Genomic DNA, 225814 nt, shown 5'->3' on the forward strand with positions numbered 1-225814 from the left:
CTAAAAGCTGCCAAAACAAAGAAGCCCGCAACTTGCGGGCTTTGTCTTATTCAGGTTTTGACATCCGGTCCGAATGACCCAGATCGCGTTCCGGCCAGACCAGATCGCGCACGCGCTGCTTCAACACCTTGGCTTCCGGAAAACCGCCGTCGCGCTTGCGTTCCCAGATGAGTTCCTCGCTGCCGTCCGGCATATGAACGCGGATTTCAAAGACCCCGCCGGTGCCCGTACGCAACGCCACTTCGCCTAAGTCCTGCCCGAAAGTCTGCAACAGTTCCTGCGCCATCCACGCAGCGCGCAGTAGCCAGTTGCATTGGGTGCAGTAGGTGATGGAAATGCGGGGAGATACGGGCATTGATTTCAACCTTCTGAACACGCGCAATCTTAAAGTCGATTGCCGCGTCTTGTTAGACAGGTAAACTTGCATCAACATCTATCTTCCAACGACAAGCGGGGGCGAGTCATGGAAGTCACGATATATATCCTGCGTTGCGCGGACGGTTCATATTACACCGGTCTCACCAAGCAGAACATCGAAGCCCGGCTGTGGGAACACAACGAGGGCATCTACGAGGGCTATACGAAGAAGCGTCGGCCGGTCGAGCTTGTCTTCACCGAAACCTATGACCGGATCGTTGATGCCATTGCGCGCGAACGACAGATCAAAGGTTGGTCTCGTGCAAAGAAAGAAGCATTAATTGCACTAGATTATGAGGGCCTACCCGAACTGTCAAAGCGGGGATGAGATCGGATGTAAACTCGCCCCCCCTCATCCTGAGGAGGTGCCCTGAGCATGGCGAAGGGAACCGTCTCGAAGGGCTGAGGGGGAGCGCTGTCGCCTCGTCCTTCGAGACGCCTCCTTCACAAGTTCAGGAGGCTCCTCAGGATGAGGACGAGAGCGGCATTCGTCAAAGTTCAAAAAGAAAGGGCGCTAAAAGCGCCCAATCTAAAACAACATTCGGCAAACACGCCCTGTTTGTCGAAGGGAAAGAATCAATCATCACCCATCTTGAGCGCCTGAATAAAGGCCTCCTGCGGGATTTCGACCTTGCCGAACTGGCGCATGCGCTTCTTGCCTTCCTTCTGCTTTTCCAGAAGTTTGCGCTTGCGCGTCACGTCGCCGCCATAGCACTTGGCCGTCACGTCCTTGCGCAATGCCGAGATCGTCTCGCGCGCCACGATGCGGCCGCCGATTGCCGCCTGGATCGGGATCTTGAACATGTGCTGCGGGATCAGCTCTTTCAGCTTTTCGCACAGCGCACGGCCGCGCTTTTCAGCCGCCGAACGGTGGACAAGCATCGACAATGCATCGACCGGCTCTTCGTTGACAAGGATCGACATCTTGACCAGATCGCCCTCGCGGTAATCCGAAAGGTTGTAGTCAAACGAGGCATAGCCCTTCGAGATCGACTTCAGGCGGTCATAGAAATCGAACACCACTTCGTTGAGCGGCAGATCATAGGTGATCATGGCGCGTGGGCCAACATAGGTCAGATCGATCTGGATGCCGCGGCGCTCCTGGCAAAGCTTCATGATCGCACCGAGATAGTCATCCGGCGTCATAATGGTTGCCTTGATCCAAGGCTCTTCAATCGCATTGATCTTCACCACATCCGGCATATCGGCCGGGTTGTGAAGCTCTTTCTGCGTTCCGTCCTGCATGTTCAGGCGATAGACGACCGAAGGCGCGGTCGTGATAAGGTCGAGATTGAACTCGCGCTCGAGACGTTCCTGAATGATTTCCAGATGCAGAAGGCCGAGGAAACCACAACGGAAGCCGAAGCCGAGTGCGGCAGAGGTTTCCATTTCGAACGAGAACGACGCATCGTTGAGGCGCAGCTTGCCCATCGCGGCGCGCAGATCTTCAAAATCCGCTGCATCGACCGGGAACAGGCCGCAGAACACGACCGGCTGCGCGGGCTTGAAGCCAGGCAGCATCTTTTCGGTCGGGCGGCGATCTTCGGTAATCGTATCGCCGACGCGGGTGTCGGCCACTTCCTTGATCGAGGCCGTGATGAAGCCAAGCTCGCCGGGGCCGAGTTCGTCCACCTGAACCATCTTCGGCGTGAACACGCCGGTGCGTTCCACCGGATATTTCGCGCCCGTGCCCATCATGCGGATGGTCTGGCCCTTTTTCAGGACGCCATCGATGATGCGCACCAGAACGATAACGCCAAGATAGGAATCATACCAGCTATCGACCAGCATGGCCTTGAGCGGCGCATTGCGGTCGCCTTCCTTCGGCGCGGGCAACTGGGTGACGATGGCTTCGAGCACATCCTCGATGCCAATGCCGGTCTTGGCCGAAATATGCACGGCCTGCGCGGCATCGATGCCGATCACTTCCTCGATCTGCTGCTTGACGCGTTCAGGCTCGGCAGCAGGCAGGTCGATCTTGTTCAACACGACCACGATTTCATGATTGTTGTCGATGGCCTGATAGACATTGGCCAGCGTCTGCGCTTCCACGCCCTGGGAGGCGTCCACCACCAGAAGCGAACCTTCGCACGCAGCCAGCGAGCGCGAGACTTCATAGGCGAAGTCGACGTGTCCGGGCGTGTCGATCAGGTTCAGCACATAATCTTCGCCGTTCTTCGCCTTGTAGGAAAGACGGACTGTCTGCGCCTTGATGGTGATGCCGCGCTCGCGCTCGATATCCATCGAGTCGAGAACCTGATCCTTCATCTCGCGCGTGTCCAGCCCGCCGGTCAACTGAATGAGGCGGTCGGCCAGCGTCGATTTGCCGTGGTCGATATGGGCGACGATCGAAAAATTGCGAATATGGTCAAGTGGTGTGCTCATGCGCGCGATTTAACAGCAAGCCGCCAAATTTCAAAGGAGTATTCGCGCCAAAAGGCGGGAAAACCGGCAGCTTTCGCAATCGTGACAACAAGTCCCCTTTGCCTTGTGGCAAAAAGGCGATAAATCACCGCTCGAATAGCGTGCTTTCATGCAGGAGTTTAGGATGAAGACCGAACCGAACGAAGTCCACAACAGGCCGAAACTCGTCACCGTTTTCGGCGGCTCCGGCTTTGTCGGGCGCGCGGTCGTGGCGGCTCTCACCAAGCGAGGCTACCGTGTGCGCGTTGCCGTTCGCAAGCCGGAAGTTGCCTATTACATGGCTCCGCTCGGCAATGTCGGCCAGATTCAGATGGTGCAGGCCAATGTGCGCCATCGTGGCTCCGTCGAGCACATCGTCAAGGGCTCCGACCATGTCGTGAACCTCGTCGGCATTCTTGCCGAAAGCGGACGTCAGCGTTTCAACACTGTTCAGGTGCTGGGCGCGAAGAACATCGCCGAAGCCGCCAAGGCCGCAGGAATTCGCATGACGCATGTGTCCTCGTTGGCCGCCGACGTCAATTCGCCATCGGATTATGCACGCACCAAGGGCGAAGGCGAAAACGCCGTTCTTTCCGTTCTGCCGGAAAGCGTCATCCTGCGCCCCTCGATCATTTTTGGCCCGGAAGACCGCTTCTTCAACCGCTTCGCCAACATGGCGCGCTTCTCGCCGTTCCTGCCAGCTATCGGCGGCGGCGAAACGAAGCTCCAGCCGGTCTATGTCGGTGACGTGGCGGAAGCCGTCGCCCGCGCCGTTGATGGCAAGCTGATGCCGGGCGGCGTCTACGAACTCGGTGGCCCGGATGTGCAGCCGTTCAAAAACTGGATGAAGGACATGCTCAAGGTCATCGGGCGCAAGCGCATGATCGTCTCCATGCCGTGGTGGGTTGCTCGCCTCCAGGCATCGATCCTCGGCCTGCTGCCGAACCCGATGCTCACCAATGATCAGGTGACGCTGTTGAAATTCGACAATGTCGTTTCCGAAAAGGCCATCAAGGAAGGCCGCACGCTGGAAGGCATGGGCATCACGCCTGAAGGTGTTGACGCCGTGCTGCCATCCTATCTCTGGCGCTACCGCGTGGCTGGCCAATACACCAAGACCGGCTTCGCATGAGACATTCCATTCAACGGAAATGAACAAGGGGCCGAAAGGCCCCTTTTCTTTTGCCTGGCTTTTATGCGCCAAGCTTTGTCGAAATTTGACGACGTTCACCCCCATACGAGGAGTGCTGCCAACCCCACTGATCCGACGATCAGACGCCACCAACCGAACAGCTTGAAGCCGTGGCGGGACACGTAATCGAGCAGATAGCGCACAACGAAAACGCCCGAGATGAAGGCCATCACGAAGCCGACGCCAATCAGCGCGCCGTCGTTGAACGACAGGATATTGCGGCTCTTGTAGAGGTCATAAGCAAATGCGCCCGCCATGGTCGGCATGGCGAGAAAGAACGAGAACTCCGCAGCCGAGCGTTTGTCGGCACCGAGCAGCAGCGAGCCGACAATTGTGGAGCCGGAACGCGATACACCGGGTATCATGGCCAGGCACTGGATGAAGCCGATCGCAAGGCACATGGGCAGCGGATAATCCATGACGTCATGATAGCGCGGACGCAGATTGAGCTGATCCACCCAGAGCAGGATGAAACCGCCGATGATCAGCATGATGCAGACCAGCATCGGCGTTTCAAACAGCACGCTCTTGATAAAGCCGTGCGCCAGCGCACCGATAAAGGCAGCGGGCAGGAAGGCGACCAGAATGCCGAAGACAAAGCGACGCGTGCGGGCATCGCGAGGAAAATCAGTCAGGATTTTCAAAAGTTTTGCTGAATAAACAGTCAGAATGGCCAGAATGGCACCCAGCTGGATCAGCACCTCAAAGGTCTTTCCTGTGGATTCAAAGCCAAGAAAATGACCAATCAGCAGCAAATGCCCGGTGGAGGAAACCGGGATAAATTCGGTCAAGCCTTCAACAAGACCGAGAAACGCGGCTTCCAGCAGATTAAAAACATCCATGAAGTCAGCACCTTAGAATAGTGGACACGATGATGGTATCTGAACCGGCTCGCATTAGCGGTTATGGCGTCTAAAACGGGCACTTGCAGCGATTGCTTGTCTCACGCAGACATAGCCCTTATAGACTTTATATTCCGTTGAGGCGGCGTCGAATCGCTCGGTAGCAGGAATAGCCTGCTGCATGCGCAAACGCCAGCCGCCGTGCTATCTCCGGACGTTCAATTCAAGCTTCAGTCGAGAGTATCGCGTCGATCATGCTTACGCTTTTTCATCATCCCATGTCTTCGGGTTCGCGCTATGTGCGGCTCATCCTTGGCGAATATGGCGTTGAAGCGGAATTGATCGAGGAACGACCGTGGTCGCGTCGCAAAGAATTTCTGGCATTGAATCCGGCGGGCACCCTGCCTGTTCTTCTAGCTGAAAACGACCTTCCGGTCGTCGGCGCGACGGTGATTGCCGAATATCTGGACGAAACGCGCGGCGCCTTGAAACGCAGCCGCCGACTTCTGCCGGAAAGCCCGATGGAGCGCGCCGAAGTGCGCCGCCTCGTTGACTGGTTCCTGCTGAAATTTGAAAATGAAGTGACGCGCCACATCGCCCGCGAACGTGTGTTCAAGCTGCAAATGGCTGCCGAAATGGGCGGTAGTGCACCGGATTCGACCGCTATCCGTGCCGCCCGCACCAATATCCGCCAGCACATGAAATATATCGACTGGCTGGCCGCGACGCGCGACTGGCTTGGCGGCGCGCATCCAAGCTATGCCGACATGGCTGCGGCAGCATGCATTTCCGTGCTAGACTATCTGGGCGAAATCGAATGGGGCGAAACCAAAGCGGCGCGTGACTGGTATGCACGCATGAAATCGCGCCCGGCTTTCCGCCCATTGCTTTCTGACCGCGTGCGCGGGCTTGCCCCGGTGGCCCATTATGGCGACCTCGACTTCTAATTCGAAGACAGACAAGCTGAAGCGCTTCCTGATCGAAGAGGCGAAGGCGGTCGGTTTCGATGCCGTCGCCTTCACCACGCCGGATGCAATTCCGCAAGCGCCCGAACGGTTGCGCCAATATATTGCCGATGGCCACCATGCCGATATGGAATGGATGGAGGAAACCGAGGCGCGCCGTAGCGATCCAAGCGTGCTGTGGCCGGAAGTCCGTTCCATCGTGATGCTTGCGATGAATTACGGGCCGGATGCCAATCCGCTTGCCATTCTGGAAAAACGAGATTGCGCGGCCATCTCGGTCTATGCGCAGAACCGCGACTATCATGACATCATCAAGGGTAAGCTGAAGCATGTGGCGAGCCGTTTCGCCGCGCGTGCCGGGCAGGACGTCAAAGTCTTCGTCGATACAGCGCCCGTCATGGAAAAGCCGCTGGCTGAGGCCGCCGGTCTTGGCTGGCAGGGCAAGCACACCAATCTGGTGAGCCGCGAGCTCGGCTCCTGGCTGTTCCTCGGCTCCATCTTCACAACGGCGGAAATTCCGCCCGACGAGCCTGAACGCGACCATTGCGGCTCCTGCCGCGCCTGTCTCGACGCCTGCCCGACCAAGGCCTTCCCCTCGCCCTATCGCATCGACGCAAGGCGCTGCATTTCCTATCTCACGATCGAGAACAAGGGACCGATCCCGCACGAATTCCGGAAAGTCATGGGCAACCGCATCTATGGCTGCGACGACTGCCTTTCCGTCTGTCCTTGGAACAAGTTTGCGCAAGCGACCAGCGAAATGAAGCTGAAAGCCCGCGAGGACCTGAAAGCGCCGCGTCTGGCCGATCTGCTGATACTGGATGACCCCGCGTTCCGCACTTTGTTTTCCGGCTCCCCGGTGAAGCGTATCGGGCGCGACCGCTTTATTCGTAATGTGCTGATCGCTACCGGTAATTCCGGTGAAGCGGCTCTTCTGCCAGATGTCGAACGATTGCTGGAAGACGAAGCGCCTGTCGTGCGCGGCGCGGCTATATGGGCCTTGAAGCAGTTGGCCAATCCTGACCGTGTGGCTGAAATGCAGAAACGTCTGGCCTCATCGGAAGAGGATGCTACGGTGCAGGCGGAATGGAATACGGAGGCAATCTGATATGCGCATATTTCTGTTCGGAGCTGGTTATTCTGCCCAGGCCTTTGCTCAAAGGATGACCGGGGAAGCGGAACGCATCGACGGGACCACGCGGCACGAGCAGAAATTCCCGCTTCTTGAACAGGCAGGCATAAAGCCGATGCTCTTCGATGGCGAAACGCCCTCGTCCGAACTTGTGAACCGGCTTGCCCAATCGACTCATGTGGTTGTTTCAATCTCTCCCGGCGAAAGCGGCGATCCGGCAGTCGCCGTTGTAGAAGAAGCGCTTCGCCGTCCCGACAACACCATTCGCTGGATCGGCTATCTGTCGACGGTTGGCGTCTATGGCGATCATCAGGGCGAGTGGGTGGACGAAACGGCACCCTGCAAGCCAGCATCCCGTCGCAGTCTGGAACGCGTCGAAGCCGAAGAGGCATGGGGACAATTGAGCGAACGGCATGGAACGCCGCTCGCGGTCCTGCGCCTCTCAGGTATCTATGGACCGGGCCGCAACGCCTTCATTAATCTGGAACGCGGTACTGCACGGCGTATCATCAAAGACAATCAGGTTTTCAACCGCATCCATGTCGATGACATTGCCGGTAGCCTGCGTTTTCTGGCGGGAACCAACACGGGCGGCATCTTCAATATCACCGACAATGAACCAAGCCCGCCGCAGGATGTCGTCACCTTTGCAGCCGAACTGATGGGCGCGACGCCACCACCGGAAGTCCCCTTCGCAGAAGCCGACATGACGCCGATGGCGCGTTCCTTCTATGGCGAGAACAAGCGTGTCTCCAACCAGTATATCAGGGATCTCGGCTACGAATTCGTCTATCCCGACTACAAGACGGCCTTCTCGGCCATGTGGCGCGACGATAGCTGGCGCTGAAGTCGCGCCAGTGCTAAAAGCAGGCCTGCAATCGAACCGGGACAACACAGAATGAGCAGCACCGAACTCGCAACCAGATAAGCCGCAACAGCCTTTCCGACCTGTTGCGGCATCTGCCCCGGACCAATTTCCCTTAAAGCGCATCCCGAAAAGCGTGTGACGGTTTTCGGATGAGACGCGCGTTTTAAAGAAGGCAGATCGCCGCCCGAATTCTTTCTCGAGCGGATGCTTCGTCATGCCTTTTGATAACAAACAAACTCCACGCTGGAGTTATTCCCTGCCATTTGCGCTCGCGTTGATGGCTCCCTTCGACATTCTCGCCTCGCTGGCCATGGACATCTACCTGCCGGTCGTACCGTCCATGCCCGCCATCCTGCAAACGACACCCGCCATGGTGCAACTGACGCTCAGCCTCTACATGGTGATGCTGGGTGTCGGTCAACTGCTGTTCGGCCCGTTGTCGGACCGTTTCGGACGCAGGCCCATCCTGCTTGGCGGTGGATTGGTTTTCGCCCTCTCGTCTTTCGCTCTGGCGATCACCAACGATGCCACAGTTTTCGTGTTGCTTCGTTTCGTACAGGCAATGGGCGCCTCGGCGGCACTTGTCGCCACTTTCGCAACGGTCCGCGATGTCTATGCGACTCGTCCCGAAGGCGCGACAATCTACGGGCTTTTCAGCGCCATGCTTTCCTTCGTCCCTGCGCTTGGGCCGATTGCAGGCGCCCTGATTGCAAAAGGTTTCGGATGGCGGACAATCTTCGCATTGCTGGGCGTTTTCAGTCTCGTCGCAACATCGCGCGCCTGGCGCCACTGGCACGAAACACGTCCGGCCAACAATGCACCAAGCGCTGGCAGTCTGGGCCGGATCATGAAGGATTTCCGCTTCTGGACCTATACGCTCGGCTTTGCGACGGCGATGGGCACGTTTTTCGTGTTCTTTTCCACGGCACCACGCATTCTGATCGAACGCGGCGGTTTCGGGGAAACCGGCTTCAGTCTTGCCTTCGCAAGTGTTGCCGTCGTCATGATCGCCGCCACGCGCATCCTGTCACGCCATACGCAGAAATGGGGTGCCCGTAAAAGCGTGGCCCTTGGCATGGCCGTGCTCCTTGCCAGCACGCTCCTGCTTCTGGCGGGTGAGAAACTGATGCAACCATCGTTCACAAGCCTCATCGTCCCGATGTGGCTTGCCGCTGTCGGGATTGTTTTCACCGCATCGATGACGGCAAATGGCGCGCTTGCAGCCTTTGATGATAGTGCAGGTATGGCGGTCGCGGTCTACTTCTGCATTCAAAGCCTGATCGTCAGTCTCGCAGGAACCGCACTGGTCATTTTCCTGCCGGGCGACACTGCCTGGCCATTGATCACCTTCTGCACATTCATGCCGTTGCTGGTTCTGGCCATGCTTGTGAGGCTACGAAAGAGCTGAGGGAAATGGCGGTCGGCAGCGCAAACGGTCGACCGCCATTGAAGCCCTGCCAATCACACAGCATAATGCCCGCAATCCGGTTGCTTGATTCGCAACCGAAGCCCCGGCAAAACTGGAATTGCCCCATGATTGCAAACAGATTGAAGAAGATCGTTCTCGCAGCCTCGCTGGCCGCAATGATCGCGCCCGACTTCGTGCCAATGGCCATGGCGGAGGACATGCCCGCCAAACAGGCCTTCGGTGGCGAAGCGCTTCCCGTGCTGGCACAGCAGCCGCAATCCATCGGCTTTTATGCCAAGGGATGCCTCGCCGGTGCCGTGGCGCTGCCGACGGACGGACCGAACTGGCAGGTCATGCGCCTTTCGCGCAACCGACGCTGGGGCCATCCGCGCATGATCGGCCTTCTGGAAAAACTGTCCCGCGACGCGGCAAAGGACGGCTGGCCCGGTCTGCTCGTCGGTGACATCTCGCAGCCGCGTGGCGGTCCGATGCTGACCGGCCATGCCTCGCATCAGGTCGGCCTCGATGCTGACATCTGGCTGACGCCGATGCCGAAAAAGCGGTTTAGCGACGCCGAACGCGAAAGCGTTTCCGCCGTTTCGATGCTGAAGCCGGATTCGCTTTATGTGGACCCGAAGAAGTGGACCCCTGCCCGCACGGCCCTCATCAGACATGCCGCAAGCTATCCGGAAGTCGAGCGCATCTTCGTGCATCCAGGTATCAAGAAGCAACTTTGCGACACGGTGACAGGTGATCGAAGCTGGCTCGGCAAGGTTCGCCCCTATTGGGGTCACTTCTACCATTTCCATGTACGCCTGACCTGCCAGCCCGGCTCGCCCCAATGCAAGCCGCAACCGAAAGTGGCTGCTGGCGACGGTTGTGACAAGTCGCTTGCCTGGTGGTTCACCGACGAGCCATGGAAGCCTGCAAAGCCTTCAAAGGAACCGCCGAAAAAGCCGCGCCCGGTGATGGTGTCCGATCTGCCGAAGGCCTGCGCTGCCGTCCTCAACGGTCCTGCGCCGAATTCGGTCGCTGATGTTACCTATGGAGTGCAATAAAGGCTTTTAGCGCTTTTCATGTTGTCGGCACTTCGCTATAGGTTTAAAACGATTTAAAATGCCGGAGCGGTTCCTGTTTTTACGGTGTCGCTGGAACTGCTCCAGCTTATTTCACCACATTTTCCTACGCAAAATCGTTTCACACTTTTGCTGGAAATGTTCTAATGACAAGGTTATCAACTCGTAAGGTTGCTCATTCATGACGGAACGCCTGCGCATCGCATTGATTGCCCACGACCAGAAGAAGGATGACATGGTCTCCTTCGCAAAAGCGCATGAGCAGGCTTTGGCCCGTTATGACATCGTGGCGACGGGGACGACCGGCGGCCTCATTCTGGATGCCTGCCCTTCACTCAGCATTCAGCGTGTGAAAAGCGGGCCGCTGGGCGGAGACCAGCAGATCGGCGCGATGATCGCGGAAGGCACGGTGGAAGTACTCATCTTCTTCATCGACCCGCTGTCCCCGCTTCCGCACGATGTCGATGTGAAGGCGCTGACACGCCTCGGCAGCGTCTATGATATTCCAATGGCGCTCAATCGCGCGACAGCGGAAAAGCTGATCAAGGCGCTTGATTAATCCTGCACAAGACAGGCTCGCCCGCGGAAGACCACTGCGGCTGGAAGACATAACCTGGGAGAGGACATGCTGGCGGCTACAGCATGTCTCCCAAAAGTGGGAACCGGTTTTGGACAAAGACATGCATGAAAACAAAGAGATAGAGCGGGCCGAACAGAGTTTCCGGTTTCCGGTACTCGTCGGCGATATCGGCGGCACCAATGCCCGCTTTGCTATCCTGGTGGATTCCAATGCCGAGCCGAAGGAGTTTCCCGTTCTCCAGACGGCGGATTATGCCACCATCGACGAGGCGATACAGAGCGCCATTCTCGATCACACCTCGATCCAGCCACGTTCCGCCATTCTTGCTGTGGCTGGTCCGGTCGACGGTGACGAGATCGACCTCACCAATTGCGACTGGGTCGTGCGCCCAAAGAAGATGATCGCCGACCTCGGGTTCGAGGACGTGACTGTGCTGAACGATTTCGAGGCGCAGGCACTCGCCGTTGTGTCTCTCGGCAGCGATCATCTGGAACAGATCGGCGGCAAGCCGGAAGAAGTGATCGCCACCCGCGTCGTGCTTGGGCCGGGCACAGGCCTTGGCGTGGCCGGTCTTGTGCGCACGCGCCATGCATGGGTGCCGGTGCCGGGCGAAGGCGGCCATATCGATATCGGCCCGCGCACGACACGCGACTATCAGGTCTTCCCGCATATCGAACGTATCGAAGGCCGCGTCGCAGGCGAGCAGATCCTGTGCGGACGCGGCCTGCGTAATCTCTATCTCGCCATATGCGCCGCCGACAAGGTGACACCAACGCTCGAGACACCCGCCGACATCACATCAGCCGGGCTCGATGGCAGCAATGTACAGGCAGAGGAAACCCTGCATCTGTTCGTCACCTATCTCGGACGCCTTGCGGGCGATCTGGCGCTGATCTTCATGGCGCATGGTGGCGTCTATCTTTCGGGCGGCATTCCGCAGCGCATCCTTTCCGCACTCAAGGCAGGCGCTTTCCGTGAAGCCTTCGAAGACAAGGCCCCGCACAAGGCCATCATGCGCGACATTCCTGTCCGCGTGATCACGCACCAGCTTGCAGCCCTCACCGGGCTTTCGACCTTTGCGCAGGCCCCTGCCCGTTTCGAAGTCTCGACCGAAGGACGCCGCTGGTGCATTGGAGCATGATTCCGAAAAGTGGGAACCGGTTTTCGGGTAAAATCATGCTCAAACAAAAATTTAGAGCGGGATGATGGTTCAGCTTAAAAACATCCCGCTCTGACCGGCAAAGCTTGAGGATGGTCAAGCCGCACAGATAACGTTATAGAAACGCTGCACTGAAATTGCCGATGGCTTTTTCAGTGCAGCGTTTTCATATGGGCGCCATATGGGAAGTCGTATTTTTCAACGATAGCCGCCGGGCCTGCCGGAGGGCTAAGAGACAAAAAGCGCTTTTGCACGTGAGTCTATTCAAGAAGAAAAACAAGAAGATCGATACGGGCGAAGCCACCCGCGTAATCCGGCGCATGATGTCGGAAAACATCCGCGAATATAAGAAGAATTACATTATCGCCATTCTGGCATCGCTCATCGTCGGTGGATCGAATGGCGCGCTGGCCTATCTGATGAAGCCGATGATCGACAAGATCTTCTACGAGCAGAATCTCGGTCTGGTCTGGGTCATTTGCGGCACATTGCTGGTCATCTTCATCCTGCGCGGCTTTTCCGGCTACATACAGGCTGTCGAACTTGCCAAGATCGGCAACAATCTGGTCGCGCGCTATCAGAAGCGCATTTTCGACCATCTGATGAAGCTCGGTCTCGATTTCTACAACGATACGCGTTCAGGTCATCTGGCGGCGCAGATCAACCAGAATGTTTCTGGGATTCGCGACCTTCTCAACATGACGATTTCGTCGATCGCACGCGATCTCATTTCGCTTATCGGTCTCGTCGGCACGATGTTCTATATGGACCCTATACTGTCCGTTGCGATTTTCCTGATCGGCCCGCCGCTCATTCTGGCCGTTGCCTATATTTCGCGCCGCATTCGCTCCGTCACCCGCGATCTCGTGCATCTCAACTCCCATTTGCTGGGTGCGATGCAGGAATCGATTCAGGGCATTGCCATCGTCAAGGCCTTTACGATGGAAGATCAGCTGCGCGCCAAGATCGGCAAGCTCATCGACCAGTCTGAGGGCCGCAGCAACAAGATCGCCAAGGTCTCCGAACGCACGACGCCCATTTCAGAAATGCTGGCGGGTTTTGCTGTGGCGGGCGTGCTGGCCTATAGCGGCTATCGTGCAATTCTCGAGCAACAGCCCCCCGGCGCAACCTTCGCCTTCATCACTGCAATGCTGCTCGCCTACGATCCGGCTCGCCGCCTCGCCCGCCTTCAGGTCGGGCTGGAAAAAGCGCTCGTCAATGCACGCATGATCTATGAGGTGCTGGATATAGAGCCGCGCCAGCGCGATCTTCCAAGCGCCGTGGAACTGAAGGCGGGTCCCGGTGAAATCCGCTTCGAGGATATTTACTTCTCCTATAACGAGACCGCTCCGGTCCTGCATGGCGTCAGCTTTGTCGCCAAAGCGGGCGAAACCACCGCCGTGGTTGGCGCTTCGGGCGCGGGCAAGTCGACGCTCATCAATCTCGTCCAGCGCTTCTACGATCTCGACAGCGGCAAGATTCTGTTCGACGGACAGGATATTGCGCAGGTCAAGAAGCGCTCGCTGCGCCATGCCATCGCCTATGTTTCGCAACAGCCCTATCTGTTCGAAGGCACCATTGCCGACAATATCCGCTATGGCCGTCCGGATGCGACGGACGAGGAAATCATTGAGGCGGCCAAGCTCGCCCATGCGCATGAGTTTATCCTGCAGCAGCCACAGGGCTACGATACACCGGTCGGCGAAAATGGTGTAACGCTGTCCGGCGGCCAGCGACAGCGCGTTTCCATCGCCCGCGCCATCGTGCGCAATGCGCCGGTTCTCCTGCTCGACGAGGCGACTTCCGCGCTCGACAACGAATCGGAAAAACGGGTCCAGCAGGCGCTGGAAGGCATCATGCAAAACCGCACCACAATCGTGATTGCGCATCGCCTTTCCACGGTGGTCAATGCGGATCGCATCGTGGTGATGGAAGCCGGTCGCGTGGTGGAGGAAGGTCGTCACGACGATCTGATAGCCATCCAGAATGGCGTCTATGCGCGCTTCTATCAATTGCAGAGCGGCAATGGCGATATCATCACCGAAAAGACGGCAGAAGAATTGCGGACAGGAGAACCCCGATGAGCGGAGAAACGCAGAACAGCGAAATGGGTCTTGTCGTCGTCGGTGCTGGCGGGCGTATGGGACAGACCTTGATCCGTACAATCCAGACCATTGAAGGTGCGAAACTGGTCGGCGCCATCGAACGCTCCAGCTCTCCCCTTCTGGGCAGGGATGCAGGCGAAGTCACCGGCATAGGCCCACTGGGCGTGACAATCACAGACGATCCGCTGCCGGTCTTCGCCAAGGCGCAGGGCGTCCTCAATTTCACAAGCCCTGCGGCAAGCGTGGAATTTGCAGGGCTTGCCGCGCAGGCGCGTATCGTGCACGTCATCGGCACGACGGGCTGCTCGGCGGAAGATGACGAGAAAATCCGCGCCGCCGCCCGGCACGCAACCATCGTCAAATCCGGCAATATGAGCCTCGGCGTCAATCTTCTGTCCGTTCTTGTGCAGAAGGCGGCGCAAGCACTCGATCCAGCAGATTTCGACATCGAAATTCTCGAAATGCACCACAAGCACAAGGTCGATGCACCGTCCGGCACCGCGCTGCTTCTCGGAGAAGCGGCAGCCAGGGGGCGCGATATCGCGCTGGCGGAAAACAGTGTTCGCGTGCGCGATGGTTATACGGGACCCCGCGAAACCGGCTCCATCGGCTTTGCGACCTTGCGCGGCGGTTCGGTCATCGGCGATCACTCGGTGATTCTTGCCGGCCCCGGTGAACGCGTCGTTCTCTCCCATCACGCCGAGGACCGTTCGATCTTCGCGCGCGGCGCCATCAAGGCCGCACTCTGGGCCTATGGCAAAAAGCCCGGCCTCTATTCCATGCTCGACGTTCTCGGGCTGAATGACTGATTATCTTTATTAACGGAGCGTTGCATATGTCTCGTACTCTCGTCCTGGTCCGCCATGGTCAAAGCGAATGGAACCTCAAGAACCTTTTCACCGGATGGCGCGATCCGGGCCTGACCGAACAGGGCCATGCCGAAGCCAAGGCCGCTGGCCAGCGCCTGAAAGCCGCTGGTCTCAAGTTCGACATCGCCTATACGTCTGCGCTGTCGCGTGCACAGGTGACCTGCCAGCACATTCTTGATGAACTCGGCCAGTCCGATCTCCAGACGATCCGTGATCAGGCCCTGAATGAACGTGACTATGGTGACCTGTCGGGCCTCAACAAGGATGATGCCCGCATCAAATGGGGTGAAGAACAGGTCCATATCTGGCGCCGCTCCTATGACGTCCCGCCTCCTGGCGGCGAAAGCCTGAAGGACACCGGCGCGCGTGTATGGCCCTATTATCTGCACACGGTGCAGCCGCACGTGCTGCGCGGCGAGACGGTGCTGGTTGCCGCACACGGCAATTCGCTGCGCGCGCTCATCATGGCGCTCGACGGCCTGACACCGGAACAGATTCTCAAGCAGGAACTCAACACCGGTGTTCCGGTCGTTTACCGGCTTAATGCTGATTCGACAGTTGCTTCGAAGGAAATTCTCGAAGCCTGATAGCTGTCTGGCTGTGAATTTGTCGGGCGCGTCAGCGCGCCCGTCCCTCTTTTCAACGCGAAAAAAGCATTGGCTGAAAAAAAGCTGGCTGAATGTCGAAAACGCGATTGACAGAGGCAGGTCGACCCCTTAGATGGGTCCTCGTCGCCCAGATGGCGGAATTGGTAGACGCACCAGCTTCAGGTGCTGGCGCTCGCAAGGGCGTGGAGGTTCGAGTCCTCTTCTGGGCACCATTTCCAAGTCTTCAGACCACTACCAAGGTCCAGAAGCATCCCAAAAAGCCCGCGCAAGCGGGCTTTTTTGTTTCCGGATTGTCGTCCCGGCAGGATCCGGCTTTAGGCCAGTTAATCCGACCAACAGATTTGGCAGTCGATGCAGTTTTCTCCCTCCGAACGCGACGCTTTCTTTGAATTGCTGAAATGGCGGCGCGATGTTCGTCACTTCAGCAATGCGACCCTGGACGATGGAATCATCGCGGCTTTGCAAGAAGCGATGACCTACGCCCCCTCCGTCGGCAATGCCCGTCCCTGGCGGGTGATTTCAGTCGAGAGTATCCCGATACGCGCTGCCGTCCGCGATATATTCATCGAAGCCAACCGGTCAGCCGCACAAATCTATGAAGGGGCGCGCGCAAAGCATTATCGCGATTTGAAACTGGAAGGCATAGAGGTTGCTCCACTGCAGCTTGCGATTTTCACCGAAACGGCACCCATCGAAGGGCACGGCCTCGGAAGACAGTCCATGGCCGTCACCCTGGAGCACAGCACGGCAATGGCAGTCCAGAATCTCAATCTGGCGGCAAGATCGTTCGGGCTCGGTGTCGGCATGGTTTCCATTCTCGATCCAAGCGCAATGGAAACGCTTTTCCAGGTTCAGTCTAGCTGGCGTTTTAGCCTTTATCTGTGCATCGGCTGGCCACAGGCAGTTGACGACACGCCTTTACTGCATAGAAACGGCTGGCAGAAAAACAAAGCGACGATCTGGCATCGTTTCTGACCGCCGCTTGTTGCAACAAGCGGTCACTCCGCGCATTCTCGTCATACGGAAATCGGAGGCGAGATGAGCCATGCAACAACCGGATTATGATCGGGACTTTGGCGAAATCATCCGCTGGCTGAAACAGGAGGGCCTGATTCTGCAAACAGACCTCGAAGGCAATACGGAGCTTTCCACCCGCGCCGAGCGCATAGACCGCAAAAGGCGCAAGGCGGCAGAAATACCTCCTGACAGCCCGCGACTATCCTGATCCGCTCCCAGCCTGTAAGCTGGAGCATGTCTCCCGAAAGTGGGAACCGGTTTCGGGATAAAGATATGCGTGAAAATAGATAGAGCGGTTCCAGCGGCTCTGTTTTTACCAGAACCGCTCTACGCCCCGCGTGGCGGGCTTTCTGGGAGGAAAATCATGCGACGGATCATTGTTGGAACGTTCCTGAGCCTCGACGGCGTAATGCAGGCGCCGGGTGGACCGGAAGAGGATCAAACAGGCCAATTCGAATATGGCGGCTGGACAGTGCCCTATTGGGACGATGTGATTGCCGGAGCCATGGGCGAAAGCTTTTCCAAGCCGTTCGACCTGCTTTTGGGCAGGCGCACCTATGATATTTTTGCTGCCCATTGGCCGCATCAGGTAACAGACCCGAACGACCCCGGTTTTGTACCTGGTGAAGGCGAGATTGCCAGAATGTTCAACGAAGTGACGAAATATGTCGCGACGCACAGGCCGGAAAGCCTGAACTGGCAGAACAGTGAACTGCTGGGCGACGATATCATCGCCTCATTGAGAGCCATCAAGGCCACTGAAGGCCCTGACCTGTCAGTCTCGGGCAGCAGCGAACTGGTTCATCAGTTGCTTGCCAGCGATCTCGTCGACGAATTGCGGCTGTTGATCTATCCGGTCGTTCTTGGCAGGGGCAAGCGTCTGTTCGACGGGCAATCCGTGCCATCGGCATTCAAGCTGGTCAGTTCCACCACATCGCCCAGCGGCGTTATCATTGCCAATTATCAGCGTTCCGGCGATCTGAAGACCGGTTCTTTCGCGATGGACCACCCTTCGGAAGAAGAAATCGAGCGACGCAAGAACCTTTCCTGATTTCAGCCAGGCTTCCGAACCACTGGAGCAGAGTGCCCGGCTTCTCCGGCAAGGCTTTGTCAACAACCCGATGAATTGTGCCTATTGCGCTGATATCGCAATTGGCGGCACAATCCCGCGTCCTTAATTCATTTGCTTACAATTATAATAACGGGGAGCCAATATGCGCCGAAGAGGCTTGCTGGAGTTTGAAGGGAACAGAACGCTTTACGGCCTGTTTCTGTTCTGCGCGGTCTGCGCCATTGCAGGCAGTCTCATGAGCTATAGTGGCGAGGATTCCGCATGGCGCTGGCTGCATTATCTGACCAAGCCGACGGCGACCTTGCTGCTGCTCGCCGCCGTGCTTTGCGCCGGGCGACCCAAATCGAAATCCTATGGCTTTGCGGTCGCCTTTGGCCTGGCTTTCGCTGCACTTGGCGACTTATTCCTGATGCTGCCCGGCGATTATTTCATGGCGGGCCTGATCTGCTTTCTCATCACCCATTGTGCCTATATCTATGCGCTTTGCCGCAAAACACGCTTTGCAGCGCATAAGGGCGTTTTCATCCTTTTTACCATCGCAGCCCTCGCTATCATAAGGGGCCTCTGGTCATCGCTGCCAACGCCCCTGAAAATCCCTGTCATCATCTATGCCGCTGCACTTGGCATCATGGCGGCACAGGCGATGAGCCGCGCGCTCGGCACCGAACCGGAAACGCCGCAGCGCTATGCCGCCTGGCTTGCTGCGGTGGGCGGCCTCTTCTTCATGGCAAGCGATACGCTGCTCGCCTATGGACGGTTCAGCCTCGACATTCCGCTGAACGGCCTCTGGGTGCTTGCAACTTATTATGCCGCGCAATTCCTCTTTGCCCGCTCGACCGAGGATTTTGCCTATGGCGACTGAAGAACAGGCATTGCAGCGCTCATTCGAACGCCTGCGTCACGCATGGCTTGAAGATCGGCCTGCCTATGAACAGCGTTTGGACGACCTGAAGCGTCTGCGTGAAAGGCTCGACGCGAGACTGGATGAAATGGCGAAAGCCATCAGCACAGATTTCGGCAACCGGTCGCTGCACGAAACACTGCTCGGTGAGGCCAGTGTCGTCTTTGCCGAAATCGACGATGCCCTGCACAATCTCAAACGCTGGATGAAGCCGAAACGCCGCAAGGCGGGCTGGAAAATGTGGCCTGCCAAAGCCGAAATCCGCTATGTTCCGCTGGGCGTGGTGGGGATCATCGCACCGTGGAACTATCCGGTCAATCTGGCGCTGGCGCCGCTTGTCGCGGCAATCGCAGCCGGAAACCACGTTTTCCTGAAACCATCCGAACACACACCGCGCACCGCCGAATTCCTGCAGAGCCTGCTTGCCGATGTTTTTCCAGATGATCGTGTTGCCGTGGCACTTGGCGACGCATCGCTTTCCGCACAATTTGCGTCGCTGCCATTCGACCATCTCTTTTTCACCGGCTCCACCGCCGTCGGGCGCAAGATCATGGCAGCCGCTGCGCCGAACCTGACGCCGGTAACGCTGGAGCTTGGCGGCAAGTCGCCCGCCATTGTCAGCGAAAACGCCAATCTCAAACGCGCCGCCCGAGCAATCGCCACTGGCAAATTCTTCAATGCAGGGCAAACCTGCATCGCACCGGACTATGTTCTGATTCATCACAGCAAGCGCGACGAATTCGTGAACCTTCTGCGTGCCGAAATGCAGGCGCGTTACGGCGGCGCATCAGCGGAAAAAGACCGCACAACAATCATCAACGAAGCGCAGGAAGCGCGACTGTCAAAATTGTTGGCCGGTGCCGCAAACGGGAGCGAGGCCGTCATCGATCTTCCGGTGAGCTCTAATCAGCCGCGATCAATGGCCCCCGCGCTCGTGCTGGAACCTGCCGCCGACAGCGCGATCATGCAGGAGGAGATTTTCGGCCCGCTTCTGCCAATCGTCAGCTATCACCTGCTCGACGATGCGATCGATTTTGTTCTGAAACTTGATCGTCCGCTGGCCCTTTACTGTTTCAGCGACAATACGGCAGAGATTGAAATGATGCTCAGCAGCATCGTGGCTGGCGGTGTCTGCGTCAACGACACGCTCTACCATTTCGCCTGCAGTAACCTGCCATTCGGCGGCGTGGGTGCAAGTGGCATGGGCCAATATCATGGCCACGACGGTTTTCTAACCTTTTCCAAGGCCATGCCGGTCCTGACCAAATACGTCCCGGCTCCGAGCGATATCATCAAGCCGCCCTATACCGGCCTCACCGACCGGTTGATCCGTTTCATTGCGAGATGAGTCAGGGAACTGCACGGAAAGAGATTGCGTTTAGCTCCAGAGGTCGCCCAATTGTGTAGGGAATAGCTATTCAAACAGATGTACAATTTGACTATATAGAGATGGATGCCAGTTTATCTCACAGGCAGATGTCATAGTCTTTCGGAACCGAATACCTGACAGGTGACAAACGGGTGCTGAAAAAGAAAGAACCAAACCGGATATCGAAATCCATCCTGACTGCCATCCGGAACAGGCCGGGTTACAGGCCGCTCAACGCCAATATTACCGGCGGCGATATCGTCATTGCATCCTACAATGTTCACAAATGCATTGGCATCGACAAACAATTCAATCCGCAGCGAACGGCCGAGGTCATCAGTGAAATCGATGCGGATGTGATCGCGTTGCAGGAAGCCGACCGGCGTTTCGGCGAGCGTTCCGGCCTGCTCGATCTGGGTCTGCTTGAACGCCGCCATGGGCTCGTCCCAATTCCCATCACCGCAACAATGCCAAAGGGGCATGGCTGGCATGGCAACGTGCTTCTGTTCCGCGAAGGCGTGGTGCGCAATGTGCAGCAACTCAAGCTTCCTGGCGTCGAGCCGCGCGGCGCTCTGGTCGCGGACCTGCAGTTTCCGGCAGGACCTCTCCGGGTGATTGCCGCGCATCTTGGTCTCTTGAAACGCTCGCGCGAACAGCAGGCCGAAAGCATTCTCACCGCCTTACAGGAGGCCGACACACTGCCGACCCTGCTGATCGGCGACCTTAATGAATGGCGCATCGGCAAACGCTCGTCGCTTGCAGCCCTGATGCCGACATTCAACCATGTCGCCACGGCAGTCCCGAGTTTCCCGTCACGTTTCCCGGTTTTTGCGCTGGATCGCGTGTTAGGTGCCCCGCACAATCTGGTTACATCGGTTGAAGTCCACAATACGCCGCTTGCGCGTCTGGCATCCGATCATCTGCCCATCAAGGCGCATCTCGATCTCAAATCGGCAACGAACCTTCTGGAAGAATACAGCCCGGAAATATTCACGAGCCGGACGGGGTAATGCTTATAGATAGGGCGAACCCAGCCAGATTATCCGGTCCAGAAGCCGTTCCAGAAATGGCCGGTTCTTGAGGCGCGCAAGATTGACCTCGCGGCTTTCCTCTATCACCTTGCCGATACGTTCTTCCACCTGACGCGCCACATCGCGGTCGAGAATTTCCAGATCGACCTCGAAATTCAGCCGCAGCGAGCGTGGATCAATGTTGGACGATCCGACATAGGACCAAGCACCGTCGATGGTCATCAGCTTCGAATGATTGAAAGCCCCACCCGCCCGCCAGATGCGGCAGCCATCCTTCAACAACTGGTCAAACTGCGCGCGCATGGCGCGATCCACCAGCTTCAGATTGTTGACGCCCGGCACGACGATATCGACTGACACGCCGCGCCGCGCCGCTGTCACCAGCGCACTGATCAATTCGCGATCCGGCAGAAGATAAGGTGTCATGATGAGAATATGCTGCTCGGCAATCGAGAAAGCGCCCATCATCATACGCTGGTTGGTTTCCACATTCTTGTCGGGACCTGACCCGACGACACGCACCAGCGTTCCTGTCCCCGGCGGGTTTTCCGGCGGCGCTATCTTCCAGGCTTCACCCGTCAGAAGCTCGCCGGTCGCAAAGCGCCAGTCTTCGGATGCGATGTGAAAGAGATCGGCAATCGCCGGACCTTTCAACTTGAAATGCGTATCGAAGGCAACTGCGTCGCCCGCTATCGCGCGTACGAAACCCGCACGAATATTCATACCGCCGGTAAAGGCTGTTTTGCCGTCGACGATGAGGATTTTGCGGTGAGTGCGCAGATTCGCATAAGGCAGGCGCAGCCCGATGATGATATTACCGTTGAACACATCGACGGCAACACCCTTGTCCTTCAAAAGCTTCACGATGCTCGGAAAGGAATAGCGTGCACCGACCGCATCGACCAGCACACGCACTTCCACGCCACGCCTGACCGCGTCACCCAGAGCATCGGCAAATTTTTCGCCAATGGCATCCCGATCAAAGATATAGGTTTCCAGCATGATGCTGCGCTGGGCATTGCCTATCGCGTCGAGCATTGCGGCATAAGCTTCGTCGCCCGTTTCCAGCATTTCGATGCTGTTGCCACTGGTGAAGTCATACAGGCTGACAGCATCACCCAATATCTTCATCGCACCGAACTGGCGTCCGAAGGCAGCTCGCACCAGATCGTTTGTCGTATCGAAATGCGACAGGTGATAGAGCGCGATCTTGCCCATATTGGCACGCTGGTGGGTAAGCGTCGAACGGCGGATGCGGTTCACGCCCGCGATAGCATAGACCACCGCCCCCACGATAGGCGACAGCACGATCACGCCGACCCAACCAATGGCGGTGCGCACCTCCTCCTTTGTCATGGTCGCATGAATGGCAGCAATCGCTCCGAGAACGATCGACAGGACGAACAGGATATGCGGCCAGTAGTGGGAAACGAGATCGAGCATCACATGAACTTTAAACGAAAAACAACTGCAATAGCAAAGAGATATAATGCGAAGCAGACTAAACGAACAGTGGGCGCAATAACGATCCGGTGTGCTCTGCGCATGAACACAGCAGGTGCGGATTCGTCAGGCCGTGGCGAAAAGAGTGATTAGCGAGCACCGGAGCGGAGCGTACTTGAAGGTACGTGAGCACTGGAGCGCAGAAAATTGCTCTTTGCAGCCCGGCATCACGAAGAATGCACCTGTTGTGATAAGCTGGTCAAATTCTAGAGATGCCTTATATTGTTCACGAGGCATGACAATTTGAGGGACGTCTCATGGCAACAGCTCACAATGATTTCGACCGCCCGACCTTTCCGAAGGAACTTTCCAGCAAGTGGGGGTGGTTCGTCGCCCTTGGGGTCGCACTGCTAATCCTCGGAGGCATTGCCTTCGGTAATCTCGTTCTGGCCACTGTGGTCTCGGTCTACTATGTCGGCCTGATGATGCTGATCGGCGGCGTCATCGAGATCATCCACTCCTTCGGCGTCAAAACCTGGGGCAGCTTCTTCTTCTGGCTCCTGAGCGGCCTGCTTTATACGGCAGCCGGCATTGTCGCCTTCATCAATCCGGTGCTGGCAGCCGGTGTACTGACCTTCCTTCTCGCGGCAGCGCTGATCGGTTCCGGTGCCTTCCGCATCTGGCTCGGCTTCAAGTCGAAACCATCCGCCGGTTGGGGCTGGATCGTCGCAGGCGGCGTCGTCACCCTGCTGCTCGGTCTCATCATCGCCATCAAATGGCCAGTCAACAGCCTGTTCATTCTTGGCCTCTTCCTGGCGATCGACTTGATCTTCCAGGGCTGGTCCTTCATCGCTTTCGGACTTGGCATCAAGAGCCGATAATCATAACGCATCACTGGCAAAGCGGCGCTCACTGCGCCGCTTTTTCATTTCGAAGCCAGACTTGTAACGCAGCGCTTGTTGAGATTCAGGCCAAGTCCTGCTAGATGCTCCCCAACATCTTCGCGGCGCGCTTTCACGCGCAGCCCAACGTTTCGCCATCACGAGTTTCTTCATGCCCGCTGACCATCCCGTTTCCAAGCGCCGCACATTCGCGATCATCGCGCATCCGGACGCCGGCAAGACCACGCTGACCGAAAAGCTGCTGCTGTTTGGCGGCGCCATCCAGCTCGCCGGTGAGGTGAAGGCCAAGAAGGATCGCATCCAGACCCGCTCGGACTGGATGAACATCGAGCGCGACCGCGGCATCTCGGTCGTCACGTCGGTGATGACCTTCGAATACAAGGATTGCATCTTCAACCTGCTCGACACGCCGGGCCACGAAGACTTCGCCGACGACACCTACCGCACGCTGACCGCGGTGGACTCAGCCGTCATGGTCATCGACGCCGCAAAGGGTATCGAGCCACGGACGCTCAAGCTGTTCGAAGTCTGCCGCATGCGCGACATTCCGATCGTCACCTTCGTCAACAAGATGGACCGCGAAGCGCGTGACCCGCTCGAGATCCTCGACGAGATCGAAGAAAAGCTGGCGCTCGACACGGCTCCCATCACCTGGCCTATCGGCTCAGGCAAGAGCTTTGCAGGCACATTCGACCTGCATAAAAATACGATGCGCCGCCAGGACAGTGAAGAGCAGCCAACCAAGGTCAGCGGTCCTGAAGAAGCTGCAGTACTGCTGCCTGAAAACGAACGCGAAGCCTGGCTGGAAAGCGTGGAACTGGCACGCGGCGTCTGCCGTCCGTTCGATCTCGCCTCTTTCCGCGAAGGCCATATGACCCCGGTTTATTTCGGTTCGGCGCTGAAGAATTATGGCGTGCGCGACCTGATTGAAGCCTTCTGCGATTTCGGCCCCTCCCCGCGTGACCAGCAGGCCGATACGCGAATGGTCGGTTCAACCGAAGACAAGATGACCGGCTTCGTGTTCAAGATTCAGGCCAATATGGACCCGAACCACCGCGACCGCATCGCATTCCTGCGCGTTTGTTCCGGCAAGCTGTCGCGCGGCATGAAGGCAAAACTGGTGCGCACCGGCAAACCGATGAGCCTGTCCGCGCCGCAATTCTTCTTTGCCCGTTCGCGCCAGATTGCCGACGAAGCCTTTGCGGGCGATGTGGTCGGAATTCCAAACCATGGCACGCTGCGCATCGGCGACACGTTGACCGAGGGTGAAGATATCCTGTTCCGCGGCGTGCCGAACTTCGCGCCGGAAATCCTGCGCCGCGTGCGCCTCGATGACGCCATGAAGGCCAAGAAGCTGCGTGAAGCGCTGCAGCAGATGGCCGAGGAAGGCGTCGTGCAGCTTTTCGTGCCCGACGACGGTTCTCCAGCCATTGTCGGCGTCGTCGGCGCTCTCCAGATCGACGTTCTGACCGAACGCCTGAAAGTGGAATATTCGCTGCCGGTCGGCTTTGAAATGTCGCGCTTCTCGGTCTGCCGGTGGATTACTGCGGACGATCCGGTCGAACTCGACCGTTTCATCGCCTCACATCGCGCCGACATCGCTCACGACCTCGATCACGATCCGGTCTTCCTGGCGCAGAACGGCTTTTCGCTCAATTACGAAGCCGAACGCTGGAAAAATATCCGTTTTGCCACCGTCAAGGACTATCAGGTCCGCGACAAGGTGTGATGCGGGGCTAACCCATAAGGCTGGCGGCAATCTTCGCTGCCAGCTTTTCAGCCACTTGTTCCTTGCTCATTTCCGGCCATTCCTCAATGCCGGTCCGGCTTAGAATGCGGACATGATTACGGTCGCCACCCATGACGCTGCTGCCATCCGGAGCATGCGAAACATCGTTAGCGACGATCCAGTCCGCACCTTTCTTTTCAAGCTTGCGCAGCGCGTTTTCAGCCACGTCCTGCGTTTCCGCTGCAAAGCCCACCACAAGACCGGGGCGCTTGTCGCTATGGCCGACACCAGCCAGAATGTCCGGGTTCTCGACCATGGCAAGCGTCGGAGCGCTTTCACCGGGTTTCTTCTTGATCTTCTGTCCGGCTTCATTGGCCGTGCGCCAATCGGCAACTGCCGCGACCATCACCGCCGCATCGGCGGGGAGATGTCGCTCGACAGCCCCCTGCATTTCACGTGCCGTCTCGACATGAATGACGTCGACGCCTTCGGGGTCCGGGATCGTGACCGGACCAGACACCAGATGCACCGTAGCGCCAAGTCGCGCCAGCGCTGCCGCAATAGCATGGCCCTGCTTGCCCGACGAACGATTGGCTATATAGCGAACCGGATCAATTGGCTCGTGCGTGGGGCCGGACGTCATGACAATGGTTTTGCCCGCAAGCGGCTTTGCCTGCGGCGCGAGCAGGGCCTCGATGGCCGCGACAATCGCCAGCGGCTCGCTCATGCGTCCCGTTCCCGCCTCGCCGCTTTCCGCCATCTCGCCCTTCTCCGGGCCGATGAAACGAACGCCGTCTTTTTCAAGCGTCAGGCGGTTGCGTCTGGTCGCGGGATTTTCCCACATGGCCGGGTTCATGGCAGGCGCAATAAGCACTGGAACTTTGCGGGCCAACAACACCGCGCTCGCGAGATCATCGGCTAGCCCATTGGCCATCTTCGCCATCAGGTCAGCCGTTGCAGGAGCGACGACGATCAGGTCCGCGTCGCGGGCAAGCCGGATATGTCCAACATCCTGCTCATCCTCACGCGAGAAAAGATCGGTAAAGACATGATCGGCAGAAACCGCGCCAATGGTCAGTGGTGTTACGAATTGCTGCGCCGCAGCCGTCATCAACGGACGCACATGCGCACCGCGCTCACGCAGACGGCGAATGAGGTCCGGCGTCTTATAAGCGGCGATGCCACCACCGATGATAAGAAGAATGCGTTTTCCGGCCAGTGAAACCACTGCACCGGGAGACACTGCAACAGCCTGTGGAGCTATATCCTGCCCGGCCAGCAGAATGCGCGCTTCCTCTTCCATGGAGCGCCCGTTCTGTGCTGCCCTTATACGCAGCCGTTCCTTGGCGTCATCGTCGAGATTCCGGATAGTAATGCTGGCCATTTGATTGCACCTGCTTGTTACAAGTGCAATCATTGAAATCACTTTGGAAGGTAGATGTCACCCTAAAAGTGACTTAGAGCCAAAGATATAGCTTGATCGCTATCGCTGCGAGCGAGATCGCAATCACCACTTGCGCGATGCGACCCCAGCGCGAATGCTTGGCTTCGGCGCGACCGATAGCTTCCGCTGTCGCCTCGTCAAAACGCAAGCCCTTGGCGGCCATGTCGTCCAGCGCAACGGAAACACGCTCGACACGTGCGATAAGTTCCGGCGTCTTTCGCGTGAAATGCAGCAGCGAATAAGCACTGTCCTTCGCGTCGAGAAGCATGCCTTGCGGCCCGAGATTCTTGGCGATCCAGTCGCCAACGACTGGCTCCGCTGCTTTCCACATATTGAAATGCGGATCGAGCGTACGCGATACCCCTTCCACGACGACCATTGTTTTCTGGAGCATCAGCAGTTCAGGCCGGGTTTCCATATCGAAAAGCTCGGTCACTTCGAACAGCAGCGTCAGAAGCTTGGCCATGGAAATAGTTTCGGCAGGCTGGCCGTGGATTGGTTCGCCAATGGCGCGAATGGCTTGCGCAAAGCTCGCCACATCATGCGTGTGTGGCACATAGCCTGCCTCGAAATGCACTTCCGCCACGCGCATGTAGTCGCGGGTAATGAAGCCGTAGAGAATTTCTGCAAGGAAGCGCCGCTGCTGCTTATTGAGCCGCCCGGTGATACCGAAATCAACCGCAACAATCAGCCCCTGATGATCTACGAACAGGTTTCCCGGATGCATGTCGGCATGGAAAAAGCCGTCGCGCAGCGTATGGCGCAGGAAGGATTGGATCAGCGTTTCTGCAAGCTTTTTGAGATCGAAACCCGCGGCTTCAAGCGCCGAAACATCGGACATCTTGATGCCGTCGATCCATTCGAGCGTCAGCACATCGCGACCTGTACGTTCCCAATCGACATTGGGAACGCGGAAGCCCGCATCGCCCTTGATGTTCTCGGCGATCTCGGAAAGTGCCGCCGCTTCCAGACGGAGATCCATCTCGATACGCGTGGTCTGCTGCAGTGTCTCGACAACCTGCACCGGGCGCAGGCGGCGCGTGAAGGGAACGTGACGCTCCTGCATGCGCGCAACCATATAGAAGCCTTCAAGGTCGCGGGCAAAGCGGTGGCGAACGCCCGGACGAATGACCTTGACCGCCACTTTCTGGCGCGACCCGTCCTTCATGATTTCGGCTGGATGAACCTGCGCCATCGACGCTGCCGCTATCGGTGCATCGAAATGCAGGTAAAGATCATCGATCTTGCGGCCAAGCGACCCTTCGATAGCGGAAACCGCGTCGGCCTGCGGGAAGAAGTCGAGCCTGTCCTGCAAAAGTTCGAGATCGGCAGCAACATCGCGACCGACAATATCAGGCCGCGTCGCCAGAAACTGGCCGAGCTTCACATAGGACGGACCCAGCTTGTTCATGGCCCTCGACATGCGCTCGGAGCGCTGCATGTGGCGTGCGCGCGGACGCGCCAGAATGCCTGCAATCTTGTGCCCGAATGCCGGGAGGCCGGAAAGCCCCTCGACGGGAAGCGCACTGATGACACCCTCGCGCGTCAATATCCATCCGGCTCGCATCAACCGGAAAGCGGCGGATAGATTGCTCATGCCTCGATGCCCCGTTCCTGACCCCAATTCATCACAGGCACAATCAAAGCTTCCAGCCGGAATGCAGTGCGGCAATGCCGCCAGTGAAATTGCGATAGCTCACGCGCTCGAAACCAGCCTTCTCGATCATCGCGGCAAAATCCTGCTGCTTGGGGAATTTGCGGATCGATTCAACCAGATAGCTGTAGGAATCGGCATCGCCTGTAATCATCTTGCCGATGCGCGGAATAGCGTGGAACGACCACTGGTCGTAGACCTTGTCGAGAACCGGGAGTTCAACTTCTGAAAATTCGAGGCAGAGGAAACGACCGCCCGGCTTCAGCACGCGATAGGCTTCGGACAGCGCCTTGTCGATATGGGGAACATTGCGAATGCCGAACGAAATCGTGTAAGCATCGAAGCTTGCATCTTCAAATGGCAACTCTTCGGCACTGGCTTCAACAAATTCGAGATTGTCGGCAAGGCCCTTCTTGATCGCCCGTTCACGCCCCACGCCAAGCATCGAGCCATTGATATCGAGAATGGTGACATGGGCCTGACGACCTGAGGCCTCGACAATACGGAAAGCAATATCGCCGGTGCCGCCTGCAACGTCGAGGGAGGTCCAGCCGGGGCGCTTCGACGGTGCCAGCCATGCAATCATCGCATCTTTCCAGACGCGGTGCATACCCGCCGACATGAGATCGTTCATCACGTCGTACTTGCTGGCGACCTTATGGAAAACGTCGTTGACCAGCCCCTGCTTTTCGCTTTCGTCCACCGCCTTGAAGCCGAATGAATGCTCCATGCCACCTTGTGCGCCCACGCGGTCCGCATTGCCGTTCTGCTGGCTCATAGCTCATCCTGCTTTTGAATATTAAGACGAAAACGATTTCCGTAATGCATATAAAGCTTGTGCTGGACGATACAAGCAGAGACCGCCCTCCACTACCCCTTTTGTGAAGGGACCTTGCGAACCGTCTTGCGTTGACGCCGAAAAATGGCCAAAGAGACATAAAACTGTGCGTGCGCGCTCGCCACGCGTTTTCTCCGGCGCAAACTGCCGCTAAAGTCAAAAAGATAACAAGAAAAGTGGAAAGATCATGGGCGTTACAGTCGTCAGCCATCCGCTTGTCCAGCACAAGCTCACCATCATGCGCAAGAAGGAAACGTCCACAGCCAGCTTTCGGCGGCTGCTGAAGGAAATATCGCTGTTGCTCTGCTATGAAGTGACGCGCGATCTCGAACTGACCACCATGCCGATCGAAACCCCGTTGATGCCAATGGACGCGCCGGTGCTCGAAGGCAAGAAGCTTGTCTTCGCCTCGATCCTGCGTGCAGGCAATGGCCTTCTGGAAGGCATGCTCGATCTGGTGCCCGCCGCGCGCGTCGCCCATATCGGCCTTTATCGCGATCATGACACGCTGCAGCCGGTCGAATATTACTTCAAGGCCCCCGAAGATATCGTCAACCGCCTCATCATCGTGGTCGACCCGATGCTGGCCACCGGGCATTCGGCAATTGCAGCCATCGACAAGCTGAAGGAACGCGGCGCTACCAATATCCGCTTCCTCTGCCTGCTGGCGGCTCCGGAAGGCATCAAGCGCTTTACCGAAGCCCATCCGGATGTCGACGTTTTCACAGCTTCCATTGACGAACGCCTCGACGAAAAGGGCTATATCGTTCCTGGTCTCGGCGATGCCGGCGATCGCATGTACGGTACGAAGTAAGCACCAGCGCGCATCCCGAAAAGTGTGAAGCGGTTTTCGGGCCAGATGCGCGCTAAAATAAACAACGCAGAGCGCCCCGCGCCTGCTATTGTCCTTGGAAACGGGGGCAGCATGGCGCGGGTTTTTACGATCCTTCTGGTATTTGCGGGACTGGCAATAGCCTTCCCGCTTCTGTTTGAGAAATTCGGCCAGCAGCCGAAAGTCGGTTCAAACACATCCGCGACAGCTTCGAGTGCCCCTTCGCAAAACCCCGCCGCCTATAACGGACGCCGCACGCAGATCGCGCCGGACAGTCGCGGCCATTTCATCACAGGCATAAAAGTCGCCGGGCAATCCTTTCGTGCAATGGTGGATACGGGGGCGAGCGTGGTTGCGATCAACGCAAACGCCGCACGGCGCATCGGCCTGTCGCTCAAACCCGATGATTTCAAATATCGTGTCTCGACCGCCAATGGCGAGACTGTCGCTGCGTCCGCGATACTGCCAAGCATCGAAATCGGGCGCATTCGGGTGGAGAATGTGGAGGCCATGGTTCTTCGTGACGACGCCCTGTCCGATACGCTCCTCGGCATGAGCTTTCTGAAGCGTCTGCGTCATTATGAAGTTTCAAACGGCGTACTCGTGCTGACGCAATGATGTGATACCGTACTTCCGATATGGATCGAAAGCGGTTAAACCCCGCCGACCACCGACGCCCAAATACCAATGGAAGCCAGCCATGACACCGGACCAGCGCCTGACCGAGCTCGAAATTCGTGTAGCCGAACAGGAAAAGACAATCGACGAGTTGTCATCCGTTCTGGCCGAACAATGGAAAACCATTGACCAGCTTTCCAAAAAGCTCGGCGCATTGACCGACCGCTTTCTGGAACTGGAAGAACAGACCGCGCCGGACGTCCCGGTCACCAAACCGCCGCACTGGTAACACCATGCTTCAGATCGTCTCCCTCGCCGACCGCCCCGACCTTATACCGGTCTGCGCCGCATGGAACCATGCGGAATGGGGCGAATTTTCCGGTTCATCCCTTGAGCAGACAGCCAAGGCTTTTAGCGATATTTCCCGTGAAGACGACGGGCAGGTGGCGCGAGTCGCGCTCTGGAACGGGCAACCCGCCGGCCTTGCCCTTCTGATCCACAGCGATCTGGAAACACATCCGCATCTGAAGCCTTGGGTGGCAAGTGTTTTCGTCGCGCCTGACTGTCGCGGCAAAGGCATTGCCAAAGGTCTTGTCGGCGCTATCGAGGATGCTGCGCAGGAGCTCGGCTATGCGGAAGCCTATCTTTACACCGACAAGCCCGACCTATACCGGCAGATCGGCTGGAGCGATTTCGAGCATCTGAAAGGCGACTATGCCGGGATGCTGATCCTGAAAAAGAAAATCGCGCGGTAAAGACCGCGCGATCTTTATTGCATGTCTCCCAAAAGTTGGAACCGGTTTTGGGATAAAGACCTGTATGAAAACAAAGGCTTAAAGCGCATCGTAGAACTACGATAAAATGCGACACGTTTCAAATTACAGCCCGCTTATTGTGCCAGCGGGATCGGACAGCTCACGCCAGTGCCGCGCAATCCGCAATAACCGTTCGGGTTCTTCGCCAGATATTGCTGGTGGTAGTCTTCAGCATAATAGAGCTCCGGCGCGTCCTCGATCTCAGTCGTAATTGGACCGAGACCGCGAGCGGCAAGCGCCTGCGAATAGGCTTCCCGGCTCTTTTCCGCCACTTCACGATCAGCCTTGTCGAAAGTATAGATGACCGAACGATAGGTCGTGCCACTATCATTGCCCTGCCGCATGCCCTGCGTCGGATCGTGCTCTTCCCAGAAAAGGGTCAGCAGTTCATCAAGACTCACGACCTTCGGGTCATAGACGACCAGCACAACTTCCGCATGACCGGTGAGGCCCGTGCAGGTTTCCTCATAGGTCGGGTTGGGCGTAACCCCGCCCGCATAACCGACAGCCGTTACATATACGCCTGGCACCTGCCAGAACAGGCGCTCGGCGCCCCAGAAACAGCCCATCCCGAACAGAACCTTCTTGTAGCCTTCCGGCCACGGTCCTTTCAACGGGTGACCATTGACGAAGTGGGTCGCAGATGTCGGAATCGGTTGTGCGCGTCCCGGCAAAGCTTCATCCGTCGAAGGCATCTGCGTCTTCTTGCGATAGCTGTCCAAGAAACTCATGGTATCCACCTCCTGATTATCGAGCGGTGAAGCGTCCCAGAGGGCGCTCCCGACGATGACCGATTGCATAGAATAAAAAGGCGAGAATGCCGAAAAGAAGCCAGCCCGGCTGCTCAAGCAAAGGGATGCAGACGGCATTCCAGGCTCCTGCCCCTATATAGTGCGTCACGAAGGTTTCTGCATCGGCCAATGTTTCGGGCGCGTTGCGCGACCACATGGACAAAAGCGGCTTTGCAATGAACTGCGACGCGCCAACGGACCGGGCGCCGTCAAGAACCGCGAAAATCACCGCGAAAGCCAGAAAAACAACCGCAAAACTATGCAATACAAATCGGATCACGATTCTCTGCCCCGGATTTCCTACCCTGATTTCGGTGTCGGTTTTGAGTCCGATCACCCGAAGATTTGTCTTTTTGATGTTGCTAAAGCATAGCACACAGAACCCGTCAGGCTCAAAGCCAGGCTGGAACACAATTGCTCGATCTAAATAAAGCGCAATATTTTCAGATAGTTATGTCGTAAATATCGTTCTTTGCACAGGTTCGTCGATTTAGACGCAAAAACTTGCAAATAGCTGTTGAACATATGCATTTTCTGGCTATATTCGCGCCGCACCCGCTAGTTGGCGATTAACCAGCGCCTGTTTCGAAAAGCGGTGTCACGTTTGCAGTCAGTTTCACCGTGATACACGGTTCCCCGACAGCAAGGCAGACGGAGAGGTGGCCGAGTGGTTGAAGGCGCACGCCTGGAACGCGTGTATACGGGAAACCGTATCGAGGGTTCGAATCCCTCTCTCTCCGCCATTTCAGTCCGCCTGTGGGCACGCCAATCGCCGCCGATTGCCGCCCCTGACCGGCAATAAGCGTCCTCAATAGTTCCGTTTTCGATCCCATGATGCGAATTGCGTCGTCTGCGACCTCGACACGCTGCGCCAGGGCGCGCAGGTGATCCCGCCGATAGCCGCCCTCGTGACCGCGAATGCGCTCCCGCGCGCGGCGTGCAAACCCTTCGATCATCGTCGGGCTGATGGCATTGTGACCGGGGCTTTCGAGCAGGGCCTGCGCTCGGTCGGCGTCAGCCCGCGCCTGATCGCGGAGAACCTTGAGACCAGCGATGCGCTCCTTGAGCGCCGGGTCGTCCAGATCGGCCACGCCCGCCTCGATGGCGTCGTAGAGACGCTTGAGGCGAGATTCCGATTCGGTCGCCTGTCGTTGCAAAGAAGCGATGTGTTCGCGGCGGCGCTCGGCCTGATCCTCACGGCGACCAAGGATGCTGCCAAGCAGCTTCTCCAGACGGGCGGGATCAAGCAAGCGTTCCTCGATATGGCTGACCACCATGTCGTCGAGCTTGTCCATGGGAATCGCTCGGCCCTTGCAGCCGGTCTCGCCCTGCCGCGCCTTGATCGAGCAAGCATAGTAGCGGTAGCGGCCGCTCTTTCCGGTGCGGATGGTCATGGCTCCGCCGCAGTTGCCGCAATAGCAGATGCCGGTCAGCAGGGTCGGCCCGATCACCACGCGGGCGGGCAGTTCCGTCTTGGGGTTGCGAGCCTGCAAAAGCGATTGAACGGCGTCGAAGGTCTCCCGCTCGATGATGGCGGGCACCGGCACGATGACGATCTCGCCGGGAGCGCGCGGGTCGTTGTGCTTGCTGCGCTTCCCCCATTCATGTTCGCCGATATAGGTGCGGCGGGTCAGGACGCGATGGACCTGGCCGATGCCCCAGCGGCCGCCGTCGCGGGTGAAGATGCCCTTGGCGTTCAGATGCTTCACGATGGCCTTGACGCCCATCTGGCCGCTGTTGCCCTGACCTTCCAGAGCGAGCCGATAGATCAAACGGATCGTGTCGGCGTGCAGCGGGTCGATTTCCAGCTTCTTCTTGGTCTTGGCCCCACGCTGTTCGGCGGCGGCAATCCGGTAGCCAATCGGTGGCAACGCGCCGTTCCAGAAGCCCTGCCGCGCATTCTCCTTCAGGGCGCGCGTGACGTGCTTGCCGTTTTCCTTCGACTGGTATTCGTCGAACAAGGACATGATCCGCCGCATCATGTCGTGGATCGGGTCGTCCCCCAGCTCCTGCGTGATGGAAATCAGGCGCACATCGTTCTTGGCGAGCTTGCGATAATAATATTCCATGTCGAAGGCGTCGCGGAAGAAGCGCGAGAAGCTGTGAACGAGAACTACGTCGAACGGCGCAGGCTTCGACGTGCCCGCCTCGATCATGCGCTGGAACTCGGGACGGCGATCGTTGGTGGCCGTGTTGCCCGGTTCTACGAAGATTTCGACAAGCTGATAGCCGCGCGCCGCGCAATACGCCTCACCCTGCTTGCGCTGGTCGGGGATCGAGACGTCGTGCTCGGCCTGGCGGGCAGTCGAGACGCGCAGGTAAAGGGCAGCCCGCAGGGCGACATTGGGCGACTGTGCGTTCATTTGCGGGTTCCTTTCCTGCGAGGCTCGATCAGGGGCAACACCAGTTCCACGCGGTCATGGATGACCTTGGGGACCAGCTTGAGGCCCTTGCCCTTCTCCATGCGGATCAGGCCGTAGCTCTCCATTTTTTTGAGGGTGCGCGAGACGTTGGGCGTCGCGCGTCCGGTGATCTGCGCCAGTTCCTCAAGAGAGCCGGGTTCCTGCTCGTGGATGATGCGCAGCAGTTCGCGATTGCCGGCTGACAGAAGTCGGGCGAAGGATTCCGTGGAAGGGAACCATACGGTTGGATCGCCGGACGCCGGCTTTTCCTCGCCATTCGCGATCCGCATGGTGCGGGCTTTCATTTCCTCCGGCTCGGTGATCCCGACTTTCAGCGTCGTCACGGCAAAATCCCTGCTTTCGTCAGGGTTTATCATTATCATCACGAGATAAGTATTCCAAGCCTTTTGGGAGATCGAGCGAGCCGAACATCTCGTCGAAGACATCGGCAAACCAGCGCTCGAACACCTGAATCTCGGCCTCGGTGATCGGCACTTCGTCGGGCCAGTCATCAATGACGGGCAACTTCTCCACGTCGAAGACATGAGGCGGACTGCCGCGCGACGGGCTGATGCGCGGCGCGGGATCGTCGTCATAGTCGTAGAGGTCGTCGGGAAGCGTTCGGGGGGCCGGCTGTCTTGGGCGGCCTCGTTGGGCGCGGCGGCGCTCTGCGCACATGGTATCCTCCGTGTTTCACTGGTGGATTCAGGAGCGGTAAAGCCCCGGAACCCAAGCGAAGCATGGAGGGAGATCGGCGGTGTGTAGCGTGCCGCATTCGCGCCTGTGCGCTGGCGGCACCCTCGCCGTGATGGATCAGGAGGGGTGCCGCCGCGCCTTTGCGAAGCCGCGATCCGTTGCGATGAACCGCTCCAGCATCGGCACGATAAGTCTGGCAGGCTCGATCGGCGCACCGCCATCGGCCAACAGAGCGCCATAGTCGATCAGGTCACGGTGGAGCTGCGCCGGCAGTTCCAGCGTGACCTTCACTGGCTTGTCGTCGGCCAGAGGACCAAGTTTCAGCTTCGCCATGGTCAGTTCCTATAGGGTTCGAGGACTAAATCCCGCGTCACAATGACCCTGACCGGGAAGCCCGGCCGGATGGTCAGCGTGGGCGCGACCTGCAACTGGCGCTGGACGATCTGCTGCCCGGCCTGATTGATGGTATCCTGCGCGCCGTCGCGGATGGCGCGGATCAGCCGGTCCTCGTCGTCGGTCGCCAATTCGGTGCCGATGCCGAGCAGCGTGGACAGCCCGGCCGCTTTCATCAGATCCCACCAGTGATAATCGACGCCATCCTCAAGCCCGGCATAGCCGCTGGCGTCCGCGCCGGGCTGGCGCTCAAGGACGATAGAGCGGCCGTTTGGCAAGATCAGGCGGTTCCAGACGAGCAGCACGCGGCGCTGACCGAAGGTCACGCCTGCATCATATTGGCCGATGATGCGCGTGCCCTGCGGGATCAGGAGCAGGCTGCCGGTCGGGCTGTCATAGACGTTCTCCGTGACCTGCGCGGTGATCTGGCCGGGCAGATCGGAACGGATGCCGGTAATCATCGCCGCCGGAATCACGGCCCCGGCCTGAAGGATGTAGGGCGATGCGGGAGCCATGATGCGGTCGAGGGCAACCGTCTGCCGGTCTACCGGACCGTTGAGGAAGGCCGTATGTCGGTCCTGCGTGCCGGCAGCACCAAGCTGGCCGTTGAGACCAAGGCCGGCAAGGCTCGGGCTTGCTGTTCCCGCTCCCGGTGCAGTCTGGAAAAAGACGCGGCTGACGCGCGCGGCCTCTTCCTCGGCAAGACGACGTTCCTCGGCAGGATCGCGAGCGGGCGTCGCCATTGCGGGTGGCGTGACGGGCTGGCCCCGGTTTTGCGCGTCGAGGATCGGGCCGCCCAGGTCGCCCGGCAATGGCGGCCCCAGGACGGGGCCGGTATAGTCGCGCGGCAGGCCGGACAAACCGTCCGCCGTTGGGCGGTTCTCGGTCGAATAGAGTTCTTCACCGTTCCCGCTCATGTCGCGGGTCTGGAGCGCATAGATCAGCGCCCCGCCGATCCCGAACAGCGCGACGGCTCCGACGCCCGCAAGCATCTTGCGGGACAGACGGGTGACGCGGGGAGGTTCGGCACGCAGCCGCATGGGTGCGGTGGTGTCGGCTGCGGCTCCTGCCGTGGTCGTGTCTTCGGTCATGACGGGGTTTCTCCGGTCGCCTTTGCCGGCTGTGCAGCCTGCCCTTGCTCGATGCGGACGATCCTGACCGTCTGCTGGCGGTCGCCGCTGCCAAGGCGCAGTTCGGCTGCGCCGAACAGGCGGTCCACGATCAGGATGTTCTGGTGGATGCGGCTGTTGACGATCTGGGTTTCGCCATCCGAGCCGATGACGAAGATCGGCGGCATCTCGCCCTGCACGATGCCACGCGGGAAGACGACATAGATACGGCGGCCATCGTCGAAGACGGAGATAGGCTTCCAGGGTGGATTATCGCCGGTCAGGCCATAGCGATAGTTGCGCGCGGCCTCGGCCGGGATGATCGGCGCTGCCGGAACGGTCTGGCGCTGGCCCGCTGGTGGCGGGGGATAGGCCCATGCCACGGCCGGCATGTAGAGGGCTTCGCGGGCGCGCAGTTCGATCAGGTAGGTGCGCCGGTCGGTGGTCACGACGAGATTGGTCGAGATGTCGGGCCGGGTCGGTTTGACGAGGATATGGACGCGGCGGGACGTTCCGCTGCCGCTCTCGGTATCGCCTATGATCCATCGGGCCGTATCGCCGGCGGCGATCGGCCCTGCGCCGGTCAGGCTCTCGCCCGGCTCCAGTGCGATGCTGGTGATCTGCCCGACGGCCGCATAGACCTGATAGAGCGCGCCTTCGCTCCACGGGAAAATCTGGATGGCGTTGTAGTAGCCCTCGCGCTGAGGTTCGACACGGGCGGCCGCATTGGCGTTCCCGACGCGGCCTGCCGGTGTCGTGGCTGAGGTGCCGCCGCGCGCGACCGTCCATGCCGGCGGCGTGTGCAAAGGCCCGGGCCGGTCGTCGCTCGCCGCCGACTGCTCGACGGGCAGCGATGGCACGTCGGCGTCGTAGCTGAACTGCGGGGGTTTGTTGGTAGCGCAGCCGGCGAGCATGGTGGCGGACAGCAGTAGAGCCGGAAGCCCATGTTTACGGAAAGCCGGAACGGCGGGTTTGCGGGTCAACGCGCTCATTGGCTCATTTCCCGCGACCACGAGATGGCGTTGACGTAGATGCCGAGCGGATTGGCGCGCAGGCGCTCCGCGTCGCGCGGGGTCTGGATCACGATGGTCAAGATGGCGGTCCACCGTTCGGTCGTGGAAAGCTGGCCGTTCTCATAGTGACGCTCGGTCCACGCCACCCGGAAGCTGTCGTTCGATGCCCGGATGACGCTGGACACCTCGACAGCGACCTGTTGCCGTCCGACCTTGGTGAACGGGTCGTTGCTGCGCGCATAATCGTTGAGGGCTGCTGCCCCGCGATCCGTGGTCCATTCATAGGCGCGGAGCCAGTTCTGGCGGACGATGATGGCGTCAGCCGGGATCGCGCGGACCTGTTCGATGAAGCGGCCGAGATGGAACGCGATCTGCGGGTCAGTCGGGCGATAGTCGGCGACGGCCGGAGCGACGGTCTGTGCCTGCCCGAGCCGGTCGACCTGCACCACCCAGGGCACGACGGTCCCGCGCGCCGACTGCCAGACAAGGGCGGTGGCGAAACCGGCCGACAGAATCAGGGAACCGAACGCCATGTGACGCCAGTTGCGAGCCTGCACGCGTGCCGAGCCGATCCGTTCGTCCCAGACCTGTGCGGCCTTCTGGTATGGCGTCTCGGGTTCCGGCGATTTGCCGTAGTGGGTGGCTGGTCGTTTGAAGATGCTCATGAGCGGTCACTTTCGGAAAGATTGACGGAGGAGCCGCCGCCGTGGCTGTCGCCCGAGCGAACCGCATGGGCGGCCATGGCGGTGCCGTGGCTGAGAGACTGTGAGCGCCGCATCCGCTGCGCCCAGGCCGGGGGACTGCCAGCGGGGGAAGACGCTGCTGTGGGCGCTGCGCTTGCCCCCTCGACCGCGCCTGCGGTGGATGAGCCGCCCGTCACACCAAAGGCCGCGCGCGCGCCACCGGAGAAGCTGGACTTGACGCTTTCGGATCCTTTGGAAGCGGCTCGCTTCAGAGGCGATACGGCGGCAGAGCCTGCGGCGCGGGCAACGCCGCCAAGGCCGGATGCGACGCCTGCCGCGCCCGACTGGCCGAGCGAGCCGACGCTATAGGCTGCGCTCGCCGCACCTGCTGCGGCAGAGCCGCCCCGAACGGCCGCGGCTCCGCCGGACATGGCGACAGCGCCACCCTTGACGGCGAGACCGGCCGCACCGCCTGCGGCAGCGCCGCCGGCGAGCACCATGCCGCCGGCCGCCAGACCGGTGCCGACCGCTGCGCCTGCCCCAAGTTGCGGACCGCCGGAAACGAGACCGGAGGCGATGCCGGGTCCGAAGATGCCGAGGCCGAGCAGCGACAGCGCCGCCAGCACGACAGCCATGGCGTCGTCGATGCTCGGGGTCCGGCCGCCGAAGCCTTGCGTGAATTGCGAGAACAGCGTCGAGCCGATGCCGACGATGACGGCCAGCACCAGAACCTTGATGCCGGACGAAATGACATTGCCAAGCACGCGCTCGGCCATGAAGGCGGTCTTGCCGAACAGGCCGAACGGGATCAGCACGAACCCGGCGAGCGTGGACAGCTTGAACTCGATCAGCGTCACGAAAAGCTGGATCGCGAGGATGAAGAAGGCGAGGATGACCAGCGCCCAGGCGAACAGCAGGCAGGCGATCTGGATGAAGTTCTCGAAGAACGCCACCCAGCCCATCAGGTCGGAAATGGAGTCGAGCAGCGGGCGGGCTGCATCGAGGCCGGTCTGCGCTACCTTGCCGGGCCGCATCAGATCCTGCGCGGTGAAGCTGGTGCCGGACGCTTTCAGCCCCAGGCCGGCGAAGCTGTCGAAGACGATCTTTGCGAGGTTGTTCCAGTTGCCGATGAGATAAGCGAACACGCCGACGAACAGCGTCTTCTTCACAAGCCGGGCGATGATGTCGTCATCGGCGTTCCAGCTCCAGAACAGTGCGGCGAGCGTCACGTCGATGACGATGAGCGTCGTGGCGATGAACGCCACCTCGCCGCCGAGCAGGCCGAAGCCGGAGTCGATATATCGGGTGAAGACCCCGAGGAAATTGTCGATGACGCCCGCACCGCCCATGCATCACCGCCCTTCGCTGGAGGTCGGCGCGGCGGGCGCAGGCGAGCGGCCAAGGAAACGGTCGCGGGTTTCGGCCCAGACCGCTAAGCATTCCGCGTCGCTGGCGGCCGTTGTCCCAAGCTGCTGGCACCGGCGCTGCCCTTCACGCAGCGGGTCGCGTTCGGGCTGGACAAGACTCGGCGGCGATGCCGGCGCATCTTCCTTGCGGGTCATCTCGATGGCCGTCGCGGTGATGGCGATCGCCACGAATATGATTGCACCCAGCCGGGCCAGCATCTTGCCGTCCATGGCCGCGCCCTCAGTTGCCGTTGTTGAACATCTGCGCGTTGCCGGGCTGGTAGCCATTGCCCGGCGTCAGGAACCGCTCGCGCTGGATGCGCCCCTGTTCGGCGGCGGTCGCGCGTTCGGCCTCGGTCAGCGCGCCCGCCCGGCCGTTCGCGGCGAGAAGCGCCACAAGGTCTGAAAGCTGCTGCGACTGGAGAGCGAGAAGCTGGTTGCCAGCCTGCGTCGCCTGAAGCGCACCGGTCGCCGACTGGCTCTGGCCGACAAGCTCGGACATCTGCGTGCGGTTGGTGTCGATGTTGCCGACGACGCCGGCCTGCACGCGCATGGCGTCCTGCAAGCCGCCGACCGTGTTCTGCCAGCGCGAGCGGGCGCTGGTAACGAGCTGCTGCTCGGTCGCCGACATCGACACGTTGCCATATTGCTGCTGGAACGCCTTGTCGATGTTCTGGACATTGAAGGCGATGTTCTGCGCCTGGCTCAAAAGCTGCTGCGTGCGGCTCACGTTCTGCTGGAGCTGCTGGAGCGAGGAATATGGCAGGCTCGCCAGATTGCGGGCCTGATTGATGAGCATGGTCGCTTCGTTCTGAAGGCTCGTGATCTGGTTGTTGATCTGCTGGAGCGTGCGCGCGGCGGTAAGCAGATTCTGCGCATAGTTGTTCGGGTCGTAGACAATCCACTGCGCGGCCGCTGGCGTGACTATAAGCGGCGAAAACGCGACCGGCATGGCGAGTGCGAGCGCCAGTGCCGAAGCGCCAGCGATGCGCCGAACGGGAACACGGATCATGAAAGGGTCTCCTTTGCTTTGGGGGTGTCCAGAGCGGCCGGCGCGGTGTCCGGACGGTGGATGAGATTGGTGAGATCGGGGATGAGGTCGGCCGCCCAATCGACGCCGCGCAGGCGCAGCCACGCCGCGAGGAAGCCGTCGCGGCCATGCTCGGCGACGATGCGCTCGATGGCGGTCTGGTCGGATTGGGACGAAGCGGCGCAAAGCGCGAGGCCGACTTCGGACAGGCCAAGCTCGAACAGGCGGTTTCCCCTGCGACTCTGGCAGTAGTAATCCCGCTTGGGCGTCGCCCGCGCGAGGATTTCGATCTGCCGGTCATTCAACCCGAAACGGCGATAGATGGCCGTGATCTGCGGTTCGATGGCGCGTTCGTTCGGCAGCAACAGCCGCGTCGGGCAGCTTTCGATAATGGCGGGCGCGATGTTGCTGCCGTCGATGTCCGATAGCGACTGCGTAGCGAAGATGACGCTGGCGTTCTTCTTCCTGAGCGTCTTCAGCCATTCCCGAAGCTGGTTGGCAAATCCCTCGTCGTCCAGCGCCAGCCAGCCTTCGTCGATGATGAGCAGCGTCGGCCGCCCGTCGAGCCGATCGCCGATCCGGTGGAACAAATAGGCGAGCACGGCCGGAGCCGCGCCGGTGCCGACAAGGCCCTCGATCTCGAACGCCTGCACATCCGCATGCCCAAGCTGTTCGGTCTCTGCGTCGAGCAGCCGGCCATAGGCTCCGCCGATGCAATAGGGTCGCAATGCCTGTTTCAGATCGTTGGATTGCAGCAGCACCGTGAAGCCGGTGATGGTGCGTTCCCCGGCCGGAGCGGTGCTGAGCGATGTCAGCGCCGTCCAGATATATTCCTTGGTTTCGGGCGTGATGGGCACGCCCTCGCGGCCGAGTATCGCGGCGATCCAGTCGGCGGCCCAGGCGCGTTCATAGGTGTCGTCGATGCGAGCGAGCGGCTGGAGCGAGACGGATGCTTCGTCCCCCTCCGTCAGTCCGCCGCCCAGGTCGTGCCAGTCGCCGCCCATGGCGAGCGATGCGACCCGGATGCTGCCGCCGAAGTCGAAGGCGAAGACCTGCGCTTGCTCGTAGCGGCGGAACTGCAAGGCCATGAGCGCCAGCAACACGGACTTGCCCGCGCCGGTCGGGCCAACGACGAGGGTGTGGCCCACGTCGCCGACATGAAGGGAAAACCGGAACGGGGTCGAGCCTTCGGTCTTGCCGAAGAACAGCGGGGGCGCGCTGAAATGCCCATCACTACTCGGGCCTCCCCGTTCCGGCCCCGCCCACACGGCGCTCAGGGGGATCATGTGGGCGAGGTTGAGCGTCGAGACCGGCGGCTGCCGGACGTTGGCGTAGGCATGCCCGGGGATCGAGCCGAGCCAGGCATCGACGGCGTTGACGGTTTCAGGCATCGCGGTGAAGTCGCGGCCCTGAATGATTTTTTCGGCGAGCCGCAGCTTCTCGTCGGCGATGCGCGGATCGGCATCCCAGACGGTGATGGTGGCCGTGACGTAGGCCATGCCCGCCACGTCCGCGCCCAACTCCTGCAAGGCCATGTCTGCGTCGGCGGCCTTGTTGGCTGCGTCAGTATCGACAAGCGCCGACGCTTCGTTGGTCATGACTTCCTTGAGGATCGCGGCGATGCTCTTGCGCTTGGCGAACCATTGGCGGCGTATTTTGGTCAGCAACCGGGTCGCGTCGGTCTTGTCCATCAGGATGGCGCGGGTGCTCCACCGATAGGGGAACGGCAGCCGGTTCATCTCGTCGAGCAGGCCGGGCGTCGTCGCGGTCGGGAAGCCGATGATGGTCAGGACGCGCAGATGCTGGTCGCCCAGGCGCGGTTCCAGCCCGCCGGTCAGGGGCTGGTCGGCGAGCAGCGCATCGAGGTGCATCGGCACCTCCGGCACGCGCACGCGATGCCGGTTGGTCGAAATGGTGGAGTGGAGATAGGTCAGCGTGCCGGCGTCATCGAGCCAACGGCATTCGGGCATGAAGCCGTCGAGCAGCGCCAGCACGCGGTCGGTGCGATCGATGAAACCGCGCAGCAGTTCCCATGGATCCACACCGGATTGCTCGCGGCCCTCATAGAGCCAGGTTTCGGCGCGGGCGGTGTCCTCGGCAGGAGGCAGCCAGAGGAACGTGAGGAAATAGCCCGACACGAAATGCGCTCCGGCTTCCTCGAAACCTGCCTTGCGCTCAGCGTCGAGCAGCGCGGATGCGGCTTCAGGAAATTGGCTGTCGGGATAGGTCGCGGCTTCGCTGCGCTGCGCCTCGACGAAAATGCTCCAGCCCGATCCGAGACGGCGGACGGCGTTGTTGATGCGGCCTGCGACCGCAACCAGCTCGGCCGCGACGGCGGAATCCAGATCGGGACCGCGAAACTTCGCGGTGCGCTGGAGCGAGCCGTCCTTGTTCAAGACGACGCCGGAGCCGACAAGTGCGGCCCAAGGCAGGAAATCCGCGAGACGGCTGGCGGTGCGGCGGTATTCGACAAGGTTCATCATGGCCGCGCCCTCACACCGACAGATGACCGGGGATGCGCAGATGCCTGCGGCCCACCTCGACAAAGAGCGGGTCGCGCTTGGCCATCCACACGGCGGCGAAGTGGCCGATGGCCCAGATGGCGAGGCCGACCAGCCAGAGGCGCAGGCCGAGACCCACGGCTCCGGCCAGCGTCCCGTTCATGATGGCGATGGAGCGCGGTGCGCCGCCGAGCAGGATATGCTCGGTCAGCGCCCGGTGGACGGGGACGGAAAACCCCGGCACCGCGTCGAGTTGTTCGAGGCCGCCCGCCATCAAATGAGCGCCCCGCCGCCGAAGCTGAAGAAGCTGAGGAAGAACGAGCTGGCGGCGAAGGCGATCGAGAGGCCGAACACGATCTGGATCAAGCGACGGAAGCCGCCCGACGTGTCGCCGAAAGCGAGCGCGAGGCCAGTGGCGATAATCACGATCACCGCGATGATCTTGGCGACCGGCCCCTCGATCGACTGAAGGATGGATTGCAGGGGCGCTTCCCACGGCATCGACGAGCCGGAGGCATGAGCGGCCGGGGCGAGCATCAGGCTGATGGAAACGGTTGCCGCCGATGTCGCCATGAAGCGGCAGGCGCGTGAAAGTGTGGGGATCATGATGGGTCTCCTTTCGGGGTGGTTGCCAAGGCGCTGGGATGCGTGATGCGGTAGTCGCCGTCCGGTCCCAGCCCCTCGACGCGGGCGAGTTCGGCGAGCCGGCGCGCGGAACCGCGTCCGGCGAGGACGGCAACAAGGTCGATGGTCTCCGCGATCAGCGCGCGCGGGACGGTGACGACAGCCTCTTGAATGAGCTGTTCGAGGCGGCGTAGCGCGCCGATGCCGCTGCCGGCATGGATGGTGCCGATGCCGCCGGGGTGCCCCGTTCCCCAGGCTTTAAGCAGGTCGAGGGCTTCCGAGCCGCGCACCTCGCCGATGGGGATGCGGTCGGGGCGCAGGCGCAGCGAAGACCGCACAAGATCGGAGAGCGTCGCCACGCCGTCCTTGGTCCGCATGGCGACGAGGTTCGGCGCGGCGCATTGCAGTTCGCGCGTGTCCTCGATGATGACGACGCGATCCTGCGTCTTCGCCACCTCGGCCAGCAGCGCGTTGGTGAGAGTCGTTTTGCCGGTGGACGTGCCGCCCGCGACGAGGATGTTGGCGCGGGACTGGACGGCTTCGCGCAGCGTTTCGGCCTGATCGGCCGACATGATGCCCGCCGCCACATAGTCGTCGAGGCTGAACACCGCGACGGCGGGCTTGCGGATGGCAAAGGCCGGTGCTGCGACGACGGGCGGCAACAAGCCTTCAAACCGTTCGCCGGTTTCAGGTAGTTCCGCCGACACGCGCGGGGATCGGGCGTGAACTTCCGCGCCGACATGGTGCGCGACCAGGCGGACGATACGCTCGCCATCGGCGGCGGACAGCATCTCGCCCGTATCGGCCAGACCCTCGGACAGCCGGTCGATCCAGATGCGGCCGTCTGGGTTCAGCATCACCTCGATGACGGCCGGGTCTTCCAGAAACCGTGCGATGGACGCGCCAAGCGCTGTGCGCAGCATCCGCGCGCCCCGTGCAATCGCCTCCGGTTTCTGGTGATGTGTCGTCATGTCGGCCCCATCTCGGGCGGGGCGCAACAGACGGACCCCGCAACGGGGTCGATTAAAAGAGCCTGAAATCAGGCCGATTCAACAAGTATCTAAGAGGATGCGGTGATCGGCGGCTATCGGCGGCAAATAGGATGGGTTGAAAATCTAGGCAGCGTCACCATCGGTCTTGGTCTGATCTTGCGGAGGACTGTCATGAAGCGAATCCATGTCGCGCGATAGCTCTTTCAGGAACCTATCGCCGGTCGCAAGCCTGCGGCCGAGATTCTGCATGAAGCCCTCGAACCGCTCGTTGCCCTTGATCCGTGCGGACTGTTTGGCGCTATCCGGCAATGGCGGGGTCATCGTCAGCCAGAAGTGAACGAACAAGGAGAGGGTCTCGCCGAGCACGGCGAGATCTTCGTCCAGCGTGCCGATCTGCCGGCCGATCTTGTCGAGGCGGCGCGACATGGCCGCTTCCAGCCGATCCGATGTGTCGCCCGACAGGAAGGATGCGACCGCCGCCTCGACGATAGCAGACTTCGAGACCTGTCGGCGCAGCGATAGCGCCTCGACCTGTTTGAGCAGTTCCGGGTCGAAATAGACATTCATGCGGGTGCGCGTCGTCATGGGCGGCCTCTCAAAGCTCTATGCCGTCATCGGGGTTCATCGACGCTTGCCGGGCGATCATCCGCATGCGCTGGCGGATGGTGCTGGCCTTGGCGGCATCGACGTCCGGCTCGTCGTCCAGAATGTCGAACTCCTGGACGGGCGATGGGGGCGGCGGGACGATTTCCTCATGCTCGGGCAATTCCGGCTCGCGGCGGATGCCGGCATTGTCGGAATCGCCCTCGGCCCCACTGGCGGCACTCGCCGTTGTATGGTCCGCCGCCACGATGACGCGGCTCGTCCAGTCGTCGGTTGCCGGTTTCGTCGGTAGGACGGACGGCAACTCGGGCGGCGGCAGGATGCGCTCCTGTAATCGTGCATCCTCGAAATACCGGGCCTTCTTCGCCCGGATCGGTGGCGTTCCCGCGACCATGACGATTTCATCGGCGGGTGGAAGCTGCATGATCTCGCCCGGCGTCAGCAGCGGCCGCGCTGTTTCCTGCCGCGAGACCATCAGATGCCCGAGCCAGGGCGCGAGGCGATGGCCGGCATAGTTGGTGGAATCTCGCATCTCGGTTGCTGTGCCGAGCGAGTCCGACACGCGCTTGGCGGTGCGCTCGTCGTTCGTGGCGAAGGCGACGCGCACATGGCAGTTGTCGAGGATGCTGTTGTTCGGCCCGTAGGCGCGCTCGATCTGGTTGAGCGATTGGGCGATCAGGAAGGACTTGAGGCCGTAGCCCGCCATGAAGGCGAGCGCCGATTCAAAGAAGTCGAGACGGCCGAGCGCGGGAAACTCGTCCAGCATCATGAGCAGGCGATGCCGCTTGCCGGATAGCGTCAGTTCCTCGGTCAGCCTGCGGCCGATCTGGTTGAGGATGAGCCGGATCAGCGGTTTGGTGCGGTTGATGTCGGACGGCGGAACGACAAGGTAGAGCGTCACCGGACGGCGGCTGCCGACCAGGTCGGCAATCCGCCAGTCGCAACGATCCGTGACGCGGGCCACGACCGGATCGCGGTAAAGGCCGAGGAACGACATGGCGGTGGACAGCACGCCCGACCGTTCGTTCTCGCTCTTGTTCAGCAGTTCGCGCGCCGACGAGGCGATGACGGGATGAACGCCAGCCTCGCCCAGATGAGGCGTGTCCATCATCGCACGCAAGGTCGCCTCGACCGGGCGGCGGGGATCGGACAGGAAATTGGCGACGCCGGACAGGGTTTTGTCCGGCTCGGCATAGAGGACGTGCAGGATCGCGCCGACAAGCAGGCTGTGGCTGGTCTTTTCCCAATGGTTGCGCTTATCGAGACTGCCTTCGGGATCGACCAGGATGTCCGCGATATTCTGCACGTCGCGGACTTCCCATTCGCCCTGCCGCACCTCCAGCAACGGGTTGTAGGCGGACGACCTCGCATTCGTGGGATCGAACAGCAGCACGCGGCCGTGCTTCGCCCGGAATCCCGCCGTCAGGGTCCAGTTCTCGCCCTTGATGTCATGGACGATGCAGCTTCCCGGCCAGGTCAGCAGCGTCGGCACGACGAGGCCGACGCCCTTGCCGGACCTCGTGGGGGCGAAGCAAAGGACATGCTCCGGCCCGTCATGGCGCAGATAGTCGCGATCGTATCGGCCGAGCAGGACGCCATCCGGGCCGAGCAGACCGGCGGCTCGAATCTCGCGATCTTCCGCCCATCGCGCCGAGCCGTAGGTGGCGACATTGCGGGCTTCGCGTGCCCGGATGATCGACATGAAGATGGCGGCGGCGATGGCAAAAATACCGCCGGACGTGGCAATGGCCGCGCCTTCCATGAAAATCGCGGGTGCATAAGCGTCGAAGGAGAACCACCACCAGAAGAAGGCGGGCGGATAGTAGAACGGCCATCCGGCCAGATCGAACCACGGCGGACCAAGCTGGGACTGGAAGCCGAGGCGAAAGGCTACCCATTGCGTTGCGGCCCAGGTCATCACCATGACAATGGCGAAGACAACGGCAATCTGCCCCCAGAGTATTCGGCCTCCACGCATACAGGCTCCAATCGGCAAGAGAGACGGAGCCGATCAGAGAATAGGCAATCATCGGGTCTGCAACAGCAAAGGCATTGCCGGAGGGCTATAGGATACTATCGGCGGCAAATAGGACGGGTTGCCGCGGCACTCTTCCAGCACTGTGCTAGTGGATTGGTTGCGATTCGGTCAGCGGAAAGATCAGCGGAAAGATCAGCGTATGTTCGTCGTGAGCGCGAGCAACTTGAGAAGCGCGGGCGCGCGATTGGACGGCGACCAGACAGCCGAAAATGGGATCGTTTCAGGCTCGTCCCGGATCGGCCGGAAAGCGACATTCGCCGTGCTGTCCGCTGCGCCTTCCTCGACGAAAAGCGAAATTCCGTGTCCGATCGCTACCATAGACAGCAGGGTGCTGCGCTCAACATCAAAACGCTGGATTGTTGGCGTTAGCCATTTGCCGGCCGCCCGCGCCACTATAAGGTCGTGAACCTGTGGGCCGGTGCCGCTATGACGGACGAGGAAAGTTTCGTCCGCAAGGTGAAGCCATTCCACATCCGATTGTGCCGCCAGAGGATGCTTGACCGGCAGCGCAACCATCAGGCGGTCGCGCCAGATCACCCGGGAATTAAGGTCGGGAATTTGATGGGTGCAGGCCATGAAGGCGACATCGAGCCTGCCTTCGCGGATCATGAATTGGGCGTCTCTAGCCGTTCCCTCGACAACGTGCAGCCGGATACCGGGATGGTCGGTGTGGAACTGCTCCAATAGCCGGTCGAGAAAGCAGCCAGGGGTGAGCGCATGCACGCCAATGCGAAGTTCTCCGGCCTCGCCGCGCGCTTGCATCCCGGCGATCTTGATGGCGCGGTCGAGGATGCCCATGGCCTCACCGACCTGATCGACGAAGCGGCGTCCGGCTTCGGTCAGGCGGACGCCTCGCGTGTTGCGGTCGAAGAGAACGATGCCAAGGTCTTCCTCCAGCGCCTTTATCCGAGCGCTGACGCTCGATTGACTTGTGCCGAGCGCGAGCGCGGCACGATTGAAGCTGAGATACTCAGCAACGGCGAGTGCCTGGATCAGGGCGATCATGGGGACGCGGCTTCGAAGGATCGAAAGAGGAGATCCTATTTCGGGTTCTTTTCTCTGTCTCCTTCGCATGTCGTTCACCGCCAAGCTGAACGTCACGCTTCATCAGCGGAGGCGTAGTTCTTTAACAAGAGGATGCTGTAGCAGCTACGAATGCAACGACATTCAGGCGGATCGATTTTCGTGATCAAAATTTGATTATGCTTTGCGTCAACCCAATGACGGCTTGCCGATATCTCACTCCACGGATGGCGCATCATGGTTGGCCCTCCGTGATCACTTCATCGCGGCGTTCGCGGCGGTTTCTCGCGGGAAGCTCGCTGTTGACCAGCCATAACGCGATGCTGATCAGAATACCTCCACAGGCTTGGAGCCAGGAGAGCGTGGCGCCGAGTATGAAGTAAGACAGAATAACCGTGAACAAAGGGGCCAGGAAAAGGAAGCCGCTCGTCTTTGTTGCTCCCCCCTTGTTCAACGCTACGAACCACAAGCCGAAGGAGCCTGTTGAGGCGGGGATCGCAAGCCAGAAGAACCAACCCCACTGCTCCCTCGTGACGGCTGTGGGCCACTGTTCGACCGTGCCGTATGCAAGGCCCAGAACGGCGATCGAGCCGATCAGCATCTGCCAGAAGCTTAACCCCCATGGACCAAACGGCAGATTGGCGCGCTTGTTGATGATCGTCGCTGTCGCCCAGCAAAGGGCGGATGCGAGGCCGATGATTTCGCCGATCAAGGTTTCGCCACCGGAGAGCATGTCTGGCCCGAGACCTATCGCGAGACCGACACCGATGGCGCCGAGGAAAAGGCCGGCCAATCTTCCACGGTGGAGCTTCTCGCCGAGAAAGAACCGACCCAGCACCGCGACCCAGATCGGATTGGTGAAAAGCAAAATGGCGGCGGTGGACGCGGATACGAACTGCATTGCCCAGAAGAGTAGCCCCATGACCGCTGCCGTCTGGACCAGTCCAATAAGGATCACCAGAGAAAGGTCACGCAGACCAACTCGGCGCGGAAAAAGTGCCTGTCTGAGGCTGCCCTTGTCGAGAAGGACCAAAGGGAGAGTGGCGAGCGCTGCGACGAGAAAACGCCATCCCACCAGCATCATCGTCGGAAAACCCTGCTGGATCAGGATTTTCCCTGCGACGAAGCTGGACCCCATCAGAAAGGTTGATGCAATCAGTGTTATAAAAAACGGTACCTGAGAAACCGGCGTAGGTTGCGACCGCGTGGCCATGATTATGCTCCCTTGCCGGGTGTGGTGAATTTTGTAATAAGTTCGGCAAGAGCTTCGGGCGCATCTTCCGGCAGAAAATGCCCGGCCTGTTCTATGACTTCGAACTGGCCATTTGCCACTGTCCGGGCCAGACGTTCGCCAAGCGCTTTCGGCTGGAACACATCATTGTCGCCCCAGATAACGAGTGTGGGGGCCTCCAATCTCTCGACGGCATCCATCCGCGACGAAAGATCCTCCGTCCGCAGCCCGCGTGCCACCCGTAAATAGGCACGCCTCCCTTCAACGCCCCGGAAGGGGCGCTCGTAGGCTTCGATCAGTTCTGACGTGATCTTGTCGGGATGGACCATTCCGCGGGCAAATCCTTTAGCTAACCCCTTCTTCAGATCGAAGTCGGGCGCTTCGAGGATGCCGTCCCAGACGGGGTCCTTCAGTCTGGCGATACCCGGCTCGGGAAAGGAATCGTAGACGATGGAATCGACGAGGATGAGCCGTTCGATGATTTCAGGATGATCGACGGCAATCAGTTGAACGATACCACCGCCAATGTCGTGGCCAACGAGCGTTCCCCGTGCCCAGCCAAGCGCTAACAGCGCCTGCACAACGATATCGGATTGACCCTGTATACCGAGGTCGGCAACCAGCGGCTTGTCACTTTCACCATAGCCGAGAAGGTCAAGCGCGATGACCTCCCTACCAGCCGAGACGAGAGCGGGAATGATCTTCCGCCAGAGATGACGACTGGTCGGAATTCCGTGAATAAGCGCAATCTTGGGACCATTCCCCAAGTGCGTATATGCGATTTGATGGCCGCCGATGCTCAATCGACCATTTTGGCTGACATCAATGCTCATGAGCGTCCTGCCTGTTGCGGGCGCGAAAAGCCGCCCCCTTGGCTCGGCTTCCGCACCGATCCATTGAACACCAGCGCCGCCGCGAGCTGCGGGAAGTGTCGAGGAAGAGCATTCGGCAATCAGGCTGCTCACACGCCTTGATGCGTGTCCGTAGGGGGCTGCCGAGTAGGTCGATCGCATCCCTCGCAATTGTTGCGAGTGCTGTCTGGAATGGATCGTCGGCAAACAGCTTTACCGTCACCGACTTCGCATCGAGTTTCGGCACCGCCAATGGGAGCGCCGCCATTTCGTTCAGCGTTGCGACCGCATCTGCGGGCAAATCGCGCTCGGCGGCCGCCGCATCGGCAACTGCCCATATCGCTTCCCGGAGCTTTTCGAGGTCGGACGTCTGCTCAGGGGAAAGTGCCAGCAACTCATGGCTCAGACCAGCATCGCGCAGCCAACGAGCCGGTGCGCCTGATGACGCCAGCACGTCTTGCGGCTCGGAAGCCCTGCGACGGACGGTTGCCGGAAGATCCAAGGCAATACGGCCAGAATTGAATCGGAATTCATCTACGTTGATCATGCAAACCGTATAAACCGGTTTGTTAGGTTATTCAAGTCTTCACCACCTGAGGGTCACCTGCCGACTACTGCCTCCGAAGACATCCTGACGCCGACGTGCTGAGCCAATTCCACGCTACGCCGCCTCTGGGGGCACTGTCGCCGCGGACTCGTTCACGTCGCCCCCGTTCGCACGCCGACAGAGCGCGCCAACAGCTCGCCGCACAGCTCCGTTGTTCACTTGCCCCCGGTGACATCGAGAAATGTTCCGGTGATGAAGGAGGCTTCGTCACTCGACAGCCACACGATCGCGCGGGCGACCTCTTCCGGTTGGCCACCCCTTCCCATGGGGATCGTGTCCCTGACCCGATCCACTCGCCCCGGCTCTCCGCCGCTGGCGTGCATCTCGGTATAGATGTGGCCGGGACGAATGCAGCATACGCGTATTCCCTCCCGCGCAACTTCCTTTGAGAAGCCGATGGTGAATGTTTCCAGGGCACCCTTGGAGGCCGCGTAGTCGACATATTCGTTCGGGCTGCCGAGCCGGGCCGATGCCGACGAAATGTTGATCACGACACCACCCCGCCCGTTGTGGCGGGTGGACATCCGCCTAGCCGCCTGCTGGGCGCAGAGCATCGGGCCGATCGCGTTGACCGCGAATATCCGTTGCATGCGCTCGAAGCCGAGGTTTTCCAGGCGGGACTGCTGCGCAATGATCCCGGCATTGTTCACCAGCACATCGATCCGGCCAAACTCCCGGTCGATCACGGAGAAAAGCTGGGTGATTTGCTCGGGATCGGCACTATCTGCCTGTACGGCCACAGCCCGGCGCCCGGCTGCTTCCACATCCGCTGTGACCGCATGAGCGGCGGCCTCATTGGAAACGAAAGTGAGGACGACATCATAGCCTCTGGCAGCGGCAAGCCGCGCCGTCGCAGCGCCCACGCCACGGCTTCCTCCGGTTATCAGCATCAGCGGTGTCGGCGAAACGGTATTCATTTCCTGGCCTTTCTCTGGGATTGAATGAGGCCGGTCAGGAGCCGGCCGGTTATTTGAGCTTCAGAATGGTTTATGCGACCGTTGTGATCTCGGCTGCCGGACTTCGCAGGTGGGGGGCTAGCGCCAGTACGAGCGGAATGATCAGAACGGCGGTGGCAGCCGCCGCAAAAACGCCGATCGTTCGGTTGCTGTGATCGGCGATTGCGCCATAAAGGATCGGGGCGAGACCACCGGAACCGATAACGCTCGTATAGAAGATTGCGAAAGCTCGACCGGTATCGCCGTCCGACAGTTCAGGCACGGTGCCGTAGAGCACCGACGATGTGCCGTTGAGAACAATGCCGAGCAGCGGCAGCAGGATGAGCGTCAAGGGCAGCGGCGTGAACATCGTCGCGACGATCAGCGAGGCGGTCATGGCCTCGGCTACCATCACGGTCCTGACGACGCCCAGCCTTTCTCCAAGCCCGCCGAAAACTGCTTTCCCGAACGCTCCACCGATAAACAGCAGGGCTAGAGCGATGCCGACCGTTGGAAGCCCGCCACCACGTCCCTGAACAAGAAAGGGAAGGAACAGGAGATACCCCATGCGGGTGGCGGTATCGAAGCCGCCGATCACTGTGAGAATACGAAAACCGCTGCGTCGGCGGCTGATGGTCGCCTGTCTCTTGCTTTCCGTGGCGACGGAAACGGGCGGCACCAGCCGAGCCAGAGTCAAGATCAAAGCGGCTCCGAGCATTGCCATCAATCCGAGCACTGGCCGCCATGCCAGAACCGTCAGCAGCAATGCGACAAGCGCCGGCAAGACGGCCTTTCCGAGATCGCCCGCGAAATTATAGATACCGAGGGGGCGTCGCGCGGCATCCCCATAACTGTCGGTGACAAGGAGGGAGGCCCGGGGGTGCTGAATGCTCGATCCAATGCCGGCCACGACGAGGCCGACACAGAGCCCCGTCAGCCCCAATGGCAGAGCCATAATCCCAAGGCCGGCTGCCGCGATAGCTGTGGAGAGGATCAGCGCTGCGCGTGGCGACCAGCCGCTAAGGAGTCGGTTGGCGGGTAGCTGAAGGCCGCCCATGGTCGCGTAGTAGAGGGCACGGATAACGGCAAGAGCCGCATAGGACAGCCCGAACTGCGCCTGCCATACCGGCATAAAGGCATAAAGGGAGTCGGTGTATCCATCATGCAGGGCATGTGCGAGGCTTGCTCCGACGAGGCTACGTTTTTGATTATTCCATCGATTGCTGCGGTTCATCTCTCACTGGTCTGCCTAGAATGCTTTTTTTACCTTGCCATGTCTGGCCATCTTATCATTCGACGGTATACGTGTGAGCTTTCATCGACTAGTATGGATTTGCTCACGCATATCGTTCGCTTTTCTCACGGATACAGGATGCGCCGTCTTCCCCCGTTGAGGCGTATTGCCCCATCAGGCGGTTTCGTGAGCTAGGCGCCAGATCTAGGCCCAGTGCCGTAAAAGAATAATCCAGCGCGTCGCCTGTCACCTGCCAGAAGTCCGCGTATTGGTGGCAAAGGGTGCGCAAGCGGGTGTATTCGATTTGTTTGTCACGCCAGAGAGCAGCCAGTTGCGCGCCTTTTCCGGGAAACAGCTCCTCGGCCATGGAGCTAACCGAATAAACATCGAATAGGGTCCCATAGGCGTCAAAAGCGATTGCTTTGAGGGGCATTATTTGTAATCCATCGTGTTAAGTTTATTTTTTTGAGAACATGAGGCATGTGGCCCGGGAACTTAAAAGCCAGACCACACGATAATTGCCCAAGAATTATAGCACAAGCTCGCTGCATCATCCGACATTTCCCAAGTGGCCTGCCGCTTGACTTCAAGATCGCCTGATTTTGCTCGCTGGGCAAGCGTTTTTCGCCCCGAGCGGTGTCTGTCGTCGCGCAAACGGCCGAAGTCGGGTGGATCAAGCCTCGAACCCGCAGCATTCTGGCCCGGCAGAGCCGCTTTTCCGCGCGGCAGACGGACCTGTCCTGCCGCTTTCGTTCAGCTTGGGCATGGATCGTGGTCATGCGCATGACGGAGGCGTTCGAAGACGGCGGATGGCGGCAAGGACGGCCCGCACCATCGGGCCGGTGACGGCGACCTCGGCCAACTGGAAGGTAATGGCGCGGGCGTGGCGGACGACGCGGGCGCCGATCTTGATCAGCTTGAGTTGCAGGCTGGTCAACGACCAGTCCGCCATGGCCTCGGGCAGTTCGATGCAGCGCAGGAAGGTTGCCAGGTTGTAGGCCAGCGCGTGCAGTTGCAGCCGCACCTCGTTGTGCCGGAACTTCCGGCATGACAGCCGCGTCCAGCGAAAGGCATATTTGCCTTCCTTGATGTGCTGCTCTGCGGTGCCGCGCTGGTTGTAGAACCTCACCACCCAGTCTGGCTCCATCGGCAGGTTGGTGACGATGAAGCCGACTTTGGGGAACAGCTCGCCCGGATGCCATTCGATCTTGGCGATGACGCGGCGCGGCTTGTCCCAGGACGCCGCCTGATACTCGAAGTCCTCGAAGAACCGTTTGACCTTGGTCAGCGAAGGCCGTCCCACGGGCCGTGTCAGCCGATGCGCGATCTTCTCGCGCAAGACGGCGTTGGCGGGCAGACGGATGGCGTAGAAGAACCTGGCTTCTTCCAGCCGCATATAGATCGCGGGGATCGCGTAGGCAGCGTCGGCCCGGAAGAAGCGTCCACCAAGGTCGCGGCCAGCATATCGGGCAATGACGGGATCAAGGACATCCCGCCAGCCATCGGCGCTGTGGACATTGCCGTTACGCAGGGCGCAGCGCTCCAGCATGCCAAACTGGTTGAACAAGAAGATGGGGTGATAGCAGGTGCAGTCGAAATGCCCGTTCCAGGCAGCACCTTCCTGATCGCCGTGGGTGGGGCTGACCGAGCTGTCCATGTCCAGCACGATGTATTTCAACCCGTTGCGGTCATGAAACCGGTCGATCCATTGGCCGTTCAGATCGGCCAGCGCCGCCCGGTTCGCGGCCAGAGCCAGCGTCTCGGTCTCGAACCGTCCCATCTGCGATGCCGAAGCAGCTTGCGCCTCGACGGCCCTGCCGCCAACGACCTGACGCATCACGGGATCGAGGGCCAAGCGGTCGGCATCGTTCACATCCTCGTATCCGGCCAGTCGTCCGAACACCGATTGCCGGAACAATCCGTCAAGCCGATGGAGCGTGTTCTTCCCGGTGCGGCTGTCTCGCAGCGCCTCCGACGCCAGATTGGACAGGCCGAGCACGTCATCAAGCTCGCGCATCACCAGCAGGCCACCGTCTGAACTGATCTGCGCACCACGGAACTCCAGACGCACACGGCGGTCGAAATCAACCCGATCTCCCCGCGCCAAGCCCGCACCCTCCAGGTGATCCATGAAACGCGCCCCTCGCAGCCGTCAACGCCATGATTTATATGCGAAATATCACGATTACGACAGCGAAATCAGCGACTTACTTGGAGAATGTGGGGTTGAATGCCCTGCGCATATTCGAAGTGGCTGCCCGGACGGGGAGCTATGCCGAGGCAGGAGGTGAACTCGGCCTCACCCATGGCGCGGTGAGCCGGCAGATCGCCGCGTTGGAAGGCTGGCTGGGGCAGAGGCTGTTCGTGCGGGATGGCCGCCGCATGGTCGCCACGCCAACGGCGAAAATCTTCGCCGCCGAGGTCGGGCTTTCATTCGACCGTCTGGCGGTCGCGGCAGAAGCCTGCGGTCGCCCGACGGCACGTCGCATCCTGCGCGTGAGCGCCCCGACCAGCCTGGCAATGCGCTGGCTCATCCCCCGGCTCGGTCGCTATCATGTCGATCACCCACATGTCGAAGTCGTCGTTACGACCGTATCCTGCGTGCAGGAAGAGTTGCGCGGCGGCGTTGATCTCTCGATCCGGCGCGGCGTTGCACGGGCTGATATCTGGCCCCAGCACCATGTCATTCCGGTGCTGGACGACGTGGATACATTGATCATGAGCCCTGCCTTGTTCGCCAAGCGCCCGATCCTCAAGCCGACGGACATTGAGGAGCATACGCTGCTTGCCAGCGAAACACGTCCCGGCGATTGGGTGAACTGGCTGGAAGCGGCAGACCTCCAGCACCTGGTCGGACTGCCGCGTCAGACATTTGACCACTTCTTCGTGGCGCGCCAGGCGGCGGAAGACGGGCTTGGCATCGGGATCGGCCCGCTTCCCATGCTGGACATCGACATTGCCAACGGAAGGCTGATGACGCCTCTGCCGGACATCCGGGTTCCGAGGACGGGATATGTCGCGGTCATCCCCCGTCAGGCCGATCCTGGAAGTCTGGTTCGCGGTTTCGTTGACTGGCTCGTTGCGGAGGCGAATAACGACTGACGAAGCTCAGCGGACAATCGACGATGCCTTTAGTGCCCGCTCGGCCCCGGCCAGCCGTCTCTCGACGCAGGCCGGGTCGTTACCGAAAATGGCGAACCCCTCAGATTCGCATTCCGCCGGAAACCTCGATCCGCTGTGCGTTCACCCAGCGATGATCCTCCGACAGCAGCGAGGCAATCATCGGCCCGATGTCGTCTGGCTGGCCCGGTCGGCCAAGAGCGGTCATCCCGGCAATAGCCTTGGCGACATCAGGATTATCGCGCACGACACCGCCGCTGAAATCGGTTGCAATAGCACCGGGCGCAACGCAATTAACGGCGATCCGTCGCTCGCCCAGCTCGAACGCCATATATTTGGTCATCGTTTCGACAGCAGCCTTCATCGTGGCGTAGGCGGCGCGGTTCGCCATGATGATCCGCGTCAGGCCCGATGAAATATTCACGATACGACCACCATCCCTGAGCAGGGGCGCAAGCTTCCGGGTGAGGAAGAAAACGCCCTTCACATGAATCCGATAGAGCGTATCGAATTCCTCTTCCTGCGCGTTCAGGAAACCCATGCCGCTGGAATTGCCGGCGTTGTTGACGAGGTAGTCTATTTTCTCGCTGCCAAGAGCTTGGAGTGTCTGCTGGATGCTGATGACAAATGCGTCGAAGCTGCTGGTATCACTCGTATCCAGTTGGAGCGCTACGGCCTTGCCGCCAGCTTTCTCGATCAGGCTGACGACCTTGTCGGCTTCCGACCTGTTCGTGTTGTAGGTGAAGATCGAAGTGACGCCGCGACGGGCGAGCGCTTCGACGGTGGAGCGGCCCAGGCCGCGGCTGCCGCCAGTAACCAATGCGATGGGAACGTGATCTGTCATAAGGATCTCCTGAGATTGATGATCCCAATATAGATGCATGGTCCGAACGGATTAGATCGCGATTGCCGCCCATACTGTTTTGCCATACAGAATAATCGCCATGGATAGATTGTCCTCTATGGAATTATTCGTGCGGATCGTGGAGCGCGCCAGCTTCAGCGCGGCGGCCGCAGATGTCGGCGTTTCACGCCCCGTCGCGACCGCAACCATCAAGGAGTTGGAGCGCCGGCTCGGCACACGTCTGCTCCAGCGCACCACACGGCATGTCCAGCCGACTGTCGAGGGAGAAATATACTATCGCCGTTGCATGGCCATTCTCGCTGACATCGAAGATGCCGACAGGAGTGTGAGCGGCGCCGTGACTGGCCTGCTGCGGGTTGACGTGGCCGGCAACCTTGCACGAACGATGCTGTTGCCTTCGTTGCCTGCTTTTTTAGCCCAGCATCCTTTACTCACGGTTCATCTCCGAGAAAGCGAGCGCTATGTCGATCTGGTGCGTGAGGGTGTTGATTGCGTCGTCCGCAGTGGGCAGCTCTCCGACAGCGACATGATCGTACGACCTATAGGCGCCATGGGGGAAATCACCTGCGCGAGTCCGGACTATCTGGCAAGGCATGGCAATCCGTTGTCACCCGACGCCCTCGAAGGTCACACGATGATCGGCTTCGTGTCATCGCGCACCGACCGCGTTATGCCGCTGGAGTTCACGGTAGATGGAAGGGCCGTCGAGGTCGCGCTGCCTTCGCGTGTTCTGGTTTCCGGTGCGGATATGAATGCAGGGGCGGCACGTCTCGGACTTGGCTTGGCGCAGGCGCCGCGCAGTCGGTTCGAGGATGATCTTGCCTCAGGCGCTCTTGTAGAAGTGCTACCCGAGTTTGCTCCGCCAGAAACGCCCATTTCTGTGCTGTATCCCAACAATCGCCATCTTTCTCAGCGGGTACGCGTGTTTGTCGATTGGCTTGTCGCCACGCTGAAACCCAGGCTCTCCTAAATACTTAGCCCTCTCTGCTTCCCCAACTGCCACGACACCGAACCGCCTTGCACAATGCCTGTGACTTCGCGATCGAGCTGACGGTCGATGAGGGGCCGCCACGGAACAAGCGTGAACTCGTGGCTCTGCTCGACCACGGCGAACTTACCGCTCGATAGCTGAACCGTCCCGGTGAACTTGCCGCTAATCTTCTCCCCGTCCGCCGCCGCCCGAAAAGGCAGCGCCTTGCTCTCGGCCATTTCCGCGCCGGCGCGAGCGACTTCGCGCTCCCGCAGCGTGGCGAGGAGGCTGCGCCGGTAGAAGATGCGGCCGTCCCGCGCGCGGCTGGCGTCACCCTGTTCGATATGATGCTCTCGGCGCTGGTCCATCGCCTCGCGCACCTGCTGGCCGAACCCGGCCGGTGCGAGATCCGATGCGTCGGGCGTAACCAATCGCCGGTCGAGCCAGGTCGCACCATCGGACCCGATCTGGCTTTCCAGATTGAAGGTCGAAATGACGCGGATGCTGGCCTGCCGGTTTCGGCCTGCACCATAGGCGGCAGCGCGACTCTCCAAGTCCTCTGGGATGCGCCATTGGTCGACGTCGATCCGCTCGACGATCCCGGCACGGCGCAACGCTTCCAGCCGGCGCACATGGGCATCGACAAAGCCCTCATAGTCGCCGCCCGGAACGCGCCCCTCGAACTTCGCCCGTTCAAGATGGCGGCTCGGGCGATAGGCGCCGTCCTCGGCTATGGATGCAATGGTCCGGTCGGATGGCCGCTGCGCCGTATCGGCCGGGCCGATCTCGATGACGCTGCCGATCCGGGCGTCCTCGACGCGGGCCGGGTCGATGCCCGGAAAGTGGTGCGTCCGGCCGTCGATGCCGTCCACCACCACGGTCAGGTTCTCGCCCATCTCGTCGGTCAGATACTTGTCCACGACCCGGCCGACTATGGGCGTCTCGGGCGCGGCATCATGAAGCTGGAACGTCATCGGATCGCGTTCCAATCCATCGGCCTTCAGCGCCTTGTGCATATTGCGGATGATGTCGCCGCGCTCGCCCAGCTCGCGCAAGGCCGGCTCCATCCGTTCGCTCAACTCCCAGACGCCGGGCGCATGTTCGGTGGCGAGGCCCATCTGCTCCAGCTTGCCCAGACGGCGCAGGCGCAGCGTCCGGTCGAACTGGCGACGCGGATCGTCGGGTTCATGGCGCAGGTCGATGAAGCGTTCATCGGCTTCCTCGGTCATCGCCCGGTCGATGCGGGTGAAGCGGTCCTGATCGACTTCAGCCGAGAGCTTGCGCGTCTGCTCGATCTCGGTGACGGGACCAAGCTCCATCGTGGTCAACTCGCTCGCCCGCTCGCGGATGCCGTTGGCGAGATAGTCGCCGTTGATGACCAGGTTCTCGCCCAGGTCATCCTTGCCCCGGACGATGACATGCACATGGGGATGGCCGGTATTGTAGTGATTGACCGCTACCCAATCGAGCTTGGTGCCAAGGTCGGTTTCGATCTGGCGCATGAGGTCGCGGGTGTGCGCGGTCAGGTCGGTGAGATCCGCGCCGTCTTCCGGCGAAACGATGAACCGGAACTGATGCCGATCCTCCTTGCCGCGATCGAAGAAAGCATCGCCATCGGCGCGGTCCTCGGTGGCGGAATAAAGCTGGCCGCGCTCGCCGTCGCGGGACGTACCGTCCCGCTGGATATAGCGCAGATGGGCAGCGGCCTTGCCGTTCTTTCCGGCCTGCTGGACATAGCGGGTTTTCACGACGACGCGGCGCATTCCCGGCGTGCTGTGCTTCCAGCCGCCCGACAAGGTGCGGGCACGCACGAAGGTCGCGCCGCGTCCACGCTTGAGGCCCGGCCCGCCGCTCGTCCGCGATGCCTCGCCGCCCTTTGTGGTGGCTGACGATCTGGAGCGTGGCGAGAATGATGCGGATGACCGCGACAGGCTGTTGCTGTGCTGGCGGGCGAGTTTCTTCGCCTGCGTCAGAAAGCTCTTCGCCTTGCCGAGCTTGGGGGTATCGGCGCGGATGCCTCCGGGCTTCGGTCGGAAGCGGTTTTCATCGTCGGCGCTCATGGCTGCGCCTCCGGCCAAAATCGTGGAAAATCGGGCGTTCGGCGGCTATGGTGCCGGTCGAAACCCAGCAAAGCCAAGGCTTTGCGCAAAATCACGGCTCGCGCCGTCCAAATACAGGGTGCCGCTCGCGGCTCTCCTAACCAGTGTGCAGACAACAATAATTTCGAGAACATGGGCGCCGTGGTGCCATGTTCCTTTATCTTGCCCTCCCTTCCTGCCTTCTCTTCTGCCCTTCCTACCCGGATACCAGACAGGAAGAATCCTGCCTGGCTGAACACCGGAACGGATCGCGCCGAGCGCGGGAATACGCCTCTCATGGCGCACTCCCGTCGTCGGCGCGGGCCACGAATATGCTGCCGGACGGCGGCTCCGTATTGGCGGCATCGCGCACCGGAACGGTCGCGCGGGTGTCGCCGGATTGCGCCTCGGACGACGGCGTAGCGGCAGTCCGCATGTCGGTCGAGCGCGTGACGAAGAGCGGAGCCGCGCGCCAGTCGGGCGGCGGTGGCGGTGCTGGCGCGGGTGTTTCACTCCCGGCCGAGCCGCCCAAGACCGGCGCGAGCGCGGCGACATAGGCGCGCGTCTCGGTGGGCAAGGCGCGACCTGTCGTGCGATGTTCGTCGTAGCGGCCGGGACCGGCATTGTAGGCCGCAAGCATCGCGGCGACATTGCCGTAGCGGTCCCACATTTCGCGCAGATACGCCGCGCCCGCCATGATGTTGTCGCGTGGGTCGTAGGGATCGCGACCGAGGCCATGACGGACGCGCAGGCCCGCCCAGGTGTCGGGCATGACCTGCATCAATCCCATCGCCCCGGCTGATGAGATTGCGCGCACGTCGCCCGCGCTCTCGGCGCGCAGCACGGCGCGAATCCAGTGCTCTGGAACGCCGAAACGGTGCGAGGCTTCGGTGATGAAGCCAGCATACGGATCGGCGGGATTCACGCGCGCAACGGGCGCCGCCTGCGCCCATACGGCGACCGGGCAGGCTGCGACCGCGAGCACGCCAGCCAGCAGGAGACCGGCATATCGCCCGATCTCCCTGCCTCCGTTCGACCTCCAGCCTGCCAGCGTGCTCGCTGCGGTCAAGGGCAAGGCGCAAGCGCCGGCCGGGGGCCGCCCCTGACCTTCGCTGCGCGCGCCGGCCGTCCGGTGGCCGAGCGGGACGACGGGATGAGACGGCTTTTCCGCGAACAACGGGATGAAGGTTTTGAGCGCGGGGATGACGCGATAGCGCATGGCTTTCAGTCCCGCCCGCCGCGCGGCTTCGGGCGGCTCCAGTGCAGCGACCACGCCGTCTTGTCGTTGCTGTTCTGGAAGAGGTTGGCGCGGATCGGCTGCGGCAAGGCGGGATCGTCGATGACCAGCGAAATGTAGTCACCGGCCTTTTCCCCGACCTCCTTCCAGCCCGCGCCGACCTCCGGGCCATCCTCTGCGCCGTGAAGAACGCGATAGGCGGGCGCGTTCTCCGCGTCCGATGGTTCGGCGGGAACAATGGTCAGTTCGCGGTAAAGGGTGAGCGTATGAACACAGCCCACGAAGTTTTCGTTTTCGGCGGTGAATTGACCGATCTGTGGCACGACAGTCTCCTTGGCGGTGAGGTTGAAAAGACCTTCGGCGGGCTCCGCTACCGCTGATGGGAAAGCGGTCATTGCGTCGGCGCGCGCCATTCGTAGCGGCCGTCGCCTTCCTCATCGGTCCAGAGCGGGAGCGCCCGGCCGATGACGGAACTTGCGGGGATAGGTCCGAAGTAACGGCCGTCCAGACTGTCACGGACCTCCCAATTCATCAGGAAGATTTCGCTATCGCCGATGACGCGGCAGCCCTGCCAGACCGGCAGATCGCGGCCGATCCGGTCGCGGTCCAGCGCTTCGCCCATCTCCACGCCATCGACGGTGATCGCGCGGCCGGTGCGGCAAACCCGCTGTCCGGGCAAACCGAGGACGCGCTTCAGGAGTGGCACGCCGCGCCCGACATAACCGCGCTCGACCATGAAGTCGGCGAGCGGTTCGGGCGGCATGATTGCGACCAGTTCGGGCACCTCGATCCGCTCGGCGGGTGCGACGGTGTAGAAACCGATGGGCGCGCTGGCGGTGGCGTTCCAGATCAGTTTCGTGGGCGTCGGGATGAACGCCGCGATGGCCACGCCCATCGCCGCGAAATACGTCACCATGACGTAGCCGAACCGCGTCATGGCTCGATCCTCCGGCGATTGAGCCAGGCGGCGTGTCGTTCCGGCGTGTAATCGCGCGGCTCCAGACCGGCGGTCAGGCGGTTTTGAACGTGCCGCCAGTGATCGGGCGCGGCGTCTGCCGGATCGAGGCCGAGCGCTTCCACCGCGTCGATGGCGGCGAGCGCGCGCTCCACCTTTGTCCAGCTATCGAGGCGCAGCAGGATGTCGCCGCCGGGACGGACGAAGGGCAGCGTCTGGAACGGCTCGCCGCGGCCAATGGCGCGCACGATGTCGATGCGCGAAGTGACAGTTCCATGCTCGCCCGCCGCCCAGCGGACGAAGGCGAAGACACTTTCCGGCGCGAAGCCGACGAGGCTGCGGCGACGGTCGATGATCTGTTCGTAGCTCTTGCGGCCGAACCGTATCCAGCGCTCGACCTTGCGCTTGTCGAAAGTCAGTTCGACCAATGTGGTGAAGGGCGCAGGCCCGTCCGGCAACGGACGGCCGTGCAAGCGGCGGGCCGCGTTGCCGGTCATGTCGGATCTCCTTCGATGAATGGAAATTCGTGCGCGAGCAGGTCGCGCAGCATGTCGGTGACGGTGATGCCGCGCCGGAAGGCCGCGACCTTGATGCGCCCGCGCAACTCGGGCGTGATGTCGATCGTCAGGCGGGCGGTGAAAGCCTCGCCAGCGGCCTTGCCGGTCTCCGGCGTGTCGGCAGCCTTGATCCAGCTATCGGGATTGCCCGGACGGGACGCGAAGCCGGGCTTGCGGGTGCGTCCGGTCATGGCGCGGACCTCCCCATACCGATGCTGTCGATCTCGGCGGCAAGCGCGGCAATCTCGCGCGTGGCCCGGCTGTCGGCGTCGATCTCGGATGCCAGTCGGCCGGACTGCGCGGCGTCCGCGAAGACGACGCGCTGGCCGATGGTCGTGGCAAGCACCGGCGGATCGTGATCGGCAAGCGTCTCAGCCGTCTCGCGGGCGATGACGGTGCGGGCGCCGCAACGGTTGAGCACGAAACGGGCGGCGAGGTCTGGCCGGTAGATGCGCGCTTCCCTGAGAAGCGCCAGCATCTCGGCCGAGGCCCAGCCATCGAAGGGAGATGGCTGCACCGGGATCAGCACCAGGTTGGCGGCGAGCAGCGCCGAGCGCATCAGAGCGGCGACACGGGGCGGCCCGTCGATGACGACGACATCGGCGTCACGGGCCAGCTCCGGTGCTTCCCGGTGCAAGGTGTCACGGGCCAGGCCGATGGTGCTGAACAGCCTTGGCAGCCCTTCATGGCTGCGTGTCTGTGACCAATCGAGCGCGGAGCCTTGCGGATCGGCGTCGATCAGGACGACGCGCTGGCCGCGCTGCGCCCAGGCTCCGGCGAGATGTAGCGCCAGCGTGGTCTTGCCGACGCCACCCTTCTGGTTGAGGAGTGCGACGATCATGGCGCACCTCGGCGCCCGAAACCAGCACTGGCACCGGCACCACGGATCGCGTGCGCGCGCGTCAAAAAAGAAGAGTTAGATTCTTTGTTAGATTCTTCTATAGAGTCCGGCGCGCTATTTGCGCCTAATGTCCCGATACTGCGTGCGCCTAATGTCCCGATAGGTTTCACATGGTTATCCACAGGCACTGTGGATAGATTTTCGGGCAGGAAACGCAGCAGTTCGCGCCCGTCTTCCCATTTGCTCTGGAGCAGGTAGCCGGGCAGAGATTGACGTGCCGCGATCCTGCGCAGGTCGAGCGCAAAGTCGGACGGCCGCGCCGCACTGCCGGATTTCTGGTGAAGGTGGGAAACCTCGAACGCCCAACCCTCGGGCTGGCGTCCGGCGTGTTTACGGGCGACGCGATACAGCCAGCGCTCGATCCCGCCGGTCAGCCGGAAATAGGCCGGGTCGATGGTCAGGACCAGCGAACGGTCGATGACGCTGTTGTAGAACCATTCGGGCAGGACGAACTCCATGCCCTCGACGCGGCCGGCGCGCGTCGTCATTTCCTCCCACTCGTTGATCCATGAGAATTGCCGCCGCCGCCAATGCTTGCCGTTGCGGATGGTGGTGGCGATGACGGTGGATTGCAGGCGGGCGAGCGCGGCTTTCAGCAGCAGATAATCGCGATTGCCGGTCGCCCGCCCGATCGAACGCAGAAGCTGATAGGGCATGAAGCGGAAGAACCGCGACGTGGGGATGCCGTTGTTCTCTGCCGCGACGATCTGCGAGGCGGCCCAGATCAGCACATCGGCATCCCAGATCGTCGCCATGCCATGTTCGGGCATGGCCAGCACCTGCACCTCGACATCGGCGGCCCGGTAGAGGATCGGCGTAGTGCGGGGCCGCTTCGCCAACGAGAAGAATGGCCGCTCCATCAAATCGCGCTGGTCGCGCGGCGTGGCGTCGCCGGTCGCCACTACAAACGGGTCCAGGCGAGTGCGCTCACTGGCGTCGGTCGGCTGCGTGGGTCTGGGATCGTCGTCGCGCAGCATTTACAGCTCGTCCCGCTCTTGCGGCGTCAGCGGACGAGCGGGAAAGACGGTGCCGGCGTTTTCGTCGCGGGTGGATTTGCGGGTGCCGATGGCGCTCCATGCTTCCAGATCACGGACGGCGTAGAGGACGCGGCCGCCGATCTTGCGGTAGGTCGGGCCGGTGCCATAGGTGCGATGCTTCTCAAGGGTGCGGATGGACAAGCCGAGGAAGCGCGCGGCTTCCTTTGTGCGCAGCAGGCGCGGCGGCAGGTCCGCATTGGGGCGGATGGCCATGGAATCTCTCCGGTTCGTCAGACAGGCGGCTGTCGAAGCGACAGCGGGCTGTGGCGGACGATGGCGAGGGATCGGCGGCCTGTAGCGTGCCGCAGTTGCGCCTATGCGCTGGCGGCACCCCCTGATGGGTGATTGTCAGCCGGAAAAGGTGAGAGATTTCAGTGGCTCAATGCCCATCGCGCCAAATTGCCGAAGACATTCGCGCGCGGGTCGGCTAATAATGCGGGTGGAGCAGACGCGCTGCTCTGGGGCGTAGTAACCCCTGTTGACGGTTGGTGCCGGCCGTGACGGCACCACACTCCTTGACCCTATGGTCGGGGAGCCTGTGGCGTATGCAACAGGCTTTCCAGCTAAAGGCCATGGGGCCGTTCAACACGGTTACTAACTCCCCGATCACCAGGAGTCAGAGAGTTTTGTTTGCGGGGGCGCACCGCAAGCCATCGCTCTCCCAGGATGAAGGGGAATGACGATGCGGGTTCCGGTCGAACTAGATCCTGATGTGGATGACATCGCGCCAGTTGGCGATGAAATCACTACGTATGACGAACGGCATTTTGTGACCTATCTGCGGCTTCTCGACGCCAAGGCCGAGGATGCGGACTGGAAGGAAGTGGCGCAGATCGTGCTGCACCGCGATCCGGTCGCCGATGAGCTTCTGACCTATCGGTGCTGGCAAAGCCATCTCGAACGGGCGCAATGGCTTTCGCGCGAAGGCTACAAGCGGCTTCTGGAGCAGGCTGCGGCCAACAAGGCGTGATGCCGGAACATTGGCAACAACCGATGACCTCAACCGGACTCAGGGTTTGCCGGGTTTAACCGGATAGTGCAGCAGCAGGCGATAGCCGCCACGCATCATCTTGATGCTATGCGCCACGAGCCTGCGAGCCTTGTTCTTGCTCGGGTCGCCCTCGAAATCCTCCTTCGTGCCGTGGAAGCCGAACAGGACTTCGGCGATGGCGCGATAGCTCTCGCCGCGTAGGCGGGCGTCGAGCGCGCGCAGTGACAGGATATGCCATTCCCGGAGCTGGTCTGGCAGAACGCCGATGGGCGGGCCAGGCCGACGCTGTGTGAGGGATCGCCAGAGGCGACGCGCCGCATGAACGCGAAGCTCCAGAAAAGAATCCATCGGCAAGGTCACGGCATAGAAGGCTGCGGCGTCAGGCACCGCGTCCGGCAACCAGAACTGGTGCGCAATGTCGCCGACCTGCCAAACGCCATGCCAGCCATCGGCCGCGTGGCGCAGATCGAGACCATCGAGATGGGCGAGAGTGACCAGAGGCTCGGTTTCTGCGGCCTCCTGTTCGACAGGCGACAGCATGACCGCCTGCGGCTGAAGGCGCGGAGACCAGAACGGTGGCTGGCGATCAGGCGATGCGTCGGGGTCGCTTGGGAAATCGCAACCCCCATCGCAGCGCGAACCGCTCCAATTGCCTCGCGCCGGGTTCGCCGGTGAGGGCAATGGCGTTGAAGTCATGGCGATATTCGTCATTGCGACGAAGATATTCCCAGGCGAAGCCGGCGGCAGGCAAACGCTTGGCGTACCCGTAATCCGCCGGAGCACGCCAGTCGATGCTAAGCATGGCGTTACCTCCGAATACCGGGCTGCAGAGGACAGGCCCGGTTCGAAAGCCTGCGAGATTTCAGGGAGCGGCTGTAGCTACACCAAGGATATAAGTGGTGCCGCTAAGTCGATCAATTATTTGGTTATTTTTGTCTTAAAAGTGCTTATCTGGATGCGCGAGCCGGGCCTAGCCCGGCGAGCGGCGGCCGTGTCTTGGCATGGCCGCGCCGCCGATCCGCTGAGCCGGATCGGCGCAAAAATTAAGGAACCGGAAATCCGTAGAGCCGGTTTTCCGGCTCTACGGTTCGGCGGTCATCGGGTCTTGAGGCGCTGCATTCCTTCGGCCAGCGTCCAGAGCGCGCGATTTAGGGTCACGTTCTGGTCGATGCCGTTAATGGCGCGGGTCTGGCTGCGGCGGATGCGGCCTTCGGCGTTACGCTTGCGGCCATGGAGTCCGCCCCGGATGATATTTTCCTGAATGGTGTTGTAGGTCATCCAGAGGTTTTGCCCGGCATCCTCGCGGCGGCGCGGTTCGATGATCTGTTCCGGGCGGATCGGGCTTTCCTCTTCGCCATAGCGGGCGACAAGGCTGGCCTCGGCCAGAACGCGGCGCTCATCTTCGCCAAGCTGGATTTCCTTCATGGTTTCGCTGGCGTCGATCAGCCGGGGAAAGTCCTCCGCGACGGTATAGACGCCTTCGATAATGTCATGCTGGATATTGCCCTTGTGCGGCACGCGCACGTCCTCGAACCGCTCGCCCGCCACAAGGCTGTTGGTGCAGACGAAACGCAGCATTCCGGCGAACATCTGGTAGCTGCTGGTTCCGTCATGGGAATTGACGATGATGACTTCCGCCGCCTCCGGCTTGCCGATGCCGTCATCCCGGCGCAGGCGCAGCATATGCTTGGCGTGGCCGTGGCGGCTGCCGTCGCGCGGGACCGACTGCACGGCGAAGAACGGGAACCATCCTTCCCGGCGCAACCCCTCCACGATGTCGATGGTGGGGACATAGACGTAACGCTCCGACCGGCTGTCATGGGCCTCTCCGGCGAAGATGGAAGGAACGTGCCGATAGAGCGCTTCGTTGTCGAGCGCTTCGCGCCCGCTGATCTGATGGCTGTTGCGGCCGAACCGGGTGGCAAGGTGATGATAGGTCATGATCTTGATCCTTATGGGTCTGGGTTGGAGCGCAGCGCTGCGCTGCAACCCTGGCCGTCGCCGAGACCGGGGGGTGCAAGGCGCAAGGGCGGCCGGGCGGAGGGGGATCACCCGGCCTGCACAAGCGGATCGAAGTCATGACGAAGGTGCGGAGCACATATCCGTGCGGAAGGCTGGGGATACCGCCCGGCCGCCCTTGTGCCGCGCCAGGGGGCAGCGCCCCCAAGCAACCCGCCCGGCCAGAGCGAAGCGGAGGCCGGGGAGAAGATCTGATCGGGATACGCAAAACCTGAAAACCGGAAAGCCGTGTATCCTGATCCCCTTGTTTCCTGAAAGGCGGCGGACATGAGCTAGAAGAAGCCCCGCTCGGTTGAGCGGGGCAGTTTCGGGAGCCGGTCTTAGTCGCCGTTGCGGCGGGACCAGATGAGGTTGTGACCGCTGCCGTCCTCGGCTTCGACCAGGCTGGCGTAGATCGGTGCGGGAAAGCTCGGATCGTCCAGCTTGACGGAAAGGTATTCGCGCTGCGTCTCGCGGGCGGTCTTCTTCCAGGCCGCGCCGAACTCAGTGGCGCCGGCGAAGATGCGGAAGTCGGGGCCGCGCTCGCTATCGCCCTCGCTGGGGACGAACTTGGCCTTGACGTTGAGGGTCAGGGTCTTGACCGCGCCGGTGAAGCCCGCGCCGTTCTCGTTCTGGATGAAGGTGCCGATGGTCGCCATTGTCGTACTCCGTGCGCCAAGAGTGATGGCTGGAAACCGTCACGCGCGCTTTTTGCCCCTGCAGGGTGGGAGACCCTGCCGCCAACATGCCGCAAGCATGGGGGTTGAAGCAGACGGGTGAGGTAAGCCGAGTGCCTTCGGCAAGCCATAAATAAGCAGAACCCGTCAAAGTCGGAGGGACAGGGACTTCCGCCCGTGGCCCGTCCGGCAAGCATGCCTGCTATGGGAAGAATAATCGAACCGATGTTTGAAGCCTCGTTGCAACATGGAACCTGCCAAACCGGAAGTGGGCAGGTCGGTCGAAAGACCGGAGAAGCGCCGATCCCCGCTGGATTACCGGGGTTCAGGGGCGTGCGCAGTCGCGCACGTCAGCCAGCGGCCCAGCTTGCGGTGGCCGATGGTCGGAATTCTCACGGGGTAGAGTCGGTCCCTACGGCAGGCGAAGGGACATCAGGTGAACTTGGGAACCTTGCCGTGTTCTCTCACGCAGGATTGTGCGAGATGATCGAGGCGGCCGATGATCGGCGCGGCAAGGGGCGGAGTCTTCGTAGTAGTCTGAGGGCGGGAAAGCCGTCCACATGGCGAAGGGAGACAGTGAGTGAAGCAAGCCGGCAGGAGGTGGGCCGATGAAGCCCGATGCGGTGAATACCGTATTCGTCCTCGACATGCAGCGCAAACTTCACAGGTGGAGTGTCGCGGACGCCGACAAGGTGTTCGCGGACCTGTTCAACATCGTATGTGACCGCAGGACGCTCTCGGAAAGCTGGCGACGATTGTCCCGTAACAAGGGCAGTCGAACACCGGGAACCGATGGCGTCACGCGGAAAACGGTCGAAGAGCGGCCGGGCGGCGCTACGCAGTTCATCGAGGATATTCGAAACGAGCTGCGCGGCGGCACATATCGGCCAGAGCCTGTCAGGCAAAGGCTGATCCCTAAACCGGGGAAACCCGGAAAGGTACGTCCACTCGGCATTCCGACGCTCAAAGACCGACTGGTACAAATGGCTTTGAAGCTCGCGCTGGAACCGATCTTCGAGGCGGACTTCTATCCGACCTCCTACGGTTTCCGGCCCGGCAGGAGCACCCATGATGCGCTGGCGAACATCCAGCGCCATTTGCACCCCACACCGAGCGGCACCTCCGAGTATCGCTGGGTGATAGAAGGGGACATCAAGGGCTGCTTCGACGCCGTCGATCATCATGTGCTGATGGAACGAGTACGCTGCCGTATCGCGGATCGCAAGGTCCTCGGGCTGGTGCTCGCCTTCTTGAAAGCCGGTGTCATGGTCGAGGGCTCCGTCCGCCACCCTGTCACGGGTACCCCGCAAGGTGGCATCATCTCGCCGTTGCTGGCCAACATCTATCTGGCTGCCATTGACGAGAGGTATGGACGGTGGTCGATGCGTCCTCGCGAGCGACCGCAGAATGCAGCCGATCGGCGGCTTTACGACCGCCGGAGAAACAGGCCGACATTCTTCGCCGTTCGATATGCCGACGACTTCGTCGTGCTGACGGACGGAACACGCGAGGATGCGGAGACGGAAAAGCTGGCGCTGGCGCAGTTCCTACGTCAGGAATTGCGCATGGAACTGTCGATGGAAAAGACCAGGATCACCCAGGTTGGGGAAGGCTTCGACTTCCTCGGCTATCGGGTGGTGCAGACCAAGGCTCGCCGCACCGGACGTATGGTCGGCAATCTCTTCATACCGAAGAGCAAGCTGAAGGATTTGCGCCACAAGATCAAGGTCAGGGTGAAGGAGACACCGACAGGTCAGTCCCTCGCCAATCTCATCGAGAGCCTCAACCCGGTCATCACCGGCTGGCGAAACTATTACCGCTACGCCACATGGGCCACGCGGGACTTCTCCGGTCTGGATTGGTGGCTATGGGAGCGCATCGGGCGATGGCTGCGCAAGAAGCATCGAAAGGCGACATGGCGTGAACTGTGTCGCCGCTTCCGCGCGACAGCGACCGAAAGCCGCTGGCGATGGGTCGACGGACCGAAATCGCTGCGGTTCTTCCGGGAAGGAGGATCGATCCGCTTCCCGTTCCGGGGCATACGAATACCAAACGGATGGAACGACCCTGACGAGAAATTCCGAAAAGGAGCTGATCGCTTCTGGGCATCGTTCGACACCCTCATGTCCGTGTGAGGGCCACCCGTGGCGATAGCCACGCATGGAGAGCCGGTGGCTTGGAAACTTGCACGTCCGGTTCGGCGAGAGGGGCGCAGAAACCACCTGCCGCGAGGCAGGCAGGCGCTGTGCTCCTACTCTACTTTTCCTGTCGGGCCGCGCCATTGCGACCTCGATGGGTGGTCGTGAGACCGGGGACGATCGGCCCCGCACCCCTCGGGGCTGGAACATCGTGGAAGGCGGCCGGCGACGGCTTTTTTGCTTCGCGGTGCAAAGCCGAAGGCGGCGGAAAAAAGCTGGCGACGGACGTTGCGGGAAGACGAACGAGGCGAAGCCGGTCTTCGGTCATACCGTGCCAATCGAGGACGCGGATGGAGCGCCCGTTTCAGGAAATCTTGGAAATACGGCAATGGCGGCCGTCCTGCGCCTCGCCGGGATCGGGGACGCTGCGCCGGTTGCCTTCGGTGCGGTCTTTGCCACCCTGACCGTCAAGGCCAGTTCGTATGATGCCAGCGGGGCGTTGGCGGGCGAGGTTTCGTCTGACCTTCGCCGGTGCTGGCCTGCCCGGTGTGGCCCAAAGACCGCTTGCGGGGCGGCATCCACTACCTCGCCGAGCTGATGATCCGAGCTTCCCGGCGCTGATCCGCCCGCCCGTCGAAGCGGGCGGAAAGGCTAACCTCGTTGGTCTGCCGTGGCGAATATGACCAGCTCCGCGAGATTGCCTCTCCAGCCGGATGGGGCTTGCCGCGAAATGTCCGCCGCCGACCTTGCGTTATGGGATTGAAGCCGAATGGCGGAAACGCGGCGAAGTCGTGGTTCCGGCGCAGCCGAAAGCCCGGCCCGAAGGGCAACGCCAGAAGACTACATGAGTGAAGGCTGTCTATGGCGATCGTCGCTTGTCGGCAGCGGACTACGGGCAATCATAATTTCCAGGAATGCTGAAAAAGACGACATCGCCTTCGAGAGAACACCTTGCTTATCCATTGCAACCAAGGTCGCGCATGACCGCGCCTGGCAGTTTATTGATTTCAGGGGGTTGAAGACGATATCGGTAAAGCCTTTGTAGTGATAAATTTTGTTCCTCAGATAGTCCATGTGTGGATACAACGCCGAAATATAAAGCCAGTCGTAGAAGACCGTTTGGGGGTAAATCGGATAGTCACCTTCATCGAAGTGAAACCCTATCAGTGGGCCGGACTCGCGTAGTCGTGTATCAGACTTTGCTGCGCGCGGTTCCATTTCATAGAGATCGCTGTACGGTCCGCCATCCCTGAACACCTTGCTGCCTTGAAAGGCGTTTTCGAGAGCGATTTCGCGCCCGGAGAGCTTCACTTTCAGGCTAAAGGCGCTCATGCGTTGGCCAACGCGATCTTCCGACTTGCTGGATATTTCCAGCAGCGGAGACAAGCCCCGTCTGGCCGCACTTTCGTGCAGCGAAATGACGTTCTTTCTCTTTTGGGAATCGGCCATGCCAGCGTGCCAGTGAAACTCGACAGGGCACTCCTGAACAAGCCGGTCCCCGTCGGGAAGTGGAATGAAGACAGGGCGTTCGGCCATTTTCAGTATCCTGACAGCAGATCGGCCGATATGTGATCGGGTACGAGGAGTTCATATTTCTTGGCGACCTTCCGCCGTTCCTGAACGGCCGCGTCCTTCCAATCGGTTCGCTCATAGATTACCGGAAAATCCATCAAGTCCAAAGCGCGTGTGAAATCGAAGGTCTCAACGCCAGCTTTGTTGGAAACATCAGCCGACAATAATATTCCTTGCCTACTCAGAACAGATTTGTCGACTTTGATGAATACGGTATCTTTTATTCTGCCATCCTGCCTTATCGTCCATTCCATCGGGTGTTGGTCGAGGAAGCAAAGGTGGACGTAGCTATGCAGCCCCAAGCGTTCATCAGCCTCGTGGCTCCAGTCATTGCCTCCTGCTGCCGGAGGAACGATTCCGTTCTTCCGCAACAAATGAAGCGACATCAGTCCGTGAGATTTGATGGAAGGCACGTTACGAGTATCCGTAAAATGATAGAAGCACTTTCCAGTCATGTATTTTTCAATGAATTCTGACGGCTGCATGGTCCCCTCCCAAGGTTGTTTCGGGAAGGGTGATGCAATCAACGCAAAACCACAAGGTGCGCTTGAGATTTGACGACAAATTATGCGCTCATCTTGGTCGCCTATCGTGCTCAAGGCTGGCGGCGGCGACAAGGCGCATCAGCGCCGATAGCCCCGCGGACGCTCCGCCGACCAGGCTGAAGATAATTCGCCAGACCTCGGACGGCACGGCTTCCGCGGTGATGCCGTGGACCAGCGCATAGCCCGCGACGACGGCGGGCGCGGCGAAAACAAGCGCCACGGCGAGACGCAGGATCGGCGGGCGCACCGCCATGAACAGGACGATCAGCAGACCATAGGCGACAGCGCCTGTTACCAGTCCGACCAGTCCCGCGCCGATCAGGCCGGAGCCGGAGGCATAGGCCCAACGCGCCACTTCCACGCCGAGCATGAAGGGCAGCGCATAGACGGCGAGCGTATGGGCCAGGACGCATAGACCGGCGACCAGCGCGACGGTCATCAACATGAGCACAATCATCGCACGGTCCTCCTGAACCGATGACGGCCACGGTCATCGGATCGGTCGCGCGGGGTCGATCCCCGCGCGACCGCGATTTTTCTGAGGGTGGAAAACAGGATGGCCGGGACCACTTGCACGATCCCGGCCCGGTCCTCACTCAGCGGCTTGCAGGTAGGCGTCGGCTTCCGGCTCGGCGGCAGGCCGCGCGGTGCGCAGCACGGTCGGCAGCCAGCCGGTTCCGGCCAGAAGCTGTTCGGCGGCCTGCACCATCTCCGGCTTCTTCAATCCCGCGATCCGCTCGGCGGCCTCATCGCTGACGGCTTCCCGCACGGCGGCGAGGATATGCGCCTTGGTGACGCGACCAAGATAGGTCCGGCCGGTCGGGGTCCAATGCGCCGTCATGTCCAGCATCGTCGCCGTCGCCAGCTTTTCCGCCGTCGCGCGCGCGTTCGGCTTGTGCTCCCACTGAACCCTGACCGCATTGATGGTCAGCGATGCGCAATGCGCGACCAAGGCCATGAGGCTCGCGTGGTCCAGACCGGCGACGAAAGCCCACAGGTCCGCTACGTCGCGGGGCATGTCGGATGCCCATTCGGCATGACGATCCGCCAACGCCTTCGCGGCGGGCGTGTCCTCGATGCCGTCCGCATGGGAAGCGAGATAGGCGCTGCTCAACCGGATTTCGAGGCAGGACGCTTCCCCGCCGCGATAGAAGGTCTGCGCCGCCAGCGCGTGAACCACGGCGACAAGCGCCGTATCCGGCTGCTCGCCAAGGGCGAGGCGCAGGCCAAGGGTGCGATGGGCGGTCAGATCGCGGACGAGAAGGTCCGACAGCGGCTTTCCCACATCCCCGGCGTCCTCTTCCTCGGTCTCGAGCGCGGAATCTGACCGCTCGTCCTCGTTTCCTTCGTCCCCGACGATCTCCCCATCCTTGGTGACTGTCACGCCATCCACTTCATAGGTGGCGCTTTCCGCTTCCTCCGGCTCCGGCGCTTCTTCCTCAGCGCGGATGAAACCACGCTCGATCCGGGCCGTGCCGTCATGGTTGAGGATGACGAACACGCCGCCGCGCGCGATCTCATCGGCGTCATAGGCGTGGCGCTTGGCGTCGATCCGCTCGATCTCGGCTTCCAACTCCGCGAGCCGCTGATCCACCTCGTCGGGCAGGTCCACGTCCGCATCCTGCCACTCTGCCGACAGGCGCTCCAATTCCTCCTGCGAGGCGTCATAGGCGGCGGCATCTTCCTCCGACAAATCCACCGGATGCGGATAGCTGCGGCGCAAGCCGTGGGCATGGGGATAGTCGATGTGAGCGGCGGTCCACTTCCACCCTTCTGCCGCCTGCACCTCGACGGCGATATCTTCCAGCTTTCCGATGACAAGCCGGTCGAGCAACGCGGCATCCTCGAAATAGCCGCCCCGATCCTCGCTGAAGAGGTCGCGGATGATCGTGCCGCCTGCCTCCGTATAGGCGTTCGCCCCGACGAAACGCGCCCGCCGTTCGGTCGCCTCCACATTCGCCTTGGTCAGATCACGCCGGATCGTCGCGGGTTCGCGGTTCCACGACAGGTTGTCGAACACCTGCTCCTGCCGGTCGTGATCCTCGGTGATGGCGAAGGCCATCAACTGGTCCAGCGACAAGTCGCCATTCCGGTAGACCTGCATCAGCTTAGGACTGACCGCACCAAGGCGAAGCCGCTGCTTCACTACATGGGCCGACACCCCGAACCGGGCGGCAATCTCTTCCGCGCCCCATCCGCGATTGTCCGCCAACTCCCGGAACCGCTCGAACTGGTCGGCGGGGTGCATCGCTTCGCGGGTGACGTTCTCGTCAAGGCTGATTTCCGCCGCGTCGTTCTCGGTATCCAGAACGCAACGGATCGGTTCGGACTTTTTGATCTGCTTGCGCTTCACGCGCAGCAACTGCGCCAGCCTGCGGCCTTCACCGATGGTCACGAAATAGCTGCCGGTTGGCTCGCCCTCCGCGTTCGTCTCCGGCTCCACCACCAGATTTTGCAGCATCCCCTTGGCGGCGATGCTGGCCGACAGCGCTTGAATATGGGCTTCGCTGTGCGGGGTCTTGCGGGCGTTGCGGGGCGACTTCTTCAACTTGTTCAGCGGCACGAACAGCACTGCGCCGCTTGCGGCGGCAGGGGCTTCGGAAACCGTGGCGGTCGTTTCGATGGTGTTGGTCATGTTTTGATCCTCATTGGCTTGGGTTGGAGCGCAGCGCTGCGCTGCAACCCTGGCCGTCGCCGAGACCGGGGGGTGCAAGGAGCAAGGGCGGGCGGGACGGAGGGGGATCACCCGGCCTGCACGGAACGGAGGAACGACGTGGAGGAAGGCCGGGGATACCGTCCCGGGCGAGCGTTAGCGATCCCTTGCGCCGCGCCAGGGGGCAGCGCCCCCAAGCAACCGGCCCGGCATGAGCGCCAGCGGACGCCGGGCAAGAAGCTGGATCAGGATGTGCAAAGCCTCAGAACATGGAGGCCGTGCAAGCTGATCGCCGCAGCTACCCTTGTGGTGAGGTATGACCCAGTTCAACGGCCTTGCGACGCTGGCCGGTCGTCAACGCGGTCCAGAACCGATGGACGCGCGCGGTCGGCATTTGTTTCAGATCGTTGATATGTTGGGCGCGGCGAAGCTCGATCTGAAAGAACGACGGGTGATGATCGATGTTGAAAGCCTGAAGCTTCCAGAAGACGACGGCGGCGTATTTGGGGGTGAGCTTCTTGTTCTTGCGATAGTAATCCAGAGCGCCCGACAGGATCGGGTTCTTCTCTTTCGCGGCAAGCTGTTCAAGGGTGCGGATGCACGAATCCAACTGCATCTGCTGGGTCAGCTTGGTGAGGTGACGCTTTGCCTCGGCTGGCGACAAGCGCCGACCTTTCTCCATGACCGCCACGTCGAATTGAAGTATGCAGTGAGATCCGACCCAAAGCGTCGCATCGGTATAGTGATTGGCGATCTCGAAGTGGTAGCGAAGGTCTTGCTGGCCGCAGAGTTCACAGGTTTCGATGGGTTGCTCGTGATCTACTGTGTTGTCGGTGAAGGACCACTCGTCGAACGCAGCCGGCAGGGTTCCCGCCACTGAAAGCGGTAGAATACTGTCACGAACCCGCTGCGTGTACCCGCCCATGATGATGCCGCCCGTTATTTAAGAGCGCTTACCTTAGCTCAACTGCTATTTAAGCCAAGAGCCAATTGCTTAAATAACACTGCGCCCGCATAATGGGGCATGTCCGAATCAGCTTCCAACCTCCGGCTAGGCCGCTTTGTCGAGACCCCTGTTGCGGGCGAAATCGTGCGTGCCTTCGTACCGCCCCCACTGCCGCCGGAACCGCCGATCGACGTGCTGACCCTTCTGGAGCGGCTAAGTTTGGCGGAACGTGCCTTGGGGCGCCTGGACGGCATCACTATGCTGCTGCCGCGCCAAGAACTGTTCCTCTACATGTACGTGCGGAAGGAAGCCGTCCTTTCGTCCCAGATAGAAGGAACGCAATCGACCCTTTCGGACCTGCTCCGCTTCGAGACCGAGGCGCAGGCCGGCCAGCCGATCGACGACATCCGCGAAGTCTCGAACTACGTCGATGCGATGATGTATGGGCTGGAACGGCTGGAAGAGCTTCCGCTGTCACTGCGTCTGATCCGCGAGATGCACGAACGCTTGCTGCAAAGCGGACGCGGCGGGACGAAAAATCCCGGCGAGTTTCGGCGGTCTCAGAACTGGATCGGTGGCTCACGTCCAGGCAACGCGCTTTTCGTGCCGCCGCCGCCGACCGAGATGGATGGTTGTCTCGATGCGCTTGAGCGCTTCATGCACGAGGACGGCTCGCGTCTGCCCGCCCTGATCAAAGCTGGGCTGTTGCATGTCCAATTCGAGACCATCCACCCGTTCCTGGATGGAAACGGCAGGATCGGCCGCTTGCTGGTGACGTTGTATCTCTGCGTCAACGGCGTGCTGCGCAAGCCGCTCCTCTATTTGAGCCTGTACCTGAAGACTCATCGCGCCGACTATTACCGCCTGCTTCAGGAGGTGCGCGAGCACGGGGCATGGGAAGCCTGGCTCGATTTCTTCCTCACCGGCGTTGCGGATACGGCCAATCAGGCGTTCGAGGCCGCTACCCGGATTGTCGATCTGTTCAAGGACGACCGCGAGCGGATCACGACAGAGAGCGACCGGGCAGGCTCCGCGCTGCGTATCCATGATCTGTTTCAGCAAAACCCGTTCCTGACGGCCAACCAGCTCGTCCAACAGACAGGGCTTTCGGCCCCGACCGTGAATGCGGCACTCGCCGATCTGGAACGGTTCGGCATCGTTGAGGAAATCACCGGGCGCAAACGGGGGCGCGTGTTCAGTTACCGGCGATATCTCGCCATCTTGAGCGAGGGAACCGACCCGCTCCCCACAACGGCCTGAAAGGGGAGCCTGTGCCGATAAAAACTATCTCCGCCGCACAATTCGCGACAGCGTTCGATCTCAGGCCAAATCTTGTGGCCTGGTTCCTCGGCGCAGGCGCATCGGCCGCCTCCGGCATTCCGACTGGCTATGCCATGATCCGCGATTTCAAGGCGCAAATCTTTTGTCGCGAAACAAACCTGTCAAAGCGCGAGATCGATACCGCTGACCCGATCTGGATCGACAGGATCGATGCCTTTTTCCGCCAAAACTCGCTGTTGCCACCTGACGGTGATCCTACAGAATATGCCAAGGCCTTCGAAGCGGTCTATCCAGAGGCTCGGCATCGCCGACAGTATATAGACGATGCGATCTCCAAGGGCACTCCCTGTTTTGGACATAAGGTGCTTGGCAGTCTTATGGCTGCTGGCAAGGTCGATAGCGTCTTCACCACGAACTTCGATCCGCTTATCGAGGAGTCGGCGCATTCGGCAAATGCGATCCTTCCGATAGACGGCCAGAACCGTCCGACTGTGGCTGCGATCGATTCCGCCGACCGTGCCATGCGGTGCCTTAATGAATCGGACTGGCCGTTGGTCGCTAAGCTCCACGGTGATTATCAGTCGATCGCGATTAAGAACACGGGATCGGAACTAGAGGAACAGGACGCCCGGATGCGGCATGTGCTGGTAGAATCCGGCAAGCGCTTCGGAATGATCTTCGTCGGCTATAGCGGACGCGACGCTTCGATCATTGAGGCGCTGAATACGGTTCTCGATGCGCCTTCGCCATTCCCGAACGGACTGTACTGGCTCACGTCGTCAGCTTCGCGTTTACTGCCCGCAGTGATCGAATTCCTAAAGCGCGCCGGAGCGGCTGGCGTGGATGTGGCCGTCGTTGAGTGCGCGACCTTCGACGAACTGGCTGCCGATATCATCAAGGTAACCGATTTACCCAAGCCGCTTCTTGATCGGGTGATGGAAGGGCGACCTACGCCGCGTCTCGTACCCGTTCAGATTCCAAATGCCAAAGCCCGCGCATTCCCGGTGCTGCGCTATTCGGCAATTCTGCTCCAATCGATGCCGACCGCGGCCAGGCGCATCAGGTTGAGCCAACCGACAACATCGGCAGAGGTGCGCGAGATCTTCAAGGCGAAGGGATGTCGGGCGACGGCGGCCGCTTTGGGGCGTGAGCTAGCGGTGTTCGGGCGTGACCAGGAAACTCTGGATGCCTTGGCTCTGCTTGGCCCATCGCTCGCAGGAACGATCGACCTAGATCCGGTCGCTGATAGCTGGGCGACGGGATTGCTCTACGACACGCTCGTGCGATCTCTCGCCCGACAGCGCCCGCTCATCCCACGCTACAGGCGTTCGGGCCATTCGCTCGTCATTGCAACACCGCGCGACGGCGATGATCCTGATCGAACGCGGCGTCAGCAACAAACCCTATCCCGGCTGCGCGATGCCTACGGCACCAGTCTGTTTGGCACAGTGCCCAAGCTCGGCTTCCCGTTTCAGGAGGGTGTCCAGCTCAAGCTGGAACAGGTCGATGGAAAGTGGTGGTGCGGCTTCGAGCCTTACACGTTCGTCCAGTTGCCCCGACAAGACACTCCACAAACGGAAGGTGCGGAGGATCTGGTCGCGCAAGAAGCTGCGGCCGAAATGGGCATCCAAGCCGAGCGACGAGGTGATCCTGCCGGTGACTGGCGCCGGGAACGATGGGCTCCGCGCTATAACAGGAATTGGGCCAGCATTATCGGGGCCTGGGCCCAGCTTCTGACGGAGACGGGCGGCACGCTTCGAAGCGCTTTCGGACTCGAAGACGGCATTGGCATTGATGCCGTGTTCAAGGTGTCACCCGTTACAGGGTTTAGCCGACCGTCGCATCACCATACCTACTTCGACAGGAGCAAATGATGGCGAACCCAGCCCTCACCGAGTTGCCGCCATTCACGCTCTTGGATGAGCCGGACCTGTCGTTTTCCCCATCCGATGCCACCCAGGTAGATGTCCATCCATTGCGCGGCCTCCTGAACTTCGGGCCGTATTCGAAAGGATCGTTTAGCGGCTACACTCCCCGCATTCGAATCGCAACGGTTGGCCCGGAGAGCGCTTTCCATCGTCGTGGCGATCTGATGAAGCTGTTGCGCGGCGTGCATCGGCCTTCCGACAGATCAGAATATGTGCCGGAATATCCCGGTTTCGAGCGCCTGTTCCGCGTGTCGCTCGATCCCGCGCCAGCGAGCGCGCACATCAAGTGGCCTGAGCACCTCGACCAGTTACCGGGTGACGGCAACGCGCAGCATCGCCTATACCTCGCAATGGATGCCGCGCTCCGCCGCCTCGACGCCGTTCGCAACGAGTTCGACGTTGTGCTGGTCCACTTTCCCGACAACTGGGACACGGCGACACGCGGAAAATTCTTTGACGCGCACGACGTGCTGAAGGCTCTGGGCGCCAAGTATAATATTCCGACCCAGGTTCTGAACGATCGCGTCTTCAACTTCAGCTTTAAGGCCTCGCTCGCTTGGCGTCTTTCAACCGCACTGTATGTGAAGGCTGGGGGCACGCCATGGAAGCTCGCGCCGCTGAAAGGTGTGCCGGCGGACACCGCCTACATCGGGTTGGCTTATGCCCTGCGCGGTGACCAACAAGATGCGCATTATGTGACGTGCTGCTCGCAGGTCTTCGACATGGATGGTGGCGGCATGCAGTTCGTCGCGTTCGAGGCGCGAGACCCGGTGGCCGACGTGGCCGAAGCCCGCCGGAACCCCTTTCTAAGTCGCGACGACATGCGCGCGGTCCTCGCCCGTAGCCTGGAACTCTATCAGGGACGCAATGGCGGCAACCTACCAAAACGCATGGTCATTCACAAAACGACCGCGTTCAAGGAAGCTGAAATCGAGGGCGCGTTCGATGCGCTTACCGGCGTAGCGGAAATAGAGTGCGTCGAGGTCAGTTCGGCATCGTGCTGGCGCGGCGTCTGGCTCATCAAGTCGGGCGTAGAGAAACCGCCGTCAAAACCTTCGGGGTTTCCCGTACCGCGCGGGACGATGGTGATCCGCACGGGCAATTCTGCCTTGATATGGGTGGCGGGCAATGCTCCCGAGGTCTCAACCAAAGGCGATTACTATCAGGGCAAGAAGAGCATCCCCCGGCCGCTGCAGCTGATCCGGCATGCCGGTAGCGGGCCACTTGAACTCACAGCCCACGAGGCGTTGGCCCTCACGAAGATGGATTGGAACAACGACGCGCTTTACGACCCTGTGCCGGTTAGCATTCGCTATTCGCAGAAACTGGCCCGCACGATAGCGAATGTCCCCGACCTACCTCGGAATGTTTATCCTTATCGGTTGTTCATGTGAGAAGGTTTCTGAAAATTGAAAACGAACCGAAGCGACGGTATTGCTAAGAACTAATTCTGAAATTTGAATTCAATTATACCGTGTAAGAGGCGCGCGCATTCTGCATTTCAAAGACGGCTTCGAATGTACGCCATATTATTTATCGGCCTTGGGGGAGGCATACTGTGACGGCACCGAACTATCTGAACTGGCTGGTCGATACTGGAGAGCGTCAGGCAACGGCGTGTGGCCGTGAAATCGAGATATGGGAACTAAATCCGCAAGATGACGCTGAAATCCTTTCAAACTGGGCTCGGCATTTCCGCAACCACTACATCGCCGATGCCGATTTACCGTTCATGGCTGGCGGAACGGGACTCGGCCATCCCGATTATCTAAGGACCATTCTATTCCCCGATGCGAAGGTGGCACCCGGACCGAGCCTCCGATCGGGAGATTTTGGCGAGATCGTCGTCGCCGACTTCATCGAATATTTCCTAGGATATTGGTGTCCACGCGAGCTGCGCTACCAGGATCGCTGGAACCGAAATGACTCGACAAAGGGTTGCGATGTTATCGGGTTCAAGTTCGCGAACGAGGACAACCCCGGTCCGGCCGACGAGCTTTTTATCTTCGAGTCCAAATCTGGCATGTCTGCGTCCGGCGCGAACCGGCTCCAGGATGCGATCGATGACAGCGTAAAGGACAGACTTCGCGAGGGCATGAGCCTCAATGCCATTAAGCGCCGCTTCTTCGATCGGGGCGAAATGGGCGATGCCCGGAAGGTCGAGCGCTTCCAAAACGAGGCCGACCGACCCTTTCGCCGGATCAACGGAGCGACCGCCATTCTCGACGAGGCCGTCTTCGCCGAGACCGATATGGCGGCGACCAACGGTGCGGCTCATTTTAACCACGAGAATTTGCGCCTTCTGGTTATCCGCGGACCGTCACTGATGAAGCTCGTGCATACGCTTTACGAGAGGGCAGCCGATGAGGCCTGAGGCGACCGCGCTCACCATCCTATCCACTGCGCGAGCACGGGCAAAGATGCACGAGTTTCGCGTCGCGCCAGCGGACTTCAATGCGTTGCCGCGCGACCCGTCGCTACTCTTCTCATTGGCGATCGGCATCTTGGGAGATGTTGCGGCCGCCGTCGCAGATACGCTCGAAGGTGCAGGAGTCGCACCGGCCGCGCTTCCTCAACCGCCCGGCTGGGACGAGTTGGATGAGGACCCGCAAGATGTGCTACGCTTTTCCTCAGTTTTCTTCGATGCGTATTTGAACGCGCAACTCGATGCCGACTTAGACACCGAATTTTCTCTCCTGTGCGCAGCGGCATATTACATCGCGGGGAATGTCGGCAGCGCGACGGTAATCATTCGGCACATGATGGAGCCGGGCCTCGACCTCGCGGGGGGGCTTGGTCATCTCGTCTACAGCATCCTCAAAAACAGCTTCGTTCCGACCGAGGCGGTCCATGCTCATCAAGCGGCGACGACTGAGCTTCTCCAGGCGCTAGCCGGCTATTTCAGCTTCGAGGCCGGGGCGGATGGCATTACCGAAGCGTGCCGCAGAATTCGCGAGTATTTTCACCGATCCGGCTCACCGCGCGAATTGCTCTACGCCGACATTGCTGGCGCCTTGTGTGCGCTCAAGCTCAGAAATTCTGCCCGGACGATCCTGCCAACAGCATCAGGCTTGGCGCCGGACGCTTGGCGCCAAGCGCTCGCGAAGTCGCATTTTCCGATCGAACTCTGGCCTGCTCAGCAGCGGATCGCGGATGCTGGCGTGTTCGCTGGACGTTCCGTAGTCATTCAAATGCCGACCAGCGCTGGCAAGACGCGCGCCACCGAAATCATCATTCGATCGGCCTTTCTATCCGGTCGAGCACACCTTGCAGTGATCGTCGCCCCCTATCGTTCGCTATGCCACGACATCCGGGGCGACCTGGTAACGGCCTTTTCCGGTGAGAATGTGCGCCTGGACGAAGCATCAGACGCCTATCAATTCGACCTCGCGCTAGATGCGCTGCTCGCCGAAGACTCGGTGCTCATCGTGACGCCCGAAAAGCTCCTTTATATGCTGCGCCGGGCTCCGGACCTAGCCCAGAGGATCGGATTGGTGATCTATGACGAAGGACATCAATTCGACGGAATGACTCGGGGGCCGACCTACGAACTCCTCCTCACTTCGCTGCGCATGTCGCTACCCGCTGAAACCCAGATCATTCTCATCTCTGCCGTGATCGGCAACGCGCCGGATATCGCTGCATGGCTGATCGGCGATGCTGATGCGGTTGTCGGCGCCGACGGTCTGCTACCGACGACGAAAAGCATCGCCTTTGCGAGCTGGCAGGATCAACGCGGGCGACTCGAATATGTGAAACCGGAGGATCCGGCCGAGCGAGAATATTTTGTGCCTCGCATTATCACCGACATCGCTCTGCCGCTCCGCGGCAAAGAAACTGCCCAGCGCAGATTTCCGGAGAAAACCGGCGGTGACGTCGGTCTGTTCCTCGGCCTACACGTGGTGCGCAACGGTAGCGTTGCGATCTTCTGCGGCCGAAAAGACAGCGTGACGAAGATTTGCTCGCGCGCTGTCGAAATCGTCGAGCGCGGCGTCGCCTTGGAATGGCCGATTGAAACCTCGGACGCCGCCGAGGTGGAGAAGATCCGAGCGCTCTGCGAAGTCGAACTCGGAGCCGGCGTGTCAGCGACCCGCGCGGCAGCGCTTGGAATATTCGCCCATCACGCCGACACACCGCAGGGTATCCGCCTCGCGATCGAACACGCCATGAAAGAAGGTATGGCGAAATTTGTCATTTGCACCTCGACCTTGGCGCAAGGGGTCAATTTTCCGCTCAAATATCTGATCATCACATCGACGCGCCAAGGTGGCGAACAGATCCTGGTGCGCGACTTCCACAATCTGATGGGTCGTGCCGGTCGCGCGGGGATGCACACCGAGGGCAGTGTCATCTTCTCGACCCCGTCCATCTACGATCAGCGGCAGCAATTTCGCGGCCGATGGACGTGGGACCGCGCAACCGAACTTCTCGACGCCCGAAACTCTGAACCCTCTCGCAGCTCGATCCTGGCGTTGTTCGATGCGTATCAGCAGCGCCAACCGCCGATCGTACAAGAGATTCCGCCCGATTGGCTCGATCTCGCCTTCGCCGATGCCGCCCGGATAGATGAGGTCGTGGCCGCAGCGCTCGCGGCGCAACCTAATATCAGCGAACGGGAATTCCGCCGGTTCATCGAAGGTCGCGCCCGCGCTGTCCAGAATATCGCCGCTTTCCTCGTTGCCAACATGACCTTTGCCGAGGGAGAGGACGTCGCAGCGCGGATCGGTGAACTTGCGGCTAATACATTGGCTTATCACCTCGCTGACGAGGAGACGCGGGTTCGTCTCGTCGAAGTCTTTCGGTCGATCGGGGATTCGATCACGGCCAACACCGATGGCGACCAGCGCGCGCTTATTCGACGGTCGCCCCTACCGCCTGCGGCGGTTGCAGAACTCAAAACTTGGCTGACTGAGAACCTTGAAACCCTGCAGACCGCAGTCCAAGAGAACCGCCTGTTCGCCGAAATCTCTCCGTTGGCACTCCGTTTCACCACGTCCCGCGCGATCCAGGCGATTAGCGATCAGAATGTAGTTCCGCGCTCTCTTGAGGAGTGGGTGGCGGGCAGATCCTATGCGGTGATCTTCGACATATTGGCTGAGGCAAGAGTTCGGGTCGGGCGTGACTATGTCACCGTCGAAGATGCTGTCGCGCTGTGCGAGAGCGGCTTCGGCTACGATGTTGCGATGATCGTTGCATCGATAGCTGACCTGACCGAGGACCTGGACGACGCACTGCACACGGGCGTCAGCTTGCTGCAAAAGCAGATTAAATACGGCCTGACTGATCGCGCGGCGATTGCGTTTCACGAGGCCGGGTTCGCAGATAGGCATGTCGCGAGCATTCTCGGTCTCGTCTGGGGAAATGTCGTCGACCGCGGCGGCGTCCGCGCAGCTTGCCAGCAAGAGGAGATTGTACGCGCGGTGCTCGCGCATATTCCGAGCTATTTCGTCAAGGTCGCTGCTGAGCTTGGAGGATGGGCCTAACGCGGCCCATGCCGGTAGCTAGAGCGGAACGCTCATCGAATGACTGTGACGCAGCTCTATCTTCCCCTCATTCCTATTTTGGAGGGGCATAGAGGGCTATAGAGTAGACATAGTTCTCATCGCTATCCCGCATGGCCCGCCACTATCATGTAACGAACTCGCCGCAACGGGAAATCAGGGCCAAAATTTCTTTTTGTTTCAAAGGTGTTTAGCCGAGGCGCCCGAACCTTGGAGACTGGCGCCGTGTCCAATTTCCGTCTCTGAACGGCCCTTCGTCTCTAACCGAGCGAACCTCGCACCGAGCGGTTCGGCTTCGCGAAAGCCAGCGTTTTCAGCCGGTTTCTCAGGTCCGACGACAATGGATTCAGCGGGCGTTCTTCCGGTTGGCGAGGCCGCTGGGGAAACACGCGGTAGGCGTTTCATAGCGGGACGACGGGGGGGGGGCCCGCAATCGCCCGAATTCTGTCCGGTGCTTTGGCTTCTGGCAGCCGGGTTCGATGTTTCCCTTGAACACACAGTCATCAGCTGTGTTCACGGACTGATCGGCCACGTTACCTTGCGGAGCTTTTCCAGCGCATCCTCAATCGTGGTCGCATAGTGTACCAGTGGGCGCTTCAGCCCGTGGGTCGCGAAGACGCGCTGGATGTCGCGTTTGGCGCCGGTGAGCCAGAGCGTTACACCCTGTTTGTGCGCCTTGTGGGCCAAGCCCTCGATCATGTTGGCGCCGGTCGAGTCGAGGAACGGCACGGCCGAGAAGTCCACGATCAGTGCCTTATGGGTATCCTGGATGCGGTCGAGGACCGATCCGATCGAGGCCGTCGCGCCGAAAAAGAGCGCACCGGTGATCCGGTAGATGACCACGTCCGGGTTCGCGGCCTGCTCCTCGTGGTACGCTCCGCGCGGGTGGGCCGTGTCGGCTTCGTCGCGGCCGACGAAGGCGCTGTCCGTCGCAACCGAGGTTGTCCGGCTCATGCGATGAATGAAGAGGACCGATCCGAGCGCGAAGCCAACGACGATGGCCTCGGTCAGGTCGCGGAAGATGGTGAGGAAGAAGGTGGCGCCGAGGACTGTCGCCTCGCCCCAGCCTGAGCGGACGAGGATCGCGATAGCCGGTTTCTCGATCATGTTCCAGGCCACGACGGCCAGCACACCGGCGAGCGCCGCCAGCGGGATGTAGGAAGCGAGCGGCGCCGCGACGAGCATGAACAGGAGGATGAACAGGGCATGCAGCATGCCGGCCACCGGGCCATGCGCCCCGGCGCGGACATTGGTTGCCGTGCGCGCGATGGTGCCGGTCACGCAGAAGCCGCCGAACAGGGACGACCCGATATTGGCCGCACCCTGCGCCACCAGCTCGCAGTTCGAGCGGTGGCGGCGGCCGGTCATGCCGTCTGCGACGACGGCTGACAACAGCGACTCGATGGCGCCCAGAAGGGTGAAGGAGATGGCGGCGGGCAGGACCGCGAGGATGGCCTCCATCGAGAGGGTCGGAAGCTGGGGCGCCGGAAGCGACGAAGGTATCCCGCCGAACTTCGTGCCGATGGTCTGCACCGGCAGCGCCAGCAATCCCGTCGCTGCCGCGGCAAGGCCGACGGCGATCAGCATGCCGGGCCAGTGCGGACGCCAGCGCCGCAGCCCTAGGATGATCGCAACGGTCGCCACGGACAGGCCGAACGCCGCGGGCGTCAGGCTGTCCCGAGCCTCCCAGAGCGCCGGGATCTTCTCCAGCAGTTCGCCCGGTTCATGCGTCAGCGTCAGGCCGAACAGTTCCTTGACCTGGCTGGCGAAGATGATGACCGCGATCCCCGCCGTGAACCCGACCGTGACCGGAAAGGGAATGAACTTGATGAAGGTGCCCAGGCGCAGGAAACCGACGACCGCGAGCATCAGCCCCGAGAGGAACGTGGCCAGGATCAGCCCCTCCATCCCGTGCTGGGCCACGGTGGCGGCGACCAGCACGATGAAGGCCCCGGCCGGCCCGCCGATCTGGAAGCGCGATCCGCCCAGCAGCGACACAAGGAAACCGCCGACGATGGCCGTGTAGAGCCCCTGCGCCGGCGTCGCGCCGGACGCGATGGCGATCGCCATAGAGAGTGGCAACGCCACGATGGCAACGGTCAACCCGGCGATGCCGTCCGTGCGCAACTGCGTCAGCCCGTAGCCTTCCCGCAGGACGGTAACTAGTTTCGGGGTGAAGAGCTCGGCGAAGCTCGGAGTATCGCTCTGTCTGGTGGTCTGGTCTTTCATCTGTGGCCGCACCTTTGGGAAGGAAGCGGCGGGATCGTCGGCCTGATGTCGGCGGTCGCCGTCGCGGATTGAGAGGAATCAGTGTTTTGGCGGAGGCGCCTTCAGTCGTACGCCTCGTCCGCCAGCCGGGCTGGCCGCGCCTTCTCCGATCAGTTCGACACCGGCGAATTCGAGTGCCGCCACGACCTTGGTCAGGCTGTCGACGACGCCGCGCACATTTCCGGTGCTGGCCTCCATCCGCTGGATCGTCGGCACGGAAAGCCCGGCTAGTTCTGCGAGGGTCTTCTGGTCGATACCGAGAAGAGCACGCGCGGCGCGCATTTGGGGACCAGTGATCATCGGTATATCCTGAAACACGATAATCGATATAACCAAATTCGATAATGATATGTCAAACATCAAAACTGTTTGGGGAATCCTATCCGCGCCAAATGAATGATGCCCATCATTGCAGGCGTCATCCGGGGCGACGCAGAGGCTTAGCGAACGCAGCTGCGGGTCAATCGGCGAACCCTTTTTGGTTTGCTCGCTGATTCATAGGTCGTGACAGGCTAATAGAATATTGTCTCAAACTGCTCCGCCCACGGCTGGTCGGCGACAGCGGCTAGATCGTTTAGCGAGAGCGCCGGTGGTACGCGCCTGGTGACGAGGTGTTCGAGCACCTCCGGCGACAGATAGGCGAGCCGCATCATGCGGCTCACGAACCGGTCGGAGACCTTCTCGGCCGCGGCGATATCCTGAATGGTGGAAGCGGCACCGGATTCCAGCTGCCGCCGCCAGCTCCAGGCACGGGCTATGGCGCGCAGCACATGAGGGTCTTGCGACCGGCCGTCCCGGATCGTCACCTCGTCGGGCGGGAGGATCTTCGGCCGCCCATTGCGTTTGCGGATCGTCAGGGGGATGACGACCCGGATGGTCTTCGTCGAGTCGGTCATGCACAGGCCTCCGTCTGGTGGGCGGCCATCATGTCCCGCAGGACCGAGCTCAGCCCCTCATGGCGAAGATCGACGGCGATGCCGTCTTCGCCGACGGTCACCCGCTCGACCAGAAGCTGGACGATGCGGGTTTGCTCCGCGGGATATAGCGCCGCCCAGAGCTGATCGAACTCGCCGAGCGCCTGGACGACCGCCTTCTCATCGACGGTCGAGCTCTCGTCGCGAATGGCCTTTATGGTCCGCGCTGCGACTTCGGGCGCGCGGATCATACGGCGGATTTCGCCGACGACGGCGTCCTCGACCATGCCGGCGGGCAAGCGCAGGGGGCCTGAGGCGTAGCCGGTCGGGCGGTTTCGGATCAGGTCCATGGACGCGTAGTAGCGGTAGAGGCGCGTGCCCTTCTTCGTCGCCGTCGGCGTCATCGCCGTGCCCGTCTCGGTGAAGATGATCCCCTTCAGCAGGGCCGGCGTCTGGCGGCGGGTATTCTTCGCCCGCAGGCGCGGGCTCTCCTGCAGGATGCTGTGCACCTTGTCCCAAAGGGTCTGATCGATGATGGCCTCGTGCTCGCCCGGATAGGCCGTGCCCTTGTGCACGGCTTCGCCGAGGTAGACCCGATTGTTGATCAGTTTGTAGAGGAAGCCCTTGTCGATCGGCTTGCCGCGCTTGTTCAGCACGCCTTCGGCCGCCAGCGCTTTCGCCAGCGTCGTGGCGGAGCCGATGGCAACGAAGCGCTCGAAGATCATCCGGACCGTCGCGGCCTCGGCCTCGTTGACCACCAGCTTGCGGTCGCGCACGTCGTAGCCCAGTGGGACGTGACCGCCCATCCACATGCCGCGCTTGCGGGATGCCGCGACCTTGTCGCGGATGCGTTCGCCGATCACCTCCCGCTCGAACTGGGCGAAGGAGAGCAGGATATTCAGCGTCAGTCGCCCCATCGACGTGGTGGTGTTGAACGACTGGGTGACCGACACGAAGGTCACCTGATTGCGGTCGAAGATTTCCACCAGCCTGGCGAAGTCCATCAGCGAGCGCGACAGGCGGTCGATCTTGTAGACGACGATGACGTCGATCAGCCCGGCTTCGACATCGGCCAGCAGCCGCTGCAGGGCCGGCCGCTCCAGCGTGCCGCCGGAATGGCCGCCATCGTCATAGCGTTCGCGGATGGCGGCAAAGCCCTCCGAGCGCTGGCTGGCGACATAGGCCTCGCAGGACTCGCGCTGGGCGTCGAGCGAGTTGAACTCCATGTCGAGCCCTTCCTCGCTCGACTTGCGGGTGTAGATGGCGCAGCGCAAGCGACGCTGAACGGGCGCGACGGCTTCCTGATGGTGGCTCATCGGTCGCCCTTCCTCGCTTCGCGGAGGCCGAAGAAGCGGTAGCCGTTCCAGTTGCTGCCGGTGATCGCCCGTGCTGTAGCCGACAGCGACTTGAAGCGGCGACCCTGCCAGTCAAAACCGTCCTGCATCACGGTGACGGTATGTTCGATCCCGCCCCACTCGCGGACTAGCCGCGTGCCGATGACCGGATTGCGCGGGTCGGCAATAATCGCCTTGCGATCGGATGTGCCGTCGATCTCGTCGGCCAGCAGGTCCAGCACCTTGCGGGTCTCGCGAGAAAGACCGCCCAGCGTCAGTTCCTGGATGCGCCAGGCCAGCCGCATCTCGAGGTAGCCGCGGCTGTTGTTCGGCGCTGGCGTGTTGAACAAGGCCTCCCATTCGGCTTTCAGTTCCCTGACCGACATGCGCTTCAGCGCCGCCAGCCTGGTCAGCATTGGCATGTCCGCCACGGCGGCGTCCATGTGCTTTCGTTTCGTCATTGCCGGCATCGTCACTCTCCAACTCGGTTGCTCAGTTTGCGACGACCAACACGGCGTTTGAGGGCGAGAATGTCGAATGAACTTTCTCTGCCGGCAGCAGATAAATGACTGGACTGTTCGGACAGAACCCGCTTCAGCCCGATGGCGAGAATCTGGCCGAGTTCGCCAAGCCGCTCATCCGCCGACATGCGGTCGGGCGACAAGGGGTTGGGGGCGGAGGAAACGTCGTGCATGAGACCGTTCGCAATCAATCCTGATAAGCGAACGGTACGTGGAAATCATGAAAACACAAGCACAATCAATTATTTGTCAGGTTAGTACGCAATCATGAGTACTGGATGGCGCTCGTTCAGCGGCGGTTCAGATTGCCCGACCTACACTGCCCACATCTTATGGCTCGGGAGGAACACATGAAGCGCGTCGTACAAGTCACTGCCATGCTGGCAGCCCTCATTGCCACCGCCACTACGGCATCGGCCTACCGGATTGAGAAAGTGCAGGCATCCTCGCCGTCCCTTGGTAAGCATTATCTCTATTCCTGCATCTGCGACAACGGAAACCGCATCATCTCGTATTCAACAAGCCCCATCAACGGCAACGACTGCCTTACGGCCTGTTACCATGCCGGTTCCGGATATGGTGGGCCGCAGACGCCGCCCGTGAAGTCCCTCCCTGCCACCACGGCGCAACGTCGACAAGGTGCAGTAGGGCGATAACGTTACGCGGTGGCACGGCCTGCTCAGTGGTGCGTTGCCGGCCGCACGTCCCTGTCGGTGTCCAGGCGCAGCGCCGTGCGCCACAGTGACGTCTTGGTGAACAGGCCATCATCGAATCGTCGCGCGCCCTCAACGCGATCCTCTCGCAACAGCCCCGTCCAGCATAGCGGACGCAGAACCTGAACATAGAGGTTGCTGAGGATCATATCGAAGCGTTCTGACTCGCCCTTTGGCCCATAGAGCGTGTGGCGCAGTTCCGTTGCGGTCGCGCCATTCTCGACCTCGACATTCAGCACATTGAGGAAGATGTCCCAATTGCCCGGCAATCGTTCCGGCCGCCGTGCAAATTGCAGGTGGTCCACTTCGAAGAGATAGAACGGTGTGATGATGCCGAACAGCCGGCCAGGATGACCAACCAAGGACTGGCCCGCCTTGGTCAGCGTGAACTGGCCCTTGGAGTGACGCCCGATCTTCAGGGCAATCATCAGGTCGTGCAGGTCCATCAGCGGACCGAAGTCGATCTCGTTCAGCACCTTGTTGATGGCGAAGAGGTCGGCCTCCAGATAGCCCGGCCATTCGAACTCGGCGGCCGCCCAGTGGACGAAGCTGCGTTTGAAGGCTTTTGATGGCGTCAGCGGGATCGCTCCGTGCTCGTAGATATAGGCGAAGGTCTTTTCCATTGCCCGCACCATTGGCGAGTGCACGAGCGCCGGATCGTCATCGACCACTTCCTCGAACACGATCAAGATCAGATCTCCCGGCCGAACCAGCGAATGCGCCCGATGATCCTGATCTCCTCGGCCGTGCGCTCATAGGGGCTGTAGAACGTGTTGTCGGAGATGATGCGCACCCGCGGCGGCTCAGAGTTCGGGATATGCTCCAGCCGCTTGGCCACCAGACCCATGCCGTCGAACAGCACGAAGATGCCCGGCGGGGTCGGCATGCAGCGGGCAAGGTCGACCAGCACGACGTCCCCGTCGTGCAAGGTCGGCATCATGCTGTCGCCCTCGACATGCATGATGCGCAGGCTTGCCGGATTGGCGCGCAGGCGATGTGTGATCCACGAGCTCCGGAAATGGTAGGGTTCGCCGTTCTCCACTTCGTCCGCGACGAGCTTGCCGCCGCCCATCGAGGCCGTGACCTGGACCGACGGGATTGCCACGAAGGCATCCGCCTCGTCTTCCATGACCGGCTCATCCCCCTCGATCATGCCCTTGCCATGCAGGAGCCAGTTGCGATCGACCTTGATGATCGCGGCGACCTTGTCGAGCTTTTCGAGGTTCGGCCGCTCCGAACGCCCGCGCATGATGTCATAGACGAAGGACCGGTTGACGCGCGCCTGTTCGGCCACCTCGCGCGCGTTCAGCCCCAGCTGCTCGGCTCGGGCTCTCAGTCGTTCGGCAAGCGTGATGGTCATGGATCCGGTCCGTAATGTGGATTTTGTGGATTAAAATGGATTGATTCATCCGCGTCAAGCAAATAGAACATAACAAGAACGATATTTTGGGCAGGGGTGCGCAGAATGGCGACCATCGAGAAGGACTATTTCGCGCTGGAGGAACTGGAAGAGCGCTGGGAGGTGCCGCAGCGGGACCTGGTCTATCTGGCCGAGAATGGCCTGCTGAAGGTGTCGGTTCGTCTCTATGGCGTCCACCTCGAGCAAGGCAGCTACGAGGAGGTCGACGAGGGCCAGTGGTGCAGCATCCCCCACAGCCAGGCTCCCTTTCACGGGCTCCAGGACCTGCGCACCCATGACGCCTACCGGCTGTTTCACGAGGGCGCGCTGCGCATCGATCGATTCGATGCGCCAAGGGATCGGTACTGCGTCGTGCTGCGACCCGAGGACGGGATCATGATCCGCAAGGACGAGTTGGTCGTCCGACGCGAGGAGCGCGACCGCGCCGAAGCCAGGCATGGTCTGGGCGGCACGCAGCGAACATCCGGAATCGTCTTCGAGCAACGGCACGATTTCAGCTAGATCACTCTCGGCGAACAGACCTTCATGCTCGGGCAGATCCAGGCGCGGGTCGTGCGCATTCTCCATGATGCTGCCATGCGCGGGTTCCCCTGGCAGCATGGCAAGGCAGTGCTGGCCGAAGCCGGCTCTTCCTGCACGCGTCTGTCGGACCTGTTCAAGACACAGCCGGAATGGCGCAAGCTGATCCAGTCCGACCGGCGCGGCCGCTATCGTCTCAATATCCGGTTCTTCTGATCCCCCTGTCTCAAGCCCGGTTCCGCCGGGCTTTTGTGCATCTGGATGTGGGCAGCATCCGCCTGCCATCCCCTTGTCCATCCCCCTCTGTGCGTATGAAACGGTGATTCTGATCCCCTAACGATCCACTTTCCATCCCGACGACACCAGCCTGATCCTACTCCATCCTCTCCGCAGGTTTTCTCATACAACCACGGAGAACAAGATGGCTACCAGACACCTCTCCCAGATCGAGCTCGCCGCTCGCTGGAACATTTCGCACCGCACGCTGGAACGCTGGCGCTGGACGGGTGAAGGCCCGCAATACGTCAAGCTCGGCGGCCGCGTCGTCTATCGCCTCGAGGATGTCGAGGCGTTTGAAGCGGAGCAGATCCGCCAAAGCACCCGCGGTCGCAGTTATCAGGCATCGGCGTAGGGGGATGATGATGATTTCCAACCACATCACCCTTGGCGATCTGCGTAACATGCAAATTGGCGCAATTGTTGCACTGCCGGCCGAACAACTCGCCCTTTTACAGGATGCAGCCAATGAGGCGCTGCGTAGTGCCAAGGCAATCAGCGACTGGCTCGATAGCGCCATCGCGCTCAAATACACCGACCGCATCGTGACGGCACGCATGGAGGCGAGCAAGGACACTGGGACCGTCCGCTTTGATGATGGCGCAGTCACTGTGATCGCCGACCTGCCAAAGCGCGTCGATTGGGACCAGGCGCAGCTGGCCGCTCTGGTTGAGCGCATCAGCGCCGCCGGCGACGATCCTGCCGAATATGTCGATGTCAGCTTCAAGGTGCCAGAACGCAAATATACCGCCTGGCCCGGGTCGACCCGCCAGATCTTTGAACCCGCCCGTACCGTCAGGACCGGCGCGCTCAAGGTAAAGCTTGAGCTGAATGGGGGTGCGCAATGACCGGCACATTTCCCATTATCACCATCGACGAACGGATGGCAGCACCGCGCAGTATCAAGGGCTGCATCTTCGGCAAGTCCGGCATCGGCAAGACCTCGCTGCTGTGGACGCTTGATCCCGCCACCACACTGTTCATGGATCTGGAAGCCGGTGATCTCGCCATCGAGGGCTGGGCCGGCAATACGATCCGTCCGCACACTTGGGATGAATGCCGCGACTTCGCAGTTTTCATTGGCGGCCCCAATCCGGCGCTGCGCGACGATCAGGCCTATAGCCAGGCCCATTTTGATGCGGTCGTCGCCCGGCTCGGTGATCCGGCCCAGCTCAGTCGCTACCAAACGGTGTTCATCGATTCGATCACTGTTGCCGGCCGGCTCTGCTTCCAATGGGCCAAGGGCCAGCCGGAGGCGTTCTCCGACAAGACCGGCAAGCCTGACATTCGCGGCGCCTACGGCCTGCATGGCCGCGAGATGATCGCCTGGCTGACGCATCTGCAGCACACGCGCTCAAAGAACATCTGGTTTGTCGGCATTCTCGACGAGAAGCTCGACGACTTCAATCGCAAGGTCTTCGTTCCGCAGATCGAGGGCTCCAAGACCAACCTCGAACTGCCCGGCATCGTCGATGAAGTCATCAGCATGGTCGAACTAAAGGACGATGAAGGTAAGCCCTACCGCGCTTTCGTTTGCCAGACGCTCAACCCGTTCGGCTTTCCGGCCAAGGACCGCTCCGGCCGGCTCGACATGATCGAACAGCCCGATCTTGGCCGGCTGATGGACAAGATCCGCAGCACGGCGCGCCAGGCCTTTGCCGCGCCCTCGGCGACCACCCCTTCCCAAACCTCCTCCACCACAGCTCAAGAACAAGGAGCCTGACCCATGTCGGCATGGAACGATTTCAACGACGCACAGACCAACACCAACCTGATCCCCAAGGGTACGCTCGCCAAGGTGCAGCTCACCATCCGCCCCGGCGGTTTCGACGACCCCTCGCAGGGCTGGACCGGTGGCTATGCCACGCGCGGTTCGACCGGCGCTGTCTATCTCAACGGCGAGTTCACGGTGCTGGAGGGTCAATACGCCCGCCGCAAGATCTTCACGCTGATCGGCCTTTACAGCCCAAAGGGTCCGGATTGGGCCAATATGGGCCGGGCGTTCGTGCGCGGCATGCTCAACTCCGCTCGTGGCCTTTCTGACAAGGACCAAAGCGAGGCGGCACAGGCAGCACGCCGCATCTCGGGCTTTGCCGATCTCGACGGGCTCGAATTTGTCGCCCGCATCGACATTGGCACGGATGCCAACGGTGATGACAAGAATGAAGTCCGTGCTGCCGTGACGCCCGATCACAAGGACTACGCTGCGATCATGGGCCTGGTCAGGGCAACACCGCAGACCAACACCGCACAGGCTGGCGTTGCGCAGAACAATGCCTATGCCGAAGCCAAGCAGCAGGGCACTTCTCCCTCATCGCGCCCGTCCTGGGCACAATAGAGCGAGGGCCCTGCAATGTTGCTTCGTCCCCGCCAGAAACTCTTTGTCGAGCGCAGCCTGTCTGCGCTTGACACCCACGCCAACACGCTCGGCGTTGCACCAACCGGTGCCGGCAAAACCATCATGTTGTCGGCCGTCGCTGGCAAGATGATCGGCGATACGGACGCAAAGGCGGCTGTGCTCGCCCATCGTGATGAATTGACCGCTCAAAACCGCGACAAGTTCGCTCGCGTCAACCCCACCATTTCCACCTCGGTCGTCGATGCCGGCCAAAAGTCCTGGGGCGGCCGGGTCACCTTCGCCATGGTGCCGACGCTGTCGCGCAGCACCAACCTCGCCAGCATGCCGGCGCTCGACCTGCTGGTCATCGATGAGGCACACCACGCCACCGCCGACAGCTACCGCCGCATCATCGATGAGGCGCTGAAGCGCAATCCGTCCTGCCGCATCTTCGGCGTCACCGCCACGCCCAATCGCGGCGATCGCAAGGGCCTGCGCGAGGTCTTCTCCAATGTCTCCGATCAGATCCGCATCGGCGAGTTGATCCGATCCGGCCATCTGGTGCCGCCCCGTACCTTCGTCATCGATGTCGGCGTGAAGGACGAACTGGCCAGGGTGCGCAAGACCGCCAGCGATTTCGACATGGGCGAGGTCGAGCGCATCATGAACCGCGCGCCGGTCATGGATGCCATCATCCGACATTGGAAGGAGAAGGCCGCCGGGCGGCAGACCGTGGTGTTCTGTTCGACGGTCGACCATGCCCGCAGCGCCACCGATGCCTTCAACGAGGCCGGTGTCGCAGCCGTTCTCGTCCATGGCGAGATGGCTGATGGCGAGCGCCAGGCGGCGCTTGCCGCCTATGCTGCCGGCGACGTCCAGGTCGTCGTCAATGTCGCCGTGCTGACCGAAGGCTGGGACCACCCGCCGACCTCCTGCGTCGTGCTGTTGCGCCCGTCCTCATACAAGTCGACCATGATCCAGATGGTCGGTCGGGGTTTGAGAACCGTCGATCCCAACGAACATCCGGGCGTCGTCAAGACCGACTGCGTTGTGCTCGATTTCGGCACCGCCAGCCTGATGCATGGCTCTCTCGAGCAGGAGGTCGATCTCGCCGGCCACGAGGCCTCCGGCGAAGCGCTGACCAAATGCTGCCCGCAATGCGAGGCGGACATCCCGCTCGGCTGTCAGGAATGCCCGCTTTGCGGTTTTGTCTTCGACAGCATCGGCGACGACGGCGGCAATGTTCCGCTCGGCGATTTCGTCATGTCGGAGATCGATCTCCTCAAGCGCTCCAGCTTCCAGTGGTGTGACCTGTTCGGTGACGATGCAGCACTGATGGCCAACGGTTTCTCCGCGTGGGCCGGTGTCTTTTTCCTCAATGGCCGCTGGTACGCGGTCGGCGCGGCGAAAGGGATCGAGCCGCGCCTGCTCTCGATCGGTGAGCGCATGGTGTCCCTGGCCGCCGCCGACGACTGGCTGAACGAGCACGAATCCGATGAGAGCGCCCACAAGACACGGCGCTGGCTGTCGCAACCGCCCACCGACCGGCAGCTGGCGTACCTTCCGGCCGATTACCGGCACGATTTCGGGCTGACCCGCTATCAGGCTTCGGCGCTGCTCTCCTTCCAGTTCAACCGCAATGCCATCCGCAGCCTGGTCTTCGGCGCGGACGGACAGGACCTGGCGAGGGCGGCATGATGATCGACCCGACCGAAGCCGAACAGGCAGCGATCCGCAGCGCCATGAAGCCGGTCGCCGAGATCATGGAGGAGATCGGCTGGCAGACCCGGCTTGCCGATCTTTCCGAACAGCAGGTGCTGACCCTGATCGAGGTGACCGCCACCGGTTTCCAGGACGCGCTTCGTGAACACGCCGCCGCCAATCCCACCCTCGTTCCGGAGGTGCCGTTCTGATGAAACTCTGCACAAAATGTGGCGTCGAAAAGGACCTCGGCGAATTTGGTCGTCGGAAGCTGAGCGCGGACGGTCGACAGAGCTGGTGTCGAGATTGCCGGCGTGAGTACCAACGAATCTACGCTCAGAACTGCAGGGATCCGAAGCGACATCGCGAAGCACAACGCCGATACCGCACGCGGCATGCCGAAAAGCACCGTGCCCACTGCATTGTCAGGAAAGCGATTCTGAGCTGCCGGATCATCGTGCCCGTCTGGTGCCAGCGCTGCGGCTGTGTGACCGAACTCGAAGCTCACCACCACGACTATTCGCAGCCACTCGCTGTCGAATGGCTGTGCTCGATCTGCCACGGGCGCGCGCACCGTCGCTACGAGGGAGGCGATCATGCTGGACTATAATCGCCGCCTGGGCTTCGCCGACCACATCAACACAGCCATCGATGCAGCACTTGTCGCCGAGAACGAGGCCACGCCGCCGCGCGATTACCTTGGCGGCTCTCGTCTCGGTGTTGCCTGCGAGCGCGCCCTGCAGTTCGAGTTTACGGCGACGCCCAAGGACGACGGCGCCGGCTTTACCGGCCAGACGCTGCGCATCTTCGCCATCGGTCACCAGCTCGAGGATCTGGCTATCCAGTGGCTGCGCGCCGCCGGCTTCGATCTCTATACGCGCAAGGGCAACCGACCCGACGGCGAACAGTTCGGCTTTTCTGTCGCAGGCGGACGCATTCGCGGTCATGTCGACGGCATCATTGCTGCCGGACCACAAGGTTCTGGCTTCGCCGTTCCCGCGCTGTGGGAATGCAAGACCATGAACGCAAAGAACTGGCGCGCCTGCGTCAAGGAGGGCGTGGCGAAGTCGAAGCCGGTCTATGCCGCCCAGATCGCGGTCTATCAGGCCTATATGGACCCGCAGGTTCCCGGCATCGCGACAAATCCGGCGCTGTTCACCGCCATCAACAAGGATACTGCCGAACTCCACCACGAGCTGGTGCCGTTCGATGCCGGGCGCGCTCAGACCGCCAGCGATCGCGCCGTGCGGATCCTGCAGGCAACCGATGCTGGCGAACTGCTGCCGCGCATCGCCACCAGTTCTGACTTCTTCGAATGCCGCTTCTGCCCATGGGCCAAGCACTGCTGGGAGCAACCCGTATGAGCGACGAGCATGACGACGACATGACCGGCTCCCCGAAGCCGCCCGTCAGCGGCGAGATTGTCCATTTCAATCCATGGCGCGACTTCAACGACGCGCCCTGCCAGATTGACTTGTTCGGCGACGAGCCGGACCCGGATCAGATCGCCCGGTTCATGGAGGTCGTCTTCGGCTACTGCGAAGGCCTGATCCCGGTCCGCAGCTTCATCGACAAGGGTCAGGGCTTTGACGGCCGCCCCCACAACATCTGGATCGAAGCCGACCACGCGGTTGCCGACAAGATGGCGACCTTCGCCAGTTGGGCCGGCCGCGAAGGCGCGGCCGTCTATGTCATCCCTGGCACCGTCGCCGCCAAGGGCCAGGCCAAGGCCGGCGACATCGTGCAGATGCAGACAGTGGTGGTCGACATCGACACCGGCGATATTGCCGCCAAGCGCGCCCATCTCGAGCGCCATCTCGGCTCTCCCACCATGGTGGTGGAAAGCGGCGGCGTGACACCGGATGGACAGCGCAAGGCCCATGTCTGGTGGAAGCTGACCGAGCCGGCCGAAGGCCACGATATCACCCGCATCTGCCGTTTGCGTGGTGACATTGCCGCCAAGGTCGGCGGCGACACACATTTCCGATCGCCGCATCAGCCGATCCGGGTGGCCGGCTCGGTCTATTACAAGAACAGCCTCAAGACGCAGGTGCGCATCGTCGCGCTCAATGCCGATCTCGAGCGCGATCTCGAGGAATTCATCGAGGCCGTCGCCGACATGCCGCCGGCGCCCGGCATCTCGCTCCAGCCTGACTTTTCCGTAACTGACAAGCCGGCCGTCGCCGATGTGCTGGTGACCCCGGTGCGCGAGGGCGCGCAGGATGACTGGTCGCGCTTCGAGGGCGCCTCGGCCGCCATCGGCCACTACATCCGCATGGTGCACGACGGCCGGCTGTCGAAGGGCGAAGGCTGGCAGGCAATCTGTGAATACAACGCCGCCATGTTGCGGCCTGCCTGGCCGGTGGAGCGGCTGAAGCGCGAGTCGGAGCGGCTCTGGTCCATCCATGTCGAAAAGCACGGTCCCCCGCTGGTCCGCCTCGACAGCGCGGCACCCGCGCCGAACGAGCTTCCCACCTTCACGCTCGGCGCGCTGCTTGACGACACCACCCCAATGCCGGCCGACATCATCGCGCCGCGCGTGCTGACGCCGGGTGGCCTTCTGGTGCTCGGCGGCGCACCAAAGGTCGGCAAGAGCGATCTGTTGATCACCTGGCTCGTGCACATGGCCGCGGGCTTGCCCTTTCTTGGCTTCACGCCGCCGCGGCCGCTGCGGATCTTCTACCTGCAGGCGGAGATCCAGTATCACTACCTGCGTGAGCGCATGCAGCAGATCGGGTTGCCGTCCGACATGCTGGCCGCCGCGCGCGACAATCTCGTTGCCACGCCGAAGCTGCAGATGCTGCTCGATGCCGAGGGCAGCGTGCGTGTCGCCGCAGCGATCCGACGCGCTTTTCCGGCCGAACCCGTAGACATCATCTGCATCGACCCGATCCGCAACCTGTTCGACGGTGGCCCAGATGGTGGCGGCGAAAACGACAATGCCGCCATGATGTTCTTCCTCAAGGATCGCGTCGAGGCCCTGCGCGATCATATCGATCCCGATTGCGGCGTAGTTCTTATCCACCACACCAGGAAGCTCTCCAAGCAACAGGTGAAGGACGACCCGTTCCTCGCGCTCTCCGGCGCCAGCGCCCTGCGTGGCTTCTACACCACCGGCCTTATCCTGCACCGCCCTGACGAAGAGTCATCCCAACGGCGACTGGAAATCGAATTGCGCAATGGCCCGGCGTTGCCGGCAAAACTCGTCGACAAGGTCAACGGCCGATGGGTCGAACTCAACCCGATGAACGAGCGGCTGGTACGTGCAGAAGTAGGCGCCAAGCACGATGCTGAACGTGTGCGCAAAGGCGATGTGATCCTGCAACTCCTCTTCGATGAGGCCCGTTCCGGCCATCTTTATACCGCTTTGCAATTCGCTGAAGCCTTCGAGAACAAGGCCGGGCTCGGCGGCAAGGACACGATCCGGGAGCGGATCAGCGTGCTTGCGACCAAGGGTTTCATCAAATTCGTCCGTGATGGCGCACCGTTCGGGTTGCCCACCTCAAGGTCGAAATTTGGCTATCTCTGCGTCGAGGGCATGAGGTTTCCGACCGGCGAAGCCGACGCCGATGAGGAGACGGGTGAGATCGTGCCCGTTCTCAATCCTGTGCTGCCGACCATCTACAAATGTCCGCAAAGCGGCGCGGCGCTCCCGGTCGAGAACCCGACCGTATGGGTCTATCCGGAGGGTGTCGAATGATCATCTGGCACCGCGTCCCGTATTGCGCAGCATTGCGCAGCTTCAAGTTGGGGGAGTTGGGAAGTTTTCTCCCAACTACCTGCGCTGCATCACTGCCGATTTCGCAGGCTCGCGCGCCAGCAAGTTGGGAAGGCCTTTCCCAACTACCTTTGATCTTCCGCGCACCATCACGCTGTGACACGCAGCTTCAAGTTGGGAACGGCTTGAACGTTTCTCGCCTCCACAACTTGATTTTATCAAGCAATCACAAAGACTTGCCTACCTTTTCAAGTTGTGGGGGTGAAACCCACCCTTACAGGGTGGGGAGGAGGACGCCCAGCGTAGCCGCTGGCGTCTCCTCCTCCCTCTGCCCGGTTCGGGAAGGTCCGGCGTGTCTTCCGTCCGTTAGCAGTAAGAGGTGAACCATGAATCAGCGACATGTCGTGCATGCGCTCAACTTTTCCAATCCTCCACAAGTAGGCACGGTGCTGCTGCGCGAAGGACAGCGATACGAACTGCTCGAAATCCGACCCTACGTCCGACGCGATGGAAAACAGACCTGGCTGCTCGTCTGGCAGTCCCACTGTGCAGATTGCGATCGCGCGTTCGAGGTCATCACCGGCATCAAGACCTCCGTCGGCAACCTCAACCGTCGTTGTTCAATCCATCATAGTCCAGGGCGAGCCGTCTCGGCCGCCGGTGTTGCACGCCGCAATCGCTTTCTACGCCGCAAGGCATCTCGCAAGCCGTGAGCGCAAAGATCCCGACCAGACGACGGTGGCCCGTACCGCCAAGCACATGACCGCCGTCGTCCTCCACCACAGCAGCCAACCCGAGAAGGAGACCACCCATGGCTGAACCGACTCAGCGCATTGAGAACAGCAGCGCAATCCCCGCGCTGCCCGTCATGATGGCGCATCATCGCCCGATTCTCGCCCTCGACCTCGGCACCACCACCGGCTGGGCGTTGCGCGACGCCGACGGTCTGATCACCAGCGGCACGTTGTCGCTACGCCCCGGACGTTTCGATGGCGGCGGCATGCGCTATCTGCGCTTTGCCAACTGGCTGGCCGAGATCGACCGGCTCACCGGTCCCATGGCCGCGATCTGGTTCGAGGAGGTGCGCCGCCATGCCGGCACCGACGCTGCCCATGTCTATGGCGGGCTGATGGCGACGCTGACCGCTTGGGCCGAGCAGCATGGCGTGCCTTATCAGGGCGTTCCGGTCGGCACGATCAAACGTCACGTGACGGCCAAGGGCAATGCTGGCAAGGAGGCCGTGCTTGCCGCGGTCCGTGCGCGTGGTTTCAGTCCCGCCGACGATAACGAGGCCGACGCCATCGCGCTGTTGCTGTGGGCGGTGGAAACCGCAGGCGGTGTGCGATGAGCGGTTGGACGCCGAGCATGGTCGAGGAGCGGCTCGCGGAAGCCGCCGCAGTTCTCAACCGTCTGCCCGAACCGCGGCGGCAGGGATATTTCAACACCTGGCCGGATTACTTCTACGAGTTCGCCGACCTCGTCGGTCAGGAACCGCAGCCGATGCGCCTCGTCCCGTCGCCCGCCGCCATCAGCCAGATGGAGGAAACGCTGACCTGGACCTTCGACCTCGACCCGGTCGACGGCAGGATCGTGTGGATGAAAGCCCATGGTTGGCGCTGGAAGGCGATCTGCGGCCGGGTCGGGCTTCAGCGGTCCGCAGCCAACCAACACTGGCTTTATGCGCTGTGCCTCATCGCCCTGAAGCTCAACCGGCGGCGGTTCAATCGCAACCTGTCGAGGCGCAAGGTGATCGAACTGGCTCGTGCGTCGCAAGCATGAGAACCGGGTAGAACTTTGTTCGGCGGACAGTTTTCGAACGGACAAAACCGGCTTGTTTGGGGTAGATTCTGGATATGCTCGGGAGAGCAGCGCGCCCGCGACGGTGAAAACCATCGCGGGCGTTGTCGTTTCCAGTACTACCGTCACCATCATCAGCATTATCGACGAGATCAGCTCCGTGCCCGTGCGTCCGCCGATCCATCGCCCGGTTGGCCGGCGCGACAAGCGCGAGCGCGATCGTGATTACGCAAGCAGGCGCAATCCGGTGGCACGTGCGCTCTACCGCTCGAAGCGCTGGCGAACGGAACGCGCCGCGTTCCTGCACGAGCATCCGCTGTGTGTGGAATGCGCGCGTCATGACCTGATCCGACCAGCCAGCGTCGTCGACCACATCGATCCCCATGGTGGTGATGAGACGGTGTTCTGGGATTGCAGCCGCTGGCAGGCGCTGTGTGCCTCGTGCCATGGCCGCAAGACGGCGGCGCAGGATGGCGGCTTCGGCAATACGCGGCGCTGCACATGAGCCCGCAACACCCCCCGGGGACCTCAAAAGTAGCGAAAGTTTGCTGCCAGGACCGCGCGCCACCAAACACGCATCCGTGGCCAAAATGGAGCATGGGGGGTGCGCAACCAGGATGTTGATTTCATTGGATACAGACAATGGCAGTCGCTGAAACCGCGCACATCGGCGCCGACGACCACGCATGCCAGCTTTCGGTCGAATACCGGCCGCTCGACAGCCTGGTGCCCTATGCGCGCAATGCCCGCACGCATTCGGATGCGCAGGTGGCCGAGATCGCCGGGTCGATCCGCGCCTTCGGCTTCACCAACCCGGTGCTGATTGCCGAGGATGGCACGCTGATTGCCGGTCATGGCCGCGTGCTGGCGGCGCGCAAGCTCGGTATGGAGACGGTGCCGACGATCGTGCTGGCGGGCCTGTCGGAAACCCAACGCCGGGCGCTGGTGCTGGCCGACAACCGCATCGCCATGAATGCCGGTTGGGACGAAGAATTGCTGGGCCTCGAACTCTCCGACCTGCAGGAGGCCGGCTTCGATCTTGGCCTCACCGGCTTTGACGATGATGAATTGCAGGACCTGCTTTATGGCAATCGTGATGAGCAGGACGGCCTGACCGAGGATGACGCCATTCCGGAAGTCCCGGTAACGCCGGTGAGCCGGCGCGGCGATCTCTGGTTGCTTGGCAATCATCGCTTGCTGTGCGGTGACAGTACCGATCCAGCAGATGTCACGCGCTTGATGAACGGCGAGCGGGCGGCGCTGTTTGCCACCGACCCACCTTACCTGGTCGACTATGACGGCACCAATCATCCGACCAAGAAGAACGCGTCAAAGCGGGCGAAGAAGATCGCCAACAAGGATTGGTCTGAAGATTATATCGAACAGCCCCACTGGGATGATTCCAGCCAGGGGCCAGAATTTTATGAAGCCTTCTGCCGGGTGGCGATCGATCATGCCATTGCCGAGGATGTCGCCTGGTATTGCTGGCACGCCTCGCGCCGTCAGCGCATGCTGGAAAATGTCTGGGACCAGTTCGATGTTCTGCATCATCAGCAGATCATCTGGGCGAAATCTCGCCCGGTGCTGACGCGCTCGGTGATGCTGTGGGCGCATGAGCCCTGCCTGTTTGGCTGGGTTCGCGGCAAGAAGCCAAGGATCAATCGCGAGGGTTTTGAAAGCTGGCCGACGACGGTGTGGAATATTCCGTCGTCCGAGATTGAAACCCGCGAGCACCCGACATCAAAACCGGTGCGCGTGTTCACGCTGCCAATGCTGTTGCACACAAGAACCGGTGATATCTGTTACGAGCCGTTTTCAGGCTCCGGATCGCAGCTGATCGCTGGTGAGAAGACCGGCCGCAAGGTTTATGGCCTCGAACTGTCAGAAGCCTTCTGCGATGTCGTCGTCAAACGCTGGCAGGAATATACCGGCAAGCCGGCGACGCTGGATGGTGATGGCCGCAGCTTTGACGCGATCACGGCAGAGCGTGTGCCGGAACAGGCTGATGCGGCATGAAGCAATCGCGCACCATGTCGCTGGTAGAAGCCTTCGCCAATGTCGCAGTTGGTTATGGCATCGCGGTCATCACCCAGATTGTGGTGTTCCCACTGTTCGGACTGACGACCACACTCGCCGAGAACATGGCGATGGGCGCCATCTTCACCGTCGTCAGCATCGCCCGTAGCTACTGTCTGCGCAGGGCGTTTGAAAGCTTGTGGCTGAGCAGAAAACCCAGCGCATGAAGCTTCGGTGTCGAGCTTTTCTGGTCAAGCTTTCCTGGCGCTTGGGAAAAACAATGCGGCAGATTTGCCCCTGAGATCCTCGGCTTCTTTGGCCAGACGAGCGCTGCGTAACCGCAGTGTCTTTTCCTGGCGAGCCTGAGCGATCGGGTCGCATTTTTGGTCGGCGGGCTTCCGGAGAAGAAAGGGTGTTTGAATTTTAGCGAAAGCTATCTCAGCTGTTTGGCGAGATATGCTGTGTGTTGGTGTCATTGTTGGTGTTGTCTTCCAGAGGCCAGCTTCGGTGAGCAGCCATAAAAAAAGGCCAGGCAAATTGCCTGACCTTGATTGGTATTATGCTTTCGCAGTGCCAGTACATCCGTGGTCAAGGGAAAGCGGATACCGTTTTAGGCAGCTTGCAGGTTGCAAGCCGACATTTTGCCCGACTTCATGTCGCGCTCCATGTCATAGGCAATCTTCTGGCCTTCGACGATTTCGCGCATTCCGGCGCGCTCGACGGCAGAGATGTGAACGAAGGCGTCAGCGCCGCCGTTGTCAGGCTGAATGAAGCCGAAGCCTTTTGTGGAATTGAACCATTTAACTGTGCCAGTGGTCATAACGAACCCTTTCATAGCAACATAGAGGACCGCAGCGCCGAGGCGTTACGGATGATGATAGCGATGTTTTAAAGGGAGGGTTCGTTCAAGGCGCGGTGCCAATCGCGCAATAAAAAAGCTCAACAAGAAAATATCGATGGCCTTCAATAGGGGCGATTGGACTTGGTGTCAACTTTTACTTTTGCCAATCGTTACGCGAACCGAAATTATCTGGTGCTCACACAAGGAGTTCTGACATGGCCGGCCGCAAGCCGCTGCCAACACATCTGAAGCTTGTGAAAGGTACAGCCCGTCCGCACCGCATGAACAAGGCCGAGCCAAAGCCGGTGGTGGCAGTTCCTGCGCCGCCGGATCATCTTGATGAGGAGGCAAGCGCCAAGTTTACCGAAATGGCCGAACTGCTCGCCCGTCATGGCGTCATGACCGAGCTCGATACCGGTGCGCTGGCCCGGTACGTCGTGATCTGGCGGCGCTGGCTCGACGCAGAACAGGAAGTGAAGCGCCGTGGGCCGGTGGTGAAGACGTCAAACGACAACATCATCCAGAACCCGTTCCTGGCCGTCGCCAACAAGTGCCTGGCACAGATGGCGCAGATTGAAAGTGAGTTCGGGCTGACGCCGTCGAGCCGCTCGCGGATTCGCATGGCGGAGCCGGCTGAGACCAAAGACCCGTTCGAGGATTTTTTGACCCGTGGCAGAAAAGCGTAAATCCGGATCGGCGAGGAAAGCGCCGTCCTGTCCGGTCGAGGCGTACGCGCGCGCTGTCGCCAGCGGCAAGATTGTTGCCGGGCGCCTGGTGCGGCTTGCCTGCGAGCGTCATCTCGCCGATCTAAAGATGGGCGCCAAGCGCGGCCTGGTCTGGGATGGCGCTGCGGCACGCCATGCGATCGACTTCTTCGGTCATCTCCGCCATTCGACCGGCGAATGGGCCGGCGAGCCGTTCGCGCTGCAGCCCTGGCAGCAGTTCGTCGTCGGTTCGCTCTATGGCTGGAAGCGAAAGAATGGGCTGCGCCGTTTCCGTACAGCTTACGTCGAGGTGGCGAGGAAGAACGGCAAGTCGGTGCTGCTGGCCGGCACGGCGCTTTATGCCTTGATTGCCGATGGCGAGCCCGGCGCGCATGTCTATTCGGCGGCAACGACACGGGATCAGGCGAGGATCGTCTTTGGCGAGGCCGAGCGCATGGTGGCGGCAAGCAGCGCCCTGCAGGCAAGGATCACCAGGACGGTGAACAATCTGGCGGTGCTGCCAACCTCGTCCTGGTTCCGGCCGTTGTCAGCGGATGCCACCAAGATGGACGGTTTGAACATTCATTTTGCGGCTGTCGACGAGGTGCATGAACATCCTGGACCCGAGATCATCCAGAAGCTCAACACCGCGACGGGTGCTCGGCGGCAGCCACTGATCTTCGAGATCACCACGGCGGGTTATGATCGCCATTCCGTTTGTCGCCAGCATCATGAGTTCTCGGTCAAGGCGCTGGAGGGCACGGTGCCGACAGACTCGTCCGACAGCTGGTTCGGCTATATCGCCACCATCGACGACGGCGACGATTGGACTAACCCCGCCGTCTGGGTGAAGGCAAACCCGAGCCTCGGCGTCACCGTCAAGGTCGACGATCTCAAGCGCCAGATCGACGAAGCAAAAGAAATGCCGCCGCAGCAGAACGCGATCCGCCGGCTGAGATTGAACGAATGGACCGAACAGGTCACGCGCTGGCTCGACATGGCGGTGTGGGAAGAAGGTGGCCTGCCAGCCGCCGCCGACTGGCGCATCGTCAAACACGAGCTGGAGGAACTGGAAAGCAAGCTGCTCGGCCGCGAATGCTATGGCGGGCTTGATCTTGCCCGCGTCAATGATCTGTCGGCCTTCGTGCTGTTGTTTCCGCCGACGCTCGACGACGATCTCGACGCCCTTGCAGACAAATGGATCGTCATCTGCCGGTTCTTCATCCCCGAGGATGACATCGTTCGCCGCGTGCGCCGTGACCGCGTGCCCTATGATGTCTGGCGTGACCAGGGATTCCTGACCGCCACACCCGGCAATGCAACCGACTTCGCCTTCGTCGAGAAGGAAATCCTCGAACTGGCATCACGCTATGATCTGCGCGAGCTGTCCTACGACCGCACCTTTGCCGGCGAGATCGTCCAGCATCTGCAGGATGAAGGGCTGGCCCTCGTCCAGTTCGGCCAGGGGTTCCTTTCCATGGCGGCCCCCACGGCGGAACTGGAGCGGCTGTCTGTGTCGCGATCGCTCTGGCATGGCGGTCATCCGGTGCTGCGCTGGAATGCTTCTAACGTTGCCGTGCGTCATGATCCAGCCGGCAACATCAAGCCGGACAAGGAGCGCTCGACCGAACGCATCGACGGCATTGTCGCGATCTGCAACGCGCTCGGCCGGGCGCTGGCGCGTGACGTCAATGCTGGCCGCTCGGTTTATGAGAACCGCGGCATCCTGATGCTGTAGCGGCGACCGCAGAGAAGAAGAGAGTAGATGGCATTCTGGTCAAACTGGTTCGGCGGGGCAAAACCGCCGGCCGCATCTCCGCGCGCGTCCTTCCAGGATACCGGCGGCGGCCTGGTCATTGCGACCAGCCAGCAGTTGGAAGAGGCGCTGCGCTCCGGAGCGGTGACGGGAGCTGGAACCACGGTGACGCCGAACAGCGCCATGCGGGTGGCGGCTGTCTATGCCTGCGTGAGGATCATCTCGGGTGCTGTGGCGACATTGCCCTTGCACATCAAGCGTCGGGTGGATGAGCGCACCAGGCAGGACGCCTCCGACACGCCGATCTGGACGGTGCTGCGACGACGGCCGAACCGCTGGCAGACGCCATCCCAGTTCCGGCGCATGCTGCAGGCGCATCTGCTGTTGCGTGGCAATGCCTATGCGATGATCGTGCGCTCGCGAGGATTGGTTCAGGAGATGATTCCGCTCCATCCCGATCGGGTCGAGGTGAAGCAGGCTGACAACCTGACCTTGGAATACACTTACACACGCCAGGACGGCCGTCGCATTCAGTTGGTACAGGCAGAAATGTTTCATCTGGTCGGGCTGACACTCGATGGGGTGCATGGCGTTTCGCCGATCACCTATGCCCGCGAGACGATTGGTTTGTCGCTCGCCATGGAAGATCATGGCGCGGCGACCTTCCGCAATGGCGCCCGCGTCAGCGGCGTATTGAAACATCCGAACAAGCTCGGGCCCGAGGCGGTCGCCAATCTCAAGGCCGGGCTCGAAGAGTTCCGCTCCGGCGGCGAGCAGGAGGGAAAGAACCTGATCCTCGAAGAGGGCATGGACTATGCCCGCATCGCCATGACGGCCGAGGATGCGCAATGGATCGAGAGCCGCAAGTTCAGCCGCACCGACATTGCCATGTTCTTCGGCGTGCCGCCGCACATGATCGGCGATACGGAAAAGTCGACCAGCTGGGGCACGGGTATCGAGCAGCAATCGATCGGCTTCGTCGCCTGGACGCTCGAGGACCATCTGACCATGTGGGAAGAGGCGATCAACCGCGACCTGATCGGCGCGGAAGACGATCTCTACGCGCGCTTCAACCGGGCGGCGCTGGTCAAGGGCGACATCAAGGCGCGCTGGGAGGCTTACGTCAAAGGCCTGCAATGGGGCGTCTACAGCCCGAATGAAATCCGCGCGCTCGAAGACCAGAACCCGCGCGACGGCGGCGACGTCTTCTATCCGCCGCCGAACACGGCGGGAGCGCCGGCGGGGGAACAACGAGATCGCCAGGAGTCTGGCAACGGCAGCGATGGCGATCGCGTGGTCGCTGCCAGTGGCAACCCTGGCGATCGAAAGACTGGTGGCCGGCGCGATGACGAAACCGACGCCCCGTAACGACAAGGAATAAACAGATGACCCTTCTGAACACGTTGAAGCTGGCCTCGACGCTGATCGTCATGGCGGTTGTCGGGCTGGCCGCCATCAGCCCTGCCTTCGAGTTCGGCATCTTTATCGGCGGCGTCACGCTCGGCGGTTATCTGTTCCAGCTCCTGGAGGAGTTCTGATGAGCCTGCGCAGCCTTCCCAACGCGCCCACAATGGCTCGCCCGCAAAACTACCAGTGGGATGCGCCGAGCGACGTGCTGGCGAAATGGGCAGAGCACCCTTTTGCCGCTGCGCCCGATGCCGACTCCACCATTTCCATCCTCGACGTCATTGGTGAAGATTATTGGTCAGGCACCGGCGTCACGGCAAAGCGCATCTCGGCGGCGCTCCGTTCGATCGGAAACAAGGACATTACTGTCCGGATCAATTCGCCGGGTGGCGACATGTTCGAGGGGATTGCGATCTACAATCTCCTGCGCACACATCCTGCGAAAGTTACCGTCGAGGTTCTGGGCTGGGCGGCATCCGCCGCCTCGATCATTGCCATGGCCGGCGATGAAATCCGCATGGGATTTGGCTCCTTCATGATGATCCACAATGCCTGGGGCATGGTGATCGGTAATCGCCACGACATGCGTGAAGCCGCCAGCCTGTTCGATGGCTTCGATGCGGCGCTTGCCGACATCTACGAAGCCCGCACCGGAATGGCCCGCGTGGAGATCGAGCGCCTGATGGACGCCGGGACCTTTATGACGGCGGCACAGGCGGTTGAATGTGGCTTTGCCGATGCCGTCGACGACACCGAAATCCACCCAGAGACCAATGCGTCCGCGCAGGTCCGCCCCGAAATCCAAGCCAGGCGCCGCATCGATGCCGCCCTGGCGAAACAGGGCATCTCGCGCACGGAGCGGCGCAAGATGTTTTGCCAGATTGCCGGCATGCACGACGCTGCCGACACCGCCACGCACGACGCTGGCTTCCATGCCGCCGCCATTCAGCGGCTGATCGACACCATCAGATCATAGGAGAACCCATCATGGGTATCGAACTCACCCCGCGTGCGCGCGGGATCCTTGCCGTGCGCGCTGATTCCGGCAGCACCACAAAGATCCTCGCTGAGTTGCAGAAGACCTTCGAGGACTTCAAGGCCGAGCGCGACAAGGAACTCGCCGACATCCGGGCCGGCATGGCCGATGTCGTCCAGACCGAAAAGGTCGATCGCATCAATGCCGAGATCACCACCCTGCAAAAGGCGCTCGACGAGACCAACGCCATGCTGGCAGCGGTGAAGGTCGGCGGTGTTGGCGGGACGACCGATCCGGACAAGGCCGAGCATGCGCAAGCCTTCGACCGCTTCTTCCGTCGCGGCGTCGATGCCGGCCTGCGTGATCTCGAGGTCAAGGCCAAGCTGACGACGCAGTCCGATCCCGATGGCGGCTATCTGGTGCCGGAAGAGACCGAGGCCGGGATCGACCGGGTGCTCGGCACCGTCTCCACCATCCGCTCACTCGCCCGCACCATCTCGATCTCGACCAGTACCTACAAGAAGCTGGTCAATATGGGCGGGGCGACGTCGGGCTGGGTTGGCGAGGAACAGGATCGTCCTGGCACGGCCACGCCGACCTTGCGTGAGATCGCCATCAATACCGGCGAGATCTACGCCATGCCCGGTGCCACGCAGACCTCGCTCGACGATGCGCGCATCGATCTTGCCGCATGGCTGGCCGAGGAAGTGGCGATCGAGTTCGCCGAACAGGAGGGCGCAGCCTTTGCCCATGGCGACGGCATCAACAAGCCGCGCGGCATCCTTGCCTATGACACGGTGGCCAATGCCTCCCATGCCTGGGGCAAGATCGGCTTCGTCGCTTCAGGCAAAGCTGACGGCTTTGTTGCGGCGACCGCCTCGGCCAATCCTGCCGATTGCCTGATCGATCTCTACTATGCCCTGAAATCCGGCTACCGGAACGGGGCCTCCTGGCTGATGTCGGATGCGACCATGAACACGGTGCGCAAGTTCAAGGACGCCGAGGGCGCCTATGTCTGGGCGCCACCCTCCGGCCCTGCACAGGTGGCCACCATCCTCGGCAAGCCGGTCCATACCGACGACAATATGCCGGCGGTGGCGGCCAATGCCTTTCCCGTCGCCTTCGGCGACTTCGGCCGCGCCTATCTGATCGTCGACCGCATCGGCATCCGCGTCCTGCGCGATCCCTACACCGCCAAGCCGAACGTGTTGTTCTACACCACCAAGCGGGTCGGCGGCGGCGTGGTCAACTTCGAGGCGCTCAAGCTGCTGAAGGTCAGCACCTGATCCACATGACGGGCGGCTCCGGCTCCCCGTCTCTTCACAATTCCCATTCATCGAAAGGACTCCTGTCATGAAGGACGGTATCTCCGGCCTCAGCCTGGTTGCGTCTCTGGTTCCGGCCGTGGTCACGGCCACCACCAAGGGCAGCCATGCCGATCTGCAGGGCTACAACGCGGCAACGCTGATCATCACCACCGGAGCGATTGCCGGCGACGGCGTGTTCGACGTGAAGCTGCAGCATGCCGACACCACGGCCGACGGCGACTTCACCGACGTTGCCGCAGCCGACCTGCTAGGCACTTTACCGGCAGTGCTCGAAGCCGACACGGTCTGCAAGCAGGGCTACAAGGGCACCAGGCGCTTCCTTCGCGCCGTCATCACCAGGACCTCCGGCACATCGATCGCTGCCGGCGCCGTCTTTGCGCTTGGCCATCCCCACGACGCGCCGGTCGCCTGATCGGTCAGAGCGGCCAGACAGTCGGCAGCGCCGAGATTCTGGCCGCCCCCCGTTCATCAACCTGTTGGAAGACAGCCATGCTCGCTCCCGTCCGCACGGTTGCGCCCGCGACCATGCCGGTGTCGCTCAGCGAAGCCAAGGCGCATCTGCGTGTTGATCATGATGACCAGGACGATCTGATCACCGCTCAGATCAAGGCGGCGACGGCATATCTCGACGGCTGGTCCGGCATTCTCGGGCGGGCGCTGATTACCCAAACCTGGCGACAGGAGTTTGGCCGCTTTGCCGATCACCTGCCATTGCCGCTGGCGCCGGTGACCGCGATCGACAGCGTCAGCTACTTCGACGGCGACAATGTGCAGCAGACATTGGACACCGGCGTCTACGATCTGTTTGCCGACGCGCGCGGTGCCTATGTCACCCGGCGGTCAGGCCAATCCTGGCCGGCTACCTTCCGTCGCGCGGATGCCGTCTCGATCATCTTCACCGCCGGCTATGGCGCGGCGGCCGACGTGCCGGAGCCCATCCGCCAGGCCATCCTGCTCATCGTCCAGCGCCTGTTCGATGGTGCAGACACCAGCATCGATGTTGCCATTGACCGCACCGTCCATGCCCTGATCGCACCCTATCGCAGAAGCCCGATCTGATGGCCAGGATCACCGCCAATGCCCTGCGCGACCGCGTCCGCCTCGAAAAGCGCGAGGAGATCGATGATGGCTATGGCAACACCTATGGCCAGTGGGTGCCACAGTTCGAGCGTGACGCCTGCATCCTGCCCTCCAAGGGCGGCGAGACGGTCATTGCGTCGCGCCTGCAGGAGGTGCAGCCGGCGCTGATCATCGTGCGCTTCGATGCCGAAACCGCAACCATCACCGCCGCCTGGCGCCTGATCGATGCCCGTTCCGGCATGATCTACAACATCCGCACCGCCGCCGACATGGAGCGCCGCCGCCGCTTCATCACCATGCTGTGCGAGGCCGGCGTGGCGACCTGAGCGGCCACCGGCAAAGCCGCGAGCCAAAACCAGACTCTCCGGGAGAACCGCTATGACGCCGCCGCAAGCGAACGAGCAGTTCCGCATGTCCGAGACCGAGTTCGAGGCGCTGCTGGCACGCGCAGCCGAAACCGGCGCTCGCCGCGCCCTGCATGAGGTCGGTCTCGATGGCCACGATGCGGCCGAGGACATCCGCGATCTTCGCTCGTTGCTCGCGGGTTTCCGCCTCGCGAAACAGACGGCCGTCCAGACCGCCGTGCGACTGATCACCACTGGCATCCTGCTCGCCCTGATGGCGGGCATTGCTATCAAGCTGAAGCTCTTCGGACCGACGCCTTAACCCATCCGCCCGACCCATCAGACCACCGCCCGCCCTCGTCGAGGAGCGGGCTTTTTTGTGCCTGGAGCTCACTCATGACCACAACCTTCTACAAGCACTGGCGCGACGTGCCCGAGCGCTCATGGCGCTGGAAGAATTTCTCCCCCGCCGAGATCGCCTGCCGGGGAAGCGGCTCCCTGCGCATCAACGAGGAAGCGCTCGACAAGCTCCAGGCGCTGCGCGACCGGCTTGGCAAGCCCCTCATCGTCCGTTCGGCCTACCGCAGTCCGGCGCATAACCGGGCCGTCGGCGGCGCGCCGCGCTCGAAGCACATGGACGGCACGGCCTTCGACATCGCCATGTCGAACCACGATCCGGTCGCCTTCGAGGCCGCTGCCCGAGCCGTCGGCTTTCTCGGCTTCGGCTACTATCCCCGTTCGGGCTTCATGCACATCGACCTCGGTCCTGCTCGGCAATGGGGCGAGCGGTTCCCGGTGCAGGCGACGGGGTTCGCCGCTGAAACGGCGCCCGCGCGGGAGGTTTTGGCCGACAGCCGCACGATGAAGGGCAGCGGCGCGGCAGGCGCGGCGACGCTCGGCGCCGTAGGCGTCGAGGTGGCGCAGAGCGTCCTGACGGAGACCCAGTCCGCGATCCTGCCGCTCGTACCCTATCTCGACACGCTCCGCTGGGTGTTCATCGCCGTCGCGCTCGGCGGGATCGCGGTCACGATCTACGCCCGAATCGATGACTGGCGCCGGGGGCGGCGATGATTGCCACCGTGCTCAGCGCAATAGCCGCCAGCCCTTGGATCCGGGCGGCGCTGCGCTACGGCGCCATCGCACTTGCGGTGTTCCTGTTCCTGCTCTCACTCCGGCGCTCCGGCGAGCGAGCGGGACGCCTCGCCGAACGCCTCGAGACCTCGGAGAAGACCAATGACGTCCATCGCCAGATGCTCGATGCGGCGGCTCGCCGCCCTCGCGATCGTGACGATCTCGCTGACCGGCTGCGCGACGGTCGCTTCTGACCCTCGCGTGGCGACCGTCTGCCCGCCGGTTGTTGAATATAGCCGCGAGTTCCAGGCGCGTGCCGCCGACGAGCTCGATCTGCTGCCAGAGGGGTCGGCTATTGCCGAAATGCTCGCCGACTACAGCGTCATGCGGGATCAAGCTCGGACGTGCTTGCCATGATCAGTCTCTTCTTTAACCTGCAACGTGAGCTTCAGAAGTTGCTCACGGATAGCTCCGTTGTCGGCCGCCAGATCTACAGTGGCGAAGCGAATGAGATGTCCGTGCAACGAGACGGCTTCATCAAACATTTCACCAATGGCCGGGTGCAGGAGCAAGCCCTCCGCGTTGTCGGCCAGCGGGTCGCTACGTCCTGCCTGTGAACGTATGTACGAATAGATTTGATAGAGGTACCCGCTGCGCAGCGTCGTTTCGCGGCGCCAGCCCGTCGTCACGATGCTGGTGAACTTGGTGTCGATCACGATACGGCGGGTAGCCAAGGCATCGTCGAGCACAACATCAGTCTGCATCCCGGGCATTATGTCGCGTGCCCCTTCGGTCCACCAATCGATCGGCCAGTCGAGCAAGCCACCCGTCCGCACGCGCCACCGCTCCCGTGGCAGTACGGTTCTGTAGAAGCCGCCGACGGCGCGTTCGAATAGCCGCCGAGCCCACTGCTCTTCCCTTTCCGGCATCGGCAAGGGGCGCGCGCCAGCTCGCTCTGTGGGCAGAACGAGATCCATCGCAAGCATCGCCGCTGCGAGCATTTCGCTGTCCTTGGCGTCATGACGACCGATCCGGTCGGCACTGAGCTCGGCGCGCGATGGCATGGCCCCAGCTACACCTTGCGCCTGCATGTCTGCCGCCAGCCGTCGACAGCGATGGCGCAGATCGGGGCGCGTTACCAGCCGCGCCACGGCCTCAAGTGCGCCGCGGACGTAGCGGTTGCGCGGTGTGTCGACGCTGAGTTCGACGAAGCGGCACGCCACAGCTCCGCGCGCGAGTAACTGTCGGCGCTCCGTGCGCAGCACGTCGATCCGCCCCCGGACCCGCGATAGGTCGGCGCAGCGGGGACGGTAACCGAGGCTCAGCTGTTGGCGTTGACGCTCCTCGACCGCCTGCGCCAATAACTCAGCGACGAGATCGGCGATCTCGTCGGGGTTGCGCTCGACGTCGACGCGCGTGGGCCCGGCCTTCCGGAATAGGTCCGAGGCGTAAAGCATCAGGAGCCAGATATTGCGCACGGGGATGCGGCCGATGAACCCCGCAGCAGCCCTCTCGGGCGCAACACCGGCATCGGCGATCACCATCCCTGCAACAGCCGGTCGAGTGCCTCTCGTGCCGATTTGGGCGCGTCGAACCAATATTCGTCAAGCAGCGGGCCGATCTCCGTTTCAGCGACCTGACGGAACCACTCGCGCGTTGCGCCGGGTTCGAGTTTTGCCGTCGGTGTGACATAGCTGTGCCCGATCTCGAACTGACGGCCGAACGCGTCGGCGATCTGCGCATTCAGCGCCACGATACGCCGCTCGATGTCATCGACGAGGGCGGGATCGACGCCGCCCTTCTCGGTTACCCACCCTCGCCAGGCTTCACCCAGCCTCGGCTCAAGTCCGACGAAGGCAAAGCGCCTGCGGAACGCGAGGTCGACCAGCGCCAGCGAGCGGTCAGCGATGTTCATCGTGCCGATGACAAAGAGGTTCTCGGGCACATGAACCGGGCGGCGGATGCCGTCGGCATCGGGATAGCAGAGCTCGAGCGCCTCGCGCGGTGTGCGCTTGCCCGCCTCCAGAAGCGTCAGCAGTTCGCCGAAGATCTGCGCGGGATTCCCACGGTTGATCTCCTCAATGATGACGACGAAGCGGGCGTCTGGGCGACCGAGCGCCGCGCGGATCGCCTCCATGAAGACGCCGTCGGCAAGGGTCAGCTTGCCATCGCCGCTCGGACGCCATCCGCGCACGAAATCCTCGTAGGAGAGGTTTGGGTGGAACTGGACCGCACGGACGCGCGCCTCGTCGCGTTCCCCCATCAGTGCGAATGCGAGGCGTTTAGCCATCCAAGTCTTGCCCGTTCCCGGCGGTCCCTGCAGGATCAGGTTCTTGCGCGTGCGCAAGCGCTCCAGAAGCCGGTTGATCTCCCCGCGCTCCAGAAAACAGCCATCGCGCAGGATGTCGTCAACATCGTATGGCACAGCCGGCGCTGGCGTCTGGACCGGATCGACGACAGCCGCATCTTCTTCGTCCTCATTGGGCGTCGCGCCGTCTTGGTCGGCCTCGGCCTGAGACTCTTCGGGCCCCTTGTAGTGCCATGCGGCCAGCGACAGTTCGGGGAAGCTGTGGACCGGGTAGCTCTCCTCAGAAAAGCGCGCCTTCAGATCGTCCACCAGCTTGAGATAGGTGGCGCCACTGCACGGCTTCTGCGGCCCTATCGTCGGGATCCGCATCTGCAGCCGGCCGGTGAGGAACGAGCGCGAGTTGCTGTCGAGGGTTGAGAACTCCCACGGATGCGACCAGTAGAGCCCGGTCGAGAGGTTCCATGAGGCGCCCCAAACGTCGATGGCCGCGTCGTAGCGGGCGATGAATTGGTCCCGCTGATCGGGTTGATCAGATTCCGCCAACGCTGCCGCGGCAGCGAACAGGTCCCATAGTTTGTCGATGTCGCCTTCGCCGCGCTTGTCGCCGTATCGAAAGAACCAGGATCGCTGGTTGTTGAGGACCGGAATTCCCTCGAAGGTGCTCGGAGGCTCCTCCTCGACGCCGATCAGCTTGGCAAGCGCTCCCGCTATCGCGCTCCGATTGGAGTCGGTCATGGATCGGTTGAACGTGCCCATCGCCGTAAAGGGGCAGATGTCGCGCAGTGGGCCAATACCGCCTTCCGGGTAGCGGTCCTGTAGATACCCTAGCCCCGCCATCTCTTGCGCGATTGCATGGATGCCGTCGATCAGGGGCTTGCGGTCTGCCCGGTAGTCCAGGAGCTTTGCCGCAACGGCGCTGTAGAAGGATGTCCAGTGGAAACGCTGCTCGCCGTTCGCGTCGCCGAACCGCTCCCGCCAGAACGGTTCATTCCGGAACCGGTCGAGGTCCTGCTGCTGGCCGTCAAATGTGAAGGCGAGGAGGCCATCCTCCATCCAGCCGCCCGGCGCGACCCGCCAAACCGTGGCGCGGTTTGTGTAGAAGTACCATTCGCGGGGCGGCGATACGGGCGTCCAGTTGACCTGAACACGCTTGCCGTCGTCGAGATTGGCAATGATCGTGCCGACCGCCTTGATGGCCATCACCGAGACAGTGGCGCCGCGGTTGTCGAACGGCAGTTCCCGCTTGCGAGTATAGGACGACTTGATCGCGATCCTGTCGCCCGGTCGCATCGCTCGCACGAGATCGCCATACTTGCCGTCTTCGTAGCCGTTCTCCCAGATGCCTTCAGCGAGAAATCTGGGCGTCTGGTCTTCGGTGCGATTATACGCGGCGCCGACAAACCAGCTCGGTCTGGTGTTTGAAATTTCCGACATTCCCCACCCCCCCCGTCTATGCCGCCATTCGATTTATTATTGAGGCGACATAGGTGTCTTTCTGATCCTCCATGAACAGCACATGCATGTCCTCCAATTCATGGATCGTCTTGCCCCAGTTCAGCTTGCCGAACCGTGTCGGTGTGACGATAAAGCTGTTCAGTATGACGTTCTCACTGGCGAGCCTTGCCTGGATGCCCTTGATGACCTGATGGAACTCGATCTTCTTGTGGCCAGGGCCTTCATGCTGGAGGCCATGAGGCTCGACGAAAGCCAAGTGCTGTCTGCCGTCCTTCACAAGCCATAGAAGGAAGTCGGGATAGAAATTTCCTGCCTCAAAGAAGCCCACTCCGCGCCCGCGGCTCTCATTGCGAAGCAAGAATAGTTCAATTCCTTCCGCCGCCAGCCGTGCTTGATCCTTTTCGATGAAGAGGCGCAGATCATCCAAGAACTGGAATTCGCTCTCATTCAATGAAACCGGCGCAATCTGGATTTTGCTTCCCTTGGCCGCATGAAGCACGGGCTCGTAGAGATGCGTGCCAAACAGGCAGCCTTTCAAGTCGCCAGCACGCAACACCCCCGCTTTTCGAGCGGATATCTCGCTGGTGAGGTTCTGGATGTCGTTAATGAGCGCTGTTTCGCTGGCATCGACGATTAGCTGGTATTCGTCCGCTTCAGGTAGGCTTCCATCGCCGGCCTCGATCTCACGGAGCTCAAGGCGTGGCTCGATAAAGGCTGCCTTGCAGTAGTTGTAGTATTCCTCCGAGAATCTCTGCAGGAGTTCCGCCGCCATCTCCTGCCAAAGCGCAACGTTCCCAAAATCCGAGAACTCCATCTTCCCCGAAGGCACGACGACCTTATACCAGGTCCGGTCAGCGAGCAGCGTCCTGATCATAGACTTGGAAATGTTGAGATTATGCCAGGTGCGCTCACGCTTGAATTTCTCAAGCCGGAAGAAAAGGTCATCGTAGTCCAGGAAGTCCAGGTGACCATCCTCGAAAACGGTCTCCTCCTTGGTGCCCAGCTTGGTGCCCTTCTTGGACTCAAGAGACTGGATGCGGGGATACCAATCTATCGCGACGCCCTTTTGGCGTATCTTTTCTGGGATCAACGTCAGGGCCGGCACAGCGCCGTCTCTCTTGAAATCGTACTCGCGACCGTCACCGCGCTTCTTTCGGGGGCGCAGCACCTTGAGCCGTTGCCCGAAGTCGTATGTGACCGTCAGCGGAACTGTGAAGACCTGCTTCTGATCGTTACCGGGAAGCTCTTCCTCTTCGAGGAACTTCCGGAACCGCTCCATGAAGTCGGCCTCGATTCCGAAAACATTCAGGGTCTCGACGTACTGTATGAGTTCCGGTTGATGGGTGGGGGTGGCAAAGCCGCTGCGCTGGAGCGACCAGTCATAGCCCTTGAGACGAACGCCGCGGCCAAAAAGCTGGATGATCTGCGCGCCCTCGCTCTTGCCGACATGCATGAGACCAAGGGTGCTGACGCGCCAGCAATCCCAGCCCTCAACAAAGCGCTTGGAACCGATGAGTAGATTGACCGGGGAACTGGACAGGTTGATCTGCCCGAACATTGTCTCGGCAAACTCGGATTCCAGGACCGCGACGTTGTCGAACTCCTGCTCAGCGATGTGCGCCGCCAAGCCGGATGCATCGCCAACGTTGATGAGTCCGAAAGGCTTTTCGGCCTGACCGACACGCAGCATGATCTCGTTCTCGTCGCCCTTGATCCGGGCAATCGACAACTCTCCACCGGCCCGGTTCTGAAAGAGCTTTTCGAGGATGTCGCGGAACAGGTCGCCGGGCTTCCAGCCCTCCCGAAGCATGAGCTGCTGAAGGTAGACGAACCCGCCGGCGAAGATGTCGCCGCCGTTCTCATCGAGGAGACCGGTCTCCTGAGCGTTACCGGTGAGGATCCGCTCGATTTCGGCGGCCGATGTGCCCTCGCTCTTCAGGAACTTCGCGATGAAGGCGAGGATCTTGCCTACGTCAGAGACCGTGGCTTTCTCGGCCTTCGATCCGGTAGCCTTGGTCACGCTGGAGCCGACGAAAACCCAGAGCGGCTTTTCGATGTTGTAAGGGGTATAGAGTGTCTGCTTGTCCTCGTAGAGCTTCAGCTGCTGGTAGAAGCTCAGAAGACACGCCGTCAGGTATGAGAATTCAAGCTGGGAGAAGGTTCGCGGAAGGTTGAAGATGCGGTAATCCTTGCCGTAGCCGTCCTCGTAGAAATACCGATAGGAATAGTCGAACAGGATCGTCTTCGCGTAGGACGCTTCGATTTCGGGGCGCTTTGCCGCTGTAACGGCCTCCTTCAGCGTCGCCGAGTACTCGAAGACGAAACCCTTCTCCGACAGGCGGGCGCGGCTTCGGAACCAGCCGCGCTCTTCCTGGCTTCCCATGCCGCGATGGGCTTCGTCGACGAGCAGCAGGTTCTGGTCGCCCAGATTGCGCGTCGCGATGACGTTGGGTCCATCGGTGTCACCGAGCTTGGTCACCTCGGTGTAGTCCACCTGACGGAGCCCGTTCTTGCCCGAGGAGAGAAGGTCGCCGCTGTCGGTGAGCAGGCGCGACGCGACGATGTTGCTGCCCTTCATTTCGCGCGCGTGCTGCAGGGAAAGCTGCTCGTTCGGCGTGATCAGCACCGTCCGCGTCAGGTCGTGCTTGAGTGGCGATTTCGAGGCGTAGTGCCGGAACTGCAGGAAGTTGACGTGCATCAGCAGCGTCTTCCCCGAGCCGGTGGCGTTCTGCAGGCAGAGCTTGTTCAGGTCGTCAAGCTCATAGGGCGTGATCCCCGTTTCGTATCCCTCCTCGGTCCAGTACTTGTTGAAGCCTTCGACATAGGCGTTCAGCGCGTCCAACAGTGCGGCACGGTCGGAAAAGAACCGGTCGAGATAGATCTCGGCAAACAGCAGTGAGAGCCACTGGTAGTACTTCCAGACGATCGGACGGTCGCGCTTCTCGTTGATCGCCAGCGTGTGGCTGACGATGTTGTGCTCGTAGCGCAGCAGGTCGGCCCGCGTGATCTCGGCGTCCGCCTGCAGGTGGACGTCCAGCGCCTTGTAGAAGTGGTGCAGGTTCTCGGACGTCATGCCCTCCGGCGCGTCCTTCACCGTCTTCGCCAGCGGCTGCATCGGCCGGAGCGTGCGCTTGCCGTCCTTGTGGTCCTTCAGCGGATCGAAGCCGAACAGGCGGACGATCCACTGGTTGAGCACCAGCTTGTGGCCGAAAGGGAGTTGTTTCTGCTTGGACGCTCTAGCCATCGGACGTCTCCTTCACGAGCCTGTCCGCAAACAACCGGTTCCCAGCGTCCCGATAAGCCTCATAGGCACGAATTGAACGATCAAGCTTCTGCATAAGCTCATCTTTTATTTCTTGGAATCGTCGCTGGTGCTCATTGCTCCATTCGTCGAACTGATCCCAGTACATCGTGTAGACATTGGCATTTGCACGATGCGGGAAGAGCTTGACGGGAAGGAAGCTGCATAACTCTCCGAGTGCTATGAAAAGCTCCTCTTCAAGCGGTCGCAGTTTCCGGTGCAAATAGGCTGGCTTACTCTTCCGGATCGAAGCCAGGGCCTCATAACCATCGTCTATCCCGTCGACGGCCCTGCTTCCAATTGAGCTGAGAGGGGTCTCTCTGAAATAATGAAGATGTGCAGGGTCGAGCGCGTCAATCACGGCTTGGTAGCGCTCTCGATCTTGTTTGAAAGGCAACCGTGACCTCTGCCATCCATCAAAAGCTGTTTTCCCAAACCATCCGACTGCTGCGAAAATGGCTGTGGCAACGACCACCCAAATTTCCACCGGCACCTTCGAAAAGACCTCGAATAATGGGTTGGCAGCCTCCACCGCACTCTGGGTGGCTTCCGCTACTGGTTGTGCCGCGTCGGTAGCGCCCTCCGTCACCGTTAGCCCTCCACGTCCCACATCGCCTGATGGAAGGCTTCCTCGATCAGGCGCACCTTCCAGGTCTCCTCGTCCTTGCGGAGGTTGGGCAGGTTGTTGGAGCCGTTCACGTAGATGACGTCGAATTCGGTGTCCTGCGCGGAGAGGCGGTACTTCCGGAACCACTCGTCCAGCATCAGGTTGTCCTGCTCGAGATCGCCAGTGAGCTTGCGCCAGACGACCAGCACCTTCTCCCGGTCGTTGTGATCGCCGGGGGTGCGCAGGGTGTAGCCCTCGACCTTGCGGAAGCGCCAGGCGCCGTCGTCCGTCTCCTTCAGCCCGCCATCGAGCATCAGCCGGGTGTTGGTGTCCTCCGGCAGCTCGGGATCGATCTCGCGCTTGAAGGCTGCGTCGTAGCCGCGCCAGCGGTCCAGATGCTCGACATGCAGGCCGATCAGCCAGTTGAACGTCTCGACCAGATCCACCGCCTTCTCGACATACTCGTCTGTGCCGGGCTTCTTGATCTTCAGCTTGTACGCCGTCGGATCGTCGAACCATTCGATGTTCAGGAGTGACGGGCTGCCCTTGGTCTCGAAATCAAGCCAGTAGCGGAGCATGTAGTCGCGTGCGAAGGCGCCTCCCGCTGGCAACACCTCTGGTGCGGATTTCAGAGCGAGATTGTTGATCGCATCTTCATAGGTTTCCAAGCGAACATACGGCACAAGGGCGCTTAAATGATCAGAAGACGAGGGGGCACCTTTCTTCCATTCATTGCAATAAACTGATTTCTTGACCCTTGGTAGCGTTACGCGATCAAAGTATTCGCCCATTTCCACCAAAAAGAACTTTCTTCTTCCGCTGTCGGATCTGTTCAGGTTCAGCGTTGCGTGAGCAGTTGTTCCTGACCCTCCGAAGAAATCAAGAATGACAGAATCTTTCTTGGCTCCGCATGCCCTTAAACAGTCTTCGACTAGGTGAATTGACTTGGGGAATGAAAAGTCTGCAATCCTACCAAACATAGATGTCAGATAATTCGTGCCGTACTGTGTAGCCGAATATTCCTTCTTATCCCACCATGTGACAGGCATCATGCCCTCATCGTTCATTCGGGCTTTCATATAGACGCCGATTTGGCCAGACTGATCATTTCTACCGCAGAAATTGGAATAATCGGATTTGACGCTTTCCGCGCCCCACTTCCACCGACGCTCGACTCCATCAGGGGAGACAGGCAGCACAGCAGTCTCACCAGCGTTTGGCTCCTCCAATACGTCCCACGCCTGCGCATCAGTGTTCCAGGACATTTCGGGAACACGGATCTGGCCGCCAGAAACATAAATTGGATAGAACATTTTTGGACGTGCTTGGCGGCTGGCCTCAACGCCACCGTGTTTGCGGAAATTTACCCATTCAAAAGCCCCTCTCTCATCAGACTCTGAGTACCGGGCAACCTGCTTGTCGGTTCGGGGCATTCTGCCGACAGATGCGGCATCACTAGCGCCGGCAAATAGGGTGTAATCGTGCGCTTCAGAGAAGCCATTTGGAGTGGATCGCCCGGATGGATTGCTTCTAACCACCGCAACCCCCAGCATATTTTCCTGGCCGAACTTTTCCTCCATTAATTGCCGAAGTCTGCTAAATTCGATATCGTCTATTGCGACGGCGATTACAGCCGATGCCCGCATCAGTTTTTGTGCTTCCGACAGCCGGGTGTCCATTAGGGAAATCCAAGATGAGTCCTTATAGTTGTTCTTGTAAACTATTGAAGAAGCATCGGTGTTGTACGGCGGGTCTATGTAAATGCAGTCTACGGCATTCCGAAGCTTTTCGCCTAAAGCCCTGAGAGCCTGATTGTTCTCGGAATGTATCAACAGGCCCGTGGTTTCAGCTTCAAGAAGCTGAGTTTCAGCAATCACACGGTCCTTGAATGACCCTGCGAAGTTTGCTGTGTCGAGTGGAAGAGAGGAATTTTTCTCAAGAAAACTTACGGATAGAGGCTCAGAGTACCCGTCTATCTTGTCAATCGCGAAAAGCTCCACCCACTCTTCTCTCTGCGCCTCGTTGGCCGCGATCTCCGGATAAAACTCCTCCGGGATGCGGTCGAGCGTGATGCAGTACTGGGTGTCGACGACGAACTTCCTCTTCAGCCACAGCCGTTTCTGGAAGTCCTCGAGTTGGGCAAGGAAATCGATCAGATGCTGTGCAATGCGGCGCAGCACCTTGACCTTGGCCAGGTAAGCTTCCACTCGTGGCGCATCGGCGGACTCGATGTCGTCCAGCCGCATGACCTCGTTCTTGATGTAGAAGTCCAGCTCGCGCCGCAGGAAACCGCCCAGATCCTTGTGGATGAAGTAGTCCATCGTGTTCCGGGCCGTGTACTGGGCCAGGTACTTCTCCAGAAGCGTGCGGTCCTTCTCGGCCTCGGTCGGCGCCGGGGTCATCAGCGCGCTCACGTAGTCGTCCGCGCCGTCCAGCTTGGGCAGCAGCGCCTTCACCATGTCCGCCGCCTCGGCGAGGCGCTTCTTGCGCCAGGTGCCTTCCTGGCCGGTCTTCTCGGGGTCCGGGCGGTACTGGAACTGGATCACCAGCTCCGGCTGGCCGGTGTCGCCCGTCTCGATCTTCATCGGTTCCGGCTCGTGGATGATAAAGAAGCGTTCGGTCTGTTCGGACGCCTTGACGTTGTTGTGCTCGCCCTCGGACGCCGAAACGATCCGGCAGTGGACCTTGAGCGGCTTCTCGGCGAACAGCCCTCCGTGACGTTCCTTGAACTCCTTCGCCTGTGTCGGATCGAAGGTGAAGTTGGTCAGGTACTCGGACGTTTTGATATAGTACTGGTCGCGGTTGGCCCAGTGCAGATAGACCTCGCGCCCGTCATAGGGGACGGCATAGGGGGCTGCCTTGCCGTCCGTCTCGCGCGCGAAATAGCGGCGGCTCATGAAGTCGCCGTTGTCGTAATAGCGCTCGAAGAAGCGGTAGAGGTGATCGTAGACGTCGCCTTCGTTGCTGCCGCTGTCCTTGGCCGCGTCCCAGGCCGCCTTGGCTTCCTTCACTTTCGGAGCGGCATCCGGATCGGGTGCGCCGAATTCCTCGGCCTGCTTGCGCGCGGCCTCGTAGGCAGCTTTCGCTTGCTCGACCCGGGCGCCATCCGCCTCGCCGAATGCATCCCGGATGATGCTCAGCAGGTCCTTTTCGAGAAACTTCGTAACCTGGCCCGCCTTCGCATGCATGATGCGGTAGAAGCCGAAGTCCAGGTCGGGCTGGTCGAGCTGGAATAGCTCCTTCAGCAGACTGATCAGGCGTTCTCGCTGTTTCTCGACGTTCGGCATGTGGCGGTCTTCTCCTGCGTCCTGTTGGCTCACACCACCGCCCAGCGGACGGCGAAGAGCTCTTGTTTGCTGATATCTTGTTTCAGGCGGGCTTCCAGGTCTGAGATCATCTGATCGCGCTCCTCGATGATCTCGTCCTCCACATCGAATATGCGTTGGCGAAGCCGGCGCTTGGACTTTTCCAGCTCCTGGATCTGCGTCTGGATGCGATGCTGCCGTTCGGGAGATTCGGCCGTTCGCGCCTCGCGCTTGAGCTCAAGGATCCGCGCCTTCGCGTCCTGCAATTCCTTTTCGGCGGCAAACACCTTGTCCTCAGCCCATTTTTCCAGCTTCCGACTTTCCTCGGAAAACCACTGGGCGTTCTGCCGCTTCAGCGCCTCGATGACGTCCTGTTCGCGTTGCGCCAATATGGGATCCAGCAGCGCCCGAGCATGCCCGATCTCGCCATCGGCTTGTCGGCATGGCATCTCGAACAGGCGTCGAACAATGTCAGGGTCGATATCGCGCCCATCATCCGTCTTGGCCGCAAGCAGGATGTGGTCCTGCTCGTCAAATCCGGAGAAGCTGAGGCATCGTGCGGCGAGGATACCTGACTGCCCCACCAACGGCTCGATGTTGACCGCCTTGGCTGGCCATCCGGAATAATCGAACACAAGGTCTGCACCGTTCAGATTACGCTCGCGTGCCCTGGCAATCACGTGCTGTGCGAGCGGGTGCCCCAAGCGATATCTGTGCTCGCTTAGGCCATTCTTGGCGATACCGTAGCCCCCGGTCGGGACGTCCAAACCGTCGGGCGCGCGCTTCAAGGTGAAGGTGAGGTATTCATCATCGAAGTTGGCGTGCTGCCGCAGCTCATGCTGGGTAACGGCCCACAACATTCTCTCATAGCGCCCGATATACTCTCTGCTCTTGTCCAGATTGAACTTGAGGCGGTCATGGACCTCAGCGTCGAAGTTCTCCAGCAACTTCCGACGCGTATCTTCCATGGCAGCATTGATGTTCTCATCCATCTCGGCACGCAGGCGCTCGAACTCCGTCTCGATCTCATCCGTGGATCGACAATTCTGGTAGATGGTGACGATGCGCTTCTCAAATTCGACGCCAGACTCAACGGCTCCGAGCACCTCGTCCGAAGCGCCGAACACGCCGGAGAACAGCTGAAACTTCTCGGCCAACAGCTCGTAGACGCGCTGATCGGCCGCGTTGTTCTTGTTGAGGAAGTTAATCACGACCACGTCGTAAAGCTGGCCATACCGATGGCAGCGCCCGATCCGTTGCTCAATTCGCTGTGGGTTCCACGGCAGGTCGTAGTTCACGACGATGGAGCAGAATTGCAGATTGATGCCTTCGGCCGCGGCTTCGGTTGCGATCATGATTGATGCGTGTTCGCGGAAATGCTCCACCAGTGCGGCGCGAATGTCGGCAGTGCGGGAGCCAGTGACGCGATCAGACCCCTTGTGCTTCCGCAACCAACTCTCGTAGATAGCTTTCGACTGAGGATCGCTATTGGAGCCGTTGAAAAGCACGAGCTTGTCGGCGTACCCGTTCTCCGAAAGCAGCCGTACCAGATACTCCTGCGTCCGGCGCGACTCGGTGAATATGATGGCCTTCTGCGCTGCACCAAGTTCTTGCGTCTTGGCGAAGCCGGCTCTCAACGCGCTCAACAACGCCTGCCCTTTGGCGTTCTCGGAGATTGAAACAGCAAGGTCCCGGAACTCGCGAAGATCTGCGATCTCCTGCTGGATGATCCCAATATCTTCAGCCGTCAGAAGCTCTGGCTCGTCGTCATTGTCCGACCATTCGTCGGCGACCTCTTCATATTCCTCGTAGTCCTCGGACAGCTCTTCTTCGAGCTTCTCCCGAAGGTTCGTGTCATCCTTGAGCTGGCGTTCCAGCTTCCGGGCTAGGGAGTCGAGGGCGCCCGCAATGGCGAAGGTAGAGGAAGCCAACAGCTTGCGCATGATGAGGGTCATTAGCGTCCGCTGGCTAGACGGCAGCGCCTGCAGAGACGGTCGCCGAAGGTATTCCGACACCATGTCGTAGAGCGATTGCTCCGCCTCGCTTGGAACGAACTCTTGGGTGATGGGTATCCGGTTGGTGTAGCGGATGTATTCCAACACCTGTCGACGCAGAGTCCGGTGGCAAACCGGCTGAAGGCGATGCTTTAACTCTTCAAACTGGCCGTCACCGGTCAAGCGCGCATATTGGGCTCGGAAGCTCTTCGCGTCGCCAAATGTGTAGTCATCGATCAAGCTGACGAGACCGTACAACTCCATCAGTGAGTTCTGAAGCGGGGTCGCCGTCAGGAGTACCTTCGGAACATTTGCAAGCGCGCCCTTCAGTGCTCGCCCGATCCGGTTGTCGGGCCTATAGACGTTTCTAAGCCGGTGAGCTTCGTCGATGACCACCAGGTCCCACGGGATGACCATCAGCTCGTCGGCATGTCGCGCGGCGAATTGGAACGAGCAGATAACGAGCTTCTTCTGTTCGAACGGGCGCCGCGCACCATCTTTGGCCAATTTATTGTAGTTCTTTGCCTCTAAGATCAGGGTTGGCAGAAAGAACTTTTCTTCGATCTCCTGCGACCACTGCTTACGCAGATTTGCCGGAGTGATGACGAGGATACGGCGCCTGCCCTCCGTCCATTTCTGTGCCAGGACCAGCCCGGCTTCGATGGTTTTTCCAAGGCCAACCTCGTCGGCCAGAATAGCTCCCTTCGACAGGGGCGACTTGAACGCGAACAAGGCGGCCTCGACCTGATGCGGGTTCAGGTCCACTTGCGCGTCCAAGAGAGCGCCAGCGAGCTTTTCGGCATCGGCAACCGAGTGCCGCTTGCTGAGCTCGAGTGCAAATAGCTTTGCGTGGTACTCAGTAATCAATTGCTCGCGCCCCTCGGCTGGAATTCTAGGGTTCTAACCACGGTCAGAACCCGACGCGGGCAGGAGGCGCATTTGGCCGATCGCGCTTCTGTTCAAGAGAACGATCTGCTGGTCTTGCGGCCGGCGGGCAGATGGGTCGGTATCGAGACCCAGTCGCTTCAGCGCGTAGTAGAGAAGCGCCTTGCGAACCGGGATCGTGGCCCTTCCGCTGCGCATTCCGTAATCGAGCGCGATGACCTTTTGCTGCGTCTCAGACAGTTCAGGATGCGGTCCGATCTCCAAAGTGACATGCTCGTTCCAGTCGGCATCCCCTTCAGCGCTGATCTCGCTCGGCTTGGTGTTACGGGTCTCGATGATCCGCGAGAGAAGGAAGTCCTTGAAGCTCTGGTCGGTGAGACAGAAGGCCCGTGTATGCCAGCGGAAACCGTCGAACCCGATCGCGTGTGGCGCAATCCAGCGCCAGCGCGGCTCCGGCCGGGACAGGGACTGGTATTTGACCTCGATGGCTTCTGATCGGCGAATTGCGGCGACCACCGAACGTAGCGTTTTGGCGTTGACCCCCCGCACTGGCGTCGGCGCGGAGTCGTAGGACGGAAACTGCCCGATCCAGGCATCAGCGAGGTCGAGGATGCCGTCGGCAACGGAACGAAGCTGAGAGAGGTAACGGCTGGCATCGGGCTTCAGAAAAAGGGCGTCGAACTTGCTGCCTCGGATGTAGGTTCGGGCGCTCTTGTCGTAGACCATGTTGTTCGGAGCCATTCCGATGTAGCGGTTCAGGTCGGTGGACGCCTGGTTCACCGACACGCCGAACGCACCCATCAGATCCCCCCGATTCACATGCCCCTCCCAAAACAGGCGGAACTCGATGAATTCGAGCCGTCGCTCGACGCCCCACCGAAGATCAGCCTTCTCTGTTACCACCATGCACTCCCAGTGACATGATCCGTCACGAAACTAGGCCAGCCCAGTTTCTGGATTTTCGAACAAGCTATCTGAGAAGCGGTGTGGGTTCAATCGAAATTGTTAGTGTCTGCAAGCAAGGGAGAGGGCGGAATGGCGGCTGCGCCTCGGCCAACCGCCATACTGGGGCTATGGTCACGCGCCCGCTTGCTCGGTATGAACGCGGTCCGAGGTGCTCGACCGGATCATCGCCTGCTCGTATTCCTCGATGTCACACAAGCGGTAGACGACCCGGCCGCCGAGTTTGACGAAACGTGGCCCGTCCCCAATCCACCGCCATCGCTCAAGAGTACGAGGGCTAATCCGCCAGCGCGCTGCCAACTCCATTTGGTTCATGTGAACTGCCTTCATTTCCGTTTCCTTTCGTTCAGGCCCGTTTGACTGCGACACAACAAAGGCGTGGGCAGGAAACTCTATCAAGGCAATACTGTCCGGAGCGCCAAACACAGGGCGCTGCGCTTCCTTGTCTTGAACAGAGAATTTCTGCGGTGGCGAAGATTCACCTACGAATACGAGGGCGTGCTGGCGCGATGTGGGGCATACTTCGAGCGAGTTTGTCGAAGAGTCCTCTCCCTCCGCCATTTGATTTTCCAACAATAGATGCGAGTTACCTCTTTCACGACGGTAAACCAGTTACTGCATCCGCACCTCTGGCAACAAAAAAAGCCGGAGGTTTGTGCCTCCGGCTGTTGTTTTTAGTTCAGGCCTTCTTCCTTGAACGCCTTTTGCACGTTCGGGCGAGCCAGCACACCTTCACGCAGCTTCAACGCCTTGGGATAGGCGCTCAAATCGAGCTTAAGACCGACGCCCCAACCGATGATGACAGACGCATAGGCATCCGCCTGCGTAAAATCATCGCCAAGCCAGTAGGCGTTCTTGTCCGATAGCATGGCTTCGAACTGACCCATGCGACGATTGATGTTAGCAATGACGCCAGCCTTCGCTTCCTCGCTCAAATTGGGCGCGAACAAGCCACCAAACGCCGAATGTAGATCCGAGCAGAAGCCGAGCGCTTCCTGCAGGCGAGCGCGTTCCATGGTGCCATAGGCGGGCTTGAACGCCGCAACGTCGGAATGATCGCCGATATATTGGAGGATTGCCGCATTCTGCGTGATGACAGTGCCGGGCTTTACTTCCAGCGCCGGAACCGCACCTCGCGGATTGACCGCGAAATAGTCGCCGCCGTCAGCCGTCTTCTTGGCTTTGAGGTCCACGGCCTCCAGCTCATAAGGCAGGCCCGTTTCGCTCAGAATGATATGGGGTGCGAGCGAACAAGCACCAACCTTGTAATAAAGCTTCATAGAAATCTCCCATCGGTTTCGATGAGAGATTTCTATCAATTTTGGTGTGCCTCGCAAGGAATTGGGATCACAATTCTTTGTGTAACCCCATTATTCGAAAGATCGTCTCACGACGCGCGGTTTGTCAGAAAAGCGATGCGATCCGCGCGGGCTTCGAAGACTGCATTCGCGTGACGACAACCATCTTGTTGAACTCGCCGCGCTTGAATGCACGCAGGAAGCGCGGATAGTCCTTGAATACCACGCAGCCGTTGGAATCGCCGCGGCGTCCCAGCATGAAAGTATGCGCCAGAAGACCATCGCGATTATAGCGGTTGTTGCCGTCGACAGGCGTGAGGCGGATCGCCTCCACGCCGTGGAACAGCGCCTCGCGCATGCGCAGATCATAGGTGTGAGGCGGCGTGGGTCCCCGGTTCTTCTGGTTTACGTAGCGCGGATTGTCGCGCATCGGGCCGAGACCCGAATGGGCTTCAAGGCGCTCGCCACTCGGCAGGTACACAGTGGCGGCGGAGATGTCATAGATAGCAACCTTGCTACGTGCGGACTGATTGAAAAGCGGACTGAACAGACCAGGGCGCGGTTCTTCGGTTGCACCGCTTTCCGGCGCATAGGCAAGCTCGGTCTTGTCATGCATGCGGGAACGGCGCAGCGAAGGCTTGGCGCCCGGCAGCGGCACATCATCGGGCAAGAATGCGTCTTGGGTGGCTTCGTCCTCTGCGGCCATATCCGTCTTCTGATCCGGAGCGAGCTGCGGAACGGGAACGGCGTTGCCGGTGGGAAGGTGTGCCTGCTTCTCAGCGGCATCCATTTCTTCGGCTTGCGAAAGCGGCTCAATCTGTTTGAATGCAGCCGTTGCGTCCGACGCAGAAGGCACTGGCGCATAGGCGACCACAGTCGCGCCAGCCTCCGCAGCAGGTTGCTCTGGCTGAACATTCGCCACAACGGGCTCTTCGCGACGGACGCGATCAGCGCGCAATTCGATAAGAGAAGCCGTATCGACGGGCTTGTCCTCGATTACGGAATCTGGACCGATATCGGCGATGATCGGTTCACCGCTCGTGTTTTTGGTTCGGCGCCAATCGAGGTTGGAATAGGCGGTATCCGTCGTATAGGCATTGATGAAACCCTGCCTGATGCGGCGCGATGGCGCGATATTGTGATCGACGACGGCAAGCGCCTGCGGCGCGGTCATGGAAACGCGGCGCATGATCGGTGCAACAGGTGCAAAGGCCGGCACAACCGTTTCCAGCGTACCGAGCGCGGTCATCATCCAGCTTCCGGCGACCAGTCCCGTTGCGGCAAACACCGCAACGCGCGTAAAACCCTTGAAACCGAATGGAATTCTAATGCCTTTGCTGCGCGGGGCCGCGCAGCCATACACTTCTGTTACACACGCCATGATACAAAATCCGAGTGGAAAACAACTTTCACGGCACCGCCTTGCATGTCAGTTCGGCAAAAAGACGAACAAGATATGGCAAGGCGGTGACTGGAAGGTCGCCTCCAGCATCGCTAATTATGGTAACCAAATCCTTTACAGGGTGAATAATTCCGGTTCGCAATTCGGTGGAGCCAGCTTAGGCCGTCAGCAGATAAGCGCTCTGTTTGGCACTTGGAAACTCCAGCCCCTCTACCGCCACACGATTGCGCCCACGATGCTTGACCCGCATGAGAGCAAGATCGGCACGGGCCGCCGTTTCCCATAGTGTTTCACCACCGCGCACCATAGCGACACCAAAACTGCACGTCATCTGGCGATCCGCTGGCAACATGGAAAAACTGTGTCGGGCTACACGCCCGCAAAGCCTGCTGCCCAATCGCTCGCACGTCTCGGCATCCCCCTGGACCAGAAGAACGAACTCCTCGCCGCCGACACGGCCAACAATTGTTGTATTTGCTGCGGCCATTTGCAGGATGCGGGCAAACTCTACCAGAACCTGATCACCGGTCGCATGGCCCAGGTCGTCATTGATCGACTTGAAGTGGTCTATATCCGCGATGATGACCCCATAATCACCGCGCTGGGCCTCGGTCAAACGCAGATGCGCATGACGCTCAAGTCCGCGACGATTGAAAACACCGGTCAGGGGATCGGAGTCACGCTCCGCCTGCAATTCCTTCACCACATCGGAGGTCGTCACCACCAGAAGAACGAGACCGGCAAAGACACCGGCAAAGGCACCGAATATCATGATGCCCTGCCAATAGCGCGAATGTATCAGCTCCGACGGTCGCGAAACTTCGGGGGAAAGCCCCAGTGCCATTCCAGTCTGCACATAAAAATGCACCGTCAACAACACCAAGGCGCCGAACAGCACGCGCTCGATCCAGCTTCGGCGTGCGAGATCACGTGCCTGAATGCAAAGAACGGCTACCAGGCTGCCCAGGGTCAGCTGGACCGCAGGCGCAATCCGCGAATAGCTCGTATCATTCGCAATGAAACAAATCATGGCACCGAGAAGGCCAAGCCCGATGAGGCCAGACGCCAAGCGGGAATAGCGCCCGCCCATGCGTATCATCACGCCTTCGCAGAGCAGCCAGCCACCCATAAAATGGAACGCGGTGGCAATCGGCGAGGTTAGGGTGAGGCTGTTTGAGATCAGCGATATGGGAACCAGAAGCCCGAAAGCAAAGCTGGCAAAGCTCAGGCCGAAAAGCAAAAGATGCCTGCGCTTCGTGTCGAGCATCCAGATGCCCAACATCGTCGCAGCAAACAGCAATACTACTAGCGGCGGCACAAACTTCACGAACAGGCCCTAAATCGGTTGAAAATGAGAATGCAAAAACGCTATTTCAAATTGAACCTGATGTGCAATTACAAACCAGGATCAAAGTCAAGTTGTCAGCTTGCAATATTGATGAGCACTAAATCCTAAAGTAGCAATACAGAGAATAAGCGATTGCTAAAAATAAATTGAAAACAACATCATTCGACGAAAATCCTTTTTCACGCAGATTTGACCTTTAAATTTATCCCCAGAAGCTTTTCGGCGATCATACGGCCGATCGGGATCGAAGATGTCGCCGCCGGTGACGGTGCGTTACAAACATGCAGCATTCTCTCCGTTTCCTTGAAGAGAAAATCATGCACCAATGTGCCGTCATCAAGAACGGCTTGCGCCCGTATTCCGGCTCCGGGCGCACCAAGATCGGCAAGCTCCAGCGTCGGACAATATTTGCGGCACTCCTTCAGATAGCGCGCGCGAGATGCAGAATTGCTGAACTCGGATAATGCCGAACGCCAGTTCTTCATCGCCATCTTCCAAAAGCCAGGAAATGTCGACATATCCGCGACATCAGCTGCACGGAAACTGCCTTTGTCGTAGCCTTCGCGCGAAAAACCCAAAACGGCATTCGGACCGACCGTGACACCGCCGTCAATCGTTCGCGTCAGGTGGATGCCGAGAAATGGCAGGTCGGGATCGGGGATCGGATAAATCAGGTGCTTGACGATGTTCGCCTTCGATTGCGGCAGGGTATAGTATTCACCGCGAAACGGCACGATGCGATGGCTTATATCTAGTCCGGCAAGCCGCGCAATGCGGTCTGACTGCAGGCCAGCACAGGCAACAAGCTTGGAAGCGTGTACGGTCTCGCCATTCACCGCTACCGTTACGCCTTTGCCATCCTCCCGGATTGCCGTGACGGGCGCATTAAGCCGCACAACACCGCCGCGCTCGATGATTTCCGCAGCCATCGCCCGCGATACTTTCGCATAATCGACAATGCCTGTCGCCGGAACGAGGAGCGCCCCCATCCCAGCGACCGCTGGCTCAACCTCGCGTAGCGCCTGCCGATCCACATGCTGGAAGGTGATATCGTTCTGGATTGCGCGCCTGGCCAGCGCCTCCATGCGTTCAACCTCCTGCGAAGAGGTTGCCACCAGAAGCTTGCCGCATGTTTCGAAAGGAATGGAATATTGCCTGCAAAAGGCTTTCGTGGCCTCGGCACCTGCCCGGCACAATTGCGCCTTCAATGAACCCGGTTGGTAATAGATACCGGCATGGATGACGCCGCTATTGTGCCCCGTCTGGTGGCGCGCGAAATCGCTTTCCTTCTCCAGCAGGATGATCCTGGCGCCCGGCTCCGCTTCCTGCATGGCTTTTGCTGTCGCCAGTCCGACAATGCCGCCGCCGATGACGCAATAATCATAATCCGCCACGAAATCCCCCTCCTCATGCCCTTTCCCGGCGCAAGCGCCCTGCCTTGCTACCACTCGACAGGATCATTACCTGTTACTTATACGAATGCGGCCTTGGTTACAGCACCGCAAAATGGCATTCTTTGTCAAACCCGTTCCCCCATGCGGAGAAGTTCCATGCGCCATCAGTTCGACCTTTTTGCTCTTTCCCCAGCGGAAGGAGAGGAACGGGCAGAACTGCGCTCTGCCCGCACCAAACCCGGCAAGACGACCGGCATCGATGAAGCGGAGATGGTGAAGCGACTGAAGGACAGCGGGCGTTACCGCATCTTGCAGCGCCTTGATCCACCACCGACAATACCGGATGCCGACCGGATCGCCTTTCCGCGACTGGGCGTCGTCGTCGACACGGAAACAACCGGCCTCAATCCCGCGCAGGAAGAAATCATCGAGATCGGCGCGGTTGCCTTCCGCTATGCGGACGACGGTTCCATCGGCGATGTCTGCGCCACATTCGGCGCGCTACAACAACCCTCCAAGCCGATCCCGGCGGATATCACCCGCATCACCGGCATCACCGACGAGATGGTGAAAGGCCAGACGATCCCGCGTGAGAAGCTGGACGCACTCATCGCCGAAGCCGATATTATCATTGCGCACAATGCAGGTTTCGACCGCCCGTTTCTCGAGCGTTTCTCAATCGCTTTCGCCAACAAGCCTTGGGCCTGTTCAGTCAAGGAGATCGACTGGACTGCACGTGGTTTTGAAGGCACCAAGCTTGGCTACCTGATCGGCCAGAGCGGCTATTTCCACAATGGACACCGGGCCGAAGATGACTGTCAGGCCCTGCTCGCGGTGCTGAAGGAGCAGTCGGCCGAAACCACGCCCTTTGCCGAATTGCTGAAGGCAAGTCAGCGCGCGCGGATGCGCATCTATGCTGAAAACAGCCCGTTCGAAATGAAGGATCACCTGAAGGCACGCGGCTATCGCTGGTCGGATGGCACTGACGGACGCCCGAAATCATGGTGGACGGAAATCGGCGAAGAGGAGCTCGAAGCCGAACTCGAATATCTTCGCACCGAGATTTATGGATGGCGCGATGCCGATCCGCTGATCCAGAAGCTCACCGCCATGGACCGTTACAAGGAACGTGCGCCGCTTCGCCCGAAGAAATAACAGCTCCCACATCCCGAGCGCCCGCCCTATTTCCCCCGTCCTGAGGAGGTGACCCTGAGCTTGTCGAAGGTCACCGTCTCGAAGGGTGAGGAGAAGGTGGGACAAAACTCTAACCTTACCGCTCGCACCCCTCGCCCTTCGAGACGGCGCTTCGCGCCTCCTCAGGATGAGGGATGCGTTTGGCGATCAGGCGAGAACCGGCCATGGCTTCTGCGTTGGCCGCATATCTTCATAAGCCTTGGCAAGGCGCAACACACCCAGATCATCGAAACGCTGGCCGAAAATCTGCAAGCCGATTGGCAGTCCCGACGATGTATAACCGCAATTGATCGAGACCGCCGGTTGTTCCGACATGTTCATCGCAACGGTGAAGGCGATATGTTCGAACGGACGCTGCGGATCGTTGATCGGAGACGCCCATTCCGCCGGATAAGTCGGCATGGGTGACGTCGGCGAAATGATAAAGTCGAAGCTCTTGGATGCTGCGAGCGCGGCGTTGCGCATGGCGTCCATCTGGGCAAAGCCGAGATAAACTTCCTCGCCGGAAAGCCCATCCGCCGTCTCGGTCCATTGATAGATATAAGGCAGAATCTTCGCACGGTTTTCCGGCGTCATCTTCTTGATGTCCGACCATGAACGCGCACGCCAGAAGCGATCCAGACCGTCGATCATGGTACGGTTCACGAACGGTGCCACCGGCTCGATAATCGCGCCTGCATCGGCAAAAAGCTTGGCTGCGGCTTCTACGGCAGCGCGGGTTTCATCCCCCGTCGGCTCGCCGAAACCGGCATCAAGCCATAGACCGATCTTCAGGCCCTTGACGTCGATATCGAGGTTCATCCAGTCGATATCCTGCGGGGGCAGGCTCATGCCGTCGCGGCGATCCGGTCTCGACAGAACCGACATATAAAGCGCGCTATCGGCAACCGTGCGGGTCATCGGCCCGGCAACGCGACCAAGGAATGGCGGATCAATCGGAATGCGCCCGAAGGACGGTTTTAGGCCGACAAGACCGCACCAGCCGGCAGGTAGACGAATGGAGCCGCCAATGTCGGTGCCAATGTGCAACGGGCCATAACCGGCCGCACCGGCGCTGCCAGCACCGGCACTTGAACCGCCCGGATTGGTGTTGAGGTCCCACGGATTGCGCGCCAGCTTGTGAAAGCTCGACAGGCCCGACGACAACATGCCGAGATCGGGCATGGTGGTCTTGGCGAGCAGCACGCCGCCAGCCTCGCGGGTGCGCGCCGCTGGCGGTGCGTCAGCAACAGCAGGCTTCAGCGGCAGCGCCGCGCAGCCAAGCGGAACCGCTGTCCCTTCCGTCGCGATATTCTCTTTGATCGTCAGCGGCACACCATCGATGGGACCGGCAGGTTCACCCCTCGACCAGCGCGCTTCCGAGGCCTTGGCTGCCACCCGCGCGGCATCCGGATCATAAGCCCAAAGCGCATTCAGCTTCGGCTCATAGGCTTCGATGCGGGTGATAACGGCTTCCGTGACCTCGACCGGCGAAAGCGACTTCGCCTGATAGGCGGACACGAGTTCGACGGCTGACAAATCGGCTAGATTCGACATTGGATATTTCCTCAAATCACTCAGGCAATTTCAGTGTGGAACTTGGACGTCGCGCTCGCTTGCGGCGACCGGAAAATGGCTTTGGCACGGCATCGACCAGCGCCCGCGTATACTCATGCTGTGGATTGTCGAAGACCTCATTCGTCGGCCCCTGCTCGACAATATTGCCGCGATAGATCACCGCAACGCGGTCGGTGATGGCGCGCACAACGCCGAGGTCGTGGCTGATGAAGAGATAGGAGAGACCGAACTTCTCCTGCAAATCCATCATCAGGTTCAACACCTGCGCCTGAATGGAAACGTCCAGCGCCGAGACCGGCTCGTCGGCGACGATCAGCGCCGGTTTGGTGATTAGCGCGCGCGCAATGGCAATGCGCTGGCGCTGGCCACCGGAAAACTCATGCGGATATTTTTCCGCAGAGGCTTTGGGCAAGCCAACCGCTTCCAGCACTTGCGCCACGCGGTCGTCGCGGTCTTTGGAACTGTTACCGCTTTCCAGCGACACAATCGGCTCGGAAATGATGCGCTTGACCGTATGGCGCGGATCGAGCGACCCATAAGGGTCCTGAAAGATCGCCTGAAAGCCCTTGCGCGCCTCACGCAGGCCCGAGCGATCCAGCGCATAGATATCCTGTCCGTTGACGAGAATCTGTCCCGATTGTGGACGTTCCAGCCCCATGACGGCGCGCGCCAGCGTAGATTTGCCTGAACCGCTCTCGCCGACAATGCCAAGACTTTGACCTGCTTCGATCTCGACATTCACACCATGCAGAACGCGCAAAGCACTCGGCTTGGAAAAAAAGGATGCACGCGGAAGCTGATATTCGCGCACGACATCACGCACCTGCAAAATCATCTTGCTCATAACACCACCTCACCGTCTCGCGGGTGAATACAGGCGGCGCGATGCGCGATGCCGTCATTGTCGGCGATGAAATCCAGCCCCGGTATCGCCCTTCGGCAATCGTCCTGCACGAAGGCGCAGCGGTCGGCAAAGGTGCAATAAGGCGGGCGCGCCAGCGGATCGGGCACGACACCAGGAATGGCAGCAAGGCGCTGGCGTCCCGTGCCGTGGCTGCGCACCAGCGCTGCACCGTGCGGCGAAGCCTGGAACAGCCCGCGTGCATAGGGATGCGCCATGCGGTGGAAGACAGCTTCCGTGCGTCCGGTCTCGACGATGCGGCCAGCATACATGACCGCGATGCGATCAGTCATTTCTGACACCACGCCGAGGTCATGGGTGATGAGCATCAGAGCTGTGCCGGTTTCGTCGATCAACTCATCCATGAGATCGAGAATCTGCGCCTGAACGGTGACATCGAGAGCGGTTGTCGGCTCATCGGCGATCAGCAGGTCCGGCTCGCAGGCAATCGCCATGGCGATCATCACACGCTGGCGCTGCCCGCCGGAAAGCTGATGCGGATAAAGATCGAGATTGAAGCGCGGCGCAGGCAGGCCAACGCGGTCGAGCAGTTCGCGCGCTTTACGCTCGGCATCCGCACGGCTTTCGCCCAAATGCAGACGGCGGCCTTCGGCAATCTGCGCGCCGATGGACTTGACCGGGTTGAGCGCCGTCATCGGCTCCTGAAAGATCATCGCCATGCGCCGTCCGCGCATCTTGCACAGTTCGGCTTCCGGCTTGCTTGCCAGATCTTCACCGTCGAAACGCAGCGTACCGCGCACGCGCATCCGGTCGGGCAGCAGACCCATGGCGGCAAGGGCGGTAATCGACTTGCCACTGCCGGACTCACCCACGATACCGAGGCGTTCACCGCGATTGAGCGTCAGCGTAATATCGGACACGATATCCGCAACCTTGAGACCGATAGGCAATTCAACGGACATATTGTCCATTTCGAGCAGGGGTGTTGTCATCTCTGCCTCCTGACGCGCGGGTCGAGCACATCGCGCAATCCATCGCCCAGCATATTGAGGCCAAGCACGGCAAACGTGATCGCGAGGCCAGGGAAAATGGCGAGCCATGGCGCGTCATAGATGAAGGTCTGTGCATCGTTGAGCATCTTGCCCCAGCTCGGCATCGGCGGCTGGGTGCCAAGACCGACATAGGAAAGGCCCGCCTCGGCAACGATGGCGAGCGCGAACTGGATCGTCGCCTGCACGATCAGCACATGGTTGATGTTGGGCAGCACATGCAGAAGCGTGATCGACACATCGCCACGCCCAGCACAACGGGCCGCCTGCACATACTCCCGCTTCCACAAGCCCAGCGATGCGCCACGCGTCACACGCGCAAAGACCGGGATATTGAAGATGCCGATGGCGATCATCGCATTCACCGCGCCGGGCCCGAAAATAGCGGTGATAATGACGGCGGTAAGAAGCGCCGGAAATGCAAAGGCCAGATCGGTCATGCGCATAACAAAGCCGTCCACCATGCCACCGCGCGCAGCCGCGAAAGCGCCAAGCGGAATGCCGATCCCGGCACCAACCAGTACAGCGATGATCGACACGGCGATGGAATTGCGCGCGCCGACCATAATCATGGAAAACACGTCGCGCCCGAAATTATCCGTACCGAACAGATGGCTGAAACTCGGCCCCTGCAGCTTGTCACGAAAGTTCATGGCGGTTGGCGAATAAGGCGTCCAGACATAGGAGATGACGGCCATCGCAACCAGAATGATCGTGATGAGAGAGCCGACCGTCAGGCTGCGGCTGCTCAACATCGTTCTGAACACGCCTGGTTTCGGGAGAACCTGCGTTTCGCTCATCGGCTGCCTCCCGTCGAAAGGCGCGGATCGATGAAGCCATACACAAGATCGACAATGAAATTGACGGCAATCACGGAAGCGGCAAGCAGCGTCACCAGCGACTGCACAGTGACGAGATCGCGTTGCGCGATGGCCTGAAACACCAGCCTTCCAAGGCCGGGCAGATTGAAGACATTTTCGATGATGATGGTTCCCGCCAGCAGAAAGGAGAATTGCAGGCCGATGATGGTGACAACCGGGATCAGTGCATTAGGCACCGCATGACGCCAGAGCGCGGCTTTGCGTGTCAGGCCCTTGGCGCGCGCGGTCCGTACGAAGTCCTCACCCAGCGTTTCGATGACGGCGGATCGGGTTACGCGGGCCAGAATGGCAGCAAGCGGCAGCGCAAGCGCCAATGCCGGCAGGAACAGCGAGCGAATGCCGTTCCAGAAGCCACTTTCCCATCCGGCGAAACCCGAAGCCGGAAACCAGCCGAGCTGCAAGGCAAACAGCAGGATCAAAAGCAGGCCGAGCCAGAAATTCGGGATGGCGACACCGACCTGTGCCACACCCATGGAGAGCACATCGCCTGTCTTGCCGCGCTTGGAAGCGGCGTAGACACCGACCGGAATGGCGACCGCGACCGACAGCAGCATGGACAAAAGCGCCAGCGGCAGCGTGACCATGATGCGCGGCCCGAGCAGTTCGCTGATCGGCACGGAGTATGTGTAGCTCGTGCCGAAATCACCTTTCAGAAAGCCGCCAATCCACGAAAGATAGCGCCACCAGAGCGGCTGGTCGAGGCCGAGCTGGGTGTGGAGCGCAGCCAGCGTTTCAGGTTGCGCATTGATGCCGAGGATCACCGCCGCCGGATCACCCGGCAGCACCTGCATCAGCAGAAAGACGATGACGGAAGCCGCAAGCGTCGTCAGCAAGAGCGAGACCAACCGCCCGGATATGTAAGCCAGCAAAGCGACCTCCTTGAAAAGACGGATATCCGCTTTCCACATTCCAACTCACCGCACGCCCTCCCCTTATCTTTATGGGGTGCACGGCCATTCGCGTAAAATTGCCCCGCCGAACAGGCGACGGGGCAAGCTAGTTATTCAGCCCAATAGGCTTGTGTCAGATCGTCAGCCGGGATCGGCATATTCTTCCACAGACCCTTCACATTCTTGTTCCACACACCGATTTTCGGCAGCGCATAGAGGAAGATGTTCGGCTCGTCGGCGGCAAGCTTTTCCTGCAGCTTCTTCACGAGTTCGAGCTGTTCCTCGTCGCTTCCGGCCTCGGCATAGGCCTTGTAGAGCGCCTTATATTCCGGGTTGTTGTAGTTGAAGTAGTATTTGTCGCGGGCATAGACATCGAGATCACGCGCTTCGGTATGAGCGATGATCGTCGCATCGAAATCCGACCGCTTGAACACCTGGTCCAGCCACTGCGCAAACTCGATCGGTACGAGATTGGCCTGAATGCCAACCTCCGCTAGCATGGCCGCGATGATCTCGCCGCCGCGGCGCGCATAGGCCGGTGGCGGGAGCGTGATGGTGATCGACGTACCAGCCGGAACGCCAGCTTCTTCCAGCAACTGCTTGGCCTTGGCCGGATCATACGGATAGGTTTCCGACAGATCGACATAGCCGGGATCGACGGGCGCATAATGCGAGCCGATTGGCGTACCGAAACCGGAATAAACGCCTTCGATCAGCGCTTTGCTGTCGATGGCATGGGCCAGCGCCTGACGCACCTTCAGATTATCGAAAGGCGCCTTGGCATTGTTGAGCGACAGCAGAACCTTGCCTGCCGTATCGCCCACTTCGACCTGAAGCTTGTCGTCGCTCTTGAAGCGACTGATCAGCTCCGGCGCCTGGAACATCGGGAACACGTCGATGTCACCCGCAAGGATCGCCGCGGCAGCAGCCGACGGATCGCTGACGAAGCGGAACGTGACGGCGGAAAGCTTTGCAGGCTCACCCCAGTAATCCGCATTGCGTTCCAGCTCGACACGGTCGCCCTGCACCCAGCGCTTGAACTTGAACGGACCCGTGCCGACCGGCTTTGTCTTGTTTTCCGCAGCCGAATTCGGCGCGACCATCACCGCGTCACCCCAGCCCATATTGAACAGGAAGTTCGAGGTCGGGCGCTTCAGCGTCACAACGGCGGTTGCGGGATCGGGACACTCCGTGCTCGCAATCGGTTCAAACAGCCCCTTTTGCGCATTGGTGGAATCCGGAGCGACGGCGCGCTCATAGGAGAATTTCACCACCGAGCAGTCGAACGGCGTGCCGTCGTGAAACTTCACGCCCTGACGCAGCTTGAACGTATAGGTCTTCTTGTCGTCGGAGACAGTCCAGCTTTCTGCTAGAAGAGGCTTCACCGTGCCGTCTTCGACAATGCGCACAAGACCTTCATAAAGGTTGGCATAGGTAACCTGCCGGATACCGGCAGCGGCATTGGCGGTCGGGTCCAGACCCGGCGGCTCCAGCACTTCGCCGACCACCAGCGTATCTTTTGCGAATGCACCGTTGATCGATGCCAGCATCGCGGCTGTTATCAGCCCGGCTTTCAGTAAATTACCCATGGGTTCCCCTATCCCTCCAACTTTTAAATCGAGCGCCCGCCATCCACGTCGAGCGCAACCCCGGTAATCATAGAGGCAGCAGGCGAGCAAAGGAAAGCCGCAGCTTCAGCCAGATCGTCGGGTTTCAACAGGCGGCCCATCGGGATGGAATCGCGGAACTTCTTGCGGATTTCCTCGGTGTCCTCGCCCATGAATGTGGTGAGAAGCGGCGTTTCACCTGCAACAGGGTTCAGCGCCACGACGCGGATTTTCGCAGGCGCCAGCTCGATAGCCAGCGCCTTGGTCACGGAAACAACCCAGCCCTTGGTGGCATTGTACCAGGCGAGATTCGGACGCGGGCGACCAGCACCGGTCGAAGCGACGTTCAAAATAACGCCTTCGCCATTACCCTTGAAATGCGGAATAAGCTTGCGCGTCATGAGATAAACACCGCGTACATTGACGCCAAGGATGCGGTCGAACTCTTCGGGCTCCACCAGTTCGGCATTTTGCGGCTTGTGACCGATGCCGGCATTGTTGATCAGAATATCGACCTTGCCGAATTTCGAAAGAGCGGCTTCCACCGCCGCATCGACATCGGCTTCCTTGGAAATATCGGCAGCCACGGCCAGCGCAGCATCGCCGATTTCGCCTGCGACGCGCTCAGCACCTGCCTTGTCGCGGTCTACGATGACGACCTTTGCGCCACCGTCAGCAAAGCGCTTTGCCATGCCTTCGCCAAACCCAGAACCTGCTCCCGTAATGAGCGCGACCTTACCTTCAAGCGACACTATGCTTCTCCCAAATGCTATTTCTAACCGTGCCAGACCGAGATGGTCTTCAGCGAGGCAAACCCGTAGAGCGCCTCAAAACCCTTCTCGCGACCATGGCCGGATTTCTTCACGCCACCGAACGGCAGCTCGATGCCGCCACCGGCACCGTAATTGTTGATGAAGACTTGACCGGAATGAATGGCATGCGCCAAGCGGAACTGACGCCCCCCATCATTGGTCCAGATGCCGCAGACGAGGCCATAGGACGTGCCATTGGCGATCGCGATGGCTTCCTCTTCGGTATCGAAAGGCAGAATGACCTGTACCGGACCGAAGATTTCTTCCTGCGCCAGACGATGATTGGCAGGCACGTCGCGGATCAGGGTCGGCAGGACATAGGCCCCGCCTTCCGGCGCTTCTTCCGCCAAAACGCCTTGCGCAGCAATTGCCAGACCGCTCTCTTTCGCAAGATCCAGATAGCCGTCAACAATCGCCTTCTGGCGCTGCGACACCACTGGGCCAACAGACAGATCAGCACTGGCCGGACCAACCTTCAATGCGCGATAGCGCTCACTCATCCGCGCCACAACATCTTCATAAATGCTGCGCTCGACCAGAATACGTGATGACGCCGAACAGGTCTGACCGGCATTCTGAATTCCCGCATTGACCAGAAACGGCAAAGCGCGGTCGAGATCGGCATCGGCGAAAACGATCTGCGGCGATTTTCCGCCAAGCTCCAGCGTCACCGGAACGGTGTTCTTGGCTGCTGCGGCCTGCACAGCCTCGCCCGTGCGCACCGACCCCGTGAACGAGATGTGGTTGACATCGGGATGCTCGGAAAGCGCTGCGCCTGCTTCCGCGCCAAGCCCGGTCACGACATTGAGCGCACCCTTCGGCAGACCGGCCTTTTCGGCAATTTTTGCAAATTCCAAGATGGTCAGGCAGGCTTCCTCAGCAGGTTTGACCACGGCTGCATTGCCCATGGCAAGCGCCGCCCCAAGGCTCCGGCCCAGAATCTGCATCGGATAGTTCCACGGAATGATATGGCCCGTGACACCATGCGGTTCATAGATCGACAGGACCGTAAAGCCGTTCTGATAGGGCAGCGTATCGCCATGGACCTTGTCGGCGGAAGCGCCATAGAATTCGAGATAGCGCGCCAGCGCCACCACATCGGCGCGGGCCTGTGTGACCGGCTTGCCGACATCTTTCGATTCCAGATCGGTTAGAAGGTCGATGTTCTTCAACACTTCTTCCGAAATGCGGTGCAGCACGCGACCGCGCTCGGTCGCCGTCAGCTTGCCCCAATCGCCGGACAGTGCGCTACGGGCTGCCGCTACGGCCTGATCGATATCGGCCTTGGTGCCACGCGCAATAAGCGCAAGATCACTGCCGTCGGAAGGATTTCGGAGCGTGATGTGTTCGCCGCCAACGGCATCCTGCCATTCGCCCGCGATAAAATTGCCATAACGGAGCAAGCCTGCTCCTCCCGTCTTGTTCTCATGCTTCATTTTCATTCTCCCGAAGAGGCGTTTCCGCCTCAAGTCTCGCGGTTGTGGCGCGAATATGCGCGCGCGCCAGCCGTTCGGCCTCTTCCCCGTCGCGCGAAGCTATGGCTTCAACAATGGCACCATGTTCGCGGATTGCATCGCGCGCCCTGTCCACGGACAACGAGAACGAAGGCGCAAAAACCTGTGACGTCATCCGCAAAAGCGGCACAAAGGCAATTAGCGAAGCGTTTCCCGCAGTATTCATCACCGCCATGTGGAAATCGACATTGGACTGGGTATAGGCTTTCGGGTCCCACGGATCGACGACCGTGCCCTGACCTGCAACATGGGCACGCAATCTGGCGATATCCGCATCGCTCGCCCGCTCGGCCGCAAAACGCGCAGCGACACCGTCGAGCACTTCACGCACGGCATAGGCATCGATCAGGCGCGTGAGATCGGCGGATGCGACACGCACCCCCCTGCCCGGCAGGTGAATGACCAGCCCGTCACGCTCCAGAACGCGCAAGGCTTCACGCAGGGGCGTGCGGCTGATGCCGAACTCTGCTGCTATATGTTCCTGCCGAAGCATCGCGCCTGGCGCATAGTCACCAGCATAGATTCGCTCGCGAAGTGCCTCTGCCACTTCGTCCAGCAAACGGGTCTGACTGCGCCATTCAAAAGCCGCCAATAGAAAAGCCTCCCAACTTTTCTGGACACAATATCCTGGATACAAAATCAGTCAATCTGAAAACGAACGTGCTTTTCAGAAATTAAAAAGAGAATGAAAGACCGGAAATTGCGTGAACAGCGCTCAAAACGATACAAAGCGTCGTGTCGAGAATATGCATCTGGGGCGTTTATCGGTGTTCTTTCGGAAAAGCCCTCACCCGCCGACGGTTTCCGCTAGCATCTCGGCAAGCTGACGGATTTGGTCGGGGCCATTGTCCATATGCCGGATGACAATTTCCATCGGCTCGACGGACGGCAATCCTGCAGCGACAGGCAACACCTTATGACCGGGAAGTGCTACACGCGTCGGCAGCAGGCTGACACCCAGCCCCTCGGCGACCGCACTTTGAATACTCGCCAGACTGGAGCTGGTGAAAACCACGTGCCAGCGCCTGCCTACACGATCGAGAGCCTCCATCATGTCGCTGCGATAGAGCCCGTTGGGCGGGAACACGACAAGCGGCAGCGGATCGACATGGGAAACGGGAAAATCGGCGCTATCGAGCCAGGACAGCGGTTCTGGCCAGTGCATGGTCCCCATCGTTTCGCCGCGCTTCTGTTTCACCATGACAAGGTCGAACTCACCGGTCTCGAAACCTTTCTGCAGGTCTCGGCTGAGGCCGCTGGTCACCTCGAGTTTCGTGTTCGGATGTGTGCGCATGAAGCGCGCCAGCGCAGGCGTAACCAGCCGTGAGGCGAAATCTTCCGGCAGGCCGAGACGAAACACGGCAGCAAGCGCCGTACCAGTCATCGCGGCCGCGGCCTCGTCATGCAGGTGCAGGATACGGCGCGCATAGCCCAGCAGCTTTTCGCCTGCATCCGTCGGGCGCACATCATGCCGGGCACGTTCTAGAAGCGCCTGTCCGGCAGCTTCCTCCAGCCGTATGATCTTCTGACTTATAGTCGATTGGGTCGAGTGCAACTGCAAGGCCGCAGCCGTAAAACTGCGGCTGTCGACGACAGCTATGAAGGCCCGCAACAGATCGAGATTGAAAGAAGTATTCATAAATCCACTGGTTGTCAGTTCAACATTTAATTTCCGAATATGCCACCCAGCTTGTATGAACACAACAAGCAGGAGAACCAGCCGATGCGTCAAACAATATTCAGCTTGAGTGCCTTGGCATTGATTGCAGGAACGATAGTTATGACCGAACCGACATTGCCGGACCGCCACGCCGCAGCCCAAGCCCAAACCGAAACTTCTCTTCTTCAGGCCGCAGCAGCTGGCGATCTGGCTGCGGTCACTGCAGCCATCAAGGCAGGAACAGACCTCGAAGCGCGGGGCAAGAATGGCGAGACGGCACTTCTTGCCGCAACCCATGCCAACCACGTCGATGTCGCCCGTGCGCTCATTGATGCAGGCGCCGACGTCAATGCCAAGGATGCCATCAAGGACAGCCCCTATCTTTATGCGGGCGCACGCGGACACCTCGAAATCCTCAAGATGACGCTTGCGCACGGTGCTGACCTGAAGAGCACCAATCGCTATGGCGGAACGGCACTCATTCCCGCCTCCGAACGCGGACATGTCGAAACAGTGCGCACGCTGATCGAGGCTGGCGTCAAAGTCGATCACGTCAACAATCTTGGCTGGACGGCGCTTCTCGAAGCCATCATGCTCGGTGTTGGCGGCCAGCGCCATGTCGATATCGTAAAGCTTCTCATCGATGCCGGGGCCGACGTCAATCTGGCAGATAATGACGGCGTCACGCCGCTTCAGCATGCCCGCAGCCGCGGCTATGCGCCGATGGTGGCCCTGCTGGAGAAGGCTGGCGCGAAATGAACAGTGACAGCACGTTTCTCGATCAGGCCATAAAGCTCGCCTTCGACAATGTCGAGCAAGGCGGACGCCCGTTCGGTGCCGTGGTCGTCAAGGGTGGCAAGGTCATCGCTACAGGCGTCAATCGCATGCAGGCCGATTGCGATCCCACTGCCCATGCCGAATTGCTGGCGCTGCGCGCAGCGGGCAAGACGCTGCAATCGCCGCGTCTCGATGGCTGTGAAGTCTATGCCAGCGGCCAACCCTGCCCCATGTGTTTTGCCGCAATGCGCATGGCAGGTGTTGAAAAAATCCGCTTCGCCTATTCCAATGAACAGGCCGAACCATTCGGCCTTTCGACCGCGAAAATCGCAGCTGAACTCGCCAAGCCTCTCAACGCGCAGACCGGAATCAGCTTCGAGCATTCCCCGCCGGAAAAAGATCCTGAACTCTACGAGGTCTGGAGCATCAAGAACAAGGCAGGCGCCTGAAATATGCAGACCACCACCCATCCGGCGACCGGTAGCAAGCAAGCTGCAAACGTTGCCCTCATCGCGCTCGTCGTTCTGATCGGCCTCAACCTGCGTCCGTTCCTGACCGCGCCGGGGCCGGTACTTTCGAATATCGCCGCCGATACCGGAATGGGTTTCGGTGCGCTTTCACTGCTCACCTTCCTGCCAATGATGCTGATGGGACTTGGCGCTTTCGCGGCTCCGCGCATCCAGTCGCGGTTCGGCACCCGGCGCAGCATGTTCGCAGCACTTGCCATTCTTGCAGCAGGCTCCCTCCTGCGCGGCTTTGTGCCAGACGGCGTTTCGCTGGTTCTGACCGCCGTACTGTGCGGCGCAGGTGTTGCAATGATTCAGGCCTTGATGCCGGGCCTTATCAAGGCCAATTTCCCGTCAAGCATCGCCACTGTGACCGGGCTCTATTCTGCCATGATCATGGGCGGCGGCGCTCTCGGCGCGCGGCTGACGCCATGGCTTGCGGGCAGCCAGCATAACTGGCGCTTCGCCCTTGCCGTCCTTGCAATCCCCGCTGTTCTCGCCTTGCTGACGGCTATACCCATCCTCCGTGAAACGTCATCGTCGGGCAAAAAATCCGGAATAACCGGGCACCTGCTGCGACGACCTCGTACCTGGGTGCTGATGGCTGCTTTCGGTCTCGTCAATGCGGGCTATTCGTCTATGGTCGCCTGGCTTGCTCCCTATTACCAGTCGTTGGGTCTTGCGGCCTCCGCCACCGGCAATCTCGTCGCGGCGATGGCAGTTGCCCAAGCTCTTGCAGCCTTCGGACTGCCGCTCGTTGCCCGCCACAGCACCGACCGTCGCCCATGGCTGCTGCTGACATTGGCCATGCAGGCTATTGGCTTCGCAGGCCTTGCCTTTGTGCCGCAGCTTTCGCCCTTCTTCTGGTCCGCGATCTGCGGCGCGGGTCTCGGCGGCAGCTTCGCCCTTGCGATGATTACATCGCTCGACCACCTGCCCAGACCGGAAGAAGCCGGCGCACTGGCTGCCATGATGCAGGGCGGTGGCTTTCTGATCGCAGCTCTCGGCCCGGTCGCGACCGCTTTTCTACATAGCTTGACCGGTTCGTTCGCGTCGGGCTGGATCATGCATCTCATTCTGGTCGCAAGCATCTGTCCGCTCTATATGAGCTTCAATCCGCGCAAATATGCGCATGTCATGAAACTACCGGTTCAGGCGGAAAGTGGCACACAATAGCGTTACCCGACCAGTTTTTGGCCTGAAAACAGTTTTCGTCCGGCAATTTTCGGCTAGATAGCTTGCTGACCTTCCCAATACGGTTAAGGTTGCAGCAATATTGTCGTTTAGAGCACGTTTCGATCTGACTGAATCAGATCGGCGCTCCAACTGTTTTTTGACGCGCATCTTATCCGAGAACCATTTCATACTTTTCGGGATGCGCTCCATTTGCGGCACCTGGAGTGGTTCCAGCTATCATGGAATCGTCAGGACCGCACGGGTTCCGAGTACGGTATAAAATGAAGCACGAAACCGCAATCCATCAAGGCACGTCCGTCGCTCCGGACGGTTTGCCCAAGCCGCGAATTTATTGGGCATGGGCAACCCTGATGGTCGGCCTTACACTGGCCGTGATCGATGGCACCATCGCAAATGTCGCCCTCCCGACCATTGCCGCCGATTTTTCGGCTGGTCCTGCAGCCTCGATCTGGATCGTCAACGGCTATCAGCTTGCAATTGTGGTCACCCTGCTTCCATTAGCGGCACTTGGCGAAATCTATGGCTACCGGCGCGTCTATCTCGGCGGCGTGGCATTGTTCACCGTCGCTTCCGTCGCCTGCGTTTTCTCGCGCTCACTGGAAGCGCTCACTTTCGCCCGCATCATACAGGGGCTGGGTGCAGCGGGCCTGATGAGCGTCAACACCGCCCTTCTGCGCTATACGGTGCCGCAAGCAAAATTCGGCACGGCCATCGGCCTCAATGCACTCTTCGTTGCCGTTTCGTCGACCATCGGGCCGACGCTTGCGGGCGTCATGCTGTCGTCCCTCAGTTGGCCCTGGCTCTTCGTCATCAATATCCCACTCGGCGTTGCTGCCGTCGTGATGGGCCTCAAAAGCCTGCCCGAGAATGACCGCTCTGCGCGCAAGTTCGATGTGATCAGCGCCATTCTGTCAGCACTCACCTTTGGCCTTCTGATCACAACCATCGACAGTGCAGGCAACGAAATCGGTTCTTCGGTCGTACTTTTGCAGGCAGTAGGCTGTGTAGCCGCAGCTGTTCTCCTCACACGGCGATCGCTGCGCATGGCCGACCCGCTGCTGCCGCTCGACCTCTTGCGCATTCCCGTTTTCACGCTTTCCATCTGCACTTCGATCATGTCGTTTCTGGCGCAGATGATGGCGTTCATTTCGCTGCCGTTCCTCTTTCAGGTCGTCTTCGGCTTTAGGCCGATCGAAGTCGGTTTCCTGATGATGCCCTGGCCCATTGCGCTCGCCATCGTCGCACCGCTTTCGGGCAAGCTGTCCGACAAGCACTCGCCGGCGATTCTGGGCCTGCTTGGCCTCATCACATTCGCTATCGGCCTTGCTCTGGTCGGCATGCTGCCGGAACATCCGTCAATCCCGGATATATGCTGGCGCATGGCAATTTGCGGAATTGGTTTCGGCCTCTTTCAGGCACCGAACAATCGCATGATGATTACCTCGACACCGCGCTCACGCAGCGGGGCCGCAAGCGGCATGCTGGGCACGGCCCGCCTTCTCGGCCAATCGCTGGGTGCGGCTTTCGTCGCCTTTCTGCTGTCGCAATGGGGCGTGGAAGGAACGCCCTATATTCTTTTCTTTGCATCCGGCTTCGCGCTGTTTGCCTCGCTGATCAGCGTCACGCGCCTTGGCCGCTGACTTCATCCACAGCTTTGGAGAGAGCCGGAAAATATCTTGCACAAAGAAGCAAATTTCCCTGTTGCAATCTCCGAAGCGTTAGTCCATATAGCGCCTGCCTGACGGAAACGAACGGTTTCCGGAATGACTGGCGCGAGCGGGTGTAGCTCAGGGGTAGAGCACAACCTTGCCAAGGTTGGGGTCGAGCGTTCGAATCGCTTCACCCGCTCCAGTTTTCCTTCGGGAAATCAAGCAATTAGAAAGCGCCCTTCGGGGCGTTTTCTGCTTCCCCGGTCGATCTTCGCAAAGCGGGGAAGCAGGGGGGAAGCACCAGGAAGCAAATTCCAGCGTGCCGCAGCGCACAATCGGCGATCCGTCGCGCGCCTGCCAACCCGCTCTCATTTCCCAATCGACCACCGATTCGACTCCTTGCGTTCCGCCACTCCTGCGCGGCAGCGCGACCTTGCACGCCTCAATCTATCTGGTTATGTTACTGGAAATATAGCCGGAGATCAACCATGGAAAGTTCGCAGCGCCGCGCAATTCAGAACTATCGCTCGCGCCTCAGCGAGAAGGGCCTTGTGCGCTTCGAGGTGCTCGGCCGCGACTCCGATCGTGACCTTATCCGATCACTCGCCAAGCGTCTTACCGAGGACACCCCCGAAGCCTCCCGGCTCCGCTCGGCCATCAACAAAAGCATGGCCGGGGACGAATCGAGCAAAGGCGGGATCCTCGCCGCGCTGCGCCGGTCGCCGCTGGTCGGCGCGGACCTCGATCTCACGCGCGCCCATGAGGCCGGGCGGGATGCCGACATTTGATGCGATACCTTCTCGACACCAACATCATCAGCAATGCCATCAAGCCGTCGCCATCGGAATCGCTCCTCGCGTGGATGGCCGATCAGAATGACGAAGACCTCTACATCGCGTCGCTGACGGTCGCGGAAATCCGGCGCGGCATCCTCGAAAAGCCGGCAGGCAAGAGGCGCAACGATCTGGAAGACTGGTTCGGCGGCCCCGAGGGTCCGCAGGCGCTGTTCGCCGGCCGCGTTCTGACCTTCGACGAACCCGCCGCCCTGATCTGGGCGCGTCTGATGGCCGACGGGAAAGCCAGCGGCCGGACGAGAAGCGCGCTCGACACCATCATCGTCGCCATTGCCGAAGCCAATGGATGCGTCGTCGTCACCAATAATGAAACAGACTTCGCCGGCGTCGAGATCGTCAATCCGACGCGCTGCTCAACGATCTGAAGAAGCGCGGGCGGGTCTTGGCCGTAAGGTTCTTACCAATGTGATAGTGCGACTGGCTGCGAGTTTGCTGGTGCTCGCGTTCAACATTGTGAGCGGGACGCTGCCCGTCACTAGGTCAATCGCCGTTAGAGTGAGAGTGCGGACGGGTTTGCCGTGACGGGTTGAAGGCTGGGAGAGAGGCTTCCGGCGCCCGTCGCGGAGAACCGCGATGTCCAGACATGATCGCAGCGTTCGCACCGGCTCGGATCGGACGAACCTTTATGACGAGATCACCACCAAGATCATCGCCGAACTGGAGGCCGGTCGTGTGCCATGGGTGCAGCCGTGGGGTACGTCGGCCGCCAGCGCGCCGCTCGGCCTGCCGAAAAACGCCACTACCTCCCGCACCTACAGCGGCATCAACGTGCTCATCCTTTGGGGCGCCGTCATCGAGCACGGCTTTCCCTGCCAGGGCTGGCTCACATTTCGCCAAGCCCTGTCGCTGGGGGGCAATGTCCGCAAAGGCGAGCGCGGCACCACAGTGGTCTATGCCGACCGCTTCACGCCGGAAGACGAGAAGCGCCGCGCCCGCGATACCGGCGACGAAACCCATGCCATCCCGTTTCTGAAGCGGTACACGGTATTCAACGTGGCGCAGTGCGACGGACTGCCCGACGAGATCGCCATCGCCGCACCGCCGCCACCTCCCGGCCTGATCGAGCCGAGGGTCGAGGCGCTCATCAAGGCCACGGGCATCGATTTCCGCATCGGCGGCAACCGGGCCTTCTACGTTCCGTCCCAGGACTATGTGATGGTCCCGCCGCCCCAGGCGTATTTCGAGCCGATCAACTGGCACCGGACGGCACTGCACGAACTCGGTCATGCCAGCGGCCATCACAGCCGGCTGAACCGCGACCTGACTGGCTCGTTCGGGACCAAACTCTATTCGGTCGAAGAAATCACAGCCGAACTGATCGCGGCCTACAGTTGTGCTGCGCTCGGTATTGTGCCGACCGTGCGCCACGCGGATTATATTGGGGCGTGGCTTGAGGCGCTTCGCGAAGATTCGCGTGCCATCGTGCGTGCCGCCTCGCAGGCGAGCAAGGCAGCCGACTGGCTGCTGTCCTTCCTGCCGGACGACGAGCAGCGGCCAGCCGCGCCTGAGACCGCTATCGACAGGAGGGCGGCATGATCCTCCTGACCGACGAGCTGCGCGCGCAGTTGCTCGCCAATGGCCGCCGGCGCGACACCGATCATGTGCCGGTCGTCAAATTCTTCAACCCGCTCGGCGCAGGCGTCTGGCTGGCGACCGAACTCGATCCCGATGGCGACATCCTCTACGGTCTGGCAGATCTCGGCGAGCCGGAACTTGGCTACTTCTCACTGGAGGAGATGATCTCGGTGCGCCTGCCGTTCGGGCTCGGCATCGAGCGCGACATTCTCTTTTCCGGCGACTTTCCGATTTCGGTCTGGGCCGAGGCTGCGCGGGAAGCCGGCAGCATCCGCCGCGCCAAACGGATCATCTACGCCGCGGCGCATGCCCGGCAGGAGGGCGTCTGATGCGCTTCCGCCGCTGGCATAGACCCGAACCCTATGGTGACACGTCGCGCAAGCGTGCGGCGTTTCTCCGCAAGCAGCGCCTCGAACGCGAGGCGCTGCCGCTCCTCGCCGACGAGATCGCCGCCGGCCAGCACGGCGTCGATGAGGAAATGGCCTGCCGCGCCGTCTGGTGGGACAAGGCCGAACGTGAACGTCGCAACCAGCGGGCCGCGTGGTGGCGAAAGGGCCGTGTCCGGCTCTTCGCGCTGCCTGACCGGTTGCGCGCTCGTGTTCGCGAGATCTGGCAAACCTGCCCTTATCCGGCCGACCCGGCGAGCTTTGCCGATTTCCTGCACCAGATTGCGGTTGGCAAGCTCGATCCCTGGCGACCACCATGGCAGTTCCATCCCGAGCGAACCGCGCGGATCACCCACGATCCGTCGACCTTCGGCGAGGCCTTCCGCCGGATCGGCGGCCGCAAGGCCGGCATCGGTCCGGGCGCGCCGGACGTGGACGAGTTGCTGTATTGCGGCAATCTCGGCTCCGGCATCCTGTTTCTTCAGTCGCGATCGCGTCCTGTCGATACGGGCAGCAATGTTCACTTCGCTGCGAGCCATCACGTCAACGCCGCCCACCAGCTCGAAATCGAGATACGCGGCGCGTGCTCGGATGTCGAGCTTGCGCTGATCGAACGACTGGCGCAGGCGACCGAGACGCGGCCCGTCGTGGTCCAGCGTGTCGTCATGGGAGGCCAATCATGACCTGGCCGACCAACCGCGGACACAATGGTGGACCGCCGCTCGACGAACCCGTCGACCGGCCCCCCGGCCGGTGCAAGCACTGCATCCACTGGGACCCGCCGCCGGAAAACGAACAGCGCGCCTATGAATGGTTCCGTCTCGGCCTTTCGCGCCGCCGCGTGAAGCGCCCGTCCGGCACCTGCGGCCGTGTGCTGCTGGCCGGCCGCAAAAGCACTGTGTTCTCGGCCACCTCGGCCGAGTTTGGATGCCTCAACTTCGAGGCGAAGCCGCTGCCCGACCGCCCGACCGGGGGTGGTTTCGTCACGATCTGGAGGAACGGCCGCGACGCATGGCAGGGCGCGGAGGAGAATATCCCGCCGCGCTTCCTTCGGGACATGCTCGATCCTGAACCACCAGGCGAGGGAGGACCGCGCGATGATGGCTCCTGATCGTCTGCGTTCGCTGCTGGCGAGCATGGAGGATGCCCTTGCGGATACCCGGCGCAATCTCGCGCTGGCCGAACGCAGGCTGAACAAGCGCGCCGAGGTCGAGACGATCCGTCTTCGCCCGAAATCCCGTCATTACCACCGCAGCATGAGCCGGTGGACCGGCGCGGACGAGGCGGAATACCGGCGCGTGCTCGATCGCCTGCTGGTGGTTGCGGCGCCGGATCTGGACCGGCTCCGGCGCAAGATCGAACGGCAGGAGGCGGCGATCCTGGCGCTGCGCCGGAAATACCGGGTGAATGCGGAGCGACCGCAGCGCTTCGATTGGTAGCGTCGCGCGCACGGCGCGGGCGAGAGTGAGAGAGGGGCTGGGGATTTCGTGACGGGTTGGAAGGTCGAGAGAGGGTCTCGGCCGCCCGTCGCGGAGAAACCACCATGGCCAAAACCGCCAGGAAGTCGAAGAAGTCCGCCGCTGCGATGATCGTGTTCTCGCGCTCGCGCGACATTCCCTTCAATCGCATCCGGCTCTCGGACAGCAACGTCCGCGAAACCGACACCGAGGCCGGTCTCGACGATCTCACCCACGACATCGACCGCCGCGAGGATATCGTGCAGGGCATCAATGTCCGCGCCATCCTCGACGCCGACGGCAACGAGACCGGCGATTTCGAGACGCCGGCCGGCGGCCGCCGCTTCCGGTCGATCGCGCGTCTGGTCGAGGCCGGGCGCTTTCCCGCCGACGGCCTCGTTCCTTGCCTGGTCAAGAAGGCCGACGCCAAGACCTCGGCGGTCGACGACTCGCTCGCGGAGAACACGCTGCGACTGGCGCTGCATCCGCTCGACCAGTTCCGGGCGTTCAAGCGGATGTTCGACGACGGCATGGCGAAAGAGGAAATCGCCGACGCCTGGCGCACCACGCCGCGCTACATCACGCAGCGTATGCGCCTTGCCTCGGTCTCGCCGGCGCTTCTGGAAGTCTATGCGCGCAACGGCATGACGCTGGCGATGCTGGAGGCATTCACCGTCAATCCCGACCACGCCCGCCAGGAACAAGTGTGGGAAGCTGTCCAGCGCTCTTATAATGTCCAGCCCTGGCAGGTCCGCCAGCTCCTCACCGAAACCACCGTTCCGACCGACGACAAGCGTGTGCGCTTCGTCGGCGTGGACGCTTATGAGCAGGCCGGCGGCGCGATGCTGCGGGATCTCTTCTCCGAGAGCGATGGCGGGTGGCTCGAAGATGTGGCGCTTCTCGACCACCTGGTCGCGGAGAAGCTGAAGACGATTGCCGATGAAGTGGCGACCGAGGGCTGGAAGTGGATCGCCGTTGATACCAGCCATCCCTATGGCTACGATAACGGCCTTCGCGAAATCACCGGCAGCTTCCCCGAGCTCACCGACGAGGAGCGCGCTGCCCGCGATGCGTTGCGCAACGAGTATGACGACCTCGAATCGGAATATTCGGAGCATGACGAGCTGCCGGAGGAAATCGATCGGCGCCTCGGCGAGATCGAGGTCGCTCTGGACGCCTTCGAAAAGCGCCCGGCCATCTATGATCCTGCCGAGATCGCCCACGCTGGTGTTTTCATCAGCATCGATCGCGACGGCGAGCTCGTCATCGAGCGCGGCTATGTCCGGCCCGAGGACGAGCCGATGGTCGATGCCGAGGACGGCGAGAGCGAAACCGCCGTCGCAGCAACCAGCACAGACGGCGAGGTGCAACGCGCTGTCATCACCATCGGCGGCCAGCCTTCCGATGTCGAGGAGGACGAAGACGATGGCGGGATCAAGCCGCTGCCGGAACGGCTCGTCATCGAACTGACCGCCCATCGCACCGTCGCGCTTCAGGAAGCGCTCGCCAACAATCCGCACGTCGCGATGACGGCGCTGCTCCATCGCATGGTGATGGAGCGCTATCATTACTCCGCGCCGAGCGGATGCCTGGAAGTCTCTGTGCGCCATAGATATCTGTCTTGGCAGGGCTCCGATCTTGCCGACAGTCCCTCGGCCAAGGCGATCGGCGAACGCTTCGACGGGTGGAAGGCCGACCTTCCGTCCGACGAATCGGCCCTTTGGGACTGGATCGCCGCGCTTGACGAGGCGAGCCGGATGGCGCTTCTCGCCCACTGCGTCAGCTATGGCGTCAATGCGCTTTACGAGCGTCCGAACATCCACAGCGCCTCCGGCATTTCCCAGCATGGCCTCGATCGGCGTCTCGCCGGGGCCGACCGGATTGCCCGCGCCACCGGCTTCGACATGGTGGTCGATACGGGATGGCGGCCCACGGTCGAGAACTATCTCGGTCGCGTGACCAAGACCCACATCCTCGCGGCGGTGCGTGAGGGCGCGGGGGAACGGGCGGCCCAGCTCATCGACCATCTGAAGAAGGGTGACATGGCCAAAGAAGCCGAGCGCCTGCTCGCCGATACCGGCTGGCTGCCCGAGCCGCTGCGCCTGGTCGATCTCGACGGTGACGCTGCCGGCGTCGATGACGAGATCGAGGCTCTGCCCGACTTTCTCGCCGGTGACGATGAGGATGTCGAGGCCGATATGGTCGACGATCCGGCGACCCTCGTCGCAGCAGAGTGATCTGCACCAGCGGTTCGGCTCCCGGTCGCCCCGCGTCACTTCCCTTCCACCTCAAGGCCCGGCATTTCGCCGGGCCGTTTTCGTTTCCGGAGAAATGCCATGGCCATCCCCGATCATGCCCGCACCAATTTCAACACCCTGCTGCGCGCCGCCGGCGACGGCAATCTCGCGCTCATGGAGTGTCTGGACGCCGTTACCCGAGAACGCCGCTATGTCGTCTGCGCTGTAGGCCGCGCAGACGATGGCGATATCGTCATGACGCCATTCGGTCATCTTGCCGACGGCAACCCTTACGATGCCTACCTCCCGCCCGATCCCGCAGACCCAGACCGCTTCATCGGGAACGTCGACGGCGGCGCGTCATGACGATGCTTGACGAAATCTTCGCCGACGACCGCCGCAATCCTCCTTCGGAGCGTTCGCTTCCGTGGGAGGGGACGCGCGACGGCGTCACTGTCGTCGTCGAACCCAAGCCGCATTGGGCCGAGGATTTGCGGGCCTTCCACCTCGATGCCCGCGAATATTGCTACTATGCGGACTGGAGCCGATGCGGCGTCCGCGCCCGGTTCTACGCCCATATCGATACCAGCGGCGATGATCTGCTCTTGAAGGCCCGCGCCCTGATCGTCCACGAGATCGCCGAGGGGCAATGGAGCTGACCATAATCCCGGTCGAGTTTCAGGTTCACCAATATCGGCCATGCTTGCGATGCCGTACAGGGCTGGTTTCCGTCCCCGGCCTGAAACACCGATCCGGTTGAGACCGGCATGGAGGAAAGACTGGCGCGGGGCGGCACCTGCAACGGGTTTCCGGCATCCTGTCAGAGGCAGAACACCACCCCGCTTCCATTCGCTGACCTTGGTCCGAGCCGTCCCCTTGTCAATCAACCCAAAGGGTCGGCTTACGCGAGCGTGCCGCCCTCGCGGATTCGGACGAGCCGAACGCGCGAGGGTGATTGCAGATCCGTTCAGACACTTCGGGCGCCTGTCGCGCGGGGGATGGTCCCCTGCCTCCAAAAGACAGGAGCCGGAACCCATGTCCTACGCAGATGCCACCGCCTTCGCCGCCAGCCTCGCCACCACGCTGATGGTCTCGATCGTCGTGTTCCAGGCCGGGGACGGAACACACGGTGCCATGCCCGCCGACGAATTCGATGGCGACGACGAGATGGTGAAGCTGGAACTCGATCCATGGAGCTGAGACGCGAAAGCGCCTCACTCCCACGGCCCGGCGCCCGACGCAGCCGGGCCTTCCATCGTTAATCGCCGCCGATTGCCGCTTGCGTACCGGGACGCATTGCGATCTCGGCACGCATCGGAAAGAACCGACGGCGATCACACAGATTTCGTTCCTTCAAGACGAAAGCTCTCGCCATGCTCGTCCATATCGTCGTTTCCGTCCTGCTCTGCACGGCCTCCTGTGTGCCGGCTGAAATCCGTGTGTGGGACGGCGACTCGATCCGACTTGGCACGACGCGGCAGGCTGAAGCGGTTCGGATCTTCAACATCGACGCATCCGAGATCGACGGCCGCTGCACCTATGAATCCGACCTTGCCCGGCAGGCAAAGGTCAGGCTTGCGGAAATCCTGCAAGGCCGGCAAGTCGAAATCCTGCGCCAGGGCGCCGACCGCTATGGCCGGACCCTGGCGGCGATCCGCGTCGAAGGCCACGATGTCGGCGATATTCTCGTCGGCGAAGGGCTGGCGAGAACCTGGGTCGGACGGCGCGAGCCCTAGTGCTGAGCGTCGGATCATTCCGATGCAGCCCGGAACGATCCTCCAGTGCGAAGGGAGAGTGAGAGTGCGGGCCGGTCGGCCGTGACAGGTTGCAGGCGGGAGAGAGGCTTCCGCCGCCCGTCGCGGAGTATTCCCCATGCCCCTATCACGCCAGGCCGCTTTCGCTCCCATCGGCGAAATTGTCGCGCGGCAGGTGCTGCCCCGGCTGTATCACGTCCAGAGGCTGCCCCTGCGCATCTCCTGCATCGGCACCGCCCGTTACGATAGTCTTGGTGATCCCGATGGTTTCGACCGCACGATCGTCATCGGCGAGTGCCCGTCTCCCGAAGATGCCATGATCTTCGCCAGTCAGCGCGTCGCGCGCGGCGAAGTCCGCATCGGCTCGGACGATACGCAGCGCTTCCGCCCGCGCATCATGGTCATTCAGGACAACGACCAGGGCCTCGTCCTTGCCGGAGAGGTCCGCGCCGGGATCGTCCTCTGGCGGCAACCCGTCGGTTCCGACGCCGAGGCCCGGCGCGTCGTCATCGAGGCCAGCCGTCTGCGCGGCATGGCCTTCGCGGCATCCGGGCGCGGCGACGCGGCATCCGCCCGCGATCACCGCTACCGCGCCTGCCTGCTCGAGGCCCGCCTGGTCGACCCCTTCTGGCGCGAGACCGCCGCCGAACTTCTGCGAGTTCCGCAGGCGGCCTGATCCCCTTTTCACCCCGGCTTCGCGCCGGGCCTTGCCGTTTCAAGAGGCTGACATGCCCGACTACACGATCGAAACCACCTATCATCTGCCGGCCTACCGGCAACGTACCTATTCCGCCGAAACCGTGGCCGATGCCTGCCGGCTCGCCATCGAAGACGAGGACTGGGATGGCGAGAAGCTCAGTTACGAGGGCGCTGGCGAGACGTTCATCTCCGGTATCTGGGAAGGCCGTGACGCCGCATATACCGGTACTGCGGCTGCGATTCCCTCGCAATTCGGCGAGACGATCCAGCGAAAGGCGGGGCAATTCGAGCTTCTGCACGGGCTCCTGAAGCTGCTGCTTGCCGATGTGACGTCGTCCCGCCGGTCTTCGGACGAATGGATCGCCCGCGCCGCCTGGGCCGTCGCATGCGGCGAGGCCATCATCGCCGGGGCGCGTGATCCTGACGGGCCGCCCGAACCTTCAGCCTGATCTTCTTCCTTTTCTTCAAACAGCCCGGCCTCGTGCCGGGCTTTGTCGTTTCAGGAGCCTGCCATGGCCGACTATTTCACCCATTTCTCCTGCCTGCTTGATGTCGGCACGCCCGACAACGCCGCACGCGCCCTCGACCTCTACACTACCCTGTCCGAACAGAACGCCGCCGAAGACCCGCCTTCCGACGGTTTTGTGCTGTCGATCCAGCCCGAGCACGGCGGCACACAGCTTTGGATGCGCGATGAAGGAACGGGCGATCCCGAGCATGTCATCCGGTTTGTGATCCGCTGCGCGAGAGAGTTCGGCCTGACCGGCCTATGGGGGATGCAATACGCCACCACCTGCTCGAAGCCTCGAGTCGACGGGTTCGGCGGCGGGGCGCATGTCATCGACCTCGCGACCGGCGATACGATGGATTGGATCTATACCGACGGCTGGCTCTCCGTCGTGCTGGAGGGAGGTGACCCCCATGCCTGAGATCATCGAAACCACCGTCTATCGGCTCGATGAGCTTTCGGAAGCGGCGAAGGACAAGGCCCGCGCCTGGTATCGCGAGGGCGGATTCGACTACGACTGGCATGATGCCGTCTATGAGGATTTCCAGCGGATCGCGGAAATCCTCGGCATCCGTTTCAAGACCCGGACCGTGCGCCTGTATGGCGGCGGGTCGCGTCAGCAAGCGCGCATCTTCTTCTCGGGCTTCTGGTCGCAAGGGGATGGAGCGTGCTGGGAGGGGTTCTACTCCTACCGGAAAAACGCCTCCGCCGAGATCCGCTCCTATGCACCGCTTGACGCCGTGCTGCATGGCGTCGCCGATGCCTTGCAGGCCGTTCAGCGCCGCAATTTCTATCAGCTTCGCGCCGAGGCCAGCCATCGCGGCCATTATTATCACGAATATTGCATGCCGATCTCCGTCGAGCGCGACAGTCCGACCTGGCAGGACATGACGGCCGATGCCGAGGAGATCGTCATCGAGGCGCTGCGCGATCTCGCCCGTTGGCTCTATCGCCAGCTTGAGCGCGAATACGAATACCTGACCTCGGACGAGGCGGTGGACGAGACCATCATCGCCAACGAATACACCTTTACCGAAGCCGGACGCCGCTTCGGCTGAGCTAACGCTGCAACGCCAATCGCACGTCCGTCTGGACGAAATCCTCGCCCACGTAGAGCAATGGGCAATCGTGTTCGGTGGCGACCTCATAGGCGAAGCAGTCGCCATAGTTCAGCGACGCCGGATGTATGCCCTTACCCCACTTTCCATAGGCATCCCCAATCCGACGGGCCGAGGCCGCCGTCATCGATACAATCTCGAATCCCAGACCGGAAATCAGCGCTCCGACCTCCTCGCCAACATTGCGCCGGCCGGCGACGATCAGGGCTTCGGCGACGGTTCCCGCCGAGATCAGCAGTTGCTCGGCTTCCTCGATCGCGGTCATGCAGGCTTCACCTTCCGGCTCGTCCAGCACGATCGCCATGAGAGCCGACGTATCGACCGCGATCATGCGGGCATGCCGTCGTCGCCATAGAGAAAGTCCTGGCTGCGGGCGGCGTCCGGTCCCGGCAGCGCCTTCGCGGCGGCAGTGGCGCGGACCTTCTCCATCAAGGCGCGCCGGCCCTTCAGTCCGGGCGCTGGAGCCACGGCGACGAGACGCACGATCTCATGGCCGCGACGGGTCAGAATGACCTCATCCCCAGCTTCGGCGCGCTTCACCAGCTCGGTGAGCTGCCCCTTGGCGTCGCTGACGGATACGCGCATCGTGCAGGCTCCTTTGCGTCTGTCTGTCTCATCCCACTAAATGGTCCATGTCATGGTCCAGGTCAATGGGAGCGTGAGAGGGAGAGGAAGGCCGGGACGGGTTTGAGCCTGTGCGGTCGAGAGAGAGCGCTGCGCGGGCGCGATCCTGACCCGCTCTCCCGAGGCTTTCCCCATGAACATGATTTCCGTATCCGCGGCGGCATCCGCCACCGTGCCGGTTCCACTCGCCCCCGATGCCGATATCTCTGCGGCGGTTTTCGCCGCCGCACAACTCCTCCTCCCTCATCTCGAACGCGGCCAGCGCATTGATGCCGCCACGTTGCGCGGCGCGATGGAGACGGCCTTCGGCGCCTCCGACGCAACCGGCGCCTGGAATTGGAAAACGGCCTACGATGCCTGCGAGGCCGCCACCGTCCTCTTCCTGCGCAAATACGGCAAGGCGCTTGTCCGTAAATCCGCATCTCCGGCGATGACGCTGCCGCAGTTCGCCAAGATCGGCGGTCTCCTGCCGACGCACACGCGCCGCTCTGAAGAGGCGCAGTCCTTCCAGCAATTCTCGACCCCGATTCCGCTCGGCCTGGCGGCCGTGACGGCAGCGGCGATCACGCCGGCAGACCGCGTGCTGGAGCCGTCGGCGGGAACCGGGCTCCTCGCTATCCTGGCCGAAATCGGCGGCGGCTCACTCGTCCTCAACGAACTCGCGGAGACTCGCGCCAACCTCCTGTCTCTCCTCTTTCCGGCCCTGTCCGTCTCCCGCTACGACGCGGCGCAGATCGACGATCATCTCGTCGCCGGCCTTCTGCCGTCCGTCGTGCTGATGAACCCGCCCTTCTCGGTCATGGCCAATGTCGAGGGCCGTGTGGCCGACGCCGCCTTCCGCCATGTTGCCTCGGCGCTGGCGCGTCTTGCGCCCGGCGGTCGTCTCGTCGCGATCACCGGCGCGAACTTCGCCCCTGACGCGCCGGCCTGGTCCTCGGCCTATGCGCGTCTGCAGGAGCGCGGCCGCGTCGTTTTCTCCGCCGCGATCGACGGCTCGGTCTATGCCAAGCACGGCACGACCTATCCGACGCGGCTCACCGTCATCGACAAGCTCCCGGCCGATGACCCTTCGATATTCCCGGCCGCGCCTGGCGTCGCGCCCGATGTCGCCACGCTGCTCGGATGGCTCGCCGAGCATCTGCCCGCCCGGCTCCCCGTCGATCCGGCCATCGCCGTACCCCCGGCTGCGCCAGCCGCGGCCCGCAGCGTGCGTGGCTATCTCGCCCGCACTGCCAGGGCCGCTCCCGCCCCAGCGATGGCCGAACCGGAAGGCGCGCCCCTCGACTACGAGACCGTTGATTGGTCGCCCGCGGAGGAAGGCCGCATCTCCGAGGCCATCTACGAGGAATACGGATTGCAGGCGATCCGTATTCCCGGCTCTCAGGCGCACCCCACCATGCTGGTGCAGTCGGCGGCGATGGCCTCCGTCGCGCCGCCGAAGCCGGCCTATCGCCCGCATCTTCCGGGCACGGTCCATGGCCTCCTGTCGGACGCGCAGTTGGAGACCGTGATCTATGCCGGCGAGGCCCATGCCGATTATCTCGCCGGTTCGTGGACGGTGGACGAGACCTTCGATCTCGTTTCCGCCGCGCGCGAGGATGCGAAGAACGCCGTCCGCTTCCGTCGCGGCTTCTTCATCGGCGACGGCACCGGCGTCGGCAAGGGCCGGCAGTCGGCCGCGATCATTCTCGACAACTGGCTCCAGGGGCGCCGCAAGGCTGTCTGGATCTCCAAGTCCGACAAGCTCCTGGAGGACGCGCAACGCGACTGGTCGGCGCTCGGGATGGAGCGCCTGCTGGTCACGCCGCTGTCGCGATTCCCGCAGGGCAAGCCGGTCGCGCTGTCGGAAGGCGTCCTGTTTACCACCTATGCCACGCTACGCTCCGACGACCGTGGAGAAAGGGTTTCCAGGGTCAAGCAGATCGTCCAATGGTTGGGTTCCGACTTCGATGGAGTGATCGTTTTCGACGAGGCGCACGCGATGCAGAACGCCGCCGGCGGCAAAGGTGAACGAGGGGACGTCGCTGCGTCCCAACAGGGCCGCGCCGGCCTGCGCCTTCAGCACGCCTTGCCGAATGCCCGAGTCGTCTATGTCTCGGCAACCGGCGCCACGACCGTCCATAACCTCGCCTATGCGCAGCGGCTCGGCCTGTGGGGCGGCGAGGATTTTCCGTTTTCCACGCGGGCCGAGTTCGTGGAGGCGATCGAGGCCGGCGGTGTTGCGGCGATGGAGGTTCTGGCCCGCGACCTTCGCGCGCTCGGTCTTTATACCGCCCGCTCGCTCTCCTTCGACGGCGTGGAATACGAGCTGGTCGAGCACTCGCTGACGCCCGAGCAGACCCGCATCTACGACGCCTATGCCGGCGCGTTCGCCGTCATCCATAACAATCTCGATGCGGCGATGGAGGCGACCAACATAACTGGCAGCGATGGCACGTTGAACAAGCAGGCCAAATCCGCCGCCCGCTCGGCCTTCGAGAGCGCCAAGCAGCGCTTCTTCGGTCATCTGCTCACGTCGATGAAGACGCCGACGTTGATCCGGTCCATCGACGCCGATCTTGAGGCGGGCCATGCCGCCGTCATCCAGATCGTCTCGACCGGCGAGGCGCTGATGGAGCGCCGCCTGGCCGACCTGCCGACCGAGGAGTGGAACGATGTGCGCATGGACATCACGCCGCGCGAATATGTCCTGTCGTATCTTGAAACCAGCTTCCCGGTGCAGCTTTATGAGCCGTTCACCGATAGCGAGGGCAATCTGTCCTCGCGTCCGGTGTTCCGCGATGGCCAGCCCGTCGAAAGCCGCGAGGCGGTCGCCCGCCGCACGGCGTTGATCGAAAAGCTGGCCAGCCTGCCGCCGGTTCCGGGCGCGCTCGACCAGATCGTCCAGCATTTCGGGTGCGATCTCGTCGCCGAAGTGACAGGCCGCTCGCGTCGCATCATCCGCAGGCCGGGCGCCGGCGACATCGGCGACCGGCTCGTGGTCGAGAACCGCGCCGCCTCAGCCAATCTCGCCGAGACGCAGGCGTTCATGGACGACCAGAAGCGCATCCTGATCTTCTCGGATGCGGGCGGAACCGGCCGCAGCTACCACGCGGAGCTGTCGGCGCGGAACACGCGGCTGCGCGTCCACTACCTCTTGGAACCCGGCTGGAAGGCCGATGCCGCCATTCAGGGGCTCGGCCGCACGCATCGCACCAACCAGGCGCAGCCACCCTTGTTTCGTCCGATCGCCACCGATGTGAAGGCCGAAAAGCGTTTCCTCAGCACCATCGCGCGACGGCTCGATACGCTCGGCGCGATCACGCGCGGTCAGCGCCAGACCGGCGGACAGGGCCTCTTCCGGCCCGAGGACAATCTGGAGAGCCCCTATGCCCGCGACGCGCTGCGCCAGCTCTATCTCCTTCTGGTCCGCGGCAAGGTAGAGGGCTGCTCGCTCGACCGCTTCGAATCCGCCACCGGCCTGAAGCTGATGGATTCGACCGGCATCAAGGACGAGCTGCCGTCCATCACCACCTTCCTCAACCGGCTGCTGGCGCTGACGATCGAGCTTCAGGGCATCCTGTTCACCGCCTTCGAGCAGTTGCTGAATGCGAAGATCGAAGGCGCGATCGCCAGCGGCAGCTACGATGTCGGGCTGGAAACGCTGACGGCGGAACGCTTCACCGTCACCAATCGCCAGACCATCTATACCCATCCCGGCACGGGCGCGGAAACCCGGTTGCTGACCATCACCCAGCGCGAACGCAATCGTCCGGTTACGCTGGACGATGCCCTTGGTCATCTCGACGACCGCCAGGCGAAGCTCCTCGTTAACGCGCGTTCGGGCCGCGCCGCCGTTCAGATCCCGACCACCAGCATCATGCTGGACGATGGCGAGATCGAGCGGCGCGTGCGGCTGATCCGGCCGATGGACGGCCACAACATCCCGGTCAAGATGATGGACGAGACCCATTGGGTCGAGGCCGACAGGGAGGTTTTCGCGTCGACATGGAATGCCGAGTTTGCGGAAGTGCCGGAATTCTCCGACAGCACCATTCATATCGTCGCCGGCCTGCTGCTGCCGATCTGGAAACGACTTCCGCACGAATCCTCGCGCGTCTATCGCCTCCAGACCGACGAAGGCGAGCGCATCATCGGCCGTAAGGTCTCGCCGGCATGGGCGGCCAATGCGGTGACGACCGGCACGACGGCGCTGACGCCGGATGCCGCCTTCACCGCGCTGATGGACGGTCGCACCATTCTCGAACTCACCGAAGGGCTTCAGCTTCGTCGCTCCCGCGTCATGGGCGTCAACCGCATCGAGCTGTCAGGCTTCGATGACACGATGCGCGAGCGCCTGACCGCCTATGGGCTGTTCCACGAGATCATCTCCTGGAGGCTACGCTTTTTCGTGCCGGTGGATGCCAGCGGCCCGGTGATCCTCGCCAAGGTCATGGACCGCTGGCCGGTGGAGCGCATCGGCGAGCGGGCCGCGTAATGTCCCGGCTCGACGCCTCCGAACTGGCAATCCGCCTCGGCCGCAATGCCGAGGCGGTTTGCCGGCATTATCTGTCGTCCGGCCACCGTGCCGGGCGCTACTGGATGGTCGGCGATGTTCAAAACACCCCCGGCCGCTCGATGTTCGTGCGTCTGACCGGCCCTGAATCCGGCAAGGGTGCTGCGGGCAAATGGACCGATTCCGCAACCGGAGAGCATGGCGATCTTCTCGATGTCATCGGCGAGACGCTCGGCCTGACCGACTTCAAGGACGTGGCCGAGGAAGCGCGCCGCTTCCTCTCGCTCCCGCATCCCGAACCTGAAAAGGCGAGAACGCCAACCGGCAGGACGTTGAGCAAGGCGCCATCGGGATCGCCTGAAGCGGCGCGGCGGCTCTTTGCCATGTCGCAGCCGATCGGCGGCACACTTGCAGAAGCGTATTTCCGCAATCGCGGCATTACGGCTTTGCACGGAACCGCCAGCCTGCGCTTTCATCCCCGGTGCTATTACAGACCTGATGAGCACGCGCCCCGGCAGACGCTGCCGGCGATCGTTGCGGCCGTGACCGATCTTGGAGGGCGGCAGACCGGAGCGCACCGCACATATCTCGATCCTGGGCTCGCCCCGCACGGCGCAGCAAAAGCGGATGTCGAAACTCCGCGGCGGGCGATGGGCGACCTTCTCGGCCACGGCGTCCGCTTCGGTGTTGCCGGTGATGTGCTCGCGGCAGGCGAAGGCATCGAGACCGTGCTGTCGCCTCGTCAGGTTCTGCCCCACATGCCGATGATGGCGGCGCTCTCGGCCGCGCACCTCGCCGCCATCCTGTTCCCGTCGGAGCTGCGCAGGCTCTATGTCCTCAGGGACCGCGATCCGGCCGGTGACAATGCGCGAGACGGTCTGATCGCCAGAGCTGCGAGTGTCGGGATCGAGGTCGTGGCATTGTCGCCGGTGCGTGGGGACTTCAACGAGGATCTCCGCGAAGCCGGCGCCGATGCCTTGCGGGTGGCGCTCGCCGGTCAGCTTCATCCTGAAGACAGGGTGCGTTTTCTGGAGGCGTGAGGGGATCGGCGGAAAAAGCGGCGTGTTCCGGTCCGCCTTCACCTGTCGTCTCCATGGATCACCTTGCGCTGTCTGTCGGAGAGGCCACGCCTACGGCCTTCCCAGAGGGCGATCGGCCCACAAACGATCCGGGCAGGCAATGGCCGCGTTCGGGTTATTTTCCGCCGGCGGCTAGCCACCCCACGCGACAGGTCGCGTGGGGACCCCGTCTTGGCCCGCCTTTGCATCGCGAAAGTCAAAATAGCCCGCACCCGGCCATCGAGCCCTCGCGGGAGTGCGATGGTGCCAGCCCGTCCCGCCCGTGGGCTTTCGACGCCTGCGAAGGCCGCGATGGGCGCGGCTCCAGACGAAGGAAGCTCCCGATGATGCATGAAGACAACGATATGGGTTTCGAGCCGGTTCACACTTCTTCCTCCACCGATCATGTCCTCACCGAACTCCAGCTTTACGGCTGGCGCCCGTTTCAGGATGAAGCGGACCCGAGGCCGCTTCCCGAAGGCAACGCCGTCGCCGGCGCCGTCGCGGACATCTTTGACGCCCTGATCGCCACGCTCGGCGACACCCGCCTCGAACCCGACCTCGACGAATTGCTCTGGTCAACCGTCAATCTCTTCCATCGCGCCGCGAGCCGGGTGGAGCGTGAGCTGGACGACAACGAGCTGGCGCAGCGCCGCCTTCAGCGGGAACAGGATGGCAGCGAAGTTAAGTCCGTTGAGCTGGAGCGCCTGACGGCAGAGGGGCAGACCCTTATCGAACGGCGCAACAGCATGGAACTCTTCCGCGACGTCGCCGCCGAACAGTTTGAGCGCCACACCGGCGCCGCCTGGCGTCCCCGCACCGGCTCGATGGTCAACCATCGCAATCTCACCGCTGCGATGATCGACAGCCGCGACTTCCTGGCCGCGAAACGCCGGGCCGAGACCGAGGTAATGCTGCCCCGCGGTCCCAAAGTCGCCCTGACCGGCGGTCTCGACTACAATGACCACGGCCTCATCTGGGCGAAGCTCGATCAGGTCCGCGCAAAACACACCGACATGGTGCTGCTGCATGGCGGTTCGCCCAAGGGCGCCGAACTGATCGCCGCGAAATGGGCGGACAATCGCAAGGTGCCGCAGGTGGCCTTCAAGCCCGACTGGACGAAGCACGGCAAGTCCGCGCCCTTCAAGCGCAACGACGCCCTGCTCGACGTCCTGCCGGTCGGTGTCCTCGTTTTTCCCGGCAGCGGGATTCAGGAGAACCTGGCGGACAAGGCCCGCAAGCTCGGCATCCCGGTCATGAAGTTCGACGGCGGCGCGTAAGCGCCGCCGCCTGGCGGCTGTTCCAGCCGCCGATACTTGACTACTGGAGAGGTCAATGGCTCTTATGAACCATCCTTGCAGAACCGGAACAGTAGCATAGTCGCAGGCGGAGCGTATCCACAGGCAGCCTGCCGTGATCCTCAACCGATTCTGGAGGTTTCCATGACGCTGATCCTGCTTGCTGTCTCGCTGGCGATCATGCTTTGCATCATCGCCTACAATCTCGCGATCTACGCGCTGCCCGTCATGGTTGCGATCTCGGCCGCGCAGTATGCCTGGGCCGGCGGCGCCGGAATATTCATGAGCGGCTTTGCGGGCGCAGGAGCCGCTTTGCTGTCGATCGCGCTGGTAATCGGCATTCTCGGCTTCGCGAAGAACCCGACCTTGCGCGTGATTGCGCTCGCGATGTTCGCGATCCCTGCCGCCACTGCCGGCTACGCACTCGTGCATGGCGTCACGAAGAACGCAATCGACTCGACGGTGGTACTCAATCTGCTCGGCGGAGCAGGCGGTCTGTTCATCGGTATCGCCGCCATGGTCAATCTGAACGCGATTGGTGTCTCTGTCTTCTCTCGTTGATTCAGCAACTGCGGTCCGTCATTCCCACGATGAAAACCCGACGGCTTGTCCCGCCGGGTTCCGCCTTCCTGCCAAAACAGGCATGTGGCGTCAGTTCTGCTGCCATGCCGTCGCTTCCAGCCTGCTTCATCCGACCGTGGAGGCTCGGATACGGGATGCCTCTCGCACCCATAGCGGTCATTGCCTGGGTGCCGGTCCATATAGCGATGAATGCGGCTCACGACCACCTTCATCACCTTTCCCAACTCTGCCTGACCGGTCCCTCCGCTATTCAAGCGAATGCGGTGCGATTCCGGGCCTCGTAGCCCGATAAGTCCGTCTGGTTTCTTCCCCGGCCAGCGTCCACTCGCACAGACGCGGGTGGTTTGAAGAGGAGAACGGCAGGCGCGGCCCATCCGTGGGTGGTGAGCGGACCAGACGGTTCGCTGTTGACGGCAAGGATGATGGTTCCGCTGTGCGTCTCGGTTCGTATTCATCTCAGCGGCGCCATCCCTCCGACTGACTGATCCCCAAAGTCCGTGCGGTTTCCGGCCGCAACCCACGCGGCTCCGGACCGTGTTGCCGCGCAAGCGCGGCTGCCCGCTCCACTCCGGGCCTTATGGGCGAGCTGCCAGCAAGCAGGCAGTTGCAGGCGTCTCCCGCCGGCCTTGGCCGGGTCTCGTCGGAGGGATGGTCCCTCCGAGAAGCAACGGAGACTTGAAAATGCAGAACATCGTCATTCTCGCCGGCAACATCGGTCAGGACCCTGAAACCCGCACCACCCAGGGCGGCACCAGCATCACCCACTTCACCCTGGCCACCTCGCGCCCCCGCTACTCGGAAGGCAAGGTCGTCCGCGACGAGAACGGCTACCGGGTTCAGGATACCGAATGGCACCGGATCACCTGCTTCAACGGCCTCGGCAAGACGGTCCAGCAATACTGCGAGAAAGGCATGAAGGTTCTGGTCCGCGGGCGCATCCACTACACGAAGTGGAATGACCAGCAGGGCAACGACCGCTACGGGTGCGAGATCATCGCCGAGACGGTCGATTTCCTGAGCCGGGCGAAGCAGACTGAAAACAACAACGGCAGCCAGCCCGACTACGACGACGAAATACCGTTCTAGGCCGGAAGAGATGGAAATCCGGTGGCACAAGCCGCCGGATTTCCATCGTCGATGACCTGGACCCCTTCGCCTCGTAAGGAGCGATGCCGGGCGACCATCGGCCCGACGCTCGGCCAGCCGAATCACTTAATGTCTCTTACCGTCGCATGACTGCCTCAACGAGCGATTTTGGCTCGATTCATTCGTAAACTACGACTATTATAGTCGTAGTTCTGGCGCGAGACTCAGTGCCGGTGGGAGGTGATCTTGTATGATCACCGCCCATCAAACTCGGGCCGCGCGCGCATTGCTGGGTTGGACACAGGAGACGCTCGCAGACAGGGCCGCCGTTTCGCTGACCGCGCTCAAGCGCATGGAGTCGGTCAATGGTGAGCGCGTCTTCGAGAGTACTGCCGATAGGGTTCGCAGGGCGTTGGAAGCGGCAGGCATTGTCTTCATCAATTCCGACCGGCATATCGGAGTGATGCTGGATGTCCAGAACACTGTTCGTCGCTGACGCCATTTCCCCAAACCGGACGCGATGCCGCATGCACGTGCGTTATGGTGAATCGTCGTTTAACAATCACGTCATTGTGATAATGTGCGCGCCATCGCACCAGACGTCGCAATTGGGGAAAGGGCGCAATGGCGACGCTATCCTTTCGTGATGAAGCGCCCGACGGCGATTTTCTCACCGACTACGACCGCACGCATGTGAAGCTCTATTGTCGCCTGCTCGATGCCGAGGCGGACGGTGCCGACTGGCAGGAAGCCGTCGAAATCCTGTTCGGCATCGACCCCGGCGCCGAGCCCGAGCGCGCCCGCCGGATACACGATACGCACCTCGCCCGCGCCCACTGGATGAGCGAACACGGCTACAAGATCCTGCGCCTCGGCCGCCTGAACTGAAGTTTCGTAGCCCATCGCATTGCTGACAAGGCAAGGCGGTTTGCGGCTTCAGGCACTTCCGCGGCGCGCAACCCGGCCGGATCATCTTCCCGTTTGACCTGCGTTCGTAGCCTGGGAGGAATATCATGAGACCCGACACGTCACGCTGGCGGGCAGAGTCCGCTTATGGGTTTATGGACGAGGTAGGCGTCGATCATCTCGCCTGGGAGTGTCTGCGCCGGAACGGCGACTATCAGCAAGACTATAGTGACCTGCGGCGCGCAGACCGCCTCGGCAAGCCGCTCCCCGAACCGATGGAGAGCCGCTGGGGGCTGCGATTTCGCGGCCCGGCCACGTCTGACGGCAGGCGACCAACCGATCTTCTGGAGTGAGACCGCCGACACCGCTATTTTGCGAGTGGTGGGCAACCCGGCGCCCGCGCGGGAGGGAGCCGTCACCCTGCGCGCCTTCCTTGCCGGTGAGAAGAGGGTCGCGCCAGACGAACTCCATCTCCTCCTGCGCGAGATCGGCCCTGGCCTGCATCTGGTCGCCGATCCTGCGATTCGGCCCGACGATCCGATATCGGTCGCTATCGCGCTCGACCGCGACGGTCTCGATCGCGTCGCCACCCTCGATCGCCTGCTGCGCCACCTGGCCGGCTACCGCATTCCGCCCGATCAGCGCATGACTGCACAGCAGCGACGACGCCTCAAGGTGATGCTGCGCGCCGTCGACGCCCGCCAGCATCGCGCCAGCCAGCGCGAGATCGCACAGGTCCTGTTCGGCGTCGAACGCATCGCCGAGGAGCACTGGCAATCCTCGCCACTCCGCGACACGGTGCGCGATCTCATCCGTGACGGCACCGCCATGATCGCCGGCGGTTATCTCAAGCTTCTGCGCTTCCGCCGCCGACCCTGACCACTCCCGGTCAGGGTGGGGATATTTGACACCCCCTGAAATCCCCCACTCCCTGCGCCCCGCTTCTTCGCCACCGTGACCCCTGACCGCCGCTCGCCCCGAGCGGCATCCCCCAGAGCCACGGAGGCATCCATGCACCCCAATCCCGCTCTCCTGCCGCCGCGCTTTCTGCGCACGAGGGAAGCCGCAGACTTTCTCGGCCTCTCGCCCCGCACGCTGGAAAAGCACCGGACCTATGGGACGGGACCGCTGTTCCGCAAGCTTGGCGGCCGCGTCGTCTATGCGATCGACGAACTCGAAGCCTGGGCCGAGCGAGGCACGGTCGCCTCGACATCCGATCCGCGCGGCAGCGTGCTGCCCGCCCTGCCGGGCAACAGGCAGCACTATCCCGCGCCCGGTCGCTCGGCGCGCTGAGGAACGCCGCGCATGTCCCGACGCCTTCCCGTCTCCGAGCGCACCCGGCTCGATCCCTTCGTCGTCGCAACGGGCGACGCCAGCCCGCGCGACCAGCGCGACCTGATGGAGCGCCCTTTCTTCTCGCTGGCGAAATCACGGCGCACCGTGCCGATCCTCTACGAGGCCGGCGAGGTCCGCGTCGAGGTTTTCGCCGTGCCGCAGCATGGCATGGCGACCATCTGGGACGCGGACATCCTCATCTGGGCCGCAGGGCAGATCGTCAAGGCCGAGAATCTCGGCCTGCGCACCTCCCGCTTCCTCCGCTTCACCCCCTTTCACCTCCTGACCGCCATCGGGCGCGAGACCGGCGCCAGCGACTACAAGCTGCTCAAGGCGGCGCTCGCCCGCCTGCAATCGACCTCGATCCGCACAACGATCCGCAACGGCGAGCATTGGCGGCGGCACCAATTCTCCTGGGTGAACGAATGGGAGGAACTCACGCGCCATGACGGCCGGGTCGAAGGCATGGAACTGGTCCTGCCCGACTGGTTCTATCGCGGCGTCGTCGACCGCTCGCTGGTCCTCGCCATCGACCGCGCCTATTTCCGGCTCAAGGGCGGGATCGAACGCTGGCTCTACCGCGTCGCCCGCAAGCATGCCGGCCGCCAGCCGCAGGGCTGGGTCTTCGACCTCCATCATCTGCATGAGAAATCCGGCAGCCTGGCGCGCGTCTCCGACTTCGCGCTTCAGATCCGCCGCATCGCCGTGCGTCAGCCATTGCCCGGCTACCGCCTGCGCATCGAGCATGATGGCGGCCGCGAGATGCTGCGTATCCTGCCGGCGCACTTATCCACAGGGCCCGTGGATAATCCTGTGGAAACAATCGGGAGATCACACGCAAGGACCATCGGGAGATCACACGCAGGGCCATCGGGAGATCACACGCAGAGATACCAGCTAACCCTTTGGCCAGACACGATGATTCCGGGCCTTAACTTAGAGTCTAACAATAAGAATAACTTTGAAGGGCGCGCGCGCGATGTGGAAAACCTCATCCGCGACACCGCCCGAAGCCTCAGCGTAGCTGCGAAAAAAAGCGCGCCGTTCGCGCTTTCCGCACCGCAAAATCCGAACAAGTCCGACGACGCGGACGCCCCTTTGTCCGATGCGCTTCGGCTCCCTCTCGATCCGCCGGGAGGACGCCCATGATCGTCGCGCTGCTCAATCAAAAGGGCGGTGTCGGCAAGACGACGCTGGCGCTGCATCTCGCCGGCGAGCTGGCGATGCGCGGCAGCCGCGTCACGCTGATCGACGCCGACCCGCAGGGTTCGGCCCTCGACTGGTCTCAGCAACGCGCGCGCGAGGGCTTGGCCCGCGCGTTCGGTGTCGTCGGCCTGGCACGCGACACGCTGCACCGTGAAGCTCCCGAGCTTGCCCGCGACGTCGATCACGTCGTCATAGACGGCCCGCCTCGCGTCGCCGGCCTCATGCGCTCGGCGCTGCTCGCCGCCGATCTTGTGCTGATCCCGGTGCAGCCGTCGCCGCTCGATGGCTGGGCCTCGGCCGAGATGCTGGCGCTGCTCGCCGAGGCGCGCATCTACCGACCCCAGCTCGTTGCCCGTTTCGTGCTCAATCGCTGCGGTGCGCGCACCGTCATAGCGCGTGAGACAGCCGAGATGCTGGCCGACCACGATCCGCCCCTGCTTGCCGCCACGGTCGGGCAGCGTGTCGTTTTCGCCGACGCTGCGCAGACCGGGCGGCTCGCCTCGGACATCGACCGCCAGTCGCCCGCCGCGCGCGAGATCGCGGCGCTGGCGGGCGAGGTCGTGCGTCTCGGCATCGGGGGGACCGCGCCATGATAGATCTCTCCGAAATCATACTGTCCGGCGACTGCCGCGATCGCATGCCGGCGCACGGCCCCTACGACATGATCCTCGCCGATCCCCCTTACGGCGACACGTCGCTCGCCTGGGACCGCCGCGTCGAGGGCTGGCTGGCGTTGGCGCGTGCCGCGCTTGCGCCGACCGGCTCGATGTGGGTTTTCGGCTCGCTGCGCAGCTTCATGGCCACCGCCGACCGCTTCGCCGATGCCGGGTTGCGGCTCGCCCAGGAGATCGTCTGGGAGAAGCAGAACGGCACGAGCTTTCACGCCGACCGCTTCAAGCGCGTGCATGAGCTGGCCGTCCAGTTCTATCCGGCCGAGACGCCCTGGGGCGAAATCTACAACGATCCGCAGACCACGCCCGACGCGACCGCCCGCACCGTTCGGCGCAAGCAGCGTCCACCCCATACCGGCCAGATCGGCGCCGGCCACTATGTCAGCCATGACGGCGGGCCGCGCCTGATGCGCTCGGTCATCTATCTGCGCAACTGCCACGGTCGCGCCATCCATCCGACCGAGAAGCCGTCCGCCCTTCTCGAAATCCTCATCCGCACGAGCTGCCCGAAAGGTGGCCTGGTCGGCGACTGGTTCGCCGGCTCGGGTTCCGGCGGCGAAGCCTGCCGGCTCTCCGGCCGGCGCTATATCGGCTGCGAGATCGATCCCACAATGGCCGACCGCGCCCGCGACCGCATCGCCAGCGTGCTGCCGTTCCATGACGGAGGCCCGTCATGACGGCCGGCACGGACAGGCGCGGCTTCGCCACGCGCCCGGCCGATCCCGATAGCTGGATCAAGGCCGGCGACGCGCCGCCGGCGCGCACGGATGCCGCCGACGCCTATTCGGCGCGGCTGACCGTGGACATCACGCCGGCGCTGCGCGGCCGCATCAAGATCACGGCCTTCCAGCGCGGCGTCACCGTCGCCGACATGCTGCGCGACCTCCTCGCGCGCGAGTTCCCGCCTGCCGATGGAGATACACCATGACCGGCTTCGACAACCGCCGCATGGGCGGCCATGCGTTGCCGAACGACGCGCCGCCCTTCACCACGCTGGTTCACCTGACCTGGGAGGAAGGCCGGATCGAGCACCGCATCCGCTTCGGCCACCCGATCTACCAGCGGACGATCGACAGGCGCAGCCGCGTCGTCGGCTTCGCGCCGAACAGCGTCTTCGCCTTCGTCCGCTGGGCGTCGAACGACTACGGGACCGTCGTGTCGCGCATCGACATCCTGCGCGCCATCGGACGCGGCGAGCCTTTCCAGACCGCGCCCTTTATCCGGCCCGGCGGCGATCTTCTCCTGAAACTCCATGGCTGGCCGAAGGTCGAGCGCGTGCTCCAGCTCGTTGACACGATCGAGGCCCTCGGCATCGAGCCGGCTGACGCCGCACCCGTCTATTGGCGGCACGTCCACAACCGGCTGACGGCCGGTGTGGAACCGCGTCCCTACACGCGCGACCAGCACGATGCCTGGCTTGCGCGCCGGAGCATCATGCCATGAGCCCACGCCGCGTCACGCTCATCGCCATGCTGGCCGGTGCGGCGCTGATCGCCGCATCCGTTGTCACCGGCCAGGCGCCTCGCTTCATCTGGAACGCATCGGGAAGCGTCGCGGTCGGGCTCTATTCGCTTGCGCCGGTAACGACGATCGAGGTCGGCGATCTGGTCGCGGTGCTGCCGCCCGACGACCTCGCCGCCTTCCTCGACGCGCGGGGCTACCTGCCGCGTGGCGTGCCGCTCATCAAGCGCGTGCTGGCGCTGCCGGGTGCCGAGGTCTGCCGCCGTGGCGCGGCCGTGATCGCCTACGCTCACGCCTATGGCGACGCGAAGTCGCGCGACCGCTTCGGCCGCGACCTGCCGCAATGGCAGGGCTGCCGGATCATCGCCGAGGGCGAGCTGTTCCTGATGAACTGGAACGCGGTCGACAGCCTCGACGGCCGCTATTTCGGCGCGCTTCCGGCCTCCGCCGTCATCGGCCGCGCGCTGCCTCTCTACACCGACGAATACGGCGACGGCCGTTTCCGCTGGCGCTCCACCGATCCGGCCCTGGAGCCGTGAGCTACCCCCAACCATCAACCACAGGAAACAAAATCATGGCTGATATTGGCAGTTTCACCCGCACGGAAACCGGCTTCACCGGCCGCGTCGAGGCGCTCGGAATCGACGCGCCGCTCACCTTTGTCCCGGCCAAATCTTCGGACGCCGAGAACGCGCCCGCCTACCGCATCCTGCTCGGCGGCGAGGACGGCCGCGACATCGGCGCGGGCTGGTCGCATGTCGGCGAAAAGGCCGGCGAGTTCGTCTCCGTCGAGATCTACAGCCCATTGTTCGGTTGGCTGCGCGCCAACCTGTTCCGCGACGGCGACGACGACACCGCCTGGAGCCTGCACACCAACGACCAAAGGACGAAGCGGTCCGAAGGGACCGACAAGTGACCGTTCAACGTCCCACCAGCGTCAGACGGTCTTGCGCCGTTCGACGTCCGGCTCTCCTCCTTCTCCTTTCCGGCCTGCTTCTCGGCTTCGCGCCAGGGCCGAGGGTCTTGGCCGAGACCGTGCAGGCGGCGCAGCTGGAGATCGGCGGTCTTTATGCCATCGACATCGCCGAGGCAGCGCACCGTTTCGACATCCCGGCCGGTTGGATCGCGGCCGTCCTCGCCGCCGAGAGCAATGGCGATCCGACCGCCGTATCGTCGGCCGGGGCGCAGGGGCTGATGCAGCTCATGCCCGCGACATGGGATGAACAGCGCGCGCTCCATCGGCTCGGCAGCGATCCGTTCCAGCCGCGCGACAACATCCTCGCAGGAGCGGCCTACCTGCGCGCCATGTGGGACCGTTACGGCACCGTCACCGGCATGCTCGGCGCTTACAATTTCGGCCCCGGCCGGTATGACGAATACCTTGCCGGTGAACGCGGCCTGCCGCAAGAAACGCGCGAATACGTCGCCGTGCTCGCGCCCGTTCTCGGCGGCGAGCCGCTCGCGCCAGGCGCTTTCGCCGGCCCGCAGCGCGTCACCGACTGGCGCGAAGCTCCGCTCTTCGTCACGGCACCGGCTGGCCCGGAACATGCACCCGGCCTGCACGGCGAACGCAGTGTCGGGGCGCCTTCGGATGCACCTGCCGCGTCGCGCGGTTCGCTCGCGCCGGCCCCGGCCGAGGCCCTGTTCGTCGCGCGATCCGGCTCGGGAGGCGCGCCATGAGCTGGATCGCGCGGTTTCGCGCTGTAGCGGAGTACCGGAAAGGAAGGGAAGGGTCGCGCGCCGGATGGGGCACGGCGACTGGAATACGGCAAGGTAAAAGCGCATGCGCAAACCACCGTCAAGCCATTGGAATGGCTCGGTGTTTTGCGCATGTGGCGGTCGGTCGTGCATACGCATGGGCGATTTTGCCAGCAAAATCAAAGGCACTTCGTATGCGCGGCTTCGCCGCGCCTCCTGGGAGGCGCGCATGAGCGGCGACGACAGCGAATTTCGCATCCGCCCCGGCAAGCCGCGCTCGACGCGAGCGCCGCGCACCAAGACCTTCATCAACCAGGTGCTGCGCGCCGCAAAGCAGGCGAGCAATGCGCCCGCCAGCGGATCGGCATCGGGATCGGGATCGGAGCGCAGGGGCGGCGGCTCGGGCCGCTCGACCTTCGGCCGCGGCCGCAATGTTGTGACGCGGAGCCGGCTGCTCGGCTCGCGTCGCCGCGTTGTCGCCAAGGCGAGGATCGCCCGGCACAGGGGCCGCGCCTTTCGCTCAGCGCCGATCTCGGCGCACCTGTCCTATCTCAAGCGCGAAGGCGTCAGCCGCGACGGCGAGAAGGGCGTCATGTTCGACGCCGAAACCGACCGCGCCGACGATCTCGCCTTCGCCGATCGCTGCCAGGACGACCGGCACCATTTCCGCTTTATCATCTCACCCGAAGACGCCGGCGGCATGGAAGATCTGCGCGCCTTCACCCGCGATCTCGCCAAGCAGATGGAAGCCGACCTAGGCACCCGCCTCGACTGGATCGCCGTTGATCACTGGAACACCGACAATCCGCATGTGCATCTGCTCGTGCGCGGCGTCGACGAGACCGGCGCCGATCTCGTCATCTCGCGTGACTATATCAGCCACGGCCTGCGCGGACGCGCCGAGGAGCTGGTCGATGCCGAACTCGGCCCCAAGCCCGAACATGAGATCCGCTCCAGCCTCGCGCGGGAGGTCGATGCCGAACGCTGGACACGCCTCGATCGGGACATCGCGCGCCAGTCGAACGAGCTTGGCTATATCGACCTGCGGCCCGAGGCGAAGGGGCCGGACGATCCAGAAATCCGCCGCCTGCTGGTCGCGCGCCTGCGCCATCTCGAAAAGATGGGTCTCGCCGCCGATGCCGGCGTCAACGAATGGTTCGTCGAGCCGGGCGCGGAGCGGTCGCTGCGCGATCTCGGCGCGCGCGGCGACATCATCAAGACCATGCAACGCGCCTTCGCCGGGCTCGGCGAGGAGCGTGGCGTCGCCGACTTCACGATCGACACGGCCAAGGACGGGCCGCCCATCATCGGGCGCCTCGTCGACAAGGGCCTCCATGACGAGCTGACCGGCGAAGCCTATGCCGTGATCGACGGCACCGACGGCCGCGCCCATCATGTCCGGCTGCGCGGCATCGAGGCGTTCGAACATGCACCGCCCATCGGCGGCATCGTCGAAGTCCGCCGCTTCAGCGGTCCGGACGACCCGCGGCCCACCATCGTCCTCGCCAATCGCTCCGACCTCGATCTCCAGAGCCAGATCACCGCTCCCGGCGCGACCTGGCTCGATCACCGGCTGGTCGAGCGCGACCCGATGCCGCTCGGAACGAGCGGCTTCGGCCGCGAGGTGCGCGAGGCGATGGACGCACGCGCCGAACATCTCGCCGACGAGGGCCTCGCCCGCCGCGAAAGCCAGCGCATCGTCCTGCAGCGCAATCTTCTGGCGACCCTGCGCCGGCGCGAGCTCGACGCCGTGGGCGAGCAGCTCTCGGCCGAGACTGGCCTTCCGCATGTGAAGGCACAGGCCGGAGAATATGTCGCCGGCACCTATCGCCGCCAGCTCGTGCTCTCCTCCGGCCGCTTCGCCGTGATCGAGGGCATCGCCCCGGACGGCGGGCGCGGCTTCCAGCTCGTCCCCTGGTCCCGCGAGATCGAACACAAGCTCGGCCAGCACATCTCCGGCGTCGCGCGCGGCGGAGGCGGCATCGACTGGTCGCTCGGCCGCAAGCGCGACCTCGGCCTCTGACGAAAGGAACCTCCCATGTCCGGCACCAAAATCCTCTGGGGTCAGATCAGCATCGTCTTTCTGATCGTGCTGGCCTCGATCTGGGGCGGCACGCAATGGGTCGCCTTCCGGCTCGGCTTCCAGCCGCAGCTCGGGCCGGCATGGTTCGAGATCGCCGGCTGGCCGGTCTATTATCCGCCGGCGCTGTTCTGGTGGTGGTATTTCTACGATGCCTATGCCCCGCGCATCTTCGCCGAGGGCGGCATTGTGGCGGCGTCCGGCGGCTTCATCGCCATCGCCGTCGCCATCACCATGTCGGTGATGCGCGCCCGCGAGGCATCCGACATCGACACCTATGGCTCCGCGCGATGGGCCGAGCGCGCGGATATCGAGCGCACCGGCCTGCTCGGGCTGGACGGCGTGATCCTCGGCCGCTACGAGCGCGACTATCTGCGGCACGACGGTCCTGAGCATATTCTATGCTTTGCTCCGACGCGCTCTGGTAAGGGCGTCGGGCTGGTCGTACCGAGTCTGCTGACTTGGCCGGGCTCGGCAATCGTCCACGATATTAAAGGGGAGAACTGGCAGCTCACCGCCGGCTTCCGGGCGAAACATGGCCGTGTCCTCCTGTTCGACCCGACCAATGCCGCGTCGGCCGCCTACAATCCCTTGCTCGAGGTACGCCGGGGCGAATGGGAAGTGCGCGACGTGCAGAACGTCGCCGACGTGCTGGTCGACCCCGAAGGCAGCCTGGAAAAGCGGAACCATTGGGAGAAGACGTCTCACTCGCTCCTGGTCGGTGCCATCCTGCATGTACTTTACGCCGAGCCCGACAAGACGCTTGCCGGTGTCGCTGCCTTCCTCTCAGATCCGCGCCGCACGATCGAAGCCACCTTGGATGCGATGATGGCCACCAGTCATCTCGGCGAGGCGGGGCCGCATCCGGTGGTCGCGTCGACTGCGCGGGAACTGCTCAACAAATCGGACAATGAACGCTCCGGCGTGCTATCGACCGCCATGAGCTTTCTGGGGCTCTACCGCGACCCGGTGGTCGCGACCGTGACCTCGCGCTGCGACTGGCGCATCGCCGATTTGATCGCCGACCCGAAACCCTCGACACTGTTTCTGGTCGTTCCGCCCTCGGACATCTCGCGCACCAAACCCCTTATCCGCCTCGTGCTGAATCAGATCGGCCGTCGGCTGACGGAAGACCTCCATGCCAAAGACCGGCGGCATCGCGTCCTGATGCTGCTCGATGAATTTCCTGCACTCGGCAGGCTCGACTTCTTCGAGTCGTCGCTGGCCTTCCTCGCCGGCTACGGGATCAAGAGCTTTCTCATCGCGCAGAGCTTGAACCAGATTGAGAAAGCCTACGGGGCGAATAACGCGATCCTCGACAATTGCCATGTCAGGGTCAGCTTTGCGACCAATGACGAGAGGACCGCAAAAAGAGTATCGGACGCCCTCGGCACGGCGACCGAAATGAAGGCGATGCAGAACTTCGCCGGCAGTCGCCTGGCGCCGTGGCTCGGCCACATCATGGTGTCACGTTCCGAGACCGCCCGCCAGCTCCTCACCCCCGGCGAGATCATGCAGCTTCCACCGGACGACGAGATCGTCCTGGTCGCGGGAACGCCGCCGATCCGGGCGAAGAAAGCGCGCTACTACACCGACCCGCGCCTCATGGAACGCATCCTGCCACCGCCCGATCCGAACGAGATTGCCGTCAGCGCGCGGCCGGACGGCTGGTCAGCGCTCAAACCCCTGAAACCCGATACGGCACTGGCAGCGGCGACCGATCCCACCAGCAAGGACGACGAGGACAAGGCCAATTCGAGCCTTCGCCGAGAACCGGAGCTGCCCGACCATGTGGAGATCGTCCACGAGAAGAACGAGCCGGAGCCCGAGAATGAGTTTCGGCACCTGCTCGGCGACGATCAGGAGGACATCGTCCGGCAGCGCCAGGCCATGCGCCGCCAAATGCGCGGCCTCGCGCGCCAGGTTTCCATGGACCCGAACGACACGATTGATATGTGAGGAACGACCTTGCGCGAACGCCTATGCCTGACCCTTCCTTCCGACCTGCTCGCCCGGCTCAACGATCTTGCCGACCGTCGCAAGCTGTCGCGCTCGGCCGTCGCCGAAGCGGCCATCGCCTCATTCCTGTCGCCCGACGCCCTCGACACGCGCGAAGCCGCCTTTACCCGCCGGCTCGATCGCCTGTCGCGCCAGACGGCCCGGCTGGAACGCGATGTGCGGCTGACAGCCGACACGCTGGCGCTGTTTATCCGGCACTGGCTGACCGTCACCCCGCAGCTTCCGCCCGAGGAGAACGCGGTCGCCCAGACCAGAGGCCTCAAGCGGTTCGACGGCTTCGTTCAGACGCTCGGCCTGCGGCTCCAGCAGGGCAACAGCTTCCTCAGCGAGATCCCCGACGACGTTCCGTCAGGCAAGGATGACGCCGATGGCTGACCGACCTTGCGGAACCCGCGCCTCTCGCGTATATACTTCAACGTATATACAGGAGGTCGCCATGCCCCATATCGCCAAGATATTCCAGTCCGGTAACTCGCAGGCCGTCCGCTTGCCGAAGGATTTCCGCTTCGATGTCGATGAGGTGGAGGTTTCGCGGGAGGGTGACGCCGTGATCCTGCGCCCGAAACCCGACGCGACCCGGCGCTGGGCGTCGCTGCACGCCGCCGTCGAGCGTGGCTTCAGCGACGACTTCATGGCCGAGGGGCGCGATCAGCCCGAGGACCAGGAGAGGCCCGAACTGGACAAGGCGTTCCAGTGACCCTCCACCTCCTCGACACCAATGCCGTGATCTCGCTGCTGACGCGACGCTCCGATGCGTTGCTGCGCAGGATCGAGGCGAGCGAGCCAGGTTCGCTCGCCGGTTCGTCCGTGGTCGCGCACGAACTCTATTTCGGCGCCTATAAGAGCGAGAAGGTCGCGTTCAACCTCGAAACGCTCAGGCTCCTGTTTGCCGACCTCGCCATCCTCGACTTCGATCGTGAGGATGCGCGCGTCGCCGGTGAGATCCGGGCCGAGTTGAAACGGCGTGGCACGCCGATCGGCCCATACGATACATTGATCGCCGGCCAGGCCAAGGCACGGGGCCACATCCTCGTCACCAACAACACAGGCGAGTTTTCGCGGGTAGCCGGATTGCAGATCGAGGACTGGTCCGCAGCCTGATCCGTTACCGATGCAGCTTCGCGGGAGCCTGGGAGGTCGTTGATATCCGAAACTGCCCTGAACCCGGGAACTGATTCGCCGATACTGACCCGATCAAGCATCTTAGCCGCCGCGCGAATCCGCCGTTCTCCTGTATTACTTCGCTGCACTACTACTACGACCGAAACTTGTTGAATCGGTCCGCTTTGCCGTCCTTTTAGTTATCCCCATCCGGGGACCGCCTTCGCCCTCCTCCCCGGAAAGGGGACGAGATGGCAGGCCACAACCGGAAACAGGCAACCTACGAACGCGGCGCGCGCATGCTCCGCACCGCGCTCGGGCCTGCCATCTCGAACCTCCTACTCGACAAGTCCATCGTCGAGGTGATGCTGAACCCGGATGGGCGCATCTGGGTGGACCGTCTCGCCGAGGGCCTGTCCGACACCGGTGAACGGCTGACCCAGGAAGACGGCGAGCGTATCATCCGGCTGGTCGCCCATCATGTCGGGGCCGAGGTGCATGCCCGCTCCCCGCGTGTCTCGGCCGAGTTGCCCGAAACCGGCGAACGCTTCGAGGGCCTGCTTCCGCCCGTCGTCGCCGCGCCAACCTTCGCCATCCGCAAGCCGGCGGTCGCAGTGTTCACGCTCGACGATTACGTCGTCGCCGGCGTCATGTCCGACGCGCAGGCCGCCGCGCTGCGCCAGGCCGTCGCCGCACGCGCCAATATCCTCGTGGCGGGCGGCACGTCGACGGGCAAAACCACCTTGACCAATGCGCTTCTGGCCGAGGTCGCCAAGACGCAGGATCGCGTCGTCATCATTGAAGACACCCGAGAGCTGCAATGCGCGGCCCCGAATCTGGTCGCCATGCGCACCAAGGACGGGGTGGCTTCGCTTTCCGATCTAGTCCGGTCCTCGCTGCGCCTGCGCCCCGATCGAATCCCCATCGGCGAGGTTCGCGGCGCCGAGGCGCTCGATCTCCTCAAAGCCTGGGGAACGGGCCACCCAGGCGGCATCGGCACGATCCACGCGGGCTCCGGCATCGGTGCGCTGCGCCGCCTCGAACAGCTCATTCAGGAAGCCGTCGTGACCGTGCCTCGCGCGATGATCGCCGAGACGATTGACCTCGTTGCCGTGCTTTCCGGCCGGGGCGTCGCCCGACGTCTTTCCGAGTTGGATCGCGTCGAGGGCCTCGGCCCGGACGGTGACTACCGGCTCTCCCCCGCCTTTCCAGACCTCATTTCGACAAACCACCCAGGAGACACCGCATGATCCGTCGCGCCTTCCGCTTCCGCCGTTCCATCGCTACCGCCACCGCCTTCACCTGGGCGGCACTTCTGACCTCACCGGCTCTCGCCTCGGGCTCTTCCATGCCCTGGGAAGCGCCATTGCAGAAAATCCTCGAATCCGTCGAAGGCCCGGTCGCCAAGATCGTTGCCGTCATCATCATCATCGTCACCGGGTTGACGCTCGCCTTCGGTGATACGGGCGGCGGCTTTCGCAAATTGATCCAGATCGTTTTCGGGATATCGATCGCGTTTGCGGCCAGTTCCTTCTTTCTGTCCTTTTTCTCGTTCGGCGGCGGGGCGTTGATCTGATGGCTGCCGTCCTCGAACAACTCGACACCGTGCCGGGGTTCGCTGTCCCGGTTCACCGCGCCCTGAGCGAACCTATCCTCCTCGGCGGTGCGCCACGTTCCGTGGCGATCCTCAACGGGACATTGGCGGGGGCCGTCGGCCTTGGCCTCCAGCTTTGGCTCGCCGGCATCGTGATCTGGGCCGTCGGCCATCTGGCCGCCGTATGGGCGGCAAAGCGCGATCCCCTTTTCGCCGAGGTGGTGCGCCGGCATCTGCGCGTCCCTGGCTATCTGTCGGTGTAAGGCGGCCTTGATGATAAACCTCGCCGAATACCGCCGCACCGCCACGCGCCTTGCCGATTTCCTGCCCTGGGTGGCACTCGTCGGCGAAGGCGTGGTGCTGAACAAGGATGGTAGTTTCCAGCGAACCGCCAAGTTCCGCGGGCCGGACCTCGACTCCGCCGTCGCGGCCGAGTTGGTCGGCGTCGCCAACCGGCTGAACAACGCTTTCCGCCGCCTCGGCTCCGGCTGGTGCATTTTCGTGGAAGCGCAGCGCAAGGAGGCCGCTACCTATCCGAACGATGTCTTTCCCGATCCAGCGTCCGCGCTGGTCGACGCCGAGCGCAAGGCCGATTTCGAGGAGGAAGGTAGCCACTTCGTCTCGGATTATTACCTCACCTTCCTCTGGCTTCCCCCGGCCGAGGACGCCGCGCGCGCCGAAAGCTGGCTCTACGAGGGCCGCGAGACCACGGGGGTCAATCCTTGGGAACTGGTGCGGGGCTTCATCGACCGTACCGACCGCGTGATCGCCCTTCTGGAAGGGTTCATGCCCGAGTGCCGCTGGTTGTCCGACAGCGAGACGCTGACCTACCTCCACTCCACCGTTTCGACAAAGCGTCACCGTGTCCGTGTGCCGGAAACGCCGGTCTATCTGGACGCACTTCTGGCCGACGAAGCGCTGACGGGTGGGCTCGAACCGCGCCTGGGTTCCGCGCATCTGCGCATCCTAACCATCACCGGCTTCCCAAGCGTCACGACCCCCGGCCTGCTCGACGATCTCAACCGACTGGCCTTCCCCTATCGCTGGTCGACCCGCGCGATCCTGATGGACAAGACCGATGCGACCAGGCTGCTGACCCGGATCAGGCGGCAATGGTTTGCGAAGCGCAAGTCCATCGCCGCTATTCTCAAAGAGATCGTCACCAATGAGCAATCGGCGCTCGTCGATACCGATGCTGCCAACAAGGCCGCCGATGCCGACATGGCCCTACAGGAACTCGGCGCGGACATAGCCGGCATCGCCTATGTCACGGCGACCGTCACCGTCTGGGACGAGGATGCCCGCCGCGCCGACGAAAAACTGCGGCTGGTCGAGAAGGTCATCCAATCCCGCGACTTCACCGTCATGGTCGAGACCGTCAATGCAGTCGATGGCTGGCTCGGCTCCCTGCCAGGCCACGCCTATGCCAATGTCCGTCAGCCCCCGATCTCAACGCTCAACCTTGCCCATGCGGTCCCTTCGTCCGCCGTGTGGGCCGGACCGGAACGGGACGATCACTTCGGCGCACCCCCGCTGCTGTATGGCAGGACCGAAGGATCGACCCCGTTCCGTGTCGCCCTTCATGTCGGCGATGTCGGCCACACGCTTGTGGTCGGCCCGACCGGCTCGGGCAAGAGCGTGCTGCTCGCCCTCATGGCCTTGCAGTTCCGCCGCTATCCGCGCAGCCAGATCTTCGCCTTCGACTTCGGCGGCTCGATCCGCACCGCCACGCTGGCGATGGGTGGGGATTGGCATGATCTGGGCGGCCGGCTGACCGAAAGTTCCGAGGTTTCGGTCTCACTGCAACCGCTGGCTCGTATCCAGCAGACGCAGGACCGCGCCTGGGCCGCTGACTGGATCGTCGCCATCCTCACGCGGGAAGGCATCACGATCACGCCGGAAGCCAAGGAGCACATCTGGACAGCGCTCTCCTCGCTCGCCTCGGCGCCGATCGATGAGCGCACCATCACCGGCCTTTCGGTGCTGCTTCAGTCCAACGATCTGAAGCTCGCCATCCAGCCCTATTGCGTCGGCGGTCCCTATGGCCGGCTGCTCGACGCAGAGGCGGAGAGCCTTGGCGACGCTTCCGTCGTCGCCTTCGAGACCGAGGGGCTTCTCGACACCGGCGCCGCGCCGGCGGTCCTTAGCTATCTCTTCCACCGGATCGCCGACCGGCTCGATGGAAGCCCGACCATGATCATCATCGACGAGGGCTGGCTGGCGCTCGGCGATCCCGCCTTCTCCAAACAACTGGCCGAATGGCTGGTCACGCTGCGCAAGAAGAACGCATCCGTCGTCTTCGCCACGCAATCGCTCGCGCAGCTCGAAAAGAGCACGATCGCGCCGGCCATCATTGAAAGCTGCCCGACGCGGCTGCTCCTGCCCAACGACCGCGCGGTCGAGCCGCAGATCACCGCCATTTACCGGCGCTTCGGGCTGAATGACAGGCAGATCGAAATACTCGCTCGGGCCACCCCGAAACGCGACTACTACTGCCAATCCAGAAAAGGCGACCGCCTCTTCGAGCTGGGCATGTCCGAGGTCGGTCTTGCCCTTTGCGCGGCCTCCGCCAAGTCCGACCAGGCGCTGATCGCCGACATCCTCGCCGAACACGGCCGGGCCGGATTCCTGGCTGCATGGCTCCGGGTGCGCGGCGTCGAATGGGCCGCCGACCTCATACCCAACCTCACCAACATCGCCGTCGCGCTGGAGCCGCAACAGCCGCTCCCGCCCACCGACATCACCGAACCCGTCCAACTCGATCCAGAGGAGATCATCCCATGACCCGTTACCGCTTTCCCCGCATCGCCGGCGCTTCGCTGCTTGCGCTGACGCTCGCCGCGCCGCTGGCGCTTTCGCCGGTTTTCACTACGCCGGCCCATGCCTTATTCGGCTTCGGTCGGATCGTCTACGACCCGACCAACCACGCCGAGAACCTGCTGACCGCGGCGCGGACGCTGGAGCAGATCAATCATCAAATCACGTCGCTTCAGAACGAAGCGACCATGCTCATCAATCAGGCGAAGAACCTGGCGAGCCTGCCGTTCAGCTCACTTCAGGCGCTTCAGCAGAACGTGCAGCGCACGCAGCAGCTTCTCTCCGAAGCCCAGAACATCGCCTTCGATGTGCAGTCGATCGACCGCATGTTTCAGCAGGACTACGGTAAGCTCTCCCTCACGGTGACCGACGATCAGTTGATCACCGATGCCCGCGGCCGGTGGGAAACGACCGTAGGCGGATTGCAGGACGCGATGCGCGTTCAGGCCGGCGTAGTCGGCAACATCGACACCAACCGCTCCCAGATGTCCGAACTTGTCGGCCAGAGCCAAGGCGCGAGCGGTGCTCTTCAGGCAACCCAGGCCGGTAACCAGCTTCTCGCCCTGCAAAGCCAGCAGCTCTCCGATCTCATCGCCGTAATCTCGGCCAATGGAAGGGCGGATGCCCTTTCGCAAGCCGAGCGTGCCACGGCGGCCGAACAGGGTCGCATCCAGCGCGAACGGTTCCTCGCGCCGGGGTCGGGCTACCAGCCCGGCAATGTGCAGATGTTCAACCGCTGACGGGCCTGAAAGGGGGACATCATGGATGGCAAGATGCTGGCCCGGCTTGCGGCCATCATATTCGTCGTCGTGGCCATCGCGGCGACGATCATCGAAATGACCCGCGAGGAAGACGCCGGGCCAGCGCCGACCGCTCCGGTGCTTCAGCCGTCGACCGATCCGCTTCACCTTGAGCAACGCCGTTGCCAGGAGTTGGGTGAAGCCGCTGCCAATGACGGGGTGTGCCTGCGCGTGTGGTCGCAGACCCGCGACCGCTTCCTTGGCCGCTCGTCCGCGCCGGAGGCGCCCGCAGATCACGAAGGGTGGTGAACCATGGGCGGCACCGGCGTAATCGACAGCTTCCTCGGGACATTCACCAGCTACATCGACTCCGGCTTCGGCCTGCTCGGCGGCGAAGTTACCTTCATTGCCACCACGTTGATCGTGATCGACGTCGTGCTGGCCGCCCTGTTCTGGGCATGGGCTCCCGACGAGGACATCATCGCGCGCCTGGTCAAGAAGACCATCTTTGTCGGGGTGTTCGCCTATCTGATTTCCAATTGGAACGCCTTGGCGAAGATTATCTTCGACAGTTTCGCCGGCCTTGGCCTCCTGGCTTCCGGAACGGGATTCACGACCGCCGATCTTCTGCGCCCCGGTCGCGTCGCCCAGATCGGCCTCGATGCCGGGCGGCCGCTGCTCGAATCCATCTCCGACCTGATGGGCTGGATCGCGGTCTTTGAAAACCTCGTCCAGATCCTTTGCCTGTTCTTCGCCTGGGCCTTGGTCATCCTCGCCTTCTTCATTTTGGCGATCCAGTTATTTGTCACATTGATCGAGTTCAAACTCTCGACGTTGGCGGGCTTCGTGCTCATCCCGTTCGGCCTCTGGGGCAAGTCGGCGTTCATGGCCGAACGTGTCCTCGGGAACGTCATTTCCTCGGGCATCAAAGTCCTCGTCCTGGCCGTCATTATCGGGATCGGCTCGACCTTGTTCGGCCAGTTCACCGCCGGCTTCGGCGGCGCGACCCCGACGATAGACGATGCGATGGCTATCGTGCTTGCCGCCCTTTCCCTTCTCGGCCTCGGCATCTTCGGGCCGGGAATTGCGACGGGCCTCGTTTCCGGCGGGCCGCAGCTCAGCGCCGGCGCGGCGGTCGGGACCGGCCTTGCCGTTGGCGGCGCTGCAATCGCGACCGGAGGCGCGGCCATGCTGGCAGCGCGCGGCGGCGGGGCTGCTCTTTCGGGTGGAGCTGCCCTGGCTCGCGGCGGCGCATCGGCCGCCGGCGCGGCATCCTCGGCCTACACGCTCGCCGCCATGGGCGAGTCCGGCGTATCCGGCGTTGCCGCTGGTCTCGAGGGCGTCGCCCGCGCCGGTGGGGCCGCCGCCGTTTCCCCCCTGAAACGCGCCGTCTCCCGCGCCGCCGACAGCCTCAAATCCAGCCACACCGATGGCCTCAAGGGTGGCTTCGAGACGACCGGCGGCACCTCGTCCATGGGAACGATCGGCGGCGCCGCTGCGCCAGCCCCGGCGAGCTCTCCTTCCACCGCTGCCCCGCCGGCCTGGGCGCAGCGCATGCGCGGTCAGGCCCTGAGCCACGGCGCCAGAGCCGCCGCCCATGCAGTCCGCTCCGGTGACAGCCATGGCGGCGGCGCATCCATCAACCTCTCCGAAAGCAACCGCTCATGAATATCTTCAAACGTCCAACGACCCACTACGGCAAGACGCCGGAACCCGTCACACCCTACCAAAAAGCCGCACAGGTCTGGGACGAGCGCATCGGCTCGGCCCGCGTGCAGGCCCGCAACTGGCGCTATATGGCGTTCGGCTGCCTGATCCTTTCGGCCGGCTTCGCCTCGGCGCTGGTCTGGCAGTCAGCACGCGGCACCGTCGTTCCGTGGGTGGTCGAGATCGACCGCCACGGCGATGCCCGCACCGTCGAGTCGGCCATGGCCGACTATCGGCCGACCGACCCACAGATCGCCTGGCATCTCGCCCGGTTCATCGAACAAGTGCGCGGCCTGCCCTCCGATCCCATCGTTCTGCGCCAGGCATGGCTGCGCGCCTACGATTTCACCACCGACCGGGGCGCGGTCGCGCTCAATGAGTTTGCGCGCGCGAACGATCCCTTTACGCGCGTCGGCCGCCAGCAAGTCTCGGTCGAGGTCTCCAGCGTGATGCGCGCTTCGCCGGACAGCTTCCGGGTCGCGTGGACGGAACAGCACTACGAGAACGGCCAGCTCTCCCGCACCGAACGCTGGACCGCGATTCTCACCATCGTCCTTCAGCAGCCGCGCACGGCCGAGCGCCTGCGCGCCAATCCCCTTGGAATTTTTGTCAACGCGATCTCGTGGTCGCGGGAGTTGAGTCAATGATCCGCAATCCAGTCAAAGCCGCACATCCGGCTTTCTGTAAATCCACATTGGCGGCGTTCCTGCTTTCCGCAACCGTGCTTGGCGGCTGCGCGACCAACCGCACGCCACAATTCGCTTACGACGACAGTGTGCCGCCGCTGCCCGTCGTGCGCGCGGCCGCGACCGACGATAAGCCCCCTCCTCTGCACACGCCGCCAGCTTGGACGGTGGCGCGCGGCGGCACGGCCGCGATCACGCCGGAAGGCCGCGTCGTCAATGCGAACGCCGCCGCGCGCGTCGAGCCTCGGCGCGAAGGCTACTACAATGCGATCCAGATCTATCCCTGGTCCGAGGGCGCGCTGTTTCAGGTCTATGCCGCCGTGGGGCAGATCACCACGATCGCGCTCGAACCCGGCGAAAGCCTGACCGGCGCGGGGCCGGTCGCGGCAGGCGACACGACGCGCTGGATAATCGGCGATACCGAAAGCGGCTCGGGAACCACCCGCCGCGTTCATGTGCTGGTCAAGCCGACCCGCGCCGGCATCGTCACCAATCTCGTCATCACCACGGACAGGCGCACCTATCTGATCGAGCTACGCGCCCGCGACGAAACGTGGATGCCGGCCGTCGCCTGGGCTTATCCCGCGCCGCCGGTGTCGCACCGCGTGACCGCGCCCGCCGCGCCGATCATCCCTGCCGAATCCGCGCGGAACTACCGCTACGGACTTTCCGGCGACAACCCGCCCTGGAAGCCGTTGACCGCCTTCGACGACGGCCGCCGCGTCTACATCGTGTTCCCGCGCGGGATCGTGCAAGGCGAGATGCCGCCCCTATTCGTCATCGGTTCGGGCGGGGAAACCGAGATCGTCAACAGCCGCATTTATCAGAACGTGCTCATCGTGGATCGCCTCTTCGGTGCGGCCGAACTGCGGCTGGGCTCCAGCAACAAGCAGCAGACCGTCCGGATCGTCCGTGTCCAGCCGGGCCAGACGGCGGCCGCGGTCTCCGGACAAAACACCGCCAAGGGAGGAGCGCCGTCATGAGCCAGAATGACGACCGGAAAGAGGAAGGTGTGGAGCCAGCAGGGGCGGCCGATGACACGGACGGCTCGATGCGGCTGCGCGCCGAGGCGCCGCGCGTGACGCGCATCTCGCGCAAGGTCTTGATGGGCGCGGGCATGGTGGTCGGCATCGGCATCGGCGGCGCGCTGATCTACGCGCTTCAGGACGTCGATCGCGGCGGCCAGCCCGAAGAACTGATCTCCACCGACCGCCGCCAGACCGCTGACGGCTTGCAGGGTCTGCCCGGCAGCTATGGCGACGTGCCGGTCCTCGGTCCGCCGCTGCCAGGCGATCTCGGTGGGCCGGTGCTCAAGGCGCGCGAGGAAGGTCAGGCGATCCCGGCGACCCCCATGCCTGTCCCAGCCGCCGATCCCGAAGAACAGCGCCGGCTCGCCGAGCTTGAAGCCGCTCGAATCAGCGAGTTGTTTTTCCAGATCAGGGCGGGCCAGACCGCTGCCTCGCCCTCGATCCCCTCCGTTCCCGGCCTCACCGGGCTGGCGGGCGCTGCGACGCAGGATCGCCACCTTGCCTTCCTCAACGCCGAGGTCGACCGCCGCACCGTCGCCCCGGATCGCGTCATGGCGCCGGCCTCGCCCTTCGTCCTCCAGGCTGGCGCGGTGATCCCGGCGGCGCTGATCACCGGCATCCGTTCGGATTTGCCGGGACAGATCACCGCCCAGGTGACGCAGCATGTCTATGATAGCCCGACCGGCGCGCTCCTGCTCATCCCGCAGGGAAGCCGGCTCATCGGCGAATACGATGCTGGCGTGACCTTCGGGCAAAGGCGCGTGCTCCTCGTGTGGAACCGCCTCATTCTCCCCAATGGGCGCTCGATCGTTCTCGAGCGCCAGCGCGGCGCCGACGTCTCAGGCTATGCCGGTCTCGAAGACGGCGTTGACTACCATTGGTGGGATCTGATGAAGGCAGCGGGCCTGTCGACGCTGCTCGCCGTCAGCGCCGAGCTTGCGACCAGCGACGAGGACCGCCTAGTCCGTGCCATCCGCGACGGCGCGCAGGACACCGTGAACCAGGCCGGTCAGCTGATCGTGCAGCGCCAGTTGCAGGTCGCGCCGACCCTGACGATCCGGCCCGGATTTCCCGTCAGGGTCATCGTGGCCCGCGATCTGGTCCTCGAACCCTATGGAGCGCATTGATGGCCAACCTCAAGCTCGGCCCGCTGCCCAGGCTCGGCATCGTGCGAATGACGGTCCCGATGCCGGAACCGCTGAAGGAAGAACTCGACCTCTACGCCGCCGAATACGGCCGCCAGTATGGCGAGGTCGATTCCGCCACGCTGATCCCGCACATGCTGGAAGCCTTCCTGCGATCCGACCGCGGCTGGCGCAGCCGCAAGGCCAGACTCGCCGGCAGGACCACGACGGCCGGGGCCATCAAGCCGAACGCGCCCTCGACCGATCATTGATCGCGGTGATTGAGCCGCCGAGACGCAAGCTCTCGCGCGAAACTCAGGAAGCGGCGTAGCGCCGGATTGTCGCTTGAAGGCAACCATACGGCGCTGAACGGCACGATGTCTTCATGCGCCGTCAGTGGACGCAGCGCAAGATCGGGATACGTCATATTGGTCCAGCCCTCCGAAACCAGCGTGATTCCTTCACCGATAGCGACCATGTGCATCAACGTCTCCGCATTCACTGGCCGGTAGGACACTTCCGGATAGGCGCTATAGTCAGCGACGCGCCTCACAATATAGTCATGCACTTCCGGCCCCGGCTCCATGGTCGAGACGATGAAGTATTCATCGCGCAGTTGAGGCCAATCCAGCACATCACTGCTCGCCAGTGGATGGTGAACGGCCATTGCGACATGCACGCGCTCGCGCCAGAACTCCTCGACATCGCAGCCCGCAAGCGGCGCGTTGCCAGTGAAGAAGGCGATGTCGAGCTGGCGCGAACGGATCGCGCGTAGATGATTGCGACGACCGCCATCCACAATGCCGAGATGTACGCCTGGATAGCATTGCCGATAGGCCGTGATCAGTTCGCGCAGGAAGCCGCCGCCGAGTGTGGTGATGATGCCGACCCTAACCATGCCCTCCTCGGCTCGGCCGGCCGCGCCAGCGCGCTGCAGAATCACTTCTGCCATTTGAAGGACCGGAATAATCTCATCAAGGAATTTGCATCCGGCATCGGTGAGCCGGACGCCCGACGTCGTGCGCTCGAATAGGGAAATGCCGAGGTCGTTCTCGAAGTCGCGCACACGGCGGCTGACGCTGGACACCTTCATGCCAAGCGCCCTAGCCGCACCTGAAAAGCTCATCTGCTCGGCTGCCGCCAGCACATAGCGCAGCGCCCGCATGTCGAAAGGGAGCCCCTGCGCCGGCCAGCGCACCGGGCGCTCCCACAGTGGTAGGGATGATCTTTCCGATCCAGACCGGTGCTTCTCGCTACTTATTCGCTCTGACAGTTCGCGTTCGTTTGTCACAGTGGCGGAGCACCTCCGGCGAGCTTAAGTACAATTCGAAAGAAAATTTCTATAAAAGATGATTAATTCGATTTATCATCGAATTATATACTATATATTTATTTTCACAACTATGTAGAATATATATCTCTAATAAATTTCATTTTATCATTATTGATTGCTGATATAAGATTTATTAGAATCGAGAATCTATTATGCTTTGTCTTGTCAGGAGATCCATAATTAGACAGATCAACGATCTCAATTTTCTTGCTAGTCAGCAATTCCTGGATGTCTACGCTCTCCTTATCGATAGACCCTAGCCGTGTGCGAGAGCCGCCGATGCGACCCGAGATTGCAAGTGCACGATCATCTGTGGAACTGAGCACGATCATCGGACGGGCCAATGGCCCAATCGTATCAACCTGCCGCTTGAAAAGATCGACGTCGATATCCGGAGCGGCCAGAACCACCTGGTCTATTCGCTGAAGGACGTCTTCTTGTCCTGAAATCCTGAGCTGCCGAAGCGCCTCGACAACAAGCCACGCACCCATACTGTGCCCAAACAGCGTCACACGACTTTTTGCCCGAGGCTTCTTGAGGTCGCGAAGCAGTTTTACAAGATCGTCGCGCGCATACGTAGCTGCGTCCTTGTCCGCAACGTATCCTGTGACCGATCCTTCCGATGGCCAACTGAAAAGGATCGGCATTTCCGATAATTTTCCGTCCGACGCAACTTTTGCAGCCTGAAACAATGATTCCTGAAAACTATAATTGTACCCATGAACATAGATAAGTATATCTTTGTCTGCATTGATATCTTTGAAGGTAATATCCTGGCGTCCCAGGACGGTGTATTTTTTCAGGGGATCCGTCTGCATTTGCGACCGAGCCTCGCCTGGGTTTTTATGGCTGGCCGGCACGGCGACTGTGAAGCGTTCAAACTGCAATTGCGATGATCTTGCAGCAGTGTATCCAATACCAGCGGGATCTCGTTGGCGATCGGTCGCCGTAATGACTGTAATCGCCTGATATGGCTTCGAAGGCTCCGGCCTGACGATCAAAGTTTCGGTCCCGGGCCGTGATGCGCAGGCCGACAGTCCAACGGCTACGGCGAGCCCAATCGTCCACCGCAACGCTGCGGTCGTGGCGAACTTAAAGAGACTATTCATCAGCAGTCTGATTGTCGTTGGCCTGGCGAATATCAGGCTGGTCACTATGACTGGAACGACCGGACGACAGACCATTGCGTTCCGTTTGCGGCGCTGCTCGTGAGCGGCTTCCAACGATGGAAACGGCGCTGACGCTCCACCAGAATGCCGCTCGCAGGCTCATAGCAACGATGGTCCGTACCTCGTAGGCATTCCCCGCTAATATCCAGGCGCCAAGACCGGCAAAGACGACACTGGTCGCTAACGCAATAGCCGCAGCAAATGCCGTCGACCATGGGCGGAGCGTAATCAATCCCGCCCCCGTAACGATATAAGCGAAGCCCGCCGCAAAGTTGAAATACAATACGAACGGTACGATCTTTGCTGCGGGCTCTGCGATCTCATGCAATACAAAAAGCGCACTTCCCCCGGAAATAAGCGTTACGGTCCCGAACAGGATTGCTATCCCGCCAAGCACTTTGATGGCTGGCTTTGACACCCAGACCGACATCCTGATTTCTCCTCCCGATCTCATCTCAAAAAGGTGCGCATTATCGCTCCAGTTTGAAGGCCTGTTTGTCGCCGTTCATGCCGAGATAGCCATTTCCGGCTCGGACCAGTTTCACGCATCGTTCGGGAAGCAGCGCTCCTGGCTTGAGACACAACCCGTCTGCGGTCGGTTTCCATTTCGGGGACAAATCCATGGGTCCGCCGGTCATCTTGCCGGTGCCGTTCTGGAAAAGCACGAGGGTTCCGACGCGACCATTCTCCATGGTAATTTTCCATGGGCGTCCATCTGTGACCTTGTGGATCGCAGACGCATCGTCTGCCTTGCCCGGAGACGGCGTCGCTGACACTATCGCGGCGGCGGCAAACGCAACGAATGACAGCGACAACAAGAATTTTCTCTCTTGCCTGTCTCCACGCTGATTTTTTTCTGGCTTCTCCATTCATCTGCTCCTGAGGTTTGAATCGGGATAGGGGCTTGGTGTGCGCTACCGATCGGGAGCGCGCAGGCCATACCATTTGTCCTTGACGGCGTCGTAATGGTCTTTGGGTTCGTATCTGGTCACATGCAGGCCGAGCCGCTCTATCGAGAGGCGACCCATCGCTTGCAGGATTGCATAGCTCGCCAGCACAAGGTCGCGTTCAGCACCGGCAATATCGATCCTGGCATTGATGACATCGGCTTGCGCATTGAGAACATCCAGGGTGGTGCGCTGGCCGACATTGCGCTCTTCGATGACACCAGCCAGTGCCAATTGTGCGGCATCGACCAAAGCGCGATTGGCGATCACGCCTTCCTTGGCCGCAGCATAGGAAGTCCAGGCGGCAGTTATGGCCTGGCGCACCTGGTCGCGGCTGACATCGACCTCAATTCGCGCCTGCCCAAGAGATTCCTTCGATTTCCGTACTTGTGCCGAAGCCCGGCCACCTTGATAGATCGGGATCGAGAGGGTAACGCCGATATTGGCCGAGTTTGAGTAGCCGTCCGAATAGTTTAGGTCGGTCGGCGATGTGTTGAGATAGCTGCGCGAAACACCAGCTGAGGCCGTGACCGACGGCAACAACGTGCCTTCTGCTGACTTCACGCTAGAGGCAGCGGCATCGACCAGATGAGTGGTGGCAAGGATAGCCGGATGTTCCTTGGTGGCGATGACGACAGCTGCGTCCAGATTGGGCGGCAACAGCTTTGACAGAGGTGACGCTGCTTTCAATGTCCCCGGCTCTTCACCGATCACCTGACGATAGGCGGCGGCGCTGGCGAGAGAATGAGCACGTGCAGCGCTGAGTTGTCCCTCGGCGCCTGAGCGCGCAGCATCAGCCTGCGCCACATCAGTCCCGGTAGCTTCACCAACTTCCTTCCGGGCGCGTGCCGAGCGAGCCTGTTCTTTCAGGAATTCCAGATTTTGCTGTGTGAGCGCCATGACCTGTCGGTCATGGATCACATTCATGTAGGCTTGAGCTCCACTGAAAAGGATATTTTCCTCCGTGTTGCGCAAGCTTTCCACCGAAGCGCGAACACGCGCTTCGGCCGCCGCAACATTGTTCCTGGTCTGGAAGCCATCAAACAAGGTCTGGTTGATTTGCACGCCGAAGCTACCGGAAGTGAGACGAGTGGAATCGTTGCTGCGCCTAATTTCGGTGTAGTCGATGCTGCTCGTTCCGGTGATCGTGGGGCGGTAGCCAGACTTTGCTATGGCGACATCTTCGTCAGTAACCCTGACGCCGGCGCGTGCCGAGTTGAGCTGGGAGTTGTTGCGATAAGCCTTGGAAAGCGCGCCGGTGATCGTCTCCGCGGAAGCCCCTGCTGGCGATAGTATCGCGGCGGCAGCCATGAGCATGGCAAAACTCGTCTTGCGAAAAGATGAAGCGCTGGCTTTGCGAGTCCTCGTTGCTGATAAGGAGAGATGTCGGCAATGGTGTTTGGTCGTCTGGTCAGTCAAAGCCACGTCCCTCTCCTGCTTCTTCATGGGTCACGCCATCCCGGATGTGGTAAATGCGCTTGAAGGTGGGGATGATCTTCTCATCGTGCGTGACGACGATAATGGCAGTTCCAAATTTGACGGCCATATCGTTGAGGATACGGATCACGGCAAGTGCACGCACGCTGTCAAGGGGCGCGGTCGGCTCGTCGGCAAGGATGACCGGCGGCCTGTTAACCAGCCCGCGCGCGATCGCGACCCGCTGCTGTTCTCCGCCGGAAAGCTGCGAGGGCATGGCCGCGGCGCGATGCTCGACGTCGAGGGCCTTCAGGAGATCGCGTGCCCGTCGCCGGGAATCATTATTGGGAACACCCGCCAGCATCGGCAGCAACGCGACGTTGTCGGTCACGTCCAGAAACGGGATGAGATACGGCGCCTGGAAGACGAAGCCGATCTTGTCGCGCCTCAACGCACGAAGATCACGGATCTTCCATCCATCGTCATAGATCGCCTCGTCGCCGAGGGTCATACGGCCGCCGGTTGGGTCGATGACGGCGCCCAAGGCTTTGAGCAGGGTGCTCTTGCCGGAGCCAGAGGGGCCAACGAGGCCGACCACTTCGCCGGGGGCGACCTGCATATTGACATCTTTCAGCGCATCGACCGCGGTGTCGCCACTGCCATACCGTTTCCTGATACCTTCGATGAGGATTCCGCTGCTACTCATCTTAACCACCAATCGCCACGGCGGGATCGATCTTGAGCGCCATACGAATGGCGACGACGCTGGCGAGCGCGCAGATGATGATCACGGCGACGAGTCCGATCATCGTGTCTTCGGACAGAAGCAAAACAAACTTCGGGAACAGAGGTGCGGCAAAGGTTGCCGTGATCTTGCCGACCACGAAGCCGATCAGGCCGAGCACGATGGCCTGCTGCAGGATCATGGATGCGATGGTGCGATTGCGAGTGCCGATCAGTTTCAGCACGGCGATCTCGCGGATCTTGTCCATGGTGAGCGTGTAGATAATGAAGGCAACGATAGCGGCGCTGACGATCGCCAGGATGGCGAGGAACATGCCGATCTGCTTGGCCGAAGTGGCAATCAGCTTGCCAATCAGGATTTCTTCCATCTGCGGGCGCGTATAGACCGTCAGCCTCTTCCATCTTGCGATATCGGTCGCAATCTTTCCGGGGTCGTAACCAGGTTTGATTCGCACCAGAACGGCATTCACATAAGGGTTGCTGTTTTGCGAAGCGATCACGGCTTCCAGCAAGCCTGGCACCCCGGGCCGGTTGAACTCGGGGTTCTCGCTGGTGCGCCGGCGCTGGCGGACAATGGAATCGTTGTCCTTGACGAATTGTGCTTCCTGGGCATCCTTCAGCGGAATGAAAACCATCGGGTCGCCACTTGACGATACTGCTCGTCGGGTAAGGCCGACGACTTTGTAATGGTTGCGCCGGATGACGATGGTGTCTCCGAGCGCAAAGCCGGTCGCGGCATCCGCAACGGCTTCATAGTGACCGCGCGTGATCTGACGCCCGGCGACAAGAAACGGCGGCCAGCCGGGAGTTGTAATATTTCCCGGCGCAATACCGACCACCATCGCCCGAACGTCGGTGTTTCCTTTTCGGACCTGCATCGTCAGATAGGTGACGTTGGCAACCCGCTCGACGCCTGGGGTCGTCAGGATCATCCGATAAATATCGTCGTTGATGCTCGAGGATTCGGCGTAGGGGCCGAGTGTATTCTGCTGAACGACCCACATGTCGGCGCCGCTGTTATCGAGCAGCACCTTGCCGTCGTCGACCATGCCCCGATAGACGCCCGCCATGGTGAAGGTGACACCGATCAGCAGGCCAAGGCCGATTCCGGTGAAGACGAACTTGCCCCATGAATGAAGTATGTCGCGACCCGCAAGACTGATCATTTGAAAAGCTCCGCGGATTTGTCCGTGATGTGAATACGGCTTGTGCTCGTCAGCCGCGAGGCGCTGTGAACGACGATTTCATCACCGGCCAGCAGGCCGTCCATCACCTGAACATCTCCGTCCAGATCGGAAGCTCCGACCCGGACGGGGACAAAGTGAACCTTGCCGTTCTCAATTTTCCAGACACCGGCTTTGCCATCGACGGCTTGAACGGCAGCGTTCGGGATCACAGGCAACGCGGGAAGCTCAGGCAGGGCAATTGTTACTTCGGCCAGTTCTCCGATTGGCGGCAACGGTTCGGGCAAGGTTTCGAACTCTACCTTGGCCAGATTTTCTTCCGTAACTGCGTCGGCGAGCACCTCCACGCGCGTTACTTTTCCGGGAATACTCGCCCCGCTATGAGACCGTAACGCGATCTGAGCCGGAAGGTCTCTACGCAGGCCGGTTGCTGCGATCTGATCGAACCGGGCATTGACCCACAGGTTCTTCGGGTCGATCATTTCGATAACTGCCTGACCGGCGACCATGGTCGTTCCGGGCTCCGCATTGCGGGCAGCAATCACGCCATCAACCGGTGCGCACAGGACCAGGTTTTCCCGTTGCTTGATCAACCCGTCACGGTCAGCGCGATTGCGCTGCAGATCCTGCTGTGCAGCAACGAGGTTCGATTGGGCGGCCGAGAAAGCGGCGAGCGCTACCTGACTGTCCTGCCGTTTTGTCTCGACAGCGACCTCACTGACGGTACGGCTCTTCCAAAGTGCATCGTAGCGCCTCTCCTGCGTATCGGCGTAATCCTTGCGTACCGAAGCATCTTCTACTTGCGCTTCGGCTGCCTTTATCGATGCCTCGGCGCGGCGGATGGCGGCATCGAGAGCGGCGATGCGCTCGTCGAGATCCACAGGGTCCATTTCCGCCAGGACCTGCCCGGCTCGAACCTTCTCCCCCACATCGACGTGGATCTGACCGATGCGGCCAGCGATGATGGGGCCGATCTTGTAGGAAAAGCGAGCTTCGACCGTGCCGATACCAAAGAGCGCAGGCGAAATTGCCCGGTTTTCGGCGGTTACAGTCATGACGGCAACCGGCGCCAGCGGCCCCGATCGCAGGACGACATAGCCGAACGTAGCGGCGATCGGGATTGAGACTGCCAGGAGCATCAGTGTGCGACGCTGTATAGAGGGAAGTTTCACCGGGTAGTCTCCACACAGGCGCGATACGAGGCGAACGCTGCAGGCGCCGCCTCACGGATTTCATCAAGCTCATCTCTGATTAGCGCCCTGAACACCAAATGCTGGATCGTCGCAATAAACAGGCGGGCGGCGGTTTCCCTGTCCAGCGTGGCTCGGATTTCACCGCACTGCTGGGCTTCCGCGATTACACTGGAAAGTCGCTGCTCGTACCGTTGAATGAATGTCGCCATCATCAGCTTCAACGGAGACTTCGTCGTTCGCCCCAGCGCGTTGAGCAACAGCCGCGGGATATTCGGATGGTTCGCAACAAAATTGACGTCGGCCGCGAACATGGCTTCCAGAGATTGCATGGGAGATACGCCTGTTTGCCGCGAATGGATCATTTTGCAGCCTCGATTGAGCGGCGATACAATGCGAACACCCCCGGCGCACTTTCACGGATACGTTTGACGTCACCCTCGATGTGCGATTGCATTGCAAGGCCTTGGATCATGCCGACGAAGAGGGTGGCCGCCCCCTTCTCATCCAGCGAAGCCGGCAACTGGCCACGTCTCTTGCCATCCATAAAAAGGCGGCCAAGGCGGTCGCCATAAACTTGGAGCAAGGTCCGCGCCATGCGTTTGGCCAGGGTCTGTTCGGTGCGCTGCAATTCTTCAAACAACATCCGCGGTACGCCAGGATGCTCCGCGATAAAATGGATATGAGCCATGAACGCAGCCTCAATAGCTTCAAGCGGAGAAGCGGCAATCGAGGTCGCCTTATCGATGCGTGCGAGCAAGCGCTCGGAAACCCATTCCATGACCGCCTGGAGAATGGCGTCCTTCGACGAGAAGTGCCGAAACAAGGCGCCCTGGGTCACGCCCATCCGCTTGGCGATAGCATCGGTTGTAATATCCGCAGGGTTTTGTTCTGCGGCGAGATCGACGACGGTCTCAACCGTCATTTCACGCCGCTCCTCCGCTGAAAGATAGGTCGGTCGGGAGATCATCGAAAACCTCAAAGATAGTAATTACTCACTACCTATCAGGTGAAACGGTGCCTTGCAAGAGGGAAACTGTGTGGAATCTTCCTAGTTGGAGACGCTCAGCGAACGTCGAAAGAGCATCAGGCTGGCTGCGAAGAACGCTGCGCCAAGTCCGGCCATCAGCAGAAGTTGAGGCCAGACTGTTCCGATCCCTGCACCGCGAAAGGCGACGGCTTTGGCAAAAGCAAGGAAGTGGCGCGATGGGAGCGCCAGTGTCAGTCGCTGCACCAGCTCCGGCTGACTTTCCACTGCGCCCATTCCACCTGAAAGCATGATTACCGGAATGATGACCATGATGACGAGAAGCGCGAATTGCGCCATGCTGCGTGCGAGAGTGCCCAGAAGCATCCCGATGGCGGCAGCTGCCCAAAGATACACCGCAGCCCCTCCCACCAGCAGCGGCGCCGATCCGGCTACAGGCACATTCAGTAGTCCTTGTACAACAAAGAGCAGTGAGCCGATAAAGGCCACAAGCACTACGATCATTGTCGCGAGAACCTTCGACAAGGCTACCTCGGCGGGGGTAATGGGCATCACCATCAGATGTTCGATGGTTCCATGCTCGCGCTCGCGCAACATCGCTGCGCCAGTCAGTGCAATCGTCAGAAGCGATAACTGATTCAGCAGCGAAGACATCGATTTGAACCAGACCGGATTGCCATTCGGGTTGAAGGCGCGGCGCAGTTCCAGCTGCAAGTCTTCAGGCGGCGCCTCAGGAGTGCCTGATAAAAAAGCGACGCTCTCTTCCTGAACTATGTTGCGGATGTAGTCTGTACCGAGTTGCGCCTGCGAGACCGCCGTGGCGTCGGCAAGCAGCTGAACAACCGGTCCCTTGCCCAGAATCGTATCCGCCGCAAAATCGGGAGGAAAGGTCAGAATGAACATGATCTCGCCGCGATCCATTGCGGCAGAGGCCTGGTTTGCGGACAAGAAAATCGGCTCCTGAAACCAGGGCGGTATCAAAGCGGATGAAATCTGCCGGGTCAGGGGCGAGAGATCCTCGTCGACAATCGCGAGGGATGCATTGCGCACCGTGTCGCCTGCTCCACTGGCCTCAAGCATGACGGCTACGACGAACGACCACAGGATCAGCACGACCATCACCGGGTCGCCCAAGACACTCTTCAGCTCCTTGCCGATCAACCAGAAGACATTGGAGAGCCGTTCCATCCTAACGCTCCTGCTTACGCAAGAGTGCGATTGCGATACCGGTAAAAAGGGGGCCAAAGGCTGCCAGGCGCATCATAGCCCCGCTCAGATCAACAAGACCGAGCGCCTTGGTATAACTGCCGACGCTGATCGCCATATACCATGTTGTCGGCCAAAAGCTGCCGAGCAGACGAGCGGGTCCATCAAGCGATGACACCGGCGTCAGCATTCCCGAAAACTGCAGGGTCGGCATGACCGACAAGACGGTACTGGCAAAGACTGCGGTAACCTGGGTCGATGACATCATCGACACCATCAACCCAAACCCTGTCGCCGCAATAGCATAGACAAGTGTCGCCAGAAGCAGGACCATCGGGTTGCCGCGAAGCGGGACGCCTAAAACCAGCACGACGAGTGCGGTCAGGATCGCAAAGTTCATCAGCGTGATGCCGATATAGACAAGCTGTTTGCCGATCAGGAATTCGGCTCGACCAGTGGGCGTGACATAGAAGTTGGTGATCGTACCAATTTCCTTTTCCCGTGCCACACTGACAGCCATCAGGATTGCAGGGAAAAGCAGGAGCAGGAGAGGCGGGATCGACGGCCCGATCGAGGGCAGGCTCTCCATCGTCGGATTATAGCTGAAGCGGGGGCTCAATTGCACTACGGGCGGGCGGTTCGTTACAGGCAGCCCGTTCGCTGTATCGGCCGAGGCCGCCATATGTGCGCCTGTCACATAGCTTTCAATGGTGCCGGCACGCCCAGTGTCCGCACCATCGATCATGGCAGCTACGTCTACCTTGCTGCCACGGCGCAGATCCGCCCCGAAGCCAGGTGGTATCTCTAGCGCCAAGGACAACTCACCGCGGGAAAGCCGCTCTTCCATCGACAGCGCATCACGAATAGGCGCATGAACCTCGAACCAGTTTGAGGCCTCGAAAGTCGAGAGATAGGCCCGGCTTTCAGGGGTTTGATCATGATCGAGCGCAGCAAATGGAATATCGCGCACCTCCTGCGAGATGCCGAACGACATGATCAACAACAGGAGCGCGCTTCCCAGAAAGGCGAAGGCCAGCCTGACCGGATCGCGCCGCACCTGCATCATCTCGCGCGCGGTAAAGGCCAGGAGCCGGCGCAAGCTGAACCCGGAAGCATCACCAATGTTATCCGAACTGGAGGCCAAGGTCGTGGTGGCGTCTGCCTCTGGTGGAAGTTCAGCCGCGATATAGTCGACGAATGCGTCTTCCAGCGACGCCGCACCGCTGCTTTCGACTATTCCGGCTGGGGTGTCCGTAACCAGAACCCTTCCGGCATGCATAAGCGAGATACGATCGCAACGCATCGCCTCGTCCATGAAATGCGTCGAAATGAAGATTGTCACCCGGTCATTACGAGACAAATCCAGCAGGAGCCGCCAGAAGTCGTCTCGCGCCTGCGGATCAACGCCCGACGTTGGTTCGTCCAGGATCAGGATTTCCGGTGCATGGATTACCGCAACAGCGAGTGAAAGACGTTGGCGCAAACCCAGAGGCAAGTCACCCGCTCGCTGATCCAGATATTCACTCAGCCCAAAGCGAGGCACCAGGTCAGCCAGGCGTTTGTCAGTCAGTTCTCGGCCGAGATGAAACAGCCGCGCATGCAAAAGCAGATTTTCGCGCACGCTCAACTCGCCATAAAGCGAGAACGATTGAGACATGAAACCGACGCGTCGGCGCGCATCCATTCCCTGGGCGTCAATAGGCCGGCCGAAAATCCAGGCCTCGCCCTCGCTCGCCGGCAAAAGGCCGGTCAGCATCTTCATCGTCGTGGTCTTTCCGCATCCATTGGATCCGAGAAAGCCGAAGATCTCACCACGTGTGATTTCGAAGTTCACTGAATCCACTGCGGTGAAGCTACCGAAGCGGCGGGTCAGCCCCTGCGCCCGAATTGCAATTTCTTTCGTTTCCGGATTTGGACTGTCCGGTAAAGGTTGACTGGTCGTTCCGGCTTTGCTCTCTGCTTCCGTGCTCGATAAGAGCCGAACATAGGCCTCATCCACCGAACCGGTTCCAGTCTGTGCCATCAGGGTTGCAGGGCTGGCCGAGGCCAGCACGCAACCGGCGTCCATTGCAACCAGATGATCGAATCGTGCGGCTTCCTCCATATAAGCCGTTGAGACAAGCACGCTCATTTGCGGCCGCTCTGCCCGGATCGTGTCGATCAGATCCCAGAACTGGCGCCGGGAAAGTGGATCGACGCCGGTTGTCGGTTCATCCAGCAGCAGGAAATCCGGATCGTGAATCAGTGCGGAACACAGGCCAAGCTTCTGCTTCATGCCCCCTGAAAGCTTGGCGGCAGGGCGGTCGAGAAACGGATGCAATCCTGTTGCGCGGGTTAGCCTCTCAATGCGCTTGGCGCGTTCTGATCGGTTCAGCTCAAAAAGCTTCCCGAAAAAATCGAGATTCTCGCGCACGGACAGGTCGTGGTAGAGGTTCCGTCCAAGCCCTTGCGGCATATAGGCGATACGTCCCCCCATTGCCGCGCGGTGACGGGCATCGTCCATGCTGCCTCCGAGGCAGGTGACGCTGCCTGCCTGCAATCGCTTTGCGCCGGCAATCAGCCCCATGAGCGTGGATTTCCCAACGCCATCCGGCCCTATAAGCCCTACCATCCGCGCTGCAGGTATCGATAGCGATACCTCTTTTAGAGCCGCAACCGCTCCATAGCGGTGGTGCACATGCTCCAGCCGGGCTACGGGTTCGGGCGGCGTCTTCATGGCTGATCCGCTTCGCTGACTGAGGTGAGGTCAGCTAACGGTGGAGTCAACGCCTCGGGCCACTTGGGCAAACTGCCATCCGCGCCCGCCAGACGCACCCATGCGACACCACGCACGCCCGTTTTTACCTGTTCAATTCGCGCCATCACCAACTCAGAGGGAATGCGCACGCGGATGCGGAACATCAGATTTTCACGTTCGCTGAGTGTCTCGACTTGCTTGGGCGTGAATTGTGCCTGGGGCGAAACGAATACGACGCTGGCCGGTATTGACAGGTCGGGCATGATATCCGCGACAATCCTGGCTTCATCGCCGATCCTGACCCGTGGGGCATCGGAGGCAGGCAGGAAGAATTCCATGTACACATTTTCGAGGCTGACCAGCGTCAGGATCTTGCCGCCGCTTCCGACGATCTCGCCTACCTGTGCGAGCCGATAGAGCACCCGTGCCGGCCCATCGGCATAAAGTGTGGCATCCGCGATCCGTGCCGCGATCTCGTCTCGGGTAGCCGCTTCGGCTTCTACAGACCGCTCCTGGGCGCGAAGCGTCGCCTGGGTGGCGGCAAGTCCCGCTTCGGCTAGCTGGGTTTCAGTTTGACGGATTTCCAGGTTCGACCGCGAGATGACATCACGCGTACTCAATGTTTCCGCACGTGCCTGCTCGCCCTTGGCTAACGCCAGACGCGCCTGGGCTTCCGCAACGCGAGCCTGGGCAACGCCGACCGCGGCTTCGGCACTGGCAACGGCCGCCGCTGCACGAGCGAATTGAGCGCGCAGTTCAGCCGTGTCCATCACAGCCAATGTGTCTCCTTTTGCCACCAGGTCGCCTTCCCGTACCCGGACCTCGGCAATGCGCCCGGCCAGCCGCGGCGATATGTCGATGAGATCGGCTTCGATCCTGCCATTGCCTCGAGAAAATCCATCGGGCGGCAGATCGGAGGGCTTGAACAGCACGCTCCAGGCCCCAAATCCCAAAAGCCCTGCAAGTGCGATGAGGACGATCGTGATAGAAATTCGGCGTGACATCAGCTCTGAACTCCATGTGTTGATGACGGGTTGCGGTTCACGGTTGAACCATTTTCCAGGTCGCCGCCGTCATGGAGCCGCTCCAGAGCAAGAAGCGCGTTATCCCGGTGGCAATTGCCGCTTCGATGAGGCTGTTAGGGTCGAAGCGCGCTACGACAGTCAAATGCGGGTCCACCGCCAACACCCAATGTTGCACACGTGACAAATGGTGGACATGTGCACATTTTGACCCTTTCATTTAATCAGAAAGATAGTAATTACTTACTCTAATTCGTATGAGCGAGTCTCGTCAACGGTGAATCGCCCGCAGTCCGCAACGATCAACGGCGGCTTCCGGCATTCAGGGAAAAACGATTGCTGAACAATGATTGCAAAAATTTGAATGCGATATATCTATAGTGATAACCCCTATGAGCTCTCGAAAGGCAATGTGAGGATAGCTTCATGACACCCAGGCCCGAGGTCACCGGCTTCTACGATCAGCGCACGGGGTCGATCCAATATGTCGTTGCCGATCCCGAGACGAGGACATGCGCCATCATCGACCCGGTGCTCGACTATGACGAGAAATCAGCTGCGACAGCGACCACTCATGCCGACACCATTCTCAAGTTCATCGCCGACCAGGGCTACGAGGTCGAATGGATTCTCGATACGCACCCCCACGCGGACCATTTCACGGCGGCTGCCTATCTCAAGGAGAAGACCGGTGCGCCGACGGCCATCGGCGAGAGAGTCATCGACGTCCAGAAGCTCTGGAAAGGGTTTTACAACTGGCCCGACTTTCGCGCCGACGGGTCGCAATGGGACAAGCTCTTCGCCAACGGCGAGACCTTTAAGGTCGGCAACATCCCAGCCAGCGTGATGTTCTCGCCCGGCCACACCCTGGCCTCGATCACCTATGTCATCGGTGATGCAGCCTTTGTCCATGATACGCTGTTCATGCCCGATTCAGGCACGGCCCGCGCCGATTTCCCCGGCGGCAGCGCCACGCAACTCTGGAAATCCATTCAAGACATTCTGGCTCTGCCAGATAAGACCCGCATCTTCACCGGCCATGACTACCGGCCCGGCGGCCGCGAGCCTTTGTGGGAATCGACCGTCGCCGAGCAAAAGGCAAAAAACATCCATATGTCGGTCCACAAGACCGAGGCCGAATTCGTGGCCGCGCGCGAAGCCCGCGACAAGACGCTTCCCATGCCCAAGCTGATCCTGCACGCCCTGCAAATCAACACCAATGCCGGACGGCTTCCGGCGCCCGAGGACAACGGCCGGCGCTATCTCAAGATCCCGATGAACCTGCTCGAAGGCGCCGCCTGGGACGGTTAATGGGCATGATGCTGCTTTTAGATGAAGCTCAGGCACTCAAGGGGAAAGTGGGGGAAGCAACCGCCTTCCTCAAGAAGTTTTCCAACCCTGATCGGCTGCTGATCGCCTGCACCTTGATCGGCGGCGAACGCTCCGTGCGCGAACTGGAAGATGGGCTCGGCATCCGCCAACCAGGGCTGTCCCAACAGCTTTCTGAACTACGTCGAGCAGGACTGATTACCGGGCGCAAGGAAGGCAAACAGGTCTTTTACCGGCTTTCCGATCCGCGCATCGAATCTTTTATTCACATCATGCATCGCCTGTTTTGCCAGTAAGGCGTGACAGTGGGTGATGCTGAAAGGACACTCAGGATGAAGGTCTATCGTATCGAGATGGATTGCGGTTTGCACAGCCTGTGCCATCGCAAGACGATATGAGCGCAGGAAGATAACAAGCCATGTGGCCCTTTAACCTCTTTGGGCAACCTCGAAAAGTGCACATCAAGCTCAGGCATGAGCGGTTTGCCACAGCAAATCAGATCAGACCTGAAGATATTCCCATGTTGGCCGAGCAGGGCTATGCCGCCGTTGTTTGTGCCAGGCCGGACAATGAACAGTCAAACCAACCGACTTTTGAAGAGATTGCTGACGAAGCCCGAAAGCATGGAATGAAGGCATTTTACATTCCGGTTTCTTCTGTTCCGACAGTCGACCAGGCGGAGCGCTTCAAGAAAGTAATGGCAACCATCGACGGGTCGGTCCTGGGTTATTGTCGTTCGGGGACCCGCGCCGCCATTCTTTATTCGTTACTCGAACGGTAACTTACCCCCCCAACCGTTCGAGCCGGGCGCGGCCGGCCTAGCCCAATTCCGGCCGCGCCCACCCTTTCCATCCGTTCGCCAGCGTTCAGTTGATGACCAAACTCTCGAAAATCTTTCCTGTTCTGCAATGGAGCAAGACATACGATGTCAGCACGCTGACCGGCGACCTCCTGGCGGCCGTTATCGTCACCGTCATGTTGATCCCGCAGTCACTGGCTTATGCCATGCTTGCCGGCTTGCCGGCTGAGATCGGGCTCTATGCCTCGATCCTGCCACTGGTCGCTTATGCGATTTTCGGGACCAGCCGGACGCTTGCGGTGGGGCCTGTCGCCATCGTCTCACTCATGACCGCCTCCGCAGTCGGCGAATTCGCGGCCGGAGGAACGCTTGATTATCTGACCGCTGCCACCGTGCTCGCTCTACTCTCCGGCGGCATGCTGGTGCTCATGGGGATCTTTCGACTCGGCTTTCTGGCCAATTTCCTGTCGCACCCGGTGATCTCGGGTTTCATCACTGCATCGAGTCTGTTGATCGCCGCCAGCCAGCTTCGGCATATCCTCGGTGTGCCAGGCGGTGGCAACACTGTTCCTGAGATTGTTGGGCCCCTTTCTGGTCAACTCACGGCGATTAACCCAGTGACGTTTGCCATCGGTACCGGCGTTTTGTCTTTTCTGTTTTTTGCCCGCAAGCATCTGAAGCCCCTGCTGGTCGCAATCCGCATTCCGGCGCGTCCTGCCGACATGATGACGAAGGCCGCGCCGATACTCGCGGTTGGCGTGACGGTCGCACTTGCCACCGGCCTCAATCTCGGCGCACGGGGCGTCGCCCTTGTCGGCGAGATCCCGCAGGGCCTGCCGGCGTTCGGCGTGCCCGCTTTTTCCGTCGACCTCGTCTCCGCCTTGCTGGTCCCGGCATTCCTGATTTCGGTGGTTGGCTTCGTGGAATCCGTCTCGGTCGGGCAGACGCTCGCCGCTAAGCGCCGCCAGCGGATCAATCCCGACCAGGAGCTGATCGGCCTCGGCGCGGCCAATATCGCCGCCGGTCTTTCATCCGGCTATCCGGTCACTGGCGGCTTCGCCCGCTCGGTGGTCAATTTCGATGCCGGCGCGCAAACACCGGCCGCCGGTGTGTTCACCGCCGTCGGCATCGCGCTCGCCGCCCTGTTCCTGACCCCCTTACTGGCGAGCCTGCCGCAGGCAACGCTCGCGGCTACGATCATTGTCGCGGTGCTTTCACTGGTAGATTTTGGAGCCGTTCGTCGGGTATTTGCCTATTCGAAATCCGACTTTGCTGCCATGGCCGCCACGATCCTCGTCACGCTTGGATGGGGCGTAGAACTTGGTATCATCGCCGGTGTCGCGCTTTCGCTGTTGCTACATCTTTACCGGACCAGCAAGCCGCACATCGCCATTGTCGGCCAGGTGCCTGGCACAGAGCATTACCGGAATGTCGAACGGCATCCCGTCCTCACCGCCCCGGAACTCCTGTCGATCCGGGTAGATGAAAGCCTCTATTTTGCTAACTCGCGCTTCCTCGAGGACACGATTGCGGCATATGTCGCCGAGCGGCCGGGCGTGCGGCATGTCATTCTGATGTGCTCGGCCGTCAATGCCATCGATGCATCCGCGCTCGAAAGCCTCGAGGAAATCAATCGCCGCCTCACCGACGCGGACATTGGCTTTCATCTCTCGGAGGTGAAAGGCCCAGTAATGGATCGGCTGGAAACCACGCGATTCCTTCAGCATCTCAACGGAAACGTCTTCCTCAGCCAGCATGATGCGGTCAACACGTTGACGTCCGGAGGTCTGCCGGCGATGTCCGTTCCAAAGCCATGAGCGGACAAAGAAGCTACCCGCTCTGCTATCAAGTGAACTTCAGCCCAATCTTCTTGCGACTCGCAGGTGCCACGATCTTCGCTGACTCTTTAGAGGACGCGCGCTTGCGGCCGAGGCCCATAGTTTTCGCCATTACCGATCGTTCGTTCGAATAACTGGGCGAGACCATCGGATAATCCGCCGGTAGGTTCCACTTCTGCCGGTATTCGTCCGGTGTAAGGTTATGATGTGTTGCCAAGTGGCGCTTCAGGGACTTGAATTTCTTGCCGTCCTCTAGGCAGACCAGAAAATCCGGGGTTACCGATTTGCGAGCGGGGACTGCCGGCAAAGCCTTTTCCTGCACCTCCAATTGGGGAGTAGACCGAAGTCCGTTTATCGCTGCGTGGACATCCGCGATAAGACCGGGAAGCTCGGCAACTGGAACCGGATTATGGCTGACATAAGCCGAGACGACATCAATCGTAAGATTGATGATTTCATTTTCAGCGACGGTGGTTAAATCGGTCATTTCTCGATCCGGATGATGGTTAATTCAGAGAGATCGCAGCAATTCTCAAGATTGTACCATAGATTGTATTTTTTATCTGATCAGGCGACTGAAAAGGCGTGGCATACGCCACGCCTTGTCTTTCAGACGTACATCATATCATTCGGGTGCGCGCACTAGAATCTTGATTTGGCTTTTCTCGGCGACCAGCGTCTCAAATCCTTCCGGCACGATATCATCAAGCTCAATACGTTTGGTGACCAGGCGCTCAGCAGAAAAATAGCCCTGAACCATCAGATCCATCACCGCCGGGAAGACGTCGCGATAAGCGATCGTGCCTTTTAGATTGCGTTCTTTGAGGACCACTGTGTTCGGCTGCACTGCAGCTTCCTTTTCCCAAATCGAGACGATGATCGTTTCTCCTTCGTAACGGGTTGCGTCGATACATTGCTGGAGCACCGAAGGAACGCCGGTAACTTCGAATGCGACATCTACCCCACCGTCGGTGAAATCTCTGATGCGCTGAACGGCATCTTCCTTCGACGGATCGATGACGCTGGTTGCGCCCAATTCAAGGGCTTTCGCCGCACGCTGCTCGGATAATTCGACCACGTGAATCATCCGTGCTCCCGCAACTTTCAGCGCTTCGACGACCAGCAGGCCAATTGGACCCGCTCCGAAGACGGCAGCGGTTCCTCCTGGCTTGAAGCTCGACACGCGAACGGCATGCAAGGCAACTGCCGCCGGTTCCACCAAGGCACCTTGTTCGAAGCTCAATCCCTCCGGCATTTTATGAACCCAGCGTTCCCCAACGACCGTATGGGCCGAGAACCCGCCACCTCCACCGGAAAGGCCATGGAAGCCCAGGCTATCGCAAAGATTGTACTTGCCGTGTCTACATGCATCACAATGGCCACAGGCCAGGATCGGCTCGACGACGACGCGATCACCCGCCTTGAGACGGGTGACGCCATCACCGACCGCTGCGACCTCGCCTGAAAATTCATGCCCCATGACAATGGGTGCGACTTCGTGGCTGACGGGATGGGGCGAGCCCACCGGAATAAATATCGGTCCAGCCACATATTCGTGAAGATCGCTTCCGCAGATGCCAGTCCATTTGACCTTGATCTTCACCTGCCCAGGCCCTGGCGTAGGCTCTGCCACGTCTTCGACACGAATGTCATTGGCCTTGTACCACAACGCTGCCTTCATGGGGTCTTCCTTTCATTTAACCTGAACATCGCCAAACAAGGCCTGCTCAAACTCCGGCGAGATATGCTTGGTTCTACATCGTGATAAGTTTGAGGTATTTTATAACCCTCATGGCAGACAAATCCTTGATGCAACTCAACGGGCGTCCATCTCCCTGGATGTCTGCAAACATTCATCGCGTTGCCGTGCGAGACCTGCTCGCGGATATGAGGCGCAGGAGCTTTCGACGGAGGCCTGAAAATAGCGCTCAGCAAAGCTCGCTCCCAAGCACGTGATGTGCTTCATCCGCAATGACCTGCTCTTCATCCGTAGGGACAACCAAAACTGCTATTCGGCTGGCGGGGCTGCTGATCACGGCTGCGTTCACCGCATTCGCAGCCGGGTCAAGATCAACCCCAAGCCACATCAGGTGGGCGCAAACGTCAGCCCTGATCGAGGGTTGGTTTTCGCCGACACCGGCCGTGAAAACCAGTGCATCAATACCCCCAAGCGTTGTGGCGAGCCGCGCGACCTCACCGGCGATACGGAATGTGAAAAGCTCAATCGCTTCCCGTGCCTCGGGCTCCTCGCTTTGGAGGAGTTCGCGACTGTCGGCGCTAAGGCCAGAAACGCCGAGAAGGCCGGAACGATGATAAAGCACGTCCGCCAGTTGCGTGGGTGTCTGCTGCTCCACGTCGAGCAAGTGTAGCAGAACGCCAGGGTCAAGCGCGCCGCACCGGGTCGCCATGGGAATGCCATCAAGTGTCGAAAATCCCATGCTGGTATCCCGGCTTTTGCCACCTTCGATTGCGCAAAGGCTTGCGCCACTGCCGAGATGTGCGATGACGACCTTGCCGGAGGCAATTTCGGGCGTGCGACGCGTCAGTTCGGTGGCGATGGATTTGTACGACAGGCCATGAAACCCGTAACGCTTGATGCCTCTATCGTGCATATCGCGAGGGATGGCAAACCGGCGGACAACTGCCGCATTGGTGCGGTGAAACGCGGTGTCGAAGGACGCGGCTTGCGGCAGATCAGGTCGGATTTCGCGTACAGCCTGAATCAGGCCTAAACTCTGCGGCTGATGCAGGGGAGCAAAGGGCGTTAGCGCCTCGATCACACCAATCGTGCTGTGATCAAGCAGCGTCGGCCCTGCGAACCAATCACCGCCATGCACAACCCGGTGCCCGATTGCCGCGATCCGGCCGATGTCAACATGGCTCGACAAGCAGGAAAAGGTTTTGGAAAGGATCTTGAAGAGGTCATCACCGGGATTGGCTTCGAGTTCGAAATCAATCCGGTCGGCCCCCTCTCCCAGGTAAAATGTCAGCGGATCCCTATGAAAATCGATTGTTCCGCGTGTTATTTTGACCGGCCCATTTGCGTCGATCCGGAAGACTCCGATCTTCACGCTCGAAGAGCCGGCATTAAATGAAAGAAGAGTGGCGTCGGTCACGACAACAGCCCCTCTATCGGCTGGGGGGCGGCAACCAGCTTTGCCAACGCAGCCGATGCGATGCGTGCCGAGAGTGGATCCGACCGACTGTTCAATACGATAGGGACACGGGCGCCCAGCACGAGCCCGGCGGCGGTGGCGCCCGCAAAATAGATCAACTGTTTTGCCAGCATATTTCCGGCTTCAAGGTCCGGCACGAGCAGAATGTCGGCTTGCCCTGCCACGGACGAGGCGATGCCTTTCGTTCGGGCAGCGTCGAGATTGATGGCATTGTCGAAGGCGAGCGGGCCATCGACATCTGCACCGGTGATCTGGCCGCGGGCGGCCATGACCGTCAAGGCTGCCGCGTCAAGGGTCGCCGGCATTTTGGCGTTGACGGTCTCGACGGCCGCCAGAACCGCAACGCGCGGCCTTTCTTTCCCCAGCAGGCGCATCAAATCGATAGCATTCTGACAGATATCCCGTTTGTGCTCCAATGACGGCTGGATGTTGATGGCAGCGTCGGTCACGATGAGAGGCTTATCATAGGCGGGCACGTCCATCGCATAGATATGACTGATGCGCCGTTCGGTCCTGAGCCCGGAGCCCTGCGCAATAACCGCACTCAGCAATTCGTCCGTGTGCAGACTACCCTTGACCAGCACCGACACCTTCCCTGTCACCGCGAGTTCGACAGCACGTGCGGCGGCGGCATGGCTGTGCTCTACCGGCTCGATCGCCAAACCATCGAGTGATATCTGTGCGGCTTGTGCCGCTGCCCGGATCTTGGCTTCTGGTCCGACAAGAATCGGATTGAGCAGCCCTTCATTTCGAGCTTCCAATGCCCCCATAATTGCGGAGGCCGAGCAAGGATGGACAATTGCAGCGCAGACCGGCTGGGCGGCACGCGCTTTCTTGATGAAGGCGTCGAAGCGATCGTGCCGCCTTAACGTCACATCAGGCAGGCGCATCCGCGGCCACTCAACATTGTGCTCTGGCGCAACAACCGTTGCTACGCCCCGGAGCACCTCTTCATTGCGTTGGTTGGTGCAAACCGTGTCAAATATCACGATACTCTTTTGAACCTGCTTTTCCTTGACGGTCACCGTTGCAGTAACCGTATCTCCCAATGCGACGGGCTTGATGAATTGCAAATCCTGACCGAGATAGATGGTTCCAGGGCCGGGAAGCTTGGTGCCCAGAACGGCTGAGATCATTGCGGCCGTCCACATGCCGTGAGCGACGACATGACCGAATTGATTTGTTGCAGCAAATGCGCCATCAAGATGAGCAGGATTGACATCTCCGGATACCGCCGCGAACAGGTCGAGATCATCACGCGCTACCAGGCGCTCGATAGAAGCGGTATCGCCAGGCTGAAGCTGATCGAATGTTCTGTTCCGAAGAAAATCGTCCATCGTCAGCTCATCTTTGCAAAACATAAATGCCTGGCGCATCTTCGATCGGCTTGTAACCTTTCTCCGCAGCACCCGGAGCAGCGGGTGGAGACACACGTTCAGTGGTGGAATTCGCGGTCAGCCAATCGACCCATTCTTCCCACCAGGAACCCTGCTTTGCCTCTGCATACTCAGCCCATTCATCCGCGCTTTGGCAAAAATCCGTAGCTCGTTTGACGGCGATGCGATAGTGGCGACGAGGCCTGCCGGGCTCACTGACGATCCCTGCATTGTGGCCGCCACTTGCCAGAACAAAAGTGATATCGGCATCGCTCAGATAGTGGATCTTGTAGACCGAACGCCATGGTGCCACATGATCGCGCTCCGTGCCGACGACAAAGATCGGGATACGAATGTTCTGAAGTGCCGCGGGGCGCCCGTCCACCATGAACCGTCCGGCGGCCAATTCGTTATCCAGGTAGAGCCGCTGTAGATATTCGGTATGCATACGGTAGGGCATACGCGTGGGATCGGCGTTCCACGCCATCAGGTCGATCATCTCGGCGCGTTCGCCCATAAGGTACTCTCGTACCAGCCGCGACCAGATGAGGTCGTTTGAGCGCAGAAGCTGAAAGGCGCCGGCCATCTGATCAGCAGATAGATAGCCGCGGTTCCACATCATGCTTTCGAGGAAGTGCATCTGGCTATGGTCGATAAACAGCGCCAGTTCACCGGGCTCGGTGAAGTCGGTCTGCGCGCCAAGCAAGGTGAGTGACGCCAGCCGTTCATCCCTGCGGCACGCCATGGATGCTGCGGCAATTGCCAGTAGGGTGCCCCCAAGACAATAGCCCGTCGCATGTATCTTCTGATCCGGAATGATCGCGTTGATCGCGTCGAGCGCAGCCATGATCCCCTGACGCCGATAATCGTCCATCGACAGTTCCCGATCTTCAGAAGTCGGGTTGCGCCATGAAATGCAAAAGACGGTGTGGCCCTTGCCTACCAGATATCGGATCAGTGAGTTCTGCGGCGACAGGTCGAGAATATAATATTTCATGATCCAGGCCGGCACGATCAGCACCGGCTCCGCCACCACCGCATCCGTCGCCGGTGCATACTGGATCAGTTCAATAAGGTCGTTGCGATACACGACCTTTCCGGGCGTGACCGCAACGTCCTTGCCGACAATGTAATTCTCAGTCCCAACGGGCATTTGCCCCGTCGCGATACGGCTGACGTCTTCCACCCAGTTCTGCAGACCATGCATAAAATTCATGCCGCCTGTCTTGATGGTTTTATCCAGCACTTCCGGATTGGTGAATGGATTGTTGGCGGGCGAAAGCATATCGAGAAATTGTCGGGCGCCGAATGAAACCATATCCTCATGATGCGGAGTGACGCCGGGAACGGAATGCGTGCTGTTATGCCACCACTGCTGGTGGAGAAGAAAGGCCTGAGCCCAGAGTTTGAAGGGCTGTCTTTTCCATTCCTCGCCAATAAAGCGCCGGTCCCCAGGAAGCGGTTCGACGCAAGCAGGTGTTTCGGGATCGATGCTTGCGGTCATGGCATAAGACAGCAGCCGAGCTGCCTTCTGATTGGCCTTGATCGCCAGCTCCATTTGCTTGCCGGGCGCGGAGGCGAGATGTATCGACCAGTCAAATAATGCAAGTCCGAGCGCGGCAGGCGAGATTCCGCCGTTCGACCTGGCGCGAAATGCCGACCACGTGCGATCAATCGCCTTGAAGCCCTCATCGCCGATCATCTTATCGATCAGAACCGGCGGAATAGGCCTGACGTCCTTGATGCCGCTTTGCTGAGCCGGTCGGGTTGTTCTGGTTTTCTCTCGCATTTCAAAGAACTCCATAGTTCGTGGACGGAGCCGATGGCTGGCATCCATGCACGCTTCGATCTGTCAACCGATCCGGTTGTGGGCCACCACTCGCGCCGTGATAGGATCAAATCTGTCGTATGACGGTTCCTTTTCTGCCTTCCAGGATCTCGCGCGTGTCTTCAAGTCGCCCTATCCCGGCGGTGCGGCCTTTGACCGATGCAAAAGCGCAGGCCGCCTCTACCTTCGGCCCCATCGATCCGGCCGCGAACGACTGTGCAGAGAGATCGCCTGGGGTTGAGTGTCGGATCGGCTTTTGCTGTTGTGTTCCCCAGTTTGCATATACGGCATCGACGTCGGTCAGCATGAGGAAGGCGTCAGCTGTAAGTTGCTCTGCAAGCAGACCGGCGGCACGATCCTTGTCGATCACTGCCTCGACGCCTTCAAGATCGTCATCGATGTTGCGGATAACGGGGATGCCGCCGCCTCCGGCGCAAACAACCACGACGCTCTGATCAACCAGCAGCCGGATCGCCTCGATCTGGGTGATGCGACGTGGCAAGGGCGACGGCACGACCCGGCGCCATTTGCCTTTCGCCTCCTCGACTAGCGGCCAGCCATGGATTTTCCGCACGCCAGCCGCCTCGGCATCATCGTAGACGGGGCCTATCGGCTTCTCTGGCCGGGAGAAAGCGGGGTCGTTTCCATCCACCTCGATCTGGGTCAGCAACGTGGCGATTTTCGTGTTCGGCGGAAGCGCATTGGTTAACTCTTGCTCGACGAGGTAGCCAATCATGCCAACGCTTTCGGCGCCGAGTATATCGAGTGGATAGGGTGCGACGTCGGTGTAAGCGGCTGCTTGTAGGGCCAGCAGCCCGACCTGGGGCCCATTGCCATGGGCGACGACGATATCATGATGGCGAGCAAGGTCGGCGAGCGCCACTGCCGCCTTGCGTACGTTGGTGCGCTGAACCTCGGCCGTCATCGGCTCACCGCGTTTGAGCAGGGCATTTCCACCGAGTGCGACAACAACCCTCATCTTATGCACCCAGCGTCGCGACCAGCACCGCCTTGATGGTATGCATGCGGTTTTCGGCCTGGTCGAAGACGATCGAAGCTTCCGATTCGAACAGCTCCTCGGTGACCTCCATGCCGTCGATGCCGTACTGTTCGAAGATCTTCTCACCGATCTCGGTTTCGCGATTATGGAATGCCGGCAGGCAGTGCATGAATTTGGCGTGGGGATTGCCGGTGCCAAGCATGATTTCGGAGGTAACGCGATAAGGCGTCAGAAGTTTGATCCGTTCCTGCCATACCGAATCCGGTTCGCCCATCGAAACCCACACGTCGGTATAGACAAAATCGCAGCCTCGCGCAGCCTCCAGTGGGTCTTCCGTCAATGTGATGGTGGCGCCTGTCTTATCAGCTATCCTTCGACTTTCCTCCACCAGCGCAGGATCCGGCCAGCATGCCTTGGGCGCCCCGAGCCGCACGTCCATCCCGATCAGGGCAGCACCTGTCAGCAGCGAATTGCCCATATTGTTGCCGGCGTCACCCAGGAAGCAAAAGGCAATCTGTGACAGATGCTTGCGAGTGTATTCCCGCATGGTCAGGAAGTCGGCGAGAATTTGAGTCGGATGGAATTCGTCGGTCAGGCCATTATAGACTGGCACTCCCGCCCATGTTGCCAATGTCTCAGCCTGATCCTGGCCAAAACCTCGATATTCTATACCGTCATAGAGCCGGCCAAGAACACGGGCGGTGTCCTTCATCGATTCTTTCTTGCCGATCTGGGTACCGGTCGGCCCGAGATAGGTGACATGCGCGCCCTGGTCATAGGCCGCCACTTCGAAGCCGGTGCGGGTGCGGGTGGAATCCTTCTCGAAGATCAGCGCAATGTTCTTGCCCTTCAGCCGCGGCTCCTCATAGCCACCATATTTGGCCTGTTTGAGAGAGGCCGAAAGCCTCAGCAGGAAGCGGATGTCGTCCGGCGAGAAGTCCAGCAGCTTGAGGACGCTGCGGCCTTTGAGATTGATAGCCATGGCGTCACCTCCTTCACACTGGATCCCGGACCAATGGACAGGTCATGCAGTGGCCGCCGCCGCGCCCGCGCCCAAGTTCGGCGCCCGGCACTGTGATGACTTCCACGCCCGCCTTGCGCAGTTGCGTGTTGGTGTAGGTGTTGCGGTCGTAGCCGACGACCACGCCGGGCTCGAGCGCCACGACGTTGTTGCCGTCATCCCATTGCTCGCGCTCGGCGACGTAGGCATCACCACCCGTGGGAACAACGCGAAGTTTGGGCAACCCCATAGCCTCGGCAACCACTTCGGTGAGATGCTCGGTCTCTTCGCGTACGTCGATTTGCCAATCCTGTTTACCCGGCCGCAACGAATAGGTCGTGATACGGTCCACGACCTCCGAAAACAGTGTGACGAGGTCACGGTCGCAGAAGGTAAAGACCGTATCCAGGTGCATCGACGCCCGTTCAACCGGCAGTCTGCAGGCGATGACACGCTCTGCGGCCCCTTGTGCAAACAGTGCACGGGCAAGCTGGCCAACGGCCTGAGGCGTCGTGCGCTCACCCATGCCGACGAGCACCACGCCGTTGCCGAGCGGCATGACATCACCGCCTTCCAGGGTCGCCAGCCCGTAGTCATTCTCAGGATCGCCCCACCATACGGAGAAATCGGCATCGCGAAAATCGGGATGGAAGCGGTAGATGGCCGTAATATTGACTGTTTCCAGCTTGCGCGCATTCCATCGCATGGGGTTGAGCGTCACCCCGCCGTAGATCCAGCATGTGGTGTCGCGAGTGAAAAGATGGTTCGGCAGCGGGGGCAGGATAAAATCTTCAGGCCGCAATGCAGGCACCAGCACACCTTTCGGTTCGATGGTCAGTTCCGCTTTGCTCATGCCGCCCATGAGGATGAGCGACAGCGCGTCGGCATCGGCCTCCATCAGCATGGCCTTCAGGTCGTCGGCGAGTCCGACCCCGACCGTGTTCTCATTGATGCGCCGCTCAAGCAGCCAGCGGCGTGCTTCCATATCCTGCATCGTCTCGGCGAGGGTCTCCCGCAGGAAAACCACCTCTGCGCCGCGATAGCGGATGGCGTCGACGAAGGTCATGTGCTCGACACGCGCCTGCTTGACCCAGATGACGTCGTCGAACAGCAGTTCGTGACAATTTGACGGGGTCAGGCGAGCAAGCGCCGCTCCGGGACGGTCAACGAGTACCCGCCTGAGCTTGCCCACTTCCGAATGCACACCATAAGTAATCGACACGGTCTTCTCCTTCAGGCAATCATTGTGGCGACGCTGAGGCTCGCCATGATGATGACGGTAAGAATGACAAGCAGCGGCCACACGAAGCGCAGCCAGCGCTCATAAGGCACTCGCCCGATAGCGAGCGCCCCCATAACCACCGCAAAGGTGGGATTGATGAGGTTCACCAGGCCGTTGGCTGACTGATAGGCGGTGACGACAAGGTCGCGCCCGACGCTGGCAAAATCCGCGACTGGAGCCATGATCGGCATGGACAGCACGGCAAGGCCTGACGAGGACGGCACGAAGAACGAGAGCAGCACCTCGATCCAGTAGATCACGTTAATGAACACGATCTCGGAGAGACCGGAAACCGATACCTCGGCCCAATGCAGGATCGTGTCGGTAATCTTGCCGGCGTCCATAACCACGACGATGCCGCGGGCAAGGCCAATGATCAGCGCCACGCCGAGCAGGTCGCGCGCACCGTTCAGGAACGCGTCTACGAACTTTTCCTCTCCAGGCCGGGAAATCACGCCCACCAGGATGGCTGAGGCGAGGAACAGGCCACTCATCTCGCCCATCCACCAGCCGCCCTTCAAGACGCCCCAGATCATGACGACGAAGGTGAGACCGAAGATGGCAAGCACGATCTTGTGCAGGGTGGTGAATTCCCGCGCGATATCCTGGTGCGCCGAAAGGAAATGCGCCTCGTTTTCTTCCTTGCGGTCGTATACAAGCGACTGCCTCGGGTCGGCTCGAACCCGCTCGGCATAGCGCATCACGTAGACCACGCAGGCGAGCCACGTCAGGCCGAGGATGACGAAGCGCAGTACAATACCTTGGGTGAATGGGACGCCTGCGGCGTCGGAAGCGATGACAGTGGCAAAGGCATTGACCGTGGAACCGAGCACGCCGACGCCGGCGCCGAGCAGGATGATGGCCACGGCCGTGACAGCGTCATAGCCAGCCGCGATCATGATCGGCAGAAGCAGCACGTAAAAGGCAAGTGTCTCCTCGGCCATGCCGTAGGTGGTACCGCCGAAGGCAAAAACCGCCATCAGCACCGGGATCATCCATTTCTCGCGACCCTTGAGCGCTCTCATCGAACTGGCGATGCCGGCATCTATGGCGCCGCTCGCCGCGACCACACCGATGAAGCCACCGATCACCAGCACGAACAAAGCCACATCGATGGCGTTGGCCTGATTGGTGGCCGGATCATAAAGGCCGCCGATCGGCGCCATGATGATGTCGAAGATGCCCTGTGGATTGGGTTCGGTCACCTGGTAGGTGCCGGCAACCGGAACGTCGCGATCGAGCGCAGCGTTGTGAATGCGTTGATACTGACCCGCGGGAATGATCCAGGTCAGCGCCGCGACGAGGATGATCAGTCCAAATAGAATGGTGAAGGCGGTGGGGAAGCGTAATGATTTCCGTTCTGCAGTTTTCGATGCGTCGTTCACGGCGCTCTCCGTGTCTGGCGGAATTTTTTATGGCTAACCGAAGTCGTTCAAATTACAAACGCATGGCCGTTTAAATCTTGCCACGAAGCTGCCTGATCGTTAGGTAGTAGTCAATCACTATCTTTAGGAGCAGCACAATGATCTCCCGATCAGCCTATCTTCCAGCGGAGGAGCGGCGAGAAATAACCGTCGAGACCGTCATCGAACTCGCGGCGGAGCAGAACCCGGCCGATATTACGACCGGGGCGATCGCCAAGCGGATGGGGGTGACCCAAGGTGCGCTTTTCAGACATTTTCCGTCAAAGGACGCGATTCTTCAGGCGGTGATGGAATGGGTTTCCGACCGGCTGCTGGCTCGCATTGAAAAGGCGACTTCCAGAGCGGCTTCTCCTCTTGGGGCGCTGGAGGCAGCGTTCATGGCGCATATTGATTTCATTACTGAGCATCCTGGCGTGCCCAGGATGCTGTTTGGAGAACTGCAGCGCGCTGAGCAAACAGTGGCCAAGCAGATGGCGCAAACCTTGATCCGGCGCTATGGAGAGCGTCTCGGCCGGCTCATCGCGGACGGCAAGGAACGCGGTGAAATGGCTGCTGCACTGGATGAAAAGGCCGCTGTCATACTTTTCATCGGTACCATCCAGGGGCTCGTGATGCAGGCTCTTCTTGCCGGCGACGTCAAGCGTATCCGCGCCAATGCCTCGGGGGTGTTCGCACTCTACAAACGCTCGATCGAAGTGGCAAAAGATCGGGTGGGCGAATAAGCGAGGGCACACCCGAACACGCGAAGTTGCTGCAAAGCAGCTATTTCAGCACATATGCTGACCGCCATTCATCGCAATGTTACTTCCAGTCATGAAGGCGGCCTCCTCGCTTGCTATAAACGCCACCAGCGCCGCGATCTCGTCTGGTTGACCTAAGCGGCCAACCGGAATGGTTTCGACGATCCGCGCGAGCACATCCTCGCGCATGGTCGTTAGCATCTCGGTCGCCAAATAGCCTGGGGAGACGGTGTTGACAGTTACGCCAGCCCGGGCCACCTCCTGAGCCAGTGCCTTGGTGAAACCATGCACGCCTGCCTTTGCCGCCGAATAGTTGGTTTGGCCAAACTGGCCCTTGCTGCCGTTAATCGAGGAAATGTTGACGATACGGCCCCAGCGGCGCTCCATCATCGGCTCGATGAAGAGTTTTGTGACGTTGAACATTGAGTCGAGGTTGGTCCGCAGCACCACGTCCCAATCGGCTTTGTCAAGTTTGCGCAAGGAAGCGTCTCTGGTAATACCTGCATTGTTCACGAGGATATCAATTTGTCGGTCGTCCAAATGAATTTGTTGCGCCAGATTCTGGGTTGATCGGAAATCGGAGACGTCTACACCATAACCGGTAAACCCATAGCCTTGGTCCGCTTGTGCAGCGAGCCAGGCGACGGCTTTGCTGTTACCGGACGTGTGGGTAATGATCACAGTATGGCCGGCATCGTACAGAGCGCGAGCAATCGCAGCGCCCAATCCGCGATTGCCGCCGGTCACCAGTGCGGTGCGCTTGATGTTACTCATGGCATTGCTTTCATTTTTCGGCCGTTTTTGCGTCTGTTGTCACAGCTTGAGCCCCAGATATTTCCCAATGCTTGAAAAACTTTCCGTCTTCTAGGGCGCTACTGAACGCGTCGAAGACGGATTGATGCCAGTTCCCAAGCGCCTGCTGAAGCCCGGTCACGAAGGAGATCTGATTTTTCAAAGCAATCTGGTTTGCAGCTTGAACATCATTCAGCCGGCTCTGAAATGCTGGCCAGAACACTTCAGATGGTAGCGTTGCCAGCGACTGCCAGTCGGCTGTGCGCAACCGGCCTTCAATCTGAGCCGTAGAGTCGGACATACCACCCATACCGAATTGCTGTACGGCAGCCATCCAGTTACCACCGCATTCCTGTAGTAACTCAATGATGCGCTGTTGCAGTTCAACGTTGGCCTTGTATAGTTCCGAGGGGAACGATCCAGCACTCATCTTTATGCTCCTCAGTCACAATGGGATTCGGATAGGACTTGAGCAGGCTCGTTGATCTCCTATACCCATCCACCCGACGTGCTTGGGGCTCCCTCAAGCACTCTAACGATCAAACCTCGCCCTGGCAGCGTGACGCTCTTTGCGCCACCCGTACTGATTCACGCAATCTCGGGCCTGCTGCCATTGCAAGTGACTTATTACTATCTTTTAGAGATGCAGGCAAGAGTGACTCGAGCAGGAACCTTTGGTTGCGATTTTCCGGTGTGCGCCGAGGATTAGCTGCGAACGCGCAACCATAGATCACTGTCTCCTGAGCCCGGACGGATACGATATAAGGCTTGCGTTTAGACTGAGGCGACATGCCAATGTCTAGCCAGGGATTTCGGCGTGGCTCAACGTCGGCTGGTGTCGTTCTGAGAATTGCAATGAAATGGCGAGTACCGATAGAGCTGATTAAGGTAAAAGAATCTCGTCGGCAACAGTCTTTCGCGCCACAAAAGTACAGGCTAAATACCGGAGCCACGCATGAAATCTCGAATCTCAACTTTCCATCTTATGGTTTTCGGCTTGGCGATAACCATCTGCACAACTAACGTTGACGCCCAAGACGGCGCCGAGCGTGGCAAGGCGCTTGTCACACAATATTGTTCGGAGTGCCATGCCGTAGGCCTCTTGGGGGGGAGCCCGAATCCCAAAGCTCCGCCATTTCGGGAACTTTCAAAACGGTTTCCGATTGACGCACTTGAGGAAACTTTTATCGACGCCATCGACACCGGCCATCCTGGAATGCCTGTTTTCAAGGCGACGCGGGAACAGATTGATGCAATCATCGGCTACATAGCAGACGTAATGGAATAATTCTGATCCAATGATAGTGTATCCGTCCTCGACATATGGCCCGATAAAAGGGAAACACCTTCTAAAAAGAGGATGCGGTCAGAGGCCCAATGATCTGGCGACATATCGGTGAGACCAAACCTTTGAACGAGATCAAGGAAGTATTTGTTCAGAGCATCAGGTATACTGTCCTTCATCGGGGGTATGACCGCGTCCCATCATTCCAAGCTCGGATGACGCTCCGTACCAATGAAGAAAGGACCTTGCATGCTTTACGTCGACATTCCGACTCGTTCCGAATTTGCCACCCTCGTCGTTGCACGTGCCGATGCTTGCGGGTCGCTCTATTTGAAGACCACCCCTGTGACACAGGAGACATCGGCCTCGCGCATCGAGTTTGGCAATCTGATCCGTGAGGCGCAGACGCAGCTTGAGGATGCAGGCTTCGACAAGAGGGGGCTGGCTGCGCTTCTGGAGCAGTTGAACGATCTGGTTGACGATGACGAATTCTGGCGCTTCCAGGCCAACAGCCTTGCCGTTTTCGCCACGCCCGATGCGCTGCGGACCTATCGGCTCGCCAACGATCTGGTCTCCATGGTGCAGGTCGCCGACCGCTTCCACCTGAAGCCGCTGTTCCGGGCGGTGACCTTCCCGCATTCAGCCTTCATCCTCGCCCTGTCGGAGAATGCCGTACGCCTGGTCGAGATGCATGCCGATCTGCCGCCGGTAACGGTCAAGGTTCCGGGCCTGCCCAAGGACGCGGCCTCCTCGGTCGGCAAGTCGACGCTAAACGATCGTAGTTTCAGCGGCCGCATCCACGGCTCCGAGGGCCAGAATGTGCGCTTCCAGCAATATGTACGGCGGGTGGATACGGCGCTGCGTCCCATTCTGGCCGGGCGCGAGACCCCGCTCATCCTGGCCGCCACCGACCGCCTGGCTTCGGTGTTTCCGCAGATCAATTCCTATCCGCACCTGCTGCGCGAAACCATTGCCGACAGCCCGGACCGCCTGACCAACGCCGACTTGGCGCGGCGTGCGCGTCCGATCCTCGACAATGCCTACGAACAGGACCTGGGCGCCATCCGTGCCTTGTTCGACAAGCGCGCTAACGACCGCCGCACCACGACCGATATCTCGGATGCGGCCCGCGCAGCAACCTTCGGCGCCATCGACACGCTTCTGGTCGACATCGATTCAGTCGTGCCGGGGCTTGTCGACGACGCAAGTGGCGCGGTGGAATTCATCCAGAAGGACGACGCGAAAGC

At 61.2% G+C, this 225814-nt stretch carries 235 protein-coding genes, 3 tRNA genes and 1 pseudogene (2 of these 239 only partly in view); 129 read left to right on the forward strand and 110 right to left on the reverse strand.

Annotated features, from left to right (window positions below):
• Window positions 1-4: the 3' portion of a DNA recombination protein RmuC gene (locus tag MKS82_RS09685; RefSeq protein ID WP_109988681.1), read on the forward strand. It extends 1226 nt beyond the left edge of the window; 4 of the gene's 1230 nt are visible here — the last part of the coding sequence; the start codon falls outside the window, past its left edge; it ends in the stop codon at window positions 2-4.
• A gap of 42 nt (window positions 5-46) precedes the next feature.
• Here MKS82_RS09685 and MKS82_RS09690 read toward each other — a convergent pair whose 3' ends face one another.
• Window positions 47-355: a SelT/SelW/SelH family protein gene (locus tag MKS82_RS09690; RefSeq protein WP_109988680.1), complete on the reverse strand. Its 309-nt coding sequence runs from the start codon at window positions 353-355 to the stop codon at window positions 47-49.
• Window positions 356-463: 108 nt separating this feature from the next.
• Here MKS82_RS09690 and MKS82_RS09695 point away from each other — a divergent pair, with 108 nt between their 5' ends.
• The gene (locus MKS82_RS09695) at window positions 464-745 is read left to right on the forward strand and encodes a GIY-YIG nuclease family protein (protein ID WP_109988679.1); all 282 of its coding nucleotides are present in this window, start codon (window positions 464-466) and stop codon (window positions 743-745) included.
• A 248-nt stretch (window positions 746-993) separates the two neighbouring features.
• Here the strand turns inward: MKS82_RS09695 and lepA are convergent, their stop codons facing one another.
• Window positions 994-2802 (reverse strand): translation elongation factor 4, encoded by a 1809-nt coding sequence (gene lepA / locus MKS82_RS09700; RefSeq protein ID WP_109988678.1) that lies wholly within the window; start codon window positions 2800-2802, stop codon window positions 994-996.
• Between the two features lie 163 nt (window positions 2803-2965).
• Here lepA and MKS82_RS09705 point away from each other — a divergent pair, with 163 nt between their 5' ends.
• Window positions 2966-3952 carry a complex I NDUFA9 subunit family protein gene (locus tag MKS82_RS09705; protein ID WP_109988677.1) on the forward strand — a complete coding sequence of 329 codons (987 nt, stop codon included), beginning with the start codon at window positions 2966-2968 and terminating at the stop codon, window positions 3950-3952.
• A 95-nt stretch (window positions 3953-4047) separates the two neighbouring features.
• Here MKS82_RS09705 and MKS82_RS09710 read toward each other — a convergent pair whose 3' ends face one another.
• Window positions 4048-4854, reverse strand: a complete 807-nt coding sequence (locus MKS82_RS09710; RefSeq protein ID WP_109988676.1) for an undecaprenyl-diphosphate phosphatase — start codon at window positions 4852-4854, stop codon at window positions 4048-4050.
• Window positions 4855-5108: 254 nt separating this feature from the next.
• Between MKS82_RS09710 and MKS82_RS09715 the strand changes: the two genes are divergently transcribed.
• The 17 genes from MKS82_RS09715 to MKS82_RS09795 all read left to right on the forward strand — a co-directional run bounded on the left by MKS82_RS09715 (window position 5109) and on the right by MKS82_RS09795 (window position 20993).
• On the forward strand, window positions 5109-5801 hold the full coding sequence (locus tag MKS82_RS09715; RefSeq protein WP_010659404.1) for a glutathione S-transferase family protein: 693 nt from the start codon (window positions 5109-5111) through the stop codon (window positions 5799-5801).
• Window positions 5782-6927, forward strand: a complete 1146-nt coding sequence (gene queG / locus MKS82_RS09720; protein WP_109988675.1) for a tRNA epoxyqueuosine(34) reductase QueG — start codon at window positions 5782-5784, stop codon at window positions 6925-6927. Before MKS82_RS09715 ends, queG begins: the two co-directional genes overlap by 20 nt.
• A 1-nt stretch (window position 6928) precedes the next feature.
• Window positions 6929-7798, forward strand: a complete 870-nt coding sequence (locus tag MKS82_RS09725; protein ID WP_109988674.1) for an SDR family oxidoreductase — start codon at window positions 6929-6931, stop codon at window positions 7796-7798.
• 235 nt (window positions 7799-8033) lie between these two features.
• Window positions 8034-9227: a CmlA/FloR family chloramphenicol efflux MFS transporter gene (cml, locus tag MKS82_RS09730; RefSeq protein ID WP_109988673.1), complete on the forward strand. Its 1194-nt coding sequence runs from the start codon at window positions 8034-8036 to the stop codon at window positions 9225-9227.
• Window positions 9228-9352: 125 nt separating this feature from the next.
• Window positions 9353-10285, forward strand: coding sequence for a penicillin-insensitive murein endopeptidase (mepA, locus tag MKS82_RS09735; RefSeq protein WP_109988672.1), 933 nt, complete (start codon window positions 9353-9355; stop codon window positions 10283-10285).
• Window positions 10286-10484: 199 nt separating this feature from the next.
• Entirely contained in the window at window positions 10485-10862 is a 378-nt protein-coding gene (locus tag MKS82_RS09740) for a methylglyoxal synthase (RefSeq protein WP_109988671.1), read from the forward strand.
• A 121-nt stretch (window positions 10863-10983) separates the two neighbouring features.
• On the forward strand, window positions 10984-12024 hold the full coding sequence (locus tag MKS82_RS09745; RefSeq protein WP_109988670.1) for a glucokinase: 1041 nt from the start codon (window positions 10984-10986) through the stop codon (window positions 12022-12024).
• Between the two features lie 272 nt (window positions 12025-12296).
• A complete protein-coding gene (locus MKS82_RS09750; protein WP_109988716.1) occupies window positions 12297-14126 on the forward strand; it encodes an ABC transporter ATP-binding protein in 1830 nt (609 codons plus the stop codon).
• Entirely contained in the window at window positions 14123-14956 is an 834-nt protein-coding gene (gene dapB, locus MKS82_RS09755; RefSeq protein ID WP_109988669.1) for a 4-hydroxy-tetrahydrodipicolinate reductase, read from the forward strand. The genes MKS82_RS09750 and dapB overlap by 4 nt, the downstream gene beginning before the upstream one ends.
• 26 nt (window positions 14957-14982) lie before the next feature.
• A complete protein-coding gene (locus tag MKS82_RS09760) occupies window positions 14983-15603 on the forward strand; it encodes a 2,3-bisphosphoglycerate-dependent phosphoglycerate mutase (RefSeq protein ID WP_109988668.1) in 621 nt (206 codons plus the stop codon).
• Window positions 15604-15749: 146 nt separating this feature from the next.
• Window positions 15750-15836: transfer RNA gene (locus MKS82_RS09765), tRNA-Leu, on the forward strand.
• Between the two features lie 139 nt (window positions 15837-15975).
• Complete coding sequence (gene bluB / locus MKS82_RS09770; protein ID WP_109988667.1) at window positions 15976-16599, forward strand: 5,6-dimethylbenzimidazole synthase; 624 nt, start codon at window positions 15976-15978, stop codon at window positions 16597-16599.
• Window positions 16600-16669: 70 nt separating this feature from the next.
• Entirely contained in the window at window positions 16670-16849 is a 180-nt protein-coding gene (locus tag MKS82_RS09775; protein WP_109988666.1) for a hypothetical protein, read from the forward strand.
• A 156-nt stretch (window positions 16850-17005) separates the two neighbouring features.
• Complete coding sequence (locus MKS82_RS09780; protein ID WP_240578671.1) at window positions 17006-17692, forward strand: dihydrofolate reductase family protein; 687 nt, start codon at window positions 17006-17008, stop codon at window positions 17690-17692.
• A 163-nt stretch (window positions 17693-17855) separates the two neighbouring features.
• Complete coding sequence (locus MKS82_RS09785) at window positions 17856-18575, forward strand: lysoplasmalogenase (RefSeq protein WP_109988664.1); 720 nt, start codon at window positions 17856-17858, stop codon at window positions 18573-18575.
• Window positions 18565-19962, forward strand: coding sequence for a coniferyl aldehyde dehydrogenase (locus MKS82_RS09790; protein ID WP_109988663.1), 1398 nt, complete (start codon window positions 18565-18567; stop codon window positions 19960-19962). Before MKS82_RS09785 ends, MKS82_RS09790 begins: the two co-directional genes overlap by 11 nt.
• 173 nt (window positions 19963-20135) lie before the next feature.
• Window positions 20136-20993, forward strand: coding sequence for an endonuclease/exonuclease/phosphatase family protein (locus tag MKS82_RS09795; protein ID WP_109988662.1), 858 nt, complete (start codon window positions 20136-20138; stop codon window positions 20991-20993).
• Window positions 20994-20996: 3 nt separating this feature from the next.
• On the opposite strand, the gene cls is transcribed toward MKS82_RS09795, so the two are convergent.
• Window positions 20997-22457, reverse strand: a complete 1461-nt coding sequence (gene cls, locus MKS82_RS09800) for a cardiolipin synthase (RefSeq protein ID WP_109988661.1) — start codon at window positions 22455-22457, stop codon at window positions 20997-20999.
• 317 nt (window positions 22458-22774) lie between these two features.
• On the opposite strand from cls, the gene MKS82_RS09805 reads away from it, so the two are divergent.
• Window positions 22775-23338, forward strand: a complete 564-nt coding sequence (locus tag MKS82_RS09805) for an HdeD family acid-resistance protein (protein ID WP_109988660.1) — start codon at window positions 22775-22777, stop codon at window positions 23336-23338.
• Between the two features lie 172 nt (window positions 23339-23510).
• Window positions 23511-25088: a peptide chain release factor 3 gene (locus MKS82_RS09810; RefSeq protein WP_109988659.1), complete on the forward strand. Its 1578-nt coding sequence runs from the start codon at window positions 23511-23513 to the stop codon at window positions 25086-25088.
• 7 nt (window positions 25089-25095) lie between these two features.
• On the opposite strand, the gene coaBC is transcribed toward MKS82_RS09810, so the two are convergent.
• The 3 genes from coaBC to ubiE form a co-directional block, all read right to left on the reverse strand.
• Window positions 25096-26472: a bifunctional phosphopantothenoylcysteine decarboxylase/phosphopantothenate--cysteine ligase CoaBC gene (coaBC, locus tag MKS82_RS09815; RefSeq protein ID WP_276313312.1), complete on the reverse strand. Its 1377-nt coding sequence runs from the start codon at window positions 26470-26472 to the stop codon at window positions 25096-25098.
• A 73-nt stretch (window positions 26473-26545) separates the two neighbouring features.
• Window positions 26546-28129, reverse strand: coding sequence for a 2-polyprenylphenol 6-hydroxylase (ubiB, locus tag MKS82_RS09820; protein WP_109988658.1), 1584 nt, complete (start codon window positions 28127-28129; stop codon window positions 26546-26548).
• A 43-nt stretch (window positions 28130-28172) separates the two neighbouring features.
• Window positions 28173-28964, reverse strand: coding sequence for a bifunctional demethylmenaquinone methyltransferase/2-methoxy-6-polyprenyl-1,4-benzoquinol methylase UbiE (gene ubiE / locus MKS82_RS09825; protein ID WP_010659383.1), 792 nt, complete (start codon window positions 28962-28964; stop codon window positions 28173-28175).
• Between the two features lie 247 nt (window positions 28965-29211).
• On the opposite strand from ubiE, the gene upp reads away from it, so the two are divergent.
• The 4 genes from upp to MKS82_RS09845 all read left to right on the forward strand — a co-directional run bounded on the left by upp (window position 29212) and on the right by MKS82_RS09845 (window position 31229).
• Window positions 29212-29838, forward strand: a complete 627-nt coding sequence (gene upp, locus MKS82_RS09830; RefSeq protein WP_006467614.1) for a uracil phosphoribosyltransferase — start codon at window positions 29212-29214, stop codon at window positions 29836-29838.
• 111 nt (window positions 29839-29949) lie between these two features.
• Window positions 29950-30474 (forward strand): retropepsin-like aspartic protease family protein, encoded by a 525-nt coding sequence (locus MKS82_RS09835; protein WP_109988657.1) that lies wholly within the window; start codon window positions 29950-29952, stop codon window positions 30472-30474.
• A gap of 82 nt (window positions 30475-30556) precedes the next feature.
• Window positions 30557-30763 (forward strand): SlyX family protein, encoded by a 207-nt coding sequence (locus MKS82_RS09840; protein ID WP_021587137.1) that lies wholly within the window; start codon window positions 30557-30559, stop codon window positions 30761-30763.
• 4 nt (window positions 30764-30767) lie between these two features.
• Entirely contained in the window at window positions 30768-31229 is a 462-nt protein-coding gene (locus MKS82_RS09845) for a GNAT family N-acetyltransferase (protein WP_109988656.1), read from the forward strand.
• Window positions 31230-31363: 134 nt separating this feature from the next.
• On the opposite strand, the gene msrA is transcribed toward MKS82_RS09845, so the two are convergent.
• Entirely contained in the window at window positions 31364-32020 is a 657-nt protein-coding gene (gene msrA, locus MKS82_RS09850) for a peptide-methionine (S)-S-oxide reductase MsrA (RefSeq protein WP_109988655.1), read from the reverse strand.
• 16 nt (window positions 32021-32036) lie between these two features.
• Window positions 32037-32360: a hypothetical protein gene (locus MKS82_RS09855; RefSeq protein WP_109988714.1), complete on the reverse strand. Its 324-nt coding sequence runs from the start codon at window positions 32358-32360 to the stop codon at window positions 32037-32039.
• A gap of 373 nt (window positions 32361-32733) precedes the next feature.
• Here MKS82_RS09855 and MKS82_RS09860 point away from each other — a divergent pair.
• Window positions 32734-32823 (forward strand) — tRNA-Ser (locus MKS82_RS09860).
• 576 nt (window positions 32824-33399) lie between these two features.
• Here MKS82_RS09860 and MKS82_RS29655 read toward each other — a convergent pair.
• The 24 genes and pseudogenes from MKS82_RS29655 to MKS82_RS09980 form a co-directional block, all read right to left on the reverse strand.
• Window positions 33400-34443: pseudogene (locus MKS82_RS29655) on the reverse strand (recombinase family protein); the annotation flags it as partial.
• Complete coding sequence (locus MKS82_RS09870; protein WP_276313343.1) at window positions 34440-34865, reverse strand: HVO_A0114 family putative DNA-binding protein; 426 nt, start codon at window positions 34863-34865, stop codon at window positions 34440-34442. The gene MKS82_RS09870 and the pseudogene MKS82_RS29655, both read right to left, overlap by 4 nt.
• Entirely contained in the window at window positions 34846-35160 is a 315-nt protein-coding gene (locus tag MKS82_RS09875) for a hypothetical protein (RefSeq protein WP_240578672.1), read from the reverse strand. The genes MKS82_RS09870 and MKS82_RS09875 overlap by 20 nt, the downstream gene beginning before the upstream one ends.
• Window positions 35161-35295: 135 nt before the next feature.
• On the reverse strand, window positions 35296-35511 hold the full coding sequence (locus tag MKS82_RS09880; RefSeq protein ID WP_240578673.1) for a DUF2274 domain-containing protein: 216 nt from the start codon (window positions 35509-35511) through the stop codon (window positions 35296-35298).
• A gap of 2 nt (window positions 35512-35513) precedes the next feature.
• Window positions 35514-36662, reverse strand: a complete 1149-nt coding sequence (locus tag MKS82_RS09885; RefSeq protein ID WP_240578674.1) for a TrbI/VirB10 family protein — start codon at window positions 36660-36662, stop codon at window positions 35514-35516.
• Complete coding sequence (trbG, locus tag MKS82_RS09890) at window positions 36659-37672, reverse strand: P-type conjugative transfer protein TrbG (protein ID WP_240578675.1); 1014 nt, start codon at window positions 37670-37672, stop codon at window positions 36659-36661. Before trbG (MKS82_RS09890) ends, MKS82_RS09885 begins: the two co-directional genes overlap by 4 nt.
• Window positions 37669-38358 carry a conjugal transfer protein TrbF gene (gene trbF, locus MKS82_RS09895; protein WP_240578676.1) on the reverse strand — a complete coding sequence of 230 codons (690 nt, stop codon included), beginning with the start codon at window positions 38356-38358 and terminating at the stop codon, window positions 37669-37671. The genes trbG (MKS82_RS09890) and trbF (MKS82_RS09895) overlap by 4 nt, the downstream gene beginning before the upstream one ends.
• Window positions 38355-39725, reverse strand: coding sequence for a P-type conjugative transfer protein TrbL (gene trbL, locus MKS82_RS09900; protein WP_240578677.1), 1371 nt, complete (start codon window positions 39723-39725; stop codon window positions 38355-38357). The genes trbF (MKS82_RS09895) and trbL (MKS82_RS09900) overlap by 4 nt, the downstream gene beginning before the upstream one ends.
• Before the next feature lie 3 nt (window positions 39726-39728).
• Window positions 39729-40013: a putative entry exclusion protein TrbK-alt gene (gene trbK-alt, locus MKS82_RS09905; RefSeq protein WP_240578678.1), complete on the reverse strand. Its 285-nt coding sequence runs from the start codon at window positions 40011-40013 to the stop codon at window positions 39729-39731.
• Between the two features lie 10 nt (window positions 40014-40023).
• Window positions 40024-40794 (reverse strand): P-type conjugative transfer protein TrbJ, encoded by a 771-nt coding sequence (gene trbJ / locus MKS82_RS09910; RefSeq protein WP_240578679.1) that lies wholly within the window; start codon window positions 40792-40794, stop codon window positions 40024-40026.
• Window positions 40791-43295 (reverse strand): conjugal transfer protein TrbE, encoded by a 2505-nt coding sequence (trbE, locus tag MKS82_RS09915; RefSeq protein ID WP_240578680.1) that lies wholly within the window; start codon window positions 43293-43295, stop codon window positions 40791-40793. The genes trbJ (MKS82_RS09910) and trbE (MKS82_RS09915) overlap by 4 nt, the downstream gene beginning before the upstream one ends.
• Window positions 43296-43305: 10 nt before the next feature.
• On the reverse strand, window positions 43306-43587 hold the full coding sequence (locus MKS82_RS09920) for a VirB3 family type IV secretion system protein (protein WP_230632047.1): 282 nt from the start codon (window positions 43585-43587) through the stop codon (window positions 43306-43308).
• On the reverse strand, window positions 43587-43919 hold the full coding sequence (locus tag MKS82_RS09925; protein WP_240578681.1) for a TrbC/VirB2 family protein: 333 nt from the start codon (window positions 43917-43919) through the stop codon (window positions 43587-43589). The genes MKS82_RS09920 and MKS82_RS09925 overlap by 1 nt, the downstream gene beginning before the upstream one ends.
• Window positions 43916-44908 (reverse strand): P-type conjugative transfer ATPase TrbB, encoded by a 993-nt coding sequence (gene trbB / locus MKS82_RS09930; RefSeq protein WP_240578682.1) that lies wholly within the window; start codon window positions 44906-44908, stop codon window positions 43916-43918. Before trbB (MKS82_RS09930) ends, MKS82_RS09925 begins: the two co-directional genes overlap by 4 nt.
• A gap of 144 nt (window positions 44909-45052) precedes the next feature.
• The gene (locus MKS82_RS09935) at window positions 45053-45514 is read right to left on the reverse strand and encodes a ribbon-helix-helix domain-containing protein (RefSeq protein ID WP_240578683.1); all 462 of its coding nucleotides are present in this window, start codon (window positions 45512-45514) and stop codon (window positions 45053-45055) included.
• Between the two features lie 10 nt (window positions 45515-45524).
• The gene (locus tag MKS82_RS09940; protein ID WP_240578684.1) at window positions 45525-47510 is read right to left on the reverse strand and encodes a conjugal transfer protein TraG; all 1986 of its coding nucleotides are present in this window, start codon (window positions 47508-47510) and stop codon (window positions 45525-45527) included.
• Between the two features lie 192 nt (window positions 47511-47702).
• Window positions 47703-48575 (reverse strand): LysR family transcriptional regulator, encoded by an 873-nt coding sequence (locus tag MKS82_RS09945; RefSeq protein WP_240578685.1) that lies wholly within the window; start codon window positions 48573-48575, stop codon window positions 47703-47705.
• 253 nt (window positions 48576-48828) lie between these two features.
• A complete protein-coding gene (locus MKS82_RS09950; RefSeq protein WP_240578686.1) occupies window positions 48829-49806 on the reverse strand; it encodes a DMT family transporter in 978 nt (325 codons plus the stop codon).
• Between the two features lie 2 nt (window positions 49807-49808).
• Window positions 49809-50657, reverse strand: a complete 849-nt coding sequence (locus MKS82_RS09955) for an alpha/beta fold hydrolase (protein WP_240578687.1) — start codon at window positions 50655-50657, stop codon at window positions 49809-49811.
• Entirely contained in the window at window positions 50647-51222 is a 576-nt protein-coding gene (locus tag MKS82_RS09960; protein ID WP_240578688.1) for a CGNR zinc finger domain-containing protein, read from the reverse strand. Before MKS82_RS09960 ends, MKS82_RS09955 begins: the two co-directional genes overlap by 11 nt.
• Window positions 51223-51437: 215 nt before the next feature.
• Window positions 51438-52199, reverse strand: coding sequence for an SDR family oxidoreductase (locus MKS82_RS09965; protein WP_240578689.1), 762 nt, complete (start codon window positions 52197-52199; stop codon window positions 51438-51440).
• A gap of 70 nt (window positions 52200-52269) precedes the next feature.
• On the reverse strand, window positions 52270-53451 hold the full coding sequence (locus tag MKS82_RS09970; RefSeq protein ID WP_240578690.1) for an MFS transporter: 1182 nt from the start codon (window positions 53449-53451) through the stop codon (window positions 52270-52272).
• A 103-nt stretch (window positions 53452-53554) separates the two neighbouring features.
• Window positions 53555-53884, reverse strand: a complete 330-nt coding sequence (locus MKS82_RS09975; RefSeq protein WP_240578691.1) for a hypothetical protein — start codon at window positions 53882-53884, stop codon at window positions 53555-53557.
• Between the two features lie 342 nt (window positions 53885-54226).
• Complete coding sequence (locus MKS82_RS09980; protein WP_012112698.1) at window positions 54227-55582, reverse strand: IS1380-like element ISPme1 family transposase; 1356 nt, start codon at window positions 55580-55582, stop codon at window positions 54227-54229.
• Window positions 55583-55677: 95 nt separating this feature from the next.
• On the opposite strand from MKS82_RS09980, the gene MKS82_RS09985 reads away from it, so the two are divergent.
• On the forward strand, window positions 55678-56553 hold the full coding sequence (locus tag MKS82_RS09985; protein ID WP_240578692.1) for a LysR substrate-binding domain-containing protein: 876 nt from the start codon (window positions 55678-55680) through the stop codon (window positions 56551-56553).
• A 100-nt stretch (window positions 56554-56653) separates the two neighbouring features.
• Here the strand turns inward: MKS82_RS09985 and MKS82_RS09990 are convergent, their stop codons facing one another.
• Entirely contained in the window at window positions 56654-57415 is a 762-nt protein-coding gene (locus MKS82_RS09990; RefSeq protein ID WP_240578693.1) for an SDR family oxidoreductase, read from the reverse strand.
• A 100-nt stretch (window positions 57416-57515) separates the two neighbouring features.
• Between MKS82_RS09990 and MKS82_RS09995 the strand changes: the two genes are divergently transcribed.
• The gene (locus tag MKS82_RS09995) at window positions 57516-58406 is read left to right on the forward strand and encodes a LysR family transcriptional regulator (RefSeq protein ID WP_240578694.1); all 891 of its coding nucleotides are present in this window, start codon (window positions 57516-57518) and stop codon (window positions 58404-58406) included.
• On the opposite strand, the gene MKS82_RS29660 is transcribed toward MKS82_RS09995, so the two are convergent.
• From MKS82_RS29660 to MKS82_RS10040, 9 genes are all read right to left on the reverse strand, one after another.
• On the reverse strand, window positions 58403-60466 hold the full coding sequence (locus MKS82_RS29660) for a relaxase/mobilization nuclease domain-containing protein (protein WP_445558073.1): 2064 nt from the start codon (window positions 60464-60466) through the stop codon (window positions 58403-58405). The two genes, MKS82_RS09995 and MKS82_RS29660, sit on opposite strands and share 4 nt — an antisense overlap.
• Window positions 60467-60779: 313 nt before the next feature.
• The gene (locus tag MKS82_RS10005) at window positions 60780-61703 is read right to left on the reverse strand and encodes a lytic transglycosylase domain-containing protein (protein ID WP_240578695.1); all 924 of its coding nucleotides are present in this window, start codon (window positions 61701-61703) and stop codon (window positions 60780-60782) included.
• A 5-nt stretch (window positions 61704-61708) separates the two neighbouring features.
• A complete protein-coding gene (locus MKS82_RS10010) occupies window positions 61709-62044 on the reverse strand; it encodes a DUF736 domain-containing protein (protein ID WP_240579018.1) in 336 nt (111 codons plus the stop codon).
• Between the two features lie 68 nt (window positions 62045-62112).
• Complete coding sequence (locus MKS82_RS10015; protein WP_240578696.1) at window positions 62113-62658, reverse strand: S26 family signal peptidase; 546 nt, start codon at window positions 62656-62658, stop codon at window positions 62113-62115.
• Window positions 62655-63173 carry a DUF2840 domain-containing protein gene (locus MKS82_RS10020; RefSeq protein WP_240578697.1) on the reverse strand — a complete coding sequence of 173 codons (519 nt, stop codon included), beginning with the start codon at window positions 63171-63173 and terminating at the stop codon, window positions 62655-62657. The genes MKS82_RS10015 and MKS82_RS10020 overlap by 4 nt, the downstream gene beginning before the upstream one ends.
• On the reverse strand, window positions 63170-63424 hold the full coding sequence (locus MKS82_RS10025; RefSeq protein ID WP_240578698.1) for a hypothetical protein: 255 nt from the start codon (window positions 63422-63424) through the stop codon (window positions 63170-63172). The genes MKS82_RS10020 and MKS82_RS10025 overlap by 4 nt, the downstream gene beginning before the upstream one ends.
• Window positions 63421-64074, reverse strand: a complete 654-nt coding sequence (gene parA / locus MKS82_RS10030; RefSeq protein ID WP_240578699.1) for a ParA family partition ATPase — start codon at window positions 64072-64074, stop codon at window positions 63421-63423. Before parA (MKS82_RS10030) ends, MKS82_RS10025 begins: the two co-directional genes overlap by 4 nt.
• Window positions 64071-65111: a replication initiator protein A gene (locus tag MKS82_RS10035; protein ID WP_240578700.1), complete on the reverse strand. Its 1041-nt coding sequence runs from the start codon at window positions 65109-65111 to the stop codon at window positions 64071-64073. Before MKS82_RS10035 ends, parA (MKS82_RS10030) begins: the two co-directional genes overlap by 4 nt.
• Complete coding sequence (locus MKS82_RS10040; protein ID WP_240578701.1) at window positions 65112-65384, reverse strand: helix-turn-helix transcriptional regulator; 273 nt, start codon at window positions 65382-65384, stop codon at window positions 65112-65114.
• A 469-nt stretch (window positions 65385-65853) separates the two neighbouring features.
• On the opposite strand from MKS82_RS10040, the gene MKS82_RS10045 reads away from it, so the two are divergent.
• Window positions 65854-66141, forward strand: coding sequence for a DNA -binding domain-containing protein (locus tag MKS82_RS10045; protein ID WP_240579019.1), 288 nt, complete (start codon window positions 65854-65856; stop codon window positions 66139-66141).
• A gap of 39 nt (window positions 66142-66180) precedes the next feature.
• Here MKS82_RS10045 and MKS82_RS10050 read toward each other — a convergent pair whose 3' ends face one another.
• The 4 genes from MKS82_RS10050 to MKS82_RS10065 form a co-directional block, all read right to left on the reverse strand.
• Window positions 66181-66702: a DUF2285 domain-containing protein gene (locus MKS82_RS10050; protein ID WP_240578702.1), complete on the reverse strand. Its 522-nt coding sequence runs from the start codon at window positions 66700-66702 to the stop codon at window positions 66181-66183.
• A gap of 46 nt (window positions 66703-66748) precedes the next feature.
• Window positions 66749-66964, reverse strand: a complete 216-nt coding sequence (locus MKS82_RS10055; protein ID WP_240578703.1) for a transcriptional regulator domain-containing protein — start codon at window positions 66962-66964, stop codon at window positions 66749-66751.
• 293 nt (window positions 66965-67257) lie between these two features.
• The gene (locus MKS82_RS10060) at window positions 67258-68103 is read right to left on the reverse strand and encodes a DUF932 domain-containing protein (RefSeq protein WP_240578704.1); all 846 of its coding nucleotides are present in this window, start codon (window positions 68101-68103) and stop codon (window positions 67258-67260) included.
• A gap of 398 nt (window positions 68104-68501) precedes the next feature.
• The gene (locus MKS82_RS10065) at window positions 68502-68819 is read right to left on the reverse strand and encodes a DUF736 domain-containing protein (protein ID WP_240578705.1); all 318 of its coding nucleotides are present in this window, start codon (window positions 68817-68819) and stop codon (window positions 68502-68504) included.
• A 626-nt stretch (window positions 68820-69445) separates the two neighbouring features.
• Here MKS82_RS10065 and ltrA point away from each other — a divergent pair.
• Both ltrA and MKS82_RS10075 read left to right on the forward strand, forming a co-directional pair.
• The gene (gene ltrA / locus MKS82_RS10070) at window positions 69446-70972 is read left to right on the forward strand and encodes a group II intron reverse transcriptase/maturase (RefSeq protein WP_240578706.1); all 1527 of its coding nucleotides are present in this window, start codon (window positions 69446-69448) and stop codon (window positions 70970-70972) included.
• 25 nt (window positions 70973-70997) lie between these two features.
• Window positions 70998-71573: a hypothetical protein gene (locus tag MKS82_RS10075; protein WP_240578707.1), complete on the forward strand. Its 576-nt coding sequence runs from the start codon at window positions 70998-71000 to the stop codon at window positions 71571-71573.
• Between the two features lie 242 nt (window positions 71574-71815).
• Here the strand turns inward: MKS82_RS10075 and MKS82_RS10080 are convergent, their stop codons facing one another.
• The 5 genes from MKS82_RS10080 to MKS82_RS10100 all read right to left on the reverse strand — a co-directional run bounded on the left by MKS82_RS10080 (window position 71816) and on the right by MKS82_RS10100 (window position 76670).
• Window positions 71816-72511: a DarT1-associated NADAR antitoxin family protein gene (locus MKS82_RS10080; protein ID WP_240578708.1), complete on the reverse strand. Its 696-nt coding sequence runs from the start codon at window positions 72509-72511 to the stop codon at window positions 71816-71818.
• A gap of 2 nt (window positions 72512-72513) precedes the next feature.
• Window positions 72514-73032, reverse strand: a complete 519-nt coding sequence (locus tag MKS82_RS10085) for a DarT ssDNA thymidine ADP-ribosyltransferase family protein (RefSeq protein WP_240578709.1) — start codon at window positions 73030-73032, stop codon at window positions 72514-72516.
• Between the two features lie 88 nt (window positions 73033-73120).
• A complete protein-coding gene (locus MKS82_RS10090) occupies window positions 73121-73549 on the reverse strand; it encodes a hypothetical protein (RefSeq protein WP_240578710.1) in 429 nt (142 codons plus the stop codon).
• Window positions 73550-73684: 135 nt separating this feature from the next.
• Complete coding sequence (locus MKS82_RS10095; protein WP_240578711.1) at window positions 73685-75727, reverse strand: ParB N-terminal domain-containing protein; 2043 nt, start codon at window positions 75725-75727, stop codon at window positions 73685-73687.
• 316 nt (window positions 75728-76043) lie between these two features.
• Complete coding sequence (locus tag MKS82_RS10100) at window positions 76044-76670, reverse strand: hypothetical protein (RefSeq protein WP_240578712.1); 627 nt, start codon at window positions 76668-76670, stop codon at window positions 76044-76046.
• A gap of 99 nt (window positions 76671-76769) precedes the next feature.
• Between MKS82_RS10100 and MKS82_RS10105 the strand changes: the two genes are divergently transcribed.
• The 5 genes from MKS82_RS10105 (at window position 76770) to MKS82_RS10125 (ending at window position 85383) form a co-directional block, all read left to right on the forward strand.
• Complete coding sequence (locus MKS82_RS10105) at window positions 76770-77951, forward strand: Fic family protein (protein ID WP_240578713.1); 1182 nt, start codon at window positions 76770-76772, stop codon at window positions 77949-77951.
• 11 nt (window positions 77952-77962) lie between these two features.
• The gene (locus tag MKS82_RS10110; RefSeq protein ID WP_240578714.1) at window positions 77963-79846 is read left to right on the forward strand and encodes an SIR2 family protein; all 1884 of its coding nucleotides are present in this window, start codon (window positions 77963-77965) and stop codon (window positions 79844-79846) included.
• Window positions 79846-81294 (forward strand): argonaute/piwi family protein, encoded by a 1449-nt coding sequence (locus MKS82_RS10115; RefSeq protein ID WP_240578715.1) that lies wholly within the window; start codon window positions 79846-79848, stop codon window positions 81292-81294. Before MKS82_RS10110 ends, MKS82_RS10115 begins: the two co-directional genes overlap by 1 nt.
• A gap of 164 nt (window positions 81295-81458) precedes the next feature.
• Entirely contained in the window at window positions 81459-82274 is an 816-nt protein-coding gene (locus MKS82_RS10120) for a Hachiman antiphage defense system protein HamA (RefSeq protein WP_240578716.1), read from the forward strand.
• A 46-nt stretch (window positions 82275-82320) separates the two neighbouring features.
• On the forward strand, window positions 82321-85383 hold the full coding sequence (locus MKS82_RS10125) for a DEAD/DEAH box helicase (protein WP_240578717.1): 3063 nt from the start codon (window positions 82321-82323) through the stop codon (window positions 85381-85383).
• A gap of 531 nt (window positions 85384-85914) precedes the next feature.
• Here the strand turns inward: MKS82_RS10125 and MKS82_RS10130 are convergent.
• The 6 genes from MKS82_RS10130 to MKS82_RS10155 all read right to left on the reverse strand — a co-directional run bounded on the left by MKS82_RS10130 (window position 85915) and on the right by MKS82_RS10155 (window position 90611).
• Window positions 85915-87630 carry a SulP family inorganic anion transporter gene (locus tag MKS82_RS10130; RefSeq protein ID WP_240578718.1) on the reverse strand — a complete coding sequence of 572 codons (1716 nt, stop codon included), beginning with the start codon at window positions 87628-87630 and terminating at the stop codon, window positions 85915-85917.
• 78 nt (window positions 87631-87708) lie between these two features.
• A complete protein-coding gene (locus MKS82_RS10135) occupies window positions 87709-87969 on the reverse strand; it encodes a helix-turn-helix domain-containing protein (protein ID WP_176024571.1) in 261 nt (86 codons plus the stop codon).
• Between the two features lie 212 nt (window positions 87970-88181).
• Complete coding sequence (locus MKS82_RS10140; protein ID WP_240578719.1) at window positions 88182-88565, reverse strand: hypothetical protein; 384 nt, start codon at window positions 88563-88565, stop codon at window positions 88182-88184.
• Complete coding sequence (locus tag MKS82_RS10145; protein WP_240578720.1) at window positions 88562-89899, reverse strand: recombinase family protein; 1338 nt, start codon at window positions 89897-89899, stop codon at window positions 88562-88564. The genes MKS82_RS10140 and MKS82_RS10145 overlap by 4 nt, the downstream gene beginning before the upstream one ends.
• Window positions 89896-90387 carry a DUF2924 domain-containing protein gene (locus tag MKS82_RS10150; protein ID WP_240578721.1) on the reverse strand — a complete coding sequence of 164 codons (492 nt, stop codon included), beginning with the start codon at window positions 90385-90387 and terminating at the stop codon, window positions 89896-89898. The genes MKS82_RS10145 and MKS82_RS10150 overlap by 4 nt, the downstream gene beginning before the upstream one ends.
• A 2-nt stretch (window positions 90388-90389) precedes the next feature.
• Entirely contained in the window at window positions 90390-90611 is a 222-nt protein-coding gene (locus MKS82_RS10155; protein ID WP_240578722.1) for a hypothetical protein, read from the reverse strand.
• Between the two features lie 177 nt (window positions 90612-90788).
• On the opposite strand from MKS82_RS10155, the gene MKS82_RS10160 reads away from it, so the two are divergent.
• On the forward strand, window positions 90789-91094 hold the full coding sequence (locus MKS82_RS10160; protein ID WP_109988931.1) for a hypothetical protein: 306 nt from the start codon (window positions 90789-90791) through the stop codon (window positions 91092-91094).
• 23 nt (window positions 91095-91117) lie between these two features.
• Here MKS82_RS10160 and MKS82_RS10165 read toward each other — a convergent pair whose 3' ends face one another.
• Both MKS82_RS10165 and MKS82_RS10170 read right to left on the reverse strand, forming a co-directional pair.
• The gene (locus MKS82_RS10165) at window positions 91118-91840 is read right to left on the reverse strand and encodes a hypothetical protein (protein ID WP_109988930.1); all 723 of its coding nucleotides are present in this window, start codon (window positions 91838-91840) and stop codon (window positions 91118-91120) included.
• A 2-nt stretch (window positions 91841-91842) separates the two neighbouring features.
• Entirely contained in the window at window positions 91843-92511 is a 669-nt protein-coding gene (locus MKS82_RS10170) for an XRE family transcriptional regulator (protein WP_109988929.1), read from the reverse strand.
• Window positions 92512-92616: 105 nt separating this feature from the next.
• On the opposite strand from MKS82_RS10170, the gene MKS82_RS10175 reads away from it, so the two are divergent.
• The 16 genes from MKS82_RS10175 to MKS82_RS10250 all read left to right on the forward strand — a co-directional run bounded on the left by MKS82_RS10175 (window position 92617) and on the right by MKS82_RS10250 (window position 105163).
• Window positions 92617-93072: a hypothetical protein gene (locus MKS82_RS10175; protein WP_240578723.1), complete on the forward strand. Its 456-nt coding sequence runs from the start codon at window positions 92617-92619 to the stop codon at window positions 93070-93072.
• A 24-nt stretch (window positions 93073-93096) separates the two neighbouring features.
• Complete coding sequence (locus tag MKS82_RS10180; protein WP_240578724.1) at window positions 93097-93306, forward strand: hypothetical protein; 210 nt, start codon at window positions 93097-93099, stop codon at window positions 93304-93306.
• A gap of 205 nt (window positions 93307-93511) precedes the next feature.
• Complete coding sequence (locus MKS82_RS10185) at window positions 93512-93721, forward strand: helix-turn-helix transcriptional regulator (RefSeq protein ID WP_240578725.1); 210 nt, start codon at window positions 93512-93514, stop codon at window positions 93719-93721.
• Between the two features lie 4 nt (window positions 93722-93725).
• Window positions 93726-94214 (forward strand): hypothetical protein, encoded by a 489-nt coding sequence (locus MKS82_RS10190; RefSeq protein ID WP_240578726.1) that lies wholly within the window; start codon window positions 93726-93728, stop codon window positions 94212-94214.
• Window positions 94211-95089 (forward strand): ATP-binding protein, encoded by an 879-nt coding sequence (locus tag MKS82_RS10195; RefSeq protein WP_240578727.1) that lies wholly within the window; start codon window positions 94211-94213, stop codon window positions 95087-95089. The genes MKS82_RS10190 and MKS82_RS10195 overlap by 4 nt, the downstream gene beginning before the upstream one ends.
• 3 nt (window positions 95090-95092) lie before the next feature.
• Window positions 95093-95704 carry a hypothetical protein gene (locus tag MKS82_RS10200; protein ID WP_100651836.1) on the forward strand — a complete coding sequence of 204 codons (612 nt, stop codon included), beginning with the start codon at window positions 95093-95095 and terminating at the stop codon, window positions 95702-95704.
• Between the two features lie 15 nt (window positions 95705-95719).
• Window positions 95720-97402 (forward strand): DEAD/DEAH box helicase, encoded by a 1683-nt coding sequence (locus tag MKS82_RS10205; protein ID WP_240578728.1) that lies wholly within the window; start codon window positions 95720-95722, stop codon window positions 97400-97402.
• Complete coding sequence (locus MKS82_RS10210; protein WP_200952443.1) at window positions 97399-97617, forward strand: DUF6511 domain-containing protein; 219 nt, start codon at window positions 97399-97401, stop codon at window positions 97615-97617. The genes MKS82_RS10205 and MKS82_RS10210 overlap by 4 nt, the downstream gene beginning before the upstream one ends.
• A 384-nt stretch (window positions 97618-98001) precedes the next feature.
• The gene (locus MKS82_RS10215; protein ID WP_240578729.1) at window positions 98002-98769 is read left to right on the forward strand and encodes a hypothetical protein; all 768 of its coding nucleotides are present in this window, start codon (window positions 98002-98004) and stop codon (window positions 98767-98769) included.
• Window positions 98766-101105 carry an AAA family ATPase gene (locus MKS82_RS10220; protein WP_240578730.1) on the forward strand — a complete coding sequence of 780 codons (2340 nt, stop codon included), beginning with the start codon at window positions 98766-98768 and terminating at the stop codon, window positions 101103-101105. Before MKS82_RS10215 ends, MKS82_RS10220 begins: the two co-directional genes overlap by 4 nt.
• Before the next feature lie 404 nt (window positions 101106-101509).
• Window positions 101510-101836, forward strand: a complete 327-nt coding sequence (locus MKS82_RS10225) for a hypothetical protein (protein WP_109988921.1) — start codon at window positions 101510-101512, stop codon at window positions 101834-101836.
• 155 nt (window positions 101837-101991) lie between these two features.
• A complete protein-coding gene (locus MKS82_RS10230) occupies window positions 101992-102471 on the forward strand; it encodes a crossover junction endodeoxyribonuclease RuvC (protein WP_240579020.1) in 480 nt (159 codons plus the stop codon).
• Entirely contained in the window at window positions 102468-102902 is a 435-nt protein-coding gene (locus tag MKS82_RS10235) for a DUF6362 family protein (protein WP_240578731.1), read from the forward strand. The genes MKS82_RS10230 and MKS82_RS10235 overlap by 4 nt, the downstream gene beginning before the upstream one ends.
• Before the next feature lie 103 nt (window positions 102903-103005).
• Complete coding sequence (locus MKS82_RS10240) at window positions 103006-103425, forward strand: HNH endonuclease signature motif containing protein (RefSeq protein WP_240578732.1); 420 nt, start codon at window positions 103006-103008, stop codon at window positions 103423-103425.
• 137 nt (window positions 103426-103562) lie between these two features.
• Complete coding sequence (locus MKS82_RS10245) at window positions 103563-104936, forward strand: site-specific DNA-methyltransferase (protein ID WP_240578733.1); 1374 nt, start codon at window positions 103563-103565, stop codon at window positions 104934-104936.
• Window positions 104933-105163, forward strand: a complete 231-nt coding sequence (locus MKS82_RS10250) for a DUF7220 family protein (RefSeq protein WP_091524575.1) — start codon at window positions 104933-104935, stop codon at window positions 105161-105163. The genes MKS82_RS10245 and MKS82_RS10250 overlap by 4 nt, the downstream gene beginning before the upstream one ends.
• 383 nt (window positions 105164-105546) lie before the next feature.
• On the opposite strand, the gene MKS82_RS10260 is transcribed toward MKS82_RS10250, so the two are convergent.
• Entirely contained in the window at window positions 105547-105756 is a 210-nt protein-coding gene (locus tag MKS82_RS10260) for a cold-shock protein (RefSeq protein ID WP_091524570.1), read from the reverse strand.
• Between the two features lie 236 nt (window positions 105757-105992).
• Between MKS82_RS10260 and MKS82_RS10265 the strand changes: the two genes are divergently transcribed.
• From MKS82_RS10265 to MKS82_RS10320, 12 genes are all read left to right on the forward strand, one after another.
• Window positions 105993-106463 carry a phage terminase small subunit P27 family gene (locus MKS82_RS10265; RefSeq protein ID WP_109988916.1) on the forward strand — a complete coding sequence of 157 codons (471 nt, stop codon included), beginning with the start codon at window positions 105993-105995 and terminating at the stop codon, window positions 106461-106463.
• Entirely contained in the window at window positions 106447-108219 is a 1773-nt protein-coding gene (locus tag MKS82_RS10270; protein WP_240578734.1) for a terminase TerL endonuclease subunit, read from the forward strand. The genes MKS82_RS10265 and MKS82_RS10270 overlap by 17 nt, the downstream gene beginning before the upstream one ends.
• 27 nt (window positions 108220-108246) lie before the next feature.
• Window positions 108247-109605: a phage portal protein gene (locus tag MKS82_RS10275; protein WP_240578735.1), complete on the forward strand. Its 1359-nt coding sequence runs from the start codon at window positions 108247-108249 to the stop codon at window positions 109603-109605.
• Between the two features lie 17 nt (window positions 109606-109622).
• Window positions 109623-109775, forward strand: coding sequence for a hypothetical protein (locus tag MKS82_RS10280; RefSeq protein WP_192799917.1), 153 nt, complete (start codon window positions 109623-109625; stop codon window positions 109773-109775).
• Window positions 109775-110620: a head maturation protease, ClpP-related gene (locus MKS82_RS10285; protein ID WP_240578736.1), complete on the forward strand. Its 846-nt coding sequence runs from the start codon at window positions 109775-109777 to the stop codon at window positions 110618-110620. Before MKS82_RS10280 ends, MKS82_RS10285 begins: the two co-directional genes overlap by 1 nt.
• A gap of 11 nt (window positions 110621-110631) precedes the next feature.
• Window positions 110632-111906: a phage major capsid protein gene (locus MKS82_RS10290; RefSeq protein ID WP_240578737.1), complete on the forward strand. Its 1275-nt coding sequence runs from the start codon at window positions 110632-110634 to the stop codon at window positions 111904-111906.
• Between the two features lie 67 nt (window positions 111907-111973).
• Window positions 111974-112360, forward strand: coding sequence for a hypothetical protein (locus MKS82_RS10295; RefSeq protein ID WP_240578738.1), 387 nt, complete (start codon window positions 111974-111976; stop codon window positions 112358-112360).
• 77 nt (window positions 112361-112437) lie between these two features.
• Window positions 112438-113007, forward strand: coding sequence for a head-tail connector protein (locus MKS82_RS10300; protein ID WP_240578739.1), 570 nt, complete (start codon window positions 112438-112440; stop codon window positions 113005-113007).
• Entirely contained in the window at window positions 113007-113354 is a 348-nt protein-coding gene (locus MKS82_RS10305; RefSeq protein ID WP_100651852.1) for a phage head closure protein, read from the forward strand. The genes MKS82_RS10300 and MKS82_RS10305 overlap by 1 nt, the downstream gene beginning before the upstream one ends.
• A 52-nt stretch (window positions 113355-113406) precedes the next feature.
• On the forward strand, window positions 113407-113694 hold the full coding sequence (locus MKS82_RS10310; protein ID WP_240578740.1) for a DUF6127 family protein: 288 nt from the start codon (window positions 113407-113409) through the stop codon (window positions 113692-113694).
• Between the two features lie 74 nt (window positions 113695-113768).
• Entirely contained in the window at window positions 113769-114443 is a 675-nt protein-coding gene (locus MKS82_RS10315; RefSeq protein ID WP_240578741.1) for a D-Ala-D-Ala carboxypeptidase family metallohydrolase, read from the forward strand.
• Complete coding sequence (locus MKS82_RS10320; RefSeq protein ID WP_240578742.1) at window positions 114440-114697, forward strand: hypothetical protein; 258 nt, start codon at window positions 114440-114442, stop codon at window positions 114695-114697. The genes MKS82_RS10315 and MKS82_RS10320 overlap by 4 nt, the downstream gene beginning before the upstream one ends.
• A gap of 138 nt (window positions 114698-114835) precedes the next feature.
• Here the strand turns inward: MKS82_RS10320 and mcrC are convergent, their stop codons facing one another.
• The 12 genes from mcrC to lhgO form a co-directional block, all read right to left on the reverse strand.
• Entirely contained in the window at window positions 114836-115987 is a 1152-nt protein-coding gene (mcrC, locus tag MKS82_RS10325; protein ID WP_240578743.1) for a 5-methylcytosine-specific restriction endonuclease system specificity protein McrC, read from the reverse strand.
• Window positions 115981-118185 (reverse strand): AAA family ATPase, encoded by a 2205-nt coding sequence (locus tag MKS82_RS10330; protein WP_240578744.1) that lies wholly within the window; start codon window positions 118183-118185, stop codon window positions 115981-115983. The genes mcrC and MKS82_RS10330 overlap by 7 nt, the downstream gene beginning before the upstream one ends.
• Window positions 118186-118201: 16 nt before the next feature.
• Window positions 118202-121450, reverse strand: coding sequence for a DEAD/DEAH box helicase (locus tag MKS82_RS10335; protein WP_240578745.1), 3249 nt, complete (start codon window positions 121448-121450; stop codon window positions 118202-118204).
• Window positions 121443-122096 carry a hypothetical protein gene (locus MKS82_RS10340; protein WP_240578746.1) on the reverse strand — a complete coding sequence of 218 codons (654 nt, stop codon included), beginning with the start codon at window positions 122094-122096 and terminating at the stop codon, window positions 121443-121445. Before MKS82_RS10340 ends, MKS82_RS10335 begins: the two co-directional genes overlap by 8 nt.
• A gap of 2 nt (window positions 122097-122098) precedes the next feature.
• A complete protein-coding gene (locus MKS82_RS10345; RefSeq protein WP_240578747.1) occupies window positions 122099-125401 on the reverse strand; it encodes a DNA methyltransferase in 3303 nt (1100 codons plus the stop codon).
• A 29-nt stretch (window positions 125402-125430) separates the two neighbouring features.
• Entirely contained in the window at window positions 125431-128280 is a 2850-nt protein-coding gene (locus MKS82_RS10350; protein WP_240578748.1) for an SNF2-related protein, read from the reverse strand.
• A gap of 33 nt (window positions 128281-128313) precedes the next feature.
• Entirely contained in the window at window positions 128314-129204 is an 891-nt protein-coding gene (locus MKS82_RS10355) for a WYL domain-containing protein (RefSeq protein ID WP_240578749.1), read from the reverse strand.
• A gap of 171 nt (window positions 129205-129375) precedes the next feature.
• The gene (locus MKS82_RS10360) at window positions 129376-129822 is read right to left on the reverse strand and encodes a helix-turn-helix transcriptional regulator (protein WP_240578750.1); all 447 of its coding nucleotides are present in this window, start codon (window positions 129820-129822) and stop codon (window positions 129376-129378) included.
• Window positions 129823-129935: 113 nt separating this feature from the next.
• Window positions 129936-130541 carry a glutathione transferase gene (gst, locus tag MKS82_RS10365; protein WP_109988644.1) on the reverse strand — a complete coding sequence of 202 codons (606 nt, stop codon included), beginning with the start codon at window positions 130539-130541 and terminating at the stop codon, window positions 129936-129938.
• A gap of 124 nt (window positions 130542-130665) precedes the next feature.
• Window positions 130666-131940 carry a DUF2778 domain-containing protein gene (locus tag MKS82_RS10370; protein WP_109988643.1) on the reverse strand — a complete coding sequence of 425 codons (1275 nt, stop codon included), beginning with the start codon at window positions 131938-131940 and terminating at the stop codon, window positions 130666-130668.
• A 178-nt stretch (window positions 131941-132118) separates the two neighbouring features.
• On the reverse strand, window positions 132119-133288 hold the full coding sequence (locus MKS82_RS10375) for a GGDEF domain-containing protein (protein WP_109988642.1): 1170 nt from the start codon (window positions 133286-133288) through the stop codon (window positions 132119-132121).
• Window positions 133289-133488: 200 nt separating this feature from the next.
• Complete coding sequence (lhgO, locus tag MKS82_RS10380) at window positions 133489-134703, reverse strand: L-2-hydroxyglutarate oxidase (protein WP_109988641.1); 1215 nt, start codon at window positions 134701-134703, stop codon at window positions 133489-133491.
• Between the two features lie 156 nt (window positions 134704-134859).
• Here lhgO and MKS82_RS10385 point away from each other — a divergent pair, with 156 nt between their 5' ends.
• On the forward strand, window positions 134860-135858 hold the full coding sequence (locus tag MKS82_RS10385) for a 3'-5' exonuclease (protein WP_109988640.1): 999 nt from the start codon (window positions 134860-134862) through the stop codon (window positions 135856-135858).
• A gap of 186 nt (window positions 135859-136044) precedes the next feature.
• Here MKS82_RS10385 and MKS82_RS10390 read toward each other — a convergent pair whose 3' ends face one another.
• From MKS82_RS10390 to MKS82_RS10435, 10 genes are all read right to left on the reverse strand, one after another.
• On the reverse strand, window positions 136045-137433 hold the full coding sequence (locus MKS82_RS10390) for an amidase (RefSeq protein ID WP_109988639.1): 1389 nt from the start codon (window positions 137431-137433) through the stop codon (window positions 136045-136047).
• A gap of 16 nt (window positions 137434-137449) precedes the next feature.
• Entirely contained in the window at window positions 137450-138298 is an 849-nt protein-coding gene (locus MKS82_RS10395; RefSeq protein ID WP_109988638.1) for an ATP-binding cassette domain-containing protein, read from the reverse strand.
• Window positions 138295-139308 carry an ABC transporter ATP-binding protein gene (locus tag MKS82_RS10400; RefSeq protein WP_109988637.1) on the reverse strand — a complete coding sequence of 338 codons (1014 nt, stop codon included), beginning with the start codon at window positions 139306-139308 and terminating at the stop codon, window positions 138295-138297. The genes MKS82_RS10395 and MKS82_RS10400 overlap by 4 nt, the downstream gene beginning before the upstream one ends.
• A complete protein-coding gene (locus MKS82_RS10405; protein WP_109988636.1) occupies window positions 139305-140165 on the reverse strand; it encodes an ABC transporter permease in 861 nt (286 codons plus the stop codon). Before MKS82_RS10405 ends, MKS82_RS10400 begins: the two co-directional genes overlap by 4 nt.
• Window positions 140162-141115 (reverse strand): ABC transporter permease, encoded by a 954-nt coding sequence (locus MKS82_RS10410; protein ID WP_109988713.1) that lies wholly within the window; start codon window positions 141113-141115, stop codon window positions 140162-140164. The genes MKS82_RS10405 and MKS82_RS10410 overlap by 4 nt, the downstream gene beginning before the upstream one ends.
• Window positions 141116-141246: 131 nt before the next feature.
• Window positions 141247-142725, reverse strand: coding sequence for an ABC transporter substrate-binding protein (locus MKS82_RS10415; RefSeq protein ID WP_109988635.1), 1479 nt, complete (start codon window positions 142723-142725; stop codon window positions 141247-141249).
• A gap of 23 nt (window positions 142726-142748) precedes the next feature.
• The gene (locus tag MKS82_RS10420) at window positions 142749-143495 is read right to left on the reverse strand and encodes an SDR family oxidoreductase (protein ID WP_109988634.1); all 747 of its coding nucleotides are present in this window, start codon (window positions 143493-143495) and stop codon (window positions 142749-142751) included.
• A 23-nt stretch (window positions 143496-143518) separates the two neighbouring features.
• Window positions 143519-144997 (reverse strand): aldehyde dehydrogenase family protein, encoded by a 1479-nt coding sequence (locus MKS82_RS10425; RefSeq protein ID WP_306461010.1) that lies wholly within the window; start codon window positions 144995-144997, stop codon window positions 143519-143521.
• Entirely contained in the window at window positions 144981-145661 is a 681-nt protein-coding gene (locus MKS82_RS10430; RefSeq protein WP_240578751.1) for a GntR family transcriptional regulator, read from the reverse strand. Before MKS82_RS10430 ends, MKS82_RS10425 begins: the two co-directional genes overlap by 17 nt.
• 195 nt (window positions 145662-145856) lie before the next feature.
• Window positions 145857-146708 (reverse strand): LysR family transcriptional regulator, encoded by an 852-nt coding sequence (locus MKS82_RS10435; RefSeq protein ID WP_109988631.1) that lies wholly within the window; start codon window positions 146706-146708, stop codon window positions 145857-145859.
• 141 nt (window positions 146709-146849) lie between these two features.
• Between MKS82_RS10435 and MKS82_RS10440 the strand changes: the two genes are divergently transcribed.
• The 21 genes from MKS82_RS10440 to MKS82_RS10540 all read left to right on the forward strand — a co-directional run bounded on the left by MKS82_RS10440 (window position 146850) and on the right by MKS82_RS10540 (window position 161386).
• On the forward strand, window positions 146850-147488 hold the full coding sequence (locus MKS82_RS10440) for an ankyrin repeat domain-containing protein (protein WP_240578752.1): 639 nt from the start codon (window positions 146850-146852) through the stop codon (window positions 147486-147488).
• Complete coding sequence (locus MKS82_RS10445; RefSeq protein ID WP_109988629.1) at window positions 147485-147955, forward strand: nucleoside deaminase; 471 nt, start codon at window positions 147485-147487, stop codon at window positions 147953-147955. The genes MKS82_RS10440 and MKS82_RS10445 overlap by 4 nt, the downstream gene beginning before the upstream one ends.
• Window positions 147956-147958: 3 nt before the next feature.
• Complete coding sequence (locus MKS82_RS10450) at window positions 147959-149188, forward strand: cyanate transporter (RefSeq protein ID WP_109988628.1); 1230 nt, start codon at window positions 147959-147961, stop codon at window positions 149186-149188.
• A 281-nt stretch (window positions 149189-149469) separates the two neighbouring features.
• The gene (locus MKS82_RS10455) at window positions 149470-150849 is read left to right on the forward strand and encodes an MFS transporter (protein WP_109988627.1); all 1380 of its coding nucleotides are present in this window, start codon (window positions 149470-149472) and stop codon (window positions 150847-150849) included.
• A gap of 136 nt (window positions 150850-150985) precedes the next feature.
• Window positions 150986-151060 (forward strand) — tRNA-Gly (locus MKS82_RS10460).
• A gap of 286 nt (window positions 151061-151346) precedes the next feature.
• Entirely contained in the window at window positions 151347-151646 is a 300-nt protein-coding gene (locus MKS82_RS10465; RefSeq protein WP_240578753.1) for a hypothetical protein, read from the forward strand.
• Window positions 151646-152077, forward strand: a complete 432-nt coding sequence (locus tag MKS82_RS10470; protein WP_240578754.1) for a type II toxin-antitoxin system VapC family toxin — start codon at window positions 151646-151648, stop codon at window positions 152075-152077. The genes MKS82_RS10465 and MKS82_RS10470 overlap by 1 nt, the downstream gene beginning before the upstream one ends.
• Before the next feature lie 208 nt (window positions 152078-152285).
• Complete coding sequence (locus tag MKS82_RS10475; protein WP_240578755.1) at window positions 152286-153248, forward strand: zincin-like metallopeptidase domain-containing protein; 963 nt, start codon at window positions 152286-152288, stop codon at window positions 153246-153248.
• Entirely contained in the window at window positions 153245-153616 is a 372-nt protein-coding gene (locus MKS82_RS10480; protein ID WP_240578756.1) for a DUF2958 domain-containing protein, read from the forward strand. Before MKS82_RS10475 ends, MKS82_RS10480 begins: the two co-directional genes overlap by 4 nt.
• Entirely contained in the window at window positions 153616-154356 is a 741-nt protein-coding gene (locus MKS82_RS10485) for a hypothetical protein (RefSeq protein WP_240578757.1), read from the forward strand. Before MKS82_RS10480 ends, MKS82_RS10485 begins: the two co-directional genes overlap by 1 nt.
• Entirely contained in the window at window positions 154353-154784 is a 432-nt protein-coding gene (locus MKS82_RS10490; RefSeq protein WP_240578758.1) for a hypothetical protein, read from the forward strand. The genes MKS82_RS10485 and MKS82_RS10490 overlap by 4 nt, the downstream gene beginning before the upstream one ends.
• Window positions 154771-155112 (forward strand): hypothetical protein, encoded by a 342-nt coding sequence (locus tag MKS82_RS10495; protein ID WP_240578759.1) that lies wholly within the window; start codon window positions 154771-154773, stop codon window positions 155110-155112. Before MKS82_RS10490 ends, MKS82_RS10495 begins: the two co-directional genes overlap by 14 nt.
• Before the next feature lie 104 nt (window positions 155113-155216).
• A complete protein-coding gene (locus MKS82_RS10500; protein ID WP_240578760.1) occupies window positions 155217-157367 on the forward strand; it encodes a ParB/RepB/Spo0J family partition protein in 2151 nt (716 codons plus the stop codon).
• 99 nt (window positions 157368-157466) lie between these two features.
• Window positions 157467-157733: a DUF6117 family protein gene (locus MKS82_RS10505; RefSeq protein WP_240578761.1), complete on the forward strand. Its 267-nt coding sequence runs from the start codon at window positions 157467-157469 to the stop codon at window positions 157731-157733.
• Window positions 157730-158026 carry a hypothetical protein gene (locus tag MKS82_RS10510; protein WP_240578762.1) on the forward strand — a complete coding sequence of 99 codons (297 nt, stop codon included), beginning with the start codon at window positions 157730-157732 and terminating at the stop codon, window positions 158024-158026. Before MKS82_RS10505 ends, MKS82_RS10510 begins: the two co-directional genes overlap by 4 nt.
• 376 nt (window positions 158027-158402) lie before the next feature.
• Window positions 158403-158567, forward strand: coding sequence for a hypothetical protein (locus tag MKS82_RS10515; RefSeq protein WP_162854490.1), 165 nt, complete (start codon window positions 158403-158405; stop codon window positions 158565-158567).
• A 173-nt stretch (window positions 158568-158740) separates the two neighbouring features.
• The gene (locus MKS82_RS10520; RefSeq protein WP_240578763.1) at window positions 158741-159103 is read left to right on the forward strand and encodes a thermonuclease family protein; all 363 of its coding nucleotides are present in this window, start codon (window positions 158741-158743) and stop codon (window positions 159101-159103) included.
• Window positions 159104-159239: 136 nt separating this feature from the next.
• On the forward strand, window positions 159240-159797 hold the full coding sequence (locus MKS82_RS10525) for a hypothetical protein (protein WP_240578764.1): 558 nt from the start codon (window positions 159240-159242) through the stop codon (window positions 159795-159797).
• 52 nt (window positions 159798-159849) lie between these two features.
• A complete protein-coding gene (locus tag MKS82_RS10530) occupies window positions 159850-160269 on the forward strand; it encodes a hypothetical protein (RefSeq protein WP_240578765.1) in 420 nt (139 codons plus the stop codon).
• A gap of 63 nt (window positions 160270-160332) precedes the next feature.
• Window positions 160333-160749: a hypothetical protein gene (locus MKS82_RS10535; RefSeq protein WP_240578766.1), complete on the forward strand. Its 417-nt coding sequence runs from the start codon at window positions 160333-160335 to the stop codon at window positions 160747-160749.
• Window positions 160742-161386 carry an antitoxin of toxin-antitoxin stability system gene (locus MKS82_RS10540; RefSeq protein WP_240578767.1) on the forward strand — a complete coding sequence of 215 codons (645 nt, stop codon included), beginning with the start codon at window positions 160742-160744 and terminating at the stop codon, window positions 161384-161386. The genes MKS82_RS10535 and MKS82_RS10540 overlap by 8 nt, the downstream gene beginning before the upstream one ends.
• A 1-nt stretch (window position 161387) precedes the next feature.
• On the opposite strand, the gene MKS82_RS10545 is transcribed toward MKS82_RS10540, so the two are convergent.
• Both MKS82_RS10545 and MKS82_RS10550 read right to left on the reverse strand, forming a co-directional pair.
• Complete coding sequence (locus MKS82_RS10545) at window positions 161388-161777, reverse strand: type II toxin-antitoxin system VapC family toxin (protein ID WP_240578768.1); 390 nt, start codon at window positions 161775-161777, stop codon at window positions 161388-161390.
• The gene (locus MKS82_RS10550; protein WP_240578769.1) at window positions 161774-162031 is read right to left on the reverse strand and encodes a type II toxin-antitoxin system Phd/YefM family antitoxin; all 258 of its coding nucleotides are present in this window, start codon (window positions 162029-162031) and stop codon (window positions 161774-161776) included. The genes MKS82_RS10545 and MKS82_RS10550 overlap by 4 nt, the downstream gene beginning before the upstream one ends.
• A 172-nt stretch (window positions 162032-162203) precedes the next feature.
• Between MKS82_RS10550 and MKS82_RS10555 the strand changes: the two genes are divergently transcribed.
• The 34 genes from MKS82_RS10555 to MKS82_RS10720 all read left to right on the forward strand — a co-directional run bounded on the left by MKS82_RS10555 (window position 162204) and on the right by MKS82_RS10720 (window position 193034).
• A complete protein-coding gene (locus MKS82_RS10555) occupies window positions 162204-166547 on the forward strand; it encodes a strawberry notch-like NTP hydrolase domain-containing protein (protein ID WP_240578770.1) in 4344 nt (1447 codons plus the stop codon).
• On the forward strand, window positions 166547-167605 hold the full coding sequence (locus tag MKS82_RS10560) for a DUF7146 domain-containing protein (protein WP_240578771.1): 1059 nt from the start codon (window positions 166547-166549) through the stop codon (window positions 167603-167605). The genes MKS82_RS10555 and MKS82_RS10560 overlap by 1 nt, the downstream gene beginning before the upstream one ends.
• 365 nt (window positions 167606-167970) lie before the next feature.
• Complete coding sequence (locus MKS82_RS10565) at window positions 167971-168903, forward strand: DUF2493 domain-containing protein (RefSeq protein WP_240579021.1); 933 nt, start codon at window positions 167971-167973, stop codon at window positions 168901-168903.
• A 162-nt stretch (window positions 168904-169065) separates the two neighbouring features.
• Window positions 169066-169482 (forward strand): hypothetical protein, encoded by a 417-nt coding sequence (locus tag MKS82_RS10570; RefSeq protein ID WP_240578772.1) that lies wholly within the window; start codon window positions 169066-169068, stop codon window positions 169480-169482.
• A 702-nt stretch (window positions 169483-170184) separates the two neighbouring features.
• Window positions 170185-170589: a single-stranded DNA-binding protein gene (locus tag MKS82_RS10575; protein WP_240578773.1), complete on the forward strand. Its 405-nt coding sequence runs from the start codon at window positions 170185-170187 to the stop codon at window positions 170587-170589.
• Between the two features lie 250 nt (window positions 170590-170839).
• Window positions 170840-171085: a helix-turn-helix domain-containing protein gene (locus MKS82_RS10580; RefSeq protein ID WP_240578774.1), complete on the forward strand. Its 246-nt coding sequence runs from the start codon at window positions 170840-170842 to the stop codon at window positions 171083-171085.
• A gap of 128 nt (window positions 171086-171213) precedes the next feature.
• Window positions 171214-171477, forward strand: a complete 264-nt coding sequence (locus tag MKS82_RS10585; RefSeq protein WP_240578775.1) for a DUF2285 domain-containing protein — start codon at window positions 171214-171216, stop codon at window positions 171475-171477.
• A gap of 125 nt (window positions 171478-171602) precedes the next feature.
• A complete protein-coding gene (locus MKS82_RS10590; RefSeq protein ID WP_240578776.1) occupies window positions 171603-171848 on the forward strand; it encodes a transcriptional regulator domain-containing protein in 246 nt (81 codons plus the stop codon).
• Window positions 171849-171876: 28 nt separating this feature from the next.
• The gene (locus MKS82_RS10595; protein WP_240578777.1) at window positions 171877-172374 is read left to right on the forward strand and encodes a DUF2285 domain-containing protein; all 498 of its coding nucleotides are present in this window, start codon (window positions 171877-171879) and stop codon (window positions 172372-172374) included.
• 132 nt (window positions 172375-172506) lie between these two features.
• Window positions 172507-172788 carry a helix-turn-helix transcriptional regulator gene (locus tag MKS82_RS10600; RefSeq protein WP_240578778.1) on the forward strand — a complete coding sequence of 94 codons (282 nt, stop codon included), beginning with the start codon at window positions 172507-172509 and terminating at the stop codon, window positions 172786-172788.
• Window positions 172789-172800: 12 nt separating this feature from the next.
• Complete coding sequence (locus tag MKS82_RS10605; protein WP_240578779.1) at window positions 172801-173979, forward strand: replication initiator protein A; 1179 nt, start codon at window positions 172801-172803, stop codon at window positions 173977-173979.
• On the forward strand, window positions 173976-174629 hold the full coding sequence (gene parA / locus MKS82_RS10610) for a ParA family partition ATPase (RefSeq protein WP_240578780.1): 654 nt from the start codon (window positions 173976-173978) through the stop codon (window positions 174627-174629). The genes MKS82_RS10605 and parA (MKS82_RS10610) overlap by 4 nt, the downstream gene beginning before the upstream one ends.
• A complete protein-coding gene (locus MKS82_RS10615; RefSeq protein WP_240578781.1) occupies window positions 174626-175384 on the forward strand; it encodes a DNA-methyltransferase in 759 nt (252 codons plus the stop codon). Before parA (MKS82_RS10610) ends, MKS82_RS10615 begins: the two co-directional genes overlap by 4 nt.
• A complete protein-coding gene (locus MKS82_RS10620; RefSeq protein WP_240578782.1) occupies window positions 175381-175635 on the forward strand; it encodes a hypothetical protein in 255 nt (84 codons plus the stop codon). The genes MKS82_RS10615 and MKS82_RS10620 overlap by 4 nt, the downstream gene beginning before the upstream one ends.
• On the forward strand, window positions 175632-176150 hold the full coding sequence (locus MKS82_RS10625; protein ID WP_240578783.1) for a DUF2840 domain-containing protein: 519 nt from the start codon (window positions 175632-175634) through the stop codon (window positions 176148-176150). The genes MKS82_RS10620 and MKS82_RS10625 overlap by 4 nt, the downstream gene beginning before the upstream one ends.
• Complete coding sequence (locus tag MKS82_RS10630; RefSeq protein WP_240578784.1) at window positions 176147-176707, forward strand: S26 family signal peptidase; 561 nt, start codon at window positions 176147-176149, stop codon at window positions 176705-176707. Before MKS82_RS10625 ends, MKS82_RS10630 begins: the two co-directional genes overlap by 4 nt.
• A 35-nt stretch (window positions 176708-176742) precedes the next feature.
• Window positions 176743-177084: a DUF736 domain-containing protein gene (locus MKS82_RS10635; protein ID WP_240578785.1), complete on the forward strand. Its 342-nt coding sequence runs from the start codon at window positions 176743-176745 to the stop codon at window positions 177082-177084.
• A 107-nt stretch (window positions 177085-177191) separates the two neighbouring features.
• Window positions 177192-177848 (forward strand): lytic transglycosylase domain-containing protein, encoded by a 657-nt coding sequence (locus MKS82_RS10640; protein WP_276313315.1) that lies wholly within the window; start codon window positions 177192-177194, stop codon window positions 177846-177848.
• A gap of 247 nt (window positions 177849-178095) precedes the next feature.
• On the forward strand, window positions 178096-179889 hold the full coding sequence (locus tag MKS82_RS10645; RefSeq protein WP_240578787.1) for a DUF3363 domain-containing protein: 1794 nt from the start codon (window positions 178096-178098) through the stop codon (window positions 179887-179889).
• Window positions 179890-179904: 15 nt separating this feature from the next.
• Window positions 179905-181905: a conjugal transfer protein TraG gene (locus tag MKS82_RS10650; RefSeq protein WP_240578788.1), complete on the forward strand. Its 2001-nt coding sequence runs from the start codon at window positions 179905-179907 to the stop codon at window positions 181903-181905.
• A gap of 9 nt (window positions 181906-181914) precedes the next feature.
• Window positions 181915-182340, forward strand: a complete 426-nt coding sequence (locus MKS82_RS10655; protein WP_240578789.1) for a ribbon-helix-helix protein, CopG family — start codon at window positions 181915-181917, stop codon at window positions 182338-182340.
• Window positions 182341-182401: 61 nt separating this feature from the next.
• Window positions 182402-182662 carry an antitoxin gene (locus MKS82_RS10660; RefSeq protein ID WP_240578790.1) on the forward strand — a complete coding sequence of 87 codons (261 nt, stop codon included), beginning with the start codon at window positions 182402-182404 and terminating at the stop codon, window positions 182660-182662.
• Entirely contained in the window at window positions 182659-183066 is a 408-nt protein-coding gene (locus MKS82_RS10665; protein WP_240578791.1) for a type II toxin-antitoxin system VapC family toxin, read from the forward strand. The genes MKS82_RS10660 and MKS82_RS10665 overlap by 4 nt, the downstream gene beginning before the upstream one ends.
• A gap of 251 nt (window positions 183067-183317) precedes the next feature.
• Window positions 183318-184316 (forward strand): P-type conjugative transfer ATPase TrbB, encoded by a 999-nt coding sequence (trbB, locus tag MKS82_RS10670; protein ID WP_240578792.1) that lies wholly within the window; start codon window positions 183318-183320, stop codon window positions 184314-184316.
• The gene (locus MKS82_RS10675) at window positions 184313-184642 is read left to right on the forward strand and encodes a TrbC/VirB2 family protein (protein WP_240578793.1); all 330 of its coding nucleotides are present in this window, start codon (window positions 184313-184315) and stop codon (window positions 184640-184642) included. The genes trbB (MKS82_RS10670) and MKS82_RS10675 overlap by 4 nt, the downstream gene beginning before the upstream one ends.
• On the forward strand, window positions 184642-184923 hold the full coding sequence (locus tag MKS82_RS10680; protein ID WP_240578794.1) for a VirB3 family type IV secretion system protein: 282 nt from the start codon (window positions 184642-184644) through the stop codon (window positions 184921-184923). Before MKS82_RS10675 ends, MKS82_RS10680 begins: the two co-directional genes overlap by 1 nt.
• A 10-nt stretch (window positions 184924-184933) precedes the next feature.
• Complete coding sequence (gene trbE / locus MKS82_RS10685) at window positions 184934-187444, forward strand: conjugal transfer protein TrbE (RefSeq protein ID WP_240578795.1); 2511 nt, start codon at window positions 184934-184936, stop codon at window positions 187442-187444.
• Complete coding sequence (trbJ, locus tag MKS82_RS10690; RefSeq protein ID WP_240578796.1) at window positions 187441-188217, forward strand: P-type conjugative transfer protein TrbJ; 777 nt, start codon at window positions 187441-187443, stop codon at window positions 188215-188217. Before trbE (MKS82_RS10685) ends, trbJ (MKS82_RS10690) begins: the two co-directional genes overlap by 4 nt.
• A gap of 21 nt (window positions 188218-188238) precedes the next feature.
• A complete protein-coding gene (gene trbK-alt / locus MKS82_RS10695; protein WP_240578797.1) occupies window positions 188239-188526 on the forward strand; it encodes a putative entry exclusion protein TrbK-alt in 288 nt (95 codons plus the stop codon).
• 3 nt (window positions 188527-188529) lie between these two features.
• Complete coding sequence (gene trbL / locus MKS82_RS10700) at window positions 188530-189885, forward strand: P-type conjugative transfer protein TrbL (protein WP_240578798.1); 1356 nt, start codon at window positions 188530-188532, stop codon at window positions 189883-189885.
• Window positions 189882-190571 (forward strand): conjugal transfer protein TrbF, encoded by a 690-nt coding sequence (gene trbF, locus MKS82_RS10705; RefSeq protein WP_240578799.1) that lies wholly within the window; start codon window positions 189882-189884, stop codon window positions 190569-190571. Before trbL (MKS82_RS10700) ends, trbF (MKS82_RS10705) begins: the two co-directional genes overlap by 4 nt.
• Window positions 190568-191593 carry a P-type conjugative transfer protein TrbG gene (gene trbG / locus MKS82_RS10710; RefSeq protein WP_240578800.1) on the forward strand — a complete coding sequence of 342 codons (1026 nt, stop codon included), beginning with the start codon at window positions 190568-190570 and terminating at the stop codon, window positions 191591-191593. The genes trbF (MKS82_RS10705) and trbG (MKS82_RS10710) overlap by 4 nt, the downstream gene beginning before the upstream one ends.
• Window positions 191590-192765 carry a TrbI/VirB10 family protein gene (locus MKS82_RS10715; RefSeq protein WP_445558074.1) on the forward strand — a complete coding sequence of 392 codons (1176 nt, stop codon included), beginning with the start codon at window positions 191590-191592 and terminating at the stop codon, window positions 192763-192765. Before trbG (MKS82_RS10710) ends, MKS82_RS10715 begins: the two co-directional genes overlap by 4 nt.
• Window positions 192765-193034 carry a DUF2274 domain-containing protein gene (locus MKS82_RS10720; RefSeq protein ID WP_240578801.1) on the forward strand — a complete coding sequence of 90 codons (270 nt, stop codon included), beginning with the start codon at window positions 192765-192767 and terminating at the stop codon, window positions 193032-193034. The genes MKS82_RS10715 and MKS82_RS10720 overlap by 1 nt, the downstream gene beginning before the upstream one ends.
• Here the strand turns inward: MKS82_RS10720 and MKS82_RS10725 are convergent.
• The 14 genes from MKS82_RS10725 to MKS82_RS29520 all read right to left on the reverse strand — a co-directional run bounded on the left by MKS82_RS10725 (window position 193028) and on the right by MKS82_RS29520 (window position 206843).
• Complete coding sequence (locus MKS82_RS10725) at window positions 193028-193960, reverse strand: LysR family transcriptional regulator (RefSeq protein ID WP_240578802.1); 933 nt, start codon at window positions 193958-193960, stop codon at window positions 193028-193030. The two genes, MKS82_RS10720 and MKS82_RS10725, sit on opposite strands and share 7 nt — an antisense overlap.
• Before the next feature lie 203 nt (window positions 193961-194163).
• The gene (locus MKS82_RS10730; protein ID WP_240578803.1) at window positions 194164-195204 is read right to left on the reverse strand and encodes an alpha/beta fold hydrolase; all 1041 of its coding nucleotides are present in this window, start codon (window positions 195202-195204) and stop codon (window positions 194164-194166) included.
• On the reverse strand, window positions 195197-195694 hold the full coding sequence (locus MKS82_RS10735) for a hypothetical protein (protein WP_240578804.1): 498 nt from the start codon (window positions 195692-195694) through the stop codon (window positions 195197-195199). Before MKS82_RS10735 ends, MKS82_RS10730 begins: the two co-directional genes overlap by 8 nt.
• Before the next feature lie 40 nt (window positions 195695-195734).
• Entirely contained in the window at window positions 195735-196133 is a 399-nt protein-coding gene (locus MKS82_RS10740; protein ID WP_240578805.1) for a hypothetical protein, read from the reverse strand.
• 45 nt (window positions 196134-196178) lie between these two features.
• Entirely contained in the window at window positions 196179-197528 is a 1350-nt protein-coding gene (locus MKS82_RS10745) for a TolC family outer membrane protein (RefSeq protein ID WP_240578806.1), read from the reverse strand.
• Window positions 197529-197622: 94 nt separating this feature from the next.
• Window positions 197623-198333: an ABC transporter ATP-binding protein gene (locus tag MKS82_RS10750; protein WP_240578807.1), complete on the reverse strand. Its 711-nt coding sequence runs from the start codon at window positions 198331-198333 to the stop codon at window positions 197623-197625.
• 1 nt (window position 198334) lies between these two features.
• A complete protein-coding gene (locus tag MKS82_RS10755) occupies window positions 198335-199537 on the reverse strand; it encodes an ABC transporter permease (RefSeq protein WP_240578808.1) in 1203 nt (400 codons plus the stop codon).
• Window positions 199534-200727: an efflux RND transporter periplasmic adaptor subunit gene (locus MKS82_RS10760; RefSeq protein ID WP_240578809.1), complete on the reverse strand. Its 1194-nt coding sequence runs from the start codon at window positions 200725-200727 to the stop codon at window positions 199534-199536. Before MKS82_RS10760 ends, MKS82_RS10755 begins: the two co-directional genes overlap by 4 nt.
• Window positions 200724-201077 (reverse strand): TetR family transcriptional regulator C-terminal domain-containing protein, encoded by a 354-nt coding sequence (locus tag MKS82_RS10765; protein ID WP_240578810.1) that lies wholly within the window; start codon window positions 201075-201077, stop codon window positions 200724-200726. Before MKS82_RS10765 ends, MKS82_RS10760 begins: the two co-directional genes overlap by 4 nt.
• A 29-nt stretch (window positions 201078-201106) precedes the next feature.
• Entirely contained in the window at window positions 201107-201670 is a 564-nt protein-coding gene (locus MKS82_RS10770; RefSeq protein WP_445558075.1) for a TetR/AcrR family transcriptional regulator, read from the reverse strand.
• Window positions 201671-201796: 126 nt separating this feature from the next.
• Window positions 201797-202921, reverse strand: a complete 1125-nt coding sequence (locus MKS82_RS10775; RefSeq protein WP_240578812.1) for an ABC transporter permease — start codon at window positions 202919-202921, stop codon at window positions 201797-201799.
• Between the two features lies 1 nt (window position 202922).
• Window positions 202923-205655: a ribosome-associated ATPase/putative transporter RbbA gene (gene rbbA / locus MKS82_RS10780; protein ID WP_240578813.1), complete on the reverse strand. Its 2733-nt coding sequence runs from the start codon at window positions 205653-205655 to the stop codon at window positions 202923-202925.
• The gene (locus MKS82_RS10785; protein ID WP_240578814.1) at window positions 205652-206680 is read right to left on the reverse strand and encodes an HlyD family secretion protein; all 1029 of its coding nucleotides are present in this window, start codon (window positions 206678-206680) and stop codon (window positions 205652-205654) included. The genes rbbA and MKS82_RS10785 overlap by 4 nt, the downstream gene beginning before the upstream one ends.
• Before the next feature lie 37 nt (window positions 206681-206717).
• Window positions 206718-206843 carry a hypothetical protein gene (locus MKS82_RS29520; protein WP_276313316.1) on the reverse strand — a complete coding sequence of 42 codons (126 nt, stop codon included), beginning with the start codon at window positions 206841-206843 and terminating at the stop codon, window positions 206718-206720.
• A gap of 281 nt (window positions 206844-207124) precedes the next feature.
• On the opposite strand from MKS82_RS29520, the gene MKS82_RS10790 reads away from it, so the two are divergent.
• The 4 genes from MKS82_RS10790 to MKS82_RS10805 all read left to right on the forward strand — a co-directional run bounded on the left by MKS82_RS10790 (window position 207125) and on the right by MKS82_RS10805 (window position 210643).
• The gene (locus MKS82_RS10790; RefSeq protein ID WP_240578815.1) at window positions 207125-208009 is read left to right on the forward strand and encodes an MBL fold metallo-hydrolase; all 885 of its coding nucleotides are present in this window, start codon (window positions 207125-207127) and stop codon (window positions 208007-208009) included.
• Window positions 208009-208323 (forward strand): ArsR/SmtB family transcription factor, encoded by a 315-nt coding sequence (locus MKS82_RS10795; protein ID WP_378226826.1) that lies wholly within the window; start codon window positions 208009-208011, stop codon window positions 208321-208323. The genes MKS82_RS10790 and MKS82_RS10795 overlap by 1 nt, the downstream gene beginning before the upstream one ends.
• Before the next feature lie 122 nt (window positions 208324-208445).
• Complete coding sequence (locus MKS82_RS10800; RefSeq protein WP_240578816.1) at window positions 208446-208808, forward strand: beta-lactamase hydrolase domain-containing protein; 363 nt, start codon at window positions 208446-208448, stop codon at window positions 208806-208808.
• Between the two features lie 92 nt (window positions 208809-208900).
• Window positions 208901-210643 carry a SulP family inorganic anion transporter gene (locus tag MKS82_RS10805; RefSeq protein ID WP_240578817.1) on the forward strand — a complete coding sequence of 581 codons (1743 nt, stop codon included), beginning with the start codon at window positions 208901-208903 and terminating at the stop codon, window positions 210641-210643.
• Between the two features lie 28 nt (window positions 210644-210671).
• Here the strand turns inward: MKS82_RS10805 and MKS82_RS10810 are convergent, their stop codons facing one another.
• From MKS82_RS10810 to MKS82_RS10850, 9 genes are all read right to left on the reverse strand, one after another.
• Window positions 210672-211151 (reverse strand): MucR family transcriptional regulator, encoded by a 480-nt coding sequence (locus tag MKS82_RS10810; RefSeq protein ID WP_240578818.1) that lies wholly within the window; start codon window positions 211149-211151, stop codon window positions 210672-210674.
• A 138-nt stretch (window positions 211152-211289) separates the two neighbouring features.
• Complete coding sequence (locus MKS82_RS10815) at window positions 211290-212345, reverse strand: 2,3-butanediol dehydrogenase (RefSeq protein ID WP_240578819.1); 1056 nt, start codon at window positions 212343-212345, stop codon at window positions 211290-211292.
• A 247-nt stretch (window positions 212346-212592) separates the two neighbouring features.
• Window positions 212593-213780 carry an acetate/propionate family kinase gene (locus tag MKS82_RS10820; protein ID WP_240578820.1) on the reverse strand — a complete coding sequence of 396 codons (1188 nt, stop codon included), beginning with the start codon at window positions 213778-213780 and terminating at the stop codon, window positions 212593-212595.
• A complete protein-coding gene (locus tag MKS82_RS10825; protein WP_240578821.1) occupies window positions 213777-215177 on the reverse strand; it encodes a bifunctional enoyl-CoA hydratase/phosphate acetyltransferase in 1401 nt (466 codons plus the stop codon). Before MKS82_RS10825 ends, MKS82_RS10820 begins: the two co-directional genes overlap by 4 nt.
• A 7-nt stretch (window positions 215178-215184) precedes the next feature.
• Window positions 215185-217005 (reverse strand): PHA/PHB synthase family protein, encoded by a 1821-nt coding sequence (locus MKS82_RS10830; RefSeq protein WP_445558076.1) that lies wholly within the window; start codon window positions 217003-217005, stop codon window positions 215185-215187.
• 106 nt (window positions 217006-217111) lie between these two features.
• Entirely contained in the window at window positions 217112-218023 is a 912-nt protein-coding gene (gene arcC / locus MKS82_RS10835) for a carbamate kinase (protein ID WP_240578822.1), read from the reverse strand.
• 1 nt (window position 218024) lies between these two features.
• Window positions 218025-219026, reverse strand: coding sequence for an ornithine carbamoyltransferase (gene argF, locus MKS82_RS10840; protein WP_240578823.1), 1002 nt, complete (start codon window positions 219024-219026; stop codon window positions 218025-218027).
• A 13-nt stretch (window positions 219027-219039) separates the two neighbouring features.
• A complete protein-coding gene (gene arcA / locus MKS82_RS10845; RefSeq protein ID WP_240578824.1) occupies window positions 219040-220266 on the reverse strand; it encodes an arginine deiminase in 1227 nt (408 codons plus the stop codon).
• An 11-nt stretch (window positions 220267-220277) separates the two neighbouring features.
• On the reverse strand, window positions 220278-221711 hold the full coding sequence (locus MKS82_RS10850) for a YfcC family protein (protein WP_240578825.1): 1434 nt from the start codon (window positions 221709-221711) through the stop codon (window positions 220278-220280).
• A 137-nt stretch (window positions 221712-221848) separates the two neighbouring features.
• On the opposite strand from MKS82_RS10850, the gene MKS82_RS10855 reads away from it, so the two are divergent.
• Complete coding sequence (locus MKS82_RS10855) at window positions 221849-222472, forward strand: TetR/AcrR family transcriptional regulator (RefSeq protein ID WP_240578826.1); 624 nt, start codon at window positions 221849-221851, stop codon at window positions 222470-222472.
• Between the two features lie 45 nt (window positions 222473-222517).
• Here MKS82_RS10855 and phbB read toward each other — a convergent pair whose 3' ends face one another.
• Complete coding sequence (gene phbB / locus MKS82_RS10860; RefSeq protein ID WP_240578827.1) at window positions 222518-223264, reverse strand: acetoacetyl-CoA reductase; 747 nt, start codon at window positions 223262-223264, stop codon at window positions 222518-222520.
• Between the two features lie 10 nt (window positions 223265-223274).
• The gene (locus MKS82_RS10865) at window positions 223275-223712 is read right to left on the reverse strand and encodes a hypothetical protein (protein ID WP_240578828.1); all 438 of its coding nucleotides are present in this window, start codon (window positions 223710-223712) and stop codon (window positions 223275-223277) included.
• A gap of 525 nt (window positions 223713-224237) precedes the next feature.
• On the opposite strand from MKS82_RS10865, the gene MKS82_RS10870 reads away from it, so the two are divergent.
• Window positions 224238-224570, forward strand: coding sequence for a c-type cytochrome (locus MKS82_RS10870; protein ID WP_240578829.1), 333 nt, complete (start codon window positions 224238-224240; stop codon window positions 224568-224570).
• Between the two features lie 228 nt (window positions 224571-224798).
• Window positions 224799-225814, forward strand: the 5' portion of a protein-coding gene (locus MKS82_RS10875) for a baeRF11 domain-containing protein (RefSeq protein WP_240578830.1). The gene runs 124 nt beyond the window's last position; only the first 1016 of its 1140 coding nucleotides appear in the window; the start codon lies at window positions 224799-224801; its stop codon lies off the right edge, out of view.

The organism is Ochrobactrum sp. A-1 (genome assembly GCF_022488005.1).
In the GTDB taxonomy this organism is placed as follows: domain Bacteria; phylum Pseudomonadota; class Alphaproteobacteria; order Rhizobiales; family Rhizobiaceae; genus Brucella.

Excerpts from the sequence above, each read along its gene's own strand:
- MKS82_RS09690 (WP_109988680.1), bottom strand. The coding sequence starts at position 355 with ATGCCCGTATCTCCCCGCATTTCCATCACCTACTGCACCCAATGCAAC.
- MKS82_RS09695 (WP_109988679.1), top strand. The coding sequence starts at position 464 with ATGGAAGTCACGATATATATCCTGCGTTGCGCGGACGGTTCATATTAC.
- lepA (WP_109988678.1), bottom strand. The coding sequence starts at position 2,802 with ATGAGCACACCACTTGACCATATTCGCAATTTTTCGATCGTCGCCCAT.
- MKS82_RS09705 (WP_109988677.1), top strand. The coding sequence starts at position 2,966 with ATGAAGACCGAACCGAACGAAGTCCACAACAGGCCGAAACTCGTCACC.
- MKS82_RS09710 (WP_109988676.1), bottom strand. The coding sequence starts at position 4,854 with ATGGATGTTTTTAATCTGCTGGAAGCCGCGTTTCTCGGTCTTGTTGAA.
- MKS82_RS09715 (WP_010659404.1), top strand. The coding sequence starts at position 5,109 with ATGCTTACGCTTTTTCATCATCCCATGTCTTCGGGTTCGCGCTATGTG.
- queG (WP_109988675.1), top strand. The coding sequence starts at position 5,782 with ATGGCGACCTCGACTTCTAATTCGAAGACAGACAAGCTGAAGCGCTTC.
- MKS82_RS09725 (WP_109988674.1), top strand. The coding sequence starts at position 6,929 with ATGCGCATATTTCTGTTCGGAGCTGGTTATTCTGCCCAGGCCTTTGCT.
- cml (WP_109988673.1), top strand. The coding sequence starts at position 8,034 with ATGCCTTTTGATAACAAACAAACTCCACGCTGGAGTTATTCCCTGCCA.
- mepA (WP_109988672.1), top strand. The coding sequence starts at position 9,353 with ATGATTGCAAACAGATTGAAGAAGATCGTTCTCGCAGCCTCGCTGGCC.
- MKS82_RS09740 (WP_109988671.1), top strand. The coding sequence starts at position 10,485 with ATGACGGAACGCCTGCGCATCGCATTGATTGCCCACGACCAGAAGAAG.
- MKS82_RS09745 (WP_109988670.1), top strand. The coding sequence starts at position 10,984 with ATGCATGAAAACAAAGAGATAGAGCGGGCCGAACAGAGTTTCCGGTTT.
- dapB (WP_109988669.1), top strand. The coding sequence starts at position 14,123 with ATGAGCGGAGAAACGCAGAACAGCGAAATGGGTCTTGTCGTCGTCGGT.
- MKS82_RS09760 (WP_109988668.1), top strand. The coding sequence starts at position 14,983 with ATGTCTCGTACTCTCGTCCTGGTCCGCCATGGTCAAAGCGAATGGAAC.
- bluB (WP_109988667.1), top strand. The coding sequence starts at position 15,976 with ATGCAGTTTTCTCCCTCCGAACGCGACGCTTTCTTTGAATTGCTGAAA.
- MKS82_RS09775 (WP_109988666.1), top strand. The coding sequence starts at position 16,670 with ATGCAACAACCGGATTATGATCGGGACTTTGGCGAAATCATCCGCTGG.
- MKS82_RS09780 (WP_240578671.1), top strand. The coding sequence starts at position 17,006 with ATGCGACGGATCATTGTTGGAACGTTCCTGAGCCTCGACGGCGTAATG.
- MKS82_RS09785 (WP_109988664.1), top strand. The coding sequence starts at position 17,856 with ATGCGCCGAAGAGGCTTGCTGGAGTTTGAAGGGAACAGAACGCTTTAC.
- MKS82_RS09790 (WP_109988663.1), top strand. The coding sequence starts at position 18,565 with ATGGCGACTGAAGAACAGGCATTGCAGCGCTCATTCGAACGCCTGCGT.
- cls (WP_109988661.1), bottom strand. The coding sequence starts at position 22,457 with ATGCTCGATCTCGTTTCCCACTACTGGCCGCATATCCTGTTCGTCCTG.
- MKS82_RS09805 (WP_109988660.1), top strand. The coding sequence starts at position 22,775 with ATGGCAACAGCTCACAATGATTTCGACCGCCCGACCTTTCCGAAGGAA.
- MKS82_RS09810 (WP_109988659.1), top strand. The coding sequence starts at position 23,511 with ATGCCCGCTGACCATCCCGTTTCCAAGCGCCGCACATTCGCGATCATC.
- coaBC (WP_276313312.1), bottom strand. The coding sequence starts at position 26,472 with ATGGCCAGCATTACTATCCGGAATCTCGACGATGACGCCAAGGAACGG.
- ubiB (WP_109988658.1), bottom strand. The coding sequence starts at position 28,129 with ATGAGCAATCTATCCGCCGCTTTCCGGTTGATGCGAGCCGGATGGATA.
- ubiE (WP_010659383.1), bottom strand. The coding sequence starts at position 28,964 with ATGAGCCAGCAGAACGGCAATGCGGACCGCGTGGGCGCACAAGGTGGC.
- upp (WP_006467614.1), top strand. The coding sequence starts at position 29,212 with ATGGGCGTTACAGTCGTCAGCCATCCGCTTGTCCAGCACAAGCTCACC.
- MKS82_RS09835 (WP_109988657.1), top strand. The coding sequence starts at position 29,950 with ATGGCGCGGGTTTTTACGATCCTTCTGGTATTTGCGGGACTGGCAATA.
- MKS82_RS09840 (WP_021587137.1), top strand. The coding sequence starts at position 30,557 with ATGACACCGGACCAGCGCCTGACCGAGCTCGAAATTCGTGTAGCCGAA.
- MKS82_RS09845 (WP_109988656.1), top strand. The coding sequence starts at position 30,768 with ATGCTTCAGATCGTCTCCCTCGCCGACCGCCCCGACCTTATACCGGTC.
- msrA (WP_109988655.1), bottom strand. The coding sequence starts at position 32,020 with ATGAGTTTCTTGGACAGCTATCGCAAGAAGACGCAGATGCCTTCGACG.
- MKS82_RS09870 (WP_276313343.1), bottom strand. The coding sequence starts at position 34,865 with ATGATAATGATAAACCCTGACGAAAGCAGGGATTTTGCCGTGACGACG.
- MKS82_RS09875 (WP_240578672.1), bottom strand. The coding sequence starts at position 35,160 with ATGTGCGCAGAGCGCCGCCGCGCCCAACGAGGCCGCCCAAGACAGCCG.
- MKS82_RS09880 (WP_240578673.1), bottom strand. The coding sequence starts at position 35,511 with ATGGCGAAGCTGAAACTTGGTCCTCTGGCCGACGACAAGCCAGTGAAG.
- MKS82_RS09885 (WP_240578674.1), bottom strand. The coding sequence starts at position 36,662 with ATGACCGAAGACACGACCACGGCAGGAGCCGCAGCCGACACCACCGCA.
- trbG (WP_240578675.1), bottom strand. The coding sequence starts at position 37,672 with ATGAGCGCGTTGACCCGCAAACCCGCCGTTCCGGCTTTCCGTAAACAT.
- trbF (WP_240578676.1), bottom strand. The coding sequence starts at position 38,358 with ATGAGCATCTTCAAACGACCAGCCACCCACTACGGCAAATCGCCGGAA.
- trbL (WP_240578677.1), bottom strand. The coding sequence starts at position 39,725 with ATGGGCGGTGCGGGCGTCATCGACAATTTCCTCGGGGTCTTCACCCGA.
- trbK-alt (WP_240578678.1), bottom strand. The coding sequence starts at position 40,013 with ATGGACGGCAAGATGCTGGCCCGGCTGGGTGCAATCATATTCGTGGCG.
- trbJ (WP_240578679.1), bottom strand. The coding sequence starts at position 40,794 with ATGATCCGTGTTCCCGTTCGGCGCATCGCTGGCGCTTCGGCACTGGCG.
- trbE (WP_240578680.1), bottom strand. The coding sequence starts at position 43,295 with ATGATGAACCTTGTCGAATACCGCCGCACCGCCAGCCGTCTCGCGGAT.
- MKS82_RS09920 (WP_230632047.1), bottom strand. The coding sequence starts at position 43,587 with ATGGCGGGCGGCCTCGAACAACTCGACGCGGTGCCGGGGTTTTCCGTC.
- MKS82_RS09925 (WP_240578681.1), bottom strand. The coding sequence starts at position 43,919 with ATGATCCCCACACTTTCACGCGCCTGCCGCTTCATGGCGACATCGGCG.
- trbB (WP_240578682.1), bottom strand. The coding sequence starts at position 44,908 with ATGACGACACATCACCAGAAACCGGAGGCGATTGCACGGGGCGCGCGG.
- MKS82_RS09935 (WP_240578683.1), bottom strand. The coding sequence starts at position 45,514 with ATGACGACGCGCACCCGCATGAATGTCTATTTCGACCCGGAACTGCTC.
- MKS82_RS09940 (WP_240578684.1), bottom strand. The coding sequence starts at position 47,510 with ATGCGTGGAGGCCGAATACTCTGGGGGCAGATTGCCGTTGTCTTCGCC.
- MKS82_RS09945 (WP_240578685.1), bottom strand. The coding sequence starts at position 48,575 with ATGATCGCCCTGATCCAGGCACTCGCCGTTGCTGAGTATCTCAGCTTC.
- MKS82_RS09950 (WP_240578686.1), bottom strand. The coding sequence starts at position 49,806 with ATGGCCACGCGGTCGCAACCTACGCCGGTTTCTCAGGTACCGTTTTTT.
- MKS82_RS09955 (WP_240578687.1), bottom strand. The coding sequence starts at position 50,657 with ATGAGCATTGATGTCAGCCAAAATGGTCGATTGAGCATCGGCGGCCAT.
- MKS82_RS09960 (WP_240578688.1), bottom strand. The coding sequence starts at position 51,222 with ATGATCAACGTAGATGAATTCCGATTCAATTCTGGCCGTATTGCCTTG.
- MKS82_RS09965 (WP_240578689.1), bottom strand. The coding sequence starts at position 52,199 with ATGAATACCGTTTCGCCGACACCGCTGATGCTGATAACCGGAGGAAGC.
- MKS82_RS09970 (WP_240578690.1), bottom strand. The coding sequence starts at position 53,451 with ATGAACCGCAGCAATCGATGGAATAATCAAAAACGTAGCCTCGTCGGA.
- MKS82_RS09975 (WP_240578691.1), bottom strand. The coding sequence starts at position 53,884 with ATGCCCCTCAAAGCAATCGCTTTTGACGCCTATGGGACCCTATTCGAT.
- MKS82_RS09980 (WP_012112698.1), bottom strand. The coding sequence starts at position 55,582 with ATGGATCACCTGGAGGGTGCGGGCTTGGCGCGGGGAGATCGGGTTGAT.
- MKS82_RS09990 (WP_240578693.1), bottom strand. The coding sequence starts at position 57,415 with ATGACAGATCACGTTCCCATCGCATTGGTTACTGGCGGCAGCCGCGGC.
- MKS82_RS09995 (WP_240578694.1), top strand. The coding sequence starts at position 57,516 with ATGGATAGATTGTCCTCTATGGAATTATTCGTGCGGATCGTGGAGCGC.
- MKS82_RS29660 (WP_445558073.1), bottom strand. The coding sequence starts at position 60,466 with ATGAGCGCCGACGATGAAAACCGCTTCCGACCGAAGCCCGGAGGCATC.
- MKS82_RS10005 (WP_240578695.1), bottom strand. The coding sequence starts at position 61,703 with ATGCGCTATCGCGTCATCCCCGCGCTCAAAACCTTCATCCCGTTGTTC.
- MKS82_RS10015 (WP_240578696.1), bottom strand. The coding sequence starts at position 62,658 with ATGACGCGGTTCGGCTACGTCATGGTGACGTATTTCGCGGCGATGGGC.
- MKS82_RS10020 (WP_240578697.1), bottom strand. The coding sequence starts at position 63,173 with ATGACCGGCAACGCGGCCCGCCGCTTGCACGGCCGTCCGTTGCCGGAC.
- MKS82_RS10025 (WP_240578698.1), bottom strand. The coding sequence starts at position 63,424 with ATGACCGGACGCACCCGCAAGCCCGGCTTCGCGTCCCGTCCGGGCAAT.
- parA (WP_240578699.1), bottom strand. The coding sequence starts at position 64,074 with ATGATCGTCGCACTCCTCAACCAGAAGGGTGGCGTCGGCAAGACCACG.
- MKS82_RS10035 (WP_240578700.1), bottom strand. The coding sequence starts at position 65,111 with ATGCTGCGCGACGACGATCCCAGACCCACGCAGCCGACCGACGCCAGT.
- MKS82_RS10040 (WP_240578701.1), bottom strand. The coding sequence starts at position 65,384 with ATGGCCATCCGCCCCAATGCGGACCTGCCGCCGCGCCTGCTGCGCACA.
- MKS82_RS10045 (WP_240579019.1), top strand. The coding sequence starts at position 65,854 with ATGCGGGTTCCGGTCGAACTAGATCCTGATGTGGATGACATCGCGCCA.
- MKS82_RS10050 (WP_240578702.1), bottom strand. The coding sequence starts at position 66,702 with ATGCTGTCGCCTGTCGAACAGGAGGCCGCAGAAACCGAGCCTCTGGTC.
- MKS82_RS10055 (WP_240578703.1), bottom strand. The coding sequence starts at position 66,964 with ATGCTTAGCATCGACTGGCGTGCTCCGGCGGATTACGGGTACGCCAAG.
- MKS82_RS10060 (WP_240578704.1), bottom strand. The coding sequence starts at position 68,103 with ATGACCTATCATCACCTTGCCACCCGGTTCGGCCGCAACAGCCATCAG.
- MKS82_RS10065 (WP_240578705.1), bottom strand. The coding sequence starts at position 68,819 with ATGGCGACCATCGGCACCTTCATCCAGAACGAGAACGGCGCGGGCTTC.
- ltrA (WP_240578706.1), top strand. The coding sequence starts at position 69,446 with ATGAAGCCCGATGCGGTGAATACCGTATTCGTCCTCGACATGCAGCGC.
- MKS82_RS10075 (WP_240578707.1), top strand. The coding sequence starts at position 70,998 with ATGGAGAGCCGGTGGCTTGGAAACTTGCACGTCCGGTTCGGCGAGAGG.
- MKS82_RS10080 (WP_240578708.1), bottom strand. The coding sequence starts at position 72,511 with ATGGCCGAACGCCCTGTCTTCATTCCACTTCCCGACGGGGACCGGCTT.
- MKS82_RS10085 (WP_240578709.1), bottom strand. The coding sequence starts at position 73,032 with ATGCAGCCGTCAGAATTCATTGAAAAATACATGACTGGAAAGTGCTTC.
- MKS82_RS10090 (WP_240578710.1), bottom strand. The coding sequence starts at position 73,549 with ATGATTGTGCTCATGTTGATGACCGTCGCGCTGGTCGCCGGTCTATGC.
- MKS82_RS10095 (WP_240578711.1), bottom strand. The coding sequence starts at position 75,727 with ATGACCAACACCATCGAAACGACCGCCACGGTTTCCGAAGCCCCTGCC.
- MKS82_RS10100 (WP_240578712.1), bottom strand. The coding sequence starts at position 76,670 with ATGGGCGGGTACACGCAGCGGGTTCGTGACAGTATTCTACCGCTTTCA.
- MKS82_RS10105 (WP_240578713.1), top strand. The coding sequence starts at position 76,770 with ATGTCCGAATCAGCTTCCAACCTCCGGCTAGGCCGCTTTGTCGAGACC.
- MKS82_RS10115 (WP_240578715.1), top strand. The coding sequence starts at position 79,846 with ATGGCGAACCCAGCCCTCACCGAGTTGCCGCCATTCACGCTCTTGGAT.
- MKS82_RS10125 (WP_240578717.1), top strand. The coding sequence starts at position 82,321 with ATGCACGAGTTTCGCGTCGCGCCAGCGGACTTCAATGCGTTGCCGCGC.
- MKS82_RS10130 (WP_240578718.1), bottom strand. The coding sequence starts at position 87,630 with ATGAAAGACCAGACCACCAGACAGAGCGATACTCCGAGCTTCGCCGAG.
- MKS82_RS10135 (WP_176024571.1), bottom strand. The coding sequence starts at position 87,969 with ATGATCACTGGTCCCCAAATGCGCGCCGCGCGTGCTCTTCTCGGTATC.
- MKS82_RS10140 (WP_240578719.1), bottom strand. The coding sequence starts at position 88,565 with ATGACCGACTCGACGAAGACCATCCGGGTCGTCATCCCCCTGACGATC.
- MKS82_RS10145 (WP_240578720.1), bottom strand. The coding sequence starts at position 89,899 with ATGAGCCACCATCAGGAAGCCGTCGCGCCCGTTCAGCGTCGCTTGCGC.
- MKS82_RS10150 (WP_240578721.1), bottom strand. The coding sequence starts at position 90,387 with ATGCCGGCAATGACGAAACGAAAGCACATGGACGCCGCCGTGGCGGAC.
- MKS82_RS10155 (WP_240578722.1), bottom strand. The coding sequence starts at position 90,611 with ATGCACGACGTTTCCTCCGCCCCCAACCCCTTGTCGCCCGACCGCATG.
- MKS82_RS10160 (WP_109988931.1), top strand. The coding sequence starts at position 90,789 with ATGAAGCGCGTCGTACAAGTCACTGCCATGCTGGCAGCCCTCATTGCC.
- MKS82_RS10170 (WP_109988929.1), bottom strand. The coding sequence starts at position 92,511 with ATGACCATCACGCTTGCCGAACGACTGAGAGCCCGAGCCGAGCAGCTG.
- MKS82_RS10175 (WP_240578723.1), top strand. The coding sequence starts at position 92,617 with ATGGCGACCATCGAGAAGGACTATTTCGCGCTGGAGGAACTGGAAGAG.
- MKS82_RS10180 (WP_240578724.1), top strand. The coding sequence starts at position 93,097 with ATGCTCGGGCAGATCCAGGCGCGGGTCGTGCGCATTCTCCATGATGCT.
- MKS82_RS10185 (WP_240578725.1), top strand. The coding sequence starts at position 93,512 with ATGGCTACCAGACACCTCTCCCAGATCGAGCTCGCCGCTCGCTGGAAC.
- MKS82_RS10190 (WP_240578726.1), top strand. The coding sequence starts at position 93,726 with ATGATGATGATTTCCAACCACATCACCCTTGGCGATCTGCGTAACATG.
- MKS82_RS10195 (WP_240578727.1), top strand. The coding sequence starts at position 94,211 with ATGACCGGCACATTTCCCATTATCACCATCGACGAACGGATGGCAGCA.
- MKS82_RS10200 (WP_100651836.1), top strand. The coding sequence starts at position 95,093 with ATGTCGGCATGGAACGATTTCAACGACGCACAGACCAACACCAACCTG.
- MKS82_RS10205 (WP_240578728.1), top strand. The coding sequence starts at position 95,720 with ATGTTGCTTCGTCCCCGCCAGAAACTCTTTGTCGAGCGCAGCCTGTCT.
- MKS82_RS10210 (WP_200952443.1), top strand. The coding sequence starts at position 97,399 with ATGATGATCGACCCGACCGAAGCCGAACAGGCAGCGATCCGCAGCGCC.
- MKS82_RS10215 (WP_240578729.1), top strand. The coding sequence starts at position 98,002 with ATGCTGGACTATAATCGCCGCCTGGGCTTCGCCGACCACATCAACACA.
- MKS82_RS10220 (WP_240578730.1), top strand. The coding sequence starts at position 98,766 with ATGAGCGACGAGCATGACGACGACATGACCGGCTCCCCGAAGCCGCCC.
- MKS82_RS10225 (WP_109988921.1), top strand. The coding sequence starts at position 101,510 with ATGAATCAGCGACATGTCGTGCATGCGCTCAACTTTTCCAATCCTCCA.
- MKS82_RS10230 (WP_240579020.1), top strand. The coding sequence starts at position 101,992 with ATGATGGCGCATCATCGCCCGATTCTCGCCCTCGACCTCGGCACCACC.
- MKS82_RS10235 (WP_240578731.1), top strand. The coding sequence starts at position 102,468 with ATGAGCGGTTGGACGCCGAGCATGGTCGAGGAGCGGCTCGCGGAAGCC.
- MKS82_RS10245 (WP_240578733.1), top strand. The coding sequence starts at position 103,563 with ATGGCAGTCGCTGAAACCGCGCACATCGGCGCCGACGACCACGCATGC.
- MKS82_RS10250 (WP_091524575.1), top strand. The coding sequence starts at position 104,933 with ATGAAGCAATCGCGCACCATGTCGCTGGTAGAAGCCTTCGCCAATGTC.
- MKS82_RS10260 (WP_091524570.1), bottom strand. The coding sequence starts at position 105,756 with ATGACCACTGGCACAGTTAAATGGTTCAATTCCACAAAAGGCTTCGGC.
- MKS82_RS10265 (WP_109988916.1), top strand. The coding sequence starts at position 105,993 with ATGGCCGGCCGCAAGCCGCTGCCAACACATCTGAAGCTTGTGAAAGGT.
- MKS82_RS10275 (WP_240578735.1), top strand. The coding sequence starts at position 108,247 with ATGGCATTCTGGTCAAACTGGTTCGGCGGGGCAAAACCGCCGGCCGCA.
- MKS82_RS10280 (WP_192799917.1), top strand. The coding sequence starts at position 109,623 with ATGACCCTTCTGAACACGTTGAAGCTGGCCTCGACGCTGATCGTCATG.
- MKS82_RS10285 (WP_240578736.1), top strand. The coding sequence starts at position 109,775 with ATGAGCCTGCGCAGCCTTCCCAACGCGCCCACAATGGCTCGCCCGCAA.
- MKS82_RS10290 (WP_240578737.1), top strand. The coding sequence starts at position 110,632 with ATGGGTATCGAACTCACCCCGCGTGCGCGCGGGATCCTTGCCGTGCGC.
- MKS82_RS10295 (WP_240578738.1), top strand. The coding sequence starts at position 111,974 with ATGAAGGACGGTATCTCCGGCCTCAGCCTGGTTGCGTCTCTGGTTCCG.
- MKS82_RS10300 (WP_240578739.1), top strand. The coding sequence starts at position 112,438 with ATGCTCGCTCCCGTCCGCACGGTTGCGCCCGCGACCATGCCGGTGTCG.
- MKS82_RS10305 (WP_100651852.1), top strand. The coding sequence starts at position 113,007 with ATGGCCAGGATCACCGCCAATGCCCTGCGCGACCGCGTCCGCCTCGAA.
- MKS82_RS10310 (WP_240578740.1), top strand. The coding sequence starts at position 113,407 with ATGACGCCGCCGCAAGCGAACGAGCAGTTCCGCATGTCCGAGACCGAG.
- MKS82_RS10315 (WP_240578741.1), top strand. The coding sequence starts at position 113,769 with ATGACCACAACCTTCTACAAGCACTGGCGCGACGTGCCCGAGCGCTCA.
- MKS82_RS10320 (WP_240578742.1), top strand. The coding sequence starts at position 114,440 with ATGATTGCCACCGTGCTCAGCGCAATAGCCGCCAGCCCTTGGATCCGG.
- mcrC (WP_240578743.1), bottom strand. The coding sequence starts at position 115,987 with ATGGTGATCGCCGATGCCGGTGTTGCGCCCGAGAGGGCTGCTGCGGGG.
- MKS82_RS10330 (WP_240578744.1), bottom strand. The coding sequence starts at position 118,185 with ATGTCGGAAATTTCAAACACCAGACCGAGCTGGTTTGTCGGCGCCGCG.
- MKS82_RS10335 (WP_240578745.1), bottom strand. The coding sequence starts at position 121,450 with ATGGCTAGAGCGTCCAAGCAGAAACAACTCCCTTTCGGCCACAAGCTG.
- MKS82_RS10345 (WP_240578747.1), bottom strand. The coding sequence starts at position 125,401 with ATGCCGAACGTCGAGAAACAGCGAGAACGCCTGATCAGTCTGCTGAAG.
- MKS82_RS10355 (WP_240578749.1), bottom strand. The coding sequence starts at position 129,204 with ATGGTGGTAACAGAGAAGGCTGATCTTCGGTGGGGCGTCGAGCGACGG.
- MKS82_RS10360 (WP_240578750.1), bottom strand. The coding sequence starts at position 129,822 with ATGGCGGAGGGAGAGGACTCTTCGACAAACTCGCTCGAAGTATGCCCC.
- gst (WP_109988644.1), bottom strand. The coding sequence starts at position 130,541 with ATGAAGCTTTATTACAAGGTTGGTGCTTGTTCGCTCGCACCCCATATC.
- MKS82_RS10370 (WP_109988643.1), bottom strand. The coding sequence starts at position 131,940 with ATGGCGTGTGTAACAGAAGTGTATGGCTGCGCGGCCCCGCGCAGCAAA.
- MKS82_RS10385 (WP_109988640.1), top strand. The coding sequence starts at position 134,860 with ATGCGCCATCAGTTCGACCTTTTTGCTCTTTCCCCAGCGGAAGGAGAG.
- MKS82_RS10390 (WP_109988639.1), bottom strand. The coding sequence starts at position 137,433 with ATGTCGAATCTAGCCGATTTGTCAGCCGTCGAACTCGTGTCCGCCTAT.
- MKS82_RS10395 (WP_109988638.1), bottom strand. The coding sequence starts at position 138,298 with ATGAGCAAGATGATTTTGCAGGTGCGTGATGTCGTGCGCGAATATCAG.
- MKS82_RS10400 (WP_109988637.1), bottom strand. The coding sequence starts at position 139,308 with ATGACAACACCCCTGCTCGAAATGGACAATATGTCCGTTGAATTGCCT.
- MKS82_RS10405 (WP_109988636.1), bottom strand. The coding sequence starts at position 140,165 with ATGAGCGAAACGCAGGTTCTCCCGAAACCAGGCGTGTTCAGAACGATG.
- MKS82_RS10415 (WP_109988635.1), bottom strand. The coding sequence starts at position 142,725 with ATGGGTAATTTACTGAAAGCCGGGCTGATAACAGCCGCGATGCTGGCA.
- MKS82_RS10425 (WP_306461010.1), bottom strand. The coding sequence starts at position 144,997 with ATGAAAATGAAGCATGAGAACAAGACGGGAGGAGCAGGCTTGCTCCGT.
- MKS82_RS10435 (WP_109988631.1), bottom strand. The coding sequence starts at position 146,708 with ATGAATACTTCTTTCAATCTCGATCTGTTGCGGGCCTTCATAGCTGTC.
- MKS82_RS10440 (WP_240578752.1), top strand. The coding sequence starts at position 146,850 with ATGACCGAACCGACATTGCCGGACCGCCACGCCGCAGCCCAAGCCCAA.
- MKS82_RS10445 (WP_109988629.1), top strand. The coding sequence starts at position 147,485 with ATGAACAGTGACAGCACGTTTCTCGATCAGGCCATAAAGCTCGCCTTC.
- MKS82_RS10450 (WP_109988628.1), top strand. The coding sequence starts at position 147,959 with ATGCAGACCACCACCCATCCGGCGACCGGTAGCAAGCAAGCTGCAAAC.
- MKS82_RS10455 (WP_109988627.1), top strand. The coding sequence starts at position 149,470 with ATGAAGCACGAAACCGCAATCCATCAAGGCACGTCCGTCGCTCCGGAC.
- MKS82_RS10465 (WP_240578753.1), top strand. The coding sequence starts at position 151,347 with ATGGAAAGTTCGCAGCGCCGCGCAATTCAGAACTATCGCTCGCGCCTC.
- MKS82_RS10470 (WP_240578754.1), top strand. The coding sequence starts at position 151,646 with ATGCGATACCTTCTCGACACCAACATCATCAGCAATGCCATCAAGCCG.
- MKS82_RS10475 (WP_240578755.1), top strand. The coding sequence starts at position 152,286 with ATGTCCAGACATGATCGCAGCGTTCGCACCGGCTCGGATCGGACGAAC.
- MKS82_RS10480 (WP_240578756.1), top strand. The coding sequence starts at position 153,245 with ATGATCCTCCTGACCGACGAGCTGCGCGCGCAGTTGCTCGCCAATGGC.
- MKS82_RS10485 (WP_240578757.1), top strand. The coding sequence starts at position 153,616 with ATGCGCTTCCGCCGCTGGCATAGACCCGAACCCTATGGTGACACGTCG.
- MKS82_RS10490 (WP_240578758.1), top strand. The coding sequence starts at position 154,353 with ATGACCTGGCCGACCAACCGCGGACACAATGGTGGACCGCCGCTCGAC.
- MKS82_RS10495 (WP_240578759.1), top strand. The coding sequence starts at position 154,771 with ATGATGGCTCCTGATCGTCTGCGTTCGCTGCTGGCGAGCATGGAGGAT.
- MKS82_RS10500 (WP_240578760.1), top strand. The coding sequence starts at position 155,217 with ATGGCCAAAACCGCCAGGAAGTCGAAGAAGTCCGCCGCTGCGATGATC.
- MKS82_RS10505 (WP_240578761.1), top strand. The coding sequence starts at position 157,467 with ATGGCCATCCCCGATCATGCCCGCACCAATTTCAACACCCTGCTGCGC.
- MKS82_RS10510 (WP_240578762.1), top strand. The coding sequence starts at position 157,730 with ATGACGATGCTTGACGAAATCTTCGCCGACGACCGCCGCAATCCTCCT.
- MKS82_RS10515 (WP_162854490.1), top strand. The coding sequence starts at position 158,403 with ATGTCCTACGCAGATGCCACCGCCTTCGCCGCCAGCCTCGCCACCACG.
- MKS82_RS10520 (WP_240578763.1), top strand. The coding sequence starts at position 158,741 with ATGCTCGTCCATATCGTCGTTTCCGTCCTGCTCTGCACGGCCTCCTGT.
- MKS82_RS10525 (WP_240578764.1), top strand. The coding sequence starts at position 159,240 with ATGCCCCTATCACGCCAGGCCGCTTTCGCTCCCATCGGCGAAATTGTC.
- MKS82_RS10530 (WP_240578765.1), top strand. The coding sequence starts at position 159,850 with ATGCCCGACTACACGATCGAAACCACCTATCATCTGCCGGCCTACCGG.
- MKS82_RS10535 (WP_240578766.1), top strand. The coding sequence starts at position 160,333 with ATGGCCGACTATTTCACCCATTTCTCCTGCCTGCTTGATGTCGGCACG.
- MKS82_RS10540 (WP_240578767.1), top strand. The coding sequence starts at position 160,742 with ATGCCTGAGATCATCGAAACCACCGTCTATCGGCTCGATGAGCTTTCG.
- MKS82_RS10545 (WP_240578768.1), bottom strand. The coding sequence starts at position 161,777 with ATGATCGCGGTCGATACGTCGGCTCTCATGGCGATCGTGCTGGACGAG.
- MKS82_RS10550 (WP_240578769.1), bottom strand. The coding sequence starts at position 162,031 with ATGCGCGTATCCGTCAGCGACGCCAAGGGGCAGCTCACCGAGCTGGTG.
- MKS82_RS10555 (WP_240578770.1), top strand. The coding sequence starts at position 162,204 with ATGAACATGATTTCCGTATCCGCGGCGGCATCCGCCACCGTGCCGGTT.
- MKS82_RS10560 (WP_240578771.1), top strand. The coding sequence starts at position 166,547 with ATGTCCCGGCTCGACGCCTCCGAACTGGCAATCCGCCTCGGCCGCAAT.
- MKS82_RS10565 (WP_240579021.1), top strand. The coding sequence starts at position 167,971 with ATGCATGAAGACAACGATATGGGTTTCGAGCCGGTTCACACTTCTTCC.
- MKS82_RS10570 (WP_240578772.1), top strand. The coding sequence starts at position 169,066 with ATGACGCTGATCCTGCTTGCTGTCTCGCTGGCGATCATGCTTTGCATC.
- MKS82_RS10575 (WP_240578773.1), top strand. The coding sequence starts at position 170,185 with ATGCAGAACATCGTCATTCTCGCCGGCAACATCGGTCAGGACCCTGAA.
- MKS82_RS10580 (WP_240578774.1), top strand. The coding sequence starts at position 170,840 with ATGATCACCGCCCATCAAACTCGGGCCGCGCGCGCATTGCTGGGTTGG.
- MKS82_RS10585 (WP_240578775.1), top strand. The coding sequence starts at position 171,214 with ATGGCGACGCTATCCTTTCGTGATGAAGCGCCCGACGGCGATTTTCTC.
- MKS82_RS10590 (WP_240578776.1), top strand. The coding sequence starts at position 171,603 with ATGAGACCCGACACGTCACGCTGGCGGGCAGAGTCCGCTTATGGGTTT.
- MKS82_RS10600 (WP_240578778.1), top strand. The coding sequence starts at position 172,507 with ATGCACCCCAATCCCGCTCTCCTGCCGCCGCGCTTTCTGCGCACGAGG.
- MKS82_RS10605 (WP_240578779.1), top strand. The coding sequence starts at position 172,801 with ATGTCCCGACGCCTTCCCGTCTCCGAGCGCACCCGGCTCGATCCCTTC.
- parA (WP_240578780.1), top strand. The coding sequence starts at position 173,976 with ATGATCGTCGCGCTGCTCAATCAAAAGGGCGGTGTCGGCAAGACGACG.
- MKS82_RS10615 (WP_240578781.1), top strand. The coding sequence starts at position 174,626 with ATGATAGATCTCTCCGAAATCATACTGTCCGGCGACTGCCGCGATCGC.
- MKS82_RS10620 (WP_240578782.1), top strand. The coding sequence starts at position 175,381 with ATGACGGCCGGCACGGACAGGCGCGGCTTCGCCACGCGCCCGGCCGAT.
- MKS82_RS10625 (WP_240578783.1), top strand. The coding sequence starts at position 175,632 with ATGACCGGCTTCGACAACCGCCGCATGGGCGGCCATGCGTTGCCGAAC.
- MKS82_RS10630 (WP_240578784.1), top strand. The coding sequence starts at position 176,147 with ATGAGCCCACGCCGCGTCACGCTCATCGCCATGCTGGCCGGTGCGGCG.
- MKS82_RS10635 (WP_240578785.1), top strand. The coding sequence starts at position 176,743 with ATGGCTGATATTGGCAGTTTCACCCGCACGGAAACCGGCTTCACCGGC.
- MKS82_RS10645 (WP_240578787.1), top strand. The coding sequence starts at position 178,096 with ATGAGCGGCGACGACAGCGAATTTCGCATCCGCCCCGGCAAGCCGCGC.
- MKS82_RS10650 (WP_240578788.1), top strand. The coding sequence starts at position 179,905 with ATGTCCGGCACCAAAATCCTCTGGGGTCAGATCAGCATCGTCTTTCTG.
- MKS82_RS10660 (WP_240578790.1), top strand. The coding sequence starts at position 182,402 with ATGCCCCATATCGCCAAGATATTCCAGTCCGGTAACTCGCAGGCCGTC.
- trbB (WP_240578792.1), top strand. The coding sequence starts at position 183,318 with ATGGCAGGCCACAACCGGAAACAGGCAACCTACGAACGCGGCGCGCGC.
- MKS82_RS10675 (WP_240578793.1), top strand. The coding sequence starts at position 184,313 with ATGATCCGTCGCGCCTTCCGCTTCCGCCGTTCCATCGCTACCGCCACC.
- MKS82_RS10680 (WP_240578794.1), top strand. The coding sequence starts at position 184,642 with ATGGCTGCCGTCCTCGAACAACTCGACACCGTGCCGGGGTTCGCTGTC.
- trbE (WP_240578795.1), top strand. The coding sequence starts at position 184,934 with ATGATAAACCTCGCCGAATACCGCCGCACCGCCACGCGCCTTGCCGAT.
- trbJ (WP_240578796.1), top strand. The coding sequence starts at position 187,441 with ATGACCCGTTACCGCTTTCCCCGCATCGCCGGCGCTTCGCTGCTTGCG.
- trbK-alt (WP_240578797.1), top strand. The coding sequence starts at position 188,239 with ATGGATGGCAAGATGCTGGCCCGGCTTGCGGCCATCATATTCGTCGTC.
- trbL (WP_240578798.1), top strand. The coding sequence starts at position 188,530 with ATGGGCGGCACCGGCGTAATCGACAGCTTCCTCGGGACATTCACCAGC.
- trbF (WP_240578799.1), top strand. The coding sequence starts at position 189,882 with ATGAATATCTTCAAACGTCCAACGACCCACTACGGCAAGACGCCGGAA.
- trbG (WP_240578800.1), top strand. The coding sequence starts at position 190,568 with ATGATCCGCAATCCAGTCAAAGCCGCACATCCGGCTTTCTGTAAATCC.
- MKS82_RS10715 (WP_445558074.1), top strand. The coding sequence starts at position 191,590 with ATGAGCCAGAATGACGACCGGAAAGAGGAAGGTGTGGAGCCAGCAGGG.
- MKS82_RS10720 (WP_240578801.1), top strand. The coding sequence starts at position 192,765 with ATGGCCAACCTCAAGCTCGGCCCGCTGCCCAGGCTCGGCATCGTGCGA.
- MKS82_RS10730 (WP_240578803.1), bottom strand. The coding sequence starts at position 195,204 with ATGAATAGTCTCTTTAAGTTCGCCACGACCGCAGCGTTGCGGTGGACG.
- MKS82_RS10735 (WP_240578804.1), bottom strand. The coding sequence starts at position 195,694 with ATGTCGGTCTGGGTGTCAAAGCCAGCCATCAAAGTGCTTGGCGGGATA.
- MKS82_RS10740 (WP_240578805.1), bottom strand. The coding sequence starts at position 196,133 with ATGGAGAAGCCAGAAAAAAATCAGCGTGGAGACAGGCAAGAGAGAAAA.
- MKS82_RS10745 (WP_240578806.1), bottom strand. The coding sequence starts at position 197,528 with ATGCTCATGGCTGCCGCCGCGATACTATCGCCAGCAGGGGCTTCCGCG.
- MKS82_RS10750 (WP_240578807.1), bottom strand. The coding sequence starts at position 198,333 with ATGAGTAGCAGCGGAATCCTCATCGAAGGTATCAGGAAACGGTATGGC.
- MKS82_RS10755 (WP_240578808.1), bottom strand. The coding sequence starts at position 199,537 with ATGATCAGTCTTGCGGGTCGCGACATACTTCATTCATGGGGCAAGTTC.
- MKS82_RS10765 (WP_240578810.1), bottom strand. The coding sequence starts at position 201,077 with ATGCAATCTCTGGAAGCCATGTTCGCGGCCGACGTCAATTTTGTTGCG.
- MKS82_RS10770 (WP_445558075.1), bottom strand. The coding sequence starts at position 201,670 with ATGACGGTTGAGACCGTCGTCGATCTCGCCGCAGAACAAAACCCTGCG.
- MKS82_RS10775 (WP_240578812.1), bottom strand. The coding sequence starts at position 202,921 with ATGGAACGGCTCTCCAATGTCTTCTGGTTGATCGGCAAGGAGCTGAAG.
- rbbA (WP_240578813.1), bottom strand. The coding sequence starts at position 205,655 with ATGAAGACGCCGCCCGAACCCGTAGCCCGGCTGGAGCATGTGCACCAC.
- MKS82_RS10785 (WP_240578814.1), bottom strand. The coding sequence starts at position 206,680 with ATGTCACGCCGAATTTCTATCACGATCGTCCTCATCGCACTTGCAGGG.
- MKS82_RS10790 (WP_240578815.1), top strand. The coding sequence starts at position 207,125 with ATGACACCCAGGCCCGAGGTCACCGGCTTCTACGATCAGCGCACGGGG.
- MKS82_RS10795 (WP_378226826.1), top strand. The coding sequence starts at position 208,009 with ATGGGCATGATGCTGCTTTTAGATGAAGCTCAGGCACTCAAGGGGAAA.
- MKS82_RS10800 (WP_240578816.1), top strand. The coding sequence starts at position 208,446 with ATGTGGCCCTTTAACCTCTTTGGGCAACCTCGAAAAGTGCACATCAAG.
- MKS82_RS10805 (WP_240578817.1), top strand. The coding sequence starts at position 208,901 with ATGACCAAACTCTCGAAAATCTTTCCTGTTCTGCAATGGAGCAAGACA.
- MKS82_RS10810 (WP_240578818.1), bottom strand. The coding sequence starts at position 211,151 with ATGACCGATTTAACCACCGTCGCTGAAAATGAAATCATCAATCTTACG.
- MKS82_RS10815 (WP_240578819.1), bottom strand. The coding sequence starts at position 212,345 with ATGAAGGCAGCGTTGTGGTACAAGGCCAATGACATTCGTGTCGAAGAC.
- MKS82_RS10825 (WP_240578821.1), bottom strand. The coding sequence starts at position 215,177 with ATGGACGATTTTCTTCGGAACAGAACATTCGATCAGCTTCAGCCTGGC.
- MKS82_RS10830 (WP_445558076.1), bottom strand. The coding sequence starts at position 217,005 with ATGCGAGAGAAAACCAGAACAACCCGACCGGCTCAGCAAAGCGGCATC.
- arcC (WP_240578822.1), bottom strand. The coding sequence starts at position 218,023 with ATGAGGGTTGTTGTCGCACTCGGTGGAAATGCCCTGCTCAAACGCGGT.
- argF (WP_240578823.1), bottom strand. The coding sequence starts at position 219,026 with ATGGCTATCAATCTCAAAGGCCGCAGCGTCCTCAAGCTGCTGGACTTC.
- MKS82_RS10855 (WP_240578826.1), top strand. The coding sequence starts at position 221,849 with ATGATCTCCCGATCAGCCTATCTTCCAGCGGAGGAGCGGCGAGAAATA.
- phbB (WP_240578827.1), bottom strand. The coding sequence starts at position 223,264 with ATGAGTAACATCAAGCGCACCGCACTGGTGACCGGCGGCAATCGCGGA.
- MKS82_RS10865 (WP_240578828.1), bottom strand. The coding sequence starts at position 223,712 with ATGAGTGCTGGATCGTTCCCCTCGGAACTATACAAGGCCAACGTTGAA.
- MKS82_RS10870 (WP_240578829.1), top strand. The coding sequence starts at position 224,238 with ATGAAATCTCGAATCTCAACTTTCCATCTTATGGTTTTCGGCTTGGCG.